At 72.7% G+C, this 224940-nt stretch carries 205 protein-coding genes, 1 tRNA gene, 1 rRNA gene and 1 pseudogene (1 of these 208 only partly in view); 140 read left to right on the forward strand and 68 right to left on the reverse strand.

Going from position 1 to position 224940, the window contains the following annotated elements:
- Positions 1 to 92 (forward strand): 5S ribosomal RNA (gene rrf / locus ACZ6IM_RS10845); the annotation flags it as partial.
- Positions 93 to 214: 122 nt separating this feature from the next.
- Here rrf and ACZ6IM_RS10850 read toward each other — a convergent pair.
- Positions 215 to 1285 carry a hypothetical protein gene (locus ACZ6IM_RS10850; protein WP_469556433.1) on the reverse strand — a complete coding sequence of 357 codons (1071 nt, stop codon included), beginning with the start codon at positions 1283 to 1285 and terminating at the stop codon, positions 215 to 217.
- A 66-nt stretch (positions 1286 to 1351) separates the two neighbouring features.
- Here ACZ6IM_RS10850 and ACZ6IM_RS10855 point away from each other — a divergent pair, with 66 nt between their 5' ends.
- A complete protein-coding gene (locus tag ACZ6IM_RS10855; RefSeq protein ID WP_469556387.1) occupies positions 1352 to 2095 on the forward strand; it encodes a tetratricopeptide repeat protein in 744 nt (247 codons plus the stop codon).
- 93 nt (positions 2096 to 2188) lie between these two features.
- On the opposite strand, the gene ACZ6IM_RS10860 is transcribed toward ACZ6IM_RS10855, so the two are convergent.
- A complete protein-coding gene (locus tag ACZ6IM_RS10860; protein WP_052842119.1) occupies positions 2189 to 3481 on the reverse strand; it encodes a DUF1015 domain-containing protein in 1293 nt (430 codons plus the stop codon).
- 72 nt (positions 3482 to 3553) lie between these two features.
- Here ACZ6IM_RS10860 and ACZ6IM_RS10865 point away from each other — a divergent pair, with 72 nt between their 5' ends.
- The 4 genes from ACZ6IM_RS10865 (at position 3554) to ACZ6IM_RS10880 (ending at position 7667) form a co-directional block, all read left to right on the forward strand.
- Entirely contained in the window at positions 3554 to 4585 is a 1032-nt protein-coding gene (locus ACZ6IM_RS10865; RefSeq protein ID WP_052842118.1) for an HAD hydrolase-like protein, read from the forward strand.
- 111 nt (positions 4586 to 4696) lie between these two features.
- Positions 4697 to 5743, forward strand: coding sequence for an iron chelate uptake ABC transporter family permease subunit (locus ACZ6IM_RS10870; RefSeq protein WP_052842117.1), 1047 nt, complete (start codon positions 4697 to 4699; stop codon positions 5741 to 5743).
- A gap of 14 nt (positions 5744 to 5757) precedes the next feature.
- The gene (locus tag ACZ6IM_RS10875; protein ID WP_469555948.1) at positions 5758 to 6795 is read left to right on the forward strand and encodes a FecCD family ABC transporter permease; all 1038 of its coding nucleotides are present in this window, start codon (positions 5758 to 5760) and stop codon (positions 6793 to 6795) included.
- Positions 6792 to 7667 carry an ABC transporter ATP-binding protein gene (locus tag ACZ6IM_RS10880; RefSeq protein WP_469555950.1) on the forward strand — a complete coding sequence of 292 codons (876 nt, stop codon included), beginning with the start codon at positions 6792 to 6794 and terminating at the stop codon, positions 7665 to 7667. Before ACZ6IM_RS10875 ends, ACZ6IM_RS10880 begins: the two co-directional genes overlap by 4 nt.
- Here the strand turns inward: ACZ6IM_RS10880 and ACZ6IM_RS10885 are convergent.
- Entirely contained in the window at positions 7651 to 7998 is a 348-nt protein-coding gene (locus tag ACZ6IM_RS10885) for an SCP2 sterol-binding domain-containing protein (RefSeq protein ID WP_052842115.1), read from the reverse strand. The genes ACZ6IM_RS10880 and ACZ6IM_RS10885 overlap by 17 nt on opposite strands.
- Before the next feature lie 42 nt (positions 7999 to 8040).
- On the opposite strand from ACZ6IM_RS10885, the gene ACZ6IM_RS10890 reads away from it, so the two are divergent.
- The 5 genes from ACZ6IM_RS10890 to ACZ6IM_RS10910 all read left to right on the forward strand — a co-directional run bounded on the left by ACZ6IM_RS10890 (position 8041) and on the right by ACZ6IM_RS10910 (position 13397).
- Positions 8041 to 8337: a hypothetical protein gene (locus ACZ6IM_RS10890; RefSeq protein WP_052842114.1), complete on the forward strand. Its 297-nt coding sequence runs from the start codon at positions 8041 to 8043 to the stop codon at positions 8335 to 8337.
- A gap of 7 nt (positions 8338 to 8344) precedes the next feature.
- A complete protein-coding gene (locus ACZ6IM_RS10895) occupies positions 8345 to 9160 on the forward strand; it encodes a hemolysin (protein ID WP_052842113.1) in 816 nt (271 codons plus the stop codon).
- Positions 9157 to 10062: an NAD kinase gene (locus ACZ6IM_RS10900; RefSeq protein WP_052842112.1), complete on the forward strand. Its 906-nt coding sequence runs from the start codon at positions 9157 to 9159 to the stop codon at positions 10060 to 10062. The genes ACZ6IM_RS10895 and ACZ6IM_RS10900 overlap by 4 nt, the downstream gene beginning before the upstream one ends.
- A 164-nt stretch (positions 10063 to 10226) precedes the next feature.
- A complete protein-coding gene (gene recN / locus ACZ6IM_RS10905) occupies positions 10227 to 11969 on the forward strand; it encodes a DNA repair protein RecN (protein WP_469555953.1) in 1743 nt (580 codons plus the stop codon).
- A gap of 279 nt (positions 11970 to 12248) precedes the next feature.
- Positions 12249 to 13397, forward strand: a complete 1149-nt coding sequence (locus ACZ6IM_RS10910) for a glycosyltransferase family 4 protein (protein ID WP_469555955.1) — start codon at positions 12249 to 12251, stop codon at positions 13395 to 13397.
- 22 nt (positions 13398 to 13419) lie between these two features.
- Here the strand turns inward: ACZ6IM_RS10910 and ACZ6IM_RS10915 are convergent, their stop codons facing one another.
- Positions 13420 to 15066 carry a PucR family transcriptional regulator gene (locus ACZ6IM_RS10915; protein WP_052842110.1) on the reverse strand — a complete coding sequence of 549 codons (1647 nt, stop codon included), beginning with the start codon at positions 15064 to 15066 and terminating at the stop codon, positions 13420 to 13422.
- A gap of 89 nt (positions 15067 to 15155) precedes the next feature.
- Between ACZ6IM_RS10915 and ACZ6IM_RS10920 the strand changes: the two genes are divergently transcribed.
- Complete coding sequence (locus ACZ6IM_RS10920) at positions 15156 to 16109, forward strand: LLM class F420-dependent oxidoreductase (protein ID WP_052842109.1); 954 nt, start codon at positions 15156 to 15158, stop codon at positions 16107 to 16109.
- Between the two features lie 425 nt (positions 16110 to 16534).
- Here ACZ6IM_RS10920 and ACZ6IM_RS10925 read toward each other — a convergent pair whose 3' ends face one another.
- Positions 16535 to 18337, reverse strand: a complete 1803-nt coding sequence (locus tag ACZ6IM_RS10925) for a glycoside hydrolase family 15 protein (RefSeq protein WP_052842108.1) — start codon at positions 18335 to 18337, stop codon at positions 16535 to 16537.
- A gap of 586 nt (positions 18338 to 18923) precedes the next feature.
- Here ACZ6IM_RS10925 and ACZ6IM_RS10930 point away from each other — a divergent pair.
- From ACZ6IM_RS10930 to ACZ6IM_RS10985, 12 genes are all read left to right on the forward strand, one after another.
- On the forward strand, positions 18924 to 20573 hold the full coding sequence (locus ACZ6IM_RS10930) for a CTP synthase (RefSeq protein WP_469555958.1): 1650 nt from the start codon (positions 18924 to 18926) through the stop codon (positions 20571 to 20573).
- Between the two features lie 85 nt (positions 20574 to 20658).
- Positions 20659 to 21294, forward strand: a complete 636-nt coding sequence (locus ACZ6IM_RS10935) for an NUDIX domain-containing protein (RefSeq protein ID WP_469555961.1) — start codon at positions 20659 to 20661, stop codon at positions 21292 to 21294.
- 218 nt (positions 21295 to 21512) lie between these two features.
- Positions 21513 to 23540, forward strand: coding sequence for a tetratricopeptide repeat protein (locus ACZ6IM_RS10940; protein WP_469555964.1), 2028 nt, complete (start codon positions 21513 to 21515; stop codon positions 23538 to 23540).
- A gap of 141 nt (positions 23541 to 23681) precedes the next feature.
- Positions 23682 to 24797: an alanine dehydrogenase gene (ald, locus tag ACZ6IM_RS10945; RefSeq protein WP_052842123.1), complete on the forward strand. Its 1116-nt coding sequence runs from the start codon at positions 23682 to 23684 to the stop codon at positions 24795 to 24797.
- Positions 24798 to 25184: 387 nt separating this feature from the next.
- Positions 25185 to 26315 carry a ParA family protein gene (locus ACZ6IM_RS10950; RefSeq protein ID WP_469555967.1) on the forward strand — a complete coding sequence of 377 codons (1131 nt, stop codon included), beginning with the start codon at positions 25185 to 25187 and terminating at the stop codon, positions 26313 to 26315.
- Positions 26312 to 26869: a hypothetical protein gene (locus ACZ6IM_RS10955; protein ID WP_469556392.1), complete on the forward strand. Its 558-nt coding sequence runs from the start codon at positions 26312 to 26314 to the stop codon at positions 26867 to 26869. The genes ACZ6IM_RS10950 and ACZ6IM_RS10955 overlap by 4 nt, the downstream gene beginning before the upstream one ends.
- Before the next feature lie 18 nt (positions 26870 to 26887).
- Positions 26888 to 28270 carry a segregation and condensation protein A gene (locus ACZ6IM_RS10960; protein WP_469555969.1) on the forward strand — a complete coding sequence of 461 codons (1383 nt, stop codon included), beginning with the start codon at positions 26888 to 26890 and terminating at the stop codon, positions 28268 to 28270.
- A complete protein-coding gene (gene scpB / locus ACZ6IM_RS10965) occupies positions 28267 to 28947 on the forward strand; it encodes an SMC-Scp complex subunit ScpB (RefSeq protein WP_469555972.1) in 681 nt (226 codons plus the stop codon). The genes ACZ6IM_RS10960 and scpB overlap by 4 nt, the downstream gene beginning before the upstream one ends.
- Positions 28947 to 30062 carry a pseudouridine synthase gene (locus tag ACZ6IM_RS10970; protein ID WP_052842102.1) on the forward strand — a complete coding sequence of 372 codons (1116 nt, stop codon included), beginning with the start codon at positions 28947 to 28949 and terminating at the stop codon, positions 30060 to 30062. The genes scpB and ACZ6IM_RS10970 overlap by 1 nt, the downstream gene beginning before the upstream one ends.
- A gap of 92 nt (positions 30063 to 30154) precedes the next feature.
- Complete coding sequence (locus ACZ6IM_RS10975) at positions 30155 to 30874, forward strand: NUDIX hydrolase (protein WP_469555974.1); 720 nt, start codon at positions 30155 to 30157, stop codon at positions 30872 to 30874.
- A complete protein-coding gene (locus ACZ6IM_RS10980) occupies positions 30871 to 31893 on the forward strand; it encodes an ADP-ribosylglycohydrolase family protein (protein ID WP_052842100.1) in 1023 nt (340 codons plus the stop codon). The genes ACZ6IM_RS10975 and ACZ6IM_RS10980 overlap by 4 nt, the downstream gene beginning before the upstream one ends.
- A 4-nt stretch (positions 31894 to 31897) precedes the next feature.
- Positions 31898 to 32650, forward strand: coding sequence for a nucleotidyltransferase domain-containing protein (locus ACZ6IM_RS10985; RefSeq protein WP_052842099.1), 753 nt, complete (start codon positions 31898 to 31900; stop codon positions 32648 to 32650).
- Here the strand turns inward: ACZ6IM_RS10985 and ACZ6IM_RS10990 are convergent.
- Together ACZ6IM_RS10990 and ACZ6IM_RS10995 are read right to left on the reverse strand one after the other, a co-directional pair.
- Positions 32576 to 33319, reverse strand: a complete 744-nt coding sequence (locus ACZ6IM_RS10990) for a nucleotidyltransferase domain-containing protein (RefSeq protein WP_469555977.1) — start codon at positions 33317 to 33319, stop codon at positions 32576 to 32578. The genes ACZ6IM_RS10985 and ACZ6IM_RS10990 overlap by 75 nt on opposite strands.
- Before the next feature lie 22 nt (positions 33320 to 33341).
- The gene (locus ACZ6IM_RS10995; RefSeq protein WP_469555979.1) at positions 33342 to 33746 is read right to left on the reverse strand and encodes a Rieske (2Fe-2S) protein; all 405 of its coding nucleotides are present in this window, start codon (positions 33744 to 33746) and stop codon (positions 33342 to 33344) included.
- A 143-nt stretch (positions 33747 to 33889) separates the two neighbouring features.
- Between ACZ6IM_RS10995 and aroH the strand changes: the two genes are divergently transcribed.
- The 5 genes from aroH (at position 33890) to der (ending at position 38375) form a co-directional block, all read left to right on the forward strand.
- Positions 33890 to 34252: a chorismate mutase gene (gene aroH / locus ACZ6IM_RS11000; RefSeq protein ID WP_061445536.1), complete on the forward strand. Its 363-nt coding sequence runs from the start codon at positions 33890 to 33892 to the stop codon at positions 34250 to 34252.
- Positions 34249 to 35334 carry a prephenate dehydrogenase gene (locus ACZ6IM_RS11005; RefSeq protein WP_052842095.1) on the forward strand — a complete coding sequence of 362 codons (1086 nt, stop codon included), beginning with the start codon at positions 34249 to 34251 and terminating at the stop codon, positions 35332 to 35334. The genes aroH and ACZ6IM_RS11005 overlap by 4 nt, the downstream gene beginning before the upstream one ends.
- A 134-nt stretch (positions 35335 to 35468) precedes the next feature.
- Positions 35469 to 36164: a (d)CMP kinase gene (gene cmk / locus ACZ6IM_RS11010; RefSeq protein WP_052842094.1), complete on the forward strand. Its 696-nt coding sequence runs from the start codon at positions 35469 to 35471 to the stop codon at positions 36162 to 36164.
- Positions 36161 to 36823 (forward strand): lysophospholipid acyltransferase family protein, encoded by a 663-nt coding sequence (locus ACZ6IM_RS11015; protein ID WP_469555984.1) that lies wholly within the window; start codon positions 36161 to 36163, stop codon positions 36821 to 36823. The genes cmk and ACZ6IM_RS11015 overlap by 4 nt, the downstream gene beginning before the upstream one ends.
- A gap of 73 nt (positions 36824 to 36896) precedes the next feature.
- Positions 36897 to 38375: a ribosome biogenesis GTPase Der gene (gene der, locus ACZ6IM_RS11020; protein ID WP_469555985.1), complete on the forward strand. Its 1479-nt coding sequence runs from the start codon at positions 36897 to 36899 to the stop codon at positions 38373 to 38375.
- Positions 38376 to 38442: 67 nt separating this feature from the next.
- Here der and ACZ6IM_RS11025 read toward each other — a convergent pair whose 3' ends face one another.
- Positions 38443 to 38736: a hypothetical protein gene (locus ACZ6IM_RS11025; protein ID WP_052842092.1), complete on the reverse strand. Its 294-nt coding sequence runs from the start codon at positions 38734 to 38736 to the stop codon at positions 38443 to 38445.
- A gap of 73 nt (positions 38737 to 38809) precedes the next feature.
- Positions 38810 to 39607, reverse strand: coding sequence for a hypothetical protein (locus tag ACZ6IM_RS11030; RefSeq protein ID WP_052842091.1), 798 nt, complete (start codon positions 39605 to 39607; stop codon positions 38810 to 38812).
- 410 nt (positions 39608 to 40017) lie between these two features.
- Here ACZ6IM_RS11030 and ACZ6IM_RS11035 point away from each other — a divergent pair, with 410 nt between their 5' ends.
- Together ACZ6IM_RS11035 and ACZ6IM_RS11040 are read left to right on the forward strand one after the other, a co-directional pair.
- A complete protein-coding gene (locus tag ACZ6IM_RS11035; RefSeq protein ID WP_469555988.1) occupies positions 40018 to 40860 on the forward strand; it encodes a hypothetical protein in 843 nt (280 codons plus the stop codon).
- A gap of 332 nt (positions 40861 to 41192) precedes the next feature.
- On the forward strand, positions 41193 to 41408 hold the full coding sequence (locus ACZ6IM_RS11040; protein ID WP_052842089.1) for an I78 family peptidase inhibitor: 216 nt from the start codon (positions 41193 to 41195) through the stop codon (positions 41406 to 41408).
- Positions 41409 to 41441: 33 nt separating this feature from the next.
- Here ACZ6IM_RS11040 and ACZ6IM_RS11045 read toward each other — a convergent pair whose 3' ends face one another.
- Both ACZ6IM_RS11045 and ACZ6IM_RS11050 read right to left on the reverse strand, forming a co-directional pair.
- Entirely contained in the window at positions 41442 to 42461 is a 1020-nt protein-coding gene (locus ACZ6IM_RS11045; RefSeq protein ID WP_052842088.1) for a phosphatase PAP2 family protein, read from the reverse strand.
- Between the two features lie 237 nt (positions 42462 to 42698).
- Positions 42699 to 43880, reverse strand: a complete 1182-nt coding sequence (locus ACZ6IM_RS11050; protein WP_052842087.1) for a glycosyltransferase family 39 protein — start codon at positions 43878 to 43880, stop codon at positions 42699 to 42701.
- Positions 43881 to 44138: 258 nt separating this feature from the next.
- On the opposite strand from ACZ6IM_RS11050, the gene ACZ6IM_RS11055 reads away from it, so the two are divergent.
- Entirely contained in the window at positions 44139 to 45737 is a 1599-nt protein-coding gene (locus tag ACZ6IM_RS11055; RefSeq protein WP_469555992.1) for an MFS transporter, read from the forward strand.
- Between the two features lie 142 nt (positions 45738 to 45879).
- Entirely contained in the window at positions 45880 to 47073 is a 1194-nt protein-coding gene (locus ACZ6IM_RS11060) for an acyl-CoA dehydrogenase family protein (RefSeq protein WP_052842085.1), read from the forward strand.
- A 47-nt stretch (positions 47074 to 47120) separates the two neighbouring features.
- Here ACZ6IM_RS11060 and ACZ6IM_RS11065 read toward each other — a convergent pair whose 3' ends face one another.
- On the reverse strand, positions 47121 to 47561 hold the full coding sequence (locus tag ACZ6IM_RS11065; RefSeq protein ID WP_052842084.1) for a cell division protein SepF: 441 nt from the start codon (positions 47559 to 47561) through the stop codon (positions 47121 to 47123).
- 349 nt (positions 47562 to 47910) lie between these two features.
- Here ACZ6IM_RS11065 and ACZ6IM_RS11070 point away from each other — a divergent pair, with 349 nt between their 5' ends.
- Positions 47911 to 49047, forward strand: a complete 1137-nt coding sequence (locus tag ACZ6IM_RS11070) for a DUF5685 family protein (RefSeq protein WP_052842083.1) — start codon at positions 47911 to 47913, stop codon at positions 49045 to 49047.
- Between the two features lie 83 nt (positions 49048 to 49130).
- Here the strand turns inward: ACZ6IM_RS11070 and ACZ6IM_RS11075 are convergent, their stop codons facing one another.
- On the reverse strand, positions 49131 to 50078 hold the full coding sequence (locus tag ACZ6IM_RS11075) for an ABC transporter substrate-binding protein (RefSeq protein ID WP_052842082.1): 948 nt from the start codon (positions 50076 to 50078) through the stop codon (positions 49131 to 49133).
- Positions 50079 to 50515: 437 nt separating this feature from the next.
- Here ACZ6IM_RS11075 and ACZ6IM_RS11080 point away from each other — a divergent pair, with 437 nt between their 5' ends.
- The 8 genes from ACZ6IM_RS11080 (at position 50516) to ACZ6IM_RS11115 (ending at position 59756) form a co-directional block, all read left to right on the forward strand.
- Positions 50516 to 51373, forward strand: coding sequence for an amino acid ABC transporter permease (locus ACZ6IM_RS11080; protein ID WP_469555996.1), 858 nt, complete (start codon positions 50516 to 50518; stop codon positions 51371 to 51373).
- Entirely contained in the window at positions 51370 to 53175 is a 1806-nt protein-coding gene (locus ACZ6IM_RS11085) for an FAD/NAD(P)-binding protein (protein ID WP_052842080.1), read from the forward strand. Before ACZ6IM_RS11080 ends, ACZ6IM_RS11085 begins: the two co-directional genes overlap by 4 nt.
- Positions 53172 to 53951 carry an amino acid ABC transporter ATP-binding protein gene (locus tag ACZ6IM_RS11090; protein ID WP_469555999.1) on the forward strand — a complete coding sequence of 260 codons (780 nt, stop codon included), beginning with the start codon at positions 53172 to 53174 and terminating at the stop codon, positions 53949 to 53951. Before ACZ6IM_RS11085 ends, ACZ6IM_RS11090 begins: the two co-directional genes overlap by 4 nt.
- Before the next feature lie 99 nt (positions 53952 to 54050).
- Complete coding sequence (locus tag ACZ6IM_RS11095; RefSeq protein ID WP_469556001.1) at positions 54051 to 55130, forward strand: LLM class flavin-dependent oxidoreductase; 1080 nt, start codon at positions 54051 to 54053, stop codon at positions 55128 to 55130.
- Positions 55127 to 56440 carry an NtaA/DmoA family FMN-dependent monooxygenase gene (locus tag ACZ6IM_RS11100; RefSeq protein WP_052842077.1) on the forward strand — a complete coding sequence of 438 codons (1314 nt, stop codon included), beginning with the start codon at positions 55127 to 55129 and terminating at the stop codon, positions 56438 to 56440. The genes ACZ6IM_RS11095 and ACZ6IM_RS11100 overlap by 4 nt, the downstream gene beginning before the upstream one ends.
- Before the next feature lie 3 nt (positions 56441 to 56443).
- Positions 56444 to 57277, forward strand: coding sequence for a DUF1684 domain-containing protein (locus ACZ6IM_RS11105; protein WP_469556004.1), 834 nt, complete (start codon positions 56444 to 56446; stop codon positions 57275 to 57277).
- 208 nt (positions 57278 to 57485) lie between these two features.
- On the forward strand, positions 57486 to 58388 hold the full coding sequence (locus ACZ6IM_RS11110) for a S1 family peptidase (RefSeq protein WP_052842075.1): 903 nt from the start codon (positions 57486 to 57488) through the stop codon (positions 58386 to 58388).
- A 285-nt stretch (positions 58389 to 58673) separates the two neighbouring features.
- On the forward strand, positions 58674 to 59756 hold the full coding sequence (locus ACZ6IM_RS11115; protein WP_052842074.1) for a S1 family peptidase: 1083 nt from the start codon (positions 58674 to 58676) through the stop codon (positions 59754 to 59756).
- 89 nt (positions 59757 to 59845) lie between these two features.
- Here the strand turns inward: ACZ6IM_RS11115 and ACZ6IM_RS11120 are convergent, their stop codons facing one another.
- Positions 59846 to 60910, reverse strand: a complete 1065-nt coding sequence (locus ACZ6IM_RS11120; protein ID WP_469556008.1) for a DUF3533 domain-containing protein — start codon at positions 60908 to 60910, stop codon at positions 59846 to 59848.
- Positions 60911 to 61082: 172 nt separating this feature from the next.
- On the opposite strand from ACZ6IM_RS11120, the gene ACZ6IM_RS11125 reads away from it, so the two are divergent.
- Together ACZ6IM_RS11125 and ACZ6IM_RS11130 are read left to right on the forward strand one after the other, a co-directional pair.
- Positions 61083 to 64640 carry a DNA polymerase III subunit alpha gene (locus ACZ6IM_RS11125; protein ID WP_469556010.1) on the forward strand — a complete coding sequence of 1186 codons (3558 nt, stop codon included), beginning with the start codon at positions 61083 to 61085 and terminating at the stop codon, positions 64638 to 64640.
- Positions 64637 to 65605, forward strand: coding sequence for a DNA polymerase Y family protein (locus tag ACZ6IM_RS11130; RefSeq protein ID WP_469556014.1), 969 nt, complete (start codon positions 64637 to 64639; stop codon positions 65603 to 65605). Before ACZ6IM_RS11125 ends, ACZ6IM_RS11130 begins: the two co-directional genes overlap by 4 nt.
- 12 nt (positions 65606 to 65617) lie before the next feature.
- On the opposite strand, the gene ACZ6IM_RS11135 is transcribed toward ACZ6IM_RS11130, so the two are convergent.
- Entirely contained in the window at positions 65618 to 65992 is a 375-nt protein-coding gene (locus ACZ6IM_RS11135) for a cupin domain-containing protein (protein ID WP_052842070.1), read from the reverse strand.
- A 94-nt stretch (positions 65993 to 66086) separates the two neighbouring features.
- On the opposite strand from ACZ6IM_RS11135, the gene ACZ6IM_RS11140 reads away from it, so the two are divergent.
- Positions 66087 to 66533, forward strand: coding sequence for a MarR family winged helix-turn-helix transcriptional regulator (locus ACZ6IM_RS11140; RefSeq protein ID WP_052842069.1), 447 nt, complete (start codon positions 66087 to 66089; stop codon positions 66531 to 66533).
- Between the two features lie 146 nt (positions 66534 to 66679).
- Positions 66680 to 67552 (forward strand): esterase/lipase family protein, encoded by an 873-nt coding sequence (locus ACZ6IM_RS11145; RefSeq protein ID WP_052842068.1) that lies wholly within the window; start codon positions 66680 to 66682, stop codon positions 67550 to 67552.
- Positions 67553 to 67629: 77 nt separating this feature from the next.
- Here the strand turns inward: ACZ6IM_RS11145 and ACZ6IM_RS11150 are convergent, their stop codons facing one another.
- Positions 67630 to 68682 (reverse strand): lytic polysaccharide monooxygenase auxiliary activity family 9 protein, encoded by a 1053-nt coding sequence (locus ACZ6IM_RS11150; protein ID WP_052842067.1) that lies wholly within the window; start codon positions 68680 to 68682, stop codon positions 67630 to 67632.
- 177 nt (positions 68683 to 68859) lie between these two features.
- Here ACZ6IM_RS11150 and ACZ6IM_RS11155 point away from each other — a divergent pair, with 177 nt between their 5' ends.
- The gene (locus ACZ6IM_RS11155; protein WP_469556017.1) at positions 68860 to 69327 is read left to right on the forward strand and encodes a GNAT family N-acetyltransferase; all 468 of its coding nucleotides are present in this window, start codon (positions 68860 to 68862) and stop codon (positions 69325 to 69327) included.
- A 24-nt stretch (positions 69328 to 69351) separates the two neighbouring features.
- On the opposite strand, the gene ACZ6IM_RS11160 is transcribed toward ACZ6IM_RS11155, so the two are convergent.
- Positions 69352 to 69486, reverse strand: a complete 135-nt coding sequence (locus ACZ6IM_RS11160) for a hypothetical protein (protein WP_052842065.1) — start codon at positions 69484 to 69486, stop codon at positions 69352 to 69354.
- A gap of 151 nt (positions 69487 to 69637) precedes the next feature.
- On the opposite strand from ACZ6IM_RS11160, the pseudogene ACZ6IM_RS11165 reads away from it, so the two are divergent.
- Positions 69638 to 70254 (forward strand): annotated as a pseudogene (locus ACZ6IM_RS11165) (class I SAM-dependent methyltransferase).
- 38 nt (positions 70255 to 70292) lie between these two features.
- On the opposite strand, the gene ACZ6IM_RS11170 reads toward ACZ6IM_RS11165, so the two are convergent.
- Both ACZ6IM_RS11170 and ACZ6IM_RS11175 read right to left on the reverse strand, forming a co-directional pair.
- Positions 70293 to 70781: a ribonuclease FAU-1 family protein gene (locus ACZ6IM_RS11170; protein ID WP_052842064.1), complete on the reverse strand. Its 489-nt coding sequence runs from the start codon at positions 70779 to 70781 to the stop codon at positions 70293 to 70295.
- Positions 70762 to 71688 carry a GNAT family N-acetyltransferase gene (locus tag ACZ6IM_RS11175; RefSeq protein ID WP_052842063.1) on the reverse strand — a complete coding sequence of 309 codons (927 nt, stop codon included), beginning with the start codon at positions 71686 to 71688 and terminating at the stop codon, positions 70762 to 70764. The genes ACZ6IM_RS11170 and ACZ6IM_RS11175 overlap by 20 nt, the downstream gene beginning before the upstream one ends.
- 71 nt (positions 71689 to 71759) lie before the next feature.
- On the opposite strand from ACZ6IM_RS11175, the gene ACZ6IM_RS11180 reads away from it, so the two are divergent.
- Positions 71760 to 72125, forward strand: a complete 366-nt coding sequence (locus tag ACZ6IM_RS11180) for a GntR family transcriptional regulator (protein WP_469556022.1) — start codon at positions 71760 to 71762, stop codon at positions 72123 to 72125.
- Here the strand turns inward: ACZ6IM_RS11180 and ACZ6IM_RS11185 are convergent.
- The gene (locus ACZ6IM_RS11185; RefSeq protein WP_052842061.1) at positions 72116 to 72949 is read right to left on the reverse strand and encodes a DUF72 domain-containing protein; all 834 of its coding nucleotides are present in this window, start codon (positions 72947 to 72949) and stop codon (positions 72116 to 72118) included. The genes ACZ6IM_RS11180 and ACZ6IM_RS11185 overlap by 10 nt on opposite strands.
- A 34-nt stretch (positions 72950 to 72983) precedes the next feature.
- On the reverse strand, positions 72984 to 74078 hold the full coding sequence (locus tag ACZ6IM_RS11190; RefSeq protein ID WP_052842060.1) for a DUF5925 domain-containing protein: 1095 nt from the start codon (positions 74076 to 74078) through the stop codon (positions 72984 to 72986).
- Positions 74079 to 74293: 215 nt separating this feature from the next.
- On the opposite strand from ACZ6IM_RS11190, the gene ACZ6IM_RS11195 reads away from it, so the two are divergent.
- The 5 genes from ACZ6IM_RS11195 to ACZ6IM_RS11215 all read left to right on the forward strand — a co-directional run bounded on the left by ACZ6IM_RS11195 (position 74294) and on the right by ACZ6IM_RS11215 (position 77445).
- Positions 74294 to 75100, forward strand: coding sequence for an SGNH family lipase (locus tag ACZ6IM_RS11195; RefSeq protein WP_052842059.1), 807 nt, complete (start codon positions 74294 to 74296; stop codon positions 75098 to 75100).
- Between the two features lie 54 nt (positions 75101 to 75154).
- Positions 75155 to 75415: a hypothetical protein gene (locus ACZ6IM_RS11200; protein WP_469556026.1), complete on the forward strand. Its 261-nt coding sequence runs from the start codon at positions 75155 to 75157 to the stop codon at positions 75413 to 75415.
- 335 nt (positions 75416 to 75750) lie between these two features.
- Positions 75751 to 76293, forward strand: coding sequence for a sigma-70 family RNA polymerase sigma factor (locus ACZ6IM_RS11205; protein ID WP_052842057.1), 543 nt, complete (start codon positions 75751 to 75753; stop codon positions 76291 to 76293).
- On the forward strand, positions 76290 to 77060 hold the full coding sequence (locus ACZ6IM_RS11210; RefSeq protein WP_469556028.1) for an anti-sigma factor: 771 nt from the start codon (positions 76290 to 76292) through the stop codon (positions 77058 to 77060). Before ACZ6IM_RS11205 ends, ACZ6IM_RS11210 begins: the two co-directional genes overlap by 4 nt.
- Positions 77061 to 77175: 115 nt before the next feature.
- Complete coding sequence (locus tag ACZ6IM_RS11215) at positions 77176 to 77445, forward strand: hypothetical protein (protein WP_052842055.1); 270 nt, start codon at positions 77176 to 77178, stop codon at positions 77443 to 77445.
- 223 nt (positions 77446 to 77668) lie between these two features.
- Here the strand turns inward: ACZ6IM_RS11215 and ACZ6IM_RS11220 are convergent, their stop codons facing one another.
- Both ACZ6IM_RS11220 and ACZ6IM_RS11225 read right to left on the reverse strand, forming a co-directional pair.
- A complete protein-coding gene (locus tag ACZ6IM_RS11220) occupies positions 77669 to 78484 on the reverse strand; it encodes an ABC transporter permease (protein ID WP_469556031.1) in 816 nt (271 codons plus the stop codon).
- Positions 78481 to 79455 carry an ATP-binding cassette domain-containing protein gene (locus ACZ6IM_RS11225; protein WP_469556033.1) on the reverse strand — a complete coding sequence of 325 codons (975 nt, stop codon included), beginning with the start codon at positions 79453 to 79455 and terminating at the stop codon, positions 78481 to 78483. The genes ACZ6IM_RS11220 and ACZ6IM_RS11225 overlap by 4 nt, the downstream gene beginning before the upstream one ends.
- A 63-nt stretch (positions 79456 to 79518) precedes the next feature.
- Here ACZ6IM_RS11225 and ACZ6IM_RS11230 point away from each other — a divergent pair, with 63 nt between their 5' ends.
- Complete coding sequence (locus tag ACZ6IM_RS11230) at positions 79519 to 80223, forward strand: TetR/AcrR family transcriptional regulator C-terminal domain-containing protein (RefSeq protein WP_052842052.1); 705 nt, start codon at positions 79519 to 79521, stop codon at positions 80221 to 80223.
- Positions 80224 to 80248: 25 nt separating this feature from the next.
- On the opposite strand, the gene ACZ6IM_RS11235 is transcribed toward ACZ6IM_RS11230, so the two are convergent.
- From ACZ6IM_RS11235 to hmgA, 3 genes are read right to left on the reverse strand one after another with little or no spacing between them, the layout of a single operon-like run.
- Positions 80249 to 81409 (reverse strand): type ISP restriction/modification enzyme, encoded by a 1161-nt coding sequence (locus tag ACZ6IM_RS11235; protein ID WP_469556037.1) that lies wholly within the window; start codon positions 81407 to 81409, stop codon positions 80249 to 80251.
- A 22-nt stretch (positions 81410 to 81431) separates the two neighbouring features.
- Entirely contained in the window at positions 81432 to 82181 is a 750-nt protein-coding gene (locus ACZ6IM_RS11240) for a GntR family transcriptional regulator (RefSeq protein ID WP_469556040.1), read from the reverse strand.
- A 26-nt stretch (positions 82182 to 82207) separates the two neighbouring features.
- Positions 82208 to 83533: a homogentisate 1,2-dioxygenase gene (gene hmgA, locus ACZ6IM_RS11245; protein ID WP_052842049.1), complete on the reverse strand. Its 1326-nt coding sequence runs from the start codon at positions 83531 to 83533 to the stop codon at positions 82208 to 82210.
- A gap of 203 nt (positions 83534 to 83736) precedes the next feature.
- On the opposite strand from hmgA, the gene ACZ6IM_RS11250 reads away from it, so the two are divergent.
- The 11 genes from ACZ6IM_RS11250 to ACZ6IM_RS11300 all read left to right on the forward strand — a co-directional run bounded on the left by ACZ6IM_RS11250 (position 83737) and on the right by ACZ6IM_RS11300 (position 101070).
- Positions 83737 to 84306, forward strand: a complete 570-nt coding sequence (locus tag ACZ6IM_RS11250) for a hypothetical protein (protein ID WP_052842048.1) — start codon at positions 83737 to 83739, stop codon at positions 84304 to 84306.
- Positions 84307 to 84409: 103 nt separating this feature from the next.
- Positions 84410 to 85027: a TetR/AcrR family transcriptional regulator gene (locus ACZ6IM_RS11255; protein WP_052842047.1), complete on the forward strand. Its 618-nt coding sequence runs from the start codon at positions 84410 to 84412 to the stop codon at positions 85025 to 85027.
- 93 nt (positions 85028 to 85120) lie between these two features.
- Positions 85121 to 85984, forward strand: a complete 864-nt coding sequence (locus tag ACZ6IM_RS11260) for a hypothetical protein (RefSeq protein ID WP_469556044.1) — start codon at positions 85121 to 85123, stop codon at positions 85982 to 85984.
- 21 nt (positions 85985 to 86005) lie between these two features.
- The gene (locus ACZ6IM_RS11265; RefSeq protein WP_469556046.1) at positions 86006 to 91465 is read left to right on the forward strand and encodes a caspase family protein; all 5460 of its coding nucleotides are present in this window, start codon (positions 86006 to 86008) and stop codon (positions 91463 to 91465) included.
- Positions 91466 to 91565: 100 nt separating this feature from the next.
- Positions 91566 to 93809: a molybdopterin oxidoreductase family protein gene (locus tag ACZ6IM_RS11270; RefSeq protein ID WP_469556049.1), complete on the forward strand. Its 2244-nt coding sequence runs from the start codon at positions 91566 to 91568 to the stop codon at positions 93807 to 93809.
- Positions 93810 to 93932: 123 nt separating this feature from the next.
- Positions 93933 to 95378: a CitMHS family transporter gene (locus tag ACZ6IM_RS11275; protein WP_469556051.1), complete on the forward strand. Its 1446-nt coding sequence runs from the start codon at positions 93933 to 93935 to the stop codon at positions 95376 to 95378.
- A 31-nt stretch (positions 95379 to 95409) separates the two neighbouring features.
- Positions 95410 to 96663, forward strand: a complete 1254-nt coding sequence (locus tag ACZ6IM_RS11280) for an MFS transporter (protein WP_469556054.1) — start codon at positions 95410 to 95412, stop codon at positions 96661 to 96663.
- 2 nt (positions 96664 to 96665) lie between these two features.
- The gene (locus ACZ6IM_RS11285) at positions 96666 to 96857 is read left to right on the forward strand and encodes a hypothetical protein (RefSeq protein WP_052842042.1); all 192 of its coding nucleotides are present in this window, start codon (positions 96666 to 96668) and stop codon (positions 96855 to 96857) included.
- Positions 96858 to 97090: 233 nt separating this feature from the next.
- Positions 97091 to 98428, forward strand: coding sequence for an ABC transporter ATP-binding protein (locus tag ACZ6IM_RS11290; RefSeq protein ID WP_052842041.1), 1338 nt, complete (start codon positions 97091 to 97093; stop codon positions 98426 to 98428).
- A gap of 121 nt (positions 98429 to 98549) precedes the next feature.
- On the forward strand, positions 98550 to 99938 hold the full coding sequence (locus ACZ6IM_RS11295) for an aldehyde dehydrogenase family protein (protein WP_052842040.1): 1389 nt from the start codon (positions 98550 to 98552) through the stop codon (positions 99936 to 99938).
- Positions 99939 to 99972: 34 nt separating this feature from the next.
- Positions 99973 to 101070, forward strand: coding sequence for a Zn-dependent alcohol dehydrogenase (locus ACZ6IM_RS11300; RefSeq protein ID WP_469556058.1), 1098 nt, complete (start codon positions 99973 to 99975; stop codon positions 101068 to 101070).
- On the opposite strand, the gene ACZ6IM_RS11305 is transcribed toward ACZ6IM_RS11300, so the two are convergent.
- Together ACZ6IM_RS11305 and ACZ6IM_RS11310 are read right to left on the reverse strand one after the other, a co-directional pair.
- Positions 101067 to 102014, reverse strand: a complete 948-nt coding sequence (locus tag ACZ6IM_RS11305) for a DMT family transporter (protein ID WP_469556395.1) — start codon at positions 102012 to 102014, stop codon at positions 101067 to 101069. The genes ACZ6IM_RS11300 and ACZ6IM_RS11305 overlap by 4 nt on opposite strands.
- 69 nt (positions 102015 to 102083) lie before the next feature.
- The gene (locus tag ACZ6IM_RS11310; protein ID WP_052842037.1) at positions 102084 to 102791 is read right to left on the reverse strand and encodes an ArsR/SmtB family transcription factor; all 708 of its coding nucleotides are present in this window, start codon (positions 102789 to 102791) and stop codon (positions 102084 to 102086) included.
- Positions 102792 to 102903: 112 nt separating this feature from the next.
- Between ACZ6IM_RS11310 and ACZ6IM_RS11315 the strand changes: the two genes are divergently transcribed.
- Complete coding sequence (locus ACZ6IM_RS11315) at positions 102904 to 103755, forward strand: alpha/beta fold hydrolase (protein ID WP_469556061.1); 852 nt, start codon at positions 102904 to 102906, stop codon at positions 103753 to 103755.
- Positions 103733 to 105073, forward strand: a complete 1341-nt coding sequence (locus ACZ6IM_RS11320; RefSeq protein ID WP_469556398.1) for a SpoIIE family protein phosphatase — start codon at positions 103733 to 103735, stop codon at positions 105071 to 105073. The genes ACZ6IM_RS11315 and ACZ6IM_RS11320 overlap by 23 nt, the downstream gene beginning before the upstream one ends.
- Here the strand turns inward: ACZ6IM_RS11320 and ACZ6IM_RS11325 are convergent.
- Entirely contained in the window at positions 105057 to 105698 is a 642-nt protein-coding gene (locus ACZ6IM_RS11325) for a TetR/AcrR family transcriptional regulator (protein WP_052842034.1), read from the reverse strand. The genes ACZ6IM_RS11320 and ACZ6IM_RS11325 overlap by 17 nt on opposite strands.
- A gap of 88 nt (positions 105699 to 105786) precedes the next feature.
- On the opposite strand from ACZ6IM_RS11325, the gene ACZ6IM_RS11330 reads away from it, so the two are divergent.
- The 3 genes from ACZ6IM_RS11330 to ACZ6IM_RS11340 all read left to right on the forward strand — a co-directional run bounded on the left by ACZ6IM_RS11330 (position 105787) and on the right by ACZ6IM_RS11340 (position 108041).
- Positions 105787 to 106938 (forward strand): acyl-CoA dehydrogenase family protein, encoded by a 1152-nt coding sequence (locus tag ACZ6IM_RS11330; protein ID WP_052842033.1) that lies wholly within the window; start codon positions 105787 to 105789, stop codon positions 106936 to 106938.
- An 86-nt stretch (positions 106939 to 107024) separates the two neighbouring features.
- Entirely contained in the window at positions 107025 to 107339 is a 315-nt protein-coding gene (locus tag ACZ6IM_RS11335; protein WP_030402879.1) for a YiaA/YiaB family inner membrane protein, read from the forward strand.
- Between the two features lie 60 nt (positions 107340 to 107399).
- On the forward strand, positions 107400 to 108041 hold the full coding sequence (locus ACZ6IM_RS11340; RefSeq protein WP_052842032.1) for a TetR/AcrR family transcriptional regulator: 642 nt from the start codon (positions 107400 to 107402) through the stop codon (positions 108039 to 108041).
- On the opposite strand, the gene ACZ6IM_RS11345 is transcribed toward ACZ6IM_RS11340, so the two are convergent.
- Positions 108042 to 108503 (reverse strand): MaoC family dehydratase, encoded by a 462-nt coding sequence (locus tag ACZ6IM_RS11345; protein ID WP_052842031.1) that lies wholly within the window; start codon positions 108501 to 108503, stop codon positions 108042 to 108044. It abuts the gene before it with no gap.
- Positions 108504 to 108633: 130 nt separating this feature from the next.
- Here ACZ6IM_RS11345 and soxR point away from each other — a divergent pair, with 130 nt between their 5' ends.
- A complete protein-coding gene (gene soxR / locus ACZ6IM_RS11350; RefSeq protein ID WP_052842030.1) occupies positions 108634 to 109206 on the forward strand; it encodes a redox-sensitive transcriptional activator SoxR in 573 nt (190 codons plus the stop codon).
- A gap of 28 nt (positions 109207 to 109234) precedes the next feature.
- On the opposite strand, the gene ACZ6IM_RS11355 is transcribed toward soxR, so the two are convergent.
- Positions 109235 to 109972, reverse strand: coding sequence for a 3-keto-5-aminohexanoate cleavage protein (locus ACZ6IM_RS11355; RefSeq protein WP_469556066.1), 738 nt, complete (start codon positions 109970 to 109972; stop codon positions 109235 to 109237).
- A gap of 97 nt (positions 109973 to 110069) precedes the next feature.
- Complete coding sequence (locus tag ACZ6IM_RS11360) at positions 110070 to 110672, reverse strand: hypothetical protein (protein ID WP_052842028.1); 603 nt, start codon at positions 110670 to 110672, stop codon at positions 110070 to 110072.
- Between the two features lie 223 nt (positions 110673 to 110895).
- On the opposite strand from ACZ6IM_RS11360, the gene ACZ6IM_RS11365 reads away from it, so the two are divergent.
- Positions 110896 to 113703, forward strand: a complete 2808-nt coding sequence (locus ACZ6IM_RS11365) for a penicillin acylase family protein (RefSeq protein ID WP_469556069.1) — start codon at positions 110896 to 110898, stop codon at positions 113701 to 113703.
- A 16-nt stretch (positions 113704 to 113719) separates the two neighbouring features.
- On the opposite strand, the gene ACZ6IM_RS11370 is transcribed toward ACZ6IM_RS11365, so the two are convergent.
- The gene (locus ACZ6IM_RS11370; protein ID WP_469556072.1) at positions 113720 to 114982 is read right to left on the reverse strand and encodes an exo-beta-N-acetylmuramidase NamZ family protein; all 1263 of its coding nucleotides are present in this window, start codon (positions 114980 to 114982) and stop codon (positions 113720 to 113722) included.
- 240 nt (positions 114983 to 115222) lie between these two features.
- Between ACZ6IM_RS11370 and ACZ6IM_RS11375 the strand changes: the two genes are divergently transcribed.
- The 3 genes from ACZ6IM_RS11375 to ACZ6IM_RS11385 are packed head-to-tail and all read left to right on the forward strand — an operon-like array spanning position 115223 to position 118288.
- Positions 115223 to 115993 carry an SDR family oxidoreductase gene (locus tag ACZ6IM_RS11375; RefSeq protein ID WP_052842025.1) on the forward strand — a complete coding sequence of 257 codons (771 nt, stop codon included), beginning with the start codon at positions 115223 to 115225 and terminating at the stop codon, positions 115991 to 115993.
- On the forward strand, positions 115990 to 117660 hold the full coding sequence (locus ACZ6IM_RS11380) for a class I adenylate-forming enzyme family protein (protein ID WP_469556076.1): 1671 nt from the start codon (positions 115990 to 115992) through the stop codon (positions 117658 to 117660). The genes ACZ6IM_RS11375 and ACZ6IM_RS11380 overlap by 4 nt, the downstream gene beginning before the upstream one ends.
- A gap of 34 nt (positions 117661 to 117694) precedes the next feature.
- Entirely contained in the window at positions 117695 to 118288 is a 594-nt protein-coding gene (locus ACZ6IM_RS11385; protein WP_052842023.1) for a TetR/AcrR family transcriptional regulator, read from the forward strand.
- Positions 118289 to 118332: 44 nt separating this feature from the next.
- On the opposite strand, the gene ACZ6IM_RS11390 is transcribed toward ACZ6IM_RS11385, so the two are convergent.
- The 6 genes from ACZ6IM_RS11390 to ACZ6IM_RS11415 form a co-directional block, all read right to left on the reverse strand.
- Positions 118333 to 119547: an acyl-CoA dehydrogenase family protein gene (locus ACZ6IM_RS11390; RefSeq protein WP_052843908.1), complete on the reverse strand. Its 1215-nt coding sequence runs from the start codon at positions 119545 to 119547 to the stop codon at positions 118333 to 118335.
- Positions 119548 to 119554: 7 nt separating this feature from the next.
- On the reverse strand, positions 119555 to 120580 hold the full coding sequence (locus ACZ6IM_RS11395; RefSeq protein WP_052843909.1) for a phosphotransferase family protein: 1026 nt from the start codon (positions 120578 to 120580) through the stop codon (positions 119555 to 119557).
- A 213-nt stretch (positions 120581 to 120793) separates the two neighbouring features.
- Positions 120794 to 121129 (reverse strand): DUF202 domain-containing protein, encoded by a 336-nt coding sequence (locus ACZ6IM_RS11400; protein WP_052837975.1) that lies wholly within the window; start codon positions 121127 to 121129, stop codon positions 120794 to 120796.
- Positions 121126 to 121518 carry a YidH family protein gene (locus ACZ6IM_RS11405; RefSeq protein ID WP_052837709.1) on the reverse strand — a complete coding sequence of 131 codons (393 nt, stop codon included), beginning with the start codon at positions 121516 to 121518 and terminating at the stop codon, positions 121126 to 121128. Before ACZ6IM_RS11405 ends, ACZ6IM_RS11400 begins: the two co-directional genes overlap by 4 nt.
- A gap of 562 nt (positions 121519 to 122080) precedes the next feature.
- A complete protein-coding gene (locus ACZ6IM_RS11410; protein WP_469556079.1) occupies positions 122081 to 122596 on the reverse strand; it encodes an NUDIX domain-containing protein in 516 nt (171 codons plus the stop codon).
- A 28-nt stretch (positions 122597 to 122624) separates the two neighbouring features.
- Positions 122625 to 123524, reverse strand: coding sequence for a DMT family transporter (locus tag ACZ6IM_RS11415; protein WP_052837977.1), 900 nt, complete (start codon positions 123522 to 123524; stop codon positions 122625 to 122627).
- Between the two features lie 293 nt (positions 123525 to 123817).
- Between ACZ6IM_RS11415 and ACZ6IM_RS11420 the strand changes: the two genes are divergently transcribed.
- Both ACZ6IM_RS11420 and ACZ6IM_RS11425 read left to right on the forward strand, forming a co-directional pair.
- The gene (locus ACZ6IM_RS11420; protein WP_469556082.1) at positions 123818 to 124759 is read left to right on the forward strand and encodes a hypothetical protein; all 942 of its coding nucleotides are present in this window, start codon (positions 123818 to 123820) and stop codon (positions 124757 to 124759) included.
- Between the two features lie 50 nt (positions 124760 to 124809).
- Positions 124810 to 126348: an APC family permease gene (locus ACZ6IM_RS11425; RefSeq protein WP_469556085.1), complete on the forward strand. Its 1539-nt coding sequence runs from the start codon at positions 124810 to 124812 to the stop codon at positions 126346 to 126348.
- 65 nt (positions 126349 to 126413) lie between these two features.
- Here ACZ6IM_RS11425 and ACZ6IM_RS11430 read toward each other — a convergent pair whose 3' ends face one another.
- The 4 genes from ACZ6IM_RS11430 to ACZ6IM_RS11445 all read right to left on the reverse strand — a co-directional run bounded on the left by ACZ6IM_RS11430 (position 126414) and on the right by ACZ6IM_RS11445 (position 130312).
- The gene (locus ACZ6IM_RS11430; RefSeq protein WP_469556401.1) at positions 126414 to 127454 is read right to left on the reverse strand and encodes an L-idonate 5-dehydrogenase; all 1041 of its coding nucleotides are present in this window, start codon (positions 127452 to 127454) and stop codon (positions 126414 to 126416) included.
- A gap of 29 nt (positions 127455 to 127483) precedes the next feature.
- Positions 127484 to 128245 (reverse strand): SDR family oxidoreductase, encoded by a 762-nt coding sequence (locus tag ACZ6IM_RS11435; protein WP_469556088.1) that lies wholly within the window; start codon positions 128243 to 128245, stop codon positions 127484 to 127486.
- Between the two features lie 51 nt (positions 128246 to 128296).
- Positions 128297 to 129694: a GntP family permease gene (locus tag ACZ6IM_RS11440; RefSeq protein ID WP_052837714.1), complete on the reverse strand. Its 1398-nt coding sequence runs from the start codon at positions 129692 to 129694 to the stop codon at positions 128297 to 128299.
- A gap of 90 nt (positions 129695 to 129784) precedes the next feature.
- Positions 129785 to 130312: a gluconokinase gene (locus ACZ6IM_RS11445; protein ID WP_469556091.1), complete on the reverse strand. Its 528-nt coding sequence runs from the start codon at positions 130310 to 130312 to the stop codon at positions 129785 to 129787.
- 137 nt (positions 130313 to 130449) lie between these two features.
- Between ACZ6IM_RS11445 and ACZ6IM_RS11450 the strand changes: the two genes are divergently transcribed.
- A complete protein-coding gene (locus tag ACZ6IM_RS11450) occupies positions 130450 to 131151 on the forward strand; it encodes a FadR/GntR family transcriptional regulator (protein WP_030187728.1) in 702 nt (233 codons plus the stop codon).
- Positions 131152 to 131181: 30 nt separating this feature from the next.
- On the opposite strand, the gene ACZ6IM_RS11455 is transcribed toward ACZ6IM_RS11450, so the two are convergent.
- A complete protein-coding gene (locus ACZ6IM_RS11455) occupies positions 131182 to 131556 on the reverse strand; it encodes a YchJ family protein (protein ID WP_469556093.1) in 375 nt (124 codons plus the stop codon).
- A gap of 53 nt (positions 131557 to 131609) precedes the next feature.
- Positions 131610 to 131697: transfer RNA gene (locus ACZ6IM_RS11460), tRNA-Leu, on the reverse strand.
- Positions 131698 to 131870: 173 nt separating this feature from the next.
- Here ACZ6IM_RS11460 and ACZ6IM_RS11465 point away from each other — a divergent pair.
- From ACZ6IM_RS11465 to chpC, 3 genes are all read left to right on the forward strand, one after another.
- On the forward strand, positions 131871 to 133196 hold the full coding sequence (locus tag ACZ6IM_RS11465) for a M20/M25/M40 family metallo-hydrolase (protein ID WP_052837715.1): 1326 nt from the start codon (positions 131871 to 131873) through the stop codon (positions 133194 to 133196).
- 131 nt (positions 133197 to 133327) lie between these two features.
- A complete protein-coding gene (gene chpH / locus ACZ6IM_RS11470; protein WP_003977150.1) occupies positions 133328 to 133561 on the forward strand; it encodes a chaplin ChpH in 234 nt (77 codons plus the stop codon).
- Positions 133562 to 133738: 177 nt separating this feature from the next.
- A complete protein-coding gene (chpC, locus tag ACZ6IM_RS11475; protein ID WP_469556096.1) occupies positions 133739 to 134509 on the forward strand; it encodes an LAXTG-anchored chaplin ChpC in 771 nt (256 codons plus the stop codon).
- Between the two features lie 64 nt (positions 134510 to 134573).
- On the opposite strand, the gene ACZ6IM_RS11480 is transcribed toward chpC, so the two are convergent.
- On the reverse strand, positions 134574 to 134762 hold the full coding sequence (locus tag ACZ6IM_RS11480; RefSeq protein ID WP_003977152.1) for a DUF5703 family protein: 189 nt from the start codon (positions 134760 to 134762) through the stop codon (positions 134574 to 134576).
- Between the two features lie 47 nt (positions 134763 to 134809).
- Between ACZ6IM_RS11480 and ACZ6IM_RS11485 the strand changes: the two genes are divergently transcribed.
- Positions 134810 to 135556 (forward strand): hypothetical protein, encoded by a 747-nt coding sequence (locus ACZ6IM_RS11485; protein WP_052837717.1) that lies wholly within the window; start codon positions 134810 to 134812, stop codon positions 135554 to 135556.
- Positions 135557 to 136025: 469 nt separating this feature from the next.
- On the opposite strand, the gene ACZ6IM_RS11490 is transcribed toward ACZ6IM_RS11485, so the two are convergent.
- Positions 136026 to 138269: a helix-hairpin-helix domain-containing protein gene (locus ACZ6IM_RS11490; RefSeq protein WP_469556100.1), complete on the reverse strand. Its 2244-nt coding sequence runs from the start codon at positions 138267 to 138269 to the stop codon at positions 136026 to 136028.
- Positions 138266 to 139252 (reverse strand): aldo/keto reductase, encoded by a 987-nt coding sequence (locus tag ACZ6IM_RS11495; protein WP_469556103.1) that lies wholly within the window; start codon positions 139250 to 139252, stop codon positions 138266 to 138268. The genes ACZ6IM_RS11490 and ACZ6IM_RS11495 overlap by 4 nt, the downstream gene beginning before the upstream one ends.
- 113 nt (positions 139253 to 139365) lie before the next feature.
- Between ACZ6IM_RS11495 and ACZ6IM_RS11500 the strand changes: the two genes are divergently transcribed.
- Both ACZ6IM_RS11500 and ACZ6IM_RS11505 read left to right on the forward strand, forming a co-directional pair.
- Complete coding sequence (locus ACZ6IM_RS11500; protein WP_469556104.1) at positions 139366 to 140421, forward strand: LLM class F420-dependent oxidoreductase; 1056 nt, start codon at positions 139366 to 139368, stop codon at positions 140419 to 140421.
- Between the two features lie 238 nt (positions 140422 to 140659).
- Complete coding sequence (locus ACZ6IM_RS11505) at positions 140660 to 141448, forward strand: hypothetical protein (RefSeq protein ID WP_052837720.1); 789 nt, start codon at positions 140660 to 140662, stop codon at positions 141446 to 141448.
- Between the two features lie 11 nt (positions 141449 to 141459).
- Here ACZ6IM_RS11505 and corA read toward each other — a convergent pair whose 3' ends face one another.
- Positions 141460 to 142455, reverse strand: a complete 996-nt coding sequence (gene corA / locus ACZ6IM_RS11510) for a magnesium/cobalt transporter CorA (protein WP_052837981.1) — start codon at positions 142453 to 142455, stop codon at positions 141460 to 141462.
- A 61-nt stretch (positions 142456 to 142516) separates the two neighbouring features.
- Between corA and ACZ6IM_RS11515 the strand changes: the two genes are divergently transcribed.
- From ACZ6IM_RS11515 to mshC, 4 genes are all read left to right on the forward strand, one after another.
- A complete protein-coding gene (locus ACZ6IM_RS11515) occupies positions 142517 to 143203 on the forward strand; it encodes a histidine phosphatase family protein (protein ID WP_052837721.1) in 687 nt (228 codons plus the stop codon).
- A gap of 85 nt (positions 143204 to 143288) precedes the next feature.
- Positions 143289 to 143879 (forward strand): DUF3090 domain-containing protein, encoded by a 591-nt coding sequence (locus tag ACZ6IM_RS11520; RefSeq protein ID WP_003977160.1) that lies wholly within the window; start codon positions 143289 to 143291, stop codon positions 143877 to 143879.
- On the forward strand, positions 143843 to 144673 hold the full coding sequence (locus ACZ6IM_RS11525) for an SCO1664 family protein (protein ID WP_052837722.1): 831 nt from the start codon (positions 143843 to 143845) through the stop codon (positions 144671 to 144673). Before ACZ6IM_RS11520 ends, ACZ6IM_RS11525 begins: the two co-directional genes overlap by 37 nt.
- 112 nt (positions 144674 to 144785) lie before the next feature.
- Entirely contained in the window at positions 144786 to 146015 is a 1230-nt protein-coding gene (gene mshC / locus ACZ6IM_RS11530; RefSeq protein WP_052837723.1) for a cysteine--1-D-myo-inosityl 2-amino-2-deoxy-alpha-D-glucopyranoside ligase, read from the forward strand.
- Positions 146016 to 146084: 69 nt separating this feature from the next.
- Here the strand turns inward: mshC and parJ are convergent, their stop codons facing one another.
- The 5 genes from parJ to ACZ6IM_RS11555 form a co-directional block, all read right to left on the reverse strand.
- Positions 146085 to 147086 (reverse strand): filament polymerization regulator ParJ, encoded by a 1002-nt coding sequence (parJ, locus tag ACZ6IM_RS11535; protein ID WP_052837724.1) that lies wholly within the window; start codon positions 147084 to 147086, stop codon positions 146085 to 146087.
- 151 nt (positions 147087 to 147237) lie between these two features.
- Positions 147238 to 148854: a glycerol-3-phosphate dehydrogenase/oxidase gene (locus ACZ6IM_RS11540; RefSeq protein WP_052837725.1), complete on the reverse strand. Its 1617-nt coding sequence runs from the start codon at positions 148852 to 148854 to the stop codon at positions 147238 to 147240.
- A gap of 8 nt (positions 148855 to 148862) precedes the next feature.
- The gene (gene glpK, locus ACZ6IM_RS11545) at positions 148863 to 150422 is read right to left on the reverse strand and encodes a glycerol kinase GlpK (protein WP_052837726.1); all 1560 of its coding nucleotides are present in this window, start codon (positions 150420 to 150422) and stop codon (positions 148863 to 148865) included.
- A gap of 84 nt (positions 150423 to 150506) precedes the next feature.
- Positions 150507 to 151301 carry an MIP/aquaporin family protein gene (locus tag ACZ6IM_RS11550; protein WP_052837727.1) on the reverse strand — a complete coding sequence of 265 codons (795 nt, stop codon included), beginning with the start codon at positions 151299 to 151301 and terminating at the stop codon, positions 150507 to 150509.
- A 312-nt stretch (positions 151302 to 151613) separates the two neighbouring features.
- A complete protein-coding gene (locus ACZ6IM_RS11555; protein WP_052837728.1) occupies positions 151614 to 152378 on the reverse strand; it encodes an IclR family transcriptional regulator in 765 nt (254 codons plus the stop codon).
- 399 nt (positions 152379 to 152777) lie between these two features.
- Between ACZ6IM_RS11555 and metH the strand changes: the two genes are divergently transcribed.
- The 3 genes from metH (at position 152778) to ACZ6IM_RS11570 (ending at position 159168) form a co-directional block, all read left to right on the forward strand.
- Positions 152778 to 156290 carry a methionine synthase gene (gene metH / locus ACZ6IM_RS11560; protein WP_469556112.1) on the forward strand — a complete coding sequence of 1171 codons (3513 nt, stop codon included), beginning with the start codon at positions 152778 to 152780 and terminating at the stop codon, positions 156288 to 156290.
- 127 nt (positions 156291 to 156417) lie between these two features.
- Positions 156418 to 157119, forward strand: coding sequence for an HAD family hydrolase (locus ACZ6IM_RS11565; RefSeq protein WP_052837730.1), 702 nt, complete (start codon positions 156418 to 156420; stop codon positions 157117 to 157119).
- 444 nt (positions 157120 to 157563) lie between these two features.
- Positions 157564 to 159168, forward strand: a complete 1605-nt coding sequence (locus ACZ6IM_RS11570; protein WP_052837731.1) for an ABC transporter substrate-binding protein — start codon at positions 157564 to 157566, stop codon at positions 159166 to 159168.
- A gap of 134 nt (positions 159169 to 159302) precedes the next feature.
- Here the strand turns inward: ACZ6IM_RS11570 and ACZ6IM_RS11575 are convergent, their stop codons facing one another.
- Both ACZ6IM_RS11575 and ACZ6IM_RS11580 read right to left on the reverse strand, forming a co-directional pair.
- The gene (locus ACZ6IM_RS11575; RefSeq protein WP_003977171.1) at positions 159303 to 159974 is read right to left on the reverse strand and encodes a response regulator; all 672 of its coding nucleotides are present in this window, start codon (positions 159972 to 159974) and stop codon (positions 159303 to 159305) included.
- 16 nt (positions 159975 to 159990) lie between these two features.
- Complete coding sequence (locus ACZ6IM_RS11580) at positions 159991 to 161001, reverse strand: RecB family exonuclease (RefSeq protein ID WP_052837732.1); 1011 nt, start codon at positions 160999 to 161001, stop codon at positions 159991 to 159993.
- Positions 161002 to 161174: 173 nt separating this feature from the next.
- Between ACZ6IM_RS11580 and ACZ6IM_RS11585 the strand changes: the two genes are divergently transcribed.
- The 3 genes from ACZ6IM_RS11585 (at position 161175) to ACZ6IM_RS11595 (ending at position 164645) form a co-directional block, all read left to right on the forward strand.
- The gene (locus ACZ6IM_RS11585) at positions 161175 to 162821 is read left to right on the forward strand and encodes a site-2 protease family protein (protein ID WP_052837733.1); all 1647 of its coding nucleotides are present in this window, start codon (positions 161175 to 161177) and stop codon (positions 162819 to 162821) included.
- A 58-nt stretch (positions 162822 to 162879) separates the two neighbouring features.
- Positions 162880 to 163782 carry a tRNA (adenine-N1)-methyltransferase gene (locus ACZ6IM_RS11590; RefSeq protein ID WP_030190757.1) on the forward strand — a complete coding sequence of 301 codons (903 nt, stop codon included), beginning with the start codon at positions 162880 to 162882 and terminating at the stop codon, positions 163780 to 163782.
- Between the two features lie 272 nt (positions 163783 to 164054).
- Positions 164055 to 164645, forward strand: a complete 591-nt coding sequence (locus ACZ6IM_RS11595) for a hypothetical protein (protein WP_052837734.1) — start codon at positions 164055 to 164057, stop codon at positions 164643 to 164645.
- Between the two features lie 76 nt (positions 164646 to 164721).
- On the opposite strand, the gene ACZ6IM_RS11600 is transcribed toward ACZ6IM_RS11595, so the two are convergent.
- The gene (locus ACZ6IM_RS11600; RefSeq protein ID WP_052837735.1) at positions 164722 to 165027 is read right to left on the reverse strand and encodes a ferredoxin; all 306 of its coding nucleotides are present in this window, start codon (positions 165025 to 165027) and stop codon (positions 164722 to 164724) included.
- 245 nt (positions 165028 to 165272) lie between these two features.
- Between ACZ6IM_RS11600 and arc the strand changes: the two genes are divergently transcribed.
- The 6 genes from arc to prcA all read left to right on the forward strand — a co-directional run bounded on the left by arc (position 165273) and on the right by prcA (position 171407).
- Positions 165273 to 167039: a proteasome ATPase gene (arc, locus tag ACZ6IM_RS11605; protein WP_052837736.1), complete on the forward strand. Its 1767-nt coding sequence runs from the start codon at positions 165273 to 165275 to the stop codon at positions 167037 to 167039.
- A gap of 232 nt (positions 167040 to 167271) precedes the next feature.
- Positions 167272 to 168783, forward strand: coding sequence for a depupylase/deamidase Dop (gene dop, locus ACZ6IM_RS11610; protein ID WP_469556120.1), 1512 nt, complete (start codon positions 167272 to 167274; stop codon positions 168781 to 168783).
- 177 nt (positions 168784 to 168960) lie between these two features.
- Positions 168961 to 169179 (forward strand): ubiquitin-like protein Pup, encoded by a 219-nt coding sequence (locus ACZ6IM_RS11615; RefSeq protein ID WP_043374843.1) that lies wholly within the window; start codon positions 168961 to 168963, stop codon positions 169177 to 169179.
- Between the two features lie 378 nt (positions 169180 to 169557).
- Positions 169558 to 169776, forward strand: a complete 219-nt coding sequence (locus ACZ6IM_RS11620; RefSeq protein WP_343234777.1) for an endonuclease VII domain-containing protein — start codon at positions 169558 to 169560, stop codon at positions 169774 to 169776.
- Positions 169728 to 170573, forward strand: a complete 846-nt coding sequence (prcB, locus tag ACZ6IM_RS11625; protein ID WP_052837739.1) for a proteasome subunit beta — start codon at positions 169728 to 169730, stop codon at positions 170571 to 170573. The genes ACZ6IM_RS11620 and prcB overlap by 49 nt, the downstream gene beginning before the upstream one ends.
- A gap of 63 nt (positions 170574 to 170636) precedes the next feature.
- The gene (gene prcA, locus ACZ6IM_RS11630; RefSeq protein WP_052837740.1) at positions 170637 to 171407 is read left to right on the forward strand and encodes a proteasome subunit alpha; all 771 of its coding nucleotides are present in this window, start codon (positions 170637 to 170639) and stop codon (positions 171405 to 171407) included.
- 20 nt (positions 171408 to 171427) lie between these two features.
- Here the strand turns inward: prcA and ACZ6IM_RS11635 are convergent, their stop codons facing one another.
- Positions 171428 to 172438, reverse strand: coding sequence for a LacI family DNA-binding transcriptional regulator (locus ACZ6IM_RS11635; protein ID WP_469556125.1), 1011 nt, complete (start codon positions 172436 to 172438; stop codon positions 171428 to 171430).
- 105 nt (positions 172439 to 172543) lie between these two features.
- On the opposite strand from ACZ6IM_RS11635, the gene ACZ6IM_RS11640 reads away from it, so the two are divergent.
- From ACZ6IM_RS11640 to ACZ6IM_RS11715, 16 genes are all read left to right on the forward strand, one after another.
- Positions 172544 to 173803, forward strand: a complete 1260-nt coding sequence (locus ACZ6IM_RS11640; RefSeq protein WP_469556127.1) for an MFS transporter — start codon at positions 172544 to 172546, stop codon at positions 173801 to 173803.
- Between the two features lie 9 nt (positions 173804 to 173812).
- Positions 173813 to 175174, forward strand: coding sequence for a Pup--protein ligase (gene pafA / locus ACZ6IM_RS11645; protein ID WP_052837743.1), 1362 nt, complete (start codon positions 173813 to 173815; stop codon positions 175172 to 175174).
- A 184-nt stretch (positions 175175 to 175358) separates the two neighbouring features.
- Positions 175359 to 176366: an FKBP-type peptidyl-prolyl cis-trans isomerase gene (locus ACZ6IM_RS11650; protein ID WP_052837744.1), complete on the forward strand. Its 1008-nt coding sequence runs from the start codon at positions 175359 to 175361 to the stop codon at positions 176364 to 176366.
- Between the two features lie 60 nt (positions 176367 to 176426).
- Positions 176427 to 176798: an FKBP-type peptidyl-prolyl cis-trans isomerase gene (locus ACZ6IM_RS11655; protein WP_052837745.1), complete on the forward strand. Its 372-nt coding sequence runs from the start codon at positions 176427 to 176429 to the stop codon at positions 176796 to 176798.
- A gap of 137 nt (positions 176799 to 176935) precedes the next feature.
- A complete protein-coding gene (locus ACZ6IM_RS11660) occupies positions 176936 to 177889 on the forward strand; it encodes a helix-turn-helix transcriptional regulator (RefSeq protein WP_469556132.1) in 954 nt (317 codons plus the stop codon).
- Between the two features lie 18 nt (positions 177890 to 177907).
- Positions 177908 to 178996, forward strand: coding sequence for a helix-turn-helix transcriptional regulator (locus ACZ6IM_RS11665; protein WP_052837747.1), 1089 nt, complete (start codon positions 177908 to 177910; stop codon positions 178994 to 178996).
- A 50-nt stretch (positions 178997 to 179046) separates the two neighbouring features.
- On the forward strand, positions 179047 to 179307 hold the full coding sequence (locus ACZ6IM_RS11670; protein WP_052837982.1) for a hypothetical protein: 261 nt from the start codon (positions 179047 to 179049) through the stop codon (positions 179305 to 179307).
- Positions 179308 to 179317: 10 nt separating this feature from the next.
- Positions 179318 to 179512, forward strand: a complete 195-nt coding sequence (locus tag ACZ6IM_RS11675) for a hypothetical protein (protein ID WP_052837748.1) — start codon at positions 179318 to 179320, stop codon at positions 179510 to 179512.
- Between the two features lie 279 nt (positions 179513 to 179791).
- Entirely contained in the window at positions 179792 to 180079 is a 288-nt protein-coding gene (gene tatA, locus ACZ6IM_RS11680) for a Sec-independent protein translocase subunit TatA (protein ID WP_052837749.1), read from the forward strand.
- 47 nt (positions 180080 to 180126) lie between these two features.
- Complete coding sequence (tatC, locus tag ACZ6IM_RS11685) at positions 180127 to 181077, forward strand: twin-arginine translocase subunit TatC (protein WP_052837750.1); 951 nt, start codon at positions 180127 to 180129, stop codon at positions 181075 to 181077.
- A 67-nt stretch (positions 181078 to 181144) separates the two neighbouring features.
- Positions 181145 to 183997, forward strand: coding sequence for a DEAD/DEAH box helicase (locus ACZ6IM_RS11690; protein WP_469556136.1), 2853 nt, complete (start codon positions 181145 to 181147; stop codon positions 183995 to 183997).
- Between the two features lie 361 nt (positions 183998 to 184358).
- A complete protein-coding gene (locus tag ACZ6IM_RS11695) occupies positions 184359 to 185984 on the forward strand; it encodes a sensor histidine kinase (protein ID WP_052837752.1) in 1626 nt (541 codons plus the stop codon).
- 26 nt (positions 185985 to 186010) lie between these two features.
- Complete coding sequence (locus ACZ6IM_RS11700) at positions 186011 to 186388, forward strand: roadblock/LC7 domain-containing protein (RefSeq protein ID WP_167308645.1); 378 nt, start codon at positions 186011 to 186013, stop codon at positions 186386 to 186388.
- Entirely contained in the window at positions 186385 to 186801 is a 417-nt protein-coding gene (locus tag ACZ6IM_RS11705) for a DUF742 domain-containing protein (RefSeq protein WP_052837753.1), read from the forward strand. Before ACZ6IM_RS11700 ends, ACZ6IM_RS11705 begins: the two co-directional genes overlap by 4 nt.
- Positions 186782 to 187402 (forward strand): GTP-binding protein, encoded by a 621-nt coding sequence (locus ACZ6IM_RS11710; protein WP_052837754.1) that lies wholly within the window; start codon positions 186782 to 186784, stop codon positions 187400 to 187402. Before ACZ6IM_RS11705 ends, ACZ6IM_RS11710 begins: the two co-directional genes overlap by 20 nt.
- A 62-nt stretch (positions 187403 to 187464) precedes the next feature.
- Positions 187465 to 188961: a cytochrome P450 gene (locus ACZ6IM_RS11715; RefSeq protein ID WP_052837755.1), complete on the forward strand. Its 1497-nt coding sequence runs from the start codon at positions 187465 to 187467 to the stop codon at positions 188959 to 188961.
- A 22-nt stretch (positions 188962 to 188983) separates the two neighbouring features.
- Here the strand turns inward: ACZ6IM_RS11715 and ACZ6IM_RS11720 are convergent, their stop codons facing one another.
- The gene (locus tag ACZ6IM_RS11720; RefSeq protein WP_469556139.1) at positions 188984 to 189934 is read right to left on the reverse strand and encodes an RluA family pseudouridine synthase; all 951 of its coding nucleotides are present in this window, start codon (positions 189932 to 189934) and stop codon (positions 188984 to 188986) included.
- Positions 189935 to 190040: 106 nt separating this feature from the next.
- Here ACZ6IM_RS11720 and ACZ6IM_RS11725 point away from each other — a divergent pair, with 106 nt between their 5' ends.
- Positions 190041 to 190622: a GNAT family N-acetyltransferase gene (locus tag ACZ6IM_RS11725; RefSeq protein ID WP_469556142.1), complete on the forward strand. Its 582-nt coding sequence runs from the start codon at positions 190041 to 190043 to the stop codon at positions 190620 to 190622.
- A 424-nt stretch (positions 190623 to 191046) separates the two neighbouring features.
- On the opposite strand, the gene ACZ6IM_RS11730 is transcribed toward ACZ6IM_RS11725, so the two are convergent.
- Together ACZ6IM_RS11730 and ACZ6IM_RS11735 are read right to left on the reverse strand one after the other, a co-directional pair.
- On the reverse strand, positions 191047 to 191889 hold the full coding sequence (locus tag ACZ6IM_RS11730) for a siderophore-interacting protein (RefSeq protein ID WP_469556147.1): 843 nt from the start codon (positions 191887 to 191889) through the stop codon (positions 191047 to 191049).
- A 105-nt stretch (positions 191890 to 191994) separates the two neighbouring features.
- Positions 191995 to 192900 (reverse strand): 5'-3' exonuclease, encoded by a 906-nt coding sequence (locus tag ACZ6IM_RS11735; RefSeq protein WP_469556406.1) that lies wholly within the window; start codon positions 192898 to 192900, stop codon positions 191995 to 191997.
- A gap of 193 nt (positions 192901 to 193093) precedes the next feature.
- On the opposite strand from ACZ6IM_RS11735, the gene ACZ6IM_RS11740 reads away from it, so the two are divergent.
- The 4 genes from ACZ6IM_RS11740 (at position 193094) to ACZ6IM_RS11755 (ending at position 198561) form a co-directional block, all read left to right on the forward strand.
- Positions 193094 to 194206 carry a quaternary amine ABC transporter ATP-binding protein gene (locus tag ACZ6IM_RS11740; protein ID WP_052837760.1) on the forward strand — a complete coding sequence of 371 codons (1113 nt, stop codon included), beginning with the start codon at positions 193094 to 193096 and terminating at the stop codon, positions 194204 to 194206.
- The gene (locus ACZ6IM_RS11745) at positions 194199 to 196814 is read left to right on the forward strand and encodes an ABC transporter permease/substrate binding protein (protein ID WP_469556150.1); all 2616 of its coding nucleotides are present in this window, start codon (positions 194199 to 194201) and stop codon (positions 196812 to 196814) included. The genes ACZ6IM_RS11740 and ACZ6IM_RS11745 overlap by 8 nt, the downstream gene beginning before the upstream one ends.
- Before the next feature lie 447 nt (positions 196815 to 197261).
- A complete protein-coding gene (locus ACZ6IM_RS11750; protein WP_030190837.1) occupies positions 197262 to 197831 on the forward strand; it encodes a helix-turn-helix domain-containing protein in 570 nt (189 codons plus the stop codon).
- A gap of 10 nt (positions 197832 to 197841) precedes the next feature.
- On the forward strand, positions 197842 to 198561 hold the full coding sequence (locus tag ACZ6IM_RS11755) for a helical backbone metal receptor (RefSeq protein ID WP_469556153.1): 720 nt from the start codon (positions 197842 to 197844) through the stop codon (positions 198559 to 198561).
- Here ACZ6IM_RS11755 and ACZ6IM_RS11760 read toward each other — a convergent pair.
- Entirely contained in the window at positions 198488 to 199666 is a 1179-nt protein-coding gene (locus ACZ6IM_RS11760; RefSeq protein ID WP_469556156.1) for a TDT family transporter, read from the reverse strand. The genes ACZ6IM_RS11755 and ACZ6IM_RS11760 overlap by 74 nt on opposite strands.
- Positions 199667 to 199736: 70 nt before the next feature.
- Here ACZ6IM_RS11760 and ACZ6IM_RS11765 point away from each other — a divergent pair, with 70 nt between their 5' ends.
- Entirely contained in the window at positions 199737 to 200711 is a 975-nt protein-coding gene (locus ACZ6IM_RS11765) for a LysR family transcriptional regulator (protein ID WP_052837765.1), read from the forward strand.
- A gap of 278 nt (positions 200712 to 200989) precedes the next feature.
- Here the strand turns inward: ACZ6IM_RS11765 and ACZ6IM_RS11770 are convergent, their stop codons facing one another.
- Positions 200990 to 201682 (reverse strand): gamma-glutamyl-gamma-aminobutyrate hydrolase family protein, encoded by a 693-nt coding sequence (locus ACZ6IM_RS11770; RefSeq protein WP_052837766.1) that lies wholly within the window; start codon positions 201680 to 201682, stop codon positions 200990 to 200992.
- Between the two features lie 63 nt (positions 201683 to 201745).
- The gene (locus ACZ6IM_RS11775; protein WP_469556159.1) at positions 201746 to 202489 is read right to left on the reverse strand and encodes a FadR/GntR family transcriptional regulator; all 744 of its coding nucleotides are present in this window, start codon (positions 202487 to 202489) and stop codon (positions 201746 to 201748) included.
- A gap of 74 nt (positions 202490 to 202563) precedes the next feature.
- Here ACZ6IM_RS11775 and glnA4 point away from each other — a divergent pair, with 74 nt between their 5' ends.
- From glnA4 to ACZ6IM_RS11795, 4 genes are read left to right on the forward strand one after another with little or no spacing between them, the layout of a single operon-like run.
- Positions 202564 to 203922: a gamma-glutamylethanolamide synthetase GlnA4 gene (gene glnA4 / locus ACZ6IM_RS11780; RefSeq protein WP_052837768.1), complete on the forward strand. Its 1359-nt coding sequence runs from the start codon at positions 202564 to 202566 to the stop codon at positions 203920 to 203922.
- A 7-nt stretch (positions 203923 to 203929) separates the two neighbouring features.
- Positions 203930 to 205342 (forward strand): aldehyde dehydrogenase family protein, encoded by a 1413-nt coding sequence (locus ACZ6IM_RS11785; RefSeq protein ID WP_052837769.1) that lies wholly within the window; start codon positions 203930 to 203932, stop codon positions 205340 to 205342.
- On the forward strand, positions 205339 to 206121 hold the full coding sequence (locus ACZ6IM_RS11790; protein WP_469556164.1) for a 3-oxoacyl-ACP reductase: 783 nt from the start codon (positions 205339 to 205341) through the stop codon (positions 206119 to 206121). Before ACZ6IM_RS11785 ends, ACZ6IM_RS11790 begins: the two co-directional genes overlap by 4 nt.
- 37 nt (positions 206122 to 206158) lie before the next feature.
- Entirely contained in the window at positions 206159 to 207103 is a 945-nt protein-coding gene (locus tag ACZ6IM_RS11795; RefSeq protein WP_469556409.1) for a DUF2510 domain-containing protein, read from the forward strand.
- 19 nt (positions 207104 to 207122) lie between these two features.
- On the opposite strand, the gene ACZ6IM_RS11800 is transcribed toward ACZ6IM_RS11795, so the two are convergent.
- Complete coding sequence (locus tag ACZ6IM_RS11800; RefSeq protein ID WP_052837772.1) at positions 207123 to 208331, reverse strand: amino acid deaminase/aldolase; 1209 nt, start codon at positions 208329 to 208331, stop codon at positions 207123 to 207125.
- Between the two features lie 668 nt (positions 208332 to 208999).
- On the opposite strand from ACZ6IM_RS11800, the gene ACZ6IM_RS11805 reads away from it, so the two are divergent.
- Both ACZ6IM_RS11805 and mycP read left to right on the forward strand, forming a co-directional pair.
- A complete protein-coding gene (locus ACZ6IM_RS11805; protein WP_469556167.1) occupies positions 209000 to 210202 on the forward strand; it encodes a hypothetical protein in 1203 nt (400 codons plus the stop codon).
- A complete protein-coding gene (mycP, locus tag ACZ6IM_RS11810; RefSeq protein WP_052837773.1) occupies positions 210199 to 211380 on the forward strand; it encodes a type VII secretion-associated serine protease mycosin in 1182 nt (393 codons plus the stop codon). The genes ACZ6IM_RS11805 and mycP overlap by 4 nt, the downstream gene beginning before the upstream one ends.
- A gap of 16 nt (positions 211381 to 211396) precedes the next feature.
- On the opposite strand, the gene ACZ6IM_RS11815 is transcribed toward mycP, so the two are convergent.
- Positions 211397 to 212296 (reverse strand): serine hydrolase, encoded by a 900-nt coding sequence (locus tag ACZ6IM_RS11815; protein ID WP_469556171.1) that lies wholly within the window; start codon positions 212294 to 212296, stop codon positions 211397 to 211399.
- 20 nt (positions 212297 to 212316) lie between these two features.
- Here ACZ6IM_RS11815 and ACZ6IM_RS11820 point away from each other — a divergent pair, with 20 nt between their 5' ends.
- On the forward strand, positions 212317 to 213048 hold the full coding sequence (locus ACZ6IM_RS11820) for an SseB family protein (RefSeq protein WP_052837774.1): 732 nt from the start codon (positions 212317 to 212319) through the stop codon (positions 213046 to 213048).
- Positions 213049 to 213073: 25 nt separating this feature from the next.
- Here the strand turns inward: ACZ6IM_RS11820 and ACZ6IM_RS11825 are convergent, their stop codons facing one another.
- Positions 213074 to 213439, reverse strand: a complete 366-nt coding sequence (locus tag ACZ6IM_RS11825; protein WP_052837775.1) for a DUF1844 domain-containing protein — start codon at positions 213437 to 213439, stop codon at positions 213074 to 213076.
- A gap of 383 nt (positions 213440 to 213822) precedes the next feature.
- Here ACZ6IM_RS11825 and infC point away from each other — a divergent pair, with 383 nt between their 5' ends.
- From infC to ACZ6IM_RS11870, 9 genes are all read left to right on the forward strand, one after another.
- Positions 213823 to 214479: a translation initiation factor IF-3 gene (gene infC, locus ACZ6IM_RS11830; protein ID WP_469556412.1), complete on the forward strand. Its 657-nt coding sequence runs from the start codon at positions 213823 to 213825 to the stop codon at positions 214477 to 214479.
- A 111-nt stretch (positions 214480 to 214590) separates the two neighbouring features.
- Positions 214591 to 214785, forward strand: a complete 195-nt coding sequence (rpmI, locus tag ACZ6IM_RS11835) for a 50S ribosomal protein L35 (protein ID WP_003977225.1) — start codon at positions 214591 to 214593, stop codon at positions 214783 to 214785.
- A gap of 97 nt (positions 214786 to 214882) precedes the next feature.
- Positions 214883 to 215266 carry a 50S ribosomal protein L20 gene (gene rplT, locus ACZ6IM_RS11840; protein WP_003977226.1) on the forward strand — a complete coding sequence of 128 codons (384 nt, stop codon included), beginning with the start codon at positions 214883 to 214885 and terminating at the stop codon, positions 215264 to 215266.
- 182 nt (positions 215267 to 215448) lie between these two features.
- On the forward strand, positions 215449 to 216297 hold the full coding sequence (locus ACZ6IM_RS11845; RefSeq protein WP_052837777.1) for a TrmH family RNA methyltransferase: 849 nt from the start codon (positions 215449 to 215451) through the stop codon (positions 216295 to 216297).
- 50 nt (positions 216298 to 216347) lie between these two features.
- Positions 216348 to 217487, forward strand: a complete 1140-nt coding sequence (locus tag ACZ6IM_RS11850; protein ID WP_052837778.1) for a sensor histidine kinase — start codon at positions 216348 to 216350, stop codon at positions 217485 to 217487.
- A 181-nt stretch (positions 217488 to 217668) separates the two neighbouring features.
- Positions 217669 to 218790, forward strand: coding sequence for a phenylalanine--tRNA ligase subunit alpha (pheS, locus tag ACZ6IM_RS11855; RefSeq protein WP_052837779.1), 1122 nt, complete (start codon positions 217669 to 217671; stop codon positions 218788 to 218790).
- The gene (pheT, locus tag ACZ6IM_RS11860; protein ID WP_052837780.1) at positions 218790 to 221303 is read left to right on the forward strand and encodes a phenylalanine--tRNA ligase subunit beta; all 2514 of its coding nucleotides are present in this window, start codon (positions 218790 to 218792) and stop codon (positions 221301 to 221303) included. The genes pheS and pheT overlap by 1 nt, the downstream gene beginning before the upstream one ends.
- A 489-nt stretch (positions 221304 to 221792) precedes the next feature.
- Entirely contained in the window at positions 221793 to 223133 is a 1341-nt protein-coding gene (locus ACZ6IM_RS11865; protein ID WP_052837781.1) for a hypothetical protein, read from the forward strand.
- Positions 223134 to 223250: 117 nt separating this feature from the next.
- Entirely contained in the window at positions 223251 to 223793 is a 543-nt protein-coding gene (locus tag ACZ6IM_RS11870; protein WP_052837782.1) for an NUDIX hydrolase, read from the forward strand.
- Here ACZ6IM_RS11870 and ACZ6IM_RS11875 read toward each other — a convergent pair.
- Positions 223784 to 224695 carry a 3-hydroxybutyryl-CoA dehydrogenase gene (locus ACZ6IM_RS11875; protein WP_079032931.1) on the reverse strand — a complete coding sequence of 304 codons (912 nt, stop codon included), beginning with the start codon at positions 224693 to 224695 and terminating at the stop codon, positions 223784 to 223786. The two genes, ACZ6IM_RS11870 and ACZ6IM_RS11875, sit on opposite strands and share 10 nt — an antisense overlap.
- A gap of 137 nt (positions 224696 to 224832) precedes the next feature.
- Between ACZ6IM_RS11875 and ACZ6IM_RS11880 the strand changes: the two genes are divergently transcribed.
- Positions 224833 to 224940: the 5' portion of a glycoside hydrolase family 10-like protein gene (locus ACZ6IM_RS11880; protein ID WP_052837783.1), read on the forward strand. It continues 1137 nt past the right edge of the window; the window shows 108 of its 1245 coding nt (coding positions 1-108); its start codon is at positions 224833 to 224835; its stop codon lies off the right edge, out of view.

A 224940-nucleotide genomic window follows, 5' to 3' on the forward strand; every position in this document is an offset into this window, starting at 1 on the left:
CGCCCGGTTACATTTCGAACCCGGAAGCTAAGCCTTACAGCGCCGATGGTACTGCAGGGGGGACCCTGTGGGAGAGTAGGACGCCGCCGAACAATCTTTGGAAAGGACCCCTGGTCCCCAGCGTTCAGCTGGGGACCAGGGGTCCTTTCGTTTTTCCAGGGCGCACCGGGTAGCCGGCTGCGCGAGAATGACTTTGCGGTACCGAAGACAGGAGTCACCCATGTCGACCAACTCTCCCGACGACCGACCGGAGCGCGACCAGCGGCGACGGGACAGTGGTGACCGCGGTGACCGTAGAGGTCAGCGCGGTGACCGCGGTGGGTTCCGCCGTGACGACCGCCGGGGCGATGCCCGTGGCGGGCAGAGCGGCGGCTTCCGTCGTGACGACCGTGACCGTGGACCCCGCCGTGACGATCGCGATCGTGGTGGTGACCGTCCCGCGTTCCGTCGGGATGACCGTCGTGACGACCGGGGTGGTGACCGTCCCCCCTTCCGCCGGGACGACCGCCGCGACGACCGGAGCGGTGACCGTCCTTCGTTCCGTCGTGATGACCGTCGTGGCGAGCGTCCTCCCTTCCGTCGGGACGACCGCTGCGATGACCGTGGTGGTGACCGTCCTTCGTTCCGTCGTGATGACCGTCGTGACGACCGTGGTGGCGAGCGTCCTTCGTTCCGTCGTGATGACCGCCGTGACGACCGGGGTGGCGAGCGTCCTCCCTTCCGTCGGGACGACCGTCGTGACGACCGTGGTGGTGACCGTCCCGCGTTCCGTCGTGATGACCGGGGTGGCGAGCGTCCTCCCTTCCGTCGGGACGACCGCCGCGATGACCGCCGTGATGGTCGTCGTGAGGACAGCCGTGGTGGCGGTTACGGACGTCGGGACGACCGCGATCGTGGTGGTGACCGTCCTTCGTTCCGTCGGGATGACCGTCGTGACGACCGGAGCGGTGACCGTCCCTCGTTCCGTCGGGATGACCGTCGTGACGACCGGAGCGGTGACCGTCCCTCGTACCGCCGGGACGACCGGGGCGGCGACCGTCCCCCCTTCCGCCGGGACGACCGCCGCGACGATCGGCGTGACGACCGTGGTGATCGTGGTGGCTTCCGCCGGGACGACAACCGGGGTGAGCGTGGCGGATTCGGTCGGCGTGACGACCGTCGTGACGACAGCCGGGGTGGCGACCGCGGTGGGTTCCGCGGGCGGGACGACCGCGGAGGCCGTGGGCGCCGTCGTGACGACCGCGGTGGGCGCCCCGGTGGTTACCGGGGGCGCGATGACCGGCACGGCGGTGGCGGTGGCCGCTTCCGCGAGGAGCGCGACCGTGACCGGGACCGTGAGCCGATCAAGCGCCTGCCGATCCCCGAGGAGGTCACGGGCGACGAGATCGACAAGGACGTACGGCAGGAGCTGCAGAGTCTGCCCAAGACGCTCGCCGAGGACGTCGCCAGGAACCTGGTGATGGTGGCGCGGCTGCTGGACGAGGACCCGGAGGCCGCGTACGGCTACTCCAGGGTGGCCCTGCGCCTGGCGTCCCGCGTCGCCGCCGTACGGGAGGCGGCCGGGTTCGCCGCGTACGCCAACCAGAAGTACGGCGAGGCGCTGGCGGAGTTCCGGGCCGCACGGCGGATGACCGGGTCCGTGGAGCTGTGGCCGGTCATGGCCGACTGCGAGCGTGGGCTCGGCCGGCCGGAGAAGGCGCTGGACATGGCCGGTGCTCCCGAGGTGCACAAGCTGGACAAGGCCGGTCAGGTCGAGATGCGCCTCGTGGCGGCCGGCGCCCGGCGTGACATGGGACAGCTGGACGCGGCCATCGTGACGCTGCAGAGCCCCGAGTTGGCCTCCAACTCCGTACAGCCGTGGACCGCGCGGCTGCGGTACGCCTACGCCGACGCGCTGCTGGCCGCCGGCCGGGAGCGGGAGGCGCGGGAGTGGTTCGCGAAGGCCGTGGAGTCGGACCGCGACGGCAGCACGGACGCCTCCGACCGGCTCGCCGAGCTGGACGGCGTGGAGTTCATGGACGCCCTGGACGAGGACGAGGACGAGTCCGAGGGCGAGGGGCAGAGCCCTTCCGCCGAGGACGGCGACAAGGACTGAGGACTGACGGCCTGGCGGCCTGACGGCGAGTCGAAGGGGGCGGGTCCGGTGCACGGGCCCGCCCCCTTCGGCGTGTCGTCAGGCCGTCCCGTCTCAGGCGTCGAGTGTGCGCAGTACCAGGCCCGAGGCCGGCTTCGGGCCGAAGGAGGTGGACTTGCGGGGCATGGTGACGCCCTGCCGGGCCAGGTCGCGCACGACCTCCTCGCGGACCGGGTGCATCAGCACCGCCGTACCGCCGTCGCGTTCGGCCTTCGCGACGGTGGCCGCCGTGTCGTGGATGTACGAGATGTGGGCCGCCGAGTCGTCGGGGACGTGCCAGACGTGGGCGAGGAGGGTGGCGTGCAGGACGGTGGCGTCCAGGGTCCGCCAGGCCTCGGGCCGGTCGGCGGGGACCGTGCGCGCCAGCAGGCCGGGGTCCGGCAGGTCGACGAGGTGGAAGGCACCGTCGCCGGCCAGGAGGAAGACGTTGCCCGTGTCGGCCGCCTCGGCCAGGGTTTCCAGGGACGCCTCCAGGGGCGTGTCCAAGCGGCGGACGCGGAAGTGCCCGGCCAGGGCGGCCACGGCGTCGTGCACCGGGACGCCGTGCAGCAGCCGGTGGATGGCGCGGACGCGGAGCGGGTAGCGGGCCGTGTCGACCAGGAGGACCAGGCCGTGGTCCCACGGGCTGGGCGAGGGGTGTTCCGCGCGGAGGGTGCGGTAGGTGGCCCAGCGGTGGTGGCCGTCGGCGATGAGGGCCTGGTGCCGGGACAGCTCGGCCTGGACGCGGGCCACGGTGTCCGGTTCGCTGACCGACCACAGGCGGTGGCAGTAGCCGTCCTCCGTGGTCGTGGACAGGAGCGGTGGCTGTTCGGCGGTGCGTTCCACGAGGGCGGTGGTGGCCGGCGCCTCGCCGTCGCCGCGGTAGGTCAGGAGCAGCGGTTCGAGGTTCGCCCGGGTGGCCCGCATGAGTGCCGCGCGGTCGGCGACGACGTGGGGCATGACGTCCTCGTGCGGCAGGACCACCTGCTCGGCGGGGTCCGACACGCGCAGGGCGCCGATGACGCCGCGCTGCAGCAGGCCTTCGCGGTCGCGCTGCTCGTAGACGTACAGGCCCGGTTCGGGGTCGGTCGTCAGGACGCCTTCCGTCGTCCAGCGCCGCAGAGTGCGGGCGGCCTGCTCGTTGCGTGCCTCAGGCGTGGCGGCCTGGGGCAGGATCAGCCGGACGATGTTGTACGGGTCGGCGGACTCGAGGTGCAGCAGGCCGTCGGGGCGGACCACGACGTCGTAGGGAGGGGAGGTCACGGCGGCCAGGCTGCCGACCCGGTCGGGGTCGTAGCGGAGGCCTCGGAACGGGGTGAGTTCCAGGCCCCGGCGCGCCGTTGCTTCCGGGTGACCTGCAGAGTTCATCCCGGCATCGTACGTGTGTCAGTGGCATGGGGGATGATCGGGGGAAAGGCGACGAACGAGGAGCGATGCGCAATGAGCCGGAGCGTCAGGACGAGGCCCGAGGGCAGTGGGCGCGGTCTGAACGAGGCCTACGACACGGCGCTGCTCGACCTGGACGGCGTGGTGTATGCCGGGGGTGACGCGATCGCGCACGCCGTCGACTCCCTCGCCACGGCCCGCGACGGCGGCATGCGCCTGGCGTACGTCACCAACAACGCGCTCCGGACTCCCGACGCGGTGGCCGCGCACCTGACCGAGCTGGGCATACCGACGGGCGCCGAGGACGTCATCACGTCGGCGCAGGCGGTGGCCCGGCTGATCGCCGAGCAGGTGCCCTCGGGGGCGCGGGTGCTGGTGATCGGCGGTGAAGGGCTGCGCGTGGCGCTGCGCGAGCGCGGTCTCGAGCCCGTGGAGTCGGCCGAGGACGATCCGGCGGCCGTGGTGCAGGGGTTCGGCGGTCCCGAGCTGCCTTGGGGCCGGTTCGCCGAGGCCTGCTACGCGATCGCGCGGGGCGTGCCCTGGTACGCCTCCAACACCGACCTGACCATCCCGGGCGCCCGCGGGATCGCCCCGGGCAACGGCGCGGCGGTGGAGGTCGTGCGGATCGCGACCGGCGCCGAGCCGCAGGTCGCGGGGAAGCCCTTGCCCCCCATGCACCGGGAGACGATCCTGCGGACCGGCGCCCGACGCCCCCTGGTGGTGGGCGACCGGCTGGACACGGACATCGAGGGCGCGTTCAACGGGGAGGTCGACTCGCTGCTCGTCCTGACCGGCGTGACCGACGGAGCGCAGTTGCTGGCGGCGCCGCCGCGGCACCGGCCGACGTACGTCGACGCCGATCTGCGCGGCCTGCTCACCGGGCAGCCGGAGGTCACCGGTGACGCGGAGGGAGGCTTTCGCTGCGGCGGCTGGACGGCGACGGCCGGCGCCGAGCGGCTGGAGCTGGACGGCGAGGGCGCGGCGCTGGACGGGCTGCGTGCGCTGTGCGCGGCGGCCTGGACGGCGGGCGGAGAGCGGGGTTGCGAGCTGGACTCGGGGAAGGCGCTGGCGCGGTTGGGGTTGTGAGGCGGCGTACCGGGGAAGGCGCCCGTTCACGGGCCGGAGCGCGCCGGGCCGGGGCGGCCTCGGAGGACTCGCGGATCGTGATCGATTGGCAGGGTAGGCTAACCTAACTGCGTGTTGGTCGACAGTCCCCCCGAACAGCGCGCGGAGACCGCTCCCGTGCCACCCTCCAAGCGCCGTGTCCTGCGTGCCGCGGGGCTGCCCGTTTCCGTGGCGGCCCTGGTGCTCATCGTGGTGGCGAGCATCGCGATCGGCGCGAAGGACCTGTCCCTGTCGGAGGTCTGGCACGGCCTCTTCCACGACTCGGGCACCTACGGCGACGTCGTGGTCGGCGAGCGGCTGTCGCGCACCGTCCTCGGTCTGCTGGCCGGCGCCGCCCTCGGCCTCGCGGGAGCCGTACTGCAGGCGCTGACCCGCAATCCGCTGGCCGATCCCGGACTGCTCGGCATCAACGCGGGCGCCTCGGCGGCCGTCGTCACGGGCATCACCTTCTTCGGCGTCACCTCGCTCACCGGGTACGTGTGGTTCGCCTTCGCCGGTGCGGCGGGGGTCGGCGCACTGGTCTGGTTCCTGGGCGGCAGCCGGGGTGCCACGCCGGTGCGGCTGGTGCTGGCGGGGACCGCGATCAGTGCCGCGCTCTTCGGCTACCTCCAGGCCGTGATGATCATGGATGACGCGGCGCTGGGCCGGATGCGCTTCTGGACGGTCGGTTCGCTCGCCTCGGCGACGAACGGGACCATCAAGGAGGTGCTGCCCTTCTTCGTGGTGGGCACGGTCCTGGCCCTCGCGCTCGCCCGGCCGCTCAACGCCATGGAGATGGGCGACGACACCGCCAAGGCCCTGGGCGCCAACCTGAACCGCACTCGGGCGCTGTCCATGCTCGCCGCGACCGTGCTGTGCGGGGCCGCGACCGCCGCCTGCGGGCCGATCGTGTTCGTCGGGCTGATGATCCCGCACATCGTCCGCTCCTTCACCGGACCCGACATGCGCTGGATCCTGCCCTACGCGGCGATCCTGTCCCCGGTGCTGCTGCTGGGCGCGGACGTCCTGGGCCGGATCGTGGCCCGGCCCTCGGAACTCCAGGTCGGCATCGTCACCGCCGTCCTCGGCGGGCCGGTCTTCATCTTTCTCGTACGACGGCGGAGGACGGCCCAGCTGTGAGGAACGGGAAGACCGTGAAGACCAACCGTGCCGTGCGCAGCCCGGGCGGGCTGTCCTTCCGCCTGGACGTGCGGGCCACCGTCGTGGTCGCCCTGCTGCTGCTCCTCGCGCTCGCCGCGAGCGTGCTGCTGATCGGCACCGGCGACTTCGACATACCGCCCGCCGACGTGCTGAAGACCCTGGTCGGCCAGGGCAACGCCGGGCAGGAGTTCATCGTCAACGAACTGCGACTGCCGCGGGTCCTGGTCGGACTGCTGGTCGGCGCCGCGCTCGGCGTCGGGGGCGCCCTCTTCCAGGCCATCTCCCGCAACCCGCTCGGCAGTCCGGACGTACTCGGCCTCGGGCAGGGCGCGACGGCCGGTGCGCTCATCATGATCGTCCTGTTCTCCGGCAGCTCGGCCCAGGTCACCGTCGGCGCGCTGGCCGGTGGCCTGGTGACCGGTCTCGCCATCTACCTGCTCGCCTGGAAGCAGGGCGTGCACGGATACCGGCTGGTCCTGGTCGGTATCGGCGTGTCCGCGATCGTCACGGCGGTCAACGGCTACCTGCTCACCCGCGCCGACATCGTCGACGCCTCCCGCGCCGTCGTCTGGATGACCGGCTCCCTCAACGGCCGCGACTGGGACCAGGTCTGGCCCCTGCTCGCGCTGTGCGCCGTGCTCGTGCCGCTCGTGCTCACCAACGGGCGGGCGCTGCGGATGATGGAGATGGGCGACGACATCTCGTACGCGCTCGGGGTGCGCGTCGAGCGGGTGCGGGCGCTGCTGATGGTGGCCGCCGTACTGCTCACCGCCTCGGCCACCGCCGCCGCGGGACCGGTCAGCTTCGTGGCGCTCACCGCGCCGCAGCTCGCCCGGCGGCTGACCCGCTCGCCCGGTCCCAACCTGCTGCCGTCCCTGTGCATGGGCGCCGCCCTGCTGGTCGGCGCCGACTTCATCTCGCAGCGGGTCTTCGGCGCCGACCAGTTGCCCGTAGGTGTCGTCACCGGCGTCCTCGGCGGCGTCTACCTGCTGTGGCTGCTGGTCACCGAGCGCAAGGCGGGACGGATATGAGCGCCGGCACCGGCCACCGCAGCGGGTCGAACAACCAAAGGAGCAACGTGAACCGCCTGACCGCCGAGAACGTCACCCTCGCCTACGACCAGCGGGTCATCGCGGAGCAGCTGTCGGTGGAGATACCCGACAACTCCTTCACCGTGATCGTCGGTCCGAACGCGTGCGGCAAGTCCACCCTGCTGCGCGCCCTGTCACGGATGCTCAAGCCGAGCCAGGGCCGGGTGCTGCTCGACGGGTCGGTCATCCAGTCGATGCCCGCCAAGCAGGTCGCCCGGACCCTCGGCCTGCTCCCGCAGTCCTCCATCGCGCCCGACGGCATCACCGTCGGCGACCTCGTCGGCCGCGGCCGCTACCCGCACCAGGGCATCCTGCGCCAGTGGTCGACCGAGGACGAGCGGGTCGTCCAGGAGTCGATGGCCCGCACCGGCATCTCGGAGCTGGCCGACCGCTACGTCGACGAACTCTCCGGCGGACAGCGCCAGCGCGTATGGATCGCCATGGCGCTCGCCCAGCAGACCCCGCTGCTGCTCCTCGACGAGCCGACGACGTACCTGGACATCCAGCACCAGATCGACGTGCTCGACCTGTGCGCGGAACTCCACGAGGAGCAGGGCCGCACCCTCGTGGCCGTGCTGCACGACCTCAACCACGCCGCCCGCTACGCCACCCACCTCATCGCCCTGCGCGACGGGGAGATCATCGCCGAGGGCGCGCCGAAGGACATCGTCACCGCCGACCTGGTCGAGCGGGTCTTCGGGCTGCGCTGCCAGGTCATCGACGACCCGGAGACGGGCACGCCACTGGTGGTGCCGGCCGCCCGCAAGGGCCGTACCGAGCTGGACAAGGTGGCGGCTACAGGAGCTTCCTGAGCCGGAACAGGTCCCTGAGGCCCGCTTCCAGCTTCACCCGGCCCGAGCCCCAGGCCCTGGCGAAGTTCAGTTCGCCCGCCACCAGGGCCACCAGGTCGTCGCCGGTCATCGCCAGCCTGATCTCGGCCTTCTCGCGCGGCGGCCCCTCAAGGGTCTCGCGCACGTCGATGCGACCGTCCGCCATGCGTCCGGCGAAGGTGACGTCCAGGTCGGTGATGTGGCAGCTCACCGAGCGGTCCAGCTCCGTGGCCGACCGCACGTCCCCTTCGGCGTCCCGCATGCTGTCCGAGAGCTTGTCGAGTGCGGCACGGCACTCCTCAGTCGTCGCCATCGGGACCGACCGTACCCCAGTGCCACGCGGTAGCGTCGGGGCATGAGCGACGCAGTACCGGAGCCGCAGACCGAGCCCGAGGAGGCGGAGCCCGGGGCGGCCCCCGGCCCCGGGTACGAGCCGGCCGCCCCCGCCCCGCTGGACGTCCCCCGCGCCCCCACCGGGAACGCCGAGGTCGACGCCCGGCTGGCGCGGCTGGCCGACGCCGACCACCTGGCCACCGACGGACACGTGGAGGTGTACGAGGATGTACACCGGGGGCTGCGCGACGCGCTCACCGCGCTCGACGCCCGCCCGGGACCACCGGCGCCCCCGTCCCCGCACGAACACAGGAGCTGAACCGAACGTGGCAGGAGTCGCACGCCGCCGTCTCGACGCGGAGCTGGTCCGCCGCAAGCTGGCGCGCTCGCGCGAGCACGCGAGCCAGCTGATCGCCGCCGGGCGGGTCACCGTCGGCAAGACCGTCGCGACGAAGCCCGCCACGCAGGTAGAGACCGCCGCGGCGATCGTGGTGACCGCCGACGACAACGACCCCGACTACGTCTCGCGCGGCGGCCACAAGCTCGCCGGGGCACTGTCGGCGTTCGTGCCGCAGGGCCTCGTCGTCGAGGGGCGGCGGGCCCTGGACGCCGGTGCCTCCACCGGCGGCTTCACCGACGTACTGCTGCGGGCGGGCGCCGCGCACGTCGTCGCCGTGGACGTCGGCTACGGACAACTCGCGTGGAGTCTCCGGCAGGATGAACGCGTCACCGTCAAGGACCGTACGAACGTACGCGAGTTGACGCCGGAAGCGATCGATGGGGAGCCCGTGGACCTTGTCGTGGGGGATCTGTCCTTCATCCCGCTCGGACTGGTACTGCCCGCCCTGGTGCGGTGCACCCGGCCGGACGCCGACCTGGTGATGATGGTGAAGCCGCAGTTCGAGGTGGGGAAGGAACGGCTCGGCAGCGGGGGAGTGGTGCGCAGCGCGCAGTTGCGGGCCGAGGCCGTGCGGTCGGTCGCGCGCAGGGCCTGGGAGCTGGGGCTCGGGGTGAAGGGGGTCACCGCCAGCCCGCTGCCGGGTCCCTCCGGGAACGTCGAGTACTTTCTGTGGCTGCGGGCTGGGGCCGGTGAACTGGACCCGGCCGATGTTGACCGTGCAGTGGCGGAGGGGCCGCGTTGACACAGAACCGAGCGCGTACTGTTTTCCTGCTCGCCCACACCGGGCGCCCCGCTGCCATTCGCAGCGCCGAGCTGGTGGTCAAGGGGCTGCTGCGGGCCGGGATCGGGGTGAGGGTCCTGGAGGCCGAGGCACGCGACCTGCCGCTGCCGGGCGAGGTGGAGCTGGTCGGCGAGGCCACTCCGCAGTGCCTGGACGGGTGCGAGCTGCTGATCGTGCTGGGCGGCGACGGCACGCTGCTGCGCGGCGCCGAGTTCGCCCGCGCGTCCGGAGTGCCGATGCTCGGGGTCAACCTCGGGCGGGTCGGCTTCCTCGCGGAGGCCGAGCGTGACGACCTGGACAAGGTCGTCGACCGGGTGGTGAGCCGGGCCTACGAGGTCGAGGAGCGGATGACCGTCGACGTCGTCGTGCACCGCAACGGCGACATCGTGCACACCGACTGGGCGCTGAACGAGGCCGCCGTGCAGAAGGCCGGCGCGGAGAAGCTGCTGGAAGTCGTGCTGGAGATCGACGGCCGGCCGGTGACCGGGTTCGGCTGCGACGGCATCGTGCTGTCGACGCCGACCGGGTCGACGGCGTACGCCTTCTCGGCCGGGGGTCCTGTGGTGTGGCCCGAGGTGGAGGCGCTGCTGATGGTGCCGATCAGCGCCCACGCGCTGTTCGCGAAGCCGCTGGTCACCTCGCCGGACTCGGTGCTCGCGGTGGAGGTGCTGCCGCATGTCCCGCCGGGGGTGCTGTGGTGTGACGGGCGGCGGACGGTGGAGCTGCCGCCGGGGGCGCGGGTGGAGGTCCGGCGGGGCGCGGTGCCGGTGCGGCTGGCGCGGCTGCACCACGCGTCGTTCACGGACCGGCTGGTGGCGAAATTCGCGTTGCCGGTTTCCGGATGGCGCGGGGCGCCGCATTAGCGGTCTCGAAGGGGTGGTTCTGCCGGGGCCCGGCCGCGGGTGGTCCGTGGCCGGTCGCGCCCCGCGGCCGAGCCGCCGTCAGCACGGTCCCGCGCCCCTGAGCGGTGTGCGCCGCACGGCGTTGCAAGGGCGGCCTTGTGTGCGCTCCCTGCCCTCGACCTCGTATGGTCGTGTCCGTGCTTGAGGAGATGCGGATACGGTCGCTCGGGGTCATCGACGACGCCGTGGTCGAGCTGTCGCCCGGGTTCACCGCTGTCACCGGTGAGACGGGTGCCGGCAAGACCATGGTGGTCACCAGCCTGGGGCTGCTGCTGGGCGGACGCGCGGACGCGGCGCTCGTGCGGATCGGGGCGAAGAACGCGGTCGTCGAGGGGCGCATCGCCGTGCCCGGCGACGCCGCGGCCGCCGTCCGGGCCGAGGAGGCCGGGGCCGAGCTGGACGACGGGGCGCTGCTGATCAGCCGTACCGTTTCCGCCGAGGGAAGATCGCGCGCGCACCTGGGCGGGCGCTCGGTGCCGGTGGGGATGCTCGCCGAGCTGGCCGACGAGCTGGTGGCCGTGCACGGGCAGACCGACCAGCAGGGGCTGCTCAAGCTCACCCGGCAGCGGCAGGCCCTGGACCGGTACGCGGGCGACGCGGTTGCCGGACCGCTCGCCAAGTACGCAGAGGCGTACCGCCGGCTGCGGGCCGTCACCACGGAGCTGGCGGAGATCACCACGCGCGCGCGTGAGCGCGCCCAGGAGGCCGACCTCCTGCGCTACGGCCTCGACGAGATCGCGGCCGTCGAGCCGCGCGCCGGTGAGGACGTGGAGCTGGCGGAGGAGGCGGAGCGGCTGGGACACGCCGAGGCGCTCGCGTCGGCCGCCACGGCCGCCCACGCCGCCCTGGCGGGCAACCCCGAGGACCCCGAGGGCGTGGACGGCTCCACGCTCGTCGCGGGGGCGCAGCGGGCCCTGGACGCCGTACGGTCCCACGACCCGGCGCTTGCCGCGCTCGCCGAGCGGATCGGTGAGGTCGGCATCCTGCTGCGGGACGTGGCCGGGGAGCTCGCCGGGTACGCGGACGACCTGGACGCCGATCCGCTGCGTCTCGCGGCGGTCGAGGAGCGCCGGGCCGCGCTCACCGCGCTGACCAGGAAGTACGGCGAGGACATCGCGGCCGTGCTGAGCTGGGCCGAGCAGAGCGCCGCGCGGCTGACCGAGCTGGACGGGGACGACGAGCGGATCGGCGAGCTGACCGCCGAGCGGGACGCGCTGCGGGCGGAACTGGGCGGGCTCGCCCAGGCGCTGACCGACGCGCGGACCGAGGCCGCCGAGCGGTTCGCCGCCGCGGTGACCGCCGAGCTGGCGTCGCTCGCCATGCCCCACGCGCGCGTGTCGTTCGCGATCCGGCAGACCGAGGACCCGGAGGGCGTCGAGGTCGGCGGGCGGACGGTCGCGTACGGCCCGTCGGGCGCCGACGAGGTGGAGCTGCTGCTGGCCCCGCACCCCGGTGCGCCGCCGCGGCCGATCGCCAAGGGCGCGTCCGGCGGTGAGCTGTCGCGCGTGATGCTGGCCGTGGAGGTCGTCTTCGCGGGCACCGACCCGGTGCCGACGTACCTGTTCGACGAGGTCGACGCCGGGGTCGGCGGCAAGGCGGCGGTGGAGATCGGGCGGCGGCTGGCGCGGCTGGCGAAGAGCGCGCAGGTCGTGGTCGTCACGCATCTGCCGCAGGTGGCCGCGTTCGCCGACCGGCAGCTGCTGGTGGAGAAGACGAACGACGGCTCGGTCACCCGCTCCGGCGTGAAGATCCTGGAAGGCGAGGAACGCGTGCGGGAACTCTCCCGGATGCTCGCCGGCCAGGAGGACTCGGAGACGGCCCGCGCCCACGCGGAGGAACTGCTGGAGACGGCCCGGGCCGACCAGTAGGGGCCTCGGCGTCCGCGCGGGCGTACGTCGTCGGTCTCCTGGACGTACGCCCCGGCTGGGCCGGTGCGGCGGGGTGACGTTCACTCGTACGAGTGAGATGGTTCCGTGTCGTTGTCCCGTCGGTCGTCCGGTCGTGGCGGTCGTCGTTCCCGGAACACCCGTGCGGCCTGGCATCCTTGACGGAGCAGCGCACCGGAGCACGCCCGGCGTGCCCCGTCCGCACCATCCTTCTGTACGTTCTTCGTGACCGTCCCCCGCCGAACCAGGAGCCGCGGCCAGGTGACCCCCGTGAGCAGCCACTCACCGCACGGCCAGTCGTCGCTGCGCACCGTGCAGGTGCTGGGCGGCGGCAACGCCGGCAGCAGCGCGCATGTGCGCTCACTGGCCGCGGGGCTCGTCGCGCGGGGCGTGAAAGTGACGGTGTGCGCCCCCTCCGATGCGGAGCGCACCTACGACTTCACGGGCGCCGGGGCCGACCACGTGCACGTGCCGCGCAGCAGCGATCCCGTCTCGGTGGCCGCGCTGCGGACGGTGTGCGCCGAGGCCGACCTGGTGCACGCGCACGGACTGCACGCCTCCTTCCGGGCCGCCCTGGCCCTCGGCGGGCGGCGGGTGCGCACACCGCTCGTCGTCACCTGGCACGACCGGGTGCACGCCGAAGGGGCCCGCGGCCAGCTGCTGCGGGTGCTGGAGCGGCGGGTGATGAAGGCCGCCACCGTCGTGCTCGGCGCCACCTCGGAGCTGGTCGACGGGGCACGGCGGACGGGCGCGCGGGACGCCCGCCTCGGCCCGGTCGCGCTGCCCGCACGGCCGGACCGGCCGGCCGGTCTCGAGGACCCCGACCGGCTGCGGCCCAAGGTCCGGGCCGAACTCGGCGCCATCGACCGCCCGTTGCTGGTCGCCGTCGGCTCCCTGGAGCCGCACCGGGGGTACGACGTCCTGCTCGACGCCGCGCGCGCGTGGCGCCGCCTCGACCCGGCGCCGCTGGTCGTGGTCGCCGGAGAGGGCCCGCTGCGCGGCGAGTTGCAGGGGCGGATCGAGGGCGAGGGACTGCCGGTGGTGCTCGTCGGCAGCCGCGAGGACGTCCCCGACCTGCTGGCGGCGGCCGACCTCGCGCTGCTGCCGAGCCGCCGGGAACCGGGGCGTTCGGTCCTCGCCCAGGAGGCACTCCACGCGCGCGTGCCGCTGGTCGCCGCTGCCGCCGGGGGTATCCCCGAGCTGGTCGGCGACGCCGCCGAACTCGTGCCGCCCGGGGACGCGGGAGCCCTCGCGGGCGCCGTGGGCCGCCTGCTCGCCGACCCCGCACGGCAGGACGAGCTGCGGGAGCGGGGCGCACGGCAGGCGGCCACCTGGCCGACCGAGGACGAGACCGTCGCCCAGGTGCTGAGCATCTACGACGAGTTGACGCAGCCCACGCCGTTGCTCTAGGCACCCGCCTTCGGGCCCCGCCCTACGGCACGTGCCGGCGGGCGCGCAGGGCCAGGCTCAGTGCCAGTACGGTCTGCGGGTCGTCGAGGTCCGTGCCCAGCAACTCCCCGATCCGCGCCAGCCGGTTGTAGAGCGTCTGCCGGTTCAGGTGGAGCTCGCGCGCCGTCTCCGCCTTGCGGCCGGCGTGGGCCAGGTACGTCTGGAGGGTGGGCAGCAGGGGCGGCTTCGAGCGCTCGTCGTGGTCGCGCAGTGGGCCGATGGCCCGGTCCACGAACGCCGCGAGGTCCGGGTGGTCGCGCAGCCGCCACAGCAGCAGGTCGATGTCCAGGCGCCGGGCGTCGTACCAGGGCCGGTCGGTCAGGCCCTGCGCCGCGGCCGCCGTCTCCGCCGCGTGCCTGAGGCCCGCCGAGGCCGCCGCCCAGCCGCCGGGCACCCCGACGACCACGACGGGCGGCTGCGCCCCCGGCCGCTGCATCCCTGCCCGTTCCGCGCCCGCCCGCAGTGCCGCCGCGACCCGGTCCGCGACCGCCGCCCGCTCCGGCTCCGAGCGCAGCCCCAGCAGCAGCGGGACCCGGCCCTCCACCGGCCGCACGCCCAGCAGGACCGGCACCCCCACCGAGGCCAGTTCCTCGGCGACCGCGCGCGCCAGCACCGCCCAGCCGCCGCCCGCGGGGGACAGGGCGTCGCCCAGCCGCATCACCACCGGCAGCAGCGGACCGGAGCCCGGCTTGAAGCCCAGGACCCGGGCCTGCGCCGGAGCGGCCTCCGCGGTGATCCGGCCCTCGGCCAGGTCGGTGAGGAAGTCGCCCCGCCCGCGCGCCGCCAGCTCCTCCTCCTGCCGTGCCTGCATCAGCACCACGGCGAGGATGCCCGCCGCCCGCTCCGCCGCCATCCGGTGCACCGGCGCCAGCGGGGACCGCACCGGCAGCAGGACCAGCCGGGCCCGGACCGACCCCGTGCCGGGTCCGCCGCCGGGCACGTCCACGAGGACCGAGCCCGCCGGGGGCGGCGCGTCCTTGTGCGGGTCCCGCAGACCCTCCCAGACCTGGAGGGGGTCGGCGCCCTCGGGTCCGGCACCGGCGGCGTACAGCAGGCGGCCGTCGGTGGTCTCCAGGAAGACCGGGTTGCCGGCGAAGTCGGCCAGGATGGCGAGGACCTGGGGCACTCCGCCGCCGCCCAGCAGGGCCTCGGTGCAGCGGCGGTGCACCTCCTCGGCCCGCTGCAGCAGCGCGTAGTGGCCGTTGACGATCTCGGTGTGGATCTCCTCGGTGACCGTCACGAACGGGACCTCGCGGTGCAGCTGCACCAGCGGCAGCCCGGCCGTGCGGGCCGTGTCGACCAGCGCCGCCGGCAGCCGGGCGAAGCGCGGGCCCAGCTCCACGACGAGGGCCGCGATGCCGCGCTCGGCCAGCGTGCGCACGAACGCCCGCTGCTCGGCGGGGCGGGTGCCGAGGCCGTAGCCCGTGGTCAGCAGCAGTTCGCCGCCCTTGAGCAGCGACGCGATGTTGGGCACCTCGCCCGCGTGCACCCAGCGCACCGTGCGCTGCATGCGGTCCGCGCCCGCGAGGATCTCCGGCAGACCGCTGCGCAGCCCGGGCAGCTCCAGTGCCCGCCGCACGGTGATCCCGGCGCCCTGCGTGTCGAATCCGCTGCTCATGCCGCTGTCCATGGGCCGGACGCTACCCGGCGCCGCCCCGTACGGGACATCCGCCGGGCCCTCCCCGGATCGGCGGGCGTCCGGTGGGTAGGGCACCGGACATGGACATCACCGTCGTGGCCGCCGCACGTGAGGACGCCAGCCCCCTCGACGAGCCCTTGCGGGTGGCGCAGCAGGCAGACCGGCTGGGATACCCCGAGGTGTGGCTGGGGGAGGGGCCGACCTGGGACGCGTTCGTGCTGGCCGCGGCCGTCGGGGCGGGCACGCGGCGGATCGCGCTCACCGCCGGGCCGGTGGCCGTCTCGGTGCGCGACCCGCATGGCATCGCGCGGGGCGCCGCCTCGGTGGCCGCGGTCACCGGGCGCCCGGTCGGCGTGGCGCTGGGCACGTCCAGCAAACGGGTCGTGGAGGGCGTGCACGGCCGGGTCAGGGAGCGGCCGGCGGCCGTGCTGGAGGAGACCGCCGGGGCGCTGCGGGCACTGCTCCACGGGGCGCCGGGCGAGCCCGTCGTGCCCGGCAGCACGTTCCCGCGCCGCCACCGGCCGCCGGGCGGTCCGCTCACCGTGGCGGCCTTCGGCGACCGCGCGATCTCGGTCGCCGCCCGGTACGCCGACCGCATGCTCCTCGACGTGGTCTCGCCCGAGCAGGTCCGCGCCCTGCGCGCCAAGCTGCTCGCGGCCTCCGGCGAGGTCGGCCGGACCCCGCCGAAGCTGGCCGCCTGGGTGCCCGCCGCCGTCGATCCCGACCCCGCCTCCCTCACCCAGGTCATGCGCAGCGTCGTGGGCTACCTCACGGTGCCCGGCTACCGCGAGATGTTCGAGGAGGCCGGTTTCGGCGAGGCGGTCGCGCTGGCCCGTACGGGAGCCGACGCGGACACCCTGCTGCGGGCGCTGCCGGAGGAGGCGGCGGCCACCGTGGGCCTGATCGGCGACCTCGGCACCGTACGCGCCCGGACGGACGCCTACGCGAAGGCGGGCCTGGACGAGATCGCCCTGGTACCGGCGACGGCCGGTGACCCGGGCGGCGAACGAACCCTGACGGCACTGGCACCCTGAACGGGCCCAGACCCGGGGCCCGTCCCGGACTTCCCGGAAGCGGCCCCGACCCGTCCGCGTCGGCGGTGGCCGGACCCCCGGCGGCGCGCGCCCCGTTGGCGCGGCCGGGCCACCGGGGCGGGCGCGCCACTCCGTAAGTGACCGGCGGCCGGGCCTTGGCAGCGCGGGCCCCGCCGGCGTGGCAGGGCCACCAGGGGGAGGGGGCTGACCACGGTCGTAGCGACCAGCGCCGGCCGGGCCACCTGTGGCCTGTGGCGGGCTTGCCGCGCCTCGGTGACCGGCGGCCGTCCCATGGCTGCCGTCAGGTCGGCGAGGGCGGCCGGTGGCCGTGGGACGCACCGGCGGCGGACCGTCCGACGTGCCGGGGTCGCGCGGGCGGCCGTTGCCGGGCCGGAGCCTGGTGGGCGGTCCGGCCCGGGGCCCGGTCAGCCGCCGTACGCCCCGCTCGCCGTCAGCCTGAGGGCCGTGTCGATCAGGGGCACGTGGCTGAAGGCCTGCGGGAAGTTGCCGACCTGGCGCTGCAGGCGGGGGTCCCACTCCTCGGCCAGGAGACCGAGGTCGTTGCGCAGGGAGAGCAGCTTCTCGAACAGCTTGCGAGCCTCGTCGACCCGGCCGATCATCGCCAGGTCGTCGGCCATCCAGAACGAGCAGGCGAGGAAGGCGCCCTCGTCGCCCGGCAGCCCGTCGACGCCCTCGTCCTTGCCGTCCGTCGGGTAGCGCAGGATGAAGCCGTCCGAGGTGGACAGCTCGCGCTGGATGGCCTCGATGGTGCCGATGACCCGCTTGTCGTCGGGCGGCAGGAAGCCCATCTGCGGGATCAGCAGCAGGGAGGCGTCCAGCTCCTGGGAGCCGTAGGACTGCGTGAACGTGTTGCGTTCCTTGTCGTAGCCCTTCTCGCACACGTCCCGGTGGATGTCGTCGCGCAGCTGCTTCCAGCGCTCCAGCGGGCCGTCCGCGTCACCGGACTCGATCAGCTTGATGGTGCGGTCGACGGCGACCCAGGCCATCACCTTGGAGTGCACGAAGTGGCGGCGCGGGCCGCGCACCTCCCAGATGCCCTCGTCCGGCTCGTGCCAGTGGGACTCCAGGTAGCGGATCAGCTTGAGCTGGAGCACCGAGGCGTAGTCGTTGCGGGCCAGGCCCGTCATGTGGCCCAGGTGCAGGGCCTCGGTCACCTCGCCGTAGACGTCCAGCTGGAGCTGGTGGGCCGCGCCGTTGCCGACCCGGACCGGCGTCGAGGTCTCGTAGCCGGGCAGCCAGTCCAGCTCCGCCTCGCCCAGCTCCCGCTCGCCGGCGATGCCGTACATGATCTGCAGGTTCTCGGGGTCGCCGGCGACCGCGCGCAGCAGCCACTCGCGCCAGGCGCGGGCCTCCTCGCGGTAGCCGGTGCGCAGCAGCGAGGACAGGGTGATCGCGGCGTCGCGCAGCCAGGTGTAGCGGTAGTCCCAGTTGCGGACGCCGCCGATGTCCTCCGGCAGGGAGGTGGTGGGGGCGGCGACGATGCCGCCGGTGGGGGCGTACGTCAGGGCCTTCAGCGTGATCAGGGAGCGGACCACCGCCTCCCGGTAGGGACCGTGGTACGTACAGTGCTCGACCCAGTCGCGCCAGAAGTCCTCGGTGGCCACCAGCGACTGCTCGGGCTCCGGCAGCGCCGGCGGCTCCTTGTGCGAGGGCTCCCACGAGATCGTGAACGCGATCCGGTCACCCGGCGCCACCGTGAAGTCCGCGTACGTGGTCAGCGCCTTGCCGTAGGTCTCCGCCTCCGTGTCGAACCACACGGAGTCCGGGCCCGCGACGGCCACCGTGCGGCCGTCCTGCTTGCGCACCCAGGGGACCACCCGCCCGTAGCTGAACCGCATCCGCAGCTCCGAGCGCATCGGCACCCGGCCGGAGACGCCCTCCACGATCCGGATCAGCTGCGGCGCGCCGTCGCGGGGCGGCATGAAATCGATCACCCGGACGGTGCCGCGCGGGGTGTCCCACTCGGACTCCAGGATCAGCGAGTCGCCGCGGTAGGTGCGCCGGGCCGAGGTGGGCGGTTCGGCGCCGGGTGCGTAGGCGGGTCCGAGCCGCCAGAATCCGTGCTCCCCGGTGCCCAGCAGGCCGGCGAAGATGGCATGCGAGTCGAAGCGGGGCAGGCACAGCCAGTCGACTGTGCCGTCCCGGCAGACCAGGGCAGCGGTCTGCATGTCTCCGATGAGTGCGTAGTCTTCGATGCGCCCGGCCACGTGCAACTCCAGTCGAACGGCCACGTCACCCCGCATGGGGGCGGTCGCTAGTGCGGTCAGCGGTCAAGGGTGGGGTCAGGGGTGTGTGTCAGGAAACGTGTGTCGAGGATGTCGGTCGTGTGTGCCATGCCTCGTTGAGCGATGAAGCAAAGCAGCCGTCCGGCCGTGCAGCCAAACGTGATGCCCCGAACGACAATTGTTGCTCAACGAACTGACGAGCTCTCGTTGTTCCGGCAGCTGACGGGCGAGGGGTGGTGCCGTGTCGCCGGGCGGGCTCGGCAGCGAACGTCCGAGCAGGATACGACGCACGTAGATGATCTGTGTGCCGCTCCGGGCAACCCGGGTCCGCCGAACGGGTGACCACCGGGTGAGGAAACCGTGACGGTCCCACCTGCGTGTCCGGGCGTGCGCGGAGGGTGGCCGGACGCCGTCGCCCCGAGGCGCTGATACGCTGGTAGCCCGTGGACCGGTGGGAGAAAAACCCCGGAACCGCAGCGACGGCGCCGCCGACGACACCCGGGACGACCGGGGCGGAGGACGAACGCACCGCACCCCAGACCGCGACCACGGGAGCCCCCTCTTGGCCATGCCGCCCAAATTTTCGACGACCAAGCACATCTTCGTCACCGGGGGTGTCGCCTCCTCGCTGGGCAAGGGGCTCACCGCCTCCAGCCTCGGCATGTTGCTCAAGGCCCGGGGCCTGCGCGTCGTGATGCAGAAGCTCGACCCGTACCTGAACGTCGACCCCGGCACGATGAACCCCTTCCAGCACGGTGAGGTGTTCGTCACCAACGACGGCGCCGAGACCGACCTGGACATCGGCCACTACGAGCGCTTCCTCGACCGCGACCTCGACGGCTCGGCCAACGTCACCACCGGCCAGGTGTACTCCACGGTGATCGCCAAGGAGCGGCGCGGCGAGTACCTGGGCGACACCGTCCAGGTCATCCCGCACATCACCAACGAGATCAAGCACCGCATCCGCCGCATGGCGACGGACGAGGTCGACGTCGTGATCACCGAGGTCGGCGGCACGGTCGGCGACATCGAGTCGCTGCCGTTCCTGGAGACCGTCCGCCAGGTCCGGCACGAGGTCGGCCGGGACAACGTGTTCGTCGTGCACATCTCGCTCCTGCCCTACATCGGCCCCTCGGGCGAGCTGAAGACCAAGCCGACCCAGCACAGCGTCGCCGCCCTGCGCAACATCGGCATCCAGCCGGACGCGATCGTGCTGCGCTGCGACCGCGAGGTCCCGACCGCGATCAAGCGCAAGATCTCGCTGATGTGCGACGTCGACGAGGACGCCGTCGTGGCCTGCCCCGACGCCCGCTCCATCTACGACATCCCCAAGGTCGTCCACACCGAGGGCCTGGACGCCTACGTCGTCCGCAAGCTGGACCTGCCGTTCCGCGACGTGGACTGGACGACCTGGGACGACCTGCTCGACCGGGTGCACAACCCCGAGCACGAGATCGTCATGGCCCTGGTCGGCAAGTACATCGACCTGCCCGACGCCTACCTCTCGGTCACCGAGGCGCTGCGCGCGGGCGGCTTCGCGAACAAGGCCCGCGTGAAGATCAAGTGGGTCACGTCCGACGACTGCAAGACCCCGGCCGGCGCCCAGGCGCAACTCGGCGACGTGGACGCGATCTGCATCCCCGGCGGCTTCGGCGAGCGCGGGGTGACCGGCAAGGTCGGCGCGATCAAGTACGCCCGTGAGAACGGGATTCCGCTGCTCGGACTCTGCCTCGGCCTGCAGTGCATCGTCGTCGAGGCCGCGCGCAACCTGGCCGGCATCGCGGACGCCAACTCCACCGAGTTCGACCCCGCCACCGCCCACCCGGTCGTCTCCACCATGGCCGAGCAGCTGGACATCGTGGCCGGCGAGGGCGACATGGGCGGCACTATGCGGCTCGGCATGTACCCGGCCAAGCTGGCCGAGGGCTCCATCGTGCGCGAGACGTACGACGGCAAGGAGTACGTCGAGGAGCGGCACCGCCACCGCTACGAGGTGAACAACGCCTACCGCGCGGAGCTGGAGAAGAAGGCCGGCATCCTCTTCTCGGGCACCTCCCCGGACGGCAAGCTCGTCGAGTACGTCGAGTACCCGCGCGACGTCCACCCCTACCTGGTCGCCACGCAGGCGCACCCGGAGCTGCGCTCGCGCCCGACCCGCCCGCACCCGCTCTTCGCCGGGCTGGTCAAGGCCGCGGTCGAGCGGAAGACGTCGAAGTAGCACACCAGTTGTACGGTGGCCGGGGCACGCGCACTCAACGGCGCGGGCCCCGGCTTTCGCGCACCTCTGGAAGGACAGGTCACCGATGACGGGCAGCACGATCAAGGACACCCCCGAGGAGTGGGAGATCCGGGGCAGCCAGACCCCCTTCCGGGGCAAGAAGACCTCGGTCCGCACGGACGACGTGGTGATGCCCGACGGCTCCGTGGTGACCCGCGACTACCAGGTCCACCCCGGCTCGGTCGCCGTCCTCGCCCTGGACGGGGAGGGCCGGGTGCTGGTCATCCGGCAGTACCGGCACCCGGTGCGCGAGAAGCTGTGGGAGATCCCGGCCGGCCTGCTCGACGTCCCCGGCGAGAACCCGCTGCACGCCGCCCAGCGCGAGCTGTACGAGGAGGCGCACGTCAAGGCCGAGGACTGGCGGGTGCTGACCGACGTCTACACCACCCCCGGCGGCTGCGACGAGGCCGTACGGATCTTCCTCGCCCGGGACCTGTCCGAGGCCGCCGGGGAGCGCTTCGAGGTCGAGGACGAAGAGGCCGACATGGAGCTGGCGCGGGTGCCCGTCGCCGACCTGGTCCGGGGGGTGCTCGCGGGGGAGCTGCACAACAACTGCCTGGTCGTGGGCTTGCTCTCACTGGTCGCCGCCGAGCAGGGCGACGGGCTCGACGCGCTCCGTCCGGCCCAGGCGCCGTGGCCGGCGCGGCCCTTCGAGGCGTAGGGGACGGTCGGGTACCCAGCGTTACGGGAGCCCCGGAGCGGCCGGTCCGCGCGGTCGGCGGGCGCCCCACCCGTCCGGTGTGACGATCGGTTGATCCGATCGAGGGACCTGCCCGCCGCGCTCCACCGGGAACATCGCAGAGCGTGAACTAGGCTCGGAAACGCCCGAACCGGGCTTCCGGCGGGCACCGGCGTGCGGTGGGATCGGGAGTGTGGCCCGTGACGGATCAGGCGGTGGACACGGACGGCGTACGACTGTCTCAGGACCCTGCTGCGGAGAGCGGATTCCTGGGCCGCACCCGGGAGCTGAAGGAGCTGCGCGCCGACATCGAGCGCGCCGGCCTCGACACCCTCTCCGGCCGCAAGGCCCCCCGCGCGCGCGTGCTGCTCATCGCGGGGCGTCCCGGCTCGGGGCGCACCGCGCTCGCGGAGGAACTGGCCGCGCGGGTCGCGCACGACTACCCGGACGGCGTGCTGCGGGCCCGGCTCAGCGAGCCCGACGGCACCCGCGTCCCCGTCGGACGTCTCGCCCGGGAGCTGCTCACCGCACTGGACCGCGCCGAGCCGCCCGGGGCCGACGAGGACGACCTCACCGAGGCGCTGCGCGGCGTGCTCGCCGACCGCAGGGTGCTGCTCCTGCTCGACGCCGTCGCCGATGCCGAGCAGGTCGACGCACTGCTGCCGGACACCCCTCACTGCCTGGCCGTCGCCGTGGCCGAGGGCCCGCTGACCGGCATCGCGGACGTCCGCCCGTGCACGCTGGGGGGCCTGGACACCAAGTCGGCGGTGGAACTGCTGTCCCGCCACACCGGCTCGGTCCGCATCACCGTCGACCCCCGGGCCGCCGAACAGCTGGTCGAGCTGTGCCAGGCCCAGCCGGCCGCGCTGACCCTGGCCGGGGGCTGGCTCGCGGCCCGCCCCCAGGCGGCCGTCGCCGACCTGGCCAAGCACGTGCACGCGGAGAGCGACGAGGGGAGCGCGCTCGACCGAGTCTTCGGCCTCGTCTACGCGTCGCTGCCCGGCACCGCCGCCCGCATGCTGAGGCTGCTCTCCCTCGCCCCGGCGGGCCGGGTCGACCCGCACACCGCCTCCGCGCTCGCCGGCTGCTCGGTGAGCGGCGCCCGCAGCACCCTGGACGACTTCGTCGCCCACGGGCTGCTGCGCGCCGTCGGCTCACCGCTGCCGGAGTACGAGGTGCCCGAATGCCTGCACGGCCGGCTGAGCGCCCTCGCCCGCAAGCACGACCGGCCCGCCGAGCTGCAACTGGCCCGTGCCCGCATGCTGGAGCGGACCGTGCGGCTGCTCCAGTCCTGCCGCGCGGTCACCGAGACCGACAGCCCGCAGGCCCGGGAGAAGCTCCTCGCCACGCCGCGCGACCTGCGCTTCCCGCACCCCGGGGCCGCCGCCGACTGGCTGCGGGCCCGGCGCCCGGCCCTGCTGGCCGCCGCCCGCCTCGCGGTCGCCGACGGCGAGCTGGACACCCTCGCCCGCAGACTGATGTCCCAGCTGGTGCGGGCCATGGTGGCCCACTTCGGCACTCGGGCCGCGGCCCCCGACCTGTACGGGATCCACCGGCTCGTCCTCGACGTGGCCGAGCGCCGCGAACTGCCCAGGGAGAAGGCGGCGGCCCTGCTCAACCTGGCGGACCTGGACGCCCGCACCGGCCGCACCACCGAGGCCCTGGTGCGCTACCGGGCCGCGCTGGACGCCGGACGCGAGGCGAACGACCCGTACGCGACCGGACGCGCGATGGAATCCGTGGGCGGCGCCCACCTGGAGCTGGGCGACTACGACCGCGCCGCCGACTGGTTCGGCCGGGCCCTCGCCCAGCGCCTCGCCCGGGACGAGCGCGCCGACGCCGCCCGGATCTACGGCCGCATCGCCACCGCCCACACCTACGCCGGTCGCTACGGCGAGGCGGTGCGGTGCTGGCGCGCCGCGGTGGCCGGGCACCGCAAGGCGGGCGACGTGGCCGCGCACGCGCGGGCGCTGTCGGAGCTGGCCCGGGTCCAGGAGTACGCGGGGCGCCCCGAGGAGTCGCTGCGCACCTGCCAGGAGGCCGTCGACTGGGCCCGCCGGGCCGAGGACGTACGGCTCCAGGCCGCGCTGCACCTGCGGCTCGCCGACACGTTGGACCGGCTCGGCGACCCCACCGCGGCGGGCCTGGAGCGGGGCGCGGCCGAACGGATGTTGAGGGAAGATTCCGCAGACGCCTGCGAAATCCGCAGCACATCGTCTGAAGGTTAATGCTTTGAAAGGCTAGACAGAGGGAACGCCTTCATTAAACTGGCTCTGCCGCACGTTCTCTGCGGTCTCTCCCGGTGTGCCCGCGCTTGAGCGGGTATGCCTTGTAATAGCCCATCCTCTGAGCCAAGGACCGTGATCCACGTGAAGGTCGGCATCCCCCGCGAGGTCAAGAACAACGAGTTCCGGGTGGCCATCACCCCCGCCGGCGTGCACGAGCTGGTGCGCCACGGTCACCAGGTCGTCATCGAGCACGGCGCCGGTGTCGGCTCCTCGATCCCCGACGAGGAGTACGTCGCGGCCGGTGCGCGGATACTCGACACCGCCGACGAGGTGTGGGCCACCGCGGACCTGCTCCTGAAGGTCAAGGAGCCGATCGCTCAGGAGTACCACCGCCTGCGCAAGGACCAGACGCTCTTCACCTACCTGCACCTGGCCGCCTCCAAGGAGTGCACGGACGCGCTCGTCGAGTCCGGCACCACCGCCATCGCCTACGAGACGGTCGAGCTGCCCGGCCGCGCGCTGCCGCTGCTGGCCCCGATGTCCGAGGTCGCGGGCCGGATCGCCCCGCAGGTCGGCGCCTACCACCTGATGGCCCCCAACGGCGGGCGCGGCGTGCTGCCCGGTGGCGTGCCCGGCGTGACCCCCGCCAAGGCCGTCGTCATCGGCGGCGGTGTCTCCGGCTGGAACGCCACCCAGATCGCCGTCGGGATGGGCTTCGACGTGACCCTGCTCGACCGCGACATCAACAAGCTGCGCGAGGCCGACAGGATCTTCGGCACCAAGGTCAAGGCCGTGATGTCCAACTCCTTCGAGCTGGAGAAGGCCGTCGTCGACGCCGACCTGGTCATCGGTGCGGTGCTCATCCCGGGCGCCAAGGCCCCGAAGCTGGTCACCAACGAGCTGGTCTCCCGCATGAAGCCGGGCAGTGTCCTTGTCGACATCGCGATCGACCAGGGCGGCTGCTTCGAGGACTCGCACCCGACCACGCACGCCGAGCCGACCTTCAGGGTCCACAACTCGGTCTTCTACTGCGTCGCCAACATGCCCGGCGCGGTGCCCAACACCTCCACCAACGCGCTCACCAACGCCACGCTGCCCTACATCGTCGAGCTGGCCGACCGCGGCTGGGCCGAGGCGCTGCGCCGCGACCCCGCGCTGGCCAGGGGTCTCAACACCCATGACGGCAAGGTGGTTTACCGCGAGGTCGCCGAGGCGCACGGCCTGGAGTATGTCGACCCGGCGACTCTGCTCGCCTAAGTCATCAAACGGCAAAGGCGATACGTCAACAGCTGTCGTCAACCCCGCACACCCGGCCGGACCTTGCCCGACAAGGTCCGGCCGGGTGTGTGTATGGTCACTTTGCGATTCTCGGTCAACTCGCCTCGAACGTAACGCTTCAACCGATTCGCGCACCGGTGAAACCTGCTGTGCGACGGCCGTACGCCCTTGACAGAGGGATGTTTCATTGCCGACACATCGGGCCGGGTCCGGCGGATTGTGTTGCTGCGGACGGCCGACACGCCATAGAGTCGCCGAACGTCGGCATGGTGCCACGCTGACCTGTCTAGAAGTTCCCTGGTCACCAAGGAGGTAAGACGACTTGTGAATGAGTCGACATTTACTCCCGGGGGTGGTCAACCAGGAATGCCGGCACGGACCCACAGTCCCGGGCGTCTCGAGGCGGTCGGCTCCGTGGCTGTACGCACCTCCGCAGCCGACCACCAGAGTCCGCAGGCAACTCGGACAGCACACATGAGTATGGATGGCCAACACGTGAACGCCATGGCCGGCGACGGAAGTGGCGCGCCACGCAACCACTTCGCCGACTACGACGAACTGCCCGAGGGGCACTTCTACGACCCGGACGCGGAGTACGAGCCGGATCCCGAGTACGCCGCCACGCTCGCGCCCGACGCGGCCCGACAGCGCCGTGAGCGCATCGGCCCGACCGGACGCCCGCTGCCGTACTTCCCGATCCCGGGCCCGCTGACCGAGCACGGCCCCGCCAAGATCATCGCGATGTGCAACCAGAAGGGCGGCGTGGGCAAGACCACGTCGACCATCAACCTGGGTGCCGCGCTCGCCGAGTACGGGCGCCGGGTGCTGCTCGTCGACTTCGACCCGCAGGGCGCGCTGTCGGTCGGCCTCGGCGTCAACCCGATGGAGCTCGACCTCACCGTCTACAACCTGCTCATGGAGCGGGGCATGGCCGCCGACGAGGTGCTGCTGAAGACCGCGGTCCCCAACATGGACCTGCTGCCCAGCAACATCGACCTGTCGGCTGCCGAGGTGCAGCTGGTGAGCGAGGTCGCGCGGGAGTCCACGCTGCAGCGGGCGCTCAAGCCGCTGATGGACGACTACGACTACATCGTGATCGACTGCCAGCCCTCGCTCGGCCTGCTCACGGTCAACGCGCTCACCGCGGCGCACAAGGTGATCGTGCCGCTGGAGTGCGAGTTCTTCGCGCTGCGCGGTGTGGCGCTGCTGACCGAGACGATCGAGAAGGTCCAGGAACGGCTCAACCCCGACCTGGAGCTCGACGGCATCCTCGCCACGATGTACGACTCGCGCACGGTGCACAGCCGTGAGGTGCTCGCGCGGGTCGTCGAGGCGTTCGACGACCACGTCTACCACACGGTCATCGGGCGCACGGTCCGCTTCCCGGAGACCACGGTCGCCGGTGAGCCGATCACCACGTACGCGTCCAACTCCGTCGGTGCCGCCGCCTACCGCCAGCTCGCCAGGGAGGTGCTCGCCCGGTGTCACGCCGAGTGAGTCTGCCGGGGGCCGACGAACTCTTCCGTACGACAGGGGGAATGGCGCTCCAGGCGTCCACCCCGCGGCGACCGGCGGGCGGCGAGGCCCGGGTGCCGGCCCCGGCGGGGGAGAGCGACCAGGCCGCCGCCGAGGACGCACCGCAGTCGGTGCCCGCCCAGGGCGGGGACGGCGAGGGCGCGGAGCACGCGGCCGCCGACGCGGAGCCGGGCTCGGCGGGCGAGTCGCACACGCGGGGCACGGAGCGTTCCGCACGGGCCTCCGGGCCCGCTACGGGCGCGCAGGAAGGTTCTGCCGCCGACCGGCCCCGCAAGCGCGGCAGGGCCGCCGCACGGCGCCCCAGCGGGCGTGAGCGCCACGACGAGAAGATCACCGTGTACGTCTCCGCCGAGGAGCTGATGGACCTGGAGCACGCCCGCCTGGTGCTCCGCGGCGAACACGGCCTGGCCGTGGACCGCGGCCGCATCGTCCGCGAGGCCGTCGCCGTGGTCCTGGCCGACCTGGAGACCCGCGGGGACGCCAGCATCCTCGTACGACGGCTGCGCGGGCGGTAGCGGTAGCCTGCGGGGGCCATGCCCTCGAACGACGCCCCCCGCCCCGGCCGCGGCCCACGCGCCGGCCGCAGGCGTGCGCTGGGCAGGGGCCCGGAGGTGCCGGCAGCCACGCCGCTTCCCGAGGAGACGTCTTCCGGCGACCGCGCCTCCGGGACCGCCGGAGCGGTGCCCCCCGAGCAGGACCTCCGGGCCGGACCGGCGCCCGCCCCGGCCGGAGCGGAACCGGACCCCGCGGGCCCCGCCGCGCGCACGGAGGTGCAGCCGACGGGCGCGGGAACGGCGGCGGAGGAGCCGGCGGCGATCGGGCGCGTCTCGGTCGCACCCGGGCGACAGGCCGCCGCGCCCGCCGGCCCGCGAGTACGGGCGGACGGCCCGCCCGAGGCCGTTCTCGCCGTGGATCCGGCCCCCGTGCCGCAACAGGCTCCCCGGACCGCGGACCATGAGCGTCCAGGGCCGGTCGAGCGGCCGGTCCGGGCGTCCGGGGTGCCGACGGCCGCGGGCGCGCCCGGGGAGCAGGCCGAGGAGGTCTCCGGCCGGCACGTCGCCGCCCCGCCCCGGGAGTCCGCGGAGGGCACCTCCGACGAGGCGGGCGACGGTGTCTTCAAGGTGCGGCTCGCCAACTTCGAGGGGCCTTTCGACCTGCTGCTCCAGCTGATCTCCAAGCACAAGATGGACGTCACCGAGGTCGCGCTGTCCAAGGTGACCGACGAGTTCATGGCGCACATCCGGGCGATGGGGCCGGACTGGGACCTCGACCAGACCACCGAGTTCCTGGTGGTCGCGGCCACGCTGCTCGACCTGAAGGCGGCCCGGCTGCTGCCCGCCGCCGAGGTCGAGGACGAGGCCGACCTGGCCCTCCTGGAGGCCCGCGACCTGCTCTTCGCCCGCCTGCTCCAGTACCGCGCGTACAAGCAGATCGCGGAGATCTTCAACGGACGGCTGGAGGCCGAGGCCCGCCGTCACCCCCGTACCGTGGGCCTGGAGCCGCACCACGCCGAGCTGCTGCCCGAGGTCGTCATCAGCATCGGCCCCGAGGGCTTCGCCAAGCTCGCCGTGAAGGCGATGCAGCCGAAGCCCAAACCGCAGGTGTACGTCGAGCACATCCACGCGCCCCTGGTCAGCGTGCAGGAGCAGGCGGGGATCGTCGTCGCCCGCCTGAAGGAACTGGGCGAGGCCAGCTTCCGCGTGCTGGTCCAGGACACCGAGGACACACTGACCGTCGTCGCCCGCTTCCTGGCCCTGCTGGAGCTGTACCGGGAGAAGGCCGTCGAGCTGGACCAGGAGACCGCCCTCGGCGACCTGCTGGTGCGCTGGACCGGCGGTGACGGGCAGGCACAGCCGGTGGTGACCGACGAGTTCGACCGGCCGCCCGAGGCGCCGAAGGAGGAGCAGAAGGCGTGAGTGAAGCAACCACCGAGGCCGAAGCGGCCATCGGGCCCCTGGACGGACCGGACGGACCGGACGGTGTCGCCGGGCTCGACCTCAAGCCCGCCCTGGAAGCCGTCCTCATGGTCGTCGACGAGCCGGCGACCGAGGAGCGGCTGGCGAAGATACTGCAACGGCCCCGGCGGCGGATCGCGGACGCCCTGCGCGAGCTGGCCGACGAGTACGCCGTCCAGGGCCGCGGCTTCGAGCTGCGCCTGGTCGCGGGCGGCTGGCGCTTCTACAGCCGGCCCGAGTACGCCGCGGCCGTCGAGGGCTTCGTCCTGGACGGCCAGCACGCCCGCCTCACCCAGGCCGCCCTGGAGACCCTCGCGGTGGTCGCCTACCGCCAGCCGGTCAGCCGCAGCCGGGTCTCCGCGGTGCGCGGCGTGAACTGCGACGGCGTGATGCGCACCCTCCTGCAGCGGGGGCTGGTCGAGGAGGCGGGCACGGAACCCGAAACAGGTGCGATCCTGTACGTGACGACGAACTACTTCCTGGAGCGGATGGGCCTGCGCGGCCTGGACGAGCTCCCGGAGCTCGCGCCCTTCCTCCCGGAGGCGGAGGCGATCGAGGCCGAGACGCTGGAAGGGGTCCCGTCGTTCGATCCGGACGCCCCGGATTCCGAGGGCGCACACGACAAGACGGAATTTTGATGCGAAGCAGCAGCGGCAGGAACAGCAGCGGAAACAACGGCGGGAGCCGTGGTGGCAACAGCGGCGGCCGCGGCGGGAGTGGCGGTGGCCGCGGCAACCACCGCGGCGCCGGCAACGACCGCGACGACAAGCAGGGCGGCCGTCCCAAGAAGCCGCGCCCGGAGGAGCGGCGCTACGACGTGGGCCCCGGCGCCACCAAGGACGGTCCGAAGTCGGGCCGCGGACCCTCGGCCCGCGGCGGCGCCAAGGGCGGTCCGAAGCGGCCCCAGCAGCGCGGCCGCAGCGCCCCGGCCACTTCCCGCGAGTACGAGACGCGGGCCGAGGAGCGCAACCGCGAGCGGTACGCGGGCAAGAAGGACGTCAAGCTGCCCAAGACCTTCCCGGGTGCCGAGCAGGAGGGCGAGCGGCTCCAGAAGGTCCTCGCGCGCGCGGGCTACGGTTCCCGGCGGGCCTGCGAGGAGCTGATCGAGCAGGCCCGTGTCGAGATCAACGGCGAGATCGTGCTGGAGCAGGGCCGCCGCGTCGACCCGGAGAAGGACGAGGTCAAGGTCGACGGTCTGACCGTCGCGACGCAGTCGTACCAGTTCTTCTCGCTCAACAAGCCCGCCGGTGTCGTCTCCACCATGGAGGACCCGGAGGGCCGCCAGTGCCTCGGTGACTACGTCACCAACCGCGAGACCCGCCTCTTCCACGTGGGCCGGCTGGACACCGAGACCGAGGGTGTCATTCTGCTCACCAACCACGGCGAGCTGGCCCACCGTCTGACCCATCCCCGGTACGGCGTGAAGAAGACCTACCTCGCGCACATCGTGGGCCCGATCCCGCGCGACCTCGGCAAGCGCCTCAAGGACGGCATCCAGCTGGAGGACGGCTACGCGCGCGCGGACCACTTCCGGGTCGTCGAGCAGACCGGCAAGAACTACCTGGTCGAGGTCACCCTGCACGAGGGCCGCAAGCACATCGTGCGCCGGATGCTGGCGGAGGCGGGCTTCCCCGTCGACAAGCTGGTGCGCACCGCCTTCGGCCCGATCACGCTGGGCGACCAGAAGTCGGGCTGGCTGCGCCGCCTGTCCAACACGGAGGTCGGGATGCTGATGCAGGAGGTCGACCTCTAGGCGGATCGCCGGGCGATCCCGCCCGTACGAGGCTTGTGCCGACCGGCCACCCCCTTTTATAGTCGCAGTGACTATTAAGGGGGTGGCCGGTCGTGCACGGCTACGACAAGCACGCTTTCGAACCCTTCGCCGTCACCGTCGACCTCGCCGTTCTCACGCTGCGGGCGGGCGCGCTGCACGTACTGCTGGTCGAACGCGGCCAGGAGCCGTACGCGGGCCGCTGGGCACTGCCCGGCGGCTTCCTGCTGCCCGAGGAGTCGGCGGAGGAGGCGGCCCGGCGCGAGCTGGCGGAGGAGACGGGCCTGGCGGACGTGACCGGACTGCACCTGGAGCAGCTGCGGACCTACAGCGAACCCGGCCGGGACCCCCGGATGCGGGTCGTCTCCGTCGCCTTCGCCGCGCTGCTGCCGGACCCTCCCGAACCGCAGGGCGGCGGTGACGCGGCCGAGGCCTGCTGGATGCCGTACGACAAGGCGCAGGGCCTGGCCTTCGACCACGACCGGATCCTGGCCGACGCCCGGGACCGCGTCGGCGCCAAGCTGCAGTACACCTGCCTGGCCACCGCCTTCTGCCCGGCCGAGTTCACCCTCGGCGAGTTGCAGGGTGTCTACGAGACGGTGTGGGGCACGGCCCTGGACCGGCCCAACTTCCGGCGCAAGGTCCTCGCCACCCCCGGCTTCGTCGAGCCCGTCCCGGGCGCCGCCCGCCTGACCGGAGGCCGCGGCAAGCCCGCCGCCGTGTACCGCGCCGGTCCGGCCACCACCCTGCACCCGCCCCTGCTGCGCACCCCTCGGGAAGGACGCCCCGCATGACCACGACCCCAGGCACCAAGCGCGCCGCCACCGGAGCGCTCACCGGCCTCGCCCTCGGCGACGCGCTGGGCTTCCCCACCGAGTTCAACGACGTCCCGTCGATCCTCGCCAAGTGCGGCCCCTGGCGGGAGATGGCGCTGCCCAGGCCCGCGATCGTCACCGACGACACCCAGATGACGCTGGCGCTGGGCAAGGGGCTGCGGACGGCCATGGAGCGGGGCCTGCTCGGTCCCAAGCGGATGGAGCGGCCTGTGCGCGAGGAATTCGTCGACTGGTACCAGTCGCCGGAGAACAACCGGGCGCCGGGCAACACCTGCCTCAAAGCCTGCAACCTCCTCAAGGCCCCGGACCGCCCCTGGCAGGACGCCAGCCAGATCCACTCCAAGGGCTGCGGCGCCAACATGCGCGTCGCGCCGGTCGGGCTGGTCCCCGGCCTGAGCGACGAACAGCGCGCGGGCGCCGCCCAGTTGCAGTCCGCGCTCACGCACGGGCACCCCACCGCGCTCGCCGCCTCCGACCTCACCGCGCACGCCGTGCGGCTGCTCGCCGAGGGGGCCGAGCCGACCGGCCTGGTCGGGCGGCTGCGCTCCTACGCCTACGACAACCGCATCCGCTACCACGAGCGCTGGCTCGGCGACCTGTGGACCCGCGCCCAGGACCCGACGCCCGAGCACTTCATCGCACGCGGCTGGGACGAGTGCCTGGCGACACTCGACCGGCTCCAGGAGGCGGTGCGCTCCGTCTCACCGGAGACCGACCCCTGTCTGGCCGTCGGTGAGGGCTGGGTCGCCGAGGAGGCCATGGCGGCCGGGCTGCTGTGCTTCCTGCTCTTCGTCGACGAGCCGCTCACCGCCCTGCGCCGCGGCGCCTGCACCTCCGGCGACTCCGACTCCATCGCCTGCCTCGCGGGCGCCTTCGCGGGCGCGCACCTGGGTGCCGACGCCTGGCCGGCCGACTGGGCCGACCGCATCGAGTACCGGGGCGACCTGCTGGCCCTCGGAGCGCTCTGGGACGCTTGAGCGCATGATCGACGCCCTGGACATCGACCTGGCTCCGGTGGTGGGCGAACAGCCCTTCCCGGTGCTGTTCGCCACCGTCTCCGGCGCCCACCTCTACGGCTTCCCCTCCCGCGACTCCGACGTGGACCTGCGCGGCGTGCACCTGCTGCCCGCCGCCGACCTCGTCGGGCTCCACGAGCCGGAGGAGACGCGGTCGCGGATGTGGGACCGGGACGGCGTCGAGATGGACCTGGTCACGCACGACCTGCGCAAGTTCGTCCGGCTGATGCTCCGCCGCAACGGCTATGTGCTGGAGCAGCTGCTGTCGCCGCTGGTCGTGCACACCACCGAGGCACACCGGGAACTGGCCGGATTCGCGCCCGGCGTCCTCACCGGCCACCACGCCCACCACTACCGGGGGTTCGCGCAGACCCAGTGGCGGCTGTTCGAGAAGACCGGACAGCTGAAGCCGCTGCTGTACACCTTCCGGGTGCTCCTCACCGGCATCCACCTGATGCGCACCGGAGAGGTGCAGCCCCACCTGCCGACCCTCGGCGAGGAGGTCGACGCCGCTCCCGCGTACCTGCCCGAGCTGGTCGCCGCCAAGGCGGAGCGGGAGTACGGGGACGCAGGCGTCGACCACGCGCGGGTGCGGGCCGACGTGGAGCGGCTGCACGCCGTACTGGACGAGGCGCAGGCCGCGTCAGCCCTCCCCGACGCCCCCACCGCGTACGACGCCCTGCACGACTTCGTCGTACGGACCCGGCTGGAGCGCTGAGGCGCGGCGGGTGCGGACCAGGAAGTCCTCGACGCGGCGCCGGTCCGGTTCGGCCGGCAGCGGACTGCGCGAGGCCGCCTCCTCGCCCTCCCGCGCCAGGCGGTTCATCCGCGCCGCCACCTCCGGCCAGGGCACCTCGCCGCGCTTCACGGCGAGCAGTGCCTCGCGCCCTTCGCCCACGTCGATCGTCAGGACGCCGGTGCGCAGCAGGTCGCGGGCGCTCGTCAGGAGCCGCAGCAGGTGCATCGCGTGCTTCCAGCGCGGGGCGCCGTGGGTGCGCACGTGGGCGTCGAGCTTGTGGCGCTGGCCGTGCGCGTAGCGGGTGAACGTCTCGTGGGCCCGGCGGGAGAGGAACGCGTCGCGCAGGGCGAGCAGTTCGTGGCCGGTGTCGTCCGCGGACTCCACGAGCGGGGAGTGCAGGCACTCCAGGATGTTCGGGTTGGCCCGCAGGCCCAGTTCGCAGAAGCGCTCCAGCTCCCAGCTGAACTGCTCCCGTGCCGGGCCCTCCACGTGCGTCGGCGGCTTCTCGAAGCGCCAGAACAGGGGCGTCGGGGCGAGGAAGACGCCCCGGCGGTCCGTGTCGCTGTCCCGCGTCGCCAGTCCGAAGGCGCGTGAACCCATCACACAGGCGTAGATCGTGTGGTCGCGGACCAGGGTCTCGGGGCGCATGGCGGGAGCGTACGCGGGCGGCTCACGCCAGGCGGACCGAATTTCCCGTCACCGTGATCCGCTTCCCGGGCAGCGGCTCCGTCGCCGGGCCCCGCACCACCGAGCCGTCGGCGACGGCGAACCTGCTGCCGTGGCAGGCGCAGTCGATGGTGCCGTCCCGCACGTCCGACACGACGCAGCCCTGGTGGGTGCAGACCGCCGAGAACGCCTTGAACTCGCCCTCCTTCGGCTGGGTCACCACGATCTTCTCCTCGGTGAGGATCTTGCCGCCGCCGACCGGGACGTCGCCGGTGGCCGCCAGTTCCCGGCCGGACGAGACGGCCGAGGAGCCGCCGTCACCGTCCCCGTCGCCGCAGCCCGCGCAGAGCGCCACCGCGCCCGCGCCCGTGCAGCGGAGGACCGTACGGCGGGTCGGGGTGTGGGTCATGTCGCAACTCCGGGGCAGAAGGTCCAGCGGCGGGGTCAGCGTCTCAGGAGACGGGCGCCGCGGGCCGGTACGCGGCGGGCTGACTAGGCTGGACGGACCAAGAACCGATACACGCGTCAGCAACACCAGCAAGGAGCATCGCCGTGGCGGTACGAGCGGTCCGGGGCGCCGTCCAACTGGAGCGGGACGAGGCCGGACACATGGACGAGCAGGTCGCGGCCCTGCTGACGGCACTGATGGAGCGCAACGGCCTGACGGTCGACGACCTGATCAGCCTGTGGTTCACCGCCACCCCCGATCTGCACAGCGACTTCCCGGCCGCCGCGGCCCGCGGGCTCGGCATCACCGACGTGCCGCTGATCTGCGCCCAGGAGCTGGACGTCGAGGGCGCCATGCCCCGCGTCGTGCGTGTTCTCGCCCACATCGAGTCCGACCGGCCCCGCGCCGAGATCGCCCACGTCTACCTCGGCGCCGCCGCGGCCCTGCGCAAGGACATCGCCCAGTGAGAACCGCACTCGTCATCGGCACGGGCCTCATCGGCACCTCCGCCGCCCTCGCCCTCACCGCGAGGGGCGTCACCGTCCACCTCGCCGACCACGACCCCGAGCAGGCCCGCACCGCCGCCGCGCTCGGCGCCGGCACCGACGAGGCCCCGGGCGGCCCGGTCGACCTCGCGATCGTCGCCGCCCCGCCCGCCCTGGTGGCCGACGTGCTGGCCGACGCCATGGCCCGCGGCGCCGCCCGCGGCTACATCGACGTGGCCAGCGTCAAGGGCGGCCCCCGGCGGGAGCTGGAGGCGCGCGGCCTCGACCTGTCGGCGTACATCGGCACCCATCCCATGTCCGGCCGGGAGAAGTCCGGCCCGCTGGCCGCCACCGCCGACCTCTTCGAGGGCCGTCCCTGGGTGCTGACCCCGACCCGGGACACCGACACCGAGGTGCTGAACCTCGCCCTGGAGCTGGTCTCGCACTGCCGCGCGGTGCCGGTGGTGATGGACGCGGACGCCCACGACCGCGCCGTGGCCCTCGTCTCCCACATGCCCCACCTGGTCTCCAGCATGGTCGCCGCGCGCCTGGAGCACGCCGAGGAGGCCGCCGTACGGCTGTGCGGCCAGGGCATCCGCGACGTGACCCGGATCGCCGCCTCCGACCCCCGGATGTGGATCGACATCCTCTCCGCCAACCCCGGGCCGGTCGCCGACCTGCTCACCGATGTCGCCGCCGACCTGGAGGAGACGGTGCGGGCCCTGCGCGCCCTGCAGTCCTCCGACGAGGACAAGCGCCGCGAGGGCGGCACCGGCATCGCCGAGGTGCTGCGGCGCGGCAACGCCGGGCAGGTCCGCGTCCCCGGCAAGCACGGCTCCGCCCCGCGGGCCTACGAGACGGTGGCCGTCCTCATCGACGACCAGCCGGGCCAGCTGGCCCGCATCTTCGCGGACGCCGGACGGGCCGGGGTCAACATCGAGGACGTGCGGATCGAGCACGCGACCGGGCAGCAGGCGGGTCTGGTGCAGCTCATGGTGGAGCCGAAGGCCGCCGCCGTCCTCACCGCGGCCCTGAAGGAACGGGGCTGGGCGATCCGGCAGTGAGCGCGAGGGCGGTCGCGCCGCAGCGGGTGCGGCGCAGGGCTGTAAGAGGGGTCCCGCGGGCCCGGTAACCTTGTCCGGGACGCGCTCGCGTCCCGCACACCACCCACCGCACCGCACCAGGAAGGTGTCCCCTCGTGGAAAACGGCGCCGCCCCGACCGTCCCGGCCGTGATTGTCGCCATCGACGGCCCCTCCGGCACGGGCAAGTCGAGCACGTCGAAGGCCGTGGCCGCGCAGCTCGGTCTGAGCTACCTGGACACCGGTGCCCAGTACCGGGCGATCACCTGGTGGATGGTCAGCAACGGCATCGACACCGACGACCCGCACGCCGTGGCCGCCGCGGCCGGCAAGCCCGAGATCGTCTCCGGCACCGACCCGGCCGGTCCGACCATCACGGTCGACGGCGTGGACGTGGCCGGCCCGATCCGCACCCAGGAGGTCACCTCCAAGGTCAGCGCGGTCAGCGCCGTACCGGAGGTCCGCGCCCGGATCACCGAGCTGCAGCGCACCATCGCCGCCGCCGCGCCGCTCGGCATCGTCGTCGAGGGCCGCGACATCGGCACCACCGTGCTGCCGGACGCCGACCTGAAGATCTTCCTCACCGCCTCGGCGGAGGCCCGCGCCGCCCGCCGCAGCGGCGAGCTGAAGGGCGCCGACGTCAACGCCACCCGCGAGGCCCTGATCAAGCGGGACGCGGCCGACTCCAGCCGCAAGACCTCCCCGCTGGCCAAGGCCGGCGACGCGGTCGAGGTGGACACCACCGCCCTCACCCTCCCGCAGGTCATCGAGTGCGTCGTCACCCTCGTCGAGGAGAAGCGGGCGGGGAAGTGACCGCATCCTCCGCAACGCCCGTCCCCTCCGAGCAGGGCGCCGAGGTCGGCCGGCGCATCGGCGTCGGCCTGATGTACGGGCTGTGGAAGCCGCGCGTGCTCGGCGCCTGGCGGGTGCCGGCCACCGGCCCGGTGATCTACGCCGTCAACCACGCGCACAACATCGACGGCCCGATGGTCATGGGCGTAGCGCCCCGGCCGACGCACTTCCTGATCAAGAAGGAGGCGTTCGTCGGCCCGCTCGGACGCTTCCTGACCGGCATCGGCCAGGTCGAGGTGGACCGCCACTCGACCGACCGCACGGCCATCGCCCGCGCGCTGGGCGTGCTGGAGAACGGCGGCGTGCTGGGCATCTTCCCGGAGGGAACCCGGGGCGAGGGAGACTTCGCCTCGCTGCGCGCCGGGCTCGCCTACTTCGCGCTGCGCAGCGGCGCGCCGATCGTCCCGGTCGCGGTGCTGGGAAGCACGGACCGTCCCGGACGGTTGATAAAGGCGCTGCCCCCGCTGCGCTCCCGCGTCGACGTCGTCTTCGGCGAGCCGTTCGACGCGGGCGACGGCAGCGGGCGGCGCACCCGCAAGGCCCTGGACGAGGCCACCGAACGCATCCAGAAGCAGCTCACCGCGCACCTGGAAAACGCCAGGCGCCTCACCGGGCGCTGAGTGACACTTGAGTAGTGGATCACCCGGTACCGGGTGCGCCACCGATCACCACGATGAACGAGGTACGGACTTCATGAACGACCACATCCACTCCGAGGGCTCGGGCGAGGAGCACGACCACGGGGCGCTCGGCGACGCCGAGTACGCGCAGTTCATGGAGCTGGCCGCCGAAGAGGGCTTCGACGTCGAGGAGGTCGAGGGCGCGATCGAGGAGGCCGGGCACGGCCCGCTGCCCGTCCTCGCCGTCGTCGGCCGCCCCAATGTCGGCAAGTCGACCCTCGTGAACCGCATCATCGGCCGCCGTGAGGCGGTCGTCGAGGACAAGCCCGGCGTCACCCGCGACCGCGTCACCTACGAGGCCGAGTGGGCGGGCCGCCGCTTCAAGGTCGTCGACACCGGCGGCTGGGAGCAGGACGTCCTGGGCATCGACGCCTCCGTCGCCGCCCAGGCCGAGTACGCCATCGAGGCCGCCGACGCGGTCGTCTTCGTCGTGGACGCCAAGGTCGGTGCCACCGACACCGACGAGGCGGTCGTCCGGCTGCTGCGCAAGGCCGGCAAGCCCGTCGTGCTGTGCGCCAACAAGGTCGACGGCCCGAGCGGCGAGGCGGACGCCTCCTACCTGTGGTCGCTGGGCCTCGGCGAGCCGCACCCGGTCTCCGCGCTGCACGGCCGCGGCACCGGCGACATGCTGGACCGGGTCCTGGAGGCCCTGCCCGAGGCCCCGGCCCAGACCTTCGGCACCGCCGTCGGCGGCCCGCGCCGCATCGCCCTGATCGGCCGCCCCAACGTCGGCAAGTCCTCACTGCTGAACAAGGTCGCCGGCGAGGAGCGCGTCGTCGTCAACGAACTGGCCGGGACCACCCGCGACCCGGTCGACGAGCTGATCGAGCTGGGCGGCGTCACCTGGAAGTTCGTCGACACGGCGGGCATCCGCAAGCGCGTCCACCTCCAGCAGGGCGCCGACTACTACGCCTCGCTGCGCACCGCCGCCGCCGTCGAGAAGGCCGAGGTGGCCGTCATCCTCATCGACGCCTCCGAGTCGATCTCGGTGCAGGACCAGCGGATCGTCACCATGGCCGTCGAGGCGGGCCGCGCGATCGTCGTCGCCTACAACAAGTGGGACACCCTCGACGAGGAGCGCCGCTACTACCTGGAGCGGGAGATCGAGACGGAGCTGGGCCAGGTGGCGTGGGCGCCGCGGGTCAACGTCTCGGCGCAGACCGGCCGGCACATGGAGAAGCTCGTCCCCGCCATCGAGACCGCCCTGGCGGGCTGGGAGACCCGGGTCCCGACGGGCCGGCTGAACGCCTTCCTCGGCGAGCTGGTCGCCGCCCACCCGCACCCGGTGCGGGGCGGCAAGCAGCCGCGCATCCTCTTCGGCACCCAGGCGGGCACCAAGCCCCCGCGGTTCGTGCTCTTCGCCTCCGGCTTCATCGAGGCGGGCTACCGGCGCTTCATCGAGCGCCGGCTGCGCGAGGAGTTCAGCTTCGAGGGGACGCCGATCCACATCTCCGTGCGGGTGCGCGAGAAGCGCGGCGCGAAGAAGAAGTAGGACACCCACTGACGCGTGAGGGGCGCCCCCGGCCAGGGGCGCCCCTCACGCGTCAGTGGTCCTGCGGTCAGGTGCCGGACCGCGGGGCCGGAGGCAGTGCCGCCGGGACGTGGTGCGTGCCGCCGACGCGCTGCCACACCGACTGCTGGCCGACGCGGGCGCTCTGGGCCCCCGCGCTGTAGGCGCTGTAGCCGCCTCTGCCGCGCGGGATGCTCCTGAAGGCCGTGAACCCCAGTTCCTCCTCACCGCTGCGATCCCCCGGCAGCGATCGGAAGGACCTGACGTACTCGGCGTAGAGCGCGTCGTAGATCGGCGTGGTCGAGGGGCCGCCGTGGCGGTGGAAGGCGTCGTATGCGTACACGTATGTCCAAACGACCCCGGGGTGGAAGGGATGCGGCCCGGGTGACGGCCGTCCGGCAGCCGCGTGACCGGGCTCAGGTCCCCGCCAGCGGCAGCGCCGCCGCGACCAGCTGTCCGTTCGCCGCCGCCTTGTCCAGCGCGTCGCGCAGCAGGTCCTCGCGCGGCTGCCGGCCGATCGACCCGACGGGCGCCGCGAACATCAGCACCTGCTGGTGCTTGTTGGCCGCCGTGCGCCAGCCCTCGGTGACCTGGAGCGGCTGGTGCGCCTGCCACCAGGCCACCGGCCGGCCGCCGTTCGTCCCGGGCTGGAGCACCGCGTGCAGCTGGCCCATCGCGAGCAGGACCGACCAGCCGTGCAGCACGGCCGGCGCGGACACCAGCTCGGTGACCGGCATGAAGCCCTGCTCGATCAGCAGCGGCAGGAAGTCGTCCCCGGCGCCGGCCGTTCCGGGCCGGGCGATGGGCGCGGTCGGCTCCACCACGAGGGCCGGGTGCAGCTCTCCGGCGATCAGGATCAGTCCGCTGGTCACACCGAGCACGGCCTGCTCGGGCGCGGCCTTCTCCGGGGCGGCGGGAGCGGGCTCGGAGCGGGCCTGGTCGGCGTTGATGGAGCGCACCGCGCCCTGGAGCTGCTCCTCGGTGACCTTGACGACCTGCGAGGGCAGGCAGCCCGCGTGGGCGAAGGCGAGCACGGCGGTCTCGTCCCCGATGAACAGGACGGTGCTGGTGCGCTCCTGCTCACAGTCGCCCGGGGTGCGGCAGGACGTGCAGTCGTAACTGCCCGGGGCGGACTCCCCGGCCAGCAGGCGGTCGGCTTCTTCATCGCCGATCTCGGCGCGTACGTCGTCGCTGACGTCGAGCATGCGCGGCACGGGTGGCTCCCTCGGGATGCGGTGCGTGGCCGGACCGGGTGGCTCCCGGGCCGTGGTCCGGGCGGGTCCCCGGCTCATGCAAGGACAACGGGGGACCGGTGGCGGGAGTCACGCCCCATGGCCAACGGAATCGAACCATGCGACGCAGGCGATCACCCGGCGGTCGCTGTCGTCGCCGTAGGCCCAAGTGGGCTGCCGCGCACCGCTGTTGGGCCGATCGGGCACGGGCGACGCGCCCGCCCGGCGAGTCGACAAATCATGAAATCAGCGAATGAACTGGGTGACTGGAAAGAGTCGACACCGGGCGCTCGTCCCCGTCGTGACCACATCGCAATCGGACACGGACAACCAGAAGGCAGGGTTCCGGGTCTAACCGGACGACGAGAAGTCCATGGGAGGAACCGCACCGCATGACGCCGCCGGCCCCACCGGCCGTCCCGCTGCGCGCCGACTGCATCGGCGACTCGGCGGGCGGTCTGACCTTCGACGTCGCCGCGCGCGGAAGAACCGGGGCGGCCCTGCTCGTCCTGCGCCGCCGCGTCACCGGCGCCGTCGAGTCCGCCGCGGACACCGTCAGCCTGCCGCTGGCCCCGGCGGCGGCGGGCCGGCTGCGCGCCGCGCTGCCCAGCAGCGTCTCCCTGCCCGAGGGCCGCTGGGACGCCTACGCCCGCCTGTCCGACGGCCGGCCGCGGCGCCTGGTGCCCGGCGTCACCGATCTGCGCTCCCTGGCCGAGCGCACTCCCAGCGGGCGGCTCGGTCACGTCGCCGTCCGCATCCCGTACGCCACCCGGCAGGGCAACCTCACCGTCCGCAGCTGGCTGCGCGCCCCGCACGCGGAGGCGGTGGACCTGCGCCACGCGAGCGGCGGCCTGACCGTACGCGGGCGCGTGTACGGCACCCAGCTCCTGCCCGGGGCGGACGCCGAGCTGCGCGCCAGGACCGGCGACGGAGGGGGCGGCACGGACGGCTCCGTCGTGCGCCGGGTGGACGTCGCCGCCGAGCGGACGGAGTTCGCCTTCACCGTGCCCTACGACGGCCTTGCGCCCGGCCTGTGGGACCTGTGGCTGCGGCCCGCCGGCGACTTCGGTCCGGTGGTGCGCCTCGCGCGGCTGCTGGACGACGTCGCCGACAAGAACCCGGTCTTCACGTTTCCCCGCGCGCGGGTGCGGACGCCGCACGGCCCCGTGGAGGCCGGGCCGTACTACACCCGGGACAACGACCTGTCGCTCGCGGTCGTCCCGCTGGAAGCCTGACCGCGTGTCCGATGTTCGATTCATGTAAGTGATCCGGAGCCTTCCGCGCGGGCGCACGCAAGTCCGTTCGGGAGCGTTCGAATGCGGAATGCAGGACGTCGCCGGGGCGCCCCGAGCGCCTTTTCCGTCCACTTATTCGACGGAGTACCGCGACACGCGGGAATTCACCTCGGCCGCCTGCGGAACATGCGCGAATCCGTCCGTCCGTGTGAACGGGTTCCGGCAAAACGCGCAGCGTGATCCTGTGACAGAAATGTGACCGTAGGTGCATCTGTGACCCGTGTTACCGACTCGGGCTTCCCCGCTCCCGGAGCAGGGCATAGCGTGGCGGCATGGCACCGATTCCGACACCCCCGGCCGAGCCCCAGGACAGCCCGGACACCTACGTGGGCCTCGACTCCGACGCGGCCGAGCGGCTGGCGCGGGAGCGGGGCTGGTCGACGGTGCGGTCCCTGGCGCCCGGCACGGTCATCACCATGGAGTACCGCGTGGGCCGCCTCAACTTCGAGGTGAAGGACGGCCGCGTGGCCCGGGCCTGGAAGGGCTAGGACGGGCGCCCGCGGAACAGGCGCCGGGCGCCGTCAGCCGCCCGACAGGGGGCGCGCGGCCGGGGCCGTGTTGCGCGGGTGGCGGTCGGCGTGCGGCGGCCTGCGGCTGCCGGCCGGGGTCACCGGCGAACGGTCCGAGCGGGCCGTGTGCGGGCCCGGAGCCAGGTACACCGGGGCCCGGGGGGTGAGCGGCGCGGCGACCGGCTCGCGGGCCGGTGCCTCCGGCCGCCCGGAGCCCGCCGGGGCGACGGGTACGGGCCGCCCGACCGGCCGCTTCGTCGTCCGCGCTCGGCCGCGGCGGGCGGACCAGCGGTCGCGCAGACCGAGGATCCAGGCCTCCGCACGGGTGATCAGCGGCTCGAACCAGGGGAGCGCCAGCAGGATCAGCAGCCCCGCCGCCCAGCCGAGGAGCACGTCGCTGAGCCAGTGCGTACCGAGGTAGACGGTGGACATGCCCACCCCGAGCGAGGTGATCGCGGACAGCGCGGACAGCCAGCGCCGGGCGCGGTGCGTCGAGGCCAGGTAGGCGAGGATGCCCCAGGTCACGACGGCGTTCGCGGTGTGACCGCTCGGAAATATATCGCCGCCGAGCCACATCTCGTTGGCGCCGATCGTGGTCGCGTAGTGCGGTCCCAGCCGGCCCATGCCGTACTTGGCGGCGCCGACCGTGATGTTCAGCAGGAGCAGTGAGACACCGAGCGCCAGCAGCGGGCGCAGGGTGTGCTGCCGCCAGGAGCGCCAGCCGAGCCAGGCCGAGACCATCACGGCGGTGGGGCCGCGCTGGCCGAGCACCACGTAGTAGTCGACGAACGCGTGGATCTCCGGCCACTGCTGGTAGGGCCGGAAGAACATGACCTGCCAGTCGAGCCGGACCAGCCACGAGGTGATCACTACGGCCCACACGATCGCGAGGTAGAACGCGAGGGTCCCGGCGAACAGCGCGAACCTGTGCCGGGACATCTCCGGCACGTCCAGGAGCTCCGGCCGTTCCGGCTCCCGGTCCAGTCTCGCGAACACCCGGTCCAGACGGGTGGGCTTCCGTTCGGTACGCACCCAATCGACGTTACAGCGAGTGAGGAGTGATCCCGGACGAATCAACGGCTTTGTGATGACGATGTGATGTGGGATTCCTCTCAGGCGACGCCTTATTTCCGGGTAATCCGCAACCCCGTCCGGCCGTGGACTTCAATTCCTTTGATCGGTCCGGTCGACGGTTTTATCGTGCTTATGAATTCGTTCACCGAATGCTGGTACGGAATTGCCCCGGCGGTCATCGGGCGGCCCCGCCGGTCAGGGCGGGCCGGAGCCGTTCAGCCAGAAGGCCCCGTAGGCCGCCGAGGCCGCCGCGACGGCGCACACGACCGGCGCCGCCCTGGCGGTACGCAGCCGGGCCAGGCCCAGGGCCAGGGGGAACAGCAGCGGGAACGCGGGCAGCAGCAGCCGGGGCTTGGAGCCGAAGTAGCTCGACGCGCACAGGGCGAGCGCGGTGACGATCCCCGCGTACACCAGCAGCGGCAGCGGCTGGCGCTGCCGCACGCACACCACGTACAGCCAGGCCAGCAGCGCGACCCCGACGATCAGCCCGACGCCCGCCAGGGCCGCCGGGAACGACGTGAACTTCTGCGCGACGAAACGGGCGAAGGCCACGCCCCCGTCGAAGCCGTTGCGCCAACCGGCCTGCACGTCGAGATAGCCGAGCGGGCCCTTGCCGGTGCGGTGGCCGACCCACAGGACGTAACCGGCGGCGCCCAGGGGCGCGAGCAGCATGCCGAGCACGTGCCGCACGCCGGGGGCGCCGTCCGCGCCGTCGCCGCTCCTGCTCCGCACGAACGCCGTGATCACGGCCACCCACACCGCCGCCGTCACCGCGAGTCCGACCGGGCGGGTCAGCCCGGCCAGCGCGGCCAGCGTCCCGGCCGTCACCCAGCGGCCGGTCAGCACCGCGTACAGCGACCAGGCGGCCAGCGCCGTGAACAGGGACTCGCTGTACGCCATCGACTGCACGATCCCGACCGGCAGCACGGCCCACAGCAACGCCGCGCACACGCCCGCGCGGGGGCCGTACACGTGGTCCGCCACCGCGAAGATCCCCCAGGCCGCGGCGAGCGAGGCGAGGACGCTCACGACGAAGCCCGCGTCCGCGTACGACAGCGGGGAGACGGCCGCGCCGAGCCGCTCCAGCCAGGGCAGCAGCGGGAAGAACGCCAGATCGGAGTGGACGTCGCCGCCCGGCAGCCGCACCTCGTAGCCGTACCCCAGCTCGGCGACCCTGCTGTACCAGAGGGAGTCCCAGCGGGCCGTCAGCAGCGTGTAGGCGCTCTTGTCGCGCGCCGCGCTCCACAGGACCAGGGCGAGCAGGCCCAGGGCGCGCACGGCCGCGTAGCCGAGGAGCGCCGGGGCGGCCCGGCGCAGGGCACCGGACGGACCCGGGGCGCCGGAGCGGCCCGCGGTGCGCGTTTCAAGATCGGTCACGGACTCGATTATCTGCCGTGCGCCGGGCCGGCCTTCCCGGCGGGGCGGGCGGGAGGGTGGCCGCAGTGGCGCACGCCACACACGTGACGCGGGATGTGTGAGGCCCGCCACGTGTGCGGTGGCCGCTCTCGCGTACTCTGGCGAGTCACTCGCGTTCCGTTGCACGGCCCGGAGCCCCCGCTCCTCTCCGGCCGAGCCGCAGGGGAGTCCCCACCCCACGGCCCGCCGGACGCGAGGGAACATCTTGGAGGTACGTACATGTCCGGGACGACCACGGCCGCCGCCGCGCCGGGCCGTCGGGCGGCCGGGGCCGGTGCCCACCGCTGGGTGGTCCTGGTCGTCCTCTGCGTCAGCCTGCTGCTCGTCGCCGTCGACGCGACCGTGCTGCACGTGGCGGTCCCCGCCGTCACCGAGGACCTCAGGCCCGGCGCCATCGAACTGCTCTGGATCGTCGACGTCTATCCGCTCGTCTGCGCCTCGCTGCTGATCCTCTTCGGCACGCTGGGCGACCGGGTGGGCCGCAGACGGATCCTCCTGCTCGGCTACGCCCTCTTCGGTGTGGCCTCCGCGCTCGCGGCGCTCGCCGAGGGCGCCCAGGTGCTGATAGCGGCCCGCGCGCTGCTCGGTGTCGGCGGCGCCATGATCATGCCGGCGACGCTGTCGATCCTGCGGCAGGTCTTCCCCGACCGGCGGGAACGGGCGCTGGCCATCGGCGTCTGGAGCGCCGTGGCCGCGGTCGGCGCGGCGGTCGGACCGCTGCTCGGCGGCTTCCTCCTCGAGCACTTCTGGTGGGGTTCGGTCTTCCTCGTCAACATCCCGCTGATGCTGGTCAGCCTGCCGGTGGGGCGGCTGCTGCTGCCCGAGTCGAAGGGCGACGGCCGCGGGCCCTGGGACGTGACCGGCGCGCTGATGGCGGCGGGCGGCCTGTTCGGGGTCGTCCTGGGGGTGAAGCGGCTGGGCGGCGGGGAGCCGGTGGCCAGCCTGCTCACCGTGGTGCCGCTGGTGCTGGGCGCGGGCCTGCTGGCGGGCTTCGTACGCCGGCAGCGCCGGCGCACCCATCCGCTGGTGGACCTGCGGATGTTCCGGCGGCCGGCGTTCAGTACGTCGGTGGGGTGCATCGTGCTGGCGATGCTGGCGCTGGTGGGTCTGGAGCTGATCGCGGCGCAGTACCTGCAACTGGTGCTGGGGCTGTCCCCGCTGCAGACCGGGTTGCGGCTGCTGCCGCTGACCTTCGCGGCGATGGCGGCGGGTCTTGCGGGTGCGCGGCTGCTGCGGCGCTTCGGGCCGCGGCGGACGGTGTGCGCGGGGTTCTGTCTGACGGCCTTCGCGGTGGTGCTGCTGACGGCGATGGGCCGGGCCGACAACTGCGCGCTGATGCTGACCGGGTTCGTGCTGCTCGGCTTCGGTCTGGAGACGACGCTGTTCGGGGCGTACGAGTCGATGCTGAGCGAGGCGCCGCAGGAGCAGTCGGGTGGGGCGGCGGCGATCGGTGAGACCTCGTACCAGCTGGGCGCCGGGATCGGCATCGCCCTGCTGGGCAGCGTGATGAACGCGGCGTACGCGCCGGGGCTGACGGGGGGTGTGCCGGGGGTGCCGGCGTCTGCGTCGGTGGCGGCGGGGCATTCGCTGGGGGAGGCGTACGAGGTGGCCGCGCAGCTCGGGGGGCCCGCGGGGGGCGCGCTGCGGCGGGCCGCGGGGGATGCGTTCGTGCACGGGCTGCATGTGACGTTGCTGGTGAGCGCGGGGTTGTTGCTGCTGGGGGCGGTGATGGCGTTGCGGTTGCCGCGGGTGATGCAGTGCGAGGAGGTTTCCGTGCCTGCGCCCCGGGGGCCGGTGGAGTCCCGTGTCTCGGTGTGACCCCACGGTCGGCTGAGCACCGTCGGCGGCTGCGGCTCGCGGCGTGAGGCGGGCATGGTGGACGTGTGGGGCGTCGCATCGTAACGTCTGGAGCGAAAGCCGTGACTAGCGGTGCTAGTTTTACAGTCCCGGAGGGTGTCCCATGGCCGCGTCCCCCAAGTTGCCCGCCTTCGATCCCGCCGACCCCCTCGGCATCGACGACCTGCTGGAACCGGAGGACCTGGCGATCCGGGACACCGTAAGGGGCTGGGCCGCGGACCGCGTGCTGCCGCACATCGCGGACTGGTACGAGAAGGGCGAGCTGCCCGGGATCAGGGAGCTGGCGCGCGAGCTGGGTTCCATCGGCGCGCTCGGCATGTCCCTGGAGGGGTACGGCTGCGCCGGGGCGACCGCCGTCCAGTACGGGCTGGCCTGTCTGGAGCTGGAGGCGGCCGACTCCGGCATCCGCTCCCTGGTCTCCGTGCAGGGCTCCCTCGCCATGTACGCCATCCACCGCTTCGGGACCGAGGAGCAGAAGGAGGCGTGGCTGCCGCGCATGGCCGCCGGTGAGGTCATCGGGTGCTTCGGGCTCACCGAACCCGATCACGGGTCCGACCCGGCCAACATGCGCACCCACGCCAAGCGGGACGCCGGCGGCGACTGGGTGCTCAACGGGCGCAAGATGTGGATCACCAACGGCTCGGTGGCCGGCGTCGCCGTCGTCTGGGCGCGGACCGAGGAGGGCATCCGCGGGTTCGTCGTGCCGACCGGCAGCCCCGGGTTCTCCGCTCCCGAGATCAGGCACAAGTGGTCCCTGCGGGCCAGTGTCACCAGTGAACTCGTCCTCGACGACGTACGGCTGCCCGCCGACGCCGTACTGCCGGAGGTGACCGGACTGCGCGGGCCGCTCAGCTGTCTGTCGCACGCCCGTTACGGCATCGTCTGGGGCTCGATGGGCGCCGCCCGCAGCTCCTTCGAGGCGGCCGTGGAGTACGCGAAGTCGCGGGAGCAGTTCGGGCGGCCCATCGGGGGATTCCAGCTGACCCAGGCCAAGCTCGCCGACATGGCGGTCGAACTGCACAAGGGGATCCTGCTCGCCCACCACCTCGGGCGGCGCATGGACGCCGGCCGCCTGCGTCCCGAGCAGGTCAGCTTCGGCAAGCTCAACAACGTACGCGAGGCCATCGACATCTGCCGTACGGCCCGCACGATCCTCGGCGCCAACGGGATCTCCCTCGAGTACCCCGTCATGCGGCACGCGACGAACCTGGAATCGGTGCTCACCTACGAGGGCACCGTCGAGATGCATCAATTGGTGCTGGGCAAGGCGCTCACCGGACTCGACGCCTTCCGGTAGGAGGCGGTCCGGCGAGCGGGGGCGGGGCCGTGGTGCGCGGCCCCGCCTCAGCTCTGGTTGAAGAAACCGTCGGAACGGTGCGCGCCGGACTCGCCGCTGATCACCTGGGTGTCGGCCGGGCTCAGCAGGAACACCCGGGTGGACACCCGCTCGATCGAACCGCGCAGGCCGAAGATGAGCCCGGCCGCGAAGTCGACCACGCGCTTGGCGTCGGTGCCCTCCATGGCCGTCAGGTTCACGATGACCGGGACACCGTCCCGGAACAGCTCGCCGATGGCCCGTGCGTCCCGGAAGCTGTCCGGGGTGACCGTCGCGATACGGCGGCCCTTCTCCTCGGCCACGTCCGAGGCCACCTTGACCCGCGGGTCCGTGACCCAGGCGTCCCCGGGCTGCTCGGTGCCCTCGGTGTAGTCGTCGTCGTAGTAGCGCTCGTCATCGTTGTCGTCGACGAGGCCGAGCCACGCACTCGCCTTGCGTACCGATCCCATGGACGCCTCCTCTCACAGCGGTCTTTCGTGCTTCCGCATCCCTATGGTCATCCATGATGCGGACGTCGCGCCAAGTGGATAGACGCCGCGCGGGGGGTTTGTGACGGTACTGGTGCACAGCGGATCCGTCGAGAGTCCTTGTGTCCCAAGGGTCGTTTCCCAAACGGCTGCTGACTGTGAGTGAAATATGATTCTTCACGGCACACGGGTGAGGACGGGTGCGTACGGGTGATGGCGGCGGTCGGTACGATGCCGCAGCTCAGCGTCGTACCAACCACGGGGGAGCGTCGTGTTCGGAATCGTCAGGCCGTGCAGGCACCGGCTCGGAGAGAGCCTCACGAGCCAGTGGATGGCTCATTTGTGCGGGTTGTGCCTCGCACTGCGCAAGGACCACGGGCAGTTCGCGCGGATCGTGACGAACTATGACGGGCTGCTCATATCGGTTTTGACGGAGGCTCAGGCCGAGCGGGGCGGTGCGGGCGCCGGACGGCGCACCGCCGGACCCTGCCCGCTGCGCGGGATGCGCACCGCGTCCGTCGCGCACGGCGAGGGGGCCCGGCTCGCGGCGGCGGTCTCCCTGGTGCTGGCCTCGGCCAAGGTGCGCGACCACGTCGCCGACGGGGACGGCCTGCTGGCGCGGCGGCCGGTGGCCCTCGCCGCCCGCCGGATCGCCACCGGCTGGGACGCGGCCGGGGCGCGCGGCGGCAGCGCCGTCGGCTTCGACACCGCCGTACTGGTCGACGCGGTGGACCGGCAGGGCGGCATCGAGGCCCTCGCCGGGCCCGGCACGCCGCTGCTCACGGTCACCGAACCGACCGAGACCGCGACCGCGGCCGCCTTCGCGCACACCGCGCACCTCGCCGGGCGGCCGGACAACGCCGCGCCGCTCGCCGAGGCCGGACGGCTCTTCGGCCGGCTCGCCCATCTCCTGGACGCCGTGGAGGACCGGGAGGCCGACGCCGCGTCCGGCGCCTGGAACCCGCTCACCGCCACCGGGACGCCGCTCACCGAGGCCCGGCGGCTCGCCGACGACGCCGTGCACGGGGTGCGGCTGGCCCTGCGGGAGGCCGAGTTCACCGACGGGCGGCTGGTGCACCGGCTGCTCGTGCACGAGCTGGGCAACTCCGTGGACCGCGCGTTCGGCACCGTCTCGTGCGCCCATGGCAGCCATCCGTACGCCCCTCCCGGCGCGCCGGGCACCCCGGGCGTCCCCGGCGGCCCCGGTGGGCCGACGCCCCCGGAGCCGCCGCGCCGCGACCGGCGCGGGCTGCTCGCGGGCTGCGCCCTGTGGCTCGGGCTGGCCTGCACGTGCCAGATGTGCTGCGGCACGTTCGAGGACCCCTGGAGCCGGCAGCGCAGGGAAGGGCTCTGCTCCAACTGCGACTGCGGCAACTGCTGCGACTGCTGCGACTGCTGCAGCAACTGCTGCGGCGACGACGGGTGCGACTGCGGCTGCGACGGCTGCGACTGCGGGTGCAGCTGCTGAGGTGCCGTCAGCTCTGCCCACCGCCCGGCCGCCCCGCCCCCCGGGTCTCCCTGGTCTCTTCGGCCTTTCCGGCCGTCAGTCCTTCAGTCCTTCAGTTCCGGGGGTGAGATCTCCGACTTCGCTATCGCCGACTCGGTCGTGTCCCACTTCTTCAGGATGCGGGCGTACGTCCCGTCGGCGATCAGCCCGTTCACCGCGGCCCGGAGGGCGGGCGCCAGCGGCGAGCCCTTCTTCAGGGCGAAGCCGACGTCGAGGCGGTGGAACTCGTTGAGGAACTTCAGTCCCTTCTGGTGGGCGACCGCGTAGCGCAGGCCGTTGATGGTCGACATCACCACCTCGCTGCGCCCCTGCTGGAGCGAGGACCACAGCGCGCCGGGCTCGCTGTACGTCTGCACCGTGTACGCCTTGTCGCCCGCGTCCGTGCACAGGTGCCGGCTCTCCTCCAGCGTCGCCTCGAAGGTGGTGCCGGCGCCGGTCGCCACCTTTCGTCCGCACAGCTGCCTCAGGTCGGTGACCTCGGACAACTCGCTGTCCTCGCGGGCGGCGAAGCCCTGGCCGTCGTTGATGTAGGTGACGAAGTCGATGGTCCTGCGCCGCTCGTCGGTCACCCCGAAGTTGCTGGCGCCGACGTCGTACTTGCCGCTGTCCAGGGCCGGCAGGATCGCCTCGAAGGAGGCCTGCTGGGTCTTGAGCGTGATGTCGAGCGCCCTGGCCACCGCGTTCGCGAAGTCGACGTCCTGGCCGGTCAGCGTCTTGCCGTCGGACAGGTAGGTGGTGCCCGGCGGGGTGCCGCCGACGCTGACGGCCAGGGTGAGTTCCGTGGTGCCCGCCGGCAGCAGCCGCGCGGCGTCCGCGTCGCGCCGGACACCGGAGACGACGTCCGTGGTGGGGACCGCGTCGGAGCCGGCCGCCGCGCCCGCGACGTCCGCGGCGGGATCACCGGAGCCGCACGCCGTGAGCAGCAGGGCGGCCGAGGTGATCAGGGCGAAGGGGAGGAAGAGGCGTTTTCGGGCACGCGTGGGCGTACGCATCGTCAGTGGTCTCCTGAGAGCGAAGGCAGGGGGCGGCGCGAGGGGAGGGGCGTGCGCGTGTGAAGGCGGGTCGACGACGACAGGTCGAACCCGGGAAGGCCCCGACGGGATCGGACGATCAGGCGATCAGGGAATCAGGCGATCGGGGATCACGCGAGCGGGGCAGGCAGGGAGGTCGGCTCAACAGGAACAGGACCACACTCGACCGAAGTCGATGTGGGAGCGCGTGACCAGCCACTGCTGTGGATGCATGGGCCAAGTGGAACAGGCATCCGGTTCCGCGTCAACGACTTGAGATGTGCGGCTCACAGTGTGGACAGCCTTGACAGCGGGCGGAAACACCCCCGTACTCTCGGCGGACGGCCATGCTGAGGGGCTCGGCCGTGTGAAGGCACCACCCACCGTGTCCGACTGACTCGATGTCACGGAGCCTTCGCATGTCCTCCGACACCCTCGCCAAATCCGCCGCCGTACCGGAAACCCCGGACCGGGCGGACCTCCCGCGGACCGTCCCGCACCGTCGCCCCGGCCAGTGGACGGCCGCCGCGGTCGTGCTCGTCCTCCTCGCCCTCGCCGTCAACTCCGTCCTGCGCAACGACGCGTTCCAGTGGGGCGTCGTCGCGGACTGGTTCACCTCCGACTCCGTCCTGCGCGGCCTGTGGCTCACCCTCTGGCTCACCGCCGTCGTCATGGTCCTCGGCTTCGCGCTGGGCACCCTGCTCGCCGCGTTCCGGCTCTCCGCCAATCCCGTGCTGCGCGCCGTGAGCTGGGGCTACGTGTGGCTGTTCCGGTCGATACCGATCCTGGTGCAGCTGTTGCTGTGGTTCAACATCGGCGCCCTGTACCCGCAGGTCCTCGGCGTGAAGACGGTCGACCTGCTCGGCCCGGTCACCGTGGCGGTCATCGGCCTCACCCTGCACGAGGCCGCGTACGCCGCCGAGGTGGTGCGCGGCGGCATCCTGTCCGTGGACCGCGGCCAGGTCGAGGCCGCGCAGGCGCTCGGCCTGAGCCGGTGGCGCCGGTGGCGGCGGATCGTCCTCCCGCAGGCCATGCGCGCCATCGTCCCGCCGGCCGGGAACATGCTGATCGGGACCCTCAAGGGCACCTCCATCGTCAGCGTCATCGCCGTACAGGACCTGCTCTACTCCGTGCAGCTCGTCTACCACCGCACCTACCAGGTCATCCCGCTGCTCATGGTGGCCACCGTCTGGTACACCGTGATCACCTCGCTGCTCGGCATCGGCCAGTACTACGTCGAGAAGCACTACGCCCGCGGCACGGAGCGCACCCGATGAGCCGCCCCGCGCCGCGTCCCCGGGCCTCGCTGGTCGTCGTCGGCGCCGGGCCCCGCGGCACCGGACTGCTGGAGCGCATCGCCGCCAACGCGCCCGAGCTGTACGGCGGCCGAGGCCTCGACATCCACCTCGTGGACCCGTATCCACCGGGCGCCGGACGCGTCTGGCGTGCCCGGCAGTCGCCGCTGCTGTGGATGAACTCGCACGCCGAGGACGTCACCGTGTTCACCGACGACACGGTCGAGATGGCCGGTCCCGTACGGCCCGGACCCACCCTGCACGAATGGGCGGCCGTGGACGGGCGCACCTTCGCCGACCGGCGGACCCAGGGCGCGTACCTGCGCTGGGCGTACCAGCGTGCCGTGGCGGGACTGCCCGCCGACGTGGTCGTCTACCACCACGCGCGCCGCGCGCTGCGGGTGGAGGGCGCCCGGGAGGAACGCCAGCGGGTGTGGCTCGACGGCCGCGACACTCCGCTCCCCGCCGACCTGGTCGTCCTCACCCTCGGGCACCTCGACGCCGAACCCGACGCCGAACAGCGGGAGTTGTCGGCGTACGCCCGCGCGCACGGCCTGGTCCACCTCCCGCCGGACTTCACCGCCGACAGCGACCTGTCCGCGCTGCGCCCCGGGGAGCCGGTCCTCGTGCGCGGTCTCGGACTGGCCTTCGTCGACCTGATGGTGCTGCTCACCGAGGGCAGGGGAGGGCGGTACGACGGGGACACCTACGTCCCGTCCGGACGGGAGCCGGTGCTGTACGTCGGCTCGCGGCGCGGAGTGCCGTACCACTCGAAGATCGGCTACGACTGGACCGGGGACCGGCCGCCGCTGCCGAGGTTCTTTGGGCCCGCCGAGACCGAGGCGCTGCTCGCCCGGCCGGACGGCTTCGACTTCCGGCGCGACGTGTGGCCGCTGGTCGAGAAGGAACTGGGCTTCGCCCACTACCACCGCCTGTTCACGGCCCATCCGGAGCGGGTGCGCACCGGCTGGGCGGGCTTCGAGGCGCGGTACGCCGCAGCCGGCCCGGACGAGCGGGCCGCCCTCGTCGCCGCCGTCGTGCCCGACCCCGCCGACCGGCTCGACCTCGCCGCCCTCGACCGGCCCCTCGACGCCGTGCGGTACGGCTCGCACGCGCAGCTCCAGGAGGGGCTGCGCCGCTACGTCGAGGCCGACCTGCGGCGCCGGCACGACCCGGCGCACAGCCCGGACCTCGCGGTCTTCCTCGCCCTGCTCTCCGTCTACGGACAACTCGTCCGGCTCGGCGACATCGGCGGCTGGTGGCACGGCTTCTTCAGCCTCCTCGCCTCGGGACCGCCCGGACCCCGGCTGCGGCAGCTGCTCGCCCTGTCCCGGGCCGGCGTGGTGCGCTTCCTGGGCGCCGACATGGCGGTCACGGCCGGGGACGGGATGTTCCGGGCGACCAGCGCCACCGTGCCGGGGGCCGCCGTCGAGGCCCGGGCGCTGGTCGAGGCACGGCTGCCGCACCCCACCGTCGAACGCGCCCGCGACCCGCTGCTGCGCGCGCTGCACGCCGACGGGGCCGCCGCGACCCCGGACGGGCTGCTGGCCGTGGACCGCACCGACGGACGCGTGCTGGACCGGGCCGGACGGCCCCACCCGCGCCGGTTCGCGCTCGGCCCGCACACCGACGCGCGCGGCTCGGGCGCGTTCACCCGGCCCCGTACCGGCGGCGTGGCCTTCCGGCAGAACGACGCCACCGCGCGGGCCGTACTGACCTTCCTGCGGGCGCCCGAGCGACCCGCGTCACCGCATCACGCCCTGCTGGAGGAGCCCGCGCGATGAGCATCACCGACGACACGGACGTCATGGTCGACATCAGGTCCGTGCACAAGAGCTTCGGCCCGCTGGAGGTGCTCAAGGGCATCGACCTCACCGTGCGCACCGGCGAAGTGACCGTGGTGCTCGGCCCCTCCGGTTCCGGCAAGTCGACGCTGCTGCGCACGGTCAACCACCTGGAGAAGGTGGACCGGGGCCTGATCAGCGTGGACGGCGCCCTCATCGGCTACCGGCGCAGCGGCGACCGGCTGCGCGAGCTGCCCGAGCGCGAGGTGCTGAAACAGCGCACCCGGATCGGCTTCGTCTTCCAGGACTTCCACCTCTTCCCGCACCTGACCGTGCTGGAGAACATCACCGAGGCCCCGGTCTCCGCGCTGCGTCGGCCGCGCCGCGAGGCCGTCGAGGCGGCACGCCTGCTGCTGGAGCGGGTCGGGCTCGCCGACAAGGCGGGCGCATACCCACGGCACCTGTCCGGCGGGCAGCAGCAGCGCGTGGCCATCGCGCGGGCGCTCGCCCTGGAGCCGAGGCTGCTCCTGTTCGACGAGCCGACGTCCGCACTCGACCCCGAACTGGTCGGCGAGGTGCTCGACGTCATCAAGGACCTGGCCCGGCAGGGCACCACCATGATCGTCGTCACGCACGAGATCGGCTTCGCCCGCGAGGTCGCCGACACGGTGGTCTTCATGGACGACGGACGCGTCGTCGAACAGGGCCCGCCCGGCGACGTACTGGACCGCCCGCGGCACGAGCGCACCCGGGCCTTCCTCTCCAAGGTCCTGTGACGGCGGGGCCGTTGGCGCGGACAGAGGCAGGCAGAAGCAGGCAGAAGCAAATAGAAGCAAATGGAAGCCGACATAAACAGACGGAAGGGATGACCCTGTATGACCTCCTCCCACGGCAGGCGGCGGCTGCACCTGGCGACCGCCCTGGACCGGCGGTCGGTGTACGACGCCGACGAGTTCGTGGCGGCCGCCCGGCTCGCCGAACGCGGCGCGCTCGACTTCGTGACCCTGGGCGACAGCCTCGCCCGCCCCGGCCCCGACGCGCTCTCCGTGCTGTCCCGGGTGGCGCCCGCCACACGGCGTGTCGGCCTGGTCCCGACCGTCACCACCACCCACACCGAGCCCTTCCACGTCCAGGCGGCGGTGGCGACCCTGGACTGGGTCAGCCGCGGCCGGGCGGGCTGGCGGATCGAGGTGTCCACCACCGAGGGCGAGGCCCGCCTCTTCGGCCGCCGCCACGCCGCACCCGCCGACGCGCTGTGGCAGGAGGCCGGCGAGGTCGCCGACGTGGCGGCGCGCCTGTGGGACAGCTGGGAGGACGACGCCGAGATCCGGGACGTGGCCACCGGCCGGTTCGTCGACCGGGACAAGCTGCACCACGTCGACTTCACCGGCTCCGCCTTCTCCGTCAAGGGCCCCTCGATCGTGCCAAGGCCCCCGCAGGGGCACCCCGTGCGCGTGGTCGACGCCACCGACCGGGCCGCGCGGGCGGTCGCGGCCCGGTACGCCGACGTGGCGCTCGTGCGCACCGCGCTGCCCGACCGGGCCGCCGCCGCGCGGGCCGAACTGCGGGCGTCCGCCGCGGCGCACGGCCGCGACCCGGACGACCTGCGGGTCCTCGCCGCCCTGGACGTCGACCTCGGCGACGGCGAGTACGCGGCCGAACCCGGCCACGGCGGAGGCGGCCCCCGCGTCACACCACGCGGCCCGCAGTACCGCGGCGGTCCCGTGGACCTCGCCGAACTCATCGCCTCCTGGCACCGGGACGGCACCGTCGACGGCTTCCACCTCACGCCGGCCGAGCCGCGCCGCGACCTGGAACGCCTCGTCAACGGCACCGTGTCGCTGCTCCAGCACCGGGGCCTGTTCCGCACCTTCTACCCGGGCAGCACGCTCCGGGACCACCTGGGCCTGGCCCGGCCCGCCAACCAGTACGCCGTCGCGCAGGGAGCGTCATGACCGGACCGAAGCGGAAAGAACCTAAGCCGATGCACCTGGCCGCCCACTTCCCGGGCGTCAACAACACCACCGTCTGGGCCGATCCGCGATCGGGCTCGCAGATCGACTTCGCCTCCTTCGAGCACCTCGCGCGCACCGCCGAACGCGGCCTGTTCGACTTCTTCTTCCTTGCCGAGGGGCTGCGGCTGCGCGAGCACAAGGGCCGTATCCACGACCTGGACGTGGTCGGCCGCCCCGAGTCCCTGACCGTGCTGAACGCGCTCGCCGCCGTCACCGGACGCCTCGGACTCGCCGCCACGGTCAACGCCACCTTCAACGAGCCCTACGAACTCGCCCGCCGGCTCGCCACCCTCGACCACCTCAGCGGCGGCCGGGCGGCCTGGAACGTGGTGACCTCCTCCGACGCCTTCACCGGCGAGAACTTCCGGCGCGGCGGCTACCTGGACCGGTCCGAGAGGTACACCCGGGCCGCCGAGTTCGTGGCCACGGCCCGAGAACTGTGGGACTCCTGGGCCCCGGAGGACACCCCCCGGCCCTTCGCCCACCACGGGCGGCACTTCGACATCGCGGGCGAGTTCACGCTGCCCCGTTCCCCGCAGGGGCACCCGGTGGTGATCCAGGCGGGCGACTCCGACGAGGGCCGGGAGTTCGCCGCCTCCTCGGCGGACGTGATCTTCACCCGCCACGGCACCCTGGACGCGGGGCGTGCCTTCTACGCCGACGTGAAACGCCGCCTGGCCAAGTACGGCCGGAGCCCCGGCGATCTCAAGATCATGCCCGGCGTCACCGTCGTCCTCGGGGACACCACCGCCGAGGCGCACGAGCGGGCCGAGGAGATCCGGTGGCAGCAGGTCTCCCCGCAGACCGCGCTGCTCACACTGGAGCGGATCTGGGGCGTCGACCTGTCCGGGTACGACCCCGACGGGCCGCTGCCCGACGTCGACCCGGTGCCCGATCCACAGCTCAGCCAGGGGCGGACCCGGCAGGGCGACAGCGTCGCGACCGCCGAGAAGTGGCGGGCCCTGGCGCAGGAGCGGGGGCTGTCCATCCGGCAGACCGTGATCGAGGCGGGCGCCCGGCAGTCCTTCGTGGGCACGCCCGAGGAGGTCGCGGCCGAGCTGACGGAGTTCGTGGCGCGGGACGCCGCCGACGGCTTCATCCTCGTACCGCACCTCACCCCGGGCGGGCTGGACGAGTTCGTGGACCGGGTGGTCCCGCTGCTCCAGGAGCGCGGCGCGTTCCGTACCGGGTACGAGGGCGCGACCCTGCGCTCCCACCTCGGGCTGGCCGAACCGGTGTGGAAGGCTTGAACGATGACGAAGGGTTCACCCGGCGACGTGCCGGACAAGGCACTCGGCACCGCGTCCGGCGAGGTGTCCGACGCGTGGCTGCGGTGGCACGAGCAGCGCGTCGCCACCGTCTCGGCGCCCTACGGACCGCTCGCGCTGACCGGCACGCACTGGCTGGAGGACCATCCGGACGGGCAACTTCCGGACATCCCCGGGCGGTGGACGGCGGACGGCGACGCGGTGCTGCTGACGGCCGGGCGCGCGGCCGGGCTCACCGTGGACGGGCGGCCCCTGGACGGCGAGGCGCGGCTCACGGCCGACCCGGGACCGGCGGGCACGGCCCGGGTGGCCTGCGGCGAGCGGCGGCTGGTCGTCCTGGTCCGCGAAGGGCTGTGGGGCGTCCGTGACTTCGACCCGGCCGCCCCCGCACGGCGGGCGTTCCGCGGCATCGCGGCCACGCCGTACGACCCGCGCTGGTCGGTGCCGGGCCGCTTCACCCCGTACGACGCGGGACCGCGCAGCGTGCGGGTGCTGAACGCGGACGGCCGGGAGCGCGGGCTGGCGCTCGGCGGGGAGCTGGCCTTCGAGCTGGACGGGCGGCGGCACACGCTCCAGGTGAGCGTCGAGGACGACGGCTCGCTGTGGGCCGTCTTCGCCGACGCCACCAGCGGGAACACCAGTCACCGCTTCCGGTTCCTGCGCCCGGCCGCGCCGGACGCCGAGGGGTGTACGACGGTCGACCTCAACCGCGCGCTGCTGCCGCCGTGCGCGTTCGCCGACCACTTCGTCTGTCCCCTCCCGCCGCCGGGGAACACCCTGGAGGCCCACGTCGCGGCGGGGGAGCGCGAACTGCGCTGACGCCGGACGGGGGTTGGTAAAGGCCGTTCAAAGGCGGACGACCGAAAGGCACTCTTGCGCCGACCGGTCGTTCGGCCGAGACTTCAACCTCAGCGCTTGTCAGGAGCACGACGTGTCCGGGGAACCCGGAGGTCCGCGCCTGGCTGCGCCTCACGGGCCCCCACCCCCACCAGAGGGGCCCCCGACTTCCCCTGTGGAGGAACGAAAAGTGAGGATCAAGCGCACCACCCCCCGCAGCGGCATCACGAGACGGACTCGGCTGATCGCCGTATCCACCGGTCTCGTGGCCGCGGCCGCCGTCGCGATCCCCAGCGCGAACGCGGCGCCCACTCCGGCCACCTTCAGCGCCGCCGAGCTGAGCAGTGCCGGCAGTGCGGTGCTCAAGGCCGATGTCCCGGGCACCGCCTGGGCCGTCGACAGCAAGTCCGGCCGGGTGCTGCTCACCGTCGACAGCACCGTCTCCCAGGCCGAGATCGCCAAGATCAAGGAACAGGCCGGCGACAAGGCCGGCGCGTTCACGATCAAGCGCACCCCCGGCACCTTCAACAAGCTCATCCAGGGCGGTGACGCCATCTACGCGAGCAGCTGGCGCTGCTCCCTCGGCTTCAACGTCCGTGCCAGCAACGGCGCCGAGTACTTCCTGACCGCCGGACACTGCACCGACGGCGCCGGCGCCTGGCGTGCCAGCTCCGGCGGCACCGTCATCGGCCAGACGGCGGGCTCCAGCTTCCCGGGCAACGACTACGGCATCGTGCAGTACACGGGGTCCGTGGCCCGGCCCGGCACGGCCAACGGCGTGGACATCACCCGCGCGGCCACCCCGAGCGTGGGGACCACCGTCATCCGTGACGGCTCCACCACCGGCACCCACAGCGGCCGGGTCACCGCCCTGAACGCCACCGTCAACTACGGCGGCGGCGACATAGTCTCCGGTCTGATCCAGACCACGGTCTGCGCCGAGCCCGGCGACTCCGGCGGTTCGCTCTACGGCAGCAACGGCACCGCGTACGGTCTGACCTCCGGCGGCAGCGGCAACTGCTCCTCCGGCGGGACGACCTTCTTCCAGCCGGTGACGGAGGCCCTGAGCGCCTACGGCGTCAGCGTCTACTGACCGGTCCGCCCGCGCCGCACCGCGCGGCCGGCGGTGCGACGAGCCCCCGTGCACCGAGAGGTGTGCGGGGGCTCTCCCGCGTCCGGACTGCGGGTCCGTGCGTCCCGCTGAGAGGGGAGCGAACGGTGAAGGCCGTGTGACCACCCTGGAGTTGTCGTGCGCACGTCCTGGAGTCGACCTTGTGTGCGGCCTGTGGAATCGGAACAGTTAACGCTCGTCAACCAGCCTTCCGGTTCACGAGGTCCCCACAACCTCGCGGGCCGACCCCCCACAGGAGGACGTGAGTTGAAGCACCGACGCATACCCAGGCGGCGGGTCGCCGTAGTAGGTGCGGGCATCACCGCACTGGTCGCGGCCGGGGTCACCTTCCAGACCGCGAACGCCAGCGAGGCCCCCACGGCCGCCGCGCCCGAGACCCTGTCGGTCACGGCGGCCGGAAAGCTCGCCTCCACGCTGCTCGGCGACCTCGGCGCCGACGCGGCCGGCACGTACTACGACGCGCAGGCCAAGAGCCTCGTCGTCAACGTGCTCGACGACAGCGCCGCACAGACCGTCGAGGAGGCGGGCGCCAGGGCGAGAGTCGTCGAGAACTCGCTCGCCGACCTGAAGAGCGCGCGCACCACCCTCACGAAGGACGCGACCATCCCGGGCACGTCCTGGGCGACCGACCCGACCTCCAACAAGGTCGTCGTCACCGCCGACCGCACGGTCTCCGGGGCCGAACTGGCCAAGCTGACCAAGGTGGTCGACGGGCTGGGCGCCAAGGCCGAGCTGAAGCGGACCAAGGGCGAGTACAAGCCCTTCATCGCGGGCGGCGACGCCATCACCGGAGGCGGCGGGCGCTGCTCGCTCGGCTTCAACGTGACCAAGGGCGGCGAGCCGTACTTCATCACGGCCGGCCACTGCACCGAGTCCATCTCGAGCTGGTCGGACTCCTCCGGGAACGTCATCGGCGAGAACGAGGCGTCCAGCTTCCCGGACAACGACTACGGCCTGGTCAAGTACACCGCCGACGTGGACCACCCGAGCGAGGTGAACCTCTACAACGGGTCCTCGCAGGCCATCTCGGGCGCCGCCGAGGCCACCGTCGGCATGCAGGTGACCCGCAGCGGTTCCACCACCCAGGTGCACGACGGGACGGTGACCGGCCTGGACGCCACCGTGAACTACGGCAACGGCGACATCGTCAACGGCCTGATCCAGACCGACGTCTGCGCCGAGCCCGGCGACAGCGGCGGCTCGCTCTTCTCGGGCGACAAGGCCGTCGGCCTCACCTCCGGCGGCAGCGGCGACTGCACCTCGGGCGGCGAGACCTTCTTCCAGCCGGTGACGGAGGCCCTGTCGGCCACCGGTACGCAGATCGGCTGAGCGGTACCCGCACACCTGTGAAGTCCCGTCCCGCGCGCGAGGGGCGGGACTTCCGCGTGTGCGCCCGGGCTCCCGCGCGCGTACGGCGGTCAGCCGGCCCGTGCGGGCGGCAGCTCCGTCTCCTGCCGGCCGCGGCGCGGCAGCACGGCCGCCAGCATCGTGATCACCGTCCCCGCGACCGCCCACGCCCACAGCACCAGCAGGGAGGCGGTCACGTCGTTTCCCTTGAAGTAGGCGATCGAGCGGGCCGCCCAGGTGCCGGCGCCCGGGGGCAGCGCCGGGCCGATCGCCTTCCAGAACGGCGGGAGCAGCGGCAGCGGGAAGGCGCCGCCCGCGCTCGGGTTGCCCGCGATCACCACCAGCAGGATCGCCAGACCGATGCCGACGATCCCGAAGACGCCCTGGAGGGCGAGCGTGGCGGCGCCCACCGCGAAGGTGATCAGCGCGCCGAGCCCCCACAGGTCCAGCACGCCGCCGGGCAGCGCACCCAGGATCGGCCCGATGATCACCGCGCCGCCGAGTCCGCCGACGATCGAGACCAGCGTCATCACGATCAGCCGGATCGCCGCCCGGCGCGGGTTGGCCGGCCGGGCGCCGGTGCTGATCGCCAGGATCGAGGCGCACAGGTAGCCGCCGACGCACCAGCCCACGACCAGGTAGAAGGACGACAGTCCGTCGAAGTCGTGGGACGAGGCCGGGGCCACGTCGACCACCCGTACCGCGCGTCTCTCGGCCTGCTCCGCCTTGCCGACGATGCCCTCCAGGGTGGTGGCGAGGACGGTGCCGCCGCCGGAGGCGACCAGCAGGGTGTCCTGCCTGCCGTCGGGGTTCAGGATCAGGGCGCCGTCGATCTCCCGGTCCATGACCTGCCGCCGGGCGCTCGCCTCGTCGGCCACCGCGCGCGGGTCCAGCGGGGAGCCGGGCAGCCGCTCCAGCCGGTTCACCGTCTGTCCGGCGGCCGCCCCGGGCGCGACCACCCCGAAGGGCACGTCCTTGGGTCTCGGGTCGTGCAGCGCCCCCACGTAGGAGGCGATGAACAGCAGCTGGAGCGCGATCACGCCGAGGACCAGCAGGGTGGCCCGCGGGGTGACGGCGTCCTTCACCTCACCGAGGAAGGAGCCGGTTCGCGTGCCGGGGCCCGGTGTGTGTGACATGTCCCCACAGTCCGGGTCGGGGAGCGTTTGCGCAGGTGGGGCGGGGCCGAACGGATGTCGCACACACATTCGAGGATGGGGGTATGGTGGGTGAGTAGCTGGGAACAGACGTTCGATAATGACGTTCGGGCCCATGTGGTCGTGCGTCGGTTCATGAGTCGGGAGGTGCGTGATGCCGGGTTTCACGCACCTGCACACCGTCTCCGGTTTCTCCGCCCGTTACGGCGCCTCCCATCCGGAGCGGCTGGCCGAGCGCGCCTTCGAGCGGGGCATGGACGCCCTCGCCCTCACCGACCGCGACACCCTCGCGGGCACGGTCCGCTTCGCCAAGGCCTGCGCGAAGGCGGGCGTCCGCCCCCTGTTCGGCGCGGAGCTGGCGGTCGCGGCCCCCGAGCCGGAAGCCGGCCGCACGGACACCTCCGTACGCCGGGACCGGCGCCGCGTCCCCGTGCGCGGCGGCGCCTTCGTCGACGAGTCGGCCGCACGGGTGACCTTCCTCGCCCGCGACGGCGCCCGCGGCTGGGCCGACCTGTGCCGCCTGGTCTCCGCCGCCCACACGGCCGAGGGCAGCCCGCTGCTGTCCTGGTCCGACAACCACGCCGACGGGCTGACCGTCCTGCTCGGCCCCGACTCCGACGTCGGCCGCGCCCTCGCCGCGGGCCGCCCCGACCGCGCGGCCGGGCTCCTCGCCCCCTGGCGGGAGGTCTACGGCGACGCCCTGTGCCTGGAGGCCGTCTGGCACGGCCGCGAGGGCACCGGCCCCGGCTCCCTGCGGCTGGCCTCCCGCACCGTGGGCTTCGCCGCCGAGCAGGGCGTCCGGCCGGTGCTCTCCAACGCCGTCCGCTACGCCGACCCCGGCCAGGGCGAGGTCGCCGACGTCCTGGACGCCGCCCGCCGCCTGGTCCCGATCGGCGCCGGCAAGGAACTGGACTCCGGTGAGGCCTGGCTCAAGGACGCCGGTGCCATGCGGCACGCCGCCGAGCGGATCGTCGAGTCCGCGGGTTTCCGGCGCGACACCGCCCACCGTCTGCTGGAGCAGACCCGGGCCACGGCCGCCGAGTGCCTGGTCGACCCCGAGGACGACCTCGGCATGGGCGCCGTCCACTTCCCCGAACCGCACCTGGTCGGTGCCGGCCGGCGCACCGCCCAGCGGGCGCTCGCCTCCCGGGCGGCGGCGGGCATGGTGCGGCGCGGCTACGACCGGATGCCGGGCCGCCGGGAGTACTGGGAGCGGATGCACCACGAGCTGGACATCATCGCCCACCACGGCTTCGCCTCGTACTTCCTCACCGTCGCCCAGGTCGTGGACGACGTACGGCACATGGGCATCCGGGTCGCCGCGCGCGGCTCCGGCGCGGGCTCGCTCGTCAACCACCTGCTCGGCATCGCGCACGCCGACCCGGTCGAGCACGGGCTGCTGATGGAGCGCTTCCTGTCCAGGGAACGGGTGGTGCTGCCCGACATCGACATCGACGTGGAGTCCGCGCGCCGCCTGGAGGTCTACCGCGCGATCATCGGCCGGTTCGGCACCGAGAGGGTCGCCACGGTCGCCATGCCGGAGACGTACCGGGTGCGCCACGCCATCCGCGACGTGGGCGCCGCCCTGTCCATGGACCCGGCCGAGATCGACCGCGTCGCCAAGTCCTTCCCCCACATCCGCGCCCGCGACGCCCGCGCGGCGCTGGAGGAGCTGCCCGAGCTGAAGGAGCTGGCGGGGGAGCGGGAGAAGTACGGAAAGCTCTGGGAGCTGGTCGAGGGCCTCGACGCCCTCCCGCGCGGCGTCGCCATGCACCCCTGCGGTGTCCTGCTGTCCGACGCCTCCCTGCTCTCCCGTACGCCGGTCGTGCCGACCAGCGGCGAGGGCTTCCCGATGGCGCAGTTCGACAAGGACGACGTGGAGGACCTCGGGCTGCTCAAGCTGGACGTGCTCGGGGTGCGGATGCAGTCGGCGATGGCGCACGCGGTCGCCGAGGTGAAGCGGGCCACGGGCACCGAGGTCGACCTGGACGCCGTACCGGAGGGCGACCCGGCGACGTACCGGATGATCCGGTCCGCCGAGACGCTGGGCTGCTTCCAGATCGAGTCGCCGGGCCAGCGGGACCTGGTCGGCAGGCTCCAACCGGCCACCTTCCACGACCTCGTGGTCGACATCTCGCTCTTCCGGCCCGGGCCGGTCGCCGCCGACATGGTGCGCCCGTTCATCGAGGCCCGGCACGGACGGGCGCCGGTGCGCTACCCGCACGAGGACCTGGCGGAGCCGCTGGCGGGGACGTACGGGGTCGTCGTCTTCCACGAGCAGATCATCGACATCGTCGCCATCATGACCGGCTGCGGACGCGGCGAGGCGGACCGGGTGCGGCGCGGTCTTTCCGACCCGGAGTCGCAGGGGCGGATCAAGGTGTGGTTCGCCCAGCACGCGACGGCGAACGGCTACGACACGGAAACGATTCAGCGGACCTGGGAGATCGTCGAGGCGTTCGGCAGCTACGGCTTCTGCAAGGCGCACGCGGTGGCCTTCGCCGTGCCGACCTACCAGTCGGCGTGGCTGAAGACCCATCACCCGGCCGCCTTCTACGCCGGGTTGCTCACCCACGACCCCGGCATGTACCCCAAGCGGCTGCTGCTGGCGGACGCGCGGCGGCGCGGGGTGCCGATCCTGCCGCTGGACGTGAACAAGTCGGGGGTCGCACACAGGATCGAACTGGTGTCTGAATCACGTACGTCGCGCAAGGCGAAGACCTGGGGTCTGCGCCTCGCCCTCTCGGACGTGCACGGCATCAGCGAGGCCGAGGCGGAACGGATCGCCGGGGGACAGCCCTACGCCTCCCTGCTCGACTTCTGGGAACGGGCCCGCCCCAGCAGGCCGCTGGCCGGACGGCTCGCCCAGGTCGGCGCGCTGGACGCGTTCGGCGCCAACCGCCGTGACCTGCAACTGCACCTGACCGAGCTGCACCGCGGCGCCCGGGGCGGACGCGGCGACCAGCTCCCCCTGTCCGGCGGCCGGAAGACGGCACCGGCCGGGCTGCCCGACCTCACCTCGGCGGAGAAGCTCAGCGCCGAACTCGGCGTGCTCTCCATGGACGCCTCGCGCAACCTGATGGACGACCACCGCACCTTCCTGCGCGAGCTGGGCGTGGTGTCGGCCAAGCGGCTGCGCGAGGCACGGCACGGGGAGACGGTGCTGGTCGCGGGCGCCAAGGCGGCCACCCAGACCCCGCCGATCCGCTCCGGCCGCCGGGTCATCTTCTCCACCCTCGACGACGGCTCCGGCCTGGTCGACCTCGCCTTCTTCGACGACTCCCACGACGCCTGCGCGCACACCGTCTTCCACTCCTGGCTGCTGCTGGTGCGCGGGGTGGTGCAGCGGCGCGGCCCGCGCAGCCTCAGCGTGGTCGGCTCCGCCGCCTGGAACCTCGCCGACCTGCTGGAGGTGCGCCAGGAGGAGGGCCTGGAGGGCGTCGCCGCCCGGCTGGCCGGAACGGGCGGGGCGCGAGGGGCGGACGGGACCGGGGGCGACGAACCCGAGGGCGGCCCGGCGCGCCGCCGTCTTGCCGGTTCGGACGGACGGCCCGCGCCGGCCGGGTCCGCGGCCCAGGACCCGATGGAGCAGCGGAAGATCCGCATGTCCACCGGGTACGAGATGCACCCCTGGGCCGATCTGCGCCCCGCGGGCGAAGGGCCCGCGGTCGGAAGGAAGTTGTGGCACCAGAGTCCGGGGAGTGCGGGATGACCATTCTGTGCGTACGTTTCCAGCTGCCGCCGATGTACGAGGCGCCCCTGCCCGAACTGCTCGGGTTGCTGGAGGAGTTCACGCCGGTCGTCGAGGCGCTGCCGCCCGACGGCGCGCTGGCCGACCTGCGCGGCGCCGAGCGGTACTTCGGGCGCGACGCCGTGGAACTGGCCTCGGTGATCCGGGTCCGCGCCCTGGCCCTGTACGGCGTGGACTGCGTGATCGGTGCCGGGCCCGGCCCGATGCTGGCCCGCATGGCACTGCGCGACGCCCGGCCGGGACTGACCCGCGCGGTGCCCGTCGGCGAGGAGCGGGACTTCCTCGCCGGCAAACCCGTCGCCGCGCTGCCCGGCGTCGGCGCCGCGACCGCCCGCACCCTGTGCGAGTACGGCCTCGACACCCTCGGCCGGGTCGCCATCGCACCGCTGTCCACGCTCCAGCGCCTGGTCGGCGCGCGGACCGGCCGCGAGCTGCACGAGAAGGCGAACGGCGTCGACCGCGGCCGGGTCGTCCCCAACGGCGTCTCCCGGTCCCTGGCCGCCGACCGCCCCTTCGACCGCGACGAACTCGACCCCGACCGGCACCGCCGCGCCCTGCTCTCGGCCGCCGGGGAACTGGGCGCCCGGCTGCGCGCCGTGGACAAGGTCTGCCGCACCCTCACCCTCACCGTCCGCTACGCCGACCGCTCCGCCACCACCCGCAGCCGCACCCTGAAGGAGCCGACCGCGCACTCGGCGGCCCTGACCCGGACCGCGTACGACATGTACGAGGCGCTCGGCCTCCAGCGCGCCCGGGTCCGCACGATCGCCCTGCGCGCCGAGGGGCTCGCGCCCGCCGAACAGGCCTCCCACCAGCTCACCTTCGACCCCGTGGACGAGAAGGTCCGCCGGATCGAGGAGGTCGCCGACCGCGCGCGGGCGAAGTTCGGGCCGAGGGCGGTGATGCCGGGGTCGCTGGCGGCGTGAGGCCCCCGCGGGTCAGTTGGCCCACGGGGGAGTGAGGCGGGTGCCGTCGGACAGCTCCGCCGTCAGGCCGACGGAGGTGGTGACCCAGGAGGTCGCGGTCCGGCCGGTGGGGTTCTCGACGGCGAGGGCCGCCCCCGGGTTGATGATCACGGTGTCGCCCGCCGTGACCCGCTCGGTGCGGCCGTCGAGGGTGATCAGCAGCTCGCCGGTGAGCAGGTGGAAGATCTCCTCCCGGTCGACGGTGTGCGCGGGCGCCTTCGTCCCCGCCGGGATCTCGCCCCGCCAGGCGCACAGCTCCTCGCTGCCGACGCGGGGATGGGCGTACGAGACGAAGCGGGCGCCGTGGATCTCGTGGGTGACGCCTTCGGACGAGCGGACGACGGGCATGACGGGCTCCTCTGAATAGGTGGTCAAGCAGCTTGACCAATCCCCCAATGGTCAAGCTGCTTGACCATGGTGTCAAGGGTGTTTCAATGCCCCCGTGCAGAACTCCGACGCCATGACCCTCACCGCCGCGCTGCTCGCCGCGGCCGGCGGCCTCACGCAGCGCATCCACGAGGGTGTCGTCGCCCGCGGCTTCGAGGGGGTGCGGCCCGCGCACGGTTTCGCCTTCGCCCGGCTCTCCCCGGACGGCGCTACGGTCACCGAACTGGCCGCGCATCTCGGGGTGACCAAGCAGGCCGCCAGCCAGCTCGTCGACGAGCTGGTCCGCAAGGGGTACGCCGAGCGCCGGCCGCACCCCGCCGACGCGCGCGCCCGGCTCGTCGTGCTGACGGAGGCGGGGTGGGCCTGTACGCGGGCCGCGGAGGCGGCGGCCGCCGAGGCCGTGGGTGCGTGGGCCCAGGTGCTCGGTGAGGACGGCGTGCGTGCGCTGCGCGACGGCCTGCTGCGGGTGGCGCCGGGCGGGCCGATGCGGCCGGCCTGGTGACGGCGGTTAGCGGTGGAAGTTTTTACTGACGCGTAACTTCACACGTGCGCTACTCGCTCGTAACTTGACGGGTGAACAGCATCCCGTGATCCGGATCACAGGGCGTCCTGCCATCGAACTCCCCTGCCCCGCAAGGAGATCACCCGATGCTGCCCTTCAGGCGTGCGCTCAGACCCCTGACCGCCCTGCTGCTGACCGCCGCGGTCGCCCTGTTCCCCGCCGTCACCGCCACCGCCGCCCCCGCCGCGGACGCGCGCCCCAGCTCCGGCTGGAACGACTACACCTGCAAGCCCTCCGCCGCCCACCCCCGCCCCGTCGTCCTGGTCCACGGCACCTTCGGGAACTCCGTCGACAACTGGCTGGGCCTCGCGCCCTACCTCGAGAACCGCGGCTACTGCGTCTTCTCCCTCGACTACGGCCAACTGCCCGGCGTCCCGCTCTTCCACGGACTCGGCCCGGTCGAGAAATCGGCGGAACAACTGGCCGCCCACGTCGACAAGGTGCTCGCCGCGACCGGCGCCGCCGAGACCGACCTCGTCGGCCACTCGCAGGGCGGCATGATGCCCCGCTACTACCTGAAGTTCCTCGGCGGAGCCGCCGAGGTGAACGCCCTGGTCGGCATCGCGCCCAGCAATCACGGCACCACCCTGTCCGGCCTCACCAACCTGCTGCCGTACTTCCCCGGCGTCGGGGACCTGCTCGACGAGCACACCCCCTCCCTCGCCGACCAGGTCGTCGGCTCCGACGTCCTCACCCAGCTCAACGCGGGCGGCGACACCGTGCCCGGCGTGCGCTACACCGTCCTCGCGACGAAGTACGACGAGGTGGTCACGCCGTACCGCAGCCAGTTCCTCGACGGCCCCGGTGTGCGCAACGTCCTGCTGCAGGACCTGTGCCCGCTCGACCTCTCCGAGCACCTGGCTGCCGGGCTGTTCGACCGGATCGCCTTCCACGAGGTGACCAACGCCCTGGACCCGGCGCACGCCACACCGACCACCTGCGCCTCGGTCCTCGGCTGACGGCACACCCGGCACGCACGCGGGGGCTCGTCCGGCCTGAGCCGCCGGACGAGCCCCCGCGTCCCCCGTGCCCGGGGTCAGCCGCTGTGCCTGCCCCCGGCGGCCCGCCGGCGCACGGACGCGAACATCACGGCCGCGCCGAGCGCCAGGGCGGCGGCACCACCGACCGCGATGTAGGGCGTGGTGCCGTCCCCGCCGGTCTCGGCGAGGTTCTCGGTGCCCCCGCCGGCGGCCTTGACCTGGTTGGGCTCGGCGGCGTCGCCGGAGGCCTCCTCCGGGGTGTCCGGGGCGGCCTCGAAAGCCGGAGTGGCCGGGTCGGCCGGGTCGGCCGGGTCCGTCGTCGTCCCGGCGTCCTGGTCGCCGTGACCGTGGTGCTCGATCGTCGACTTGTCGGCGGCGGCCGCGATCTGCTCCTCGGACGGAGCGGACGCCTCGGGGGCCGGAGCGGCGGCGCCCGCCGAGTCGCCGGCCGCCGTGCCGCTGCCGCCCCCGAAGGAGACGTCCGAACAGGAGTAGAACGCCTCCGGGCTGTCCGAGCGCTGCCACACCGCGTACAGCAGGTGCTTGCCGGACCGCTCGGGCAGCGTGCCGGAGAACGTGTAGAAGCCCCCCGAGGCGACCGGGTCGGTGGCGGTCGCCACCGGCGCGGACAGGTCGAGGTCGCCCCAGCCGAGCGGCTGCGACGGGTCGTATCCGGGCTTGGTGATGTACACCTTGAAGGTGCCCTTGTGCGGGGCCGTCACGCGGTACTTGAAGGTGTACGAGCCGCTGCTCACGCCGGTCGCGGGCCAGTCGGCGCGGGCCAGGTCCATGCCCTTGAAGGCCGGGTCGTTGGCGCTGCACAGCTTGCCGTCCGGGATGAGCTCCTGGTGCTTGCCGGCGGCGTTGCCGATGCGGATGCCGTTCCAGTCGTAGAGCGCCTGTGTGCCGCCCGCCGCGACCGCCGCCTTGCACGCGGCCGACTTCGGGTTCTCGGGCCCCTCGGCGTGGCACTGCGACACCCGGCTGACCGGGTCGCCCATCGAACCGTGCGCCGAGGCGGGGGCGGCGGCCAACGAGGTCAGGGCGAGCGGGGCGAGACCGACGACGGCGACGGCTGCCACCCTGCGGGGCGCGGACGGTGCGGGCATGGGAACTCCTCGAAACGGTCACTGGGGATGCCGGAACCCGGGCCGGAGCCCGTGGGGTCGATCAGCAAGCTAGCCCCAAGGAACCGTGGAATCGCCTGCTGGAGGCGGGTGACGGAGATCCTTATGGTCGCGTTAAGGGAGTGCTCAGGCTGGGCTGAGGTAGCTACCGTTCGCAGCATGGAACGAGAGCGGATCCGGCAGGCGGTCACCTCGGACGTGCCGGCGGTCAAGGCCGTGACCGATGCCGCGTACCGGCCCTACGTCGAGCGCATCGGGGTGGTGCCGCAGCCCATGGAGGCGGACCACGCGGCGAACGTGGCGGCGGGGAAGGTGTTCGTCACCGAGGAGCCGGGCGCGGGCCTGACGGGACCCGTGGGCCTCGTCGTCCTGGAGGCACACGCGGACCATGTCCTCCTCGACAGCATCGCCGTCCACCCCGACGCGCACGGCAGGGGGGTGGGACGGCGGCTGCTGGGGTTCGTGGACGCGCACGCCCGTGCGCTGGGCCTGCCCGAGGTCAGGCTCTACACGAACGCGATGATGTGGGAGAACCAGAAGATCTATCCGAGGTACGGGTACGAAGTGGTGGAACGCCGGGTGGACGGGCCCTACGACCGCGTCCACTACCGCAAGCGGCTGCTCTGAGGCGTCTCATGCCCGGCCTGCCGGTCAGCTCTCCGGCCACCAGGTGCGCGCGATGTCCTTGCGGACCTCCGGGCGCATCGAGGGGCGCTCGTCGGGCTCCTCGCGGACTCGGCGGGCGTCGGTCTTCTTCAGGGGCTTCTGCACGGTCAGACGGCGCATGGCTGCCTCCTTACGGATCCACCGGGTTCCGCGTTCTCACGGAGGTAGACCCTTTCCCCGAGACTCACTCATCGATGCATCCCTGTCAGTGGCGGTTGTCACGTTCCGGCGCCCCGACTCCGTTGTCAGTGGCGGGTGTCACCCTGGGCGCATGAGTGGGAACAGTGACGGAACGACCGCGCCGGGTACCGACTGGGACGCGCTGGCCGCCTCCTTCGACGACGAACCGGACCACGGCCTGCGCGACCCGGACGTGCGCCGGGCCTGGGCCGCCCGGCTGGCCTCCTGGCTGCCCGAGCGGCCCGGCGACGTCCTCGACCTGGGCTGCGGCACCGGCAGCCTGTCACTCCTCGCGGCCGAGCAGGGCACCGCGTCACCGGCGTCGACCTCTCCCCGGCCATGGTGGAGCTGGCCAGGACCAAACTCGCCGGTCGTGACGCGGTGTTCCTCTCCGGTGACGCCGCGGCACCGCCCGTGGGCGAGCAGCGCTTCGACGCCGTGCTGGTCCGGCACGTCCTGTGGACGCTGCCCGATCCCGGCCGGGCCCTGCGCCACTGGCGGCAGTTGCTGCGCCCCGGAGGGCGGCTGGTCCTGGTCGAGGGCGTGTGGGGGAGCGTCGCCCCCGTCGGCATACCCGCCGACCGGCTCACCGCCCTGCTCGGCCCGCTCGCCGGGCAGGCGCGGGTGGAGCGGCTGTCGGACGACCCCTCGCTGTGGGGCGGGCAGGTGACGGACGAGCGGTACGCGGTGGTGGCGACGTACGGGTGAGCCGCGCGGCGGGCGATGCCGGCGGACCGGTGGAGCCGTCACTCCAGCAGGCCGGTGAAGCCCTCGCCGCGGGCCAGCCGCTCCAGTTCGTCCAGTGCGGCCACCGCGGCGGCAGCCGCCCCGGGGTCCCGGTCCGCCAGCCCGCTCCCGGCGAACTCGTCCTCGTCCAGGCGCCGTACGTCCGTGCCGTCGGCGGAGCGCCACAGGTCCAGGTCGAGGTCCTCGACGACCAGTTCCGCGCCGGTCAGGACGGCGGGGCGGGTGACGTCGCAGTACCAGCCCTTCAGCACACCGGCCGCGGTCCTGACCTCCTTCACCGAGTACCACCGGTCGCGCCAGTAGTACTCGGTGAAGACGTCCCCGGCCTCGAAGCGCACGAAGCCGAAGTCGCGCACGCCGTCCCCGGCCCAGGGGGCGCGGACGGCGAGGCGGGTGCCGTCGTCGTGCAGCGGCGTGGCCGCGTACCGGATCTTCGTCCGGCCCGCCTTGACCAGTACGACGCTCAACTCAGCCGAGTTCGCGGACATGGCGCACCTCCGTCGCGCAGATCTCGTACCCGAGCCACTTGTTGATGGCGAGCATCGGGCCGTTGCCGGTGTCGTTGCCGGTGAGCGCCTCCGTGTACCCGGCCGCGCGGGCCCGGCGCAGGGAGTCGGTCTTGGCGAGCTTGGCCAGGCCCCGGCCGCGCTGCGCGCGGACCGTGCCCGTCATCGCGGTCGCGTACCGGGTGCCGTCGGTGTAGGCGACGCTGAAGGCGGCCGGGCGGCCGTCGACGACCACGACCGTGGTCAGTTCCCGGTGCAGCAGCGGGTGCCGCCAGGACTCCGCGAGCCACGCCTCGTAGTCCGTGAACTCGACGTCGACGTCGCTCGGTTCGTCCGCCACCGTCTCCGCGTCCAGCTCGAACACGGCCCGGGGGTCGTCCGCGAAGTCGGCGGCGGTGCGCAGTTCGACACCCGGGGGAGGGGGCCCCAGGGGCGGGAGCGTGGCGTTCGCCAGGTCCAGCCGGAGGAAGTGCGCGGCACGCCTGCGCGCGTAGCCGTGCCGCTCGGCGAAGGCCAGGTCGGCCGGGCCGTCCAGCACCCAGGAGTACAGCTTCGTCGCGCCCTCGCGGGCCAGGTGCTCCTCGGCCGTACGCACCAGCAGGCCGCCGGCCCCGCGCCGGCACCGCCGCGGGTCGACGTAGACGTTCAGGAAGCCCTGACCGGGCTCCGGGCTGTCGTGCACCAGCCCGATCTGGGCCGTGCCGATCACCTCGCCGTCCTCCTCCGCCACCAGGGACCGGCTCCGGGCGTCCGGGTGGGTGTGGACGAGCCGGTGCACGACGGCTTCCGGCGTCCACAGGACGAACGGCAGGGCCCGGTGGCGGACCTGGGCGAAGGCCGCGACATCGGCCGGGTCGTCGGGGCGCAGATCGCGTACGAGAACAGTCATGGGGGCGCACGCTACGGCGGCCGGGCGGTCGGGTGCCTCTCATTTTCGCGGGGATACGGGACAATCGCCGGGTGACCTTGAAGATCCGTATCGACGACGGCACGCCGCCCTACGAGCAGGTGCGCGCGCAGATCTCCGCACAGGCGCGGTCGGGAGCGCTGCCGGTCGGGTACCGGCTGCCCACCGTGCGCGGACTGGCCGAGTCCCTGGGGCTCGCCCCGAACACGGTCGCCAAGGCGTACCGGGCGCTGGAGGCGGACGGGGTGATCGAGACGCGGGGGCGCAACGGAACATATGTCGCTGCCGCGGGCTCTGCCGCGGAGCGGGAGGTGGCCGCGGCGGCGCGGGGATATGCCGAGCGGGCTCGGCGGCTGGGACTCACCGAGGGGGACGCGCTCGCCGCGGTGCGGGACGCCCTGCGGGTGGCTTATGGGTGAGCGCCGTCTTGGGTGGGGTTCGCTCTTGGCTGCGGGCGCGTTGTGGCTGGTCGCGCAGTTCCCCGCGCCCCTTGCGGCGTTCTGGTGACCGTCAGGTTCGCAGCGCGGGCCAGTCTGGCGAACAGCGTCGCGTCGGTCACCGCTGCCGCGTTCGGGTCGTTGTTGAAGTACACGTGGACGTCGCTCGTGTCCGGCCAGGTCGTCGCGATGCGGTCGGCCCAGGTCGCCAGGGAGCGGCGGCCGTAGTGCGGCCAGGCAGCGGCCCGGCCCTGGTGGAAGCGGACGTAACCCCAGTCGGTGGTGCGCCACAGCGGGGTGACCGGGCGGGCGCGGACGTCCGCCCAGCACAGGGCCGCGCGCCGGGACACGAGGACCTCGCGGACCTCGGGCGTCCACCACGACGCGTGCCGGGGTTCCACCGCGACCCGGGTGCCGGGCGGGAAGCAGGCCAGGCAGGCGTCCAGGAGGTCCGGGTCGGCGCGCAGGGTCGGCGGCAGTTGCAGCAGGACCGGACCGAGGCGGTCGCCCAGCCCGGCCGCGTGGGTCATCAGGCGGTCGACCGGTTCCGCCGGGTCGCGCAGGCGTTTGATGTGCGTCAGGTAGCGGCTCGCCTTGACCGCGACCGTGAAGTCCGGCGGCACCCGCGCGCGCCACGCCGCGAAGGTCTCCCGGGTGGGCAGGCGGTAGAAGGCGTTGTTGATCTCGACCGTCGCGAAGGCGGCCGCGTAGCGCTCCAGCCAGAGCCGGACGGGCAGACCGGGCGGGTAGAGGGCATCCCGCCAGTCCCGGTACTGCCAGCCCGACGTGCCGACGAACAGGGTCATACCCTCATGAAAGCACCGAGCCGCCGATGCCGGGCTACAGGTACAGCCCGGCCTCCGTGCCCGCCCGCGGTTCCGGCAGCGCGGTCGGCGAGGTGCCCCTGCGCAGCGCGTACAGCTCGGCCAGGGTGGCGCCCTCACGGCCGACCCCCTCCTCGGTGCCCAGCCAGTCCACCGCCTCCCGCCGGGCCAGCGGGCCGACCTCGATGCGGGCCAGGCAGCGGCCGGGGCGGACGACGGCGGGATGCAGCCGTTCCAGGTCCTCGTTGGTCGTGACGCCCACCAGGACGTTGCGGCCCTGGCCGAGGAGTCCGTCGGTGAGGTTCAGCAGGCGGGAGAGTGCCTGGCCCGCCGTGTGCTTGGCCTCGCCGCGGATCAGTTCGTCGCAGTCCTCCAGCAAGAGCAGCCGCCAGCGGCCCTTGCCCGCCGCGTCCTCCTCGCCGATGGCGATGTCCATCAGATAGCCGACGTCGGAGAAGAGCCGCTCCGGGTCGAGGACGCAGTCCACCTGGCACCAGTCCCGCCAGGACCGGGCCAGTGTGCGCAGCGCCGAGGTCTTGCCGGTGCCCGGCGGCCCGTGCAGGAGCAGCAGCCGGCCCGCGATGTCCTCCGGCGTCGTCTTCATCAGGCCGTCCATCGCCTCCGCGACCGGCGCCGTGTAGTTGGCCCGGACCTCGTCCCAGGTGCCCGCGGCGATCTGACGGGTGGTGCGGTGCGGGCCGCGCCGCGGGGAGACGTACCAGAAGCCCATCGTCACGTTCTCCGGCTGCGGCTCGGGCTCGTCCGCCGCTCCGTCCGTCGCCTCGCCGAGCACCTTCTCGGCGAGGTCGGCGCTGGTCGCCGTCACCGTGACGTCGGCGCCCCGGTTCCAGCGCGAGACCAGCAGGGTCCAGCCGTCGCCCTCCGCCAGCGTCGCGCTGCGGTCGTCGTCGCGGGCGATCCGCAGCACGCGGGCGCCCGGCGGCAGCAGCGTGGCGCCGGACCGTACGCGGTCGATGTTCGCCGCGTGCGAGTACGGCTGCTCACCCGTGGCGAAACGGCCGAGGAACAGCGCGTCGACGACGTCGGACGGGGAGTCGCTGTCGTCCACGTTGAGCCGGATCGGCAGGACTTCGTGCGGGTTCACGGACATGCCGCCATGATCCGGCACCCGGCCGCCGCGTGCACCCGCTTTCCCGGGCTCACGCACCGTGCGGACGCCGAGGAACGGCGACCCCGCGGTCCCCCACACCCCCTGTTTTCGTCCGGACTTGAACGAGTGTCAGCCAATTTTTGGCATGCACACTTCCAGTCGACGCGCGTAGCCGCTACCACGGTCGTGGCAGCAATCCTGCTAAGGGAGGTTCCATGAGACGTTCCCGACTTGTCGGCTTCCTGAGTTCACTCCTCCTCGCCGCCGGCGCCGCCCTCACCGGGGCCGCGACCGCTCAGGCGGCCCAACCCGCCGCAGCCGACGGCTATGTGGCCCTCGGCGACTCCTACTCCTCCGGGGTCGGAGCGGGCAGCTACATCAGCTCGAGCGGCGACTGCAAGCGCAGCACCAAGTCCCACCCCTACCTGTGGGCGGCCGCCCACTCACCCTCCACGTTCGACTTCACCGCCTGTTCCGGCGCCCGTACGGGTGATGTTCTGGCCGGACAGCTCGGCCCGCTCAGCTCCGGAACCGGACTGGTCTCGATCAGCATCGGCGGCAACGACGCCGGGTTCGCCGACGTCATGACGACGTGTGTGCTCCAGTCCGACAGCTCCTGCCTGTCGCGGATCGCCACCGCGGAGGCGTACGTCGACTCGACGCTGCCCGGCAAGCTCGACGGCGTCTACTCGGCGATCGGCGACAAGGCCCCGAACGCCCACGTCGTCGTCATCGGCTACCCGCGCTTCTACAAGCTCGGCACCACCTGCCTCGGCCTGTCCGAGACCAAGCGGGCGGCGATCAACAAGGCCTCCGACCACCTCAACACCGTCATCGCCCAGCGCGTCGCCGCCCACGGCTTCACCTTCGGCGACGTCCGCACCACCTTCACCGGCCACGAGCTGTGCTCCGGCAGCTCCTGGCTGCACAGCGTCGACTGGCTGAACATCGGCGAGTCGTACCACCCCACCGCGGCCGGCCAGTCCGGCGGCTACCTGCCGGTCCTCAACGGCGCCGCCTGACCCGAAGCAGAAGCAGAAGCAGAAGCAGAAGGAGAAGAAGGAGCGGAGGGAGAAGTGGAGGGGGAGGCCTCGCCCGTCGAGGTCTCCGTCTCCGTCCCGGTCCCGGTCCCGCAGGTCACCGAGAACGCCACCGCGTTCGACGTGGCCCGCACCGGAGTCCGCACCTCCACGCGCACGGCGCTCTCGAACGCGCCGCTGTCGTCGTGCGTCGTCACCACCACGCCGTCCTGGCGCGAGCGGTCGCCGCCCGACGGGAAGGTCAGCGTCCGCCACCCCGGCTCGGAGACCGACCCGTCCGCGGTCACCCAGCGGTAGCCGAACTCGGCGGGCAGCCGCCCCACCGCGAACGTCGCCGTGAAGACGGGCGCCCGGTCGTGCGGCGGCGGGCAGTCACCGCTGTAGTGGGTGCGCGAGCCCGCCAAGAACACCTTCACCGACTGCGGCGCGGGACCGCTCTCCCCGCCGCCGTCCCCGGGCGAGGCCGACGGGCTCGGCTCCCCGCCGGTGCCGCCCCCCCTGATGCCGAACCGGCCCCGGGGACTGGCGTTTTCGCGCCGCCCGTCCGTAACCCCTGCGGAGGGCGCGGCGCGTCGCGCGCCCGGCGGTGACGTCGACGGGCCGGACGCGGTCCGCGGAGAAGGGGGACCCGGGTGGAGGCGGACGAGCTGCTGGTGCTGGTGGCGGACGGCGACCAGGAGGCCTTCGAGGAGCTGTACGGGCTGGTGTCGGGGCCGGTGTTCGGACTCGTGCGGCGCGTGGTGCGCGACCCCGCGCAGTCGGAGGAGGTGGCTCAGGAGGTACTGCTGGAACTCTGGCGGTCCGCGGCGCGGTTCGACCCCCGCCGGGGCAGCGCCCTGTCGTGGATCCTCACCGTCGCCCACCGCCGCGCCGTCGACCGGGTGCGCAGCGCCCGCGCCGCCGGCGAACGCGAACGGCGCGATGCCCGCCGCGCCCACCACCCCGCCTTCGACCAGGTCGCGGAGGAGGTCGAGGCGGGGCTCGAACGCGAGTGGGTGCGGCGTTGTCTGGACCGGCTGACCGCACTGCAGCGCCAGTCGGTCACCCTCGCCTACTACGACGGCTACACCTACCGTGAGGTGGCCGAGCGCCTCTCCCTGCCGCTGGGCACGGTCAAGACCCGGATGCGGGACGGACTGGGCCGCCTGCGCGACTGCCTGGAAGGCGCCGCATGAGCCCCGGCCGGCTGCCGGGCCGCCGCCGCGGCGCCCTCCACTCACTCGCCGCCCCCTACGCCCTGGACGCCCTGGCGGGCGTCGAACGGGCCCGCTTCGAACGGCACTTGGAGGGCTGCGGCCGCTGCGCCGCCGAGGTGCGGACGCTGTCCGAGGGCACCGTCCGGCTGGCCTGGTCCACGGCCGCCCCGGCGCCGCCCGCCCTGCGCGAGCGGGTGCTGGCCGCCGTACGGACCACCGCGCAGGAGGCCCCGCTCCCGAGCGGGCCCGCGGTGCGGCTGCCGGCCCGGCCGCGCCCCCTGCTGGTGCCGTTCGCCACGGTGACGGCCGCCGCGGCGCTCGTGGTCGCCTCGCTCTTCGCCGTGCGGGCTGACCGCACCCAGGACGACCTGGACACCGCGCGCGACCGGACACGTGAGATCGCCCACGTTCTCGGAGCCCCGGACGCCCGCGCGGCGCGCGGTGCGGACGCACGCGGCCGCGGTCTGGCGGTGGTCGCCTCCGCGTCCAGGGGGCGCGCGGTGGTGACCCTCAGCGGGTACGGCGAGCCGCCGGGCGACCGCGTGCGCCAACTGTGGCTGATGCGCCCCGGCGCCGAGCCGCGCTCCCTCGGGCTCCTCGACGGCGACACGCCCCTGATCGCCTCCGGCATCGGCCGCTCCGCGACGTCACTCGCGGTGACGGTGGAACCGGGCGGGGGTTCGGGTCTGCCGACGAGTGAGCCGGTCGTCCAACTCGCCCTGGAATCTGTCGGATTCGGAGAGTAATCGTCAACCCCCTTACGGGGAAGGTGAATCCTGTGACCGCGATACACGCATGCCGTACCGGGGCGATAGGGTTACCCTGCCCGGGCCGGGTGGACTCGTACGGGTGGGGAGTGACATGGAACAGATAACAGTGCGCAGCAGGGCAAGGGTCCCTGCGATCACCTGCGGGAGCAGCGCGACCAGCTCGCGCCTCGACCGTCATCTCGCGGTACTCGGAGGGCCCGCCCTCCCGCAGCGGGAGACCGTGGAGGCGACGTCGCTGATGCGTGAGCTGACCGCGCGTGAGCCCGCGCACAAGCGCAGCAACCGGGGCGCCAGGGTGCGCCGGGTCTCGCTGTTCGCGCCACTGCGTCGACTGCGCCGCTCGCTGTTCGGCGGCAACTGAGGCCCGCGCTCCGGAGGTCACACCTCCCGGCGCGGCGCCGCGGCACTCGTCCGTCATCCCCACGGCACGCAGCGGCGCCCCGGTGTGCTCCCCGAGCGCGGGTCGTTCCCGGTACACCCGGCTCCGTACGGACGCAGGTGGCGTCCCGTGCGCGTTCCCCCGTTCCCGCTCCGGCGTTTCCGTCCCGCCGTCTCCCCACCGGCGGTGACGCGCCCCGGCCCGTTCAGCGACCCCCGTGCGCGTACCGGCGCACCGCGAGCGGGACGAACACCGCGAGCAGTACCGCACACCAGGCCAGCGACCCGGCGACGGGATGCGTCACCGGCCAGCCGGCCCCCTCCGGCACGGGCGCGTTGCCGAAGAGGTCCCGCAGCGCCGTGGCCACCGCGCTGATCGGATTCCACTCCGCGACCGTGCGCAGCCAGCCCGGCAGTCCGTCGGTCGGGATGTAGGCGTTGGACAGCAGCGGGAGGAGGAAGGTCGCACCGCCCAGCTGACCGGCCGCCTCCTCGTTGCGGGTGAGCAGCCCCAGGAAGATCCCGATCCACGTCGTGGCGAACCGGAACAGCAGCAGCAGCCCCACCGCCCCCACCGCGCCGAGCACGCCGCCCTCCACCCGCCAGCCCACCGCGAGCCCGACGAGCAGCAGCGGCACCGTCCCGGCGGCCGTGACGAGCACGTCGGCGACCGACTGGCCGAGCGGCACGGCGGCCCGGCTCACCGGCAGCGTCCGCAGGCGGTCCGTCACGCCCCGGTGGGTGTCCTGGGCGGCCTGGAACATGCCGGTCATGATGCCGTTCGCCGCCGTGGCGACCAGCAGGCCGGGCACCAGGAAGGCCCGGTACTCCTCGCCCGGCATCGCCAGCGCGCTGCCGAAGACGTAGCCGAAGAACAGCAGCATCGTGACCGGCATGGTCTGGGTGAGGATCAGCAGACCGGGGTTGTTCCGGGCCCGCCGCAACTGGCGGCCCAGCATGGCCGCCCCGTCGTACGCCAGGCCGTGGACCGAGCCGTACGGCCCCGTCGTCGCTGTGCTCATGCCACCAGCTCCTTGCTGTCGTCGCTGTCGTCGCGGCCGCGGTCGCCGTCGGTCAGGCGGAGGAAGACGTCGTCGAGGGTCGGCGGCCGCAGGCGCGCGTCCACCAGGGGTACGGCCGCCGCGTCGAGCTCGCGCACCAGGCGGGGCAGGGTCAGCGTCGGATCGGTGCTGACGGCGCCGACGGTGCGCCGCTCGTGGTCGAGGACCGGCTCGGCCCCGGTCAGCCGGTCCAGGACCGCCGCCGCCCGCGCCAGGGCCTCCGCGTCCGCGACGACGGCCTCCGCGTACGCACCCACCAGCGCCTTGAGTTCGGCCGGAGAGCCGGTGTGCGCCACCCGGCCCCGGTCCACCAGGGCGATGTCGTCGGCCAGGCGGTCGGCCTCCTCCAGGTACTGCGTGGTGAGCAGCACGGTGGTGCCGTCCGCCTTCAGGGCGCGCACGGCCTCCCAGATGCGGTTGCGGCTGGCCGGGTCGAGTCCGGTCGTCGGTTCGTCCAGGAACAGCACGTCGGGGCGGCGCACCAGGCTCGCGGCCAGGTCCAGGCGGCGCCGCATGCCGCCGGACAGGGTGGCCGCGGGCCGGTCGGCGTCGTCGGCCAGGCCGAAGCGGTCGAGCAGCTCGTCGGCCCGCGCCGCCGCGTCCCGCACCCGGTGCAGCCGGGCGAACAACCGCAGGTTCTGCCGTCCGGTGAGGTCCCCGTCCACCGACGCGTACTGCCCGGTCACCCCGATCCGGCGCCGGACCGCGGCGGCCTCGCGTACGAGGTCGTGCCCGGCGACCCGCGCCGACCCCGCGTCCGGCCGCAGCAGCGTCGTCAGCAGCCGGACCGCCGTGGTCTTGCCGGCCCCGTTCGGCCCGAGCAGCCCGCAGACCGTGCCCTCGGCCACCGCGAGATCCAGACCGCGTAGTGCGTGCACGGTGCCGAAGCGCTTCTCCAGACCCTCACTAAGTACAGCGTACGTAGTAGTCATGGGTCGACCATAGCGCACTACGTACGCTGTACGTAACTAGGATGGTGGCCGAGGTGATGCACGATGGCGGGCCGAGCGGCCGTACCCGAAGTGATCTGGTCGCGTCCCGAGCGCACCGGTCGGGGGCCGAGACCGGCGTACACCCGCGCCGACATCGCCGCCGCCGCGGTGCGGATCGCCGACGCGGAGGGCCTGGACGCGGTGTCGATGCGCCGCGTCGCCGGTGAGCTGGGCTGCGGCACCATGTCGCTCTACAACTACGTCCCCCGCAAGGAGGACCTGTACGAGCTGATGATGGACGCGGTCAGCGGCGAGCACGAGCTGTGGGAACCGAGCGGCGACTGGCGCGCCGACATGATCCGCGTGGCCCACCAGACCCGCGCCCTGATGCACCGCCACACCTGGCTGCCCCGCCTGATGTCCCCCGTCTACGGCTTCAGCCCCAACGCCCTGCGCTACCTGGAGCACTGCCTGGCCTGCCTGGACCCCTTCGAGGCGCCCTACGGCACCAAGATGGAGCTGGTCGCGATGGTGAACGGTGTGGTGACGACGTACGTCGGCAACGAGATCGCCACCGCCGAGCGCACCCGCTCGCTGCCCTGGTCCGCGGAGCAGGAGAACGCGATGCGCATCGCCTACCTCGGCCGGCAGGTCGCGAGCGGTGCCTACCCACGGCTGGCGGCCTCCTTCGCCGAGGACGCGGGTCCGATCGACCTGGAGGGCGTCTTCGAGCGGGCGCTGACGCGGGTGCTGGACGGGTTCGGCTGAGCGGGGGCCCCGATTCCGCCGGGGGTCACAGCAGCGCCAGCTGGCCCTCCGGCCCCTCCTCCCGCTCGTCCAGGACGGAGGCCGGGCGGCGGGCCGCCGCCGGCACCGGCAGGACGCCCGCCGCGCGCAGTTCGGTCGCGGTGATGCCGTCCGTGACCGTCAGCTCCCGACGCGCGTCGAGCGCTTCGGCCAGCAGCGCGAGCACCGTGATCAGTTCCAGCAGCTCGGACGTCCAGGTCTGCGGCCAGCCGGCCGGACGGATCGCGCTCAGCGTGCCGGGCTCGCCCTCGGCCGTGCGGGCCGCGAACCACTGCTCCAGCACCCGCACCCCGCCCACCTCGAAGTCCCAGGCGCCGGGCGGCACGGGGGAGACGCGGCCCTCGTCCAGGAAGAGGGCCTCCTCGTCCCGGTCGTAGCGCAGGGTCAGCGGGCGCGGGGGCAGCGGGGCGCGGACGTACGGGCGGCGGCCGCCGGGCAGCTTGGGGCGCTCTCCGTCGCGGCGCATCAGCCACAGGGCACGCCGGCCCAGTTCGACCCCGCGTTCCCACAGCGCGGGGTCCGCGGTGAGCGGGACCAGCGAGCCGGGCCGCACGGCCGCCACCGACCAGGCGAGCACGTCCAGCGGGCCGGGGCGCAGGCCGAGGCGGACGGTCAGGTGGTCCAGGAGGCCCGGGGCGAGGTTGGGCTCCGTGCCGCCGGGGCGCCGGTGCAGCGGGCGGACCCGGGCCGGGCCGAACAGCGGCAGCAGCGAGGTCGCCAGGAGCCGCGGCGGACCGGCGGTGTCGGGCACCTCCACGACGAACACCTGCCGCTCGTCCGCCACCCGCCACAGCTCCGGACGGGCCGCGTCGATCAGCCGGTGGTCGGGGATCAGCCACTGCTCGTCGAACGGCGCCCGCAGTACCCGGACCGGCTCGGGACAGGGCCCCGCGGCGCGCGCCAGCCGCTCGGTGCCCCCGGCGCCGCCCGGCAGCCGTCCGACCGCCGAGTGCGGTGTGCGCGAGCGGGTCGGCTCGAACAGGGTCGCCCGGTCGGGTCCCTCGGCCTTGAGCAGGGCGTCCCAGCGGGCCTTCAGGGACGCCGCGTCGGGAGCCGTCGGCCACCCCCGGCCGAGCCGCGGCGGTGCGACGGACCACGGCATGAGGTCGGCCAGCGGCGGCGCGTCGTCGTGCGTCACGCCGGGCATCGTACGACGGGGCGCCGCGGCCTCACGTGGCATCCAGGGTGACCGTGAACGAGAAGCGGTCGCCCCGGTAGTGGATGACGGCCACGTCCAGCACCCGGCCCGCGCTGTCGTAGGTGATGCCCGTGTAGTGCAGGATCGGGCTGAGCAGCGGGATCTCGAGCAGTCGCGCCGTCTCCGGGTCCGCGAGCCGCGCCTCGACGGTGTCCGTGATCCGGCTGATGTCCATGCCCACCCCGTCCCGCAGCACCTTGGTCATCGGCCACCGGGCGAGGTCGTCCACGTCGATGCGGCCGGCCAGTTCGGGACGGACGTAGTTGCGGGCGTGGTTGGTCGGCTCGCCGGTCTTCTCGTCACAGCGCAGCCGGTGGTACGTCGCCACCTCCGGCAGCTCCGGGAAGAACTCGGCGAGGTCGGAGGGCACGGGAGCGATGCCGTGGTCCAGCAGCTCGGCCTTCATGCCGGACTGCTGGGCCACGATCGCGTCCACCGAGCCGAGCAGCCGCACCGGGGCGCCCCGGAGGGCGTGCGGCTCGATGAACGTGCCCCGCCGGCGGTGGCGGGTGATCAGCCCCTCGTCCTCCAGCTCCTTCAGCGCCTGCCGCATGGTCAGCACGCTCACCCCGTAGTGCCCGGCCAACTGCTCCTCGGTGGGCAGGCGCAGCGGGTCCCGGGGCGAGCGGCCGAGTATCGAGGCGCGCAGCGACTGCGACACCTGGTACCAGAGCGGCAGCTTGCGGTTCAGGACGATGGAGTCCGGGGCGAAGGAGGTCACGGGCCATCCGTACCGGTAGGCAATCCTCAGTGCAAGGGGCGGAAGTGGCGCTCCAGGCCCTGCCAGACGTCGTCGTAGCGCGGTTGCAGGTGCTCGGCGCGGGCCGCCTGGGGCGTGAGGGTCACCGGCCACCGGGTCTCGAACATGAACGCCAGCCCGTCGTCGATCCGCTGCGGCTTCAGCTCGGCGGCGCTCGCCCGGTCGAAGGTCTCCCGGTCCGGGCCGTGCGCGGACATCATGTTGTGCAGCGAACCGCCGCCCGGGACGAAGCCCCCCGAACCGGCGGCCTTCGCGTCGTAGGCGCCCTCGATCAGGCCCATGTACTCGCTCATCACGTTCCGGTGGAAGTACGGCGGCCGGAAGGTGTCCTCGCCCACCAGCCAGCGCGGCGCGAACACCACGAAGTCCACGCCCGCCAGGCCCGGCGTGTCCGACGGGGAGGTGAGCACCGTGAAGATCGACGGGTCCGGGTGGTCGTACGAGATGGTGCCGATGACGTTGAAGCGGCGCAGGTCGTAGACGTACGGCAGGTGGTTGCCGTGCCAGGCGACGACGTCGAGGGGGGAGTGGTCGTACTCGGCGGTCCAGAGGTTGCCGCAGAACTTGTTGACCACCTCCACCGGACCGTCGTGCTCCTCGTACGCGGCGACCGGCGCGCGGAAGTCCCGGGCGTTGGCCAGGCCGTTGGCGCCGATCGGACCGAGGTCGGGGAGCTGGAAGGGGGCGCCGTAGTTCTCGCAGACGTAGCCGCGGGCGTCCTGGTCCAGCAGCTCCACGCGGAAGCGGACCCCGCGCGGGATCAGCGCCACATGGCCCGGCTCGGCGTGCAGCAGCCCGAACTCGGTGCGCAGCAGCAGTCCGCCGCGCTCCGGGACGATCAGCAGCTCACCGTCCGCGTCGCTGAAGACGCGCTCCATGGACGCCGTCGCGTGGTAGAGGTGCACGGCCATGCCGGCGCGCTGGGTCGCGTCGCCGTTGCCGCCGAGCGTCCAGAGCCCCGCGACGAAGTCCGTGGCGGGCCCGGGCACCGGCAGGGGGTTCCACCGCAGCCGGTTCGGGTCGGGCACGGCCTGGTTGAAGGGCGCCGTGCGGATCGTGCCGTTGCCGGTGCGGGTGAACGCCGGGTGCGCGGCCGACGGACGGATCCGGTACAGCCACGAGCGCCGGTTGCGCGCCCGCGGCTCCGTGAAGGCCGTGCCGCTCAGCTGTTCCGCGTACAGGCCCAGCGGCGCCCGCTGCGGGGAGTTCCGGCCCTCGGGCAGCGCGCCCGCCACGGCCTCCGAGCTGTGCTCGTTGCCGAAACCGGACAGATAGGCCAGCCCCTCCGCGGTCTTCCGCGCGTCCCCGCTCATTGATCGCTCCCTCGCAACCCGATTCCCGTCCGATTCCTATGGCACACCGTAGGATTGCGTTTTCCCGTGCGCAAGAGGGCGCAGGGGGGACCGCGTAAGAGGACTTCCCCGCACGGCGCCTTCCCGGCCGTACGTCGTGAGGATGACCGGAACCAGACCCCCGGGGGATCCGGACTGTCGGACCCGTGTTCTAGTCTCCCGTCATGTCGTGGACGCGGGGAGTGCTCGCCGTGCTCGCGGTCTGTGTCCTGCTGTTGACGGGATCGGCGGGCTGCGACTCCGGTGGCGTGGAGGAACCGGAGGCCGGGAATTCGGCCACGCCGGTGGGCAGGCTGCTCGACACCACCGACGAGGAGGGCCGGCGCTACCGCGAGGTGGACGCCGAGCACGCTCCCGAGGTCGGGATCGAGGTGCAGCCGGAGGCCGACGACAGCTGGGACGTCCGCCTGACCGTGCGCGGCTTCCGGTTCTCGCCGGACGGCACCCGGGCCGAGGCGGTGGCCGGCCGCGGCGTCGCCCACCTCTTCCTCGACGGCGACCTCCTCACCCGTCTGCGCGGCCCGCGCTACCGCCTCCCCGCCGACCTGGTCCCGCGCGGCACGCACCAGGTCACGGTCCGCCTGTACGCCGACGACGACACCGTCTGGGCCGTCGACGGCGAGCCCGTCGAGAGCACGGCGGACATCACGGCGTCAGACGCCGAGCCCACCGGGGCGACGCAGCCGGAGGAGATCGAGGGCCGCACCGTCACCGAACCGGCGGCGGACCGGTGAGTGCGGCCGCCGTGCCCACCGGGTGCCGCCGAGGGCCGGAGCCGGGCGCCGCCCCCGCACGTACCGGAGGTCACGGTTCACCCGGCCGGTCCCGGAGGGCATCATGAGGACCGTGTCCCACGCGACCCCGCTCCGCCGCGCCCCCGTGCAGCGACGCAGCGCCGAACGGCTGACCCGGATCCTCGACGCCTGCGCCGACCTCCTCGACGAGGTGGGCTACGACGCCCTGAGCACCCGGGCCGTGGCACAGCGCGCGGACGTCCCCATCGGGTCCGTGTACCGCTTCTTCGGCAACAAGCGGCAGATGGCCGACGCCCTGGCCCAGCGCAACCTGGAGCGCTACGCGGAGCGGGTGACCGAACGGCTGACGGAGACGGGCGACGGCGGCTGGCGCGGTGCGCTGGACGCCGTGCTCGACGAGTACCTGGCGATGAAGCGGACCGCGCCCGGCTTCTCCCTGATCGACTTCGGCAACCAGATCCCGGTCGGCGACCGCCACGCCGTCCCCAACCACCGGGTCGCCGAGCGGCTCACCGAACTGCTCTCCGGCTATCTGGGCCGCCGCCCCGACGACGACATGCGCCGCGTCTTCCTCGTCGCCGTGGAGACCGCCGACACCCTCGTGCAACTCGCCTTCCGGGTCGCGCCGGACGGCGACGAGAAGATCATAGGGGAGGCGCGGGAGCTGCTGCGGGCGTACCTGGGGCGCGTGCTCGACTGACGGCGGACCGCGGGCACCGCTCGCCGAACCCACCGCACACGCCCTCCCGTTGCTAGAGTGATCACGCGTGGGGGCCGGGGTTTGGGGGACACGGTGGCACGAGTGGTCTGCATCCACGGGATCGGCCAACAGCACGCGGGCGAGCGGGAGTTGCACCGCTCATGGCACACCGCGCTCAGTGACGGACTGCTGCGTGCCGGCGCGCCGTTCGCACTCGGCGAGGACGACGTGCGCTGCGTCTTCTACGGCGACCTGTTCCGCCCGCCCGGCCGCACCCTCGCGCTGGCCGACCCCCCGCTCGGCGCCGGGGACGTCGCGGACGGACTGGAGACGGACCTGCTGCTGGCCCTGTGGGCGGAGGCGGCCCGCACCGACGAGGCCGTGCTGCCGCCCGATGCCCGCACCCTCGCCCGCACCCCCCGCACCGTCCAGCGCGCCCTCAACGCACTGGGGCGCTCCCGGTTCTTCGCCGGGATCGCGCTGCGCGCCATGGTCCTCGACCTCAAGCAGGTCCGCGCCTACCTGTGCGACCCGGCCGTCCACGAGGCGGTGCAGGGGCGGGTCGCCGACGCGGTGACCGACCGCACCAGGGTCGTCGTGGGCCACTCCCTGGGCAGCGTCGTCGCCTACGAGGCGCTGTGCGCGCGCCCCGACTGGCCGGTGCGCTCGCTGCTGACGATGGGGTCACCGCTGGGCATCCGCCACCTCGTCCACGACCGGCTGCGCACCGGTGCGGCGGGCCCGCCGGGCGCCTGGCCCGGAAGCGTCGCGCACTGGACGAACATCGCCGACGAGGGAGACGTGGTCGCCCTCGTGAAGGACCTGCGGCCCCTGTTCGGCGACCGAGTCCGCTGCCACCTCGTGCACAACGGCGCCCGCGCCCACGACGCCGCCCGCTACCTCAACACCCCGGAAGCCGGCCGGGCGGTGGCCGACGGCTGCGGCCCCGCGGACTGAGACACGATGACGGGCGCGGCCATGGCACCGGGGACACGCGGCGCGGACACGGGAGCGCCGGCCGACGGCGGGACGCCCGCCGCCCGCCGCTTCCTCATCGCCGCCGCCGTCACCGACGTACGCGCGCACCCCGAGGCCGCCCGTCCGGAACTCACCGAGGACGTCCGGCGGATCACGGACCTCTTCGTCGGCGAACTCGGCTACCGGACGGCCCTGGACCTCGGTCCCCACCCGACCCGGCGGCAGCTCACCGAGTCCCTGCGCGCCTTCGCCACCGACCCCGACCGCCGTCCCGACGACTACGTCGTCCTCTACTTCGCCGCCCACGGCATCGTCGACGAGGACAGCGGACGCCACTACCTCCTGCTGCACGACAGCGACGCCGCCGACCCCTACGGCACCGCCCTTCCCACCGAGGACCTGGTCGGCGGCGTCTGGAACGGGACGGCCGTCGAGCGGCTGCTCGTCCTGATCGACGCCTGCTACGCCGAGGAGGGCGCGGACAAGGCGCTCCAGGGCGCCCTGGACGCCCGCCGGTTCCGCGAGCCGGTCACCGGGCACGGCAGCACCGGCCTGGTCCTCGTCTCCTCCTCCCGCCGCAAGGAGGAGACGTACACCGGCGCCCTGTCGGCCGCCTTCGACCGGGCCGTCCGCGCCCGCGCCACCGCGGGCAACGCCCCCGCCCACATCAGCGTCGAGCACGTCATGGCGGCCATCCACGGCGACCCGGAGATCCCGGCGGCCCAGCGCCCCGGGTGGTCCCTGTCCCACGCCACGGGCGGCATTCCCGCCTTCCTGCCCAACCCCCGGCACGTCCCGGACTCCGACGGACTCCGACTGGAGGAGATCGACCGCGTCGTCGCCCTCGCCGCCCGGGAACGCGCGGCCCGCGACCAGGACATGCGCTCCTTCTTCCTGCCCCGGGCCCGCGGCACGGACATGGTGACCGACGACGTCTGGGACTTCACGGGCCGGCACGCGGCGCTCGGCGACATCAGCACCTGGCTCGATCCGCGCCGGACGGACGAACGGCTGTGCGTCGTCACCGGGGACCCCGGCTCCGGGAAGTCCTCCCTGCTCGGCATGGTCGCCGTACTCACCGATCCGGAACGCGCCGCGGCCGTGCCCCGCGCGGGCCTGCCGCCCCTTCTGCCCCGCCCCGGCGACGTCGGCGTGCGCGTCAACGCCAGTCATCTCTCCACCCGGCAGGTGCTCGACGCCCTGGCCGCGGCCGCCGGCTGCGCCGCCGCATCCCTGGGCGAGCTGACCGCCCACCTCCAGGCCCGGAACGACCCCCTCGTCGTTCTCGTCGACTCCCTCGACGAGGCGCTCGCACCCCGCGAGACCGTCGACGAACTCGTCGTCCCGCTCACCGACCCCGAACGCAGACTGCCGCTGCGCCTGCTGGTCGGCGCCCGCCCGCACATCGCGGCCCGGCTGCCCGACGACGCGCCCCGCATCGACCTAGACTCCGAGCGCTACGCCGACCCCGGCGCCGTGCGCGCCTACACCCGCAAGCTGCTGCGCGCGCCCGGCTCCGTGCTGGAGGGCGGCGAGGACGGCCTGGTGGACGCGGTCGCCGAAGCCGTCGCCCAGGCCGCGGGCCGCTCCTTCCTCGTCGCCCGCATCACCGCCCGCACCCTTGCCCGCGAGCCCCGCCCGCCCGACCCGGGCGACCGACGCTGGCGCGAGGAGCTGCCCCGGCTGCCCGGCGAGGCCATGGAACGCGATCTGGAGCAGCGCCTCGGCCCCCGCGCCGCTCAGGCCAGGGACCTGCTCCTCCCGCTCGCCTACGCCCAGGGCGCCGGACTGCCCTGGGCGGGCGTGTGGGCGCGCCTGGCCACCGAGATCACCGGCACCCGGTACGGCGACGAGGACCTGGTGTGGCTGAGCCGGGAGGCCGGTTCCTACGTGGTGGAGAGCGTGGAGAGCGGCGGATCGGTGTACCGCGTCTACCACCGGGCGCTCGTCGAGTACCTGCGCGAGGGCCGGGACGCGGCCCGCGTGCAGCGCACCATGACCGAGGTCCTGCGCACGATCGAACACCCGTACGTGCGGCGGTACCTCGCGCTGCACGCCGCGGAGGGCGGGGTGCTCGACCCGCTGGTACAGGACGCGGGGTTCGTCCTGTCCGCCGACCCGGGACAGCTGCTGGCCGCCGTACCCACGCTGCGCACCGCGGAGGGGCGGCGTGCCGGGCAGGCGGTGCGGGACATGGAGACACAGCTGCGGGCGCGGGGCGGGTGCGGCCCCGACCCCCGGGCGCGGGCCCGGCTGAGGCTGGCCGCGGTGTGCCGACGGGCGAGGCGGCTGGCGGACTCGTGCGACACCGGTGAGGGGGAGCTGCCCTGGCGGGCCCGGTGGGCGGCCTGGGATCCGTACGCGGGCGGACGGCGCTATCCCGGAATGTCCGTCGGAGGAACCGGCGTCGTGGTGCCCGGCGGGCCCGCCGGGCCCCGGTACCTGGACTTGGACTCGTCGCGCGGACCGTGGTGGTACGACCTGGACGTGGGAGACAGGCAGCGTGCCCATCAGCAGCAGAGGGAGGAGCGCGGCTACTTCTTCGGCCCCACCGCGCCCCCGCAGCTCCCCGGCCTCGCCGCGGCCTGGTCCTACGACCACTACCTGGAGCCGGCCCGGCGCGGTGAGCCGAGATGGCGGTCCGTGCGTCTGCTGCACATCTGGCGCGGCCGGGAGAACACCGTCTGGATGCTGCCCGCGGACGACGAGGGCGAGGAAGGCTACGAAGGGCGGCCCCTGCGGTCCGTGGAACAGCTGGTACTGCTTCCCGGCCGGCGCCCGTCCGACGAACCCGCCGTGGCCGTACTGCGCCTGAGCGACGGACGGGTCCGCGTCCACCAGCTCAGCTCCGCCCGGTCCCACCCGCCCCTGACCCTCTCCCAGCGCCGCTCGCTCTACGCCTCCCAGATCCGGGAGTGGACGGAGCGGGCGCACTGGCGCAGGGCCACCCTCTCCGCCACCGTCCTGCCCGCCGAGGTGGGGGCGCGCGTCACGGCATGCGCCGCCCCGCCCGGGCTTCCCCCGCTGACGGTGCTGCTGGGCTGCGAGGACGGCCGTGTCGTCCTGCGGGAGACCGACGAACGGGAGGTCCGGGCCGAGGTGCGCACCGGCCACGACGGTCCGGTCACCGCCGTGGACCTGGTGCCCGGCCATCCGCACCGGCTCCTGATGACCACCGGCTCGGACGGCACCGTGCGGCTCTCCTCGCTCTCCCACGGCGAGCCCGTCCGCACCCTCCTGACGAGCCCGTACGTCATCGTCTCGGCCGCGGTGCACCGCGTCGGGCGGCAGTGGATCGCCGCCGCGGTGACCGGAGACGGGCAACTGCACCGGATCGACCTCGACAGCGGTCGTCCGGTCGGCCTGCCGCTGCGGGTCGACCTGGGCCTGCGGGTCAGGGTGGCCGCCTTCGACCTCGGGCCGGTGGCCTGCGTGTCGGTCGAGGGCGGGGCCCGCGGACTCCAGCTCTACGACCTCGTCACCGGGGACCGGATCGGCGGCCAGGAGCTGCGCCACTCGGCCGACGCGGTGTGCCGGGCGGGCGAAACGGTCTGCGTCGGCGGCTCGGACGGCATCGTGCGGTTCTGGCCCACCCCGCACGCGGCGGACTCCACCCGGATCACCGCCCACCACGGCGGGGTGCTGGCCCTCGGAGAGGTCCGCGGGCCGTCCGGTGCCCCCGCCCTCGTCAGTGTCGGCCAGGACCACGAGATCCGCTGCTGGGACCCGGTGCGCCCGCGCGAACTGTGGCGCAGGCCGGTACTCGACCCGGGACTCTGGCAGGTCTCCCTGATCAGCTGCGCCGCCGTCGGACACACCGCCGACGGCCGCGACCTCGTCGTCACCGGCGAGTACGGGGGCCGGGTCCGGGTGCTCGTGCTGCGCGACGGACTGCCCGTCACGGAGCACGAGTTCACCGCGCCCGGCATCGTGACCGCACTGACCTCCGGACGCGTCCGGGACCGGGACGTGGTCGTCGCCGGCACCGACTCGGGCCGGCTCGTGTGCTGGGACGCGGGCGCCGGGCGGAGCTGGGCGTGCGGCCCGGTCCCGGACCGGCCGGCGTGGATCACGGCCCTCGCCCTGGCCCCGGACGGTTCGGGACGGCTCACGGCGGGGGACCACGACGGATCGGTACGGGAGTGGTCGCTGCCCGCCTGCCGGCCTCTCGGCCCGCCCCGCCGGGCGCACCGCGCGGCGGTCACCGCCCTCGCTCACCTCGGCTCCCGGTTGTTCGGGTTCGGCACCGACGCCCGGCTGGTGTCGTACGAGGACGGCTGGGAGCGCCGGATGCCGCAGAGCGGCACCTCGCTGCACGCGACGGACGAAGGCCTGCTGTTCGGCGACGAGACGGGCAACGTGTGGCGGGTCCGGGACACGCCCGAGGGCCGCAGGGTGGAGGAGGCCATGGACGTGGTGCGGCGCGTGTCCTCCATGGCGGTGGTGGCCCGGGACGGGGCGCCGGTGGTCGTGGCCGGCGGTGCCGACGGGTCGCTCCAGGTGCGCGAGGCCGAGCACGGCGAAGTGGTCCGCCGGCTGCGGCCGGTCGACGGCTCCGGTGTGGAGCAGCTGGCCGCGGCGTCCTGGCGGTCGCCCGGGCGGGAGCCGCGCCCGCTGCTCTTCGCCCGCAGCGGCAACGGCCTGCTGGAGTACTGGGACTTCGGTGCGGGAGACCCCGTGCGCTCGGCGGGCCGGCCGCTGGCCACCCCCGTGCCCCACCAGCGGGAAGAGGCGCGGCTGGCCGTCGTCCCCGACGACACCGGAGCGCAGTCCCTCCTGTCGCTCGTGCCGTGGGACGCGGCGGACCCCTGGGCCGTCGGCTCCTTCGTGGACGGCCGGGTGTCCGTCCACGACGTCGCCCGCGGGCCGCTCCCGCACCAGCCCTGTTCCGCCCACAGCGACGGGAAGACGCGCCTCGGGGGCTCGCTCCGCGCGGTGCGCTGCGCCGGGCGGCTCCTCGTCTTCGTGCCCCTCGACGACGACGTGGTGCGGGTCCTGGACACGACGACCCGGCGCTGGGCGCTCCTGCGGCTGCCCGACGAGGGTCTGGTCGACGTGTTCGCCCTGACCGGGGAAACCGGTGACGCACTGCTGGTGGTGGGGTGGGCGCACACCAGGATCGTGCCGTGGGAGGAGTTCAGGACGCGCTTCTCCTCGTCCGGCGAGAGGCCCGCCCCGCACCACCCGGGCGGCTCGCGCTCGCCGCTGCGGCGCCCCGTTCCCCGGCCGCCGGTCACTTATGAGCACGAGACCCCCCTCTGGCGTGGTGACTTCGCCGCCCTCCTGCCGGGCGGTGACGCCTACGCCCTGGCGTCCCACCGCGACCTGGCCGTCGTCGGCACGCGCACCGGCACCGTGCACCGCGCCCTGGAACTGCCGTCGCCCTGCACCGCCCTCGCCACCGGCCCGCACGGCGAACTGGCCGTGGGCACGCGCAACGGGCCGATCCTCTTCGACTGACCCCGACAGCCCCTCCCCAGCATGCCTACCGGTCGGTATGCTCATCTCGCAGAGAGCGCCACCGGCGCCTCGAGCGCACCGCCGCCTTCCGGGAGGACCCGTGCCCCGCACCGCCCTGCGTATCTGCCCCCTGTGCGAGGCCACCTGCGGCCTGGCCCTCACTGTCGACGGCACCACGGTCACCGCGGCCCGCGGCGACCGGGACGACGTCTTCAGCCACGGCTTCATCTGCCCCAAGGGCGCCTCCTTCGGGGCCGTCGACTCCGACCCCGACCGGCTGCGCGCGCCCCTGGTGCGCAGGGACGGCGAACTGCGCGAGGCCACCTGGGAGGAGGCGTTCGACGCGGTCGCCGCCGGCGTCCGGCCCCTCGTCGAGCGGTACGGACCGCACTGCGTCGGCGTGGTCCTCGGCAACCCCAACGTCCACACCATGGCCGGTGCCCTCTACCCGAACGTCCTGCTCGGCGCCCTCGGCAGCCGCAGCCTCTTCACCGCGTCCACCCTCGACCAGATGCCCAAGCACGTCTCCAGCGGGCTGCTCTTCGGCGACGCGAACGCCATCCCGGTGCCCGACCTCGACCGCACCGACCACCTGCTCCTGATCGGGGCCAACCCGCTGGAGTCCAACGGCAGTCTGTGCACCGCCCCCGACTTCCCCGGCCGGCTCAAGGCGCTCAGGGCCCGCGGCGGCACCCTCACCGTCGTCGACCCGCGCCGCACCCGCACCGCGAAGCTCGCCGACCGGCACGTGGCGATCCGCCCCGGCACCGACGCGCTGCTGCTGGCCGCGATGGCCCACGTGCTGTACGAGGAGGACCTGGTCGAGCCGGGCGCCCTCGCCCCGCACGTCGAGGGGGTCGGCGAAGTCCGGGACGCCCTCAGCGACTTCACCCCCGAGTCCGTCGCCGCCGCCTGCGACGTGGACGCCGGCGTGACGCGCGCCCTCGCCCGCGAACTCGCCGCCGCCCCCACCGCCGCGGTCTACGGCCGCATCGGCAGCTGCACCGTCCCGCACGGCACCCTCGCCAGCTGGCTCGTGGACGTCCTCAACATCCTCACCGGCAACCTCGACCGGCCCGGCGGCGCGCTCTTCCCGCAGGCCGCCACCGACCGGACCCCGCGCCCCGCCGGACCCGGCCGCGGGTTCGCGCTCGGCCGCTGGCACTCCCGGGTGAGCGGCCACCCCGAGGCGAAGGGCGAACTGCCCCTGTCCGCCCTCGCCGAGGAGATCGACACCGCCACCGACGCGGGCGAGCCCGTCCGCGCGCTGCTCACCATCGCCGCCAACCCCGTGCTGTCCGCGCCCGACGGCGACCGGCTCGACAAGGCGCTGGGCTCCCTGGACTTCATGGTCAGCGTCGACCCGTACCTCAACGAGACCTCGCGCCACGCCCACGTCGTGCTGCCGCCGCCCCCGCCGGCCCAGAGCCCGCACCACGACTTCGCCTTCAACACCCTCGCCGTGCGCAACCAGGTCCGCTACACCCGCCCCGCCGTCCCCCTGGAGCCCGGCAGGATGGCCGAGACGGAGATCCTCGCCCGGCTCACCCTGGCCGTCACCGGCGCACACGGCACCGACCCCGCCGTCGTCGACTCCCTGGTGATCGAGCAGACCCTCGCCAAGGCCGTACGGGAGCCGCACTCACCCGTGCACGGCCGCGACCCCGGCGCACTGACCGCCCTGCTCACCGGCGAGAACGGACCCGAGCGGCGTCTCGACCTGATGCTGCGCCTCGGCCCCTACGGCGACGGCTTCGGGGCCCGGCCGGACGGGCTGACCCTCGAACGCCTCCTCGCCCACCCGCACGGCATCGACCTCGGCCCGCTGCGCCCGCGCCTGCCGCAGCCGCTGAAGACCCGCAGCGGCAAGGTGGAGCTGCTGCCCGGGGCGATCGCCGCCGATCTGCCGCGCCTCGTGCGGGCCCTCGCCGAACGCCCCGCCGGGCTCGTCCTGGTCGGCCGCCGCCACCTGCGCTCCAACAACAGCTGGATGCACAACGTCCCCGCCCTGACCGGCGGCTCCAACCGCTGCACCCTGCACCTCCATCCCGAGGACGCCGCACGGCTGGGTGTGCGCAGCGGGCAGCCCGTGCGGGTCAAGGGAGCCGGGGGAGCGGTGACCGCGCCCGCCGAGGTCACCGACACCGTCCGGCCCGGCGTGGTCAGCCTCCCGCACGGCTGGGGCCACGACCGGCCCGGCACCCGCCAGACGCACGCCGCCGCCGACCCCGGCGTCAACGTCAACCAGCTCCTCGACGGCAGCATGCTCGACCCGCTCTCGGGCAACGCGGTGCTGAACGGCGTACCCGTAACGCTCACACCGCTGACCGGCGCAGAGCTGTGACCTGGAGTTCTGCGCTTATTGCTCGCATGTCAACGTCTTGTTAACGCTCCCTCGCGCCACCTAACGTCGCTCGCACCGCCTGCCCCGGTGGGATGTTCAAGGGCGAACGTTAGGTACTCACTCATGCTGACCATCCTCGGCTTCGCCATGATCGCGACCTTCCTGGTCCTGATCATGATGAAGAAGATGTCGCCGATCGCGGCGCTCGTGCTGATTCCCGCGCTGTTCTGCGTGCTCGTCGGCAAGGGCGCCCATCTCGGCGACTACGTCATCGACGGCGTGTCCAGCCTCGCCCCCACCGCGGCGATGCTCATGTTCGCGATCGTCTACTTCGGTGTGATGATCGACGTCGGGCTCTTCGACCCGATCGTCCGGGCCATCCTCAAGTTCTGCAAGGCCGACCCGATGCGCATCGTCGTCGGCACGGCGCTGCTCGCCGCGATCGTCTCGCTGGACGGCGACGGCTCCACCACCTTCATGATCACGGTCTCGGCGATGTATCCGCTGTACAAGCGGCTGAAGATGAGCCTCGTCGTGATGACCGGTGTCGCCGCGATGGCCAACGGTGTGATGAACACGCTGCCCTGGGGCGGCCCCACCGCCCGCGCCGCCACCGCGCTGAAGGTCGACGCCACCGACATCTTCGTCCCGATGATCCCGGCCCTGGCCGTCGGTCTCGTCGCGGTCGTCGTCCTGGCGTACGTGCTCGGGCTGCGCGAGCGCCGGCGGCTGGGCAGGCTGTCGCTGGACGAGGCGCTGGGCCGGGAGCCGGAGTCGGTGCCGGAGACCGAGACAGTGCTGGTCGGTGCGGGTGCGGGTGCGGCCGGTGCGCGCTCCGGTGCCGGTGCCGGTGCCGGTCGCGGCGGTGCGGGCGGTGCGGGTGGCCCGGCGGATGCGGACGGTCAGGGCGAGGCGACCGACGACGACTTCAAGGGCCTCGACCCGAACCGGCCCACCCTGCGTCCCAAGCTGTACTGGTTCAACGCGCTGCTCACGGTCGCGCTGCTGACCGCCATGATCATGGAGCTGCTGCCGATCCCGGTGCTCTTCCTGATCGGCGCCGCGCTCGCCCTCACGGTCAACTTCCCGCACATCCCCGACCAGAAGGCCCGCATCGCGGCCCACGCCGACAACGTCCTGAACGTCTCCGGCATGGTCTTCGCCGCCGCCGTCTTCACCGGCGTCCTCACCGGCACCGGCATGGTCGACCACATGGCCAACTGGCTCGTGGACACCATCCCCGACGGCATGGGCCCGCACATGGGCCTGGTCACCGGCCTGCTGAGCCTGCCGCTCACCTACTTCATGTCGAACGACGGCTTCTACTTCGGTGTCCTGCCGGTGCTCGCGGAGGCCGGTCAGGCGCACGGCGTGTCGACGCTGGAGATCGCCCGGGCCTCCATCGTCGGGCAGCCGCTGCACATGTCCAGCCCGCTCGTCCCGGCCGTGTACGTCCTGGTCGGCATGGCCAAGGTCGAGTTCGGCGACCACACGCGGTTCGTGGTGAAGTGGGCCGTCCTGACGAGCCTGGTGATCCTCGCGGCGGGCATCCTGTTCGGCATCATCTGACCGTCAGGCACCATCAGGAAGGGACACGACCATGGCGCCCGGTGGGAACCGCGGCTGGCTGCTCCGCCTCGTCATCGCCTTCGGCTTCGCGCAGGGGGCGGTGTCGATGGCCCGGCCCGCCGTCTCCTACCGGGCCCTCGCGCTGGGCGCCGACGAACGGGCCGTCGGTGTCATCGCCGGGGTGTACGCGCTGCTGCCCCTGTTCGCGGCCGTTCCGCTGGGCCGCCGCACCGACCACGGCCGCTGCGCGCCGCTGCTGCCCGTCGGGGTGGTGCTCATCGCCGGGGGCTGCGCGCTGAGCGGTGTCGCCGGGTCGCTGTGGGCGATGGCCCTGTGGAGCGGCGTCATGGGCCTCGGCCACCTCTGCTTCGTCATCGGCGCCCAGTCACTGGTCGCCCGCCAGTCCGCGCCGCACGAACAGGACCGCAACTTCGGCCACTTCACCATCGGCGCCTCGCTCGGCCAGCTGATCGGCCCCATCGCCGCGGGCGCGCTGATCGGCGGCCCCGACATGGCCGGCAGCAGCGCGCTGGCCCTGGTGGTGGCGGGCGCGGGCGCGGCGGTCGCCTTCACGTCCCTGTGGCGCATAGAGCACCCCGGAGCCGCCACGTCCGGCGCGGCACGGGGCGCGCGCGTCCCCGTAGGGAGCATCCTGCGCGCCCGGGGCGTGCCCGCGGGCATCCTGATCAGTCTCTCCGTGCTCTCCGCGACCGACATCCTCACCGCCTACCTGCCGGTGGTCGGTGAGCACCGGGGGATCTCCCCGGCGGTGATCGGCGTACTGCTCAGCCTGCGGGCGGCGGCCACGATCGCCTGCCGGCTGGTGCTGACGCCGCTGCTGCGGCTGCTCGGCCGTACGGCGCTGCTCACGACGACGTGCCTGCTGGCCGCCGTGCTGTGCGCCGGGGTCGCGCTGCCCGTGCCGGTGTGGGCGCTCGCGCTGATGCTGGTCGTGCTCGGCTTCTGCCTGGGCGTCGGCCAGCCGCTGTCCATGACCACGGTCGTGCAGGCGGCCCCCGACGAAGCGCGCTCCACGGCCCTCGCCCTGCGCCTGACCGGCAACCGCCTCGGCCAGGTCGCCGCACCCGCCGCCGCCGGCCTGATCGCGGGCGTCGCGGGCGTGGCCGCGCCGTTCGTGATGCTGGGCGCGCTGCTCCTGCTCTCCTCCGGCGTCGCCGTGCGCGCCCCGTCCGCCGGTGCGGCCGGCCAACGGCGTCCGGCCGTGGGGCAGGATGTCCCGGACCGGGCCGGCGGCCGCCGGCCGTGCCGGCAAACGAAGGGATGAGCATGATCCTGCTCCTGTTGTCCGTGGTCCTCCTCCTCGTCGCCGGCGGCTGCGCCTGCGTGGTGTGGGCGGCCCGCGGCGGCCCGTCCTGGACGCGCGCGGTGGCGCGCACGACCCTCGCGGCGGGCGAACTGGTGCGCGCGTCGGGCCGCTCCGGCGGCACCCGCGGCAGGAGCGGCGACGCGGACGGCTGACCCGGCGCCGAACCGACGGCCGACCGTTTTGATCACCCCATGAGACGCCCCGCGCCCTGAATCCGGGCGTCCGCTTTCTCACCAGATGGACGTTCGCGTCGAGTTGTGGTCCAGCGTCTTCCCCCGGCCGGGCACGGTCCGTTAACTTCCGTGACTCACACGCCCCGTACGACCCGCACGAGGGCGTCCGACCGCGGAGCACCAGAGCCCAGTGAGCCCCCGGGGGCACCTCCATGACACGCGCCATCTCCCTGCACGACGTGAGCAAGACCTACGCGCGAGGCGTCCGCGTGGTGGACCGGCTGTCGCTGGACATCGCGCCGGGCGAGTTCCTCGTCCTGCTCGGCCCCTCCGGCTGCGGCAAGTCGACCGTGCTGCGCATGATCGCCGGACTGGAGGAGATCACCGAGGGCGAGCTGATGCTGGACGGCGCGTACGCCAACGACCTGCTCCCCGCCGAACGGCGCATGGCGATGGTCTTCCAGAACTTCGCCCTGTACCCCAACATGACCACCCGCGGGAACATCGGCTTCCCGCTGCGCGTCGAGGACCCGCAGACCGATCCCCGCCCCCGCGTGGACGCCACCGCCCGCATGCTGGGCATCGAGGACCTCCTCGACCGTCTGCCCGCCCAGCTCTCCGGCGGCGAACGCCAGCGTGTCGCGATGGGGCGCGCCATCGCCCGCCACCCCACCGCCTTCCTGATGGACGAGCCGCTGTCCAACCTCGACGCCAAGCTCCGCAACCACCTGCGCGCCGAGATCACCCGGCTGACCCGGGAGCTGGGCGTCACCACGATCTACGTCACCCACGACCAGTCCGAGGCCATGTCCCTGGGTGACCGCGTCGCCGTCCTGCGCGGCGGGGTCCTCCAGCAGGTGGACACCCCGCGCGCCGTCTACGCCCTGCCCCGCAACGTCTTCGTCGCCGCCTTCATCGGCACCCCGCGCATCAACCTGCTGCGCGGCCTGGTGCGCGCGCCGCTCGACGGGGCGATGACGATCAGCCTGGGCAAGCAGTTCCTGCGCCTGCCCGAACCGCTCTCCCTGGACCACCAGTTGCTCCGCGTCCAGCAGGGCCGCGAGGTGATCGTGGGCCTGCGCTCGGAGGCCGTCCGGATCGCGAAGCCCTCCTCCGCCCGACCCGGCGAGGTGCTGCTCACCGGGCTGGTGGAGCACGTCGAGTTCCAGGGGCACGAGGTCCTCGTGCACTTCAACACCGGTTCGCAGCCCGCCGTCGTGCCCGACCTGGAGGCGCCGCGCCCCGCCGACCGCCCGGTCAGGCGCCGCCGCCGCGACGGCACGGTCCTGGACCGGCTGAGGGAGCGGGCGGGCGCCCTGCGCGCCGGGCCGGTGGTCGTCATGGACGAACCGGAGGAGCCCGAACCCGCGGTCGCCCCGCCCGACGGCCGCCTCCCCGGCGACCTCATCGTCCGGACCACCCCCGACATCGACCTCCGCCACGGCATGCAGGTGCCCCTCCTCGTCGACCTCGCCCACCTGTTCGTCTTCGACCAGCACGGCGACCGCATCTGCCCCGCCCCGGCGCGACTGCCCGACCTGGAGGAGTGATCCCGGCCGGACCGCGCACTCCGGGAGGGTGAGCCGCGCCACCATCGTGGGAGCCCCTGGTGCCGTAAAACTAACGGCGCTAGTTTGGGGTCGGACGACGACGCCCGCCGGAAGGAACGCGATGAAGGCACACGACGGCATGTACATCGACGGAGCCTGGCGCCCCGCCGACGGACGGGACACGATCGCGGTCGTGAACCCGGCCGACGAGCAGGTGATCGGCCACGTCCCCGCCGGCAACGCCCTGGACGTCGATACCGCCGTACGGGCCGCGCGCGCCGCCCTGCCGGGCTGGGCCGCCACTCCGCCCGCCGAGCGGGCCGCGCGCCTGGCCGCCCTGCGGGACGTGCTGGTGGCCCGCAAGGACGAGATCGCCGAGACGGTCACCGCCGAACTGGGCTCCCCGCTGAAGTTCTCGCAGGCCGTGCACGCCGGCGCGCCGATCGCGGTCGCCGGTTCCTACGCCGAGCTGGCGGCGACCCACGCCTTCGAGGAGAAGGTCGGCAACTCCGTGGTCCACCACGAGCCGGTCGGCGTGGTCGGCGCCATCACCCCCTGGAACTACCCGCTCCACCAGATCGTCGCCAAGGCCGCCCCGGCGCTCGCGGCCGGCTGCACGATCGTGCTCAAGCCCGCCGAGGACACCCCGCTCACCGCTCAGCTCTTCGCCGAGGCGGTGCACGAGGCGGGCGTCCCGGCGGGCGTCTTCAACCTGGTCACCGGCCTCGGGCCGGTCGCGGGCCAGGCCCTCGCCGAACACCCCGGCATCGACCTGGTCTCCTTCACCGGCTCCACCGCCGTCGGCCGCCGCATCGGCGCCACCGCGGGCGCCGCCGTCAAGAAGGTCGCCCTCGAACTCGGCGGCAAGTCCGCCAACGTGATCCTCCCGAGCGCCGACCTCGCCAAGGCCGTCAACGTCGGCGTCGCCAACGTCATGTCCAACTCCGGCCAGACGTGCAGCGCCTGGACCCGCATGCTGGTCCACCGCGACCAGTACGACGAGGCCCTGTCGCTCGCCGCCGAGGCCGCCGCGAAGTACGGCGACCGGATCGGCCCCGTCGTCAACGCCAAGCAGCGGGAGCGGGTGCGCGGTTACATCGAGAAGGGTGTCGCCGAGGGCGCCCGCCTGGTCGCGGGCGGCCCCGAAGCGCCGCGCGAGCGGGGGTACTTCGTCAGCCCGACGGTCTTCGCCGACGTGACCGAGGAGATGACCATCGCCCAGGAGGAGATCTTCGGGCCGGTCCTGTCCGTCCTCCGTTACGAGGACGAGGACGACGCCCTGCGGATCGCCAACGGCACGGTCTACGGCCTCGCCGGCGCCGTCTGGGCAGGGGACGAGGCCGAGGCGGTCGCCTTCGCCCGGCGGATGGACACCGGGCAGGTCGACATCAACGGCGGCCGGTTCAACCCGCTGGCGCCCTTCGGCGGCTACAAGCAGTCCGGCGTGGGCCGCGAGCTGGGCGCGCACGGCCTCGCCGAGTACCTCCAGACCAAGTCCCTCCAGTTCTAGCCCGCTTCTAGCCCGCAGGGGAGCCGTCCTCGTCATGGCCGTCCGTACCGCAGTCCGTGCCGCCGTCGTACCCGCCCTGGGTGCCCCGCTGGAGGTCACCGGGATCGAGCTGCGCGAGCCCGGCCCCGGCCGGGTCCGGGTGCGGCTCGCCGCCGCCGGGGTCTGTCACTCCGACCTGTCCCTGTCCAACGGCACCATGCGGGTGCCGCTCCCCGCCGTCCTCGGCCACGAGGGCGCCGGCACCGTCGTCGCCGTCGGAGAGGACGTCACCGACGTCGCGCCCGGCGACGAGGTCGTCCTCAACTGGGCCCCGTCCTGCGGGGCCTGCCACGCCTGCTCGCTCGGCGAGGTGTGGCTGTGCGCGAACGCCCTGGCCGGCGCCGCCGACGTGCACGCCCGCCGCGCCGACGACGGCACCGACCTGCACCCCGGCCTGAACGTCGCCGCGTTCGCCGAGGAGACGGTCGTGTCCGCGTCCTGCGTCCTGCCCGCCCCGGAGGGCATCCCCCTCACCGAGGCGGCGCTCCTCGGCTGCGCCGTCCTCACCGGCTACGGCGCCGTCCACCACTCGGCGAAGGTCCGCGAGGGCGAGACGGTGGCGGTCTTCGGCGCCGGGGGAGTGGGCCTCGCCACCCTCCAGGCGGCCCGGATCGCGGGCGCGTCGAAGATCGTCGCGGTCGACGTGTCCCCCGAGAAGGAGGAGCTGGCCCGCGCCGCGGGCGCCACCGATTACCTGATCGCCTCCGACACCACCGCCCGCGAGATCCGCGCCCTCACCGGCAAGCAGGGCGTCGACGTCGCCGTGGAGTGCGTCGGCCGCGCGGTCACCATCCGCACCGCCTGGGAGTCCACCCGGCGCGGTGGCCGCACCACGGTCGTCGGCATCGGCGGCAAGGACCAGCAGGTCACCTTCAACGCCCTGGAGATCTTCCACTGGGGCCGCACCCTATCCGGCTGCGTCTACGGCAACGCCGACCCCGCGCGGGACCTCCCGGTCCTCGCCGAACACGTCCGCGCCGGCCGCCTCGACCTCGGCGCCCTGGTCACGGAACGCATCGCCCTGGACGGCATCCCGGCGGCCTTCGAGAACATGCTGACGGGCAAGGGCGGCCGGGCCCTGGTGGTCTTCTAACGCGGATCCCGCGCGTCCTCGGTGAGCGGTTCCCGGGCTCTCACGGGCCCCGGAACCGCCGTGCGCCTCCTGGACCGGGACACCGCCACGCCCGCCAGGCACAGCGCGCCGCCCGCCAGGGTGAGCGGCCCCGGCACCTCGCCCAGGGCCAGCCACGACATCAGCACGACCAGCGCGGGCACGGCGTACGTGGTCGCGCCCATGCGGCCGGCGGTCGTACGGGCCAGGGCGTACGCCCACGTCGTGAAGGCCAGCGCGGTCGGGAACACGCCCAGGTAGACCATGTTGAGCGTGGCGGCGACCGGCGCGGCGGCCGCCTCGTGCACGAGCTGCCCCGCGAACGGGAGACACAGCACCGCCCCGACCAGGCAGCCGAACGTCGTCACCTGAAGGGCGCTCGCGTGCGCCAGCGCGGGCTTCTGCGCGACCACCCCGCCCGCGTACGCCACCGCGGCGAGCAGGCACAGCACCACCCCGAACAGCGAGGAACCGCCCTTACCGGACATCGACAGACCCACCGTCACCGCACCGGCGAACGACACCGCCATCCCCGCCAGCAGCCGCGGCGGCAGCGCGTCGCCCAGCAGCCGGGCACCCAGCAGCGCGATGAGGATCGGGCCGACGTTGACCACGAGGGCGGCCGTACCGGCGTCCACCTGCTGTTCGCCCCAGTTCAGGACGACCATGTAGAAGCCGAACCACAGCACCCCCGATATCGCGATCCCGCGCCACGCGGAGCGCGGCGGCACGCCCTCCCGGCGCAGCAGACAGATCACGCCGAGGGCCAGGGCACCCAACAGCAGCCGTCCGAGCGCCAGCGCGCCCGGCGAGTACGCCTCGCCCGCACTGCGGATCGAGACGAACGCGGACGCCCACAGCACGACGGTGACGGTGGCCGCGCCGGCGGCGAGCAGCTCCGGACGGCGGAACGGGGTGGTACGCATCATGCTCCCGAGGCCAGGAAGGGAACGCCGGGACGACCGGCGGATTTCGGACGGTGAGACCGCCACGGCTCAGCGCAGCGACGCCGGATCGATCCGGAGCAGTTCGGACAGCGCGTCCTCGCCCGCCGGAGTGACCTTCACCGCCCGCTCCGAGCCGATGCGCACGCACCAGCCGGCATCCAGCGCGTGCCGGCACAGGGCCGCGCCCGCGACGCCCGCGAGATGGGGGCGGCGCTCGGTCCAGTCGAGGCAGGCCCGGGCCAGCGGCCGGCGTCCGGTCGCCCGCAGCGGGATCCCGGCGGCGTCGAACCAGCCGAGGCCCGCGTCCGTGAGGGCGAAACCGGTGTCCTGGCGCAGCAGTCCACGCTCGGTCAGGGCGTCCGTGACGGCGATCCCGAGCCGCCCGGCGAGATGGTCGTAGCAGGTACGGCCCGCAGCCATGGCCGACCCGGCGCCGGCGGCCCGCAGCGTGCGTGGGCGCCGTGCCTGCGGCGCCACCTGCGCGGCCAGGTCCTCCACGAGCTGTGCGACCCGATCGTCGGCGAGCCGCACGTACCGGTGCCGCCCCTGCCGTTCCTCGGCGAGCAGCCCGCCCGCGACGAGCTTGCCGAGGTGCTCGCTCAGCGTCGACGCGGCCACCCCCGCGTACCGGGCGAGTTCACCGGCGGTCCACGCCCGCCCGTCGAGCAGCGCCAGCAGGCACGCGGCCCTGCTCTCGTCCGCGATCAGCCCCGCCAGTCGCGCGAGTCCGGGGGCGCCCGGGTCCTTCGAGGTCATGCCCCCAGCATGCGACACGGACGGTTCGGTGAGCGCCGAAGCATCGGCCGGAGATGGCTGGGGAAGGAAATAACTACATCTATATATCTATTCTTCTTCAAAAGGGGAGAAAATGGCACGAGCTGGAGGCGGCATGGCGGACACGGACGTACGGCACCGGAACAACGTCAGGGTGACCGGCGATCCGGACGGCCCCGTGGTCGTGCTGGCGCACGGGTTCGGCTGCGACCAGAACATGTGGCGTCTGGTGGTGCCCGGGCTGGCCGGGCGCTACAAGGTCGTGCTGTTCGACTACGTCGGGTCGGGGAGGTCCGACCCGGATGCCTGGCTGCCCGAGCGGTACGCCTCGCTGGACGGCTACGCGCAGGACGTGGTCGACGTCCTGCGGGCGCTGGACCTGAGGCGGGTGACGTTCGTCGGGCATTCGGTGAGCGCGATGGCCGGAGTCCTGGCCGCCCGCGCCGAGCCCGACCGGATCGGCTCCCTGGTCATGATCACCCCCTCCCCGCGCTACATCGACGACGTCGGGTACCGCGGCGGCTTCACGCCCGCCGACATCGAGGAACTGCTGGCCTCGCTGGAATCCAACTACCTCGGCTGGTCGTCCGCGATGGCGCCGGTGATCATGGGCAACCCCGACCGGCCGGAACTGGGCCAGGAGCTGACCGACAGCTTCTGCGCGACCGACCCGGCGATGGCCCGCGTCTTCGCGCGCACCACGTTCCTTTCGGACAACCGGGGGGACCTGGAGGGGGTGAGGGTACCGACGCTGGTCCTGGAGTGCGCCGAGGACGCCATCGCTCCCCGGGGAGTCGGCGCGTTCGTGCGGTCGCGCGTCCCCGGCGCTCGGCTGCTCACGCTGGACGCCACCGGACACTGTCCCCAGCTCAGCGCGCCCGAGGCCACCACCGACGCCGTACTCGACTTCCTGGGCCGTGTCCATGGCACCCGGCCGGACTCCTGACCCCGCGCCCGGCGCCCCCGGCGGCCGGGAGGAGCCGGTGACTCCGGCCGGCGGCGCGGCAGGCCCGGAGGACAGCGCCGAGGAGCTCTACGACGCCGCGCCCTGCGGCTTCCTGTCCACGGCCATGGACGGCACCGTCACCAAGGTCAACGGCACGCTGCTGGACTGGCTCGGCCTCGAGCGCGACGAAGTGGTGGGCCGCAAGCGCTTCGCCGACCTGCTCACCGTCGGCGGCAGGCTCTACCACGAGACCCACTTCGCACCCCTGCTGGGCCTGCGGGGAGAGATCGGCGGGATCGCGCTGGAGATGCGGACGGCCGCGGGCGGACGGCTGCCGGTGCTCGTGTCCGCCGCGGTCAAACGGAACGCGGACGGCGAGCCGGTACTGATCCGTACCACGGTCTTCGACGCCTCGGACCGGCGCGCCTACGAGGAGGAACTGCTGCGCCGCAGGACCGCCGCCGACGAGGCCCGCGACCTGGCCGAGGCGGCGCGGCGGGAGGCGGAGGCGGCACGCTCGCGCTCCGAGACGGACCGGGCCCGGCTGGCCGACGCCCTCGCCGTGCTCCAGCAGGCGCTGCTGCCCGCCGAACTGCCCGCCGTCCCGGGTCTTGACGTGGCCTCGTACTACTACACGGCCTCGCCCGACCGGCTCGGCGGCGACTTCTACGACCTGTTCGCCCTTGGAGCGGGGCGCTGGGCCTTCTTTCTCGGCGACGTGAGCGGCAAGGGCCCGCCCGCCGCCGCCGTCACGTCCCTCGCCCGCTACACCCTGCGGGCGGCCGTCTTCCACGACTCCGACCCGGTCAGCGCCCTGACCACCCTCAACGCCGTCCTGTACGACCGCTACGGCGTCGACGCGGACCCCCGTCACTGCACCGCCGTGGTCGGCGTCGTCGAACCGGACGCCGCCCGCGGCCGTACGACGGTCCGCCTGGCCTCCGGAGGCCACCCGCCCGCGCTCGTGCTGCGGGCCGGCGCCCCGGTCGACGGCCCGGGACGGGCCGAGTACCTCGCCACCCCCGGCGGCATGCTCGTCGGCGCCCTGCCCGACGCCGCCTTCACCCCCGCCACCGCCGTCCTCGGCCCCGGCGACACCCTGCTGCTCTACACCGACGGTCTGACCGAGGCCCGCACGGACCCCGGCCGCACCACCCTCTACGGCGAGGAACGGCTGCGGGACTTCGCCGCCCGGCAGGCATCCACGGCGCCCGGCGACGTGATCGCGGCCGTGGCCGCCCTGCTGGAGAAGCTCGGCGACGGCGTCGACGACGACACCGCCCTGCTCGCCCTGGGCGTCCCTAGCCGTCCCGCCTGAACCGCTCGTACTGCTGTGCCAGCCCGTCCAGCAGCGCCGTCAGGCCGGTCTCGAAGGCCCGCTCGTCGATCTTCTCCTGTTGCTCGGCCAGGAGGTGGGCCTGCTGGAGGTGCGGGTAGTCGGCGGGGTCGTAGGCGCCCGCGTCGTCCACGAAGCCGCCGGCGAAGGAACCGAGCGCCGAGCCCATGATGAAGTACCGCATCAGCGCGCCGATGGAGGTGGCCTGGGCAGGGGGCCAGCCCGCCCGGACCATCGCGCCGTACACGGCGTCCGCGAGGTGCAGCGCGGCCGGGCGGCGGCCGGGGCCGTGGGCCAGGACCGGGACGATGTTGGGGTGGTCGCGCAGCGCCGTCCGGTAGGAGACGGCCCAGTCGTGCAGCGCGGTCCGCCACTCCCGGCCGTCCTCGAACATCGACAAGTCGACCTGCGCGCTCACCGAGTCGGCGACGGCCTCCAGGATCTCGTCCTTCGTGCGGAAGTGGTTGTAGAGCGAGGGCCCGCTGACCCCCAGTTCCGCGGCCAGCCGGCGCGTGGAGACGGCCGCGAGGCCCTCCGCGTCCACCAGCGCGCGGGCCGTCTCGACGATCCGGTCGGTGCTGAGCAGGGGCTTGCGCGGTCGGGCCATGGCGCACATAGTAGGGCTGCGAGCTGAAACTAGCAGTGCTAATTTAAATGTACGGCTTTCAAGATTTCTTTCTGTGGGGTGACTCGGCATGAACCTGGAGCTCAGCGAGGAGCAGACCGCCGTACGGCAGCTCGCCCGGGACTTCGTGGAGCGGGAGATCGCCCCCCATGTCGTCGAGTGGGACCGCGCGGAGGAGGTGGACCGGGGAATCGTGAAGAAGCTCGGCGAGGTCGGCTTCCTCGGGCTCACGGTCGACGAGGAGTACGGCGGATCCGGGGGCGACCACCTCGCGTACTGCCTGGTCACGGAGGAGCTGGGACGCGGCGACAGCTCCGTGCGCGGGATCGTCTCCGTCTCCCTCGGCCTGGTCGCCAAGACGGTCGCCGCCTGGGGGAGCGAGGAGCAGAAGCGGCGCTGGCTGCCGGGGCTCACCTCCGGCGAGTACGTCGGCTGCTTCGGCCTGACCGAGCCCGGCACGGGGTCGGATGCCGGGAACCTCTCCACCCGCGCGGTGCGCGACGGCGACGACTACGTCGTCAACGGCACCAAGATGTTCATCACCAACGGCACCTGGGCCGACGTCGTGCTGCTCTTCGCCCGCTCCACCGACGCTCCCGGTCACAAGGGGGTCTCCGCCTTCCTCGTGCCCACCGACACCCCCGGTCTGACCCGGCGCACCGTCCACGGCAAGCTCGGGCTGCGCGGCCAGGCCACGGCCGAGCTGGTCCTGGAGGACGTCCGCGTGCCCGCCTCCGCGATGCTCGCGCCCGAGGGCAAGGGCTTCTCGGTGGCCATGTCGGCCCTCGCCAAGGGGCGGATGTCGGTCGCGGCCGGCTGCGTCGGCATAGCCCAGGCGGCGCTGGACGCCGCGGTGAAGTACGCGGGGGAGCGCGAGCAGTTCGGGAAGACCATCGCCCACCACCAGTTGGTGCAGGAGCTGATCAGCGACATCGCCCTCGACGTGGACGCGGCCCGGCTGCTGACCTGGCGGGTCGCCGACCTGATCGACCGCGGGCAGCCCTTCACCGTCGAGTCCTCCAAGGCCAAGCTCTTCGCCTCGGAGGCCGCCGTGCGCGCCGCCAACAACGCCCTCCAGGTCTTCGGCGGCTACGGCTACATCGACGAGTACCCGGCCGGCAAGCTGCTGCGCGACGCCCGCGTGATGACCCTCTACGAGGGCACCAGCCAGATCCAGAAGCTGGTCATCGGGCGTGCGCTGACCGGGGTCTCGGCCTTCTGAGCCGGCCTCCGGGGGCGAGTTTCTGAGTACCGCGACTGAGTACGCCGGCGGATGTGGCCCCGGCCACATCCGCCGATCCTCGTGCCATGAGTGACACACCGGTCAAGCAGCAGAACACGGCAGCCTTCTACGGGCAGGCCGTCGCCTCCTTCTCGGTGGCCATGGCCGCCACCGCCATCGGCATCTACCGGCTCCAGGCCGACGCCTGGGTGCGGGCCTTCCTCGCGATCGCCGTCCTGTACCTCGTCACCTCGGCCTTCACGCTGGCCAAGATCATCCGGGACCGCCAGGAGGTCGGCCAGATAGTGAGCCGGGTCGACCAGGCGCGACTGGACAAGATCCTGGTCGAGCACGACCCCTTCCAGAAGCCGGGCGGCACCCCGGCGGGACAGCGCCCCTAAGCGCCCGCTCAGCTTCGGCGGTATGGTGGTGCTCCTGTCACCGAGAGGGGCGAACAAGCGATGAGTACGGCGGCCGAGACGACGGGCGGCGACATCGAGCCGTGGGAAGAGGTCACGCCTGACGCGGCCCGGCGGCTTCTGGTCGCGGCGGTGGAGGCGTTCGCCGAACGCGGGTACCACGCGACCACGACCCGCGACATCGCCGGGCGGGCCGGCATGAGCCCGGCCGCGCTCTACATCCACTACAAGACCAAGGAAGAGCTGCTCCACCGCATCAGCCGCATCGGCCACACCCGGGCGGTGGCCATCCTCCGCTCCGCGGCCCAGGGCGAGGGCGGTGCGACCGAACGGCTCGCCGACGCCGTGAGTTCCTTCGTCCGCTGGCACGCCGGGCGCCGGACCACCGCGCGGGTCGTGCAGTACGAGCTGGACGCGCTCGGTCCCGAGGCCCGGGAGGAGATCCTCACCCTCCGGCGGCAGTGCGACGCCGCGGTGCGCGGCATCATCGACGACGGCGTGGCGACGGGCGAGTTCGACGTGCCGGACGTCAAGGGCACCACGCTCGCCGTGCTGTCGCTCTGCATCGACGTGGCCCGCTGGTTCAACGTGAACGGCCCCCGCACGCCCGACGAGGTCGGCGCCCTCTACGCCGACCTCGTGCTGCGGATGGTGGGAGCCCGAGACCGCTCCGGCGCGGCCTAGCTACAGGTAGTAGCGCGACACGGACTCGGCGACGCACACCGGCTTGTCGCCGCCCTCGCGCTCCACGGTGAAGGCGACGCTCACCTGGATGCCGCCCTTGACGTCCTCGACCCCCGTGATCGTCGCCGTGGCGCGCAGCCGCGAGCCGACCGGGACGGGGGAGGGGAAACGGACCTTGTTGGTGCCGTAGTTGACGCCCATCTTCACGCCCTCGACCTGGATCAGCTGCGGCCCGAAGAGGGGGAGCAGCGAGAGCGTCAGGTAGCCGTGCGCGATGGTGGTGCCGAACGGCCCGGCGGCGGCCTTCTCCGGGTCCACGTGGATCCACTGGTGGTCCCCGGTCGCCTCCGCGAACAGGTCGATCCGCTTCTGGTCGACCTCCAGCCAGTCGGTGTGGCCCAACTGCTCGCCCACCGCCGCCTTCACCTCGTCGGCGGACGCGAAGATCCTCGGCTCTGCCATGTTCCGGCCTCTCTGCTCGCTCGACCTGTGTACTCGACTCTAAGCGACTGCTTAGCATGGTCGCCCGCGGAGCCCCTGTCAACGGACCTGACCCGTTCGCGCGGGTGACCGGGTCGGTAGGGTCTGAGGAGTGCCTCAGCTTCCCGAGAAGATCCAAGAACTCACGGTCGGCCAGCTCGCCGCACGCAGCGGCGCCGCCGTCTCCGCCCTGCACTTCTACGAGTCCAAGGGCCTGATCAGCAGTCGCCGGACCTCGGGCAACCAGCGCCGCTTCAGCCGTGACGCGCTGCGCCGGGTCGCCTTCGTCCGGGCCGCGCAGCGGGTCGGTATCCCGCTGGCCACGATCCGCGAGGCGCTCGCCGAGCTGCCGCAGGGCCGCACACCCACCGAGGAGGACTGGGCCCGGCTCTCCCGGTCCTGGCGCTCCGAACTCGACGAGCGGATCAAACAGCTCAACCGGCTGCGCGACCACCTCACCGACTGCATCGGCTGCGGCTGCCTGTCCCTGGAGACCTGCGTCCTGTCCAACCCCGACGACGCCTTCGGTGAACGCCGCGCCGGCTCGCGCCTGCTCGTGGAGCGCCGGGGCCCGGCCGCCTCCACTTCCGCCACCCCCACCACCTCCACGCCCGCCGCCGCGGCCACCGGCGGTGGGCGGCCGGGCCGTGCTCAGGGCCGGGAAGAGCCGTGTTGCGGCGACTGACGGTCCGGTGAGCCGGGCCCGGTCGACATCAGTGGCCGCCCCGGCGCGCCGAGGCGCACTCCCGCAGTCCCGCGGCGACCAGTTCGGCGTTGGACGCGGCCCGGCTGCCGTCCGGCAGGAACAGGGTGTCCTCCAGGCCGATCCGGGTCGCCAGGCCCAGCCGGCCGGCCAGACGCAGCACCGGCCAGGCGCCGCCGTCCTCGCCGTGCAGCAGGACCGGGCGGCCGTGGGCCGGGCCGAGGGCGGTCAGCAGGGCGCGCGCCGAGTCGCGCGCGGTCGCCGGGTCGGGGTCCGTGACCTCCGCCAGCACGCGCAGCACCTTCGGTCCGAGCGGTGAGCGCAGGAACCGGGCCGCCCCGTCCGTGCCGGACCAGACGCCCGCCTCCACCGCCACCCCGCGCTCGATCAGGGCGGCCGCCGTCTCCTCGGCGCCCGGTTCGTGCCAGTTGACCGACGCGTGGTCGGGCAGTGCCGTCCAGCTCCGTATCCGCGCCGCCCGGGCCGCGGGACCGGGCTCGGCCCAGGCGCCCGTCGTGACGCCGACCGGTACCGACGCCGGGACCCGCGCCCTGATCGCCTCCAGCGTCGCCGCGAGCACGCGCGTGGACAGCGTGTCCCGCCCGCACGGTGTCTTCGGGTGGACGTGGACGTCCGTGGCTCCGGCGGCGACCGCCGCGGCCACCGAGTCGGCGACCGCCTCCGGCGAGAGCGGCACCACCGCACCGTCGGCGCTCCCCCGCGCCCCGTTCACACACAGCTGCACCATTCCCCCATGGTGCCGGGTGCCACTGACGACGCCCGCCGGGCCCGGTGCCGTACCGGCCACCGGGGGTGCGGCATCCCCGGCACACCCCCGCGGCCGGCTATGCCGACATCAGCAACCGTCCCCGCCGGGCGTCCGCGCACGCGTCGGCAGTGAGGACGGGCCGCGGCACGAGGATGCCGCAGTCCGTGCAGACCGGGCCCGTCGAGGGCTCGTGGTCCAGGTCGTACTTCCAGACGAGGCGCTCCCCGTCGCACACCGGGCACACGGAGCCCGGTTCACGCTCCAGCGCCGAGATCAGCCGGCGCAGCACCTCCGCCAGCGGCCCGTCGGGGTGGACCCGGGGGTCGTCGCACCAGGCCACCCCGAACCCGCCCCAGGTCAGCCGGTGCCAGTCGTCCACGCTGCCCGGCCTGCGCAGCCCGTCGTGCTTCTCCTTCCTGCGCCGCTCGGCGAACTCGACCTCGTAGGCCAGCCACACCGACCGCGCCTCCTCCAGCTCCTCCAGTGCGGCCACGAGCCGCGCTGGGTCGGGGGAGCGGTCCTCGGGACCGAACCCGGCCCGGGAGCAGAGATGGTCCCAGGTCGCCCTGTGCCCATAAGGGGCAAAACGCTCAAGGCACTTGCGCAGTGAATAGCGTCGCAGCGCCAGGTCGCACCGTGGATCGCGGACCTGTCTCGCCAGACTTCGGAAACCGGCCATCGCCCTGCACCTCCGTCACACCTGCACCTGTTACTCGGGTCACTCCGGCGTCGTCGTACGGACGTCGCCGAATAGACGTATCGACAACCGATTCGGCTCCATCCGATTTCCGATGTCCCCCATAAGCCGATCCACTCGCTCCCAAAAAGTGACGCATGTTCATCTTCCAACTCGGGGATACCGGCGGTAACGTCCCGCCACACCCCCGTCGGGAGGAGCTGCCATGCCACGGCGCACCCCACGCAACGCCCTCGACAGACTGAGAACTCCCCGCGGCTTCCACGGGTTCCTGAAGGCCGCATCCGTATGCGCGCTCATTGCCGGAGTTTTGTCACCGCTTTCCCCGGCGATGGCCGCCGGGGACACGACCGTCGAGGCCACGGTCGCCCCGGCCGCCGCCAACGACCACTGCGGCGGGCAGTGTTCCGACATCCTGCCGCCCGGCCAGAACGGCAACGCCACCCTCGCCCAGATCCTCCTCAACCAGGCGTTCGGCACCCAGCCCGCGCACGCCGAGGACCAGCTCGGCCCCTACGCGAACCTCGCCACCGGCTACCAGGGCCTCACCAACGACAAGATCAACACGTTCTTCAACGACGCCTCCTTCGGCGTCCCCGACGGCCAGGCCGCCTCCACCGTCCGCCCCGCGGGACGCGACGACGTGACCATCGTCCGCGACAAGAAGACCGGCGTGCCGCACATCACCGGCACCACCCGCTACGGCACCGAGTTCGGCGCCGGCTACGCCGCGGCCCAGGACCGGCTGTGGCTCATGGACCTCTTCCGCCACGTCGGACGCGGCCAGTTGACCCCGTTCGCCGGCGGCGCCCCCGCCAACCAGGGCCTGGAGCAGCAGTTCTGGCGCAGCGCGCCCTACACCGAGGACGACCTGGAGGCGCAGATCGAGAGCGCCGCCGCCAAGGCCGGCGAGCGCGGCGAACTGGCCCTGGCCGACGTGGACGCCTACGTCGCCGGCGTCAACGCCTACATCGACGCCTCCGACAAGGGCCGCTACTTCCCCGGCGAGTACGTGCTGACCGGCCACAAGGACGCCATCACCAACGCCGGCACCATCGAGCACTTCAAGCGCAGCGACCTGATCGCGCTGGCGTCCGTCATCGGCTCGCTCTTCGGCGCGGGCGGTGGCGGCGAGGTCAACAACGCGCTCTCCCTCCTCGCCGCCCAGGAGAAGTACGGCGTCGCCGAGGGCACCGAGGTCTGGGAGTCCTTCCGCCAGCGCAACGACCCCGAGGCCGTCCTCACCCAGCAGGACGGCAGCTTCCCGTACCTGCCCACGCCGGACGACCCGCAGGGCCGGGCCCTGCCCGACGCCGGGTCGGTCGAGGCGGAACCGCTGGTGTACGACCGTACCGGCAGCGCCGGCGCCGCGGGCGCGACCGGTGCCTCCGCCGAGGCGGCGGACGCGGCCGTGACATCGGCGCGGCGCGGCATGTCCAACGCCCTGGTCGTCAGCGGCGAGCACACCGCGAGCGGCCACCCGGTTGCCGTCTTCGGACCGCAGACCGGCTACTTCGCCCCGCAGTTGCTCATGCTCCAGGAGATCCAGGGCCCCGGCATCAGCGCCCGCGGCGCCTCCTTCGCGGGCCTGAGCATGTACGTCGAACTCGGCCGCGGCCAGGACTACGCCTGGAGCGCGACCACCTCGGGCCAGGACATCATCGACACCTACGCCGTCGAGCTGTGCCAGGACGACTACCACTACCTCTACCGCGGCACCTGCACGCCCATGGAGAAGGTCGAGCGGCACAACGCCTGGAAGCCGACCGTCGCCGACTCCACCGCGGCGGGCTCCTACACGATGCGCGTCTGGCGCACCAAGTACGGACCCGTCGAGTCCCGCGCCACGGTCGGCGGCAAGAAGGTCGCCTACACCACCCTGCGCTCCTCCTACCTCCACGAGGCCGACTCGATCATCGGCTTCCAGATGCTGAACGACCCGGACTACCTCAACAGCCCGGAGCGCTTCCAGGGCGCCGTCCAGCACATCAACTACACCTTCAACTGGTTCTACGCCGACTCCGAGCACACCGCGTACTACAACAGCGGCGACAACCCGGTGCGCGCGAACGGCGTCGACGCCGAGTTCCCGGTCTGGGCCCGGCCGGCGTACGAGTGGCAGGGCTGGGACCCGGCCGGCAACACCGCCCGGTACACCGGCGCGTTGGCCCATCCGCGGTCGGTCGACCAGGACTACTACGTCTCCTGGAACAACAAGCAGGCCAAGGACTACCCGGCCGCCTCCTGGGGCAACGGCTCCGTCCACCGCGGCAACCTCCTCGACGACCGGGTGAAGAAGCTGGTCGCCCAGGGCGGTGTCACCCGCACCGCGCTGGTCAAGGCCATGGCCGAGGCCGCCCTCGCCGACCTGCGCGCCGAGGACGTCCTGCCCGACCTGCTGAAGGTGGTCGAGTCCGCGCCGGTCACCGACCCCGCGGCGAAGACGGCCGTGGACCGGCTCAAGGCGTGGCTGTCCGCAGGCGGTCTGCGCACGGAGACCTCGGCCGGTTCCAGGAAGTACGCCCACGCCGACGCGATCCGCACCCTGGACGCCTGGTGGCCGCTGCTGGTGAAGGCCGAGTTCGAACCCGGCCTGGGCAGCGACCTGTACAGCGCCTTCACCCGCAACCTGCCCGTCGACGAGTCCCCGTCCGCCGCCCACGGCCCGACCGGCGCCCACGCCGGCAGCGCCTTCCAGTACGGCTGGTGGAGCTATGTCGACAAGGACATCAGGGCCGTGCTCGGCGAGTCCGTCAAGGGCCCGCTGGCGCACACCTACTGCGGAGCGGGCGATCTCGCCGCCTGCCGGGACAGCCTGGTCTCCACCCTGGAGGAGGCGGCGGGCCGCACGGGCGCCCAGGTCTATCCCGGCGACGACAACTGCTCGGCGGGGGACCAGTGGTGCGCCGACTCGGTGATCCACCGCACCCTCGGCGGCATCAAGCACGGCGGCATCGGCTGGCAGAACCGGCCGACCTACCAGCAGGTCGTGGAGTTCACCTCCCACCGGTGACCGGCCGGTACGACGGTCACCTGTAGAGCAGGTACTGGCGGCGTGTCCTGCGGAACGCCGCCAGTTCCGCCTCCCAGCCGGCCACCACCTCGCCGGTGTCCGCGCCCGCGTCGATCATCGTGCGCACCCGTGCGGAGCCGGTGAGCTTGTCGATCCAGTTGTCCGGCCGCCAGGCGAAGCCGTCCCAGGTCCGCTTCGCGGTCACCAGCAGGGCGATGCCGGTGCGCACCGGGTCGAAGGCGGCCCGGTCGTGCACGTGGAGCTGCACGCCCCCGACGGTCCTGCCCTGGAACTTGGAGAAGGTGGGCTGGAAGTACGCCTCCCTGAAACGCACGCCCGGCAGCCCGACCTCGTTCGCGGCGGCGGCCCAGTCCCCGCCGATGCCCTCCGCGCCCAGCAGCTCGAACGGGCGGGTGGTGCCGCGCCCCTCGGAGAGGTTCGTGCCCTCGAACAGACAGGTGCCCGAGTACACCAGCGCGCACTCCGGTGTCGGCATGTTCGGGCTCGGCGGCACCCAGGGCAGCCCGGAGGCGTCGTAGAACTCCGAGCGCTTCCAGCCCGTCATCGTCACCGTCTCCAGCGGCACCGGCGAGGTCAGGAACTCGCCGTTGAACAGCAGCGCCAGCTCGGCGACCGTCATGCCGTGCGCCTGCGCGATCGGCTGCCGGCCGACGAAGGTCGCGAACTCCTTGTGCAGGACCGGACCGAGGGCCGCCCGCCCGGTCACCGGGTTCGGCCGGTCCAGGACCACGAACCGCTTCCCCGCCAGCCCGGCCGCCTCCATGCAGTCGAACAGCGTCCAGATGTACGTGTAGAAGCGCGCGCCCACGTCCTGGATGTCGAAGACGACGGTGTCCACGCCGGAGGCCGTGAACACGTCCGCGAGCGGCTGCCCGCTCTTCAGGTACGTGTCGTAGACCGGCAGCCCGGTCGCGGGGTCGTCGTAGCGCCCCTCCGAGCCGCCCGCCTGCGCCGTACCGCGGAAGCCGTGCTCGGGGCCGAAGACGGCCGTCAGGTCCACCCGGTCGTCGGCATGCATCACGTCGACGATGTGGCGCACATCCCGGGTGATGCCGGTCGGATTGGTGATGACGCCGACCTTCTGCCCCCTGAGCGGGGCGTAGCCGCCGTCGGTGAGGCGCTCGAAGCCGGTGCGCAGCCGGCGGCCCCCGTCCCCCGCGGGCGCGGCCTGCGCCGTGCCCGCCGAAGCGGCGGCGGCAGTGGTGCCGGCCGCCACCGCGGCCGTCGTGGCGAGCAGGTTCCGTCTGGACAGCGTCATGCGGTGACCTCCGTGATCGCGGCGGGTGTCATGCGCACGCACGCTAACCCGCGCCCGGACCGCAGGGAATGGAGTAGACCGCGGTTCACCTCTTCCGCCGAACATACCGACTGGTTAGTCTGACGCTGTGGCGGAGTCGCCGCGCGGGCGTCGTGGCCGTCCCACGGCCGCGCCGCGGCTCCGTGGCAGCCGCGCGGATGTCGTACTGATGTCGTGTCGAAGTCGTGTCGAAGGAGACCGATGGTGGAAGCCGTGCAGGATGCCGGAGTCGTCGTCACCGGGGCGGGAGGCGGCATCGGCGCCGCGCTGGCCCGCCGCTTCGCCGCCGGGGGAGCCCGCGTCGTCGTCAACGACCTGGACGCGGGCCGCGCGAAGGCCGTCGCCGACGAGATCGGCGGCATCGCGGTCCCCGGCGACGCCTCGACGATCGTCACCGATGCCCGCGACGCGCTGGGCGGCACGGTCGACGTGTACTGCGCCAACGCGGGCGTCGGCAGCGGGGGCTCGGAGGCCGCGGACGAGACGGTCTGGGCCCTCGCCTGGGACGTCAACGTCATGGCCCACGTGCGGGCGGCCCACGAGCTGCTCCCCGACTGGCTGGAGCGCGGCAGCGGCCGCTTCGTCTCCACCGTCTCGGCCGCCGGACTGCTCACCATGATCGGCGCCGCCCCCTACAGCGTCACCAAGCACGGCGCGTACGCCTTCGCCGAGTGGCTGTCCCTGACGTACCGCCACCGCGGGATCAAGGTCCACGCCATCTGTCCGCAAGGGGTGCGCACCGACATGCTCACCGCGAGCGGCAGCGCGGGCGAACTGGTGCTCCAGCCCACCGCGATCGAACCGCAGGACGTCGCGGACGCCCTCTTCAAGGGCATCGAGGAGGATCGCTTCCTGATCCTGCCGCACCCCGAGGTGGCGGAGTACTACCAGGCACGGGCCACCGAACCCGACCGCTGGCTGCACGGCATGAACCGGCTCCAGCGGCAGTGGGAGGAGGCGACGGCCCGGTGACCGGCTCCCGCTACGCGGCCAAGCCCTGGCTGGCACTGCTGACCGATGCGCAGAAGGCCCCGCTCGACCCCGACGCCTCCCTCGTGCACGCCCTGCGCAGGGCGGCCGCCGAGGCTCCCGACCGCGTCTTCCTCGCCTACTTCGACGGCCGCCTCACCTACCGTGAGGTGGACGAACTGAGCGACTCCGTCGCCGGGCACCTCGCCGCGCGCGGCCTGGAGCGGGGCGACCGGGTCGCGGTCCTGCTGCAGAACTCCCCGCACTTCGTGCTCGCCGTCCTGGGCGCCTGGAAGGCGGGCGCGGTCGTCGTGCCCGTCAACCCGATGTACAAGTCGGGGGAGGTCGGCCACGTCCTGCGGGACGGCGAGGTGGCCGCGCTGATCTGCTCCGACCGGGCCTGGGCGTCGTACCTGCGCGAGACGGCCGCCGACTCGCCGGTGCGGATCGTGCTCACCGGGTGCGAGCTGGACTTCCAGACCCGCCAGGACGCGCGCGTGCTGACGTTCGAGCGGCTGCCGGACGCCCCCGACGCCGACGACCTCGCCCGGGTGGCCCGCGCCGGTCACCGGGCACCCGAAGACCGCGACCCGGAGCCCGGCGACACCGCGCTCATCAGCTACACCTCCGGCACCAGCGGCACACCCAAGGGCGCCACCAACACCCACCGCAACATCATGTACAACGCCGAGCGGCAGCGCACCGGGCTCGGCCTGCCCGAGGCGCCGGTCTACTTCGCGCTGGCCCCGCTGTTCCACATCACCGGCATGGTCTGCGAGTTCGGCGCCTGCCTGAACAGCGTGGGCACCCTCGTCCTGGCGTACCGCTTCGAGGCGGGCGTCGTCCTGGACGCGTTCGCCGAGCACCGGCCGCACTACACGGTCGGTCCGTCCACCGCCTTCATGGCGCTCGCCGCCCACCCCTCCGTCACCCGCGAGCACTTCGCGTCCTTCGCGAACATCTCCTCGGGCGGCGCCCCGCTGCCGCCCGCCCTGGTGGAGAAGTTCCGCGCGGGCTTCGGCCCGTACATCCGCAACGGCTACGGGCTCACCGAGTGCACGGCGCCCTGCGCGTCCGTACCGCCGCACCTGGAGGCCCCGGTGGACCCCGTCTCGGGGACCCTGGCGGTCGGCGTGCCGGGCCCCGAGAGCGTCGCGCGGATCGTCGACGACCAGGGCGCGGAGGTGCCCTTCGGGGAGCAGGGCGAGATCGTGGTCAGCGGCCCCCAGGTCGTCCCCGGCTACTGGCGCCGCCCGGACGCCACCGCCGAGACCTTCCCCGGCGGCGAACTGCGCACCGGGGACATCGGCTTCATGGACGCCCGGGGCTGGCTCTACGTCGTCGACCGCAAGAAGGACATGATCAACGCCTCCGGCTTCAAGGTCTGGCCGCGCGAGGTCGAGGACGTGCTCTACACCCACCCCGCGGTGCGCGAGGCGGCCGTCGTCGGCGTGCCCGACGGGTACCGCGGAGAGACCGTCAAGGCGTACATCAGCCTGCGGCCGGGCGCCGCCACGGACCCGGACGCACTCGTCGCGTACTGCGAGGAGAGACTGGCCGCCTACAAATACCCGCGCCAGGTGGAGATCCTGCCCGACTTGCCGAAGACGGCGAGTGGGAAGATCCTCCGTCGGGAACTGCGTTCCGCCGGCGGCGGGACGCAGCAGTGAACGGACAGTGAAAACGGAAAGGCAGGTGACGGCAGTGCCCAGGACCACGGACGGGGACGGCACTCCGGTGCCGCAGCGGCTCCTGGCCGCCGCCACCCGGCTCTTCGCCGAGCAGGGCTACGACCGCACCTCGGTACAGGAGATCGTCGAGGCGGCGGGCGTCACCAAGGGGGCGCTCTACCACTACTTCGGCTCCAAGGACGACCTCCTGCACGAGGTGTACGCGCGCGTGCTGCGCCTCCAGCAGGAACGCCTGGACGCCTTCGCGGACGCCGACGCGCCGGTCGAGAAGCGGGTGCGGGACGCGGCGGCCGACGTCGTCGTCACGACCATCGACAACCTCGACGACGCGTCGATCTTCTTCCGCTCCATGCACCAGCTCAGCCCGGAGAAGAACAAACAGGTGCGCGCCGAGCGCCGGCGCTACCACGAGCGCTTCCGCGCACTCATCGAGGAGGGACAGCGGACCGGCGTCTTCACCAAGGAGACCCCGGCCGACCTGGTGGTGGACTACCACTTCGGGTCCATCCACCACCTGTCCACCTGGTACCGGCCGAACGGCCCGCTCAGCCCGCAGGAGGTCGCCGATCACCTGGCCGACCTGCTGCTGCGCGCGCTGCGTCCCTGAGCCGACGGTCCCCCCGCAGGCTCAGGGGGGACCGTCGCCCGGCTTCAGAGGTACTTCTTGATCTCCCGGCGGGCCAGCGAGCGCTGGTGGACCTCGTCCGGGCCGTCGGCGATCATCAGCGTCCGCGCCCCGGCGTACAGCTCGGCCAGCGGGAAGTCCTGGCTCACGCCGCCCGCGCCGTGCAGCTGGATCGCCCGGTCGATGATGTCGACCACCGCGCGGGGCGTGGCGATCTTGATGGCCTGGATCTCGGTGTGCGCGCCCCGGTTGCCGACGGTGTCCATCAGCCAGGCGGTCTTCAGCACCAGCAGCCGCAGCTGCTCGACGGTGACCCGGGCGTCCGCGATCCAGTTGTGGACCACGCCCTGCTGGGCCAGCGCCTTGCCGAAGGCCTCGCGGGACACCGCGCGGCGGCACATCAGCTCGATCGCGCGCTCGGCCATGCCGATCAGCCGCATGCAGTGGTGGATCCGGCCCGGACCGAGCCGGGCCTGGGCGATGGCGAAGCCGCCGCCCTCCTCGCCGATCAGGTTCGACACCGGCACGCGCGCGTGGTCGAACGTCACCTCGGCGTGGCCGCCGTGGTAGTGGTCCTCGTATCCGAAGACCTGCATCGCACGGTTGACGGTCACGCCGGGCGTGTCGCGCGGAACCAGCACCATCGACTGCTGGCGGCGGATGTCCTCGCCGTCCGGGTCGGTCTTGCCCATCACGATGAAGATCCCGCAGTCGGGGTTCATCGCCCCCGAGATGTACCACTTGCGGCCCGTGATGACGTACTCGTCACCCTCGCGCTCGATGCGCGTGGTGATGTTCGTGGCGTCCGAGGAGGCCACGTCCGGCTCCGTCATCGCGAACGCCGAGCGGATCTCCCCGGCGAGCAGCGGCTCCAACCACTGCTTCTGCTGCGCCGCGTCGGCGAACTGGGCCAGCACCTCCATATTCCCGGTGTCCGGCGCCGCGCAGTTCGTCGCGGTCGGCGCCAGCTGCGGGCTGCGGCCGGTGATCTCGGCGAGCGGGGCGTACTGGAGGTTGGTGAGACCGGCGCCGTGCTCGGCGTCGGGCAGGAACAGGTTCCACAGGCCCTGGCGGCGGGCCTCGGCCTTGAGGTCCTCCACGACCTGCGGGGTGTTCCACGGCGAGGCGAGGCGGGCGCGCTGCTCGTGGGCGACCTGCTCGGCCGGGTAGACGTACTCGTCCATGAAGGCGAGCAGCTTGGCGCGGAGTTCCTCGGTGCGTGCGTCGTACGCGAAGTCCATGGCGGGGTCAGCCCTTCTGGAGGGTGGTCAGGCCGTGCTCGATGAAGACGGGGACGAGGTCGCCGATGCGGTCGAAGCCGCGGCCGACCGTCTGGCCCAGCGTGTAGCGGTAGTGGATGCCCTCCAGGATCACGGCGAGCTTGAACCACGCGAACGCCGTGTACCAGGCGACCGTCGAGACGTCGCGCCCCGAGCGGGCGGCGTACCGCTCGACCAGCTCGGCGGGGGCGGGGTGGCCGGGCGCCTGGGCGGTGGTGGAGACGGGGGAGTCGGGCATGCCGAGCGGGCTGCTGTACATCACCAGCAGGCCCAGGTCGGTCAGCGGGTCGCCGAGCGTGGACATCTCCCAGTCGAGGATCGCCCGGATCTCGTCGTCCTCGCCGCCGATCAGGACGTTGTCGAGGCGGTAGTCGCCGTGCACCACCGTCGGGGCGGGGGAGCGGGGCAGCTCCCGGCCGAGGGTGGCGTGCAGCTCGTCGATGCCGGTCAGGTCGCGGTTGCGCGAGGCGTCGAGCTGCTTGGCCCAGCGGCGGAGCTGGCGGTCCAGGAAGCCCTCGGGTCGGCCGAAGTCCGCGAGGCCCACCTCGGCGGGGTCCACCGCGTGCAGGCCGACCAGCGTGTCCACCAGGTTCAGCACGGCGGCGCGGGTGCGCTCGGGCCCGAGGGGGGCGAGCTGTTCGGCGGTGCGGAACGGGGTGCCGTCCACGAACTCCATCACGTAGAACGGCGCCCCGAGCACCTCCTCGTCCTCGCACAGGAGCACCGGGCGCGGGACGGGCACGTCGGTCGGGTACAGGGCATCGATGACGCGGTGCTCGCGCCTCATGTCGTGCGCGGTCGCCAGGACGTGGCCGAGCGGCGGGCGTCGTACGACCCAACGGGCGGTGCCGTCCGAGACCGAGTAGGTGAGGTTCGACCGTCCGCCCTCGATCAGCCGGCCGGACAGCGGGCCGGTCACCAGACCGGGCCGCTCGCGGTCGAGCAGGACGCGCAACCGGTCGAGATCGAGTCCGGGCGGGTGGTCGGGGCTCATCGTCTCTCCCTGGGGGACGGGTGAACAGTACCCGACACATGATGCCGACCGGTCGGTATGCCGTCCAGTGGGCGGGCCGAACGTGATCGGCGTTACGGCCGGTTCTGCGGGGCCTCGCCGCCTCGGGAACCTTGGGGGTCTTCGGGGTCTCGAGGGCCTCGGGGGGCCTCGGGGGCCGGGGGGGGGCTCGGGGGCCGGGGGGGCTCGGGGGCCTCAGAGGACGAGCAACGCCCCGCAGGCGGCGAGGGCCAGCGTGCACAAGGCCGCCGCGGCGGCGTGGGCCGGGGTGAGGGCGCGGGGCCTGTTCGCCGCGGCGAGGGTGCCGATGCGGCCGTGGGCGATCCGCAGGAAGGCCAGCCACAGCACGCAGCACAGGGCGGCGGCGAGCACCGAGACGGTCGTCGCACCCCCGTGCAGCGCGGTCTTCGCGGCGAGTACCGCGACGACGGTGCCGGACAGGGTGGTACGGCGCCAGGCGAGCCGGGTGCGCTCGGGCTGGAGCCCGGGATCGCGGTCCGCCGGGGCCGCGTCGGCGCCGCTCACGCTCAGCCCTCCCAGCCGGTGAGGACCACGACGACCATGACCACGGCGACCACGGCCACGACCAGGCTGAGCAGTGCCGGGAAGCGGGAGACGGGGAGGTCCTCGCCCCGGCGCATGGCGCGTTCGCAGCGCGCCCAGTGGTTCACGGCCCGCAGCGAGCACAGCACACCGGCGGCGAGCAGCGCGAGCGCGAGCCCGACCCGCCAGCCCCAGCGCAGGTCGGGCAGGAACTGGTCCACCGCGAACCCGCCGCCGATCAGCGCGAGGGCGGTACGCAGCCAGGCGAGGAACGTACGCTCATTGGCCAGCGAGAACCGGTAGTCGGGGGTGCCCCCTTCCTGCCGCACCTTCGCAGGCACGAACCACAGCCGAACGCTCCGCACGAAATCGATCACCCGGGGACCCTATCCGGCCTCCGTCGCGGGTGACTGCGGCGGGCTGTGCGGGGCGGTGGGGGGGGTGCGGGGTGCCTGCGGCGCCTGTGCGGCTCCGGTGGGGGGTGCCTGCGGCGCCTGTGCGGGGTGGTGGGGGTTCGCGGTGCGGGGTGCCTGCGGCGGCCTGTGCGGGTTCGGTGGGGGTGCGCGGTGCGCGGTGCGTTGTGGGTGGGTCGGGGCCGTGCCGGGGGGTGTCCGTCCTCGGAACGGCGCGGAATCGGTCGGCCACAGATCTCCCCCGGCGTTGACGCGCCAACCGCTGCGGGCGGACACCCCCCGACACGGCCCCTTCTCGCCGTGCGCGACTGCGGCCCGCCGACGCCGCGCTGCCCCGGCCCGCCGTACGCGGCTCTCCCGCCGCATCCCCCTAGCTGCGGGCAGTCGTGCCGCTGGGGCGATGGGGGTCCCCCCGCTCGAGCGAAGCCGAGAGTGGGGGAGGGTGGGCGCAGCGGCACCCCGCTGCGCCGGGCCGCGCTCCCCACCTCGCGCCCACACTCACGCCGGGTGCCGAGGGGACGCCGGATCAGTGCACGTCCCGCCAAGATCGCAGCCGCGCATACGCCGACAGACCGTCCGGCACGAATTCCCACTCCCCGAGCCGTCCCTCCAGCTCCGCCTCCGGCAGGAACCCGTACCACGCCACCTCCTCCACCTGCGGAGACACCGCCCCCGTCACCCGCACCTCGTACACCGCCGACCACCACGTCCGCCCGGCCCCGTCGTCGTACAGGAACTTGAACAGGAACTCCGGCCGCGGCAGCCCGCTCACCCCCAGCTCCTCCTCCGCCTCGCGCAGCGCCGCCTCGTCGTAGGACTCGCCCGCGCCCACCACCCCGCCGACGAACATGTCGTACCGCCCGGGAAACACCAGCTTCGTCGCCGTGCGACGGTGGACGAAGACCCGCCCCTCGGGGTCGCGGGCCCACACGAACACACACCGGTGCCGCAGCCCCCGGGCGTACGCGTCACCGCGCCGGGCCCGCCCGACGACACGGTCGTTCTCGTCGACGATGTCCAAGATCTCGTCAGCAGAGCTCATCTGCCCATCCAAGCAGCCGCCGCGGGCCTCAGCGCCGCTCCAGCGCCGGTTCGCGCCCGCTCTCGCCCGAGCCCGTCCCCTGCGGCATCGCCGGGTGCAGGCCCAGCAGGACGATGCCCGCCACGACCGACGCGAGGCCGCCCGCCTGCCACGCGAGCGCTCCGGCGTCGGTGTGCAGCCGGTCGCCGAGGAAACCGACCCCGCAGGCGATGCCCGCGAGCGGCTGGGCAGCCGTCAGCGCGGGCAGCGACCTGCGCAGGGGCGCCGTCTCGAAGGCGCTCTGGACCAGGACCAGACCGGTGACGCCCAGCACGACCACGGCGTACGGCTGCCAGCCCGTCAGCAGCTCGGCGAGGCCGCCCGCCGAGAAGCGCCGGCCACTGACCCGGGTCAACGCGTCCTGCACCCCGTACAGCAGACCGGCGGCCAGGGCCAGCAGCGTCGGACCCCAGGTCAGCCGCAGGCGGCCGGCGCTCAGCGTGAGCAGAAGGGCCAGGCCCAGCATCACGCCGACGATCAGCCAGTGCCGCAGCGGGTCGGTCACCGCGCTGCCCCCGCGCGGCTCGCCCGCCAGGATGAACGCGGTCACCCCGCCCGCCAGCAGCGCGAGCCCGGCCCAGCCCTGGCGGCCCAGCGGCTGCCGGGTCTGGATGCGGGAGAGGGCGAGGGCGAAGAGCAGGTTGGTCGCCAGCAGCGGTTCGACGAGGGTCAGTTCGCCACCGCCCAGCGCGAGCGCGCCCAGCGCCATACCGGCCACCATCAGCCCCATGCCGGCCAGCCAGCGCGGCACCCGTACGAGGTCGAGCAGGAGGCGGGGCGAGAGGAAGTCGCCCAGCGGGGCGCGCTGGGCCGCGTTCTGCTGGAGGACGAAACCGAAACCCAGACAGCACGCGGCGCACACGGCGAGAACCAGAACGAGAACCGACACGCTGCGTACCTCGATCATCAGTCGGGTCACGGGGGCGTCGGGGCCGACTCTAGTGCGGGTGGGCGCCGGATGCCGGGCGAGTGGCGCATTCGGGAACCGAAGCGGCGGCGGCCGGCCGGGACGGCGACGGTGGCCGCCGTCGCAACAAGTGCCCCTGGAGTCACGTGAGTTGACGCGTGTAACAACCTGATTCCTCTTGACGTCAAGCCTTGGCTGCCGCTTTGCTGTGCGTGATCAGTTCATGGCAATCCGGCTACGACGACCTGTCGCGTCGCGTGAGGGAGTTTCCCGCGGTGTCCCCACCCCCGCCTCCCCTCGGCCGCGGCCGCAAACGCGCGGCCCAGGCCTTCGACGAAGCCCTCGACGACGCCGAACTGGCCGCCGGGCGCACCGCGTTGGCTCAGGGGCGCTGGCAGTCCGTCCGCTCCCTGCTGGTCCACACGGGTGACGACTGGGACCGCCGGGGACACCGGGTGACGGTGCTCGCCAAGGAGTCCCACTGCGCCGCCTGGGCCCGCGAGTGGCTGCTGGCCGAACCCGACTCCGCCGACGCCTCGGTGCTGCTCGCCCTCGCCCTGGTCCACCGGGCCCTGCGGGGCCGGGAGAAGCCCGCCCGGGTCCGCGAGGTGTGCCGGGACGCCGCCGCCCTGGTGCCGGACGATCCCACGCCCTGGCTCGGGCTCCTCATGCTGGAGCGCTCCCTGGGCGCGGACGAGGACGTCGTCCGTGTCTTCGACGAGGTGCGCGGCCGGTACGCCGACCACCACCACGCGCACCACCTGATGGTGGCCCGGCTCGCCGAGCGCGGCGGCCCCGACCCGCTGCACGAGGTGTACGACTTCGCCAACTGGGCCGCCGAGCAGGCCCCCGCCGACTCCCCGCTGGCCATCCTCCCGGTCGTCGCGCACGCCGAGCGCTACCGCGTGCTCGCCGCCGCCGGACACGAGTCCCCCGACCCGGCCGCCTCCGGCCACTGGGTGGGCCGCCGCGCCCGGCTGGTGATGAAGGCGGCCTTCGACTGGTGGCTGGAGTGGGAGCAGGACGGCCACCCGCGCCGGCTGATCGACCTCAACTTCCTCGCCCACGCCAAGTCCTGCGAGGGCCGCGGCGCCGAGGCCGCGGCGCTGTTCCACCGCATCGGCGAACACGCCACGCCGGCCCCGTGGTCGTACCCGGACCGCGACCCGTTCCCCGCCTTCCGGGCCGCCCGCGCCGGCGCCCTCGGCACGGGCTGACCGCCGACGACCCGACGCACACCACCCACATGAGAGAAGGACGTCCTGCGATGACCACGGACAGTTCGAGCACGAGCAGATCCGCGAGCGGTGGCGCCATCAGCACCTTCAAGGGCGAGGAGCGCGCCCTGCGCGCCGACCGGCTGGGCACGGGCGGGCTGCTGCTGTCCGTGCTCGCCGCCACCGCCCCGCTGATGGTGGTCGCGGGCGTGATGCCCACCACCTTCGCGGTCATGGGCATCGTCGGACAGCCGCTGCTCTTCGTGCTGCTGGGCGTGGTGCTGATCCTGTTCAGCGTCGGGTACGCCGAGATGAGCCGGCACGTCCACAACGCGGGCGCCTTCTACGCCTACATCTCCCGCGGACTGGGCGGCACCGCCGGCGCGGGCGCCGCCCTGGTCGCGCTGGTCGCCTACAACGCCCTCCAGGTCGGCATCTACGGCATCTTCGGCTTCGAGGTCTCCGGCCTGCTGTCCACCTACGCCGACCTCGACGTGGCCTGGTGGATCCCGGCCCTGCTGGCCGTCCTCGCGGTCGGCGCGCTGGGCTGGCTGAAGATCGACGTCAACGCGCGCGTGCTGGGCGTCCTGCTGCTCATCGAGGTCGCGCTCGTGGTGGCGTTCGACATCGCCGCCGTCGCCGACCCGGGGGCGCAGGGACTGTCGCTGCACGCCTTCAACCCGGACACCCTGACCGGCGCCGGGGTCGGCACCGCGCTCTGCTTCTGCATCGCCGCCTTCCTCGGCTTCGAGCAGGCGCCGGTGTACGCCGAGGAGACCAGCCGGCCGCACGTGCTGGTTCCGCGTGTCATGTTCCTGGCGGTCGGCGGGGTCGCCGTCTTCTTCGCGCTCAGCAGCTGGGCCCTGACCGTGGCCACCGGCCCCGACAGGATCGTCGGCACCGCGCAGGAACAGAGCGCCGGACTGCTCTTCTTCCTGACCGAGTCACGGCTCGGCGGCACCTTCACCGACGTGCTGCACGTCCTGTTCGTCACCGGCATGTTCGCCGCGCTGCTGAGTTTCCACAACGTCGTCGCCCGGTACGCCTTCGCCATGGGGCGCGAGGGGCTGCTGCCCGCCGCCTTCGGGCGGACCAGCGGCACCAGCGGCGCGCCCGGTACCGGCTCGCTGCTCCAGACCGCCGTGTCCGCGGTCGTCGTCATCGGCTTCGCGATCGCCGACGACAAGCCGCACGGCGACCCGACCGAGCCCGTACTGCACCTGTTCACCTGGGGCGGCAACATCGGGGCCCTCGGCGTGATCGTGCTGATGGCCGCCGCCTCGTTCTCCGTGGTGGCCTTCTTCGTCCGGCGCGGCGCCGCCGGGGCCCAGGGCGTGCGCCTGGCCACCTCCACCGTCGCGGGCCTCGCACTGCTGGTGATCGCCGGCTACACGGTCAAGGACTTCGACGTCCTCGTCGGCGCGGGACCCGGCTCCGCCCTCAGCTGGGCGCTGCCCGGCATCATCGGCCTCGCCGCGGTCGCCGGCGTGGTGCAGGGCCTGCTCCTGCGCTCCCGCGCCCCCGAGCGGCACGCCCGCATCGGCCAGGGCAACGAGGCGTTCCAGCTGGACAAGGCCTCCTCCTCCTGACACCGGTCCGGGAAAGAGGGAGGGCCGGGGCCCGGACGCGCGTCCGGGCCCCGGCCCCAAACCGCTCAGGCGGCCGGGGCCGCGCCGAAGTCCAGCAGCACCTTGCACGACCGGCTCCGGTCCGCGGCCAGGTCGAACGCCGACGCCGCGTCCCGTACCGGCACCACCGCGCTGACCAGCGCGTCGAACGCGGGCTCGGCCGCGAGCAGGCGCAGCGCCGCGTCGAACTCGCCGTCGAAACGGAACGCCCCGCGCAGCTCGATCTCCCGGCTCACCAGCAGGTTCCCCGCGAACGGACTCTGCCCCGGGGGCAGCATGCCGAGCTGGACGACCACGCCGCCGCGCCGCACCTGCCGCAAGCAGGTGTCGAGCCCCGCGGCCACCCCGGAGGCCTCGATCGCCGCGTCGACGTCCACCGGCCAACCGGGGTCGCCCGGGTCGTCCGCCCGTACGAGGGTGTCGGCACCGGCGGCCCGCGCGTACTCCAGGGCCGCGGGCAGCAGGTCCGTCACCGTCACGTGGGCCGCGCCCGCCGCCTTCGCCGCCGCGACCACCAGGCAGCCGATCGGCCCGGCCCCGGTGACCAGCACCTGACGCCCGGCCAGGTCACCGGCCCGGCCCACCGCGTGCAGGGCGACGGAGAGCGGCTCGGCGAGGGCGGCGCGGCGCGGACCGAGGCCGGCCGGGAGGGGCCGCAGCTGCCCGGCGGGGACGACGATCCGCCCCGCGAAGCCGCCCTGGACGTGCGGGAAGCGGGCCGCGCTGCCCAGGTACCGGGTGTCCCGGCAGACATTGCGCCGCCCGTCCACGCACTCCGGGCACACCCCGCACGGGGTCGCCGGGTGCACGGCGACGGACGTGCCGGCCGCCGGACCGCGGGTGTCCGGGGAGCCGTACGCCACGACCGTGCCGACCACCTCGTGCCCGAGCAGCATCGGCTCGCGCAGGCGGAAGTCGCCGACGCCGCCGTGCCGCCAGTAGTGCAGGTCGGAGCCGCACACCCCGCCGTAGCGCACGGCGACCAGCGCCTCACCCGGGCCCGGGCGGGGGACGGGCACGTCCTCGACCCGCAGGTCGCCCGCGCCGTGGATCACACAACCCGGCACGACGGCCCCCGCGGCACCCTCCCCGGCGCTCACAGGACGCTCGTCATTCCGCCGTCGACGTACAGGATCTGTCCGCCGACGAAGTCCGCGGCGGGCGAGGCGAGGAACAGCAGCCCGCCCACCAGGTCCTCGGTACGGCCCCAGCGGCCAGCCGGAGTGCGGCCGCGCACCCAGGCGCTGAACTCCTCGTCCTCGACGAGCGGCCGGGTCAGCTCGGTCTCGATGTAGCCGGGGCCCAGCCCGTTGACCTGGACGCCGAGCGGGCCCCAGTCGGCGCACATGCCCTTGGTCAGCATCTTCAGCGCGCCCTTGGTGGCCGCGTAGGGCGCGATGCCCGGGCGGACCACCTCGCTCTGCAGCGAGCAGATGTTCACGATCTTGCCGTGGCCGCGTTCCGTCATCCGGCGGGCGGCCTCCCGGCCCACCAGGAAGGCGCTGGTGAGGTTGGTGTCCAGGACGCGGTGCCAGTCCGCGTCCGCGAACTCCAGCAGGGGTGCCCGCAGTTGCATCCCGGCGTTGTTGACCAGGATGTCGAGCGGCCCCACCCGCTCCTCGGCCTCCGCGATCCCGGCGGCCACGGACGGACCGTCGGTCACGTCGAACACCGCCGTGTGGACCTCGCCGGGCAGCCCGGCGGCGGCCTTCGCGAGACGGTCGCCGTCGCGTCCGTTCAGGATCACCCGGCAGCCGGCCTCCGCGAGGCCCCGGGCCAGCGCCAGTCCGATGCCCCGGCTGGAGCCGGTCACCAGGGCGGTGCGCCCGCCGATGTCGAAGAGGGGGTGGGCCGTCATCGTCGTACTTCCGTTCCTTCCGGCTGGTGCGTGGTGCGGTTGTGTGGCCGGCTATATGACCAGGGACAACAGCAGCACCAGGGCACCGGCGACCACCGAGATGATCGTCTCCATCACGGACCAGGTCTTGATGGTCTGGCCGACGTTCAGCCCGAAGTACTCCTTCACCAGCCAGAAGCCGGCGTCGTTGACGTGGCTGAAGAACAGCGAGCCGGCGCCGATGGCCAGGACCAGCAGGGCGGTGTGCGCGGTCGACATGTCGGCCGCGAGCGGCGCGACCAGACCGGCCGCCGAGACGGTCGCCACCGTCGCCGAACCGGTCGCCAGCCGGATCGCCACCGCGATCAGCCAGGCCAGCAGCAGCGCCGGGATCGACCAGTCCTTGGAGATCTCCAGGATCATCTGGCCCACACCGGAGTCGATCAGCGTCTGCTTGAAGCCGCCGCCCGCGCCGACGATCAGGAGGATGCCGGCGATGGGCGCCAGCCCCTTCTCGACCAGGCCGGAGAGGCGGTCCTTGCCGAACCCGGCGGGCCGCAGCAGCGTGAAGATGCCGACGAGCACGGAGACCAGCAGGGCGATCAGCGGGTTGCCGATGACGTCGAAGGCGCGCTGCACCCCGTTCTCCGGGTCGTCGACGATGATGTCGACCAGGGCCTTGAGCAGCATCAGCACGACCGGCAGCAGGATCGTGGACAGCGTGGCGCCGAAGCCGGGACGCTTGTCCAGCGTCTCGGAGGCGCGCTGCGGGATCATGCGGTCGGGGGCCGGGACGTCCACCCAGCGGGCCGCGTACTTCGAGAAGACCGGACCGGCGATGATCACCGTCGGGATCGCGATCAGCACGCCCAGCGCCAGGGTCACACCGAGGTTGGCGTCCACCGCGTCGATGGCGACCAGCGGGCCGGGGTGCGGCGGGACCAGACCGTGCATCACGGACAGGCCGGCCAGGGCCGGGATGCCGATCCGCATCAGCGAGTAGTTGCCGCGCTTGGCGACCATGAGCACGACCGGGATCAGGAGGACGATGCCGACCTCGAAGAACAGCGGCAGTCCGATGACCGAGGCGATCAGCACCATCGTCCACGGCATCGAGCGGGGCGTGGCCTTGGCGAGGATGGTGTCCACGATCTGGTCGGCGCCGCCGGAGTCGGCGAGCATCTTGCCGAGGATCGCGCCGAGGGCGATCAGGACGCCGACGCCCGCGACGGTGGAGCCGAGCCCGGCGGTGAAGCTGGTGATGACCTTGTCCAGGGGCGCGCCGGCGAACGCGCCGAGCGCCAGTGACCCGATGGTCAGCGACAGGAAGGCGTGCAGCTTGAACTTGGTGATGAGCAGGACGATGACGGCGATGCCCAGGAGCACGGCGATGCCCAGCTGGGCGTGGCCCGCCGAGGTGATCGGCTCGACGGGGTCCGCTGCCAGCATCTCGACGCTGAGTCTGGTCACGGTGGTTCCCTTGCGGTGATGGGGATTGGGGGGAGTTCGGGGCCGCACGCGTGGACGGCGGCACGGCCCCGGGGGAGTGGGTGCGGGGGGTTACCGGACCGGCTCGGGAAGGTCCTTCAGGGCGTCGACCGCCCGCTCGGTGATCTCCTCGGGGGTGCCGGCGACGTCCACCGCGACTCCCGCCTCGTCCGGCTCCAGCGACTGGAGCGTGGCGAACTGGGAGTCGAGCAGGGCCGTCGGCATGAAGTGGCCCTGCCGGTGCGACATCCGGTCCTCGATCAATTCACGGCTGCCCGTGAGGTGCACGAAGACGACACCGGGAGCGGCGGCCCGCAGCCGGTCGCGGTACGACCGCTTCAGCGCCGAACTGCTCACCACCCCACCGAGCCCGGCACGCCCGTGCGCCCAGCCGCCGATGGCGTCCAGCCAGGGCCAGCGGTCCTCGTCGGTGAGCGGGGTGCCGGCCGTCATCTTGGCGATGTTGGCCGGTGGGTGGAAGTCGTCGCCCTCGGCGTAGGGAACGCCGAGCCGGGCCGCGAGCAGGGGACCGATGGTGGTCTTCCCGGTGCCCGCGACGCCCATGACCACGACCACGTGGGGGGTGTGCAGTTGCTGCATCGCACTCTCGCTGTCTGCTGTCTTCGTCGACACCTGATGTCGACGCAACTGAAACTCATTAGGTACGACGAATTCAAGAGGCTGTGACATATAAGTCTGACTTTTTGTTCTGGTGACGTGCCCCGTACGCTGAGTGCATGAGCACACCGGGCCGGGGGCTGCACGGCCGCGTACTGGACACCCTCGGCCCCGCGATCACAGCGGGCGCATACCCCGCGGGCAGTGTTCTGCGCACGGACGAGCTCGCGCAGCGGTTCGAGGTGTCGCGCTCCGTGATGCGGGAGGCGGTCCGGGTGCTGGAGTCCATGCACCTCGTCGAGTCGCGCCGCCGCGTCGGCGTCACCGTCCTGCCCGAGTGCGAGTGGAACGTCTACGACCCGCAGGTCATCCGCTGGCGCCTGGCCGGCTCCGAACGCCCCCGGCAGCTGCGCTCCCTGACCGTGCTCAGGTCGGCCGTCGAACCGGTGGCGGCGGGCCTGGCCGCGCGGCACGCCACGGCGGAGCAGTGCGCCGAACTGACCGAGTGCGCGCTCGGCATGGTCGCCAACTCACGCGGCCACCGGCTGGAGGAATACCTCTTCCACGACGTGGCCTTCCACCGCGTCATCCTCACCGCCTCCGGCAACGAGATGTTCGCCCGCCTCGGCGGCGTCGTCGCTGAGGTGCTGGCCGGCCGCACCCATCACGACGTGATGTTCGAGGACCCCGACCCGGCCGCCGTCACCCTGCACGTCCAGGTCGCCGAGGCGGTCCGCGCCCGGGACGCGGAGCGCGCGGAGCGCCTGACCCGGGAGATCACCGAGGGCGCGCTCCAGGAGCTGGACATCCTGGCACCGTAGGGCGCCCGGGGAGAGGCACGGGGGGAGAGGTCAGTCGAGGAACTCCCCGTCCACGTACACCCACGCCCCGTCCACCCGCTCGAAGCGGCTCCGCTCGTGCAGTGAGCCACCGCGGTAGGACGCCCGGAACGTCACGGTGCCGGAGGCGTGGAAGGCGGAACCGTCGGCCGTGTCCAGGATCTCCAGGCCGGTCCACCGCATGCCCGGGTCGAGATCGAGCCGCGCGGGGCGTGTCCCTGGGTGCCAGGTGCGCAGCAGGTAGCCCGCGTCCCCCTTCACGAAGGCGCTGTAGCGCGAGCGCATCAGGGCCTCGGCGCTCGGCGCGGCGGCGGTCCCGGCGTGGAAACGGCCACAGCACCTCGCGTACGGCTCGGGCCGCCCGCAGGGGCAGGAGGGGCTGGTCATGGCGACCACTGTAGAGGAAAAGCAGAAAACCCCTGCTCAGCAGGGGTTTCAGCTGGTGTCCGAGGGGGGACTTGAACCCCCACGCCCGATAAAGGGCACTAGCACCTCAAGCTAGCGCGTCTGCCATTCCGCCACCCGGACAAGGTGTCTGTCGCGCGGGGTATCCCCCTTGGCGACGACGTAAACATTACCAGGCTTTCCGGGGTGGCCGATCACCCCCTCCTTGGGCCCGGACGGCCCAGGGAGGAGGATGAGGGGGACCCACCAGCAGTGACATCGGCACTGACATCGGCAGTGACAGCGGGAGGAACCACGTGAGCGACTCGGGCACGGCCAGGAGCGTCACCGGCGAGGAAGAGGTCGTCGACCTCTGCCGCGAGCTGATCCGGATCGACACCAGCAACTACGGCGACCACTCGGGGCCGGGCGAGCGGAAGGCCGCCGAGTACGTCGCCGAGAAGCTCGCCGAGGTGGGACTCGAACCGAAGATCTTCGAGTCCCACCCCGGACGCGCCTCCACGGTGGCCCGGATCGAGGGCGAGGACCCGTCCCGGCCCGCGCTGCTCATCCACGGCCACACCGACGTCGTCCCGGCCAACGCGGACGACTGGACCCACCACCCCTTCTCCGGGGAGATCGCCGACGGCTGCGTGTGGGGGCGCGGCGCCGTCGACATGAAGGACATGGACGCGATGACCCTCGCGGTCGTCCGCGACCGGCTGCGCAGCGGGCGCAAGCCCCCGCGGGACATCGTGCTGGCGTTCCTCGCCGACGAGGAGGCCGGCGGCACGTACGGCGCCCGTCACCTCGTGGACCACCACCCCGACCTCTTCGAGGGCGTCACCGAGGCGATCAGCGAGGTGGGCGGCTTCTCCTTCACCGTGAGCGAGCAGCGCCGCCTGTACCTGATCCAGACGGCCGAGAAGGGCATCCACTGGATGAAGCTGACGGTGGCCGGCACCGCGGGGCACGGGTCGATGATCCACCGCGACAATGCCATCACGGAGCTGTCCGAGGCCGTCGCACGCCTGGGCCGGCACAAGTTCCCCGTCCGGGTCACCAAGACGACCCGGGCCTTCCTCGACGAACTGGGCGACGCGCTCGGCACCGAGCTGGACCCGGAGAACATGGAGGGCACCCTCGCCAAGCTCGGCGGCATCGCCAAGCTCATCGGCGCGACCCTGAGCAACACCGCCAACCCGACCCAGCTGGGCGCGGGTTACAAGGTCAACGTCATCCCCGGCGAGGCCACCGCGCACGTCGACGGGCGCTTCCTGCCCGGATACGAGGAGGAGTTCCTCGCCGACGTCGACCGGATCCTCGGACCGCACGTGCGGCGCGAGGACGTGCACGCCAACAAGGCCGTCGAGACGACCTTCGACGGAGCGCTGGTCGACGCGATGCAGTCCGCCCTGGTGGCCGAGGACCCGGCCGCGAAGGCGGTCCCCTACATGCTCTCCGGCGGCACGGACGCCAAGTCCTTCGACGAACTCGGCATCCGGGGCTTCGGCTTCGCGCCGCTCAAGCTGCCCCCGGAGCTGGACTTCGCGGGCATGTTCCACGGCGTTGACGAGCGGGTGCCGGTGGAGGGACTCCAGTTCGGCGTGCGAGTGCTCGACCGCTTCATCGACGCGTCCTGAATTCGCCCGTGCGTGCGGGGGGCGACCGGGACGAGTGAATGCGCTCATAAGCTCGTAGCCTCATTACTCCCTCCTCGTTACAGGTGATGCGATCGGCAATTTGGGATCGCGTTTGCCAACTAGGAGGAACAATGCTCAAGAAGGTCGTCGCCGCCGCGGCTGCCACCGGTGGTCTGGTTCTCGCGGGCGCGGGCATGGCCGTCGCCGACTCCGGGGCCCAGGGTGCCGCCGTGCACTCGCCCGGCGTCCTTTCCGGCAACGTCGTTCAGGTCCCCGTGCACGTGCCGGTGAACGTCTGCGGCAACACGATCTCCGTGATCGGTCTGCTGAACCCCGCCTTCGGCAACGTCTGCATCAACAAGTGACGTTGGGCCTCGCCCCGTGAGGGTCTGATTCCGCCGGCCCCGGAGTGCACGCCATGCGCTCCGGGGCCGACGGCCTTTCGGGGGACATTCGAGGCGGAGGAACGACAGCGACGCCGGAGTTACGGCACTCTCGGCATTCTCGGTACCACGGGACCAGACAAGGCAGGGATTCAGGAAATGCGACAGGTCACCCGCAAGGGCCTGATGACGATGGCGGCGGCCACCGGAGTGATCGCCGCCGCGGGCGGTGCCGCCCACGCGGACTCGGGAGCGCACGGCTCGAGTTCGGGTTCACCCGGCGTTCTGTCCGGCAACACGGTGCAGGCCCCGGTGCACGTGCCGGTGAACGTCTGCGGCAACACGGTGGACGTGGTCGGCATCCTCAACCCGGCGATGGGCAACGCGTGCGCCAACCAGGGCGGCGGTGCCTCCGGCGGACACGGCGGCTCGGGCGGATACGGCGACTCCGGGAGCCACGACGGGTCGCACGAAGGCTCGCACGGGGGCTCCCAGGCGGGCGGCCACACCACGGACTCGCCGGGCGTCGGCTCCGGCAACCACGTCGAGGTGCCGATCGACGTGCCCGTGAACGTGTGCGGCAACAGCATCGACGTCGTCGGTCTCCTCAACCCGGCCACCGGCAACGAGTGCGCCAACGGGGGCGGAGGCCACTCGACGCCGCCCGGCGACCACGAGACGCCTCCGGAGAAGCCGGATAACCCCGACAAGTCCGACACTCCGGACAAGCCGTCCGGACCGGAGGGCGAAACGCCGGGCGACTCCACGGAGGGCAACCAGCCGGGCACCCAGACCGTCGCCCAGCCCGCCGGCGACGCGGCGCTCGCCGAGACCGGCAGCGACCTGCCGCTGGGCCTCGCCCTGCCGGTGGGCGCCGGCGCGCTGCTCGCGGGCACGGTGCTCTACCGCAAGGCGCGCGCCTCGGCGTGAGACGGGCGCACCGGCACACGCAGCGGGCTCCGCACCGGCGGGGCCCGCTCCGTCTCCACCGCCGTCACCAGGTGGCGCGCACCTGGCGGATGATCCGCCGCCGCAACCGCACCTTGCGGCTGCCGTCGCGCAGCAGGGTCAGGCGGTACAACTCCCAGTGTCCGTACTCGGCATGGTCCGTCAGCTGACGTGCCGCCTCCTTGCGGGTGACCCCGCGCGGTAGGTACACATCGACAAATTCGTATTCCGGCATCGAATCTATTGTGCGGGCTGGGGCCCGGTACGGATAGCGTCTGCACTATGTCTGATGCTGCGCAGCCCACCGCTGCCGAGGTACGCGCCGCCGCCGAGGCGGTCAAGACCGCGCTCGACCGCCACCTTGCCGCGGTCGAACGCCGGTCGGGGGAGGAAGACCCGGCCGTCTACGACGCGTTCAACGAGCTGGCCGCGGCCGCCGAGGCGTACGACGAACTGCTCTACGACCGGTACGACGAGGTCACACCCTTCGAGATCCCCGGCGAGGACACGCTGCCGCCGTACACGGGCCCCGAGGAACCCAGCGCGCTGAGTGTCCTGATCCGCCGCGACTACTCGGTGGCCGAGCCGCAGCGGCTGATGGCCCAGGCCAGGCGGGTCGAGGCGGCGGACGAGGAGGGGCCCGGCAGGGAGGCCTCGGGCACGGTGCACGGTGCGCTCGGCCTCCTGTTCGGCGAGTTCGAGCCGGACGAGATCGCCTCCCGGCACAAGGAGTTCGGTCTTGAGGAGGGCGACTCCACGCTCTGGGTGACGGCCGCGGACGAGAGTGCCGAGCCCGGCGAGTGGCTGGAGGCTCCGTTCGAGCAGGTCGACCCGCAGCGGGTGGTCTGCCGTTTCGACGTCAGCGCGGTCTTCGACGAGGAGTTTGACGACGGCGACGACGAGGACGGTGAGGACGGCGAAGCCGACCTGGCGGACCTGGACGAGGACCTCGACACCGACCTGGACCCGGACCTCGACACCGACCTCGACGAGGACGGCGAACCGGCACGACTGGAGGCGGACCGCTGAGCGGCACGGGCCACGCCACGCCGACCGGCCCGACGGCTGGGTGACGGCGGTCACGGGAAGCCCCCGACGACAGCCGGCCGTCGCGGCGACCCGACCCGGGCGCCAGGCCGGTCGGGCCCGACCCGCCCGCCCTGCGCACTCGTAGCCACCCGGGGCGGCCTTGGCCGGGGCCCGGCGATGCCGCGAGCGCGGTGCCCCCGCTGCGTCCGGCGGGATTGCGCCGGGTGCGGGGTGCCCGTGGTCGGTCGGCGGCCGGTATCGGCGGCGCGATCAGTCCCGTTGCCCGGGCCGTGGGCGGTCTCGACCGGGCCGTCGGCCACGCTCGGGACAGTGCCGCCTCCCTGCCGGGCTCCTGGGCCACCGGGCGGTCGGGCGGGTGGCAGACGGGCGCGGCTGCCGGCGGCAGGTGGTCTTCGGGGAGCCCGGCGGCCAGGTCGTGCGTGACCTGGCCGGGCCGGGTGCCCGTCGGTCAGTCGGTGACCGGGATCTGGGGGGCCAGCAGTACCGGCAGGCGGGTGGTGCGGGGCTTGGCCGGGATCTCCGCCACGGCGCGGGGAAGGGCCTGCTCCACGCCGTGCACCACGGACAGGTGCCGGGCGGCCCGGCCGAACGCCGTGTAGATCCAGGGACGGCTGAGGGCCTGCACGGCATCGCCGGGCAGCACCACGACCACCGCGGGCCAGCGGCCGCCCAGCGCCTGGTGGGCGGTCAGCGCCCAGCCGTGCCGTACGGACCCCTCCACCCGGTCCCTGGGCACGACCACCGTTCCGCCCGCGCACGACAGGTGCAGACCCTCGGCGTCGGCCGTGACCACCCGGCCCGGCAGCACCCGGCCCGGCGCGGGGGTGTGGACGACCCGGTCACCGGGGTCGAAGCCGCCGAAGCGGCCGGGGCCGGGGTTGAGGCGTTCCTTCAGCGCGGCGTTGAGCGCCCGCGTGCCCGCGGCACCGCCGTGGCCCGGCGTGATCACCTGGGTCTCCTCGGCCGGGACGCCGATCGCGCGCGGCACCGAGTCCGCCATGAGCTGGACAGTGCGGTGCACGGCCTCGCCCGCGTCCCGCACCGGCACGATCACGACCTCCTTGCCGGGCGCCTCCACTTGGCTCAGCTCCCCGACGCCGATGCCGGAGACCAGCTCGCCGAGCGGACCGGGGTCCGGGCGCCGCGAGGCGACCTGGGGGCAGACCCGTGCCGCCAGCAGGTCCGCGAAGACCCGCCCGGGGCCCACGGACCAGAGCACCGCCGGGTCCCCGGCCAGCACCAGCCGGGCGCCGTCCGGCAGCGACTCCGCGAGCAGGGCGCCCGCCTCGACGTCGAGCTGCGGCGCGTCGAGCACGACGAGCAGGTCGAGGTCCAGCGCCCCGTCGGCGTCCCGCCCCGGCCCCTCGTCGCCGGTCAGCAGCCCGGCCACGGTGACGGCGGCGGGAGCGGCCGGTCCCGAGGAGGGCGGCTCGGCCGACGGGGCGCCGAGCAGGGCGGCGAAGCGGTCGCGGCCGAGCGGGCCGGGCGCGGCGGCCCAGGCCCGCAGGCCCAGGGCGTGCGCCGCGCGCAGCAGGGCGGCGGGCTCGGCCAGGGACGCCTCGCCACCGGTGTGCAGGACCAGCCCGTGGCCCGCGACGGCGCGGATCAGTTCGCCCCCGGAGCCCTGCGCGGAGGCGGCCGCCTGCTCCCAGTCCGCCGCGGAGCCGTCCTGTTTGGGCGCCGAGTTGACCAGCCGGGCCAGCCCGTCGGCGAGGCTCTCCTCGGCGAGCGCGTACCGCTCCAGACCGATCAGCACCCGGACGGGACGCTCCTCGCCGCCTTCCCCGCCCTCCGCCTCCGTGCCCTCCGCACCGCTCGCCGCGCGCTCCGGGCGGGCGTCCGGCTCGTCCAGGGCGTCCTGGAAGGCGAGTGCCTCGCCCTCCGCGAGGGTGCTCTGCACGGCCGCGTCGGGATCCGGCACGCCGCGCTGGGCCAGCGTGGCGGTGAGCCGCGGCAGCTCCAGCGCGGTGTGCCCGGCCAGGGCCGCCTGCTCCAGGAGCCACACGGTGACGGCACGGCCGCGACGCTCGTCGTCCGGCCCGCACTCGGCGCCGAGCAGCGCGCGGGCGAACCCGTCGGCCTGCTCCGGCCGCACCCCGGCGACCTGGAGCAACTGCCAGGGGTCCGCGCGCAGCGCGTCCCCCGCGCCCTCACCGAGGAGCGCCGCGGTCTGCGGCGCGAGCGCTTCGGGGGCGCCGCCCTCCGCCAGTACGCGCCGCACCGACTCCACGGTCTCCGGTGCCGGCCCCGCGGGCCCTGCGGCTGCGGTGGCCCGCTCGGCGGGCGCCGGCCGGGGCGGGCGCGCCGGCTCCGGCGCGGGGCGGCGCACGGGCTCGGGGTCGCCGAAGACCGCGGCCGCCGGCTTCTCACCGCTCTCCACGGCGCGCACGGCGGCCAGCAGATCGGCCGCCGTGCCGCTGAGCTTGCCCCCGGCGGCGATCGGCCCCTGCTTCTCGGCCTTCCGCCGCTCGATCCGCTCCCGCTCGATCCGCTGGGCGGCCAGCTCGGCCTCGACCTCGGACACCCGCGCGGCCGCCCCGTCCGCGTCCCCGGAGTCCGGCCCGTCCCCGGCGGGCTCACCCGAGCGCGTGCCGGGGGCGGACTCCGCCGCCTGCGTGGTGCCCGGGGTCTCCGGCCCGGTGTCCACGGCGTCCGTGGTGTCCTCGGTGGCGGGCTCGGGCTCCGTGCTCACAGCGTGCTCCAGTCGTGATCGGGATAGCGGTGCACGGGCGCCGACACGTCGTCGAGCGCCCGGCAGATCTCGTCAGGAAGACTAAGGGTCTCCACTGACAACGCCGCCGTGAGCTGCTGCGCGTTGCGAGGGCCGATGATCGGGGCGACCACCCCGGGCCGGTCGCGGACCCAGGCCAGCGCCACCTGGAGCGGGGTCACCGCGAGTCCGTCCGCCGCCGTCGCCACCGCGTCCACGATGTGCCCGGCCGCGTCGTCGAGGTAGGGCTCGACGAACGGGGCCAGATGGTCCGAGGCGCCCCGCGAGTCCGGCGGCGTGGCGTCCTTGCGGTACTTGCCGGTGAGCACTCCGCGGCCCAGCGGGGACGAGGGCAGCAGCCCGACGCCCAGGTCCAGGGCGGCCGGCAGCACCTCCCGCTCGACGCCCCGCTGGAGCAGCGAGTACTCCATCTGGGTGCTCGCCATCCGGTTGCGCACACCGGGCGCCGCGAGCTGCCAGGTCGCCGCCTTGGCCAGCTGCCAGCCGCAGAAGTTGGAGACCCCCGCGTAGCGCGCCCGGCCGCTGCTGACCGCCACGTCGAGGGCGTGCAGCGTCTCCTCCAGCGGGGTGTGCGGGTCGAAGGCGTGCAGGTGCCACACGTCGACGTGGTCCGTGCCCAGGCGGGCGAGGGAGGCGTCCAGTGCGGAGAGCAGATGGGCGCGCGAACCGTCGAAGCGGCGGTCGGGATCCGGAACGCTGCCGGCCTTGGTCGAGATCACCAGGTCCCGGCGCGGCACCAGGCCCTCCATGAGGCGGCCGAGCAGGTACTCCGACTCGCCGTCGCCGTAGACGTCCGCGGTGTCGACGAGCGTCCCGCCCGCCTCCCAGAAGGTCTTCAAGAGGTCCGCGGCGTCATGCTCGTCCGTGTCCCGGCCCCAGGTCAGGGTGCCGAGACCGATGCGGGACACGCGCAGGCCGGTGCGGCCGAGATGCCTCTGCTCCATGAACGCCGACATTACTGGCCACGGCTTGTGCTGTGGGGGCCTGTGGACAACCGAATTCCGCGCGCTAAGGTCGGGGCACCAGCCACGTTACTGATCGGTAAGGGGAATCGGCCATGCAGCTCGGGATCAACCTCGGCTACTGGGGTGCCGGAATGGACGCGGACAACCTGGCCGTCGCCCAGGAGGCCGACCGGCTCGGATACGCCGTGTGCTGGGCCGCCGAGGCCTACGGCTCCGACGCGGCCACCGTGCTGACCTGGGTCGCCGCCCAGACCGAGCGCATCGACGTGGGCTCGGCCATCTTCCAGATCCCGGCCCGCCAGCCCGCGATGACCGCGATGACCGCCGCCACCCTGGACTCCCTGTCCAAGGGCCGCTTCCGTCTCGGCCTCGGCGTGTCGGGACCGCAGGTCTCCGAGGGCTGGTACGGCGTCAAGTTCGACAAGCCCCTCGCCCGCACCCGCGAGTACGTCGAGATCGTGCGCAAGGCGATGACCCGTGAGCGGCTGTCCTACGAGGGGCAGCACTGGACGCTGCCGCTGCCCGGCGGCCCCGGCAAGCCGATCAAGCTGACCGTGCACCCCGAGCGCGAGCACATCCCGCTGTACATCGCCGCGATCGGCCCGAAGAACCTGGAGCAGACCGGCGAGATCGCCGACGGCGCCCTGCTCATCTTCCCCTCCGCCGACCACCTGGAGGAGACCGCCGTCAAGCACCTGCGCGCCGGACGCGAGAAGGCCGGCAAGACCCTCGACGGGTTCGACGTGTGTCCGACCCTGCCGCTCGCCCTCGGCGACGACAAGGAGGTCCCCGCCCTCGCCGACACCTTCCGCCCCTACACCGCGCTGTACGTCGGCGGCATGGGCAGCCGCAAGCAGAACTTCTACAACCAGCTCGCCCAGCGCATGGGGTACGAGCGGGAAGCCGCGGAGATCCAGGACAAGTACCTCTCCGGCGACAAACAGGGCGCCGCCGGGGCCGTACCGCACGAGCTGATCGACCAGACGACCCTGCTCGGCTCCGTCGACCGCATCGCGGACCGGATGAAGGCGTACGCCGCGGCCGGTGTCACCACCCTGACCCTCGCCCCCGCGGGCTTCACCCTGGACGAGCGGCTCGCGGCGCTCCGCGCGGGCACCGAGGCCCTGGAGCGCGCCGGACTGGCGTAGGCACCGCCGAGGAAGTTCTGCGGCCGTGGTGGGGGCTCGGGGGTCTTCCCCGCCACGGCCGTCACGGGGAACAACGCGCCCACGCGCGCGGGGTTACGCCTCCGGCCGTTCCCGGCCGTCCCTCTTTCGGCGGAGCCGTCCGCCGCACCTGTTGCCGTGACCTCTCGCCCGCACTTGACTCGTGCACTGCGGAGTGTGCGGAACCCGCGGACCACGCAGCGGCAGAGAGGTGCCCCCGATGCTTTCGGCCAAGAGCCTTTTCCAGGAGATCCTCGACAACGACGAGTCGTTCCGTCTCTTCTGCTCCATCGCGGCCAGCGGCGAGACCCAGGGCGGCTGGGAGAACGCGCGCATCGCGGCGCTGGTGCCGGAGAGCGAACGCGCCCTCGCCCCCAAGATCACCCGGCACGGCGCCGACGAGGACAAGCACGGCCGGATCTTCAACGCCCTGCTGAAGAAGCGCGGCCTCGAACCCGTCGAAGTACCGCCCGAGACCGACTACACGATGCTCCTGGAGCGGCACGGCATCGGCCTCGCCCACGAGAAGCTCAAGGCGGAGCAGCCCCTCACGGTGCGGGACATCATCACCTACCTCGCCCACAGCAGGGTCACCGAGCAGCGCGCGGCCGAGCAGATGGCGATGCTCGTCAAGTACTTCGCGGACCACCCCGACCTCGGCCGGGCGGTCCGGATGATCTCGGCCGACGAGGACAACCACCTCGCCTACTCCCACGAGGAACTGCTGCGCTACGCCGCCGCCGGGCACGGCCCGTACATCCGGCGCACCCTGCGCGAGTGCGCGCACGCCGAGATCCGCGTCCACCGTGACGTCAGCCTCGCCGTGATGGCCCGCATGGGGCGCCTGCTCGGCTGGTCCCGCGCCAGGTCGGCGCTGCTCGCGGCGGGCATCCACGCGATGTACGCCGCCGAGCGGCTGGCCGGCTGGCGGCGCATGGTGACGCTGCGGGCGCCCGAACGGCGCGACGCGCTCGGCGGACCCGCCGCCGCGGCCCCCGAGGTCGCCTGAGCCCTCGGCCCCTACAGCCAGCCCCGGCGCTTGAACTGCCGGTACAGCAGCCACTCCAGGACGGCCATCAGCGCGATCACCGCCGGATAGCCCCCTACCCAGTGCAGCTCCGGCATGTGGTCGAAGTTCATGCCGTAGATCCCCGCGACCATCGTGGGGACCGCGGCCATGGCGGCCCACGCGGAGATCTTCCGCATGTCGTCGTTCTGCCGGACGCTCGTCTGCGCCAGGTGCGCCGACAGGATGTCCGAGACCAGCCGGTCCAGGCTCTCCACCGACTCGTTCACACGCGTGAGGTGGTCGCTCACGTCCCGGAAGAACGGCCGCGCCCTGTCGTTCACGAACGGCACACCGCCGCCGTACGCGCCCGTCCCCGCGAGCCGGGACAGCGGCGGCGCGAGCGGACCGGTCGCCCGCCGGAACTCCAGCACCTGCCGCTTGAACGTGTAGATCCGCGACGCGGTGTGCCGGGAACCGCCGCCGTCCGGCGAGAAGACCTCCGCCTCCAGCTCCTCCAGGTCGGTCTGGAGCTCGACCGCCACGTCCAGGTAGTGGTCGACGGTGGCGTCCGCGATCGCGTAGAGCACCGCGGTGGGGCCCTTGCCGAGGAGTTCCGGTTCGTGCTCCAGACGCTGCCGCACGGCCTTCAGCGGAGAGCCCTCGCCGTGCCGGACGACGACCGCGAAGGCGTCCCCCAGGAAGATCATCAGCTCGCCGGTGGAGACGGCGTCGCTGTCCGGCTCGTACACCACCGGTTTGAGGACGGCGAAGAGCGAGTCGTCGTACACCTCCAGCTTGGGCCGCTGATGCGCCTTGAGGGCGTCCTCCACCGCCAGCGGATGCAGCCCGAACTCCTGGCTGACCAGCTCGAACTCCTTCTCCGTCGGCTCGTGCAGGCCGATCCAGACGAAGCCGCCGGCCTCCCGCGCCTCACCGAGCGCGTCGGAGAAGTCCTCGGGCCCGTCCGTGCGGTGCCCGTCCCGGTAGATGGCGCAGTCGACGATCACCGAACCCATTCTCCCCTCGACCCGGCGCCCCTGTTCCGCGCCGTACGCCTACCCTGGCCGCATGCCCACGCTGATCCTCGTTAGGCACGGACGTTCCACCGCCAACACCGAGGGGTTGCTCGCCGGCTGGACGCCCGGCGTCGCCCTCGACGAGCGCGGCGCCGCGCAGGCCGCCGCGCTCCCCGGGCGGCTCGCCGGCCTGCCGCTCTCCGAGATCGTCACCAGCCCGCTCCAGCGCTGCCAGGAGACGATCAGGCCGCTGCTCGACGCCCGCCCCGAACTGCGGCCCCACACCGACGAACGGATCGGGGAGTGCCACTACGGCGACTGGTCCGGCCGCAAGCTCGCCGAACTCAAGGACGAGCCCCTGATGGAGGTGGTGCAGGCGCACCCCTCCGCCGCGGCCTTCCCCGGCGGCGAGTCGATGCGCGCCATGCAGACCCGCGCCGCCGAGGCCGTACGCGAGTGGAACGCGCGCGTGGAGCGCGACCACGGCGCCGACGCCGTCTACCTCATGTGCTCCCACGGCGACATCATCAAGTCCCTGGTCGCCGAGGCACTCGGCCTCCACCTCGACCTCTTCCAGCGGATCTCCGTCGAACCCTGCTCCGTCACCGCGATCCGCTACACCCGGCTGCGCCCGTTCCTCGTCCGCCTCGGCGACACCGGTGACTTCGCCTCCCTGGCCCCGCGCGAGGAGCCGTCCGGTGACGAGGCCCCGGTCGGGGGTGGTGCGGGCGCACCGTGATCGTCCGCCGCAGTAGGGTGAACCGGTCGCGGCTGTGCCCCCGATCCCGATCTTCCGCTTTCCCCGACTTCCATGGAGACAGGACGTGTCCCGTCAGGTGTTCCTCTACGACCAACCGGAACGTTTCGTGGCCGGTACGGTCGGGCTGCCCGGGCGCCGTACGTTCTTCCTCCAGGCCTCCGCCGGCTCCCGGGTGACCAGCGTGGCCCTGGAGAAGACCCAGGTCGCCGCCCTCGCCGAGCGCATGGACGAGCTTCTGGACGAAGTCGTACGGCGCAGCGGCGGCAGCACCGTCGTCCCCGCCACGGCACCCACCGGGCCCGCCGACACGGCGCCGCTGGACACCCCCGTCGAGGAGGAGTTCAGGGTCGGCACCATGGCGCTGGCCTGGGACGGTGAGGACCAGCGCATGATCGTCGAGGCGCAGGCCCTCGTGGAGCTGGACGCCGAGTCCGAGGAGGACCTGGCGGAGGCGGAGGAACGGCTCCTCCAGGACGAGGAGAACGGCCCGCCGATGCTGCGGGTCCGCCTCACCGGCGCGCAGGCCAGGGCCTTCGCCAAGCGCGCCCTCGACGTCGTCAACGCCGGGCGGCCGCCGTGCCCGCTGTGCAGCCTCCCGCTCGACCCGGAAGGACACGTATGTCCGCGCCAGAACGGATACCGCCGCGGAGCGTGACCACCGACGCGGCGGCGGCCGAGTTGCTCGCCCTGGGCGAACTGACCGTACGCGGACGCATCCGTGACGCGTCCAACGCGGCGCTGTACTGCACGGTGACGCACGAGGGACGCGAGGCGGCCTGCGTCTACAAGCCGGTCGCCGGCGAGCGCCCGCTGTGGGACTTCCCCGACGGCACCCTCGCCCAGCGCGAGGTCGCCGCCTACGAGGTCTCCGAGGCCACCGGCTGGGGCCTGGTCCCGCCCACCGTGCTGCGCGACGGCCCGTACGGCGAGGGCATGGTCCAGCTGTGGATCGAGACGGTGCCGGAGACGGAACTGCTCGCCCTGGTGGACGAGGAGGAACCCGGTCCCGGCTGGAAGGGAATCGCCCTCGCCGAGGTCGGCGAGGGCCGCACCGCGCTGCTCGTGCACGCCGACGACGAACGGCTGCGCCGGCTCGCCGTACTCGACGCCGTGATCAACAACGCCGACCGCAAGGGCGGCCACCTGCTGCCCGCGGCGGGGGAGCGGCTGTACGGCATCGACCACGGCGTCACCTTCAACGTCGAGAACAAGCTCCGCACCCTCCTGTGGGGCTGGGCGGGCGACCCGCTGACCGGAGAGGCCCTGGAGGCGCTGGACGTCCTCAAAGCGGCGCTGAAGGACGGCGGCACCCTGGCGACCCGGCTCGCCGCGCTCATCACCCCCGCCGAACTCGACGCCACGCGCGCGCGGGTCGACGCCCTGCTGGCCTCCGGCAAGCACCCCGAACCGAGCGGCGAGTGGCCGGCCATCCCCTGGCCGCCCGTGTGAGGACCCGGAGGCCTTGATCAGCACAATGGCCGGTACCGCGCAAGAGCGCCTTACCGGCCATCCGGACCGGTCCGGTTCGTGTACGGAACATCCGTCCGGTTAGGCTCATGACATGCATGCCTGGCCCGCTTCCGAGGTCCCCGCCCTGCCTGGTCAGGGCCGCGACCTGAGGATCCACGACACCGCGACCGGCGGCCTCGTCACCCTCGACCCCGGTCCCGTCGCCCGTATCTACGTCTGCGGCATCACGCCGTACGACGCCACCCACATGGGGCACGCGGCGACCTACAACGCGTTCGACCTCGTGCAGCGCGTGTGGCTCGACACCAAGCGGCAGGTCCACTACGTCCAGAACGTCACCGACGTGGACGACCCGCTCCTGGAGCGGGCCGTGCGCGACGGGGTCGACTGGACCGCCCTCGCCGAGCAGGAGACCGCCCTCTTCCGCGAGGACATGACGGCGCTGCGGATGCTCCCGCCGCGGCACTACATAGGCGCCGTCGAGGCCATACCCGGCATCGTCCCGCTCGTCGAGCGGCTGCGCGACGCCGGCGCGGCCTACGAGCTCGAGGGCGACATCTACTTCTCCGTCGAGGCCGACCCGCACTTCGGCGGCGTCTCCCACCTCGACGCCGCCGCGATGCGGCTGCTCTCCGCCGAGCGCGGCGGCGACCCCGACCGGCCCGGCAAGAAGAACCCGCTCGACCCGATGCTGTGGATGGCCGCCCGGGAGGGTGAGCCCAGCTGGGACGGCGGCACCCTCGGCCGCGGGCGGCCCGGCTGGCACATCGAGTGCGTCGCCATCGCCCTCGACCACCTCGGCATGGGCTTCGACGTCCAGGGCGGCGGCTCCGACCTCGCCTTCCCGCACCACGAGATGGGCGCCTCGCACGCCCAGGCCCTCACCGGCGAGTTCCCCATGGCCAAGGCGTACGTGCACGCCGGCATGGTCGGCCTCGACGGCGAGAAGATGTCCAAGTCCAAGGGCAACCTGGTCTTCGTGTCGCAGCTGCGCCGCGAGGGCGTCGACCCGGCCGCCATCCGGCTCACCCTGCTCGCCCACCACTACCGCTCCGACTGGGAGTGGACCGACCAGGTGCTGGAAGGCGCGCTCGCCCGGCTGGAGCGCTGGCGCGCCGCGGTCTCCCGCCCCGACGGCCCGTCCGCGGAGGCCCTGGTGGAGCAGATCCGCGAGGCCCTCGCGAACGACCTGGACTCGCCGGCCGCCCTCGCCGCGGTCGACCGCTGGGCCGCCCTTCAGCAGGAAACCGGCGGCACGGACATCGGCGCCCCGGGCGTTGTCTCCCGGGCGGTGGACGCGCTGCTGGGCGTGGCGCTGTAAAAGGCGCACGGAATGGACCAGGGGCCGCTTCCCGGGAAGCGGCCCCTGGTCCATTCCGCTCAGTTCTGCTCAGTCCTCCGACGACTCCTCGTCGTCCCCGCTCGCCTTCGGCGGCTTCGGCGGCCGGTTCCGGCCGCTCGGGTTGTCCCGCAGGAACGGCGTACCGGCCGGCCCGTCGCCGCCGTCCGCCGTGGCATGCCCACCAGGACCACCGGTCCCGCCCGGCCCCGATCCGTCCCGCCGCCGCAGATACCGCTCGAACTCCCGCGCGATCGCCTCGCCCGACGCCTCCGGCAGCTCCGCCGTGTCCCGGGCCTCCTCCAGCGACTGCACGTACTCCGCGACCTCGGAGTCCTCCGCGGCCAGCTGGTCCACGCCCACCTGCCAGGCACGCGCGTCCTCGGGCAGCTCGCCCAGCGGGACCCGCACGCCGATCAGATCCTCCAGCCGGTTCAGCAGGGCCAGCGTGGCCTTCGGGTTCGGCGGCTGCGACACGTAGTGCGGCACCGCCGCCCACAGCGACACGGCAGGCACGCCCGCGTGCGTGCACGCCTCCTGGAGAATGCCGACGATGCCCGTGGGCCCCTCGTACTTGGTCTCCTCCAGGTCCATGCGCCGCGCCAGGTCGGTGTCCGACGTGGTCCCACTGATCGGCACCGGACGGGTGTGCGGGGTGTCGCCCAGCAGGGCGCCCAGGACGACCACCAGCTCGACACCCAGCTCGTGGGCGAAGCCGAGCAGCTCGTTGCAGAACGAACGCCAGCGCATGGACGGTTCGATGCCCCGGACGAGAACGAGGTCGCGCGGCTTGTCGCCGCCGACGCGGACCACCGACAGCCTGGTCGTCGGCCAGGTGATCTTGCGGACGCCGTCCTCCATGAACACCGTGGGACGGTTGACCTGGAAGTCGTAGTAGTCCTCGGCGTCCAGCGCCGCGAACACCTCGCCCTTCCACTCCCTGTCGAGATGCGCGACCGCGGTGGAGGCGGCGTCACCGGCATCGTTCCAGCCCTCGAACGCGGCCACCATGACCGGGTCGACCAGCTCGGGAACCCCCTCGAGCTCGATCACCCAGCGCCTCCTTCCGACGTGCCCTCGCGTACCCCCCAACCTTACGGCGTGCCGAGGGACCGCCCGCAGCCCCCTTGCACGGGGCAGTGAACGGATCACTGCCCCGTCCCCGGGGTCCGGACACCCGCCGTCCGGCGCCGGAACGCCGGCCCTACTTCTTGTCGAGCACGTCCTGGACCTGCGCGCGGACGTCGTCCGTGGCCAGACCGCGGATCGTCAGCGTCGTACGGCGGCGCAGCACGTCGTCCGCCGTCTCGGCCCACTCGTTGTCCCGGGCCCACACGACCTGAGCCCAGATCTCGGGGGCGTCCGGGTGGACGCGCTGGGCCAGCTCCGGGCTCTCGTTCGCGAGCCGGGCGATGTCGAAGGCGAGCGAGCCGTAGTGCGTGGCCAGGTGCCTGGCGGTGTCCGCCGCCATGCGCGGGCCGGGCGCCGAGCCGTCCACCAGCAGCCGGTGGGCGACCGCGCGCGGGTTGGCGACGCCGGGCAGCGGCAGCTTCTTCGGCAGCGAGGAGATCGGCTCGAAGTCGTCGCCCAGCGGGTGGCCCGGCAGCGCCTCCAGCTTCTTCATCACCGTACGGCCGATGTGGCGGAAGGTGGTCCACTTGCCGCCCGCGACGGACAGCATGCCGCCCCGGCCCTCGGTGACGACCGTCTCGCGCTTGGCCTTCGCGGTGTCGCCGGGACCGCCCGGCAGCACGCGCAGCCCCGCGAAGGAGTACGTGATGAGGTCCCGGTCGAGCTGCTGGTCGCGGATGGAGAACGCGGCCTCGTCGAGGATCTGGGCTATGTCCTTCTCGTTGACCGCGACGTCCGCCGGGTCGCCCTCGAACTCCTCGTCGGTCGTGCCGAGCAGCAGCATGTCCTCCCAGGGGAGGGCGAAGGTGATCCGGTACTTGTCGATCGGGGTGGCCAGTGCCGCCTTCCACGGCGCGGTGCGCTTGAGCACCAGGTGCGCGCCCTTGGAGAGCCGGATCGACGGCGCCGCGGCCGGGTCCTCCATGCGGCGCAGGTGGTCGACCCAGGGGCCGGTGGCGTTGAGCACCAGGCGGGCGTTCACCCCGAACTCGTCGCCCGACAGCCGGTCCTTCAGCTCGGCGCCGGTCACCCGGCCGTTGGTGAAGCGCAGTCCGGTGACCTCGGCGTGGTTGAGGACGACCGCGCCGGACTCGACCGCCGCGCGGACCGTCATCAGGGCCATGCGGGCGTCGTTCATCTGGTCGTCGCCGTACACGGCCACGGCCTTGAGGTTGTCGGTGCGCAGCTCCGGCACGTCCTGCGCGGCCTTGGCCGGGGAGAGCAGGTGGCCGACGCCGTCGCCGAAGGCGGACAGCGCCGAGTACGCGAAGACGCCTGCCCCGAGCTTCGCCGCGCCGTGCGGCCCGCCCTTGTACACGGGGAGGTAGAACGTGAGCGGGTTCGCCAGGTGGGGGGCCACCTGGCGGGAGACCGCACGGCGCTCGAAGTGGTTCTCCGCCACCAGCTTCACCGCGCCGGTCTGCAGGTAGCGCAGCCCGCCGTGGAGCAGCTTGGAGGAGGCGGAGGAGGTGGCGCCGGCGAAGTCGCCGGCGTCGACCACGGCCACCCTGAGGCCGGACTGCGCGGCGTGCCAGGCGGTGGAGATGCCCAGGATGCCGCCGCCGATCACGAGAAGGTCGTACGACGCCTTGGAGAGCTGTTCCCGGGTCTCGGCCCGGCTCGGGTTGGAGCCGGAGGCCGGGTGCGTCCCCAGGGCAGGCACGGACTGCAGGGTGGACTGGGTGGTCATGGTGGTTCTTACTCCTCGTCCTCGAGCCAGCCCATGGTCCGCTCGACGGCCTTGAGCCAGCTCTTGTACTCACGGTCGCGGGTGTCCGCGTCCATGCGGGGGGTCCACTCGGCGGCCCGCCGCCAGTTGGCGCGCAGGTCGTCGGTGCTGTTCCAGAAGCCGACGGCGAGACCGGCGGCGTAGGCGGCGCCGAGGCAGGTGGTCTCGGCGACCATCGGGCGCACCACGGGCGCGTCCACGAAGTCGGCGAGGGTCTGCATCAGCAGGTTGTTCGAGGTCATGCCGCCGTCGACCTTGAGGGCGGTCAGCTCCACACCGGAGTCCTTCGTCATGGCGTCCGCGATCTCACGGGTCTGCCAGGCGGTGGCCTCCAGGACGGCACGCGCGAGGTGCGCCTTGGTGACGTAGCGGGTGAGGCCGGCGATCACACCGCGGGCGTCGGAGCGCCAGTACGGGGCGAACAGACCGGAGAAGGCCGGTACGAAGTAGGCGCCGCCGTTGTCCTCGACCTGCATCGCCAGGGTCTCGATCTCGGCGGCGGTGGAGATCAGGCCCATCTGGTCGCGCATCCACTGGACCAGCGAACCGGTGACGGCGATCGAGCCCTCCAGGGCGTAGACCGTGTCCTGGTCGCCGATCTTGTAGCCGACCGTGGTCAGCAGGCCCGAGTAGGAGTTGATGAGCTTGTCACCGGTGTTCATCACCATGAAGGTGCCGGTGCCGTACGTCGACTTGGTCTCGCCCTCGGAGAAACAGGTCTGGCCGAACAGGGCCGCCTGCTGGTCGCCGAGCGCGGAGGCGACCGGGATGCCGCCGAGCAGTTCGCCGAGGCGGCCGCCCGTGATCTCGCCGTACACCTCGGCGGAGGAGCGGATCTCCGGGAGCATCTGCATCGGCACGCCGATCGACTCGGCGATCTTCTCGTCCCACGCCATGGTGTGCAGGTTCATCAGCATGGTGCGGGAGGCGTTGGTGACGTCGGTGACGTGCTTGCCGCCGTTGACGCCGCCGGTGAGGTTCCAGATGACCCAGGTGTCCATGGTGCCGAAGAGCAGGTCGCCCGCCTCGGCGCGCTCGCGCAGTCCGTCGACGTTGTCGAGCAGCCAGCGGGCCTTGGGACCGGCGAAGTAGGACGCGAGGGGGAGGCCGGTCTCGCGGCGGAAGCGGTCCTGGCCGACGTTGCGGCCGAGTTCCCTGCACAGGGCGTCGGTGCGGGTGTCCTGCCAGACGATGGCGTTGTGGACGGGCTCACCGGTGTTCTTGTCCCAGACGAGGGTGGTCTCGCGCTGGTTGGTGATGCCGATGGCCTTGATGTCGTCGCGGGTGATGCCGGCCTTCTCGACGGCTCCGGCGACGACCTCCTGGACGTTGGTCCAGATCTCGGTCGCGTCGTGCTCGACCCAGCCCGGCTTCGGGAAGATCTGCTCGTGCTCCTTCTGGTCGACGGAGACGATGCGCCCGTCGCGGTCGAAGACGATGCAGCGCGAGGAGGTCGTGCCCTGGTCGATGGCGGCGATGAACGGCCCGTGGCCGTGCGAGGCGATTCCGGCGTTGTGGGCGTCGGTCACAGTGTGCTCCTGGGGTTCCGTGGTGGGTGGCCGGTGCGTACGGCGCGTGGTCTGCGGCTCGATGATCGCCGAGCGGGGGGCCGCTCAGGCGAACGCGACGTTGTAGACACCTCCGGCGATCGCACCGCCGATCAGCGGACCGACGACCGGGATCCAGGCGTAGGACCAGTCGGAGCCGCCCTTGTTGGGCAGGGGCAGCAGGGCGTGCACGATGCGCGGGCCGAGGTCGCGGACCGGGTTGATCGCGTATCCGGTCGGGCCGCCGAGCGACAGACCGATGGAGACCACCACGAACCCGGTGATCAGGGCGCCCAGGACGCCGAGGCCGTTGCCCTCGTCGTTCAGGCCCTGGGTGAGGATGGCGAGGAGCAGGACGAAGGTGCCGATGATCTCGGTGGCGAGGTTCTGGAGCGTGTTCCGGATCTCGGGGCCGGTGGAGAAGACGCCCAGCACGGGGCCGGCGCCCTTCTCCTGCGCCTCGACGGACTTGGCCGTCGGGTCCTGCGCGCCGGGACCGCCGACGATCTCGCGGTCGGTGAGGTGGGCCTGGAACTGGCCGTAGTAGGCGATCCAGACCAGGACCGCGCCGATCATGGCGCCGAGGAGCTGGCCGGCGAAGTAGGTCGGCGTGTTGCTCCAGTCGCCGTCCTTGATCGCGATGCCGACCGTCACGGCCGGGTTGAGGTGGGCTCCGGAGAGCGGACCCGATATGTACGCCGCAGTCATGACGGCGAAGCCCCACCCGAAGGCGATGGCGAGCCAGCCGGCGTTGCGTGCCTTGGAGGCCTTGAGTGTGACGGCGGCACACACGCCGCCGCCGAGCAGGATGAGCAGGGCGGTACCGATGGTCTCGCCGATGAAGATGTCGGAGCTGGACACCCGCGACTCCTTTGTCCTTCGTCCAGGGGAAGCCGAACCCCCGGGTCCCTCCGGGTGTTCCGGCGCCCTCGGTATGAGAGCGATGGCGGCCCTTGGCACTGTCACACTCTAACGCTTATTGCCGGTAGGTGTTCGACAATGCCGACCGATGGACGCGAGTCTCGTTCGGTGTCACGCGTGCGTCAAGAGCTGTGTTATCGAAAGCACGATCGTTATTGATCGTCAGGGACTATCGATCCGCGGCGACGCCGGTTCCGCGGAAACACGAAGGGCCGGAACACCCTCGGTGTCCCGGCCCGTGTCGATCCTGCCCTAGAACCGCCCGGCGCCCAGGTCCCGCGACACCGCGCGGGCGCAGTCCCGTACCGCCGCGACCAGCTCGGGCCGCAGCTCGCCCTCCCGGCACAGCCGTTCCACGGCCCCGGTGACGCCGACCGCGCCGACCGGCATGCGCCGGCGGTCGTGGATGGGGGCGGCGACGGAGGCGATGCCCTCCCAGGTCTCCTCGACGTCGGCGGCGTACCCGCGCGCGCGGGTGATGTCCAGGACGTGCTCGAAGCTGTCCGGCTCGCAGACGGTCCGGTCCGTGAACGCCTTGCGGTCGGCCTCCAGCGCCTCGCTGTGCGCGACCGGGTCGTACGCCGACAGCACCTTGCCCAGGGCCGTGGAGTGCAGCGGCTGCATGGCCCCGATCTCCAGGACCTGCCGGCTGTCGTCGGGCCGGAAGACGTGGTGCACGATCAGGACGCCCCGCTGGTGCAGGACCCCCAGGTGGACGCTCTCGCCGCTGGAGCGGGCCAGGTCGTCCGTCCACACCAGGGCGCGGGCGCGCAGCTCGTGCACGTCCAGGTAGGTCGTGCCCAGGCGCAGCAGCTCGGCGCCCAGCTGATAGCGCCCGGATGCGTCGTCCTGTTCGACGAAGCCCTCCTGTTGGAGGGTGCGCAGGATGCCGTGCGCGGTGCCTTTGGCCAGACCCAGCGACGAGGCGATGTCCGACAGGCCGAGCCGCCGCTCGCCGCCCGCGAGCAGGCGCAGCATCGCGGCCGCCCGCTCGAGCGACTGGATGTTCCGTGCCATCGACGTACTGCCTCCGTCCCCTTCGAGTGCCGACCTCGCCGTCGCTGACGTCGTTCGGCAATGCCGAACACTACCGGTCGATGTCGACCTCCCGCTAATGGTCGGCGGGCAACTGTTGCACTTCGGCCACCTCCCGGTGACCACGGAGGCCCGCACCGGGACCGCGCACCGGACCGCGCACCGCGCGGGCCACCGCGGTCGCGGTGACGTTCCGGGACGGGCGGCTCATCCGTTCGGCGGGTATTCGCCCCGCCATCCTCGTCCGTCTCGTGGACGCCCTGACCATCCGCCCCCGGTCCCGGCTACCCTGGCGACGTGCGTTGTCCCCGGGGGCGTCCACGACGGACGGCACCGGGCAGACGCAAAGCCGACAGCCGTCGCATCCTAGGGAGCCCCTTCATGGCCTCGTCGCCATCCACCCCGCCCGCCGACACCCGCACCCGCGTGTCCGCCCTCCGAGAGGCCCTCGCCACCCGCGTGGTGGTCGCCGACGGCGCCATGGGCACCATGCTCCAGGCACAGAACCCCACGCTGGACGACTTCCAGCAGCTGGAGGGGTGCAACGAGGTCCTGAACCTGACCCGGCCCGACATCGTCCGCTCCGTGCACGAGGAGTACTTCGCGGCCGGCGTCGACTGCGTCGAGACCAACACCTTCGGCGCCAACCACTCGGCCCTCGGTGAGTACGACATCCCCGAACGCGTCCACGAGCTGTCCGAGGCCGGCGCCCGCGTCGCCCGCGAGGTCGCCGACGACTTCGCCGCCCGGGACGGCCGCCAGCGCTGGGTGCTGGGCTCCATGGGCCCCGGCACCAAGCTCCCCACCCTCGGCCACGCCCCGTACACCGTCCTGCGCGACGCCTACCAGCGCAACGCCGAGGGACTGGTCGCCGGCGGCGCCGACGCGCTGCTTGTGGAGACCACGCAGGACCTGCTCCAGACCAAGGCCTCGGTGCTCGGCGCCCGGCGCGCCCTGGACGCCCTGGGCCTGGACCTGCCGGTCATCGTGTCCGTCACCGTCGAGACCACCGGCACCATGCTGCTCGGCTCGGAGATCGGCGCCGCGCTCACCGCGCTGGAGCCGCTCGGCATCGACATGATCGGCCTGAACTGCGCCACCGGACCGGCCGAGATGAGCGAGCACCTGCGCTACCTCGCCCGCCACTCCCGCATCCCGCTGACCTGCATGCCCAACGCCGGTCTGCCCGTCCTCGGCAAGGACGGCGCCCACTACCCGCTGACCGCCCCCGAGCTGGCCGACGCACACGAGACCTTCGTCCGCGAGTACGGCCTGTCCCTGGTCGGCGGCTGCTGCGGCACCACCCCCGAGCACCTGCGCCAGGTCGTCGAGCGGGTCCGGGACACCGCCCCCACCGCACGCGACCCGCGCCCCGAGCCCGGCGCCGCCTCGCTCTACCAGACCGTGCCCTTCCGCCAGGACACCTCCTACCTGGCCATCGGTGAGCGCACCAACGCCAACGGTTCGAAGAAGTTCCGCGAGGCCATGCTGGACGGCCGCTGGGACGACTGCGTCGAGATGGCCCGCGACCAGATCCGCGAGGGCGCGCACATGCTCGACCTGTGCGTCGACTACGTCGGCCGGGACGGCGTCGCCGACATGGAGGAGCTGGCCGGCCGGTTCGCCACCGCCTCCACGCTCCCCATCGTGCTGGACTCCACCGAGGTCGACGTCATCCAGGCCGGCCTGGAGAAGCTCGGCGGCCGTGCGGTGATCAACTCCGTCAACTATGAGGACGGCGCCGGCCCCGAGTCCCGCTTCGCACGCGTCACCAAGCTGGCCCGGGAGCACGGCGCCGCGCTGATCGCGCTGACCATCGACGAGGAGGGGCAGGCCCGCACCGCCGAGAAGAAGGTCGAGATCGCCGAACGGCTGATCGACGACCTCACCGGCAACTGGGGCATCCACGAGTCCGACATCCTCGTCGACTGCCTGACCTTCACCATCTGCACCGGTCAGGAGGAGTCCCGCAAGGACGGCCTGGCCACCATCGAGGGCATCCGGGAACTCAAGAGGCGTCACCCGGACGTACAGACCACGCTCGGCCTGTCGAACATCTCCTTCGGCCTCAACCCGGCCGCCCGCATCCTGCTCAACTCCGTCTTCCTCGACGAATGCGTCAAGGCGGGCCTGGACTCGGCGATCGTGCACGCGAGCAAGATCCTGCCGATCGCCCGCTTCGACGAGGAGCAGGTCACCACCGCCCTCGACCTGATCTACGACCGCCGCCGCGAGGGCTACGACCCGCTGCAGAAGCTGATGGCCCTCTTCGAGGGCGCCACCGCCAAGTCGCTGAGGGCCTCCAAGAGCGAGGAACTGGCCGCCCTCCCGCTGGAGGAGCGCCTCAAGCGCCGCATCATCGACGGCGAGAAGAACGGCCTGGAGCAGGACCTGGACGAGGCGCTCCAAGAGCGTCCGGCGCTCGACATCGTCAACGAGACCCTGCTCGACGGCATGAAGGTCGTCGGCGAACTGTTCGGCTCCGGCCAGATGCAGCTGCCGTTCGTGCTCCAGTCCGCCGAGGTCATGAAGACCGCGGTGGCCCACCTGGAACCGCACATGGAGAAGACCGACGACGACGGCAAGGGCACCATCGTGCTGGCCACCGTCCGCGGCGACGTCCACGACATCGGCAAGAACCTCGTCGACATCATCCTGTCCAACAACGGCTACACCGTCGTCAACCTCGGCATCAAGCAGCCGGTCTCCGCGATCCTGGAGGCGGCCGACGAGCACCGGGCCGACGTCATCGGCATGTCCGGCCTCCTGGTCAAGTCCACGGTGATCATGAAGGAGAACCTGGAGGAGCTCAACCAGCGGGGACTGGCCGCCGACTACCCCGTCATCCTCGGCGGCGCGGCCCTCACCCGGGCCTACGTCGAACAGGACCTCCACGAGATCTACGACGGCGAGGTCCGCTACGCCCGCGACGCCTTCGAGGGCCTGCGCCTGATGGACGCCCTGATCGGCATCAAGCGGGGAGTGCCCGGCGCCAAGCTGCCCGAGCTGAGGCAGCGCCGGGTGCGGGCCGCCACCGTGGAGATCGACGAGCGCCCCGAAGAGGGGCACGTCCGCTCCGACGTCGCCACCGACAACCCCGTCCCCGAGCCCCCCTTCCGCGGCACCCGCGTCGTCAAGGGCATCCAGCTCAAGGAGTACGCCTCCTGGCTCGACGAGGGCGCCCTCTTCAAGGGCCAGTGGGGCCTCAAGCAGGCCCGCACCGGCGAGGGACCCTCGTACGAGGAACTGGTCGAGTCCGAGGGCCGGCCGCGGCTGCGCGGCCTGCTCGACCGGCTCCAGAGGGAGAACCTGCTGGAGGCGGCCGTGGTCTACGGCTACTTCCCCTGCGTCTCCAAGGACGACGACCTGATCGTCCTCGACGACGACGGCAACGAACGCACCCGCTTCACCTTCCCCCGCCAGCGCCGCGGCCGGCGCCTGTGCCTGGCCGACTTCTTCCGCCCTGAGGAGTCCGGCGAGGTCGACGTGGTCGGCTTCCAGGTCGTCACCGTCGGCTCCCGCATCGGCGAGGAGACCGCCCGGATGTTCGAGGCCAACGCCTACCGCGACTACCTCGAACTGCACGGCCTGTCCGTACAGCTCGCCGAGGCCCTCGCCGAGTACTGGCACGCCCGCGTGCGCTCGGAACTCGGCTTCGCGGGGGAGGACCCGGCCGAGATGGAGGACATGTTCGCCCTGAAGTACCGGGGCGCCCGCTTCTCCCTCGGCTACGGCGCCTGCCCCGACCTGGAGGACCGCGCGAAGATCGCCGCGCTCCTCGAGCCGGAGCGCATCGGCGTCCACCTGTCCGAGGAGTTCCAGCTCCACCCCGAGCAGTCCACCGACGCCATCGTCATCCACCACCCCGAGGCGAAGTACTTCAACGCCCGCTAGGCGCTCCGTACCCGCCCCGTCGGCCACACCAGGCGTTCGCGTCCCGCACGACGTACACTGGTCGGTCCACCGCAGGCCGGCTCCTTTCGTGGGAGCCGGCCTGATCGTCCCTCAAGGAGGTACGTGGATGACCAGTACGGTCCCCGCGCTCGGAACCCGTACGGCCGAAGGCTCCGCCCTCCAGGCCGTGCTCCTCGACATGGACGGCACCCTGGTGGACACCGAGGGCTTCTGGTGGGACGTCGAGACGGAGGTCTTCGCCTCCCTCGGCCACACCCTCGACGACTCCTGGCGCCACGTCGTGGTCGGCGGCCCCATGACCCGCAGCGCGGGCTTCCTGATCGAGGCCACCGGCGCCGACATCACCCTTGCCGAACTCAGCGTCCTGCTCAACGACGGCTTCGAGCAGCGCATCGGCCGTGACCTGCCGCTCATGCCCGGCGCCGCCCGGCTGCTCGCGGAGCTGTCCGCGCACGAGATCCCCACGGCCCTGGTCTCCGCCTCGCACCGGCGCATCATCGACCGCGTCCTGAAGTCGCTCGGCCCCCAGCACTTCGCCCTCACCGTCGCGGGCGACGAGGTGCCGCGCACCAAGCCCCACCCCGACCCGTACCTGGCGGCCGCGGCCGGACTCGGCGTGGACCCGGCCCGGTGCGCCGTCGTCGAGGACACCGCGACCGGTGTCGCCGCCGCGGAGTCCGCCGGCTGCCACGTCGTGGCAGTGCCCTCGGTCGCACCCATCACCCCGGCCGCCCGGCGCACGGTGGTCGCCTCCCTGGAAGAGGTCGACCTGGCATTTCTGCGCGGTCTGATGACACAAATGCGCTAGGCGTTCACCAAGCGTGGGACGGCGTCGGCGCGGCAATTCCGGGAAGGGCCGCCCGGCGCGACGCCGGGGGATGTTCACGGTCCATTTCCGCCGCTTCGGATGGCCGAATTCCGGCAGGAGCGACCGAAGTCAGACTGTGATGTTCGCCACGCTGTCAAGGGTCGACAGGGGTGCGGACGTGTGCTGCTTCCGGCCTGGCGAACGTTGTCGAGGGGCCCTTGTGTCCTGATTGGTGAAAGCCTGCACGAATCCTTCCCCTGTCGGGTTTTCGGTGTGTCCACACCCGGTTTCGCTCCGTGATGAGCCCTCAACTCCGGTGGCTGCGAGCGCCCGTGCGGGCGCGGACTAATCTCGTCGCGAGAACATCGGCCACTACCCCCGTGATCCGCCGCGACACCCCTGCATGCCGGATACACGGACCGACAGCTCTGGAGAAACTCGAGCATGAACCGCAAGACTTTGGTGCTGCCGGCCGTCGTCGGCCTGCTCGCGCCGGTGCTCGCCGCCTGCGGCGGATCGGACAGCGGCAGCGGCGACGGGGACGCGATCGCCGTCGGCACCACGGACGGGTTCAACGTCTCGAAAGAGATCACCGCGCCCTTCGACCCGGCGTACGCCTACGACGTCGGCGCCTGGAACATCATGCGCCAGACCTCGCAGACGCTGATGGTGCTGCCCCGCGGTGACGGCGAACCCGTGCCCGAGGCCGCCCAGCAGTGCGGATTCACCGACACCGGCAACGAGCGCTACGCGTGCACCCTGCGAGACGGCCTGGAATTCGCCAACGGTGACCCCGTCACCGCCGAGGACGTGAAGTACTCCATCGAGCGTGTCCGGAAGATCAACGCCGACACGGAGGTGGCCTCCATCCTCTCCACGGTCGACACCGTCGAGACGAAGGGCGACCGCGAGGTCATCTTCCACCTCAACACCGCAGACGCCACCTTCCCGTTCAAGCTGTCGACACCGGTCGCCGGCATCGTCAACCCGAACGACTACGAGAAGGACAAGCTGCGCGACGGCTTCGAGCTGACCGGCTCGGGCCCGTACACGATGAAGGCCGAGGTCAAGGGCGACCAGATGACCAAGGCCGTGTTCACCAAGAACCCCACTTACAAGGGGAGTCTCAAGGTGAACAACGACAAGGTCGAACTCGTGTCCTTCGCCGACGCCGAAGCCATGGGCGACGCCATCGACAAGGGCGACATCGACGTGATGACCCGCGCGATGACACCGGAACAGATCCAGAGCCTGTCCAAGGCCACGGACGGCGACGTCGACCTGGTCGAGGTGGCCGGTCTCGAGATCCGCTACCTCGCCTTCAACACGGACGCCTCGACGGTCAAGGACAAGGCCGTCCGTACGGCGATGGCCCAGGTCATCAACCGCAGCGAACTCGTCTCGGCGGTCTACGGATCCCAGGCTGAACCGCTCTACTCGATGGTTCCGGCCGGCATCACCGGCCACTCCAACTCGTTCTTCAACAAGTACGGCGACCCCAGTGTCGCCAAGGCGAAGGCGTTGCTGGAGGACGCGGACATCACCACGCCGGTCAAGCTGACGCTGGACTACACGACGGACCACTACGGGGCCGCGACCAAGCCGGAGTTCGAGCACCTCCAGAAGCAGCTCAACGACAGCGGTCTGTTCGACGTCGACATCAAGGGCACGCCCTGGGAGAAATTCCACAAGGCGGAGCGGAACCGCGAGTACGACGTCTTCGGCATGGGCTGGTTCCCCGACTTCCCGGACGCGGACAGCTTCATCGCGCCGTTCCTCGACAAGAGCAACACCCTCAACATCCCGTACTCCAACCCGGAGATCATCAACAACCTGATCCCCGCCTCCCGCGGCGAGGCCGACCGGCTCTCCGCGGTGGACACCCTCACCGAGATCCAGGACATCACCGCCAAGGACGTCCCGCTGATCCCGCTCTGGCAGGGCAAGCAGTACGTCGCCACCCGCGACGACGTCACCGGCACGGCCTACCTTCTCAACTCCTCCTCCTCGCTCCAGCTCTGGGAGCTGGGCCGGGGCGTGAGCGGCTGACGCCGACCCCGGACGGCTGACGCCGGCACCGGACAAACGCGAAGGGCGCCTTCCTCCCGCTCGGAGGAAGGCGCCCTTCGCGTCGTGCACGGCACGTGCCGCGGGCAGCGAGCCGCCACGCGGGCAGCCGGCGGCTACTGAGCGCCGGGACGCACCAGACCGCTCTCGTAGGCGTACACCGCGGCCTGCACCCGGTCCCGCAGGCCCAGCTTGGTCAGCACATGCCCCACATGGGTCTTGACGGTGGTCTCGCTGACGAACAGGTCCGCGGCGATCTCCGCGTTGGACAGCCCGCGGGCCACCAGCTTCAGCACCTCGACCTCACGGTCCGTGAGCGTGTGCAGGGTGTCCGGCACCGGCTCGTCCCCGGAGGGCAGGTGCGTGGCGTACTTGTCGAGCAGGCGCCGGGTGATGCTCGGCGCGAGCATCGCCTCGCCGTTCGCCACCACGCGGATCGCCTGCACCAGCTCATTGGCCGGGGCGTCCTTGAGCAGGAAGCCGCTGGCCCCCGCCTTCAGCGCCTCGACCACGTACTCGTCGAGGTCGAAGGTGGTCAGCACCAGCACCTTCGCCGGGCCGTCCCGCTCGGGCCCGGTGATCTGCCGGGTCGCCTCCACTCCGTCCATCCGCGGCATGCGGATGTCCATCAGCACCACATCGGGCTGCAGCGCCCGCACCTGGTCGAGCGCCTGGAGGCCGTCTCCGGCCTCGCCGACGACCGCGAGGTCCTGCTCGGCCTCCAGAATCATCCGGAAGCCCGTGCGCAGCAGCGGCTGGTCGTCGACCAGTAGGACGCGGATGGCCACGTAAGTCTCCTTCTCGCTAGTCCGGCCCCATTCTGCCCTGCTCGACGGCGCCGGAGTCGGCCGCCCTCACCGGCAGCGGGTAGGGCGGGGGAGTGCCGCCGAACTCCGGACAGTGGGCCTGGTGGTCGCACCAGCCGCACAGCTTGGTGGGACGCGGCCGCCAGTCACCCGTCTCGGTCGCCAGCCGGATCGCCTCCCACAGCGCCAGCAGCTTGCGCTCGACCCGCTCCAGGTCGGCCAGGACCGGGTCGTACGTGAGCACGTCACCGCTGCCCAGATAGACCAGCTGGAGGCGCCGCGGGACGACCTTCTTCAGCCGCCACACCACCAGCGCGTAGAACTTCATCTGGAACAGCGCGCCTTCGGCGTACTGCGGCCGGGGCGCCTTGCCCGTCTTGTAGTCGACGATCCGCACCTCGCCGGTGGGCGCCACGTCGACCCGGTCGATGATGCCGCGCAGCCGCAGCCCCGAGTCCAGCTCGGCCTCGACGAACAGCTCCCGCTCGGCGGGCTCCAGCCGACTCGGGTCCTCCAGGGTGAACCAGCGCTCGACGAGCCGCTCCGCCTCGGTGAGCCACCGCGCCAGCCGCTCGCCCTGCGGATCGTCCGCGAACAGCTCACCGACCTCCGGCCTGCTCTCCCGCAGCCGGTCCCACTGGCCGGGGACCAGCGCCTTCGCCCTCGGCGGCGTGCGCTCGGCCGCCGGGGCGTCGAAGAGCCGCTCCAGCACCGCGTGCACCAGGGTGCCCCTGGTCGCCGCCTCGCTGGGCTTCTCCGGCAGCCGGTCGATGACCCGGAACCGGTACAGGAGCGGACACTGCATGAAGTCGCCGGCCCGGGAGGGCGAGAGCGAGGTGGGCGGTATCGACACGGGCGCGGGCGAGGGGGCCGCGGCCGTCGGGTCGGCCGCCGGCGCCGCAGCCGGGGTCGCCGACTCCACCGCCGCGTCCGCCCGGTCCACCCCTGTCGCCGCCGGGCGGGCAGGCCCGCCGGTGTCCTCCGCGACATCCTCGGTACTCGTCTCCATGTCCACAGACCTTACGGCCGGGCACTGACAGCGACCCAGCCCGCGGGCGTGACCTGTGCGACGGATGGGAAGCACAGGGGTGCCGGGGCGGAACGGGCGGCGACGGACGCATACCATCGACACGAGACCCTCTCGTCCGGCAGGGCGGGAGACGCTTCGAACGAGGGGACACCGTGGACGTGAGCGGCGGGAGCGGGCAGCCGCGGTCCGGCAACGACGAGTCGGCCGAGCCCCAGGCACATCCCAAGGCCCCGGCCGCCGACCCCGCCGACTCCGCAGCGGGGGAGCCCACCGGCCCGACGGCCACGGGGCCCCAGGCGCCCGGCCCCGGAGCACCGGAACCGGAAACGCCCGGTCCGCAGTCGCCGCCGCCCGCCACACCGGGCCCCGACGAGACCCCCGCCGCACGCGACGAGCCCGTCCGGGCCGCACCGGACACGCCGCCCGGGACACCGGACCCGGACACCGGCGCCGCCGGCGACACGGGCGCCCGGCCGAACCCGCCGTCGGACGGCGAGCACGCCTCGGGACCCGCCGAGCCCCCCGGACCCACCGAGCCCCCCGCACCGGCCGCGGGCCCCCGGCACGCCGCTCACCACACCGGCGCCGACGCCCCACGCCACCGCACCGAGGCCCACACCGACGGCCCGGGCCGACCCCCGCAGCGCCGACCGGAACCCGGGGGCGGGCTGCTGATGGGCCGGCCCTTCGGCGTGCCCGTGTACGTCGCCCCCAGCTGGTTCCTGGTCGCCATCCTGATCACCTGGGTGTTCGGCGGCCAGCTCGACCGCGTCCTGCCCGAGCTGGGCGCCGCCCGCTACCTCGTCTCCCTCTTCTTCGCCGTCGCCTTCTACGCCTCCGTCCTCGTCCACGAGCTCGCCCACACCGTCGCCGCCCTCCGCTTCAAGCTCCCCGTCCGCCGCATCCAGCTCCAGTTCTTCGGCGGCGTCTCCGAGATCGAGAAGGAAGCCGAGACCCCCGGCCGCGAATTCGTGCTGGCCTTCGTCGGCCCCCTGCTCTCCCTCGTCCTGTCCGGCGTCTTCTACGCCGCCCTGCTGCCCGTGGAGCCCGACAGCGTCGCCGGGGTGCTGCTGGCCGGCCTGATGGTCTCCAACCTCATCGTGGCCGTCTTCAACCTGCTGCCCGGCCTCCCCCTCGACGGCGGACGCATGCTCCGCGCCGTCGTCTGGAAGCTCACCGGCAAGCCCATGAGCGGAACGATCGCCGCCGCCTGGGTCGGCCGCGCCCTCGCCATCGCCGTACTGATCGGCCTGCCGCTGCTCACCCAGTCACTCGGCAGCGACGCCGCGGACGACGTCGGCATGGACACCGTCATGGACGCCCTGCTCGCCGCCATCCTCGCCGCGATCATCTGGACCGGCGCCGGGAACAGCCTCCGCATGGCCCGCCTGCGCGAACACCTCCCCGAGCTGCGCGCCCGCGCCCTCACCCGGCGTGCCGTCCCCGTCCAGGCCGACACCCCCCTCTCCGAGGCCCTGCGCCGCGCCAACGCCTCCGGGGCCCGCGCCCTGGTCGTCGTCGACGGCGAGGGCGCCCCCGCCTCCCTGGTCCGCGAGGCCGCCATCGTCGGCGTACCCGAGCACCGCCGCCCCTGGGTACCGGTCAGCACCCTCGCCCAGGACCTGACCGACGGCATGCGCGTCTCCGCCGAGCTGTCCGGCGAGGAACTCCTGGACGCCCTGCGCGCCAACCCGGCCACCGAGTACCTGGTCGTCGAGGAGACCGGCGAGATCTACGGCGTCCTGTCCGCGGCCGACGTCGAGCGCGCCTTCGTCAAGGCCATGGCCCGCCCCTCCTGACCACCGCACGCCCACGGCCGTGGTCGGCGGCCCCGCCCGGGACCGGTAGGCTGGTCACATGTCCGAACCGACCGGTGCCGCCCGCAGGCGCGGGCCCTTCAAGGTCGGGGACCAGGTACAGCTGACCGACCCCAAGGGCCGCCACTACACGTTCACGCTCGAGGCCGGGAAGAACTTCCACACCCACAAGGGTTCCTTCCCCCACGACGAACTGATCGGTGCTCCCGAGGGCAGCGTCGTCCGCACCACCGGGAACGTCGCCTACCTCGCGCTGCGCCCCCTGCTCCCCGACTACGTCCTGTCCATGCCCCGCGGGGCAGCCGTCGTCTACCCGAAGGACGCGGGGCAGATCCTCGCCTTCGCCGACATCTTCCCCGGCGCACGCGTCGTGGAGGCCGGCGTGGGCTCCGGCTCCCTCAGCAGCTTCCTGCTGCGCGCCATCGGCGACCAGGGCATGCTGCACTCCTACGAGCGCCGCGAGGACTTCGCCGAGATCGCCCAGCAGAACGTGCAGCGCTACTTCGGCGGCCCGCACCCCGCCTGGCAGCTCACCGTAGGCGACCTCCAGGACAACCTGTCCGACGCCGACGTCGACCGCGTCATCCTCGACATGCTCGCCCCGTGGGAATGCCTGGAGGCCGTCTCCAAGGCGCTCGTGCCCGGCGGCATCCTGTGCTGCTACGTCGCGACCACCACCCAGCTCGCCCGGACCGTCGAGTCCATCCGCGAGATCGGCTGCTTCAACGAGCCGACCTCCTGGGAGACGATGATCCGCAACTGGCACGTGGAGGGCCTCGCCGTCCGCCCCGACCACCGGATGATCGGCCACACCGGCTTCCTGCTCACCGCCCGCCGTCTCGCCGACGGCGTCGAGCCGCCCATGCGCCGCCGCCGCCCCGCCAAGGGCGCCTACGGCGAGGACTACGACGGCCCCAACGCCGGCGGAGGCTCCGGCCGCTGAGGCGGCCCGTGCCGCGTACAACGCACAGACGCGGGGGGGGGGGGGGCCGCGCCCACCCGCCCGCCCCCACCCCCCCCCGCCGGGGGGGTGGGGGCCCCCACCCCCGCGCAAACCCCACCACGGCGTCGACGCGTTGACGGCGGCCACCCGACGGGAGAACGCGGCCGCGCGGGAACCGTAACGAGTACCCACCCCGCCGTTCCCCCGCACTGTGACGTGTGGCACGATGCAGGCCACCCCCACCGGCACAGCCCTCACAGGAGACACTCCTCGTGCAGCACCCCGCCGTTCCGGACCTCTCGCACACCCACACCCGGCCGATCCACTGGGTCGCCACCGCCACGGCCGTCGCCGGCGTCGTCGCGCTGTCCTCGGTCCTCCAGCCCGACGCCGCGACCGCTGCCCAGAGCGCCGACAAGGCCGCCGCCCCCGCTCCCAAGAGCGCACCGGCCCACATCGCGCCGCCGGATCCGGCCACCGTGGCCTTCCCCCTGGAATGCGGCCCGGTCAAGGCCGTGGTGCAGAAGAAGGCCTCCGGCGACCTCGACGGCGACGGAAACCCCGAAACCGTGGCCGTCGTGCACTGCGACGCACCCATGGGCACACCCCCCGACGGCGTGTACGTCATCACACGGGGCACCGACGGCGGCAAGTCCCGCGTCGTGGCCACCCTCGTGGACCCCAAGGACCGCCGTACGGCCACCGAACTCGCGGTGCGCGACGGCGTCGTCCGCGCCACCCTCCTCGGCTACTCGACGGCCGACGTGCCCAGTTGCTGCCCCGACGTCACCGACGACGTGAAGTGGCAGTGGAAGAACGGCGCGTTCGTCAGCGACACGCCCTCACAGGCACGCACCGTCTGACCGGCACCCCCGGGGGACAGGGGGTGTGACACACCAGACAGTGGTCACGGAACGTACGCGCCAAGTCACATTTTGGTCACTCTGAGTCCGGGCCGTAGACCTCGGCCCTGTCCGAAACGCGACGCACGTGGATGCACTCGCCCGGACACTCCTTCGCGGAGTCCACCACATCCGTGAGAAGCGTCAGCGGCACCGGCGTTGTCGCCCCCGGGGCCTGCAGCAGCTCGTCGTCCGCGCCCTTCACATAGGCCAGACCGTCGATGTCCAGCTCGAACACCTCGGGCGCGTACTGGGCGCAGATGCCGTCGCCGGTACACAGGTCCTGGTCGATCCAGACCTCCAGAGCCTCGCCGTCGACTCCGGCCTCCTGCTGCACGCTCATCTCTCCTGCCGTTTCCTGCGTCGAGCCGTTCGGGAATCCGGCCAGCTCTGGCGGGTGTTGAACACTTCGACCCTACCCCCGCCTGGGTTCCCGCCACGTTCCGTGGGTATTCCCCTGGCGTGAGGGAGAGCGCAAGGGTGAAGATCGGACACACCCCGACAGTCTTTGTGATCTAGGGGTTTCAATCGACACCCACCCAGGTAGGGTCTGGAAGCGTCCAGCTCCCCTTGGAGGAGGTGAGGACCGTGGCAGCCCACGACGACGACATGAACCGCGGCATCCGCCCGGGACGCGGGTCCGAGGACCCGGCCGGGCAGGTGGCCTACCTTGAGCAGGAGATCGCCGTCCTGCGACGCAAGCTCGCCGAATCTCCGCGACACACGAGAATTCTCGAAGAGCGGATCGTCGAACTGCAGACCAACCTGGCCGGCGTGTCCGCCCAGAACGAGCGACTCGCCGGCACACTCCGCGAGGCCCGCGACCAGATCGTGGCCCTCAAGGAAGAGGTCGACCGGCTGGCCCAGCCACCCGCCGGCTTCGGTGTCTTCCTGCAGGCCAACGAGGACGGCACCGCCGACATCTTCACCGGCGGCCGCAAACTCAGGGTGAACGTCGGCCCGAGCGTCGAGCTAGACGAGCTCCGACGCGGCCAGGAAGTGATGCTCAACGAAGCACTCAACGTGGTCGAGGCCATGGAGTACGAGAGCGTCGGCGACATCGTCACCCTCAAGGAGATCCTCGAGGACGGCGAGCGCGCCCTGGTGCTCGGCCACACCGACGAGGAAAGGGTGGTACGGCTCGCCGAGCCCCTGCGCGGACTCACGATCCGCCCCGGCGACGCCCTCCTGCTCGAACCCCGATCCGGCTACGTCTACGAGGTCGTCCCCAAGAGCGAGGTCGAAGAACTCGTCCTCGAAGAGGTTCCCGACATCGGCTACGAGCAGATCGGCGGCCTCGGCGGACAGATCGAAGCCATCCGCGACGCGGTCGAGCTCCCCTACCTCTACCCCGACCTGTTCCGGGAGCACGAGCTGCGTCCGCCCAAGGGCGTCCTGCTCTACGGGCCTCCCGGATGCGGCAAGACGCTCATCGCCAAGGCCGTCGCCAACTCGCTGGCCAAGAAGGTCGCCGAGGTCACCGGCCAGGCCGCCGGCAAGAGCTTCTTCCTCAACATCAAGGGCCCCGAGCTGCTCAACAAGTACGTCGGCGAGACCGAGCGGCAGATCCGCCTGGTCTTCCAGCGGGCCCGTGAGAAGGCCAGCGAGGGCACCCCCGTCATCGTCTTCTTCGACGAGATGGAATCCCTCTTCCGCACCCGCGGCTCCGGCGTCAGCTCGGACGTGGAGAACACCATCGTCCCGCAGCTGCTCGCCGAGATCGACGGCGTGGAAGGCCTGCAGAACGTGGTCGTGATCGGCGCCTCCAACCGCGAGGACATGATCGACCCCGCCATCCTGCGGCCCGGCCGGCTAGACGTGAAGATCAAGATCGAACGTCCGGACGCCGAAGCGGCCAAGGACATCTTCGGCAAGTACCTCACCGAACGCCTCCCCCTCCACTCCGACGACCTCGCGGAGCACGAGAAGGACAAGGCGGCCACCGTCCAGAGCATGATCCAGACGGCGGTGGAACAGATGTACGCCGAATCCGAGGAGAACCGCTTCCTGGAAGTCACCTACGCCAATGGCGACAAGGAAGTCCTCTATTTCAAGGACTTCAATTCCGGCGCCATGATCGAGAACATCGTGGGCCGCGCCAAGAAGATGGCGATCAAGGACTTCCTGGACAAGAACCAGAAGGGCCTCCGCGTCTCCCACCTCCTCCAGGCCTGCGTGGACGAGTTCAAGGAGAACGAGGACCTGCCCAACACCACCAACCCGGACGACTGGGCCCGCATCTCCGGAAAGAAGGGCGAACGGATCGTGTACATCCGTACGCTCGTCACCGGAAAGCAGGGCGCGGACACCGGACGCTCCATCGACACGGTGGCGAACACCGGTCAGTACCTGTAAAAGGCGGGGCGGCTGCGGGTCCCCTCAGTGGGTACCCGCAGCCGACTGTTTTCCGGAGCCCCGGCTGGAGCAAGGCAATGACGCAAATGATCTCCCCGCCAGCGCCAAGGCGTTCTAGGCTCTTCCATACCGCCGAGTCGCGCAGTGCGGGGACGGGCACCGCATACGCATCGGAGCGCCAGCGGTACTTGAGCAGCGCCCACTACGGGCGCTGCCGGGCAAGGAGGGCCGCATGACCGTACGGCGAGTAATGGGCATCGAGACGGAGTACGGGATCTCCGTCCCCGGCCACCCGAACGCCAATGCCATGCTCACCTCGTCCCAGATCGTCAATGCCTACGCGGCGGCGATGCACCGGGCCCGCCGGGCCCGCTGGGACTTCGAGGAGGAGAACCCGCTGCGGGACGCGCGAGGCTTCGACCTCGCCCGCGAGGCCGCCGACTCCAGCCAGCTCACCGACGAGGACATCGGCCTCGCCAACGTCATCCTCACCAACGGTGCACGGCTCTACGTCGACCACGCCCACCCCGAATACAGCGCTCCGGAAGTCACCAACCCGCGCGACGCGGTCCTGTGGGACAAGGCCGGCGAACGCATCATGGCCGAGGCCGCCGAGCGCGCCGCCCAGCTGCCCGGCGCCCAGCCCATCCACCTCTACAAGAACAACACCGACAACAAGGGCGCCTCCTACGGCACGCACGAGAACTACCTGATGAAGCGGGAAACCGCCTTCTCGGACATCGTGCGCCACCTGACCCCCTTCTTCGTCTCCCGCCAGGTCTTCACCGGCGCCGGCCGCGTCGGCATCGGCCAGGACGGCCACGAACACGGCTTCCAGCTCAGCCAGCGCGCCGACTACTTCGAGGTCGAGGTCGGCCTGGAGACCACGCTGAAGCGGCCCATCATCAACACCCGCGACGAACCGCACGCGGACGCCGAGAAATGGCGCCGCCTGCACGTGATCATCGGTGACGCGAACCTGTCGGAGATCTCCACCTACCTCAAGCTGGGCACCACGGCCCTGGTCCTGTCCATGATCGAAGACGGCTTCATCGCCGTCGACCTGGCCGTCGACCAGCCCGTACGCACCCTCCACCAGGTCTCGCACGACCCGACGCTCAAGCGCCTCGTCACGCTGCGCAGCGGCCGCACCCTGACCGCCGTGCAGCTCCAGATGGAGTACTACGAGCTGGCCCGCAAATACGTCGAGGAGCGGTACGGCGCGGACGCCGACGACCAGACCAAGGACGTCCTCGGCCGCTGGGAGGACACCCTCAACCGGCTCGAGAACGACCCGATGAGCCTGGCCGGCGAGCTGGACTGGGTCGCCAAGCGGGAACTCATGGAGGGCTACCGCCGCCGCGACAACGTCGACTGGGACGCCCCCCGGCTGCACCTCGTCGACCTCCAGTACGCCGACGTACGGCCCGACAAGGGCCTCTACAACCGCCTGGTGGACCGCGGCCGCATCAAGCGCCTGCTCGACGAGAACGAGGTCGAGCGGGCCCGTACGAAGCCGCCCGAGGACACCAGGGCCTACTTCCGCGGGCGCTGCCTGGAGCAGTACGCGGACGACGTCGCGGCGGCCTCCTGGGACTCGGTGATCTTCGACCTGCCGGGCCGGGACTCGCTCCAGCGGGTCCCAACCCTGGAACCGCTTCGCGGAACGCGTAATCACGTCAAGGAGCTCCTGGACCGCTGCCGCACCGCGGACGACCTGGTCAGGGTCCTGTCCGGCGGGTGAGCGGCCGAGCGGGTACCGGGGAGTAAGCAGCCGGACAGGGTGGAATATCCCAGGTCCGGGAACCATGGAGATGGTCCCCGTACGTTGGAGGAAGTGCGGGGTCGATGTCGGACCAGACTTGTAGGGTCTGATCTTGACCGAGCAACTGTGTCGGGCGAACCGAGCGGGGTGAGGGTTATGGCGACCAAGGACACCGGCGGCGGGCAGCAGAAGGCCACGCGGTCCACCGAGGAGGTCGAGGAGCAGGCGCAGGACGCGCAGGCATCGGAGGACCTCAAGGAACGCCAGGAAAAGCTGAACGACGACGTGGACTCCGTCTTGGACGAGATCGACGATGTCTTGGAAGAGAACGCCGAGGACTTCGTGCGGTCATTTGTCCAAAAAGGTGGAGAATAGGAATAAATGTCCAATTTGGATGCCGAGAAGGATTGCTCGGCATGCAAGCGGACTTTGCCTACCAGTGCATTCGCGGCGAACAGGTCCAAGCTTGACAGGCTTCAGGACCGTTGCCGCGAATGCGGCGCCCAGGCATACCGGCGCCGCCGGGAGGCTCAGGGCAAGAAGGTTCGCCGAGTGGACGTGCCCGAGGGGCACAAGCACTGCCTGAGTTGTGACGAGGTCAAGCCGTGGAGTGAGTGGCATCGCAACGCCGCGGCCTTGGACGGGCTGTCGGCACGTTGCAAAGCATGCCGGTCTGTGGCGGGGCGTGCACGCCACCTCATGCGTCACTACGGGCTTACCGAGACTGAGCGGGACGCGATTGTCGCCTCTCAGATGGGGCTCTGCGTGATTTGTCTGAAGGCTCCGGCCGTGCACGTGGATCACTGTCACAAGACGGGTAGGGTCCGTGGCGTACTGTGCTTCAACTGCAATTCAGGCCTCGGTCTGTTGAGGGATGACCCCGACGCGATGTACCGAGCTGCCGACTACCTGGAAGGAAACGCGTGGAAGCCAACACTCGTAGCACCGGGCGTCTACCAGCTGCCTTCCTGACGCCCGGGTCCTCTTCTTTCATGGACTTCCTCGGTGAGCACCAGCCGGAGATGCTCCCGGGCAACCGGCAGCTGCCGCCGGTGCAGGGCGTCATCGAGGCACCGCACGGCACCACGATCGTGGCGGTCACGTTCCCCGGTGGTGTCGTGCTCGCCGGTGACCGGCGGGCCACCATGGGCAACATGATCGCCCAGCGGGACATCGAGAAGGTCTTCCCGGCCGACGAGTACTCGGCGGTGGGCATCGCCGGCACGGCGGGCCTGGCCGTGGAGATGGTGAAGCTGTTCCAGCTGGAGCTGGAGCACTTCGAGAAGGTCGAGGGCGCGCAGCTGTCCCTGGAGGGCAAGGCGAACCGCCTGTCGACGATGATCCGGTCGAATCTGGGCATGGCGATGCAGGGGCTGGCCGTGGTGCCGCTGTTCGCCGGGTACGACGTGGACCGGGGCAGGGGCCGCATCTTCTCGTACGACGTGACGGGTGGCCGGTCCGAGGAGCGGAACTACGCGACCACGGGTTCGGGCTCGGTCTTCGCGCGCGGTGCGATGAAGAAGCTGTTCCGTGACGACCTGACCGAGGAGCAGGCCACGACCCTCGTGGTGCAGGCGCTGTACGACGCGGCTGACGACGACTCGGCGACCGGTGGTCCCGATGTCGCCCGCCGGATCTATCCGATCATCACTGTGATCACCGAGGACGGTTTCCGCCGGCTCGGCGAGGACGAGGCTGCCCAGCTGGCCGGTGCGGTGCTGCAGGCCCGGCTGGAGCAGCCGGACGGTCCGCGGGCCGCGCTGCTGTAGCGGGAGCCGGTCTTCGTGTTGTCAGGTGGTCCAGTGACTTCGACAGAAAGGGACGGATAACCGGTGTCGACGCCGTTCTATGTATCTCCTCAGCAGGCGATGGCCGACCGGGCGGAGTACGCCCGCAAGGGCATCGCCCGTGGTCGCAGCCTGGTCGTGCTGCAGTATGCCGACGGCATCGTGTTCGTCGGCGAGAATCCGTCCCGTGCCCTGCACAAGTTCAGCGAGATCTACGACCGGATCGGCTTCGCGGCCGCCGGCAAGTACAACGAGTACGAGAACCTGCGGATCGGCGGGGTGCGCTACGCCGACCTGCGGGGTTACACCTACGACCGTGACGACGTGACCGCACGTGGTCTGGCCAACGTGTACGCCCAGACACTGGGTACGATCTTCTCCAGCCAGGCCGAGAAGCCGTACGAGGTGGAGCTGGTCGTCGCCGAGGTCGGTGAGAGTCCGGACAGTGACCAGATCTACCGGCTGCCGCACGACGGTTCGATCGTCGACGAGCACGGTTCTGTGGCGGTCGGGGGCAACGCGGAGCAGATCAGCGGCTATCTGGATCAGCGGCACCGGGACGGCATGACGCTGGCCGAGGCGCTGAAGCTGGCGGTCCAGGCGCTGTCCCGCGACACCAACGGCAGTGAGCGGGAGATTCCGGCGGAGCGGCTGGAGGTCGCGGTGCTGGACCGGACGCGTCCGCAGAAGCGCAAGTTCAAGCGCATCGTGGGCGGCCAGCTGTCGCGGCTGCTGGAGGCCGGTGCGGGTGCGGCGTCGGCGGACGGCGAGGCGGAGACCGAGGCCGAGAGCGACTCCGGGTCGGACGAGGAGTAGGCGCACACCTCACCCTCGCTTCACCGCGGCGGGGCCGTAGACCCCCGTACCACCAGGCTCACCGGCAGGTCCCCCTCCTCGGGGGGCCTGCCTTCCAGTACCGCCAGCAGTGCGCGCATGCCCCGTTCGCCGAAGGCCTCCGCGTCGAGGCGGACGGTGGTGAGTTCGGGGTCGATGGCGGTGGCGAGGCCGAGGTCGTCCAGGCCGGTGACGGACAGGTCGTCGGGGACGCGGAGTCCGGCGCGCCGGACCGCCTTGTACGCGCCGGCCGCGAGCTTGTCGTCGTCGCAGACCAGCGCCGTGGGCCGGGGTCCGGGCGCGGCGAGGGCGGCCTCCGTGGCCTTCAGGGCGCCCTCGATCGAGATGGGTGCCCGGATCGTGCGCAGCTCGGTGCCGGGGACGTCGGCGAGCCGCGAGGCCAGTTCGCGGGCGCGTACCTCGAAGGTCCAGGAGGGGATGTCGGCCGCGAGGTGGAGGAAGCTGCGGTGGCCGAAGGACAGCAGGTGCTCGGTGACCTGGCGGATGCCGTCGGCGATGTCCAGGTTGACGGTGGCGGCGCCCAGGCTGCCGTGCGGGTCGCTGTCGAGCATGACGAGCGGGAGTTGGTCGCCGCGGATGGCGGAGAGGGCGTCGGCGGCCATGGAGGAGGCGATGACACCGTCCAGCGCGGCCTGGGCGGAGGCGAAGGGGTCCCGGGCGGGGCCCACGCCTTCGGGTGAGGGGTAGAGGACCACGCCGAAGCCGTGCTCGGCGGCGACGCGTGCGGCGCCGGTGTACACCTCGGCGAAGAACTCCGTGGTGAGCGCGGGGACGACCAGCAGGACGGTGCGGGTGCGTCCGAGGCGCAGATTGCGTGCGGCCAGGTTGGGACGGTAGCCGAGTTCGAGGGCGGCGTCGCGGACTCGCTGGGCCGTCGGTTCCGACACGCGGCCGCGCCACTTGTCGCCGAGGACCAGGGAGACGGCCGCCTGGGAGACGCCGGCGGCCTGGGCGACGTCCCGGCTCGTGGGGCGGGTGCTGCCTCGTGCCACCGTTCGCCTGCGCTTTCGTCTGGACTGCTGAACTGGCGACATGGTACGTATGGCGGCAGGAGTTATACGTAACACTTGCTGGAGCGAGGACAAAGGAGGTACGTCGTGGTCGCCGGGTATCTGGACATCCTCCGGGCGCGGCATGCCGTGCGGCTGCTCGTCGGCACGCTGGTCGGGCGGTTGCCGAACGCCACCGCGGCGATCGCGATCGTGCTGTTCGTGCGGGCCGAGGGCGGTTCGTACAGCCTCGCGGGGGCGCTGGCGGCGGTGTACGGCGTCGCCAACGCCGTGGGGCAGCCGGTGCTGGGGCGGCTGGTGGACCTGCACGGGCAGCCGCGGGTGCAGTTGCCGGCCGCGGTGCTGTCGGCGCTGGCGATGGCCGTGTTCGCCTTCGCGGGCACCGGGACGGCCGTGCTCGCGTATCTGTCCGTGGCGGCCGCGGGGGTGTTCACGCCGCCGCTGGAGGGCGGGCTGCGGGCGCTGTGGCCCAGTGTGCTCCGCGAGGAGGACCAGGTGCACACGGCGTACGCGATGGACGCCGTGGCGCAGGAGGTCATGTTCACCGTCGGGCCGCTGCTGGTGACGGTGTGCGTGTCGCTGTGGTCGCCGCAGGCCGCGCTGCTGGTGCTGAACGGTGTCGGTGTGCTGGGCGCCCTGTCGGTGGTGGTGTCGCCGCCTTCGCGGGCCTGGCGGTCGGCGCCGCGGGAGGCGCACTGGCTGGGCGCGCTGCGTTCGGGCGGGCTGCTGGCGCTGCTGGGAGCCTTCCTGTTCATCGGGATGGCGCTCGGGTCCATCACGGTCGCCTCGGTGCCGTACGCCGACGAGCACGGGGGTGACGCCGTGTACGGGTGGCTGATGGCCGCCCTGGGGCTCGGTGCGCTGGTCGGGGGAGCCGTCTACGGGGCGCGGCGGTGGACCGGTGAGCCGGCGCGGCGGCTGCGGGTGCTGGTGGCGCTGCTGGCGGTCTGTTACCTGCCGCTGATGCTGATGCCGGGTGCGGTGGCCATGGTGCTGCTCACGGTGCTCGCGGGGGTGTTCCTCGCGCCGTGCATCGCCTGTGCGTTCGTGCTCGTCGACGTGCACGCGCCGCGCGGCACGGTGACGGAGGCGTTCTCGTGGCTGGTGACGACGTTCACCGTGGGCGCCTCGGTGGGGACGGGCGTCGCGGGGCCCGTCGTGGAGCACGGCGGGGCGCTGTGGGGTTTCGCGGTGCCGGGGGCGGCGGGGTGCGTCTCGCTGCTGGTGCTGGCGTGCACCGGGCGGGTCCTCGCAGTTCCCGCGCGGGGAGCGGTGGTTGCGGCTTCATCGGAAAATGATCCAAACCGTGCCGTCGAACCCCGTTTCAGTTCGGGTCATCAGGCGTAATGTTCAGTCATGGACCGCCGCATTTTCGGGCTGGAGAACGAGTACGGCGTCACGTGCACGTTCAGGGGACAGCGCCGCCTGTCGCCTGACGAGGTGGCGCGGTACCTCTTCCGCCGTGTCGTGTCATGGGGCCGCAGCAGCAATGTCTTTCTGCGCAACGGGGCCCGCCTCTATCTCGACGTGGGATCACATCCGGAATACGCCACACCCGAATGTGACAACGTGATCGAGCTCGTCACCCACGACAAGGCGGGCGAGCGCATTCTCGAAGGACTCCTGGTGGACGCCGAACGACGCCTGCACGAGGAGGGAATCGCGGGCGACGTCTACCTCTTCAAGAACAACACCGACTCCGCCGGCAACTCCTACGGCTGCCACGAGAATTACCTCGTGGCCCGGCACGGGGAGTTCTCGCGGCTCGCGGACATCCTGATTCCGTTCCTGGTGACGCGGCAGCTGCTGTGCGGTGCGGGCAAGGTGCTCCAGACCCCGCGCGGTGCCGTGTACTGCGTCAGTCAGCGGGCCGAGCACATCTGGGAGGGCGTCTCCTCGGCGACGACCCGGTCCCGGCCCATCATCAACACCCGCGACGAGCCGCACGCCGACGCCGAGCGCTACCGGCGCCTGCACGTCATCGTGGGCGACTCGAACATGTCCGAGACGACCATGCTGCTCAAGGTCGGTGCCACCGACCTGGTGCTGCGCATGATCGAGGCGGGCACGGTGATGCGGGACCTGACCCTGGAGAACCCGATCCGGGCGATCCGCGAGGTCAGCCACGACATCACCGGGCGCCGCAAGGTGCGCCTGGCCAGTGGCCGTGAGGCGTCGGCGCTGGAGGTGCAGCGGGAGTACTACGAGAAGGCCGTGGACTTCTGCGAGCGCCGCGGCATCCGCACGGGCACCGTCGAGCGGGTGCTGGAGCTGTGGGGCCGCACGCTGGACGCCATCGAGGCCGAGGACCTCGACCGCATCGGCACCGAGATCGACTGGGTCATGAAGTACAAGCTGCTGGAGCGGTACCGGGCCAAGCACAACATGACCATGTCGCACCCGCGGGTCGCGCAGATAGACCTCGCCTACCACGACATCCACCGGCGTCGTGGTCTGTACTACCTGCTCGAGAAGAAGGGCCAGGCGGCCCGGGTCGCCAACGACTTGAAGATCTTCGAGGGCAAGTCCGTTCCGCCGCAGACCACTCGGGCCCGGCTGCGCGGGGACTTCATCCGGCGGGCCCAGGAGCAGCGCCGGGACTTCACCGTCGACTGGGTGCACCTCAAGCTCAACGACCAGGCGCAGCGCACCGTGTTGTGCAAGGACCCGTTCCGGTCGGTGGACGACCGGGTGGAGAAGCTGATCGCCGGGATGTGATCAGAGTCGTTCGGATGTGATCCGGGCGGTATGAGGCCGGACGGGTGAGACACGCGTCTTCGCGCGAAAGGGCGGAACGCCACACGGGCACCGTACGTTAGCCGTGCGGTGCCCTTCTCACGCCGTAGAGTTGCGCGCACGCCAGCCGACAGGACCGACCCGATACCGATACGAGGCCCCCACCGTGCGCCGACGCTCACTCCTCATCGCCGTCCCCGCGGGACTGGTCACGCTCGCCGCATGCGGTGACGGTGACGACTCCGGCTCATCGAGCAACGCGAGCGACAGTGCGTCTCCCCAGGCGTCGGGCACCTCCGCGCCACCGCCGCCGAAGATCGTCGACGGTCCGCTGCCGGCGATCACGGCGGGGACGAAGTTCGACGAGAAGCCGACCGTCGCCAAGGGCAGCGGCCAGCCCTCCAAGGACCTCGCGGTCAAGACGGTCATCGCGGGCGGCGGCAAGGCCGTCGCGGAGAACGACTTCATCACGGCGAACTACCTCGGCCAGGTCTGGCAGAGCGCGAAGGTCTTCGACAACTCCTACGACCGCAAGACCCCGCTGGTCATCCAGCTCGCCCAGGGCAGCATCATCGACGGCTGGCGGTACGCGCTCACCGGCAAGAAGACCGGCAGCCGCGTCCAGTTCTCCGTGCCGCCGACCTGGGGGTACGGGGAGCAGGGCAACGAGCAGGCGGGTATCAAGGGCGACGACACGCTGGTGTTCGTGGTCGACATCCAGGACACCTTCAACGCCAGGAGCAGCGCCGACGGCAAGAAGGTCGCGCAGGACGACGCCGCCCTGCCCAAGGTCGGCACCAACACCGACGGCAAGGCGCCCTCCATCGAGGTGCCGAAGACCGACCCGCCGAAGAAGCTCGCCGCCCAGTACGTCCTGGAGGGCGACGGCGCCGAGGTCGGCGCCCAGGACAGCGTGCTCGTGCAGTACGAGGGTGTGCTGTGGGACGGCGGCAAGGAGTTCGACTCCACGTACGCCAGGAAGCAGCTGACGTCGTTCTCGTTGCAGCAGGTCGTCAAGGGCTGGGCGCAGGGTCTGACGGGCAAGAAGGTCGGCAGCCGCGTCCTCATCGTCATCCCGCCCAACCTGGGCTACGGCGACAGCCCGCCGGAGGGCAGCGGCATCCAGAAGGACTCCACGCTGGTCTTCTCCGTGGACATCCTCGCGAAGATGTGACGCCTCGGGGATGTAAGACTTGGGCCGTTGCCTTTCCGCAGACAAGCAGGAGCTGAACACGTGAGCATCGACAAGCCCGAGGTCGACTTCCCGGGCGGCGAGCCCCCGGCGGGCCTCGAGATCAAGGACATCTGGGAGGGCGACGGCCCGGTTGCCGAGGCCGGTCAGACCGTGACCGTCCACTACGTGGGCGTGACCTTCAGCACGGGCGAGGAGTTCGACGCCAGCTGGAACCGCGGCGCGCCGTTCCGCTTCCCGCTCGGTGGCGGCCGCGTCATCGCGGGCTGGGACCAGGGCGTGCAGGGCATGAAGGTCGGCGGCCGCCGCCAGCTGACCATCCCCGCGCACCTCGCCTACGGCGACCAGAGCCCGACTCCGGCGATCCCGCCCGGCTCGACGCTGATCTTCGTGGTCGATCTGCTCGGAGTCTGACCGACATCCGAACGGACGGTGATCAGAGCCGGTCATCCTGGGTCCATGCCTGTCCGGGCATGGACCCTCGGCTTTTGCCGCGCCACCGCGGGGCGGTACGGTCATCCGTCGTAAGCACCATAGGGAGAAGGGCGTCGATGGCCATTGCCAAGGCCGAGCGGCTGATGAACCTGGCGCTGTGTCTGCTCGGGACACGGCGGCCACTCAGCAAGCGCGAGCTGCGCGAGTCCGTCGAGGCCTACCTCGAAGCGGCCTCGGACGACTCCTTCAACCGCATGTTCGAGCGTGACAAGGACGACCTGCGCGAACTCGGACTGGTCATCGAGACCGTGGAGAGCCTCGACGGCGAGATCGGCTACCTGGCCCGGCGGGACAGCAACCGGCTGCCGCCCATCACCCTGGACGCCGAGGAGGCCGCCGCCCTCGGGCTGGCCGCGAAGGTGTGGCAGCAGGCCCGGCTCGCCGGTGCCGCCAGCGGCGCGCTGCAGAAGCTGCGGGCGGCCGGGCTGCCCGAGGACGTCGACCCGTACGAGGCGCACAGCGCGCTGGAGCCCCGCATCCCGGTGCACGAGGCGGCCTTCGAGCCGCTGATGCTGGCCTGCCGCGACCGCCGGCCGGTCGTCTTCGACTACCGCAAGGCGAACGCCGCCCAGCCCGAGCCCCGGCACGTGGAGCCGTGGGCGCTGGAGTGCTGGCGCGGCCACTGGTACCTGGCGGGCTTCGACCGCGACCGGGGGGCCGAGCGGGTGTTCCGGCTGTCGCGGATCACGGGGAAGGTGCGTTCGCGCGGCTCGCGCTTCACCGCACCGGTGCCCGACGTCGTCACCGTCCGGGAGACGGTCGCGAGCTGGGCGGGGGAGACCGCCGACCGTTCCGCGCTGATCCGGCTGCGCACGGGAGCGGGTTACCCCCTTCGGGCGAAGGCCACCGGGGTGCGGGAACTCGGTGACGGCTGGGACGAGTTGGAGATTCCGTACGGGCACGGCCTGGACGCCTGGCTGGTGGAGTTCGGCCCGGACGTGGTGGTGCTGGAGCCCGCGGAGTTGCGTGCGGACGTGGTGGACCGGCTGCGTGCCGTGGCCAAGGGCTGAGGGGGAGCGGACAACACAGTGGCAGGCAAACCGGTCAGGCCCGTGAACGCCATCGACCAGACCCGACGGATGCTGTCCCTGGTGACGTATCTGCGTGAGCGCCCCGGGGCCCGGGTCGAGGACGTGGCGCGCGCCTTCGGCATCACCGAGGACGAGCTGGTCTCCGACCTCGACGTGCTTCCTATGTGCGGGACCAGCTTCCGGGGCGGCGACCTGCTCGACATCGACACCGACGGCGAGCGCATCTGGTGGCACAACCCGGCCGCTCTCGGCGCGGACGCCGCGGAGCCGCTGCGGCTGGCCGCCGACGAGGCCACCGCGCTGCTGGTGGCCGCCCGGGCCGTGGCGACCCTGCCGGGGCTGCGCGAGAGCGACCGGCAGGCGCTGCTGCGGGCGACCGCAAAGGTGGAGACCTCGGCCGGCGAGGCCGCCGGTGCCAGCTCGCGGCTGTCCGTCACCTTCGAGTCCGAGGGCGGTGTCTTCGCCGACGTCGACCGGGCCATCTCCGAGCGCCGCCGGCTGTGGATCCGCTACTACTCGCCGGCCCGCGACGAGGTCACCGAGCGCGAGATCGACCCGATCCGCCTGGTCAGCGTCGGGCACACGTACGTGGAGGCCTGGTGCCGCCGCTCAGAGGCGCGGCGTACCTTCCGGCTCGACCGGGTCGCCGAGATCCGCATCCTGGACGAGCCCTCCGCGCCGCCGGAGGTGGAGCTGCGGGACCTGTCGGAGGGCCTGGTGCAGCCCGCCGCGGAGGACCCCGAGGTCGTCGTGGAGGTCGGCCCGGGCGGCCGCTGGGTCGCCGAGTACTACCCGCACGACAGCGCCGATGAACTTCCCGACGGCGGACTGCGTATCACCCTGCGCACCCCCGACCCCGCTTCCCTGCGGCGGCTGGCGCTGCGGCTGGGGCGCGACGGCCGGATCGTCTCCCCGTCGGCGCTCGCCGACAGTGCCCGGCAGGCCGCCCGCGAGGCGCTGGCCGCGTACGACGGGATCGAGGCGGCCGGGGCGCACGGCGGGACCGGGACGGTCGCGCCGAGCGGCGCGCGCGCCGGGGCCGGGGCGGTCGAGGGGCAGCACGACAGGCAGGAGCGAGCACTGTGAGCGACCCCCTGGGACCGTCCGGGCCGTCCGAACCGCCGTCCGGGCCGGGCATGTCGGCGGCGACGGCGTTCGCCGGCATGAGACGCGTGTCACCGGTCGTCTTCAAGGCGGGCTGCCCCGACTGCCGGGGCCGTTTCGAACTCGCCGCGAGCGCGCTGCGGCTCGCCATCGGCGCCACCAGCCGCACCACGTTCTACTCGTTCACCTGCCCCGAGTGCGGGTCGGCCGTGCGCAAGCCGGCGGGGGAGCGGGTCGTGGAGCTGCTCACCGGCGGCGGGGTCAGGACCCTGCGCCTTCATTCCACCGTCTAGTCTCGACGTCATGTTCTGGCCGATGTTCGCGGTTGCCGTGGGTTTCCTGGGTCTCGCCGTCCTCGCGGTGTTCGCCGTGAAGGTGTTCGTGGAGGCCGAGCGCCTCGGCCGGCAGGTGACGGACTCCGCCCGCCGGATCAGCCGGGCCGCGGAGGACCTGGAGCGGGCGACCGAGAGCGCCGCCCGTGCCGTGGACGCCTTGTGAACGGGCCGCGTCCCGCCGCGAGGTGGCGCCGGTGACCCGACGGGCCGGTGTGAGTTGCGTTTTGGGGCACTTCGCCCTGTCACCTCACCGGCCCCGGGCGGTACGCTGCTGGTCGCGGCCAGGAAAACGAGGCCCGGTCGCGGACGGGAGTACGCACGGGGATTGCCTCACGTTCACCCCTGAGCGTTACGATCGCTGCACAAGACGATCGATCGGACGTATGTCCGGCCGGTCGGACAGCACCCCCACCCAGCCGCCTCGGTGAGAAGGTAAAGACTTATGTTCGGAAGGCTCGGCGCCCCCGAGATCATTCTCATCCTCGTCGTCATCATCCTGCTGTTCGGCGCGAAGAAGCTTCCGGACATGGCGCGGTCGCTCGGCAAGTCGGCGCGCATCCTCAAGAGCGAGGCCAAGGCCATGAAGAGCGAGGCCAAGTCCGACGAGGCCGCCCCCGCCGACCCGCCCGGCCCCGAGCAGTCCGCGGCGCAGCGCACCATCCAGGCCGCCCCCGGCGACGTGACCAGCTCCCGGCCGGTCACCGAGCCGACGGACACGACCAAGCGCTGACGCAGGGCCGGTGACCTCCGGCCCGCCGCACGAGATGGGAACGTGGGTTGCTGAAGCCTGCCCGCAACAAGGAGAAGGATCCCGAGGGGCGGATGCCGCTCGCGGAGCACCTTCGTGAGCTCCGCAACCGGCTCGCGAAGGCGCTGCTGGCCATCGTCGTCGTCACCGTGGTCGCCGCCTTCTTCTATCAGGAGATCATCAACTTCCTCACCGAACCGATCCTCAAGTCGGTCGGCTGCGAGAAGTCGTTCGGCGAGCTGGCCCAGGCGAAGGCCGGCTCGGAGCCGTGCGCGCAGATCACCATCAACGGTCTGCTCGGCCCCTTCACCCTGGCACTGAAGGTGTCCCTGACGGCCGGTGTCGTGCTGGCCTCGCCGGTCTGGCTCTACCAGCTGTGGGCGTTCGTCGCCCCGGGCCTGCACAGGAACGAGAAGAAGTACGCCTACGCGTTCGTCGCCACCGGCGCCCCGCTGTTCCTCATCGGCGCCTACTTCGCCTACGCGGTGCTGCCCACCTCGGCGAAGGTCCTGATCGAGTTCACCCCGAGCGACGTCGACAACCTGCTGCCCCTGGACGAGCTGCTCGATCTCGTCACGCGCATGGTCCTCGTCTTCGGTCTCTCCTTCGAGCTGCCCCTGCTGCTGGTGATGCTCAACTTCACCGGGGTGCTGACCGGCAGGCGGATGCTCGGCTGGTGGCGCGCGATGATCATGGGAATCACCCTGTTCGCGGCCATCGCCACGCCCAGCACGGACCCGCTGACCATGCTCATGCTGGCCGGGCCGATCTGGGTCCTGTACTTCGCCGCGGTCACCGTCTCCCTGCTGAACGACCGCCGCAAGGCCCGCCGCGAGGCCCTCGGACCCGACGACGACGAGGCCTCCGACCTGGACCTCACCCCCGAGGACATCGGCGAGGTCGAGCCCGTGACCACCGCCCGTGCCCTGCCCGAGCAGGCCACGAAGGACCGGGTCAACGGCTACGACGACGTGACCTGAGGACCGCCGGGGCGGTGACGGCAGGCGTCGCCGCCCCCACGGAACCCCCACACGGCCGATCCCGATAATGATCGTCCGGTTGTCAGTGCGGGCCGGTACGCTCGAAAGCACGATGACAGAGGATCTCTCACCGGCCGAGCGGTACGCGGCAGCCCGTCAGCGCGCTGCCGAGCAGGCCACCGCGCTCGCCTCCTTCCGCGAGATGTACGACTTCGGCCTCGACCCCTTCCAGATCGAGGCCTGTCAGGCGCTCGAGGCGGGCAAGGGCGTGCTGGTGGCCGCGCCCACCGGCTCCGGCAAGACGATCGTCGGCGAGTTCGCCGTCCACCTCGCCCTCCAGCAGGGCAGGAAGTGCTTCTACACGACACCCATCAAGGCCCTGTCGAACCAGAAGTACGCCGACCTGTGCCGCCGCTACGGCAGCGACAGGGTGGGCCTGCTCACCGGTGACAACAGCGTGAACTCCGACGCCCCCGTGGTCGTGATGACCACCGAGGTCCTGCGGAACATGCTGTACGCGGGCTCGCAGACCCTCCTCGGCCTCGGCCACGTGGTCATGGACGAGGTGCACTACCTCTCCGACCGCTTCCGCGGCGCCGTATGGGAGGAGGTGATCATCCACCTCCCCGAGTCCGTGACCCTGGTGTCACTCTCGGCGACCGTGTCGAACGCGGAGGAGTTCGGCGACTGGCTCGACACCGTGCGCGGCGACACCCAGGTGATCGTCTCCGAGCACCGGCCCGTGCCGCTGTTCCAGCACGTGCTGGCCGGGCGCCGGATGTACGACCTGTTCGAGGAGGCCGAGGGCCACAAGAAGGCCGTCAACCCGGACCTCACGCGCATGGCGCGCCTGGAGGCCAGCCGCCCGTCCTACCAGGACCGCAGGCGCGGCCGCGCCATGAAGGAGGCCGACCGGGAGCGGGAGCGCAGACAGCGCTCGCGGGTGTGGACGCCGAGCCGGCCCGAGGTCATCGAGCGGCTGGACTCCGAGGGGCTGCTGCCCGCGATCACCTTCATCTTCAGCCGGGCCGGCTGCGAGGCCGCCGTCCAGCAGTGCCTGTACGCGGGCCTCCGGCTCAACGACGAGGGCGCCCGGGAGCGGGTCAGGGCCCTCGTCGAGGAGCGCACCGCCTCCATCCCCCGCGAGGACCTGCACGTCCTGGGCTACTACGAGTGGCTGGAGGGGCTGGAGCGCGGCATCGCCGCCCACCACGCGGGCATGCTGCCCACCTTCAAGGAGGTCGTCGAGGAGCTGTTCGTCCGCGGTCTGGTGAAGGCCGTCTTCGCCACCGAGACCCTCGCCCTCGGCATCAACATGCCCGCCCGCTCGGTCGTGCTGGAAAAGCTCGTCAAGTGGAACGGCGAGCAGCACGCCGACATCACCCCCGGCGAGTTCACCCAGCTCACCGGCCGGGCCGGCCGCCGCGGCATCGATGTCGAAGGGCACGCCGTGGTGCTGTGGCAGCGCGGCATGAACCCCGAGCACCTCGCGGGGCTGGCCGGCACCCGCACGTACCCGCTGCGCTCCAGCTTCAAGCCGTCGTACAACATGGCGGTCAACCTGGTCGAGCAGTTCGGCCGGCACCGCTCGCGGGAGCTGCTGGAGACGTCGTTCGCGCAGTTCCAGGCGGACAAGTCGGTCGTCGGCATCTCCCGTCAGGTGCAGCGCAACGAGGAGGGTCTGGAGGGCTACAAGGCCTCCATGACCTGCCACCTCGGCGACTTCGACGAGTACGCCCGGCTGCGCCGCGAGCTGAAGGACCGCGAGCAGGAGCTGGCCCGGCAGGGCGCCAACCAGCGGCGTGCCGAGGCCGCCGTGGCGCTGGAGAAGCTGAGGCCGGGCGACGTCATCCACGTGCCCACCGGCAAGTACGCGGGCCTCGCCCTGGTCCTCGACCCGGGGCTGCCCGCCGGGCGGTCCAACGGCCACCGCGGCTTCGACCACCACGACGGGCCCCGCCCGCTGGTGCTGACGGCCGAGCGGCAGGTCAAGCGGCTGGCGTCGATCGACTTCCCGGTGCCCGTCGAGGCGCTGGACCGGATGCGCATCCCCAAGTCCTTCAACGCGCGCTCGCCGCAGTCCCGCCGCGACCTGGCCTCCGCGCTGCGCACCAAGGCCGGGCACATCCCGCCCGAGCGGGCCCGCAAGAAGCGAGCCCAGGCCGCCGACGACCGGGAGATCGCCCGGCTGCGCAAGGCGATCCGGGCCCACCCCTGCCACGGCTGCGACGACCGCGAGGACCACGCCCGCTGGGCGGAGCGCTACCACCGGCTGCTGCGCGACACCTCGCAGCTGGAGCGCCGGATCGAGGGCCGGACGAACACCATCGCCCGCACCTTCGACCGGATCGTCGCACTGCTGACCGAGCTGGACTACCTGCGCGGCGACGAGGTCACCGAGCACGGCAAGCGCCTGGCCCGGCTCTACGGCGAGCTGGACCTGCTCGCCAGCGAGTGCCTGCGCGAAGGCGTCTGGGAGGGGCTGTCCCCGGCCGAGCTGGCCGCCTGCGTCTCGGCGCTGGTCTTCGAGTCCCGGGCCGCCGACGATGCGATGGCGCCGAAGGTGCCCTCGGGCAAGGCGAAGGCCGCGCTCGGCGAGACGGTCCGCATCTGGGGCCGCCTCGATGCCCTGGAGGAGGACTTCCGGATCAGCCAGACCGAGGGGGTCGGCCAGCGCGAGCCCGACCTCGGCTTCGCCTGGGCGGCGTACATGTGGGCCTCCGGCAAGGGCCTCGACGAGGTGCTGCGCGAGGTGGAGATGCCGGCCGGTGACTTCGTGCGCTGGTGCAAGCAGGTCATCGACGTCCTCGGCCAGATCTCGGCCGCCGCGCCCGGTGACGGCTCCACCGTCCCGAAGAACGCGCGCAAGGCGGTCGACGAACTGCTGCGCGGCGTGGTCGCCTACTCGTCCGTGGGCTGAGCCCCCCACCCCCAGTACGGCCAAGGCCCGGCGGGAACCCCGCCGGGCCTTCGCGCGCTCCGGCGCCTCTTTCCCTCATCACGGTGAGTGATTTTCGAGCACCCTTGAGGCATTACTCCACGTGTTCGAATGACTCCCTGGCGTGCAAATGGGCCCGACCATACTCCAGTCCCCGCGCCCGTTTCAGGTGCTTGCCGAATATGACACGGCGATGATCCCCCCGGACTAAGCTCGCCCGCAGCGCACCGAGTTGAGGTGTATTCGCGCGCTTGTTCCCAATGCGCCGAAGATCCCGACAACTCCCAGACATACCCCGCCGCAAGCTCCCCCATCCCCGCCGATTCGTTTTCAGAGGGCCTACATGGTGAGTGTTGATTCCCCTCCAGGTCGCCGTGAACTTCCCTACGCGCGAACCCTGTTGCTGCCGGCCATACTGATGGCCGCGGCCACCGGGGCCGCCGTCGCCCTCGTGACGGAACCGGCCCGGCTCGCCGTCGGCCTGTGCGGTGCCGTCGCCACCGTCCTGGTGATCGCCGCGGCGGCCGAAGCGGTGCGCCGCGGCCGGGCACTGCGGGCCCTCGGCGCCGAGCACGCCCGTCACACCGCGTATCTGGAACACCGGGCCGCGAACCACCACGAGGAGATGGTCCGCCTCGGCGCCGAAGTCATCCCGAACGTCCTGCGGTACATGCGCCGGGGCGCCACGCCCCGCGAGATGATGAACCGCCTGGGCGAGGTGGACCCCAGCTACGCCGAACTCGGCGAGCCCCAGCGCAAGCTGGTCCGCATGGTCTGCGAGATCGTCGACCACGAGGACGCCATGCGCGAGTCCGCCGAGCGCTCCTTCGTCGACATCGCCCGCCGCGTCCAGGCGATCGTCCACCAGCAGCAGAAGGAACTGCGCGAGATGGAGGAGGACCACGGGCGCAACCCCGAGGTCTTCGACGACCTCCTGCGCATCGACCACGGCACCTCGCTGATCGGCCGCCTCGCCGACTCCATCTCCGTGATCGGCGGCGGCCGGCCCGGACGCCAGTGGCCCGAGCCGGTCGCCCTGTACAGCGTGCTGCGCGGCGCCATGTCCCGGATCCTGGAGTACCGCCGGATCAACCTGGCATCGATCGCCAAGGTCAACATCAAGGGCACCGCCGTCGAACCGGTCATCCACGCCGCCGCCGAACTCCTCGACAACGCCACCCGCTACTCGCCGCCCGCGGCCAAGGTGCACGTCACCGCGACCGAGGTGCAGAGCGGTGTGTGCATCGAGATCGAGGACGCCGGCGTCAGCCTCAGCGAGGAGTCCCGCGCCCGCATCGAGGGCCTGCTCGAACAGGCCAAGCGCGGCACCGACGTGCAGGACCTCGCCCACCACCCGCGCCTGGGCCTGTCCGTGGTCGGCCGGCTGTGCACCCAGTTCGGCATGGACGTCTCGCTGCGCGCCTCCGCGTACGGCGGCGTCCGCGCCATCCTCATCGTGCCCAGCAAGATGATGACCACCGAGCCCGGCGTCGGCCTCGCCCACGGCATCGGCGCCACCTCGATCCCCACGCCCGGCCCCGACGCCCTGCCCGGACCGCAGCGCAAGCCCAAGAAGCGCCGCCCCACCAGCCCTCGGATCCCCGCGACGGTCTCCCTGGAGGACGACGTTCCCGAGGTGACCGAGTGGACGGCGGGCGGGCTCCCGCAGCGCCGCAGCCGGGTGAAGATGCCGCTCAGCCAGCGCCTCGCCGAGCAGGCGGCGTGGGAGCGGGAGGACGCCGAGCGCGAGGCCCGCCAGGCCGCCGAGCGCGCCCGCAAGGGCATCCCGGCACCCGCCGAGCCGGAGCCCGCGCAGGACAAGGACCAGGGCGGCCTCCCGCCGGGTCACTTCATCGGCGCCTTCTGGGAGGGGCTCAAGCAGCACACGGGCAGCACCCAGGCCCACCAGCAGTCCAGCAGCAGCGAGCCGGCCCACGCCCCGGCAGACGACGAGGGGAACCTCAAGTGATCGAGCAGCAAGGCAAGTTCGACTGGATGCTCCGCGACCTCTACGACGGCGTCCCGGGCATCGAGATGATCGTGGTGCTCTCCGCCGACGGCCTGCGCATCGCCCGCTACTCCGGGGACCCGGACGCCGCCGACCGGGTCGCCGCCGCCTGCGCCGGGCTGCAGAGCCTGGCGAGCGCCGTCAGCCAGGAGATCCCCACCAGCGACGGCGACATGAAGATGGTGCTCATCGAGATGAACGGCGGCTACTTCTACCTGATGGCCGCCGGTCCCAACGCCTATCTCGCCGTGCTCTCCGACGTCCGCTGCGAACCCGGCCGGATGGGTCTGAGCATGGCCGACCTGGTCGCCCGGATCGGCCCGCACCTGACCAGTCCCGCACGGCGCAATGGGCAGACCGTATGACTCCTCCCAGGCGCCAGAGGCGATCCCCCGGGCCGGACCGGCCCGCCGCCCCGCCCCCTGACGGCGCGCCCGCCAAGGAGGGCGAGCTCCGCAACCCCGAGCGGCTCTTCGTCATCGGCGGTGAGGGAGGCGGCGAACGCGCCGACATCGACCTCGTCACCCTGATCGTGGCCCGTGCCGACCCCCCGGTGTCCGCCACCCCGGAACAGGCCGCCCTGCTGCGGCTGTGTGCCGCACCCCTGTCCGTGGCCGAGCTGTCGGCCTACCTGAGCCTGCCGTTCAGTGTGGTGACCGTGCTGCTCACCGACCTGCTGGCGGCGGAACTGGTGCAGGCCCGCGCCCCGATCGTCCGCCAGAAGGTCGCCGACCGAAACCTCCTCGAAGCGGTGATGCATGGACTTCAAAAGCTCTGACACGATCCCGGGCCCCCGGACCGAGGACCGGCTGCCGCACACGGCCGAGGCCGCCGTGAAAATCGTCATCGTGGGCGGCTTCGGAGTCGGCAAGACCACCATGGTCGGCTCGGTCAGCGAGATCAGACCGCTGACCACCGAGGAGACGATGACCCAGGCCGGTATCGGTGTCGACGACAACTACGGTTCCGCCTCCAAGACGGCCACCACCGTCGCCATGGACTTCGGCCGCATCACCATCACCGACGAACTGGTGCTCTACCTCTTCGGCACGCCCGGCCAGGAGCGCTTCTGGTTCCTGTGGAACGGGCTGTTCGAGGGCGCACTCGGCGCGGTCGTCCTCGTCGACACCCGCCGGCTGGAGGTCAGCTTCGACGTGATGGGACGCCTGGAGGAGCGCGGTGTGCCCTTCGTCGTCGCCGTCAACACCTTCCCCGACGCGCCCCGTTATCCCGTCACGGAACTGCGCACCGCGCTCGACCTGCCCGAGGAGATCCCCATCCTCGACTGCGACGTGCGGCGCCGGGCCTCCAGCCGGGACGTCCTGATGACCCTGATGCGCTTCCTGCACGCCCTCGCCATGAAGGGCGCGCTCACCTGACCGCGCGCCCACCCACACCCCGCCTTTGACGTGACCACACCTTTTGCTTGCGGAGCGAGACTGTGACGCCTGAACGCCACTCCCCGACCGGAACGGGCGAACCCCTGCTCGAACCACCGCCCGGCTGCCCCGCGCACGGCCTCGGGCCGGGCGGACTGCACCGGCTGCACGCGGCGGACGACCTGGAGGAGCTGTACGAGAAGCTCCGCGAGCAGCACGGGCCGGTGGCGCCCGCGCTGCTCCACGACGACGTACCCGTGTGGGTGGTCCTCGGGCACGCCGAGAACCTGCACATGGTGAGCACCCCCTCCCAGTTCTGCCGCGACAGCCGGATCTGGACCCCGCTCAACGAGGGCATGGTCAAGCCCGACCACCCGCTGATGCCGCACATCGCCTGGCAGCCCATCTGCTCCCACGCCGAGGGCGACGAACACAAGCGGCTGCGCGGCGCGGTCACCAGCGCCATGTCGGACCTCGACTACCGGGAGCTGCGCCGGCACATCAAGCGCTACACCCAGCGCATCGTCAACCGCTTCTGCGAGGAGGGCCGGGCCGACCTGGTCAGCCAGTTCGCCGAGCACCTGCCGATGGGCGTGATGTGCCATCTGCTCGGCATGCCCGAGGAGTACAACGACCGGCTGGTGGAGGCGGCCCGCGACACCCTCAAGGGCACCGAGACGGCGATCGCCAGCCACGCCTACGTCATGGAGGCACTGGGCCGGCTCACGGCCGCCCGCCGGGCCGACCCGGCCGACGACATCGCCGGCCGTCTCGTCACCCACCCGGCCGGGCTCACCGACGACGAGGTCCGCGAACACCTGCGGGTGGTCCTGCTGGCCGCCTACGAGGCGACCGTCAACCTGATCGCCAACGTGCTGCGCGTGGTGCTCACCGACCCCGGCTTCCGCGCGCAGCTCAACGGGGGCCAGATGACGGTGCCCCAGGCGGTCGAGCAGTCCCTGTGGGACGAGCCGCCGTTCAGCACCGTCTTCGCCTACTTCGCCAAGCAGGAGACGGAACTCGGCGGGCAGCGCATCCGCGCCGGTGACGGCCTGCTGCTCGGCATCGCCCCGGGCAACGTCGACCCGCGCATCCGTCCGGACCTGGACGCGAGCATGATGGGCAACCGCGCCCACCTCGCCTTCGGCGGCGGCCCGCACGAGTGCCCAGGACAGGACATCGGGCGGGCCATCGCCGACGCCGGCATCGACGCGCTGCTGATGCGGCTGCCCGACGTCCAGCTCGACTGCGACGAGGACGACCTGCGGTGGCGGTCCTCGATCGCCTCCCGGCACCTGGTGGAACTGCCGGTGCGGTTCGAGCCCAGGGCGCAGCAGGACATCATGCAGCAGCCGAGCCACGCCCCGGCCCCGGCACCGCGCGCCGACTGGCACGTCGGCCTGCCGCAGCCGGAGGAGCGGACGCAGCCGCCGCTGCCGTCCCAGCAGCCGCAGCCCGTGTCGGTCACGGCCGCCGAGCCCCAGCGGGTGCCCGGCGCGGAACCGCCGCCGCCCCGCGGTGCCTGGCAGCGCTTCCTGCGCTGGTGGCGCGGCTACTGACGGCCGGCCCGGCCCGGTCCGCCTACGCCGCCCAGTCCTCGTACGCCGTCCAGGCGCCGAGGGACCGGCCGCTGCGGAAGCGCTGCTCGCGCCCCGTGACCGGGTCGGTGAATCCCAGCTCCCGCGCGAGCAGTTGCAGCGGGCGCCGGAAGTCACCGGCCGGCACGGGGTCGGCCACCTCGGGGTAGAGGGGGTCGCCGAGGATCGGCACGCCGAGCGCGTTCATGTGCACGCGCAGCTGGTGCGTCTGGCCGGTGCCGGGGACCAGCCGGTAGCGGCCGAGGCCGCGGTCCAGCCGGTGGGCGAGCAGTTCGACGCGGGTCACGGCGTTCGGCTCGCCGTCGACCTCGCGGGCGGCGAGCACCCCGCGCTCCTTGAGGATCCGGCTGCGGACCGTCCGGGGAAGGGCCAGCGCCGCGTCGTACGGGGCGACGGCCTCGTACTCCTTGTGCACCCGCCGGTCGGCGAACAGCCCCTGGTACGCGCCGCGTTCCTCGGGGCGCACGGTGAACAGGACCAGCCCCGCCGTGAGCCGGTCCAGACGGTGCGCGGCGCCGAGCGCGGGGACGCCCAGCTCCCGGCGCAGCCGTGCCAGCGCGGTCTGCGTGACGTGGCCGCCGCGCGGGGTGGTGGCCAGGAAGTGCGGCTTGTCCACGACGACGATGTGCTCGTCGCGGTACACGACCTCCAGCGGGAAGGGCACCGGCGTCTCGGGGGGCAGCTCGCGGTGGAACCACACGAACATCCCCGGCCGGTACGGCGCGTCGCCCGGCACGGGGCGTCCGTCCGCCCCGACGAACAGCCCGGCGTCGAACATGCCGTCGACCACACCGGCGCCCGCGCCCGACAGCCGCTCCGTCAGGTGCTCCCGCACCGTGGACCACGGCCCGTCCGCGGGCAGCCGCACCCGCACCGCGTCGATGCCGTCGCGCTGCGGCAGGGGCGAGGGCGGGGGAGGGGTACGGCGTCTCATCACTGCCAGCGTACGAGGCGGTGACCTGCGCCGGGGACCGAGGCAGAGGTGAGCGTTCCGGAAAACCGCTGGGCCGCCGGTCGGCCCCGTTGGCAGGATGCCGTCCATGCCCTACCTGACCCGCCCGGTCCTCGCCGCCGGGACCCTCTCCCGCACCCCGCAGCCCACGCTTCCCACCAGCGACGGGCTGGTGCTGCGCCCCTGGCGCACCGAGGACGCGCCCGCCGTGCACGCGGCCTTCCAGGACCCGGTGCTGCGCCGGTGGCACGTCCGCGCTGCCGACTCCGAGGAGGAGGTGCGGGGCTGGATCACCGAGTGGCAACGGGCCTGGGAAGCGGAGTCCGGCGCCCAGTGGGCGGTCACGGACGCGGCGGACGGCCGACTGCTCGGCCGGGTCGCGCTGCGCGAGTGGGTGCTCGGGGACGGGGTGGCCGAGGTCGCGTACTGGACGACGGCGCAAGCCCGCGGCCGGGGCGTCGCCGCGCGGGCCACCCGCACCCTCGCCAACTGGGCCCTGGACGAGATCGGCTTCCAGCGCCTGGAACTCTCGCACGCCGTGGCCAACGAGGCCTCGTGCCGCGTCGCCGACAAGACGGGCTTCGCCCTGGAGGGCACCAAGCGCAGCGCCCTGCTGCACGCGGACGGCTGGCACGACATGCACCTGCACGCACGCGTACGCGGCGACTGACGGGTTCGTAGCTCGCGGGGCTGGTCAGGGGCGGTGCCGCGCGGGCGGGGCCGGTTTCCCGCGCCGGGTTCGCCGGGGAGGGCGCTGAGGGCCGGGGCGTTGCCCCTTCGTTCCTGGGGTCGGTGGCGACATGCGCCCGCACGGGTGCGTACGCGGCGGCTGACGGGTTCGTGGCCTGTGGGGCTGCCAGGGCCCGGTGGGGGCAGGGGCGGTGCCGCGGGTGGCGGTGCAGGGGGATGCGGGGAGCCGGCCCAAGGGGGAGCGGGCGGCTCCGGGCGCGGGCTTGGCCGGGGCGGCGTCCGGGGCGTGGCGTCGCGCCGTCGGAGTGGCACGGTGTGCGCCGGCACGCGCACGTGTGCGGGGCCGGAGTCCCGGGGCGGGCGCCGGGGCCCGCCGTGCGTGCGGGGAAAGAGGCGGCGGGCCGCTACGCTGCCGTCGCGCCCTCCTGTTCGGCCTCGATGCGGGCGTTCCACTCCCGCTTGGAGGCCTGCCAGCCGTCCTCGTTGTGGCCGAGTCGCCAGTAGCCGGAGATGGACAGGTCCTCGCGGGGGATCTCGCGCTCCAGCCGCAGGTACCGGCGCAGGTCCTTCACGCAGGCCGCCTCGCCGTGGACGAACGCGTGCACCCGGCCCTCGGGGAACTGCAGCGCGCGCACGGCCTCGACCAGGGCCTGCCCGACCGGACGGCCGGCGCGGTGCAGCCAGACGACCTCCACGTCGGAGTCGATCTTCTGCTCCTCCTCGGGCCCCTCGACCTCGACGAAGGCGAAGGCGCGGGCGCCGTCGGACAGCGCCTCCAGGGAGCGGGCGATCGCGGGCAGCGCGCTCTCGTCACCGGCGAGCAGGTGCCAGTCGGCGGCGGGGTCGGGGGCGTAGGCGCCGCCGGGGCCCATGAAGTGGATCGTCTCGCCCGGCCGCACCCGCTTCGCCCAGGGCCCGGCCAGCCCCTCGTCGCCGTGGATCACGAAGTCCAGCGTCATCTCGCGGTGCTCGGCGTCCCAGTGGCGCACGGTGTACGTCCGGGTCACCGGCCACTGCTCGCGGGGGAACTCCTCGCGGATGCGCTCCATGTCGAAGGGCTCCGGGTAGGTCGCGCCCCCGGAGGGGAAGAGCAGCTTCACATAGTGGTCGGTGCAGGTGTCCGCCGCGAACGCGGAGAGCCCCTCGCCGCCGAGCACCACGCGCTGCATGTGCGGGGTCAGCCGCTCGGTGCGGACGACCTGCGCGGTGTGCGGCTTGCGCGGCTTGCGTGCCGGACGGTCTGCCATGACGGCCTCCCTGCTCCCTGCGTGCGGTTCCCTGAGTTAGGTATACCTAAGCTAGCATCCCGAGCCTGTCGGTGGCTCATGGAAGCGGGTACCGCGTGCCTCCGCTCAGGCGGTGAGCGTGGTCAGCAGCCGTTGCAGTGACCCGCCGAGCCCCCAGCGGGCCGCCAGCGCCTCCAGCGCCTCGGCGTCGCGCGGGCCGTGCGGCAGCGCCGTGCCGGTGTCCGGCAGCGGCACGTCGTCCGCCACCCGGACGACCTTCGGGGCGACCGCGAGATACGGCCCGGCCTCGGTCAGCCGCTTGCGCTGCGAGGGGGTGAGCTTCGCCTTCGGGTCGTCGACGGCGGCCTGGATCCCGGCCAGGTCGCCGAACTCGGCGAGCAGTTTCGCCGCCGTCTTCTCACCGATGCCGGGCACGCCGGGCAGGCCGTCGCTCGGGTCGCCGCGCAGCAGCGCCAGATCGGCGTACCCCGCGCCGTCGACGCCGTACTTCTCGCGCAGCGCGGCCTCGTCGACGAGGTTGAGCGTGCCGACGCCCTTGACCGGGTAGAGCACGCGCACGCCACGGGCGTCGTCGACGAGCTGGTAGAGGTCGCGGTCGCCGGTGACGATGTCCACCGGGCCGGTGGCCCTGGCGGTGTAGGTGCCGATGACGTCGTCCGCCTCGTATCCGGCCACGCCGACGCGGGCGATGCCGAGCGCGTCGAGGACCGCCTCGATGACCGGCACCTGCGGGGACAGTGTGTCGGGCACCTCCTCCTCGTCGGGGCCGGCCGGGCGTTCCTCGGCCACCCGGTGCGCCTTGTAGGAGGGGATCAGCTCCACCCGCCAGTGCGGTCGCCAGTCCGCGTCCATGCAGGCCACCAGCTGGTCGGGGCGGTGGTCCCGCACCAGGCGGTCGATGAAGTCCAGCAGGCCGCGCACGGCGTTCACCGGCGTGCCGTCGGGCGCCCGTACCGAGTCCGGCACGCCGAAGTAGGCGCGGAAGTAGAGGGAGGCGGTGTCGAGAAGCATCAGTCGTCCGGTCACGCCTCGCATCATGCCGCAGGTGGTGGGGGTGAGTGACGGAGGAGCTGTGAACTGAATCACTCAAATGTTTGGCACATAAAGATCGGGGCAGGCGCGCAGCCGGGCCGAAGCTGGTTGATGCATTCAACTGTTAGGGGAGCTTTGGGCCCCGTCCCTGCCCCCGAGCCAAGAGGTAAGCGTGTCAGCCAGACTAGAGGCCGAGAACCTGTACAAGGTCTTCGGCAGGAAACAGGACCAGGCAGTCGAACGACTGCGCCAGGAAGATGTCCGCAAGGACCAGGGGGACGTCCGGGAGGAACTGCGCGCCGACGGCACCACCGCCGCCGTCATCGACGCGTCCTTCACCGTGGAGCCCGGCGAGATCTTCGTGGTCATGGGACTGTCCGGATCAGGCAAGTCCACGCTGCTGCGCATGCTCAACGGTCTGTCGGAGCCGACCGCCGGGCACGTCCGCTTCGGGGGCCAGGACCTCACCGAGCTCAGCGACCGCGAGTTGCGCGAGGTCCGTTCCAAGAAGATCAGCATGGTCTTCCAGCACTTCGCGCTCTTCCCCCACCGCAGCGTCCGTGACAACGCTGCCTACGGTCTTGAAGTGCAGGGCGTGCCCCGCGCCGAGCGCGAACGCCGCGCCGACGAGGCGCTCGCCCTGTGCGGCCTGGCCGGCTGGGAGAAGTCCTGGCCCGACGAGCTGTCCGGCGGCATGCAGCAGCGGGTCGGCCTGGCGCGCGCGCTCGCCACGGACGCCGACCTGCTGCTGATGGACGAGTCCTTCAGCGCCCTCGACCCGCTGATCCGCCGCGACATGCAGGACCAGCTGCTCGACCTGCAGAAGACCCTGAAGAAGACCATCGTCTTCATCACCCACGACCTCAACGAGGCCATGCGCCTGGGCGACCGCATCGCCATGATGCGCGACGGCCGGATCGTGCAGATAGGCACCGCGCAGGACATCCTGATACGTCCCGCCAACGACTACGTCGCCTCCTTCACCAAGGACGTCGACCGCTCCCGCGTCCTGACCGCCGGTTCCGTCATGGAGACCGACGTGCGCGGCGACGAGGCGGACTGCGACTGCGAGACCGCCACGCCCGAGACACCGTTCTCGGAGCTGTGCGCGATCAGCGCCCGCGTGCCCCACGCGGTGGCCGTGGTCGACGGCGACCGCCGACTGGTCGGCGTCGTCCCGGCCCAGCGGCTCATCGGCTTCCTCGGCGACGAGGACGACGTCGTCCCCGGCGTCTGCGACAGCCCGCGGGACAAGGGCGGCAAGAAGGTGATCAGCCGTGCCTAGGATCCCCCTCGGCGACTGGGTCAACAGCAGCGTCGACTGGCTGCTCGACAACGTCTCCTGGCTCTTCACCTTCTTCAAGAGCGTCTTCACCGGCGCCTACGACGGCATCAACGCCCTCCTCCAGGCCCCCGAGCCGCTGCTGCTCGCCGGCATCTTCGCCGTGCTGGCCTTCTGGCTGCGCGGCACCGTCGCCGGTGTCCTCTCCTTCGTCGGATTCGCCTTCATCGACTCCCTCGGTCTGTGGGAGAACGCGATGGTCACCCTGGCGCTCCTGCTGGTCGCCACGATCATCGCCCTGGTCATCTCGGTGCCGGTGGGCATCTGGGCGGCGCGCTCGGACCGGGTGAGCGCCTTCGTCCGGCCGGTCCTGGACTTCATGCAGACGCTGCCCGCGATGATCTACCTGATTCCGGCGATCCTGTTCTTCGGGACCGGCTCCGCCCCGGGCATCGTGGCCACCCTGATCTTCGCCCTCGCCCCCGGCGTCCGCATGACCGAGCTGGGCATTCGCCAGGTCGACAAGGAACTGGTCGAGGCGGCGGAGGCGTTCGGCACGACGCCCCGCAACACCCTGCTGCGCGTCCAGCTCCCGCTGGCGCTGCCCACGGTGATGGCGGGCGTCAACCAGGTCATCATGCTCGGCCTGTCCATGGCCGCGATCGCCGGCATGGTCGGCACCGGCGGCCTCGGCGGCGACGTCATGGAGTCCATCGGCCAGCTCAACGTCGGCCTCGGCGCCGAGGCCGGTGTCGCCATCGTGATCCTGGCGATCTACCTGGACCGCATGACCAGCGCGCTGGGCACGCACGTCTCCCCGCTGGGCCGCCGCGCCGCCGCCAAGGCGCGCGCCGCCAAGGGCCTGAAGATCTGGTCCTACCGCCCCCAGCCGCAGGTCGCCGTGATCGGCATCGTGATCCTCGCTCTGGTGGCCGGCGGCATGGGCATGTTCGGCGGCAGCGGCGACGACGCCGACACGGCGGCCGGCGGCAAGAACGTCGGCGGCGGCAAGAAGGTCTCCATCGGCTACATCCCCTGGGACGAGGGCGTCGCCTCCACGTTCCTGTGGAAGGAGATCCTCGAACAGCGCGGTTTCGAGGTCGAGGCCAAGCAGTTCGAGGCCGGCCCGCTCTACACCGCGCTCGCCCAGGGCAACATCGACTTCCAGACCGACTCGTGGCTGCCCACCACCCACGAGCAGTACTGGAAGAAGTACGGCAAGCAGCTCGAGGACCTCGGCTCCTGGTACGACGAGACGTCGCTGGAGCTGACCGTCCCGGCGTACATGAAGGACATCGACTCCCTCGAGGACCTCAAGGGCAAGGCCGACCTCTTCGGCGGGAAGATCACCGGCATCGAGCCCAGCGCCGGTGAGATGAACCTGCTCAAGAGCAAGGTCCTCAAGGAGTACGGCCTCGACAAGGAGTACAAGGTCGTCGACAGCTCCACGCCGGCGATGCTGGCCGAGCTGAAGCGGGCCTACAGCAAGCAGGAACCGATCGTCACCACGCTGTGGTCCCCGCACTGGGCGTACAACGACTACAAGCTGAAGAAGCTGAAGGACCCCAAGGGCGCCTGGGGCAAGGGCGACGGCGTGCACTCGCTGTCCCGCAAGGGCTTCTCGGAGGACAACCCGGTCGTGGCCAAGTGGCTGAAGGACTTCTCCATGACGGAGAAGCAGCTCACCAGCCTCGAGGCCGAGATCAACAAGGCCGGCAAGGGCCAGCAGCAGGACGCCGTCCGCACCTGGCTCAAGGCCAACCCGGGCGTCGTCGACAAGCTCGCCCCGGTCGAGGGCGGCTCCGGCGCCAAGCCCGCCGAGGCCAAGCAGGCCCTCGACGTGGCCTGGTTCCCCTGGGAGGAGGACGTCGCCGTCACCTACCTGTGGAAGAACGTCCTCGAGCGCCGCGGCTACAAGATGAACCTGAAGCAGATGGACGTCGGCCCGGTCTACACCGGCCTGGCCTCGGGCGGCATCGACCTCAACTTCGACGCGTGGCTGCCCTACGCCCAGAGCAACTACTGGAACAAGCACAAGGACAACCTCGTCGACCTGGGCACCTGGTACGAGCCGACCTCCCTGGAGATCGCCGTCCCCTCGTACGTGAAGGACGTCAAGTCCCTCGCGGACCTGAAGGGCAAGAGCGACCTCTTCGACGGGAAGATCATCGGCATCGAGCCCGGCACCGGTGAGATGCAGCTGCTGAAGAACGAGGTGCTGCCCGGCTACGGCCTGGAGGACGAGTACGAGGTCGTCGACGGCTCCACGCCCGCCATGCTGGCCGAGCTGAAGCGCGCCCTCGCCAAGAAGGAACCGGTCGCGGTCACCCTCTGGTCGCCGCACTGGGCCTACAGCGACTACGAGCTGACCAAGCTGAAGGACCCGAAGAAGGCCTTCGGCGAGGGCAACACGATCCGGACCATCTCCAGCAAGGACTTCCCCGAGCAGTACCCGCAGCTCACCGAGTGGATCAAGAACTTCAAGATGAGCGAGGACGAGCTGGGCAGCCTGGAGGCCGAGATCAAGGACCGCGGCCAGGGCAAGGAGGAGGAAGCCGTCGCGGCCTGGCTGAAGGAGCACCCGGACATGGTGGGCCGGATGACCCCGTAGCGGTCCGGGCCGCGGTACCGCGCGGTGGTCCGCAGTGCTCCGCTCCATGACGGTCACCCCGAGGGGTGGGCCCGGTGACGCCACCTGACGGCGCGCCACCGGGCCCACCCCTCGGGTCGTCCGGGTCCCCGGACACGGTAAGGATTCGGCCAACCACGGAGCGCCAACCCCGCGCCCGAGCTGCCCCCGCCAGGGCGCGAGCGGCCGACGGGAACACGGGAGGCCGTCCGCGCCTTGAACCGGTAAGGCGTGCGTCACGGGCGCGCGGACCGGTCCACCGGTGGCGAGAAACGTGAGGTCGCGGCCACCGCACCGTGACATCGATGTGACGGCCGCATGAAACGGTTTGCCGAACATGCGTAGGGTGCAGAGAACTCATCAGGAGGCCGGCGCCCCGCACGGGGCACGGAGACGGTACGACGACGGGTGAAGGAGGGAGCCGGAGCGATGGGCGACCACAAAGATCAGCACCTCCGGGTGGGCGCGGCCGTACGGCGCCGGCGCCGGGACCTCGAACTCACCCTCGCCGTGGTGTCCGAGCGCAGCGGCCTGTCCGTGCCCTTCCTGAGCCAGATCGAGAACGACCGGGCGCGGCCCAGCCAGACCTCCCTGGAGAAGGTGGCCGACGCCCTGCGCACCACCGCCGTGGAACTGCTCGCCGCGGCCGACCCCGCCTGCAGCGTCGACGTGGTCCGCGCCGAGGACCCCGACCCCGAGCTGGCACCCCGGGTGCGCTCCCTGGTGCGCGGACACCACCAGATGCACGCCTCCGAGTTCACCGGCGACCACGACGCGGGGCGGGAACTGCAGTACCGCAACGACCAGTTGATGTTCGTCGCCGAGGGCGCCGTGGAGATCGAGGCCGAGGGCCGCGCCTACCGCCTCGGACGCGGCGACACGCTGTACCTCACCGGCGGGGTGCGGCACCGCTGGCGGGCCACGGTGCCGGACACCCGGCTGATCGTCGTCGCCGTCGCCGAGCACATCGAGGCGGTCCGGGAAGGGCCCCGCCGATGAGGCCGCGCCGGTGAGGGTGGTCTCGCTGGTGCCGTCGCTGACCGAGGCGGTGGCCCGTACCGTCCCCGGGGCGCTGATCGGCGCGACCGACTGGTGCACCCACCCGGCCGGGCTCGACGTCGTCCGCGTCGGCGGCACCAAGAACCCGAAGACCGACCGCGTCCTCTCCCTCTCCCCCGACCTGGTCGTCGCCAACGAGGAGGAGAACCGCGCCCCCGACCTCGACGCCCTGCGAGCGGCGGGCGTGGAGGTGCTGGTGACCGAGGTGCGCACCGTCCCTGAGGCCTTCACCGAGCTGGACCGGGTGCTGACCGCGTGCGGTGCTCCCTCCCGGCCCCGCTGGCTGGACGAGGCCGAGGCCGCCTGGGCCGACCCGCCCGCCCCCGAGCGGCGCACCACGGCCGTCGTGCCCGTGTGGCGCAGGCCCTGGATGGTGCTGGGCCGCGACACCTTCGCGGGGGACGTCCTGGCCCGCCTCGGCGTCGACCACCTGTACGCCGCCCATGCCGAGCGCTATCCGAAGATCCCGGTGGACGAGCTGCGGGCGGCCCGCCCGGACGTCGTGGTGCTGCCGGACGAGCCCTACCGCTTCGCCGCCGACGACGGTCCGGAGGCCTTCCCCGGCCTGCCCTGCGCCCTCGTCGACGGGCGCTGCCTCACGTGGTACGGGCCGTCACTGGCCGAGGCGCCCCGGGCGCTGGCCGCGGCGCTGCGAGCAGCACGCCGCTGAGCAGGCCCCGGGCGGTGTGCACGGCGGCAACGGCCCAGGCGGCGACGAGCAGGGCGTACAGGGCGACGGTGAGCCCGTCGTAGACGACCAGACCCGTCTCCCGGGCCAGCGCCTCGGCGCCGGTGACACAGGTGCCCACCGGGAAGGTGAAGGACCACCACGTCATCGAGAAGCGCATGCCCTCCCGGCGGGCCCGCAGGACGTGTGCGGCGGCGAGGGCCAGCCACATCAGCGCGAACCCCGTCACGGGCACCCCGTACAGCACGGCGAAGACCGAGAAGCCCTCGGCGTACGGTCCCGGCACGACCCCCGGCGCCGCCTCCGCGAACTTCCCCACGGCGGTCGTCGACTGCCCGAGCGGTCCGAGGACGAGGAACAGTGACGGGGTGAGCGCGAGCGGCAGCGGGCCGCCGGTGAGCAGCCTCCCGAAGACGACCGGCAGCGTCAGCAGCGTCGCGAACAGACTCATGCCGAACATCGCGACGCAGGCGAGCAGCAGCGTCTCGCGGGGCTGTCCCGGCGGGAGGTGCGGGACGAGCAGGGGCCCGACTGCGGCGGACACCATCGGCGCGACGAGCGGCAGCAGCCAGACCGGACTGGCCGACCCCGGTTCGATCCGGTGGCGTACGGCCATCAGGTACGGCACGGCGACCGCCGCCGCGAGCCCGATGGCCGTACCGGCGGTGAAGAGCGCGGTGTCCAGGGCGACCGCGGCCGAGGTGCCGATCCAGTCCCGGCCGAGGGTCAGGGCGCCGCCGCCGACGGCCAGCAGGGCCATCGACAGGCAGCCGTAGAAGGGGGCCGCGGCCGGGTCCAGGAGATGGGCGCGGGCCTGGTCGCGGTGGTGCCGCCAGTGCAGGGACCGGGCGAACAGCAGCACCGCCAGCAGGAGGAGGGACAGCGCCCAGACCGCGGTGCAGACGGCGCGCAGGCCGGGCACGTGCCCGGGGAGCGCGGCTCCCGCCGTACCCACGATGGCGGTGCCCATGACGCAGGCGTACCAGTTGGGCCCCAGGTGACGGACGGCCGGGACCCGCCGGACGGCCGGGCCGGCGGCGGGGGAGGGAGGCGGTGCGGGAGAGCGGTGCTGGGCTGCGGTGACCATGGTTCCACCGTCGCCGCGGGTGAAGCCCCTGACCAGGGACCATGTCCCTATGAGGGCATAAGCTGGGGTTATGAGCAGTGGTGCGGACAGCGGTACGGGCAGCGGCACGGGCGCCGCGCAGGGCGGGCACGACACCCGGGCACGGCACGTGACGGGTTCGCTGGCACACCGGGTACCGGACCTCGGTGCGATGGAGCTGCTGCTGGCGGTGGCGCGCCTGGGCAGCCTCGGCGGGGCGGCACGCGAGCTGGGCATCACCCAGCCGGCCGCCAGCAGCCGCGTCCGCTCGATGGAACGGCAGCTGGGTGTCGCCCTGGTGGACCGCTCGCCACGCGGCTCCCGGCTCACCGACGCGGGCGCGCTGGTCACGGACTGGGCGCGGCGGATCGTGGAGGCCGCCGAGGCGTTCGACGCGGGCGCGCAGGCGCTGCGGGACCGGCGGGACTCGCGGCTGCGGGTCGCGGCGAGCATGACGATCGCCGAGTACCTGCTGCCGGGCTGGCTGGTCGCGCTGCGCACCCAGCTGCCTGACACGGCGGTGTCGCTGCTCGCGGGCAACTCGACGGCGGTGGCCGAGCGCCTGCTGGCCGACGAGGCCGACCTCGGCTTCGTGGAGGGGGTCAGCGTGCCGACCGGCCTCGACTCCGCGGTCATCGGCCACGACCGGCTCATCGTGGTGACCGCGCCGGGACACCCCTGGGCCCGCCGCAGGCGCCCGCTGGAGGCGGCGGAGCTGGCCGCCACCCCGCTGATCCTGCGGGAGAAGGGCTCGGGCACCCGGCAGGTCCTGGACGCGGCGCTGGGCGGACTGGCCCGCCCCCTGATCGAACTGTCCTCGACCACGGCGGTGAAGGCGGCCGCGGTGGGCGGTGCCGGACCCTCCGTCCTCAGCGAACTCGCCGTCGGCGAGGAACTGACCACCCGGCGCCTGGTGAGCGTCCCCCTGGCGGACGTCGTCCTGGCCCGCGACCTGCGAGCGGTGTGGCCCACCGGCCACCGCCCCACCGGCCCGGCCCGCCAACTCCTCTCCCTGACCCGCGCGTAGACGCGCGGCCGGACTCGTCCCGGCGGACGGGCCGCACCGGCACACCCGCCGACGCCGAAGGGCGCCTCGACGGCCCCACGGTGCCGCACGCCCCGGACCAGTCCGGTCCCGGCCCCGTCGGCTGCCTGGTGGTGGGTGCGGCGTCGGGTCCCGCTCAGCCTGCCGGCGAGGGTGCGCCGGGGCCGGGGGCGGCTCGACGGCCTACACGGGCGCGGGGCGAGGCGGCCGGGGCGATGCCGGGGCGGTCGGCTGGTGGCTGGGTGCGCGGCCGGGGTGTTTCAGCCTGCTCGGGACGCGTCCACCAGGGCCCGCATCACGCGGGCGTCCTCGCCCATCTCCGGGTGCCACTGCACGCCCAGGACCCAGGCGGGGTGGGAGGGCGGTTCCACGGCCTCCACAGTGCCGTCCGCCGCGTGGGCCGAGGCGACCAGGCCGGTGCCGAGCCGGTCCACCGCCTGGTGGTGGTACGTCGGCACGAACGTCTCCTCCGGCACGGCGGCGGCGTACCGGGTCCCCGGCACCGGCCGGACCAGGTGGCCGCCGAACACGCCCACCACCTCGGCGTGCCCCTCGATGTGCTGGACGAGGGTGCCGCCCAGGGCGACGTTGAGCAGCTGCATGCCCCGGCAGACGCCCAGCAGCGGTACACCCGCGGCCAGGGCCGCCTCGATGAGCGCCAGCTCCCAGGTGTCCCGGGCCCGGGCCGGCGGTCCGGTGCGCGGGTCGGGCTCGGCGCCGTAACGGACCGGCTCCACGTCCGGGCCGCCCGCGATCACCAGCCCGTCGACGCGGGCGACGGTCGCCGCGGCGTGCTCCGGCGCGTCCGGCGGGAGCATCACGGCCAGCCCGCCCGCCCGCTGCACCAGCCGCGGATACCCGGCCGGCAGCAGGGCCGCCTCCAGCTCCCACACGCCCCAGCGAGCACCGGACTCCAGATACGTACTGACACCGATCAGCGGCCGGTCGGCCATCCGTCCTCCAGACAAAGAACCGTTCTCATACCTTTGCCGGAGGGCACGGTCACGGCAAGGCGTTCAGGTCAGGAACCCGCGCAGCAGCGCCGCCGTCCCCGCGCAGTGCTCCCGCGCGATCTCCCGCGCCCCGTCCGCGTCCCCGTCGAGCACCGCCTCCACCAGCGCCGCGTGCTGGCGCTGGGAGTGCTCCAGGTTGCGCACCAGCAGCGGGATGCAGTCCAGCAGGTCGTTGAGGGTGGCGCGGACCGCCGCGTACTGCGCCGCCAGCGCCGGTGAGCCGCACAGCTCCGCCAGGGTGAGGTGCAGCATCGTGTCCAGCCGCCGGTACCGCGCCAGCGGCGCGTCCCGCGTGCCGGCCAGCGCCTCGCGCAGCCGCGCCGCCCGCGCGTCCGTCAGCCCGTGCTCCGCGCACAGCCCGGCCGCGCCCGCCTCCAGCACCTCCCGGAAGCGCAGCACGTCCTCGATGTCGACCCCGGCCACCCGGCGCCGCAGCTCGTCCTCGCCGCCCGCGTCCGCACGGGGCAGCACGAACGTTCCGCCGTAGCGCCCCCGCCGCGCCTCGACCAGCCCCTGCTCCTGGAGCACCCGCAGCACCTCGCGCAGCGTCACCCGGCTGATCCCCAGCCGCTGAGCCAGCTCCCGCTCGGCCGGCAGCCGCTCGCCCCCCGCCACCAGGCCCAGCCGGACCACCTGGAGGATCTGCTCCAGCGCCTCCTCGAAGCCGTTTCCGGCCCGCACCGGCCGCAGCACCGGCGCCAGCCGGTCCGTCACGCTCCCGGCACTCCCGCCGGATTCCTCCCGCACGCGGCCGCGCCCCCTTCCCAACCAAAGGTTCCCGGCAATACCTTATGGCTCCCGGCCAGAAGGAGGCTCTCCCCGTGGCAGACCGCACACCCCCGCTCGGGGTCGAGGAACTGCACGCCCTCGTCGCCGCCGGTGACATCGACACCGTCGTCCTGGCCTTCCCCGACATGCAGGGCCGCCTCCAGGGCAAGCGGTTCGCCGCGCGCTTCTTCCTCGACGAAGTCCTGGAACACGGCACCGAGGGCTGCAACTACCTCCTCGCCGTCGACGCCGACATGAACACCGTCGACGGCTACGCCATGTCCTCCTGGGACCGCGGCTACGGCGACTTCGCCATGCACGCCGACCCGGCCACCCTGCGCCGGCTGCCCTGGAACGAGGGCACCGCGATGGTCGTCGCCGACCTCGCCTGGGAGGACGGCTCCCCGGTGCTCGCCGCACCCCGCCAGATCCTGCGCCGCCAGCTGGAGCGGCTCGCCGGGCACGGGTACACCGCTCAGGTCGGCACCGAGCTGGAGTTCATTGTCTTCCGGGACACCTACGAACACGCCTGGGACGCGGGCTACCGCGGCCTGACCCCGGCCAACCAGTACAACGTCGACTACTCGGTGCTCGGCACCGGCCGCGTCGAACCCCTGCTGCGCCGCATCCGCAACGAGATGGCCGGCGCCGGTCTCACCGTCGAGTCCGCCAAGGGCGAGTGCAACCCCGGCCAGCACGAGATCGCCTTCCGCTACGACGAGGCCCTGGTCACCTGCGACCAGCACGCGGTCTACAAGACCGGCGCCAAGGAGATCGCCGCCCAGGAGGGAATGTCCCTCACCTTCATGGCCAAGTACAACGAGCGCGAGGGCAACTCCTGCCACATCCACCTCTCGCTCGCCGATGCCGACGGCCGCAACGCGATGGCCGACGGCGAGGGCATGTCCGAGGTCATGCGGCACTTCCTCGCCGGACAACTGGTCGCGCTGCGCGAGTTCTCCCTCCTCTACGCCCCGCACATCAACTCCTACAAGCGCTTCCAGCCCGGCTCCTTCGCCCCCACCGCCGTCGCCTGGGGCCACGACAACCGCACCTGCGCCCTGCGCGTCGTCGGCCACGGCCGTTCGCTCCGCTTCGAGAACCGGCTCCCCGGCGGCGACGTCAACCCGTACCTCGCGGTGGCCGGCCTGGTCGCGGCCGGACTGCACGGCATCGAGCAGCGGCTGGAGCTGCCCGAACCCTGCCCCGGCAACGCGTACGCCGCCGACTTCGAGCACGTCCCCACCACTCTGCGCGAGGCCGCCGAGCTGTGGGAGAACAGCGCCCTCGCCAAGGCCGCCTTCGGCGACGAGGTCGTCGCCCACTACCGCAACATGGCGCGCGTCGAACTGGACGCGTACGACGCCGCCGTCACGGACTGGGAACTGCGCCGCTCCTTCGAACGCATGTGAGGCACCGTTGTCCGAGTCGCTGGAGAAGCTCCCCGACGAGCTGCGGGTACTGAACCCCGCCACCGAAGAACCGGTCGCCACCGTCCCCGCCGCCTCCGCGGCCGACGTGGACGCCGCCGTCGCACGCGCCGCACGGGCGCAGACGGCCTGGGCAGCCCTCGCCCCCGGCGACCGGGCCCGGCTGCTGCGCCGCTTCGCCGCCACCGTCGACGAGCACCTGGAGGAGCTGGCCCGCCTGGAGGTCCGCGAGGCGGGGCACCTGATCGGCAACGCCCGCTGGGAGGCCGGCAACGTCCGCGACCTGCTCGACTACGCCGCCGGGGGAGTGGAGCGGCTCACCGGACGCCAGATCCCGGTGGCCGGCGGTCTGGACGTCACGCTCCTCGAACCCCTCGGCGTCGTCGGAGTCATCGCCCCCTGGAACTTCCCGATGCCGATCGCGGCCTGGGCCACGGCACCGGCGCTCGCGGCGGGCAACGCGGTCCTCCTCAAGCCCGCCGAGACGACCCCGCTCACCGCGCTCCGCCTGGCCGAACTCGCCCTGGCGGCGGGCCTTCCCGAGGACCTGTTCCAGGTGCTGCCCGGGCACGGCCCGGTCGCGGGGGACGCGCTCGTCGAGCACCCGGGTGTCGCCAAGATCGTCTTCACCGGGTCCACGGCCGTCGGCCGGCGGGTGGCCGCCAAGGGCGCGGCGCTCCTCAAACCCGTCACCCTCGAACTCGGCGGCAAGAGCCCCAACATCGTCTTCGCCGACGCGGACATCGAGGCCGCCGCGGCCGCCACGCCCATGTCCTTCCTCGACAACAGCGGCCAGGACTGCTGCGCCCGCACCCGCATCCTCGTCCAGCGGTCCGTGTACGACCGCTTCCTCGACCTGCTCGCCCCCGCGATCGAGGCCGTCCGCGTCGGCGACCCGGCCGACGAGAAGACCCAGATGGGCCCGCTGATCTCCCGCGCCCAGCTGGAACGCGTCCGCTCCCACGTCCCCGCCGACGCCGTCGGCATCCGCGGCAGCGCACCCGAGGGCGGCCCCGGCTTCTGGTTCCCGCCCACCGTCCTCACCGGCGTCGACGCGCGGGCGCGCGTGGCCGTCGAGGAGGTCTTCGGGCCCGTCGCCGTCGTCCTGCCCTTCGCGGACGAGGCGGACGCGATCCGTCTGGCCAACGCCACCGACTACGGCCTGTCCGGCTCACTGTGGACCCGGGACGTGGGCCGCGCCCTGCGCGTGTCGGGCGCGGTGCGCGCCGGGAACCTGTCCGTCAACTCCCACGCGAGCGTCCGCTACTGGACACCGTTCGGCGGGTTCAAGCAGTCCGGCCTCGGCCGCGAACTGGGCCCGGACGCGCTGACCGCGTTCACCGAGACCAAGAACGTCTTCATCAGCACCACCCCATCGAGCACGGAGGGCCCCGCACAGTGAGCGAAGACATCGTCTGCCGCAGGCTCGTCGGCCGTACCGCCGTCGTCACCGGAGCGGGCAGCGGCATCGGCCTCGCCACCGTCCGCCGACTGGCCTCCGAGGGCGCCCACGTCGTCTGCGGCGACGTGGACGAGACCCGGGGCAAGGCCGCGGCCGAGGAGACCGGCGGGACCTTCGTCAAGGCCGACGTCACCGACCCCGGGCAGGTCGAGGCGCTGTTCGCGGCGGCGTACGACACCTATGGCAGCGTCGACGTCGCGTTCAACAACGCCGGCATCTCGCCGCCCGACGACGACTCCATCCTGGAGACCGGCCTGGAGGCGTGGAAGCGCGTCCAGGAGGTCAACCTCACCTCCGTCTACCTGTGCTGCAAGGCCGCCATCCCCTACATGCGGCGCCAGGGCAGGGGGTCCATCATCAACACCGCGTCCTTCGTGGCCCGGATGGGCGCGGCCACCTCGCAGATCTCGTACACCGCCTCCAAGGGCGGCGTCCTCGCCATGTCCCGGGAACTGGGCGTGCAGTTCGCGCGGGAGGGCATCCGCGTCAACGCGCTGTGCCCGGGACCGGTCAACACCCCGCTGCTCCAGGAGCTGTTCGCCAAGGACCCGGAGCGGGCCGCGCGCCGCCTCGTGCACATTCCGGTGGGACGTTTCGCCGAGGCCGACGAGATCGCCGCCGCCGTCGCCTTCCTGGCCAGCGACGACTCCTCCTTCGTCAACGCCACCGACTTCCTGGTGGACGGCGGGATCTCCGGGGCGTACGTCACACCGCTGTAGATCCCCGCGCGTGGCGTCCTACAGTGCCGGGATGAGCATGACGCCGCCGCCCGGCTGGTACCGCGACCCGTTGGCCCCGCACCAGGAGCGCTGGTGGGACGGCACCGCCTGGACGGAGCACCGCCGCGCTCCCGAGCCCGTCGGGTTCGGGCCGGCGGTGCCCCTGTCCTCCGGCGGTGCACCGGACGGCGGCGGACGCGGCAAGGCCGTCGCCCTCACCGCCGCGGCGGCCGTGCTGGTCGCGGCGATCGTCACCGGCGTGGTCGTGCTCGGCGAGGACGGCGGCGGCAGCCCGCGGACGCAGACCCCACCGGCCACGGTGACCGCCACCGGCCCCGCGCCGGTGAGCGACCCGCCCTCCCCCTCACCCAGCGCCTCCGCACCCACCGCCTCCGCGCCCTCGGCCGACGACCCGGCCCTGGTCGAGGACCAGCTCAACGGCGTCACCTTCCCGCTGCCGGACGGTTGGGTGCGGCCCGAGTACGTCGCCGAGGACGACGTCATGATGACCACCGACGGCACCTACGACTGCCCCGCCGACGGCAGCGTGTGCCGGCACGGCCTCGTCATCTCCCGCACCGTCACGGCGAACGCCGAGTCCTCCCCGAAGATCCTCGCGCGGCAGGACATCGAGGACGCGGCCGACGACGCCTACGACCGCGATCTGATCGGCAACAAGCCCTTCGGCGGCATCGCGTCCCACGAGGAGGTGGCGTCCGGTCCCGTCGCGGTCGCCGGACGCGCCGGGTACTACGTGCGCTGGCGGGTGAAGACGGCCAAGGGACCCGGCGGCTACGTGCAGTCCATGGTGTTCCCCTCGACCGTCGGCACCGAGTCCCCGATCCTCGTCCGCTACGTCTTCGACGCCGGCGAGGACGGACCGCCGCTGACCGGCATGGACACCATCACCAAGGGGATCCGGCCCATCGGCGACGCGGACACCGGCGGGGGCGTGGGCAGCGGCATCGGCCCGACACCCTGACCGGCCCGCGGCGCCCGCGCTACAGGAAGGTGTGCCCCTCGCCCCGGTACGTCGGCACCGTCGCCGTCACCGCGTCCCCCTCCACCAGGTGCAGCGTGTCGAACCGCTCGCACAGCTCCCCGGCCTTGGCGTGCCGGAACCACACCTTGTCGCCGATGAGCAGGTCGTCGGCGGGCGAGCCCAGCAGCGGCGTCTGCACCTCGCCCGGGCCCTCCTGGGGGTCGTAGCGCAGCCCCTCGGGCAGACAGGGCACCGGCAGCCGGTCGGCTCCGGCCGCGCCCGAGGCCGGATACCCGCCGCCGAGCACGGTCACCACCCCGACCCCCGGCCGCCGTACGACGGGCTGGGCGAACAGGGCCGCCGGACGGCCGCTGAACGACGTGTAGTTGTCGAACAGCCGCGGCACGTACAGTCCGGAACCGGCCGCGATCTCCGTCACCGCGGCCTCGGCGGCGGTGTGCTGCACGCTGCCCGTGCCACCGCCATTGACGAACTCCAGGCCGGGCACCACGGCCCGGACCGCCCGCACCACGGCGGCGCGCCGCTCGGCGAGTTCCCGGCGGGCGGCGGCCTGCATCAGCCGCACGGCACGCGAGCGGACCGGACGCCCCGCCACCGAGTCGCCGACCCCGGCGACATGCCCCTCGTACGCCATGATGCCGACGACCTCGAAACCCGGCCGGCGGGCCACCGCGCGGGCCAGGTCGGCGACCTCGGCGGGGGAGTGCAGCGGCGAGCGCCGGGCCCCGACCCGCACCCGGCCCCCGAACAGCTTCAGCGAGGTGTCCAACTCCAGGCACACCCGCACGACTTCCCGGCCGCCGTCGCCCTCGCGCGCCGCGTCGACGAGGTCCAGCTGGGCCACGTCGTCGATCATCACCGTCACGGCGGAGGCGAGCTTCGGGTCGGCGGTCAGCTCGGCGTACCCGGTACGGTCCGCCGACGGATAGGCGAGCAGCACGTCCTCGAAACCGGAGCGGGCCAGCCACAGGGACTCGGCCAGCGTGAACGACATGACGCCCGCGAAACCGTCCCTGGCCAGGGCCCGTTCCAGCAGCGCACGACAGCGTACGGACTTGCTGGCGACCCGGACCGGCTTCCCACCGGCCCGGCGGACCAGGTCGTCCGCGTTGGCGTCGAAGGCCTCCAGGTCCACGATGGCCACGGGGGCGTCCAGATGGGCGGTGGCCCGGTCGTAACGGGCCCGGTCGGCGGCGCGTGCGGTCATGGACGCAGCCTGCCAGACAGGATTACCGCGGGGTAGGGGGACGATCCGGGCCAATGCCACGGGCGGGCGGACTGGTTCCCCCTCCGGCGGGCTCACGCCGTAGAGTGACGCGCACGCACGGGTGGACCCGACCCCGGCGGCAGGGCCCGGAGCCCGTGCCGGATGGCGGTCCTCCCGAGCGGGTATGCGTGCCCGGGACGGATCGGTTCCGCGCCGGGCCGGGCAGGAGACCGCGGTCAGGACCACCGTCTCCGGCCCGTGAGGGAGCAACGGGCCGGGCCCGAGGAAACGGGGGGTGCATGAGCACGGAAGCGCGCCGCGCCTCCCTTCCCCCGCACCCCGACACCCCACCCCGCCCGCAGACCCCGCCCCACCCCGGGCAGCCGCCGCGCCCGGCGCCCGCGCCCGGTCCGTCGTCCGCGGCGTCCTCCACGCCGGGACCCGGCGCGCCTCCCCGGCCGGCCTCGCCCCACCCGGAGCCCCCGTCCCCTCCGGCGACGCCGCCGCCCCCGGCCGTTCCGCCCCGTCCCGGCGTTCCGCCCCGCCCGGCTCAGGCGCCTGCGGTGGAGCGGGGCGGCGGCGCCGAGGTGGCGCAGTCCGGACCGCGGCGGGACAGCGACGCGGCCTCACCCGGGGGGCGTACGGCGGCCGGTGACGGACGTGTGGACGTGGCTTCGGCGGACGGCCGGGACGGCGGTGCCGGTGTCCGCACCCGCTACCCGCGCTTCCGGCTCGACGACTCCCGGTCCGCCGACGCCGCGCCGCCACCCCGGGCCTCCGCCCGCTTCCCCGACGCCGCGCCGACCGTCGGCCGTGACGCCCCGCCCCGCCGTCCGGGTGCTCCCGCGCAGGCCCCGACCGAGACGACCGCACGCCTGCGCCCGGTCCCGGCGGAATCGGGACCGGAGCCGCGACCGGAGTCCGCGGCTCGAACGGAACCGCACGACGCGCCACGGCCGGCACCCTCCCCACCCCCCGGCCCGATGGAGCGCCCCGCCGTCCCCGCCACCCCCGACCCCGCCTTCTCGTGGAGCGGCCCGGACGACGTGCGCCCCCGGGTCTCCTTCGGGGAGCCCGAGGGGTACGACGGTCCGGCCCGGCCGCGTCCGCTCGGCGGACGGCCCCGGCCGCAGGCCGTCGCCGCCGCCGTCTGCCTCGTGCTCGGCGTGGGCCTCCTCACCGGAGCCGTCACCGGCAGCTGGCTCGCCGGGGACTCCGGGGACGACGGCGCGCGCAGTGCGTACACCGAGGCCGGGGACCTGTGGCACAGCGTGCCCGTCGACCAGCTGTTCCCGCCCACCGTCCAGGGCAAGGGCGCGGGACCCGGCGGAGCCGACCGCACCTGGACGCGGGTCGCCGTCGCCCCGGACGGCGACTGCGCCGGCGCCTTCGACCGGCTCCTCGCCAAGGTGCTCGACCCGGTCGGCTGCTCGCGGCTGCTGCGCGCCACCTACACCGACGCCACCCAGAGCCACGTCACCACCGTCGGCCTGCTCTTCACCAAGGGTGACGCCGCCGCCATGACCGCGCTGGCGGACCGGTTCGAGAAGGAGGGCCTCGGCCGCCGGGACGACCTCATGCCCCTGCCGTACGCGGCGAAGGACACGGTCGCCGCGGGCTTCGGCGCACCGCAGCGGGCCTCCTGGACCGTCTCCGTCCTCACCGACGCCCCCGTCGTCGTCTACGCCGTGTCCGGCTGGTCCGACGGCCGCACCGTCGACGAACCCGAACCCGCCGAGGAGGCCATCGAGTCCGGCGCCGCGTCGGCGCCCGCCCAGGCCGGTCTCGGCCACGAGGCGCAGGGCCTCGCCGACCGCGTCGAACGCGCCCTGCGCAGACACGTCGGCGCGCCCACGGAGCACCCGTCGTGACCCCCGCAGACCTCCGCCGCAGGACGGGGGCCCTGAGCCTCTTCCTCGCCGCCGCCCTCGTCCTCGTCCCGGCCCCCGCCGCGCACGCCGACGGCATCCGCGCCCAGCAGTGGGCCCTGGACGCCATGCACACCCAGGAGGCGTGGCGCACCACCAAGGGCGCGGGCGTCACCGTCGCCGTCCTGGACACCGGCGTCGAGGCCGACCACCCCGACCTCACCGGCAACGTCCTCACCGGCAAGGACCTGGTCGGCTTCGGCGCGAGCGAGGGCGACCGCTCCTGGGCCCGGCACGGCACCGCCATGGCCGGGATCATCGCCGGTCACGGACACGGCACCGGAAACACCGAAGGCGTCATGGGCATCGCCCCGGAGGCCAAGATCCTCCCCCTGCGCGTGATCCTGGAGGACGGCGACCCCTCCCGCGCCGAGGCCCGCAAGACCCGCGGCAACGCCCTGGCCGAAGGCATCCGCTGGGCCGCCGACCACGGCGCCGACATCATCAACCTCTCCCTGGGCGACGACTCCGCCTCCGCCCACCCGGAGCCCGCCGAGGACGAGGCCATCCAGTACGCCCTCAGGAAGGGCGTGATCGTCGTCGCCTCGGCCGGGAACGGCGGCGAGAAGGGCGACCACATCTCCTACCCGGCCGCCTACCCGGGCGTGATCGCCGCGACCGCCGTCGACCGCTACGGCACCCGCGCCTCCTTCTCCACCCGCCGCTGGTACGCCACGGTCAGCGCCCCCGGCGTCGACGTGATCATCGCCGATCCGGACCACCGCTACTACGAGGGCTGGGGCACCAGCGCCGCCTCCGCCTTCGTCTCCGGGGCCGCCGCCCTGGTGAAGGCGGCCCACCCCGGCCTCACCCCGGCCCAGGTCAAGTCCGTCCTGGAGGACACCGCCCGCAACGCCCCCGCCGAGGGCCGCGACGACTCCCGCGGCTTCGGCTTCGTCGACCCCGCCGCCGCCATCGAGGCGGCCGGACGGCTGAAGCCCGCGGGGCTGAAGGCGGCGGCGTACGGCGACGAGTACTTCGGCACGGGGCCGGACGCCCCCGCCTCCGACGACGACACCTCGGCCTGGGCCGCCCCGCTGGCCGGGGGCGCGGGCGGCGTCCTGGTGGTCGCGGCCGTGGTCCTGTGGCGCGGCCGCCGCGAACGCCACGAGGACTACTGATCACCCGGAGCGGCCTCTAGCCGGCGGGCTCGGCGTCCGTGAACACGGACACCGCCGCCCGTGCCGCCGCCTCGGTCAGCGCGATCCCCTCGGCCTGCGTACCGCTGCCCCGCGACACCACCGCCACCAGGTAGCCGTGGCCGCTCCTCTCCACCCGCCCGACGCTGTTGACGACCCACAGCCCGGTGGTGCTGCGCCGCAGCCAGCCGTTCTTCAGCGCCCACGCCGAACCGCCCGTGCCACCGGCCGCGTCGGCCGCCGCCGACACGCCCCACCGCTGACCGTCCGCGATCCGTTCCATCAGCCCGCGCACATACGCCCGCGAGGCCGCGCTCAGTGCCGAGCCGTCGGCCACGAACACCTGTCGCAGCAGCGTGATCTGGTCGGCGGCGGTGGTCCGGGTCAGGCCCCACAGCGGGCCGTCGCCGCCGTCGGTGCCGGTCAGACCGAAGCGCTCGTTCGCGGCGTCGAGCCCGTCGGCCGCCCCGATCGCCCGCCACAGCGCCGACGCCGAGTCGTTGTCGCTGTCCACGATCATCGCGGTGGCGTACGACTTCTCCGACGCGGTGAGCGAACGCCCCGCGTCCTGCGCCCGCAGCAGCAGCGCCGCCAGGATGCCGACCTTGACGATGCTCGCCGTGTCGAAGGCGCCCGTCCCGTAGGAGGCGCCCTCGCCCGAGTCCGGGTCCAGCACCGCCACCGAGACCTCGGCGCGGTCCGGCACCGTCACCGACGCCATGGCCGCGGCCAGCCGCGCGTCACCGTCCGCCACCGTTTGAACCGGCTCGACCGGCTCGACCGTCTCCACCGCTGCCTCCCCGCCCGAGGGTGCCGAGGCCGACGACGATACGGCGCCGCCGTGCCCTCCGTCCCGGCCAGAGATCCCCGAGAGGCCGGTGAGGAACGCCGTACGCACCCCCCGATAAGGTCGGGACCGTGGCGAACAAGAACATCCCCGACTCCGCCTTCTCCGACGACGACGGCTCCGCCGACCCCCGGCTGAGTGCCGCGCTCGCCGCCTGGGCCGAGGACCGCGCCGCCGTGGGCCCGGTCCTGGAGGCGCTCAAGGGCGCCCGGCTGCTCGTGCCCGTCGTCGCCGTACTCGGCGAGGTGGAGGAGGACGAGAACGGCCTGCGCCACGAGAAGACCAGCGACATGGCCGTACCGACCCTGAAGGCCGGCGACCGCACCGCGCTGCCCGCCTTCACGTCCACGGAGTCGCTCGCCCGCTGGGACCCCGCGGCCCGCCCCGTCGCCGTACCCGTGCACCAGGCGCTGCAGGCCGCCGCGCACGAGAAGGCGGACACCGTCGTACTGGACCTGGCCGGACCCGTGCCGTTCGAGCTGACCGGAGCGGTGCTGCTGGCGCTGGCCGAGGGGCGTACGACGACCGATCCGCTCGCGGACCCGGCCGTGGCCGGTGCCGTGCGCACCGCCCTGGCCGACGAGCCCGCCGTGCTCCGCGCCCACCTCGGGCCCGGCCGGGCCGACGGCACGCTGGCGCTGGTCCTGGACCCGGCCGCCGACGCGGCGCGGGCCGCCCGTGCCGTCGCCGAGCGGCTGGCCGCCGACGACACACTGAGGGCCCGCCTGGTGCGCGGCCTCGACCTGGCACTGCTGCCGGCCGGGGCGACGCCGCCGGGCGAGCCCTTGTACGTGCGGGGATAGCTCCTGCGAGGTCGGCGGGCGGCGGTCAGCCGTAGACCGCGCCCGTGTACTTCTCGCCCGGACCCTGGCCCGGCTCGTCCGGGACGAGCGAGGCCTCGCGGAAGGCCAGTTGGAGGGACTTCAGGCCGTCGCGCAGCGGCGCCGCGTGGAACGAGCTGATCTCGGTGGCCGTCGCGTCCAGCAGACCGGCCAGCGCGTGCACCAGCTTGCGGGCCTCGTCCAGGTCCTTGTGCGCGTCGCCCTCCTCGGTCAGGCCCAGCTTCACGGCGGCGGCGCTCATCAGGTTGACGGCGACCGTCACGATCACCTCGACCGCGGGGACCTCGGCGATGTCGCGGGTCATGGCGTCGAAGTCGGGATTCGCCGATGATTCAGCGGGGGTCTCACTCATGCCGCACACGATAGGCGCAGCGGGGGAGCGCACCCCACCCGGACTCGGTTAGCCCTTCCCCCGCCGAGCTGCTAACCTTGTGTAACGACCGGTCGGACACGTACGCCCACGGCAGCGGATCCGGCCCACAAGTGGAGGCTTCGAACTCCCACCTGGCCGTCCTCCGGACGGCGGGTCACCGGTCAGGCGGCCCCGTCCCACGGCGGTGACCAGCCCGAAGTCGCGCCCCGCGGTCATCGCGGCGGTGCTCCGGTAGCAGTTCGAGGAGCCCCGCCTGTGATCGTCCGGGGCATTTTTTGTGCGCCGGCGCGGTTAGGTCTATCGAACACAGACGTTACGCGGCTGTCCGCCAGACCGTCGCGTGGTGCTACCGAGGAGGATCCATCAGCGCCGAGCCCCGCATCAACGACCGGATTCGCGTTCCCGAGGTGCGACTTGTCGGTCCCAGCGGCGAGCAGGTCGGGATTGTCCCGCTTGCCAAGGCCCTGGAGCTTGCGCAGGAGTACGACCTCGATCTCGTCGAGGTCGCGGCGAACGCCCGTCCGCCCGTGTGCAAGCTCATGGACTACGGGAAGTTCAAGTACGAGTCGGCCATGAAGGCCCGTGAGGCGCGCAAGAACCAGGCGCACACGGTCATCAAGGAGATGAAGCTCCGGCCGAAGATCGACCCGCACGACTATGACACCAAGAAGGGTCACGTCGTCCGGTTCCTCAAGCAGGGCGACAAGGTCAAGATCACGATCATGTTCCGTGGTCGCGAGCAGTCCCGGCCGGAGCTCGGCTACCGACTGCTGCAGCGTCTCGCGGAGGACGTCCAGGACCTCGGCTTCGTGGAGTCGAACCCGAAGCAGGACGGCCGGAACATGATCATGGTCCTCGGTCCGCACAAGAAGAAGACCGAGGCGATGGCCGAGGCTCGCCAGGCGCAGGAAGCGCGCAAGGCGGACGCGAAGGCCAACCCCGGCAAGTCGCAGAATGCCGCGGAGGCCGACGACGTCGAGGACGCCGAGGCTCCGGCCGAGGCACCCGCCGACGCGTGACCCCGGGGGACGCCAGTCCCCAGGACTCAACCGATACAAGAGCGACGCTCCCACCGTGCCCGGTTTCACGACCGGGCACCGGAGCGCCACCGACGAGGAGAGAACGGCGCTATGCCGAAGAACAAGTCGCACAGCGGTGCCAGCAAGCGCTTCAAGATCACCGGCTCCGGCAAGGTGCTCCGTGAGCGCGCCGGCAAGCGCCACCTGCTCGAGCACAAGTCGTCCCGCGTGACGCGTCGCCTCACCGGCAACGCCGAGATGGCCCCGGGCGACGCCGCGAAGATCAAGAAGCTTCTCGGCAAGTGACGTACGGGCGCCACTGAGCGCCGTACGGCAGGACCGGGACCCATTCGATACCGGGCCGCGTGAGGACCACCGCGGCCCCGCTACAAGGAGTTAAAAAGTGGCACGCGTCAAGCGGGCAGTCAACGCCCACAAGAAGCGCCGGGCGATCCTCGAGCAGGCCTCCGGCTACCGCGGTCAGCGTTCGCGCCTGTACCGCAAGGCCAAGGAGCAGGTCACCCACTCGCTGGTCTACAACTACAACGACCGCAAGAAGCGCAAGGGTGACTTCCGCCAGCTGTGGATCCAGCGCATCAACGCCGCTGCCCGCGCCAACGGCATCACGTACAACCGCTTCATCCAGGGCCTGAAGGCCGCCAACGTCGAGGTCGACCGCAAGATCCTCGCCGAGCTGGCCGTCAACGACCCCAACGCGTTCGCCGCGCTCGTCGAGGTCGCGCAGAAGGCGCTGCCGAGCGACGTGAACGCGCCGAAGGCCGCGTGACGCTGCGCCGGCTTGAGCCGTAGTTGAAGGGACCCGCAGGCTGTGAGCCTGCGGGTCCCTTCGGTTGCCGTTGTTCGGTTCGTTGTCCGCCGCGGGTGCGTCGTGGCTGGTCGCGCAGTTCCCCGCGCCCCTTCGGGGGCGCGTTGCAGTCCGTGGCGATTCAGATGTGAAGGTGAGCGAGAGTGCGTCCTGTCAGCCCCGAGCTGATTTCTCCCCGGTCCCCCCGTGTGGCCGCCGCACGGCGGCTGGGCAAGCGGAACTTCCGGGGGAAGGAGCGGCTGTTTCTGGCCGAGGGGCCGCAGGCCGTGCGGGAGGCCGCGGGGTACGGGGAGACGCTGGTCGAGCTGTTCGCGACCGTGGAGGCCGCCGAGCGGTACGCCGACATCGTGGGGGCCGCGCGTGACGTCGGTGCCCGGGTGCACCTCGCCGCCGACTCGGTGATCGAGGACATCTCCACCACCGTCACCCCGCAGGGTCTCGTCGGGGTCTGCCGGTTCCTGGACACGCCCTTCGAGGAGATCCTCGCCGCCCGGCCCAAGCTGGTCGCCGTCCTCGCGCACGTGCGGGACCCCGGCAACGCGGGCACCGTGCTGCGCTGCGCCGACGCCGCCGGGGCCGAGGCGGTCGTACTCACCGACGCCTCCGTCGACCTGTACAACCCCAAGGCCGTGCGCGCCTCCGTCGGCTCGCTGTTCCACCTGCCGGTCGCCGTCGGCGTCCCCGTCGAGCGGGCCGTCGCCGGGCTGCGGGACGCCGGGGTGCGGGTGCTGGCCGCCGACGGCGCGGGCGAGCACGACCTCGACGCCGAGCTGGACGCCGGCACCATGGGCGGGCCCACCGCCTGGGTGTTCGGCAACGAGGCCTGGGGGCTCCCGGAGGAGACCCGCGCCCTCACCGACGCCGTCCTGCGCGTCCCGATCCACGGGAAGGCGGAGAGTCTGAACCTCGCGACCGCCGCCGCCGTATGTCTCTACGCGTCGGCGCGTGCACAGCGTGCCGCCGGAGGGTGCCGCTCCGTCACCGAGAGCTAGTAGGGTGACCAGCTCAAGGCCCCTGCGCGGTTGAGAGGTGGGGTACGGGGATGAGCGTCGGCACGAGCAGCGCACCGGGAGCACGCCAGGTGCCGCGTCCGCCCGCGCCCCGTACGTCCGGCGATCCCGCCGACCTCGGCATCGACCCGGACCAGCTGCCCGACGGCCTGGTCGTCGCGGACGAGCACGGCCGGGTGATCTGCTTCAACGCGGCCGCCGTCCGCATCACCGCCACCCCCGCCGCCGAGGCCCTCGGCAGGCCCCTGGAGCGCGCCCTGCCCCTGGAGGACCTGGAGGGCCGCCGCTGGTGGCAGCTGACCGACCCCTACGGCGGCCTCGCCATCCGGGTCCGCCAGCCCGAGCGCAACCTCCTGCTGCCCGGCGGACGTGAGGTCCTGGTCACCGCCCGCTACGTGCGCACCGAACGCCTCGGCCCCGTCCACCGCGTCGTCGTCACCCTGCGCGACACCGAGGCCCGCCGCCGCACCGAGCGCAGCCACGCCGAGCTGATCGCCACCGTCGCCCACGAACTGCGCTCCCCCCTCACCTCCGTCAAGGGCTTCACGGCCACCCTGCTGGCCAAGTGGGAGAGGTTCACCGACGACCAGAAGCGGCTGATGCTGGAGACCGTCGACGCCGACGCCGACCGCGTCACCCGCCTCATCGCCGAGCTGCTCGACATCTCCCGGATCGACTCCGGCCGCCTGGAGGTGCGTCGCCAGCCCGTCGACATCGGCGCCGCCGTCGGCCGCCACATCCAGGCGTACGTCGCCGCCGGCCAGGAGGCCGACCGGTTCCTGCTCCGTCTCGCCCAGCCGCTGCCCGACCTGTGGGCCGACCCCGACAAGGTCGACCAGGTGCTGAGCAACCTGCTGGAAAATGCCGTGCGGCACGGCGAGGGAACCGTCACCATTGACGTCACGCCCACGGCGTCCCCCCGCGAAGGGGAGGACACCGGCACGTCGGTCACGGTGAGCGACGAGGGGGCGGGCATCCCGGAGGAGTCCATGAACCGCGTCTTCACCCGCTTCTGGCGGGGCAGCAAGCGCGGTGGCACCGGCCTCGGGCTGTACATCGTCAAGGGCATCGTCGAGGCCCACGGCGGCACCATCACGGTCGGCCGCGCCCCCGGCGGCGGCGCCGAGTTCCGATTTACGTTGCCCGTGGCGGCACCGGCGTACCTCAGCTGAGAAGCACCAGAGGCGGCCGACGACCCCCACGGGCGTAATCCGCGTTCCACAGCCCCGTTAGACTCGGTCTTTGGCACCTTTGCGTCCAGATCCGCAGACGAAGCGTCGACGAAGCGTCTCCGCCGCGTCTGCTGACCGTAGACGGGGCGTCCCAGCCAGCCAATCGGAAGCACGGGAAGAGATGTCGGCACCGAATAAGTCGTACGACCCAGTCGAGGTCGAGGCGTTGAAACCGGAAGAGATCGAGCGCATGCGGGACGAGGCGCTCGCCGCCTTCGCCGCCGCGGACTCCCTCGACGCGCTCCAGGAGGCCAAGGTCGCCCACACCGGCGGCACCTCCCCGCTGGCGCTGGCCAACCGCGAGATCGGCGCCCTGCCCCCGCAGGCCAAGGCGGAGGCCGGCAAGCGCGTCGGCATGGCCCGCGGTGCCGTGAACAAGGCGCTGGCCGCCCGCCAGGAGGAGCTGGAGGCGGAGCGGGACGCGCGGGTCCTGGTCGAGGAGGCCGTGGACGTCACGCTGCCCTACGACCGGGTACCGGCCGGCGCCCGGCACCCGCTCACCACGCTCTCCGAGCGCATCGAGGACATCTTCGTCGCCATGGGCTACGAGGTCGCCGAGGGCCCCGAGGCCGAGGCCGAGTGGTTCAACTTCGACGCCCTCAACATCGGCCCGGACCACCCGGCCCGCGGCGAGGCCGACACCTTCTTCGTGGCGGGCCCCGAGGGCGGATCCGAGTCCGGCGTCGTGCTGCGCACCCACACCTCGCCCGTGCAGATCCGCTCGGCGCTCGACCGCGAGCTGCCGGTCTACGTGATCTGTCCCGGCCGCGTGTACCGCACCGACGAGCTGGACGCCACGCACACCCCCGTCTTCCACCAGGTCGAGCTGCTCGCCGTCGACGAGGGCCTGACCATGGCGGACCTCAAGGGCACCCTGGACCACATGGTCCAGTCGCTGTTCGGCGCGGAGATGAAGACCCGGCTGCGGCCGAACTTCTTCCCCTTCACCGAGCCGTCCGCCGAGATGGACATGCTCTGCTACGTCTGCAAGGGCGCCTCCGTCGGCAACCCCGACCGGCCCTGCCGCACCTGCTCCAGCGAGGGCTGGATCGAGCTGGGCGGCTGCGGCATGGTCAACCCGCGGGTGCTCGTCGCCTGCGGCGTCGACCCGGAGAAGTACAGCGGCTTCGCCTTCGGGTTCGGCATCGAGCGGATGCTGATGTTCCGCCACAACGTCGAGGACATGCGAGACATGGTCGAGGGTGACGTCCGGTTCACCCGGCCGTTCGGGATGGAGATCTGATGCGGGTCCCGCTTTCCTGGCTGCGGGAGTACGTCGACCTGCTGGCCACCGAGACCGGCCGCGACGTGCAGGCCAAGCTGATTTCGGCCGGTCTGGAGGTCGAGACCGTCGAGCACCTGGGCGCCGACCTCAAGGGCCCCCTCGTCGTCGGCCAGGTGCTGACCATCGAGGAACTGGAGGGCTTCAAGAAGCCGATCCGCTTCTGCACCGTGGACGTCGGCCAGGCCAACGGCACCGGTGAGCCCCAGGAGATCGTCTGCGGCGCCCGGAACTTCGCCGTCGGCGACAAGGTCGTCGTGGTCCTGCCCGGCGCCACCCTGCCCGGCGGCTTCTCGATCTCCGCCCGCAAGACCTACGGCAAGACGTCCCACGGCATGATCTGTTCCAGCGACGAGCTGGGCATGGGCGACGACGGCACGCACGGCATCATCGTGCTGCCGCCGGAGACCGAGGTCGGCAAGGACGCCATCGAGCTGCTGGAGCTGGTCGACGAGGTGCTGGACATCGCCGTCACCGCCAACCGCGGCGACTGCCTGTCCATCCGCGGCGTCGCCCGCGAGGCCGCCATCGCCTACGGTCTGCCGCTGCGCGATCCCGCCCTGCTCGACGTGCCCGGCCCCAACGCCTACGGCTACCCGGTGAAGATCGCCGACCCCACCGGCTGCGACCGCTTCACCGCCCGTACCGTGACCGGCCTCAGCGCCGAGGCCCGCTCGCCGATCTGGCTCCAGCGGCGCCTGCAGAAGGTCGGCATGCGCCCGATCTCGCTGGCCGTCGACGTCACCAACTACGTGATGATGGAGCTGGGCCAGCCCCTGCACGCCTACGACCGCTCCCTGGTCCAGGGCACCATCGGCGTACGCCGGGCCCAGGAGGGCGAGAAGATCGTCACCCTGGACGGCACCGAGCGGAAGCTGCACGCCGAGGACCTGGTCATCACCGACGACCGCGGCCCCATCGGCCTCGCGGGCGTCATGGGGGGCGCCAACACGGAGATCGCGGACCACGGCGACACCGAGAACGCGACGAGTGACGTGGTCATCGAGGCCGCCCACTTCGACCAGGTGTCCATCGCGCGCACCGCCCGCCGGCACAAGCTGTCGTCGGAGGCGTCTCGCCGCTTCGAGCGCGGAGTCGACCCGCAGGCCGCCGCCGCTGCCGCGCAGCGCACCGTGGACCTGCTGGTGCTGCTCGCGGGCGGCACCGCCGAGGCCGGGGTCACCGAGATCAGCGCCCCGTCCGCACCGCACACCATCAGCGTCCCGGCCGACCACCCGGACAAGGTCGCGGGCGTGGAGTACGGCCGCGAGACCGTCGTACGACGCCTCCAGGAGGTGGGCTGCGACGTCTACGGCCAGGACGAGCTGATCGTCACCGTGCCGTCCTGGCGGCCCGACCTCACCGACCCGAACGACCTCGCCGAAGAGGTCATCCGCCTGGAGGGCTACGAGAACCTGCCCTCCACGCTGCCCAGGCCCCCGGCGGGCCGCGGCCTCACCCCCCGGCAGCGGCTGCACCGCCGCGTCGGGCGGGCGCTGGCCGGTGCCGGTTACGTCGAGGCGCTGAACTACCCGTTCGTCGGCGAGCAGGTCTTCGACCAGCTCGGTCTCGACGCCGACGACCCGGCCCGCCGCGTCGTCAAGCTGGTCAACCCGCTCAGCGACGAGGAGCCCGCGCTGCGGACCTCGCTGCTGCCCGGCCTGCTGGGCGCGCTGCGCCGCAACGACGGCCGGGGCGCGCACGACCTGGCGCTCTTCGAGACCGGCCTGGTCTTCCTGCCGCGCGAGGAGCAGCGGGTCGCCGCCGACCTGCCCGTCGACCGGCGCCCCGGCGAGGACGACCTCGCCGCGCTGGACGCCGCGCTGCCCGACCAGCCCCGGCACGTCGCCGTGGTTCTGACCGGCGCCCGCGAGCAGGCCGGCTGGTGGGGCAAGGGCCGCCCGGCCGACTGGGCCGACGCGGTCGAGGCCGCCCGCACCGTCGCCCGCGAGGCCGGCGCCGAGCTGGGCGTCCGCAAGGGCCAGTACGGTCCCTGGCACCCGGGCCGCTGCGCCGAGCTGACGGTCACCGTGGACGGCGAGGAGCGCGTGATCGGGCACGCGGGTGAGCTGCACCCGCGAGTCCTGAAGACGCTGGGTCTGCCCGCGCGCACCTGCGCGATGGAGCTGGACCTGGACGCCGTGGCACGGGTCGGCGACGACACCCCGCAGGCGCCGGGCATCTCGACCTTCCCGGTCGCGACGCAGGACGTCGCCCTGGTGGTCGACGCGTTCGTCCCGGCGGCGGATGTCGAGGCGGCGCTGCGCGAGGGCGCGGGTGAACTCCTCGAGTCCATCCGGCTGTTCGACGTGTACGACAACGCGGAGCAGCTGGGTGAGGGGCGCAAGTCCCTGGCGTACGCGTTGCGCTTCCGCGCGGGGGACCGGACGCTGACGGTCGACGAGGCGTCGGCTGCCCGCGATGCGGCGGTCGCTCTCGCGGGCGAGCGGGTCGGAGCGGTGCTGCGTAGTTAGCGGTTCGCCCAAGGGGCGTGGGGTTCCTGCCGGTCGGCGCGGGTGCGTCGTGGTCGCTCGCGCAGTTCCCCGCGCCCCTTGGGGGTCCTCAGCGGAACGTGCCTTGCTTTTCAGGGGCACGGTCCTTCTGAGAGGCGTTGCGGTCATGCCGATGAAGAGCGCGGGGAACTGCGCGACCAGCCACGACGTGCCCGCAGCCGAGAACGCGCCCTCATCTGAAGGGCGATGAGTCGCACCGCACAGCCGGCGGAGCCGTCCGCCCCGCCACGGAGTGTCGGGCAGGCAGCCGGGCGGACGGCGTGGGAACGGGCCGCCGCACTGTACGAGGGGGAGCCGGCGGCCCGGCCGGCCTCTTTCGAGGTCCTTCAGTCAACCGGCCCGGAACTCTCCGCGACAGCGCGCACACGCTGCGGATGCGCGCACTGCGTTCACACCCCGTGTGAAGACCGACGCACTACGCTGTCGGCACCGATGCACCGGGGGGCACCCATGCAGCCCAACACCCTGCTCGACGCGATCCTCGACGAGGCCGGGATCTCGCACGCGGGACTGGCCGCGCACGTCAACCAGGCGGGCCGGGCGCGCGGGCTCGCACTGAGGTACGAACACACCGCCGTCGCACGGTGGTTGAAGGGGCAGCGGCCGCGCGGCCAGGTGCCCGACCTGATCTGCGAGGTCCTCGCGTCCCGGCTGCACCGCTCCGTCACCCTCGACGACATCGGCCTCGGCGTGCCCGGCGAACCCGCCGCCCCGCACACCGGCTCGCTGTCCGGGTTCGTGGAGCGCGCGACCGCCCTGTGGCGCTCCGACCAGCAGCAGCGCCCGCACATCCTGGGTGCCCCCGCCCTCACCGGCACGCCCGCCGTGCTGCCGGTGTGGGAGTGGGAGAACCCGCCCGAGGACACCGACGTCTCCCGCGGCGGGCGGCACCGGGTCACCGCGGCCGACCTGGAGACGGTGCGCTGCGCCCGTACGCACTACGAGCAGATGTACCGCAAGGCCGGCGGGATCGCGACCCGCGCCCGCATCGTCGGCTTCCTCAACTCCGAGGCCGCGCCGCTGCTGCGCGGCAGCTACACCGACGCCACCGGGCGGCAGCTGCACCGGGCCACCGGGGGCCTGGTGGCCGTCGCCGGGATCTGCGCGTACGACTCCGACGCGCACGGCCTCGCACAGCGCTACTTCCACCAGGCGCTGCGGCTCGCCAAGGCCAGCGGCGACCGGGGACTCGGCGCCTACGTCATCGCGCTGCTGGTCAACCAGGCGCTGTTCATGCGGGAGTACCGACAGGCCGTCGCCTTCGCCGAGGCCGCGCTGCGCGCCGCCGGCCGGCACATCACCCCGGCGCTCGCCTCCGACCTGTACGCGATGCAGGCCAAGGCGTACGCGCACCTGGGCGACGGCGGCGGCGCGCTCGCCTGCATCCGCCGGGCCGAGCAGGCCGCCGAGCGCATCCGGCGGGGGTACGAGCCCGACGAGACCGGCTACGTCCAGCCCGGGCTGGTCAACGTCCAGGTGGCGGAGGCGCTGCTGAGCCTCGGTGAACTCGCCGCGGCCGGGGAGCACGCGACGGCGGCCGTCGACACCCCCGCGCACGACCGGGGCCGCGTGCACCGGCTGGCCATGCTCAGCACGATCGAGCTGCGCCAGGGCAACGCCGACAAGGCGGTCGCCACCGCCGTGCGGATGGCCGAGCAGGCCCGGGGAATGGAGTCCCAGCGGCTGCGCGACCGACTGCGCGCGGTCCGCGAGCACCTGGTGAGCAGCGGTTGCGCGGGCACGGCGGAGGCCGCCGAACTCATCGACGGGGCACTGCGCGTACCGCTGTAGGCGGCCCGTCCGCGCGACCCTGCGCCCACCCCTGCGCCGTGAGCGGCCGTCGTACGCCTGCTGCCGGACGGCTGCTGCTGCGATATTGCCACCTACTCAAAGAAAGGTGGCAGAACCGTGCAGTGGACGAAACAGAGCGAACAGAATGTGTATTCAAATCGCTGGTTCAGCGTCAATCTCGCCGATGTCGCCTTACCGGACGGCCGGCACCTCGACCACTTCCTGATACGTATGCGTCCCGTGGCCGTGGCCACGGTCGTGAACGAGGCGGCCGAGGTCCTGCTGCTGTGGCGGCACCGTTTCATCACCGACAGCTGGGGCTGGGAACTCGCGGCCGGCGTCGTCGAGGACGGCGAGGACGTCGCGGTGGCGGCGGCCAGGGAGCTGGAGGAGGAGACCGGCTGGCGGCCGGGACCGCTGCACCACCTGATGAGTGTGGAGCCCTCCAACGGTCTCACCGACGCCCGGCACCACATCTACTGGAGCGACGAGGGCACGTACGTCGGACACCCCGTGGACGACTTCGAGTCGGACCGCCGGGAATGGGTGCCCCTCAAGCTCGTACCCGACCTCGTCGCCCGCGGGGAGGTCCCGGCCGCCAACATGGCGGCCGCGCTACTCCTGCTGCGCCACCTCAGGCTCGGACGCGATCAGCCGTAGGCGTAGAAGCCCGAGCCGCTCTTGCGGCCGAGGCGGCCCGCGTCGACCATGCGCTGGAGCAGCGGGGGAGCGGCGTACAGCGGCTCCTTGTACTCCTCGTACATCGAGTACGCCACCGAGGCGACCGTGTCCAGGCCGATCAGGTCGGCCAGCTTCAGCGGACCCATCGGGTGGGCGCAGCCCATCTCCATGCCGTTGTCGATGTCCTCGCGGCTGGCGATGCCGGACTCGAACATCCGGATCGCGGAGAGCAGGTAGGGGATCAGCAGCGCGTTGACCACGAAGCCGGAGCGGTCCTGGGCGCGGATCGCGTGCTTGCCCAGCACCTTCTCGGTGAACAGCTGGGCCCGGCTGAGCGTGCCCTCGGAGGTGGTCAGCGCCGGGATCAGCTCGACCAGCTGCTGGACCGGGGCCGGGTTGAAGAAGTGGATGCCGATGACGTGGTCGGGCCGCGAGGTGGCGACCGCCAGCTTCACCAGCGGGATCGAGGAGGTGTTGGAGGCCAGGATCGCGTCCGGACGGGTCACGACCTGGTCGAGCACCTGGAAGATCTCGGTCTTGACCTGCTCGTTCTCGACGACCGCCTCGATCACCAGATCACGGTCGGCGAACTCGCCGAGGTCGGTGGTGAAGCTCAGGCGCGCCTGGGTCGCGTCCCGCTCCTCCTCGGTGATCTTGCCGCGCTCGGCCGCTTTGGTCAGCGAGTTGTACAGCCGGGTGCGGCCGATCTCCAGAGCCTCACCGGTGGTCTCGGCGACCATCACCTCCAGACCCGAGCGGGCGCACACCTCGGCGATGCCCGCTCCCATCTGACCGCAGCCCACCACGCCGACGCGTGCGATATCTCCCGAGATGCCGGTCACATCGTCCCTTTCGCTGACTCCACGGCTGGCAGCAGGCATGCCGGGGTCCCCGTCGCCTGCTCCGATCGAGCACGTTACCCCCGAATGGTCACGGATCCGTCTCCCGGGTCGGGCATGCTGAGGCCCCGTACACGATCCGTGACCGTACGGATCCACTGCGTTCAGGAGGTCTTCCCATGGGCGGTGTATCGCGCCGTGCCTTCACGGTGGCGGCGTTGTCGGCGTTCACGCTGGTGCCCGAGGCGTCCGCGGCGGCCCCGGGTCCCGCGAAGCCGGCGCCCCCG

Source organism: Streptomyces sp. NPDC042336, from assembly GCF_055581985.1.

What these genes read in the sequence shown, in the direction of transcription:
- ACZ6IM_RS11290 (WP_052842041.1), top strand. Translation starts at nt 97,091, where the DNA reads ATGACACGCGCCATCTCCCTGCACGACGTGAGCAAGACCTACGCGCGA.
- ACZ6IM_RS11075 (WP_052842082.1), bottom strand. Translation starts at nt 50,078, where the DNA reads ATGCGTACGCCCACGCGTGCCCGAAAACGCCTCTTCCTCCCCTTCGCC.
- ACZ6IM_RS11690 (WP_469556136.1), top strand. Translation starts at nt 181,145, where the DNA reads ATGATCGTCCGGTTGTCAGTGCGGGCCGGTACGCTCGAAAGCACGATG.
- ACZ6IM_RS11770 (WP_052837766.1), bottom strand. Translation starts at nt 201,682, where the DNA reads ATGGCCGACCGGCCGCTGATCGGTGTCAGTACGTATCTGGAGTCCGGT.
- ACZ6IM_RS11525 (WP_052837722.1), top strand. Translation starts at nt 143,843, where the DNA reads ATGTCCGCGCCAGAACGGATACCGCCGCGGAGCGTGACCACCGACGCG.
- ACZ6IM_RS11195 (WP_052842059.1), top strand. Translation starts at nt 74,294, where the DNA reads ATGAGACGTTCCCGACTTGTCGGCTTCCTGAGTTCACTCCTCCTCGCC.
- ACZ6IM_RS11795 (WP_469556409.1), top strand. Translation starts at nt 206,159, where the DNA reads ATGACGCCGCCGCCCGGCTGGTACCGCGACCCGTTGGCCCCGCACCAG.
- rpmI (WP_003977225.1), top strand. Translation starts at nt 214,591, where the DNA reads ATGCCGAAGAACAAGTCGCACAGCGGTGCCAGCAAGCGCTTCAAGATC.
- ACZ6IM_RS11300 (WP_469556058.1), top strand. Translation starts at nt 99,973, where the DNA reads ATGGCCGTCCGTACCGCAGTCCGTGCCGCCGTCGTACCCGCCCTGGGT.
- chpH (WP_003977150.1), top strand. Translation starts at nt 133,328, where the DNA reads ATGCTCAAGAAGGTCGTCGCCGCCGCGGCTGCCACCGGTGGTCTGGTT.
- ACZ6IM_RS11160 (WP_052842065.1), bottom strand. Translation starts at nt 69,486, where the DNA reads ATGCGCCGTCTGACCGTGCAGAAGCCCCTGAAGAAGACCGACGCCCGC.
- ACZ6IM_RS11335 (WP_030402879.1), top strand. Translation starts at nt 107,025, where the DNA reads ATGAGTGACACACCGGTCAAGCAGCAGAACACGGCAGCCTTCTACGGG.
- ACZ6IM_RS11145 (WP_052842068.1), top strand. Translation starts at nt 66,680, where the DNA reads ATGCTGCCCTTCAGGCGTGCGCTCAGACCCCTGACCGCCCTGCTGCTG.
- ACZ6IM_RS11220 (WP_469556031.1), bottom strand. Translation starts at nt 78,484, where the DNA reads ATGAGCACAGCGACGACGGGGCCGTACGGCTCGGTCCACGGCCTGGCG.
- ACZ6IM_RS11485 (WP_052837717.1), top strand. Translation starts at nt 134,810, where the DNA reads ATGTCTGATGCTGCGCAGCCCACCGCTGCCGAGGTACGCGCCGCCGCC.
- ACZ6IM_RS11555 (WP_052837728.1), bottom strand. Translation starts at nt 152,378, where the DNA reads ATGGCACGGAACATCCAGTCGCTCGAGCGGGCGGCCGCGATGCTGCGC.
- ACZ6IM_RS11760 (WP_469556156.1), bottom strand. Translation starts at nt 199,666, where the DNA reads ATGGTCACCGCAGCCCAGCACCGCTCTCCCGCACCGCCTCCCTCCCCC.
- ACZ6IM_RS11570 (WP_052837731.1), top strand. Translation starts at nt 157,564, where the DNA reads ATGAACCGCAAGACTTTGGTGCTGCCGGCCGTCGTCGGCCTGCTCGCG.
- ACZ6IM_RS11070 (WP_052842083.1), top strand. Translation starts at nt 47,911, where the DNA reads ATGGCTCATTTGTGCGGGTTGTGCCTCGCACTGCGCAAGGACCACGGG.
- ACZ6IM_RS10970 (WP_052842102.1), top strand. Translation starts at nt 28,947, where the DNA reads ATGCGAAGCAGCAGCGGCAGGAACAGCAGCGGAAACAACGGCGGGAGC.
- ACZ6IM_RS11235 (WP_469556037.1), bottom strand. Translation starts at nt 81,409, where the DNA reads ATGCCCGGCGTGACGCACGACGACGCGCCGCCGCTGGCCGACCTCATG.
- ACZ6IM_RS11700 (WP_167308645.1), top strand. Translation starts at nt 186,011, where the DNA reads ATGCTCCGCGACCTCTACGACGGCGTCCCGGGCATCGAGATGATCGTG.
- ACZ6IM_RS11355 (WP_469556066.1), bottom strand. Translation starts at nt 109,972, where the DNA reads ATGGTGCAGCTGTGTGTGAACGGGGCGCGGGGGAGCGCCGACGGTGCG.
- ACZ6IM_RS11060 (WP_052842085.1), top strand. Translation starts at nt 45,880, where the DNA reads ATGGCCGCGTCCCCCAAGTTGCCCGCCTTCGATCCCGCCGACCCCCTC.
- recN (WP_469555953.1), top strand. Translation starts at nt 10,227, where the DNA reads ATGGTCGTGTCCGTGCTTGAGGAGATGCGGATACGGTCGCTCGGGGTC.
- ACZ6IM_RS11515 (WP_052837721.1), top strand. Translation starts at nt 142,517, where the DNA reads ATGCCCACGCTGATCCTCGTTAGGCACGGACGTTCCACCGCCAACACC.
- ACZ6IM_RS11225 (WP_469556033.1), bottom strand. Translation starts at nt 79,455, where the DNA reads ATGACTACTACGTACGCTGTACTTAGTGAGGGTCTGGAGAAGCGCTTC.
- ACZ6IM_RS11190 (WP_052842060.1), bottom strand. Translation starts at nt 74,078, where the DNA reads ATGTCCGTGAACCCGCACGAAGTCCTGCCGATCCGGCTCAACGTGGAC.
- ACZ6IM_RS11735 (WP_469556406.1), bottom strand. Translation starts at nt 192,900, where the DNA reads ATGCTTCTCGACACCGCCTCCCTCTACTTCCGCGCCTACTTCGGCGTG.
- ACZ6IM_RS11480 (WP_003977152.1), bottom strand. Translation starts at nt 134,762, where the DNA reads ATGCCGGAATACGAATTTGTCGATGTGTACCTACCGCGCGGGGTCACC.
- ACZ6IM_RS11825 (WP_052837775.1), bottom strand. Translation starts at nt 213,439, where the DNA reads ATGAGTGAGACCCCCGCTGAATCATCGGCGAATCCCGACTTCGACGCC.
- ACZ6IM_RS11620 (WP_343234777.1), top strand. Translation starts at nt 169,558, where the DNA reads ATGGGGCTCTGCGTGATTTGTCTGAAGGCTCCGGCCGTGCACGTGGAT.
- ACZ6IM_RS11080 (WP_469555996.1), top strand. Translation starts at nt 50,516, where the DNA reads ATGTCCTCCGACACCCTCGCCAAATCCGCCGCCGTACCGGAAACCCCG.
- ACZ6IM_RS10985 (WP_052842099.1), top strand. Translation starts at nt 31,898, where the DNA reads ATGATCGACGCCCTGGACATCGACCTGGCTCCGGTGGTGGGCGAACAG.
- ACZ6IM_RS11375 (WP_052842025.1), top strand. Translation starts at nt 115,223, where the DNA reads ATGGTGGAAGCCGTGCAGGATGCCGGAGTCGTCGTCACCGGGGCGGGA.
- ACZ6IM_RS11360 (WP_052842028.1), bottom strand. Translation starts at nt 110,672, where the DNA reads ATGGCCGGTTTCCGAAGTCTGGCGAGACAGGTCCGCGATCCACGGTGC.
- ACZ6IM_RS11345 (WP_052842031.1), bottom strand. Translation starts at nt 108,503, where the DNA reads ATGGCAGAGCCGAGGATCTTCGCGTCCGCCGACGAGGTGAAGGCGGCG.
- ACZ6IM_RS11370 (WP_469556072.1), bottom strand. Translation starts at nt 114,982, where the DNA reads ATGACGCTGTCCAGACGGAACCTGCTCGCCACGACGGCCGCGGTGGCG.
- ACZ6IM_RS11675 (WP_052837748.1), top strand. Translation starts at nt 179,318, where the DNA reads ATGTTCTGGCCGATGTTCGCGGTTGCCGTGGGTTTCCTGGGTCTCGCC.
- ACZ6IM_RS11710 (WP_052837754.1), top strand. Translation starts at nt 186,782, where the DNA reads ATGGACTTCAAAAGCTCTGACACGATCCCGGGCCCCCGGACCGAGGAC.
- ACZ6IM_RS11185 (WP_052842061.1), bottom strand. Translation starts at nt 72,949, where the DNA reads ATGACCCTGTTCGTCGGCACGTCGGGCTGGCAGTACCGGGACTGGCGG.
- ACZ6IM_RS11135 (WP_052842070.1), bottom strand. Translation starts at nt 65,992, where the DNA reads ATGCCCGTCGTCCGCTCGTCCGAAGGCGTCACCCACGAGATCCACGGC.
- ACZ6IM_RS11210 (WP_469556028.1), top strand. Translation starts at nt 76,290, where the DNA reads ATGAGCCCCGGCCGGCTGCCGGGCCGCCGCCGCGGCGCCCTCCACTCA.
- ACZ6IM_RS11250 (WP_052842048.1), top strand. Translation starts at nt 83,737, where the DNA reads ATGTCGTGGACGCGGGGAGTGCTCGCCGTGCTCGCGGTCTGTGTCCTG.
- ACZ6IM_RS11590 (WP_030190757.1), top strand. Translation starts at nt 162,880, where the DNA reads ATGTCCGAACCGACCGGTGCCGCCCGCAGGCGCGGGCCCTTCAAGGTC.
- ACZ6IM_RS11155 (WP_469556017.1), top strand. Translation starts at nt 68,860, where the DNA reads ATGGAACGAGAGCGGATCCGGCAGGCGGTCACCTCGGACGTGCCGGCG.
- ACZ6IM_RS11105 (WP_469556004.1), top strand. Translation starts at nt 56,444, where the DNA reads ATGACGAAGGGTTCACCCGGCGACGTGCCGGACAAGGCACTCGGCACC.
- der (WP_469555985.1), top strand. Translation starts at nt 36,897, where the DNA reads ATGAACGACCACATCCACTCCGAGGGCTCGGGCGAGGAGCACGACCAC.
- ACZ6IM_RS11435 (WP_469556088.1), bottom strand. Translation starts at nt 128,245, where the DNA reads ATGACGGCCCACCCCCTCTTCGACATCGGCGGGCGCACCGCCCTGGTG.
- ACZ6IM_RS11320 (WP_469556398.1), top strand. Translation starts at nt 103,733, where the DNA reads ATGGCACCCGGCCGGACTCCTGACCCCGCGCCCGGCGCCCCCGGCGGC.
- ACZ6IM_RS11720 (WP_469556139.1), bottom strand. Translation starts at nt 189,934, where the DNA reads ATGAGACGCCGTACCCCTCCCCCGCCCTCGCCCCTGCCGCAGCGCGAC.
- ACZ6IM_RS11765 (WP_052837765.1), top strand. Translation starts at nt 199,737, where the DNA reads ATGAGCAGTGGTGCGGACAGCGGTACGGGCAGCGGCACGGGCGCCGCG.
- ACZ6IM_RS11695 (WP_052837752.1), top strand. Translation starts at nt 184,359, where the DNA reads ATGGTGAGTGTTGATTCCCCTCCAGGTCGCCGTGAACTTCCCTACGCG.
- ACZ6IM_RS11615 (WP_043374843.1), top strand. Translation starts at nt 168,961, where the DNA reads ATGGCGACCAAGGACACCGGCGGCGGGCAGCAGAAGGCCACGCGGTCC.
- ACZ6IM_RS10935 (WP_469555961.1), top strand. Translation starts at nt 20,659, where the DNA reads ATGACGGGCAGCACGATCAAGGACACCCCCGAGGAGTGGGAGATCCGG.
- ACZ6IM_RS11365 (WP_469556069.1), top strand. Translation starts at nt 110,896, where the DNA reads ATGCCACGGCGCACCCCACGCAACGCCCTCGACAGACTGAGAACTCCC.
- ACZ6IM_RS11450 (WP_030187728.1), top strand. Translation starts at nt 130,450, where the DNA reads ATGAGCACACCGGGCCGGGGGCTGCACGGCCGCGTACTGGACACCCTC.
- ACZ6IM_RS11090 (WP_469555999.1), top strand. Translation starts at nt 53,172, where the DNA reads ATGAGCATCACCGACGACACGGACGTCATGGTCGACATCAGGTCCGTG.
- ACZ6IM_RS11295 (WP_052842040.1), top strand. Translation starts at nt 98,550, where the DNA reads ATGAAGGCACACGACGGCATGTACATCGACGGAGCCTGGCGCCCCGCC.
- ACZ6IM_RS11215 (WP_052842055.1), top strand. Translation starts at nt 77,176, where the DNA reads ATGGAACAGATAACAGTGCGCAGCAGGGCAAGGGTCCCTGCGATCACC.
- ACZ6IM_RS11040 (WP_052842089.1), top strand. Translation starts at nt 41,193, where the DNA reads ATGGCACCGATTCCGACACCCCCGGCCGAGCCCCAGGACAGCCCGGAC.
- ACZ6IM_RS11725 (WP_469556142.1), top strand. Translation starts at nt 190,041, where the DNA reads ATGCCCTACCTGACCCGCCCGGTCCTCGCCGCCGGGACCCTCTCCCGC.
- ACZ6IM_RS11055 (WP_469555992.1), top strand. Translation starts at nt 44,139, where the DNA reads ATGTCCGGGACGACCACGGCCGCCGCCGCGCCGGGCCGTCGGGCGGCC.
- ACZ6IM_RS11150 (WP_052842067.1), bottom strand. Translation starts at nt 68,682, where the DNA reads ATGCCCGCACCGTCCGCGCCCCGCAGGGTGGCAGCCGTCGCCGTCGTC.
- ACZ6IM_RS10995 (WP_469555979.1), bottom strand. Translation starts at nt 33,746, where the DNA reads ATGACCCACACCCCGACCCGCCGTACGGTCCTCCGCTGCACGGGCGCG.
- ACZ6IM_RS11095 (WP_469556001.1), top strand. Translation starts at nt 54,051, where the DNA reads ATGACCTCCTCCCACGGCAGGCGGCGGCTGCACCTGGCGACCGCCCTG.
- ACZ6IM_RS11395 (WP_052843909.1), bottom strand. Translation starts at nt 120,580, where the DNA reads ATGAGCCCCGACCACCCGCCCGGACTCGATCTCGACCGGTTGCGCGTC.
- ACZ6IM_RS11120 (WP_469556008.1), bottom strand. Translation starts at nt 60,910, where the DNA reads ATGTCACACACACCGGGCCCCGGCACGCGAACCGGCTCCTTCCTCGGT.
- ACZ6IM_RS10880 (WP_469555950.1), top strand. Translation starts at nt 6,792, where the DNA reads ATGAGCGCCGGCACCGGCCACCGCAGCGGGTCGAACAACCAAAGGAGC.
- ACZ6IM_RS11310 (WP_052842037.1), bottom strand. Translation starts at nt 102,791, where the DNA reads ATGACCTCGAAGGACCCGGGCGCCCCCGGACTCGCGCGACTGGCGGGG.
- ACZ6IM_RS11390 (WP_052843908.1), bottom strand. Translation starts at nt 119,547, where the DNA reads ATGGACTTCGCGTACGACGCACGCACCGAGGAACTCCGCGCCAAGCTG.
- ACZ6IM_RS10990 (WP_469555977.1), bottom strand. Translation starts at nt 33,319, where the DNA reads ATGCGCCCCGAGACCCTGGTCCGCGACCACACGATCTACGCCTGTGTG.
- ACZ6IM_RS10930 (WP_469555958.1), top strand. Translation starts at nt 18,924, where the DNA reads ATGCCGCCCAAATTTTCGACGACCAAGCACATCTTCGTCACCGGGGGT.
- ACZ6IM_RS11500 (WP_469556104.1), top strand. Translation starts at nt 139,366, where the DNA reads ATGCAGCTCGGGATCAACCTCGGCTACTGGGGTGCCGGAATGGACGCG.
- ACZ6IM_RS10980 (WP_052842100.1), top strand. Translation starts at nt 30,871, where the DNA reads ATGACCACGACCCCAGGCACCAAGCGCGCCGCCACCGGAGCGCTCACC.
- ACZ6IM_RS11495 (WP_469556103.1), bottom strand. Translation starts at nt 139,252, where the DNA reads ATGGAGCAGAGGCATCTCGGCCGCACCGGCCTGCGCGTGTCCCGCATC.
- ACZ6IM_RS11455 (WP_469556093.1), bottom strand. Translation starts at nt 131,556, where the DNA reads ATGACCAGCCCCTCCTGCCCCTGCGGGCGGCCCGAGCCGTACGCGAGG.
- ACZ6IM_RS11410 (WP_469556079.1), bottom strand. Translation starts at nt 122,596, where the DNA reads ATGAGCTCTGCTGACGAGATCTTGGACATCGTCGACGAGAACGACCGT.
- ACZ6IM_RS10915 (WP_052842110.1), bottom strand. Translation starts at nt 15,066, where the DNA reads ATGGACAGCGGCATGAGCAGCGGATTCGACACGCAGGGCGCCGGGATC.
- ACZ6IM_RS11600 (WP_052837735.1), bottom strand. Translation starts at nt 165,027, where the DNA reads ATGAGCGTGCAGCAGGAGGCCGGAGTCGACGGCGAGGCTCTGGAGGTC.
- ACZ6IM_RS11565 (WP_052837730.1), top strand. Translation starts at nt 156,418, where the DNA reads ATGACCAGTACGGTCCCCGCGCTCGGAACCCGTACGGCCGAAGGCTCC.
- ACZ6IM_RS10885 (WP_052842115.1), bottom strand. Translation starts at nt 7,998, where the DNA reads ATGGCGACGACTGAGGAGTGCCGTGCCGCACTCGACAAGCTCTCGGAC.
- ACZ6IM_RS11035 (WP_469555988.1), top strand. Translation starts at nt 40,018, where the DNA reads ATGACGCCGCCGGCCCCACCGGCCGTCCCGCTGCGCGCCGACTGCATC.
- ACZ6IM_RS11505 (WP_052837720.1), top strand. Translation starts at nt 140,660, where the DNA reads ATGCTTTCGGCCAAGAGCCTTTTCCAGGAGATCCTCGACAACGACGAG.
- ACZ6IM_RS11540 (WP_052837725.1), bottom strand. Translation starts at nt 148,854, where the DNA reads ATGACCACCCAGTCCACCCTGCAGTCCGTGCCTGCCCTGGGGACGCAC.
- ACZ6IM_RS11285 (WP_052842042.1), top strand. Translation starts at nt 96,666, where the DNA reads ATGATCCTGCTCCTGTTGTCCGTGGTCCTCCTCCTCGTCGCCGGCGGC.
- tatA (WP_052837749.1), top strand. Translation starts at nt 179,792, where the DNA reads ATGTTCGGAAGGCTCGGCGCCCCCGAGATCATTCTCATCCTCGTCGTC.
- ACZ6IM_RS11325 (WP_052842034.1), bottom strand. Translation starts at nt 105,698, where the DNA reads ATGGCCCGACCGCGCAAGCCCCTGCTCAGCACCGACCGGATCGTCGAG.
- hmgA (WP_052842049.1), bottom strand. Translation starts at nt 83,533, where the DNA reads ATGAGCGGGGACGCGCGGAAGACCGCGGAGGGGCTGGCCTATCTGTCC.
- ACZ6IM_RS11800 (WP_052837772.1), bottom strand. Translation starts at nt 208,331, where the DNA reads ATGACCGCACGCGCCGCCGACCGGGCCCGTTACGACCGGGCCACCGCC.
- ACZ6IM_RS11255 (WP_052842047.1), top strand. Translation starts at nt 84,410, where the DNA reads ATGAGGACCGTGTCCCACGCGACCCCGCTCCGCCGCGCCCCCGTGCAG.
- ACZ6IM_RS11660 (WP_469556132.1), top strand. Translation starts at nt 176,936, where the DNA reads ATGGCCATTGCCAAGGCCGAGCGGCTGATGAACCTGGCGCTGTGTCTG.
- dop (WP_469556120.1), top strand. Translation starts at nt 167,272, where the DNA reads ATGACCGTACGGCGAGTAATGGGCATCGAGACGGAGTACGGGATCTCC.
- ACZ6IM_RS11730 (WP_469556147.1), bottom strand. Translation starts at nt 191,889, where the DNA reads ATGGCAGACCGTCCGGCACGCAAGCCGCGCAAGCCGCACACCGCGCAG.
- ACZ6IM_RS11330 (WP_052842033.1), top strand. Translation starts at nt 105,787, where the DNA reads ATGAACCTGGAGCTCAGCGAGGAGCAGACCGCCGTACGGCAGCTCGCC.
- ACZ6IM_RS11230 (WP_052842052.1), top strand. Translation starts at nt 79,519, where the DNA reads ATGGCGGGCCGAGCGGCCGTACCCGAAGTGATCTGGTCGCGTCCCGAG.
- ACZ6IM_RS11580 (WP_052837732.1), bottom strand. Translation starts at nt 161,001, where the DNA reads ATGGAGACGAGTACCGAGGATGTCGCGGAGGACACCGGCGGGCCTGCC.
- ACZ6IM_RS11705 (WP_052837753.1), top strand. Translation starts at nt 186,385, where the DNA reads ATGACTCCTCCCAGGCGCCAGAGGCGATCCCCCGGGCCGGACCGGCCC.
- ACZ6IM_RS10920 (WP_052842109.1), top strand. Translation starts at nt 15,156, where the DNA reads ATGGACATCACCGTCGTGGCCGCCGCACGTGAGGACGCCAGCCCCCTC.
- pheT (WP_052837780.1), top strand. Translation starts at nt 218,790, where the DNA reads ATGCGGGTCCCGCTTTCCTGGCTGCGGGAGTACGTCGACCTGCTGGCC.
- ACZ6IM_RS11170 (WP_052842064.1), bottom strand. Translation starts at nt 70,781, where the DNA reads ATGTCCGCGAACTCGGCTGAGTTGAGCGTCGTACTGGTCAAGGCGGGC.
- ACZ6IM_RS11085 (WP_052842080.1), top strand. Translation starts at nt 51,370, where the DNA reads ATGAGCCGCCCCGCGCCGCGTCCCCGGGCCTCGCTGGTCGTCGTCGGC.
- ACZ6IM_RS11065 (WP_052842084.1), bottom strand. Translation starts at nt 47,561, where the DNA reads ATGGGATCGGTACGCAAGGCGAGTGCGTGGCTCGGCCTCGTCGACGAC.
- ACZ6IM_RS11315 (WP_469556061.1), top strand. Translation starts at nt 102,904, where the DNA reads ATGGCACGAGCTGGAGGCGGCATGGCGGACACGGACGTACGGCACCGG.
- ACZ6IM_RS10950 (WP_469555967.1), top strand. Translation starts at nt 25,185, where the DNA reads ATGCCGGCACGGACCCACAGTCCCGGGCGTCTCGAGGCGGTCGGCTCC.
- ACZ6IM_RS11275 (WP_469556051.1), top strand. Translation starts at nt 93,933, where the DNA reads ATGCTGACCATCCTCGGCTTCGCCATGATCGCGACCTTCCTGGTCCTG.
- mshC (WP_052837723.1), top strand. Translation starts at nt 144,786, where the DNA reads ATGCATGCCTGGCCCGCTTCCGAGGTCCCCGCCCTGCCTGGTCAGGGC.
- ACZ6IM_RS10860 (WP_052842119.1), bottom strand. Translation starts at nt 3,481, where the DNA reads ATGAACTCTGCAGGTCACCCGGAAGCAACGGCGCGCCGGGGCCTGGAA.
- ACZ6IM_RS11340 (WP_052842032.1), top strand. Translation starts at nt 107,400, where the DNA reads ATGAGTACGGCGGCCGAGACGACGGGCGGCGACATCGAGCCGTGGGAA.
- ACZ6IM_RS11175 (WP_052842063.1), bottom strand. Translation starts at nt 71,688, where the DNA reads ATGACTGTTCTCGTACGCGATCTGCGCCCCGACGACCCGGCCGATGTC.
- ACZ6IM_RS10865 (WP_052842118.1), top strand. Translation starts at nt 3,554, where the DNA reads ATGAGCCGGAGCGTCAGGACGAGGCCCGAGGGCAGTGGGCGCGGTCTG.
- pafA (WP_052837743.1), top strand. Translation starts at nt 173,813, where the DNA reads ATGGACCGCCGCATTTTCGGGCTGGAGAACGAGTACGGCGTCACGTGC.
- ACZ6IM_RS11865 (WP_052837781.1), top strand. Translation starts at nt 221,793, where the DNA reads ATGCAGCCCAACACCCTGCTCGACGCGATCCTCGACGAGGCCGGGATC.
- ACZ6IM_RS11125 (WP_469556010.1), top strand. Translation starts at nt 61,083, where the DNA reads ATGCCGGGTTTCACGCACCTGCACACCGTCTCCGGTTTCTCCGCCCGT.
- ACZ6IM_RS11265 (WP_469556046.1), top strand. Translation starts at nt 86,006, where the DNA reads ATGGCACCGGGGACACGCGGCGCGGACACGGGAGCGCCGGCCGACGGC.
- chpC (WP_469556096.1), top strand. Translation starts at nt 133,739, where the DNA reads ATGCGACAGGTCACCCGCAAGGGCCTGATGACGATGGCGGCGGCCACC.
- ACZ6IM_RS11445 (WP_469556091.1), bottom strand. Translation starts at nt 130,312, where the DNA reads ATGCAGCAACTGCACACCCCCCACGTGGTCGTGGTCATGGGCGTCGCG.
- ACZ6IM_RS11750 (WP_030190837.1), top strand. Translation starts at nt 197,262, where the DNA reads ATGGGCGACCACAAAGATCAGCACCTCCGGGTGGGCGCGGCCGTACGG.
- ACZ6IM_RS11305 (WP_469556395.1), bottom strand. Translation starts at nt 102,014, where the DNA reads ATGCGTACCACCCCGTTCCGCCGTCCGGAGCTGCTCGCCGCCGGCGCG.
- ACZ6IM_RS11130 (WP_469556014.1), top strand. Translation starts at nt 64,637, where the DNA reads ATGACCATTCTGTGCGTACGTTTCCAGCTGCCGCCGATGTACGAGGCG.
- metH (WP_469556112.1), top strand. Translation starts at nt 152,778, where the DNA reads ATGGCCTCGTCGCCATCCACCCCGCCCGCCGACACCCGCACCCGCGTG.
- ACZ6IM_RS10960 (WP_469555969.1), top strand. Translation starts at nt 26,888, where the DNA reads ATGCCCTCGAACGACGCCCCCCGCCCCGGCCGCGGCCCACGCGCCGGC.
- ACZ6IM_RS11280 (WP_469556054.1), top strand. Translation starts at nt 95,410, where the DNA reads ATGGCGCCCGGTGGGAACCGCGGCTGGCTGCTCCGCCTCGTCATCGCC.
- ACZ6IM_RS11425 (WP_469556085.1), top strand. Translation starts at nt 124,810, where the DNA reads ATGACCACGGACAGTTCGAGCACGAGCAGATCCGCGAGCGGTGGCGCC.
- pheS (WP_052837779.1), top strand. Translation starts at nt 217,669, where the DNA reads ATGTCGGCACCGAATAAGTCGTACGACCCAGTCGAGGTCGAGGCGTTG.
- ACZ6IM_RS11670 (WP_052837982.1), top strand. Translation starts at nt 179,047, where the DNA reads ATGTCGGCGGCGACGGCGTTCGCCGGCATGAGACGCGTGTCACCGGTC.
- ACZ6IM_RS10890 (WP_052842114.1), top strand. Translation starts at nt 8,041, where the DNA reads ATGAGCGACGCAGTACCGGAGCCGCAGACCGAGCCCGAGGAGGCGGAG.
- ACZ6IM_RS11875 (WP_079032931.1), bottom strand. Translation starts at nt 224,695, where the DNA reads ATGCCTGCTGCCAGCCGTGGAGTCAGCGAAAGGGACGATGTGACCGGC.
- ACZ6IM_RS11100 (WP_052842077.1), top strand. Translation starts at nt 55,127, where the DNA reads ATGACCGGACCGAAGCGGAAAGAACCTAAGCCGATGCACCTGGCCGCC.
- ACZ6IM_RS11850 (WP_052837778.1), top strand. Translation starts at nt 216,348, where the DNA reads ATGAGCGTCGGCACGAGCAGCGCACCGGGAGCACGCCAGGTGCCGCGT.